The sequence below is a fragment of the Telluria sp. AIW5 genome (assembly GCF_056680575.1).
In genome coordinates this window covers 631102-860791 of the sequence record NZ_CM155289.1, presented here as the reverse complement: position 1 = coordinate 860791, position 229690 = coordinate 631102, and the positions used below count along the sequence as shown (strand labels likewise).

The 229690-nt window shown below is 63.8% G+C and carries 209 protein-coding genes, 3 tRNA genes and 3 pseudogenes (1 of these 215 cut by a window edge); 111 read left to right on the top strand and 104 right to left on the bottom strand.

The window, feature by feature from the left end; translation table 11 throughout:
- The first annotated feature begins 62 nt into the window (after positions 1-62).
- Entirely contained in the window at positions 63-284 is a 222-nt protein-coding gene (locus AC1MEM_RS03820) for a hypothetical protein (RefSeq protein ID WP_499475443.1), read from the top strand.
- 548 nt (positions 285-832) lie between these two features.
- Positions 833-1633: a 5'-methylthioadenosine/adenosylhomocysteine nucleosidase gene (locus AC1MEM_RS03815; RefSeq protein WP_499475442.1), complete on the top strand. Its 801-nt coding sequence runs from the start codon at positions 833-835 to the stop codon at positions 1631-1633.
- On the opposite strand, the gene ald is transcribed toward AC1MEM_RS03815, so the two are convergent.
- Together ald and putA are read right to left on the bottom strand one after the other, a co-directional pair.
- On the bottom strand, positions 1603-2718 hold the full coding sequence (ald, locus tag AC1MEM_RS03810; RefSeq protein ID WP_499475441.1) for an alanine dehydrogenase: 1116 nt from the start codon (positions 2716-2718) through the stop codon (positions 1603-1605). The two genes, AC1MEM_RS03815 and ald, sit on opposite strands and share 31 nt — an antisense overlap.
- Before the next feature lie 36 nt (positions 2719-2754).
- Positions 2755-6402, bottom strand: coding sequence for a trifunctional transcriptional regulator/proline dehydrogenase/L-glutamate gamma-semialdehyde dehydrogenase (gene putA, locus AC1MEM_RS03805; protein WP_499475439.1), 3648 nt, complete (start codon positions 6400-6402; stop codon positions 2755-2757).
- A gap of 207 nt (positions 6403-6609) precedes the next feature.
- On the opposite strand from putA, the gene AC1MEM_RS03800 reads away from it, so the two are divergent.
- The gene (locus AC1MEM_RS03800; protein WP_056340766.1) at positions 6610-7065 is read left to right on the top strand and encodes an Lrp/AsnC ligand binding domain-containing protein; all 456 of its coding nucleotides are present in this window, start codon (positions 6610-6612) and stop codon (positions 7063-7065) included.
- A gap of 60 nt (positions 7066-7125) precedes the next feature.
- On the opposite strand, the gene AC1MEM_RS03795 is transcribed toward AC1MEM_RS03800, so the two are convergent.
- Positions 7126-8082, bottom strand: coding sequence for a LysR family transcriptional regulator (locus AC1MEM_RS03795; RefSeq protein ID WP_499475438.1), 957 nt, complete (start codon positions 8080-8082; stop codon positions 7126-7128).
- 157 nt (positions 8083-8239) lie between these two features.
- Between AC1MEM_RS03795 and AC1MEM_RS03790 the strand changes: the two genes are divergently transcribed.
- The gene (locus tag AC1MEM_RS03790; protein ID WP_499475437.1) at positions 8240-8443 is read left to right on the top strand and encodes a hypothetical protein; all 204 of its coding nucleotides are present in this window, start codon (positions 8240-8242) and stop codon (positions 8441-8443) included.
- 69 nt (positions 8444-8512) lie between these two features.
- Here the strand turns inward: AC1MEM_RS03790 and AC1MEM_RS03785 are convergent, their stop codons facing one another.
- The 7 genes from AC1MEM_RS03785 to AC1MEM_RS03755 all read right to left on the bottom strand — a co-directional run bounded on the left by AC1MEM_RS03785 (position 8513) and on the right by AC1MEM_RS03755 (position 14093).
- Positions 8513-9109 (bottom strand): chalcone isomerase family protein, encoded by a 597-nt coding sequence (locus tag AC1MEM_RS03785; protein ID WP_499475436.1) that lies wholly within the window; start codon positions 9107-9109, stop codon positions 8513-8515.
- Positions 9110-9130: 21 nt separating this feature from the next.
- Positions 9131-10750 (bottom strand): methyl-accepting chemotaxis protein, encoded by a 1620-nt coding sequence (locus AC1MEM_RS03780; protein ID WP_499475434.1) that lies wholly within the window; start codon positions 10748-10750, stop codon positions 9131-9133.
- 133 nt (positions 10751-10883) lie between these two features.
- A complete protein-coding gene (locus AC1MEM_RS03775; RefSeq protein WP_499475432.1) occupies positions 10884-11342 on the bottom strand; it encodes a DUF1003 domain-containing protein in 459 nt (152 codons plus the stop codon).
- A 174-nt stretch (positions 11343-11516) separates the two neighbouring features.
- Positions 11517-11777, bottom strand: a complete 261-nt coding sequence (locus AC1MEM_RS03770; protein ID WP_499475430.1) for a YfhL family 4Fe-4S dicluster ferredoxin — start codon at positions 11775-11777, stop codon at positions 11517-11519.
- A gap of 33 nt (positions 11778-11810) precedes the next feature.
- Positions 11811-12308, bottom strand: a complete 498-nt coding sequence (gene coaD / locus AC1MEM_RS03765) for a pantetheine-phosphate adenylyltransferase (protein WP_499475428.1) — start codon at positions 12306-12308, stop codon at positions 11811-11813.
- 186 nt (positions 12309-12494) lie between these two features.
- On the bottom strand, positions 12495-13154 hold the full coding sequence (gene rsmD, locus AC1MEM_RS03760) for a 16S rRNA (guanine(966)-N(2))-methyltransferase RsmD (protein WP_499475426.1): 660 nt from the start codon (positions 13152-13154) through the stop codon (positions 12495-12497).
- Positions 13155-13184: 30 nt separating this feature from the next.
- The gene (locus AC1MEM_RS03755; RefSeq protein WP_499475424.1) at positions 13185-14093 is read right to left on the bottom strand and encodes a DUF6279 family lipoprotein; all 909 of its coding nucleotides are present in this window, start codon (positions 14091-14093) and stop codon (positions 13185-13187) included.
- Positions 14094-14120: 27 nt separating this feature from the next.
- Between AC1MEM_RS03755 and glmU the strand changes: the two genes are divergently transcribed.
- The gene (gene glmU, locus AC1MEM_RS03750) at positions 14121-15497 is read left to right on the top strand and encodes a bifunctional UDP-N-acetylglucosamine diphosphorylase/glucosamine-1-phosphate N-acetyltransferase GlmU (RefSeq protein ID WP_499475422.1); all 1377 of its coding nucleotides are present in this window, start codon (positions 14121-14123) and stop codon (positions 15495-15497) included.
- Positions 15498-15622: 125 nt separating this feature from the next.
- Here glmU and AC1MEM_RS03745 read toward each other — a convergent pair whose 3' ends face one another.
- Positions 15623-16093, bottom strand: coding sequence for an Lrp/AsnC family transcriptional regulator (locus tag AC1MEM_RS03745; protein WP_499475421.1), 471 nt, complete (start codon positions 16091-16093; stop codon positions 15623-15625).
- A 158-nt stretch (positions 16094-16251) separates the two neighbouring features.
- Here AC1MEM_RS03745 and glmS point away from each other — a divergent pair, with 158 nt between their 5' ends.
- The gene (glmS, locus tag AC1MEM_RS03740) at positions 16252-18081 is read left to right on the top strand and encodes a glutamine--fructose-6-phosphate transaminase (isomerizing) (protein WP_499475419.1); all 1830 of its coding nucleotides are present in this window, start codon (positions 16252-16254) and stop codon (positions 18079-18081) included.
- 510 nt (positions 18082-18591) lie between these two features.
- Positions 18592-18897 (top strand): hypothetical protein, encoded by a 306-nt coding sequence (locus AC1MEM_RS03735; protein ID WP_499475417.1) that lies wholly within the window; start codon positions 18592-18594, stop codon positions 18895-18897.
- Positions 18898-19012: 115 nt separating this feature from the next.
- Here AC1MEM_RS03735 and AC1MEM_RS03730 read toward each other — a convergent pair whose 3' ends face one another.
- The 4 genes from AC1MEM_RS03730 to AC1MEM_RS03715 all read right to left on the bottom strand — a co-directional run bounded on the left by AC1MEM_RS03730 (position 19013) and on the right by AC1MEM_RS03715 (position 24092).
- The gene (locus tag AC1MEM_RS03730) at positions 19013-20068 is read right to left on the bottom strand and encodes an NAD(P)-dependent alcohol dehydrogenase (protein ID WP_499475415.1); all 1056 of its coding nucleotides are present in this window, start codon (positions 20066-20068) and stop codon (positions 19013-19015) included.
- Positions 20069-20107: 39 nt separating this feature from the next.
- Entirely contained in the window at positions 20108-20944 is an 837-nt protein-coding gene (locus AC1MEM_RS03725) for a universal stress protein (protein WP_499475413.1), read from the bottom strand.
- Positions 20941-21402: a hypothetical protein gene (locus tag AC1MEM_RS03720; RefSeq protein WP_499475411.1), complete on the bottom strand. Its 462-nt coding sequence runs from the start codon at positions 21400-21402 to the stop codon at positions 20941-20943. The genes AC1MEM_RS03725 and AC1MEM_RS03720 overlap by 4 nt, the downstream gene beginning before the upstream one ends.
- Positions 21403-21530: 128 nt before the next feature.
- Positions 21531-24092, bottom strand: coding sequence for a cation-translocating P-type ATPase (locus tag AC1MEM_RS03715; protein WP_499475409.1), 2562 nt, complete (start codon positions 24090-24092; stop codon positions 21531-21533).
- Between the two features lie 326 nt (positions 24093-24418).
- Here AC1MEM_RS03715 and AC1MEM_RS03710 point away from each other — a divergent pair, with 326 nt between their 5' ends.
- The gene (locus tag AC1MEM_RS03710; protein WP_499475407.1) at positions 24419-25189 is read left to right on the top strand and encodes a helix-turn-helix domain-containing protein; all 771 of its coding nucleotides are present in this window, start codon (positions 24419-24421) and stop codon (positions 25187-25189) included.
- On the opposite strand, the pseudogene AC1MEM_RS03705 reads toward AC1MEM_RS03710, so the two are convergent.
- From AC1MEM_RS03705 to AC1MEM_RS03685, 5 genes and pseudogenes are all read right to left on the bottom strand, one after another.
- A pseudogene (locus AC1MEM_RS03705) lies at positions 25174-26084 on the bottom strand (GGDEF domain-containing protein). The gene AC1MEM_RS03710 and the pseudogene AC1MEM_RS03705 sit on opposite strands and share 16 nt — an antisense overlap.
- A 296-nt stretch (positions 26085-26380) precedes the next feature.
- On the bottom strand, positions 26381-26884 hold the full coding sequence (locus tag AC1MEM_RS03700) for a universal stress protein (protein ID WP_499475405.1): 504 nt from the start codon (positions 26882-26884) through the stop codon (positions 26381-26383).
- A 28-nt stretch (positions 26885-26912) separates the two neighbouring features.
- Positions 26913-27350: a universal stress protein gene (locus AC1MEM_RS03695; RefSeq protein ID WP_499475403.1), complete on the bottom strand. Its 438-nt coding sequence runs from the start codon at positions 27348-27350 to the stop codon at positions 26913-26915.
- Between the two features lie 42 nt (positions 27351-27392).
- Positions 27393-27842, bottom strand: coding sequence for a universal stress protein (locus AC1MEM_RS03690; RefSeq protein WP_499475401.1), 450 nt, complete (start codon positions 27840-27842; stop codon positions 27393-27395).
- A 364-nt stretch (positions 27843-28206) separates the two neighbouring features.
- On the bottom strand, positions 28207-28506 hold the full coding sequence (locus AC1MEM_RS03685) for a hypothetical protein (RefSeq protein WP_499475399.1): 300 nt from the start codon (positions 28504-28506) through the stop codon (positions 28207-28209).
- A gap of 162 nt (positions 28507-28668) precedes the next feature.
- On the opposite strand from AC1MEM_RS03685, the gene AC1MEM_RS03680 reads away from it, so the two are divergent.
- Both AC1MEM_RS03680 and AC1MEM_RS03675 read left to right on the top strand, forming a co-directional pair.
- On the top strand, positions 28669-29520 hold the full coding sequence (locus tag AC1MEM_RS03680) for a universal stress protein (RefSeq protein ID WP_499475397.1): 852 nt from the start codon (positions 28669-28671) through the stop codon (positions 29518-29520).
- 3 nt (positions 29521-29523) lie between these two features.
- Positions 29524-31308: a PHA/PHB synthase family protein gene (locus tag AC1MEM_RS03675; protein WP_499475395.1), complete on the top strand. Its 1785-nt coding sequence runs from the start codon at positions 29524-29526 to the stop codon at positions 31306-31308.
- 15 nt (positions 31309-31323) lie between these two features.
- On the opposite strand, the gene AC1MEM_RS03670 is transcribed toward AC1MEM_RS03675, so the two are convergent.
- Together AC1MEM_RS03670 and AC1MEM_RS03665 are read right to left on the bottom strand one after the other, a co-directional pair.
- The gene (locus tag AC1MEM_RS03670) at positions 31324-31911 is read right to left on the bottom strand and encodes an NAD(P)H-dependent oxidoreductase (protein ID WP_499475393.1); all 588 of its coding nucleotides are present in this window, start codon (positions 31909-31911) and stop codon (positions 31324-31326) included.
- An 82-nt stretch (positions 31912-31993) separates the two neighbouring features.
- Positions 31994-32251 (bottom strand): annotated as a pseudogene (locus tag AC1MEM_RS03665) (CoA-binding protein); the annotation flags it as partial.
- Positions 32252-32420: 169 nt separating this feature from the next.
- On the opposite strand from AC1MEM_RS03665, the gene AC1MEM_RS03660 reads away from it, so the two are divergent.
- The 3 genes from AC1MEM_RS03660 to AC1MEM_RS03650 all read left to right on the top strand — a co-directional run bounded on the left by AC1MEM_RS03660 (position 32421) and on the right by AC1MEM_RS03650 (position 35447).
- Positions 32421-33254, top strand: a complete 834-nt coding sequence (locus AC1MEM_RS03660; protein WP_499475391.1) for a universal stress protein — start codon at positions 32421-32423, stop codon at positions 33252-33254.
- Between the two features lie 415 nt (positions 33255-33669).
- Complete coding sequence (locus tag AC1MEM_RS03655) at positions 33670-34227, top strand: DUF1003 domain-containing protein (protein ID WP_499475389.1); 558 nt, start codon at positions 33670-33672, stop codon at positions 34225-34227.
- 530 nt (positions 34228-34757) lie between these two features.
- Positions 34758-35447: a VIT1/CCC1 transporter family protein gene (locus AC1MEM_RS03650; RefSeq protein WP_499475387.1), complete on the top strand. Its 690-nt coding sequence runs from the start codon at positions 34758-34760 to the stop codon at positions 35445-35447.
- Between the two features lie 237 nt (positions 35448-35684).
- On the opposite strand, the gene AC1MEM_RS03645 is transcribed toward AC1MEM_RS03650, so the two are convergent.
- Genes AC1MEM_RS03645 through AC1MEM_RS03625 form a run of 5 tightly spaced genes read right to left on the bottom strand, consistent with a single transcriptional unit; the run spans position 35685 to position 40482 of the window.
- Complete coding sequence (locus AC1MEM_RS03645) at positions 35685-36446, bottom strand: lysophospholipid acyltransferase family protein (protein WP_499475385.1); 762 nt, start codon at positions 36444-36446, stop codon at positions 35685-35687.
- The gene (locus tag AC1MEM_RS03640; protein WP_499475383.1) at positions 36443-37399 is read right to left on the bottom strand and encodes a class I SAM-dependent methyltransferase; all 957 of its coding nucleotides are present in this window, start codon (positions 37397-37399) and stop codon (positions 36443-36445) included. Before AC1MEM_RS03640 ends, AC1MEM_RS03645 begins: the two co-directional genes overlap by 4 nt.
- The gene (gene lplT / locus AC1MEM_RS03635; RefSeq protein WP_499475381.1) at positions 37396-38613 is read right to left on the bottom strand and encodes a lysophospholipid transporter LplT; all 1218 of its coding nucleotides are present in this window, start codon (positions 38611-38613) and stop codon (positions 37396-37398) included. Before lplT ends, AC1MEM_RS03640 begins: the two co-directional genes overlap by 4 nt.
- Complete coding sequence (locus tag AC1MEM_RS03630) at positions 38610-39425, bottom strand: GNAT family N-acetyltransferase (RefSeq protein ID WP_499475379.1); 816 nt, start codon at positions 39423-39425, stop codon at positions 38610-38612. Before AC1MEM_RS03630 ends, lplT begins: the two co-directional genes overlap by 4 nt.
- Positions 39426-39432: 7 nt before the next feature.
- Complete coding sequence (locus AC1MEM_RS03625) at positions 39433-40482, bottom strand: hypothetical protein (RefSeq protein ID WP_499475377.1); 1050 nt, start codon at positions 40480-40482, stop codon at positions 39433-39435.
- 177 nt (positions 40483-40659) lie between these two features.
- Here AC1MEM_RS03625 and AC1MEM_RS03620 point away from each other — a divergent pair, with 177 nt between their 5' ends.
- From AC1MEM_RS03620 to AC1MEM_RS03610, 3 genes are all read left to right on the top strand, one after another.
- The gene (locus AC1MEM_RS03620) at positions 40660-41208 is read left to right on the top strand and encodes a DUF4142 domain-containing protein (RefSeq protein WP_499475375.1); all 549 of its coding nucleotides are present in this window, start codon (positions 40660-40662) and stop codon (positions 41206-41208) included.
- Positions 41209-41288: 80 nt separating this feature from the next.
- A complete protein-coding gene (locus tag AC1MEM_RS03615) occupies positions 41289-41747 on the top strand; it encodes a cytochrome b (RefSeq protein WP_499475373.1) in 459 nt (152 codons plus the stop codon).
- A 399-nt stretch (positions 41748-42146) separates the two neighbouring features.
- Positions 42147-42305 carry a methyltransferase family protein gene (locus AC1MEM_RS03610; protein ID WP_499475371.1) on the top strand — a complete coding sequence of 53 codons (159 nt, stop codon included), beginning with the start codon at positions 42147-42149 and terminating at the stop codon, positions 42303-42305.
- 136 nt (positions 42306-42441) lie between these two features.
- On the opposite strand, the gene AC1MEM_RS03605 is transcribed toward AC1MEM_RS03610, so the two are convergent.
- Positions 42442-42795: a protein tyrosine phosphatase family protein gene (locus AC1MEM_RS03605; RefSeq protein WP_499475370.1), complete on the bottom strand. Its 354-nt coding sequence runs from the start codon at positions 42793-42795 to the stop codon at positions 42442-42444.
- A 100-nt stretch (positions 42796-42895) separates the two neighbouring features.
- Here AC1MEM_RS03605 and AC1MEM_RS03600 point away from each other — a divergent pair, with 100 nt between their 5' ends.
- Genes AC1MEM_RS03600 through AC1MEM_RS03580 form a run of 5 tightly spaced genes read left to right on the top strand, consistent with a single transcriptional unit; the run spans position 42896 to position 45660 of the window.
- Positions 42896-43228, top strand: coding sequence for a metalloregulator ArsR/SmtB family transcription factor (locus AC1MEM_RS03600; RefSeq protein ID WP_499475369.1), 333 nt, complete (start codon positions 42896-42898; stop codon positions 43226-43228).
- Positions 43225-43656, top strand: a complete 432-nt coding sequence (locus AC1MEM_RS03595) for a YeeE/YedE family protein (protein WP_499475367.1) — start codon at positions 43225-43227, stop codon at positions 43654-43656. Before AC1MEM_RS03600 ends, AC1MEM_RS03595 begins: the two co-directional genes overlap by 4 nt.
- Before the next feature lie 10 nt (positions 43657-43666).
- Positions 43667-44104: a YeeE/YedE family protein gene (locus tag AC1MEM_RS03590; protein WP_499475366.1), complete on the top strand. Its 438-nt coding sequence runs from the start codon at positions 43667-43669 to the stop codon at positions 44102-44104.
- A 28-nt stretch (positions 44105-44132) separates the two neighbouring features.
- A complete protein-coding gene (locus AC1MEM_RS03585; protein ID WP_499475364.1) occupies positions 44133-44924 on the top strand; it encodes a sulfite exporter TauE/SafE family protein in 792 nt (263 codons plus the stop codon).
- Positions 44925-44958: 34 nt separating this feature from the next.
- Entirely contained in the window at positions 44959-45660 is a 702-nt protein-coding gene (locus AC1MEM_RS03580) for an MBL fold metallo-hydrolase (RefSeq protein ID WP_499475363.1), read from the top strand.
- Between the two features lie 420 nt (positions 45661-46080).
- Here AC1MEM_RS03580 and AC1MEM_RS03575 read toward each other — a convergent pair.
- A pseudogene (locus AC1MEM_RS03575) lies at positions 46081-46919 on the bottom strand (IS110 family RNA-guided transposase).
- Between AC1MEM_RS03575 and AC1MEM_RS03570 the strand changes: the two are divergent.
- On the top strand, positions 46860-46991 hold the full coding sequence (locus AC1MEM_RS03570) for a hypothetical protein (protein WP_499477766.1): 132 nt from the start codon (positions 46860-46862) through the stop codon (positions 46989-46991). The pseudogene AC1MEM_RS03575 and the gene AC1MEM_RS03570 overlap by 60 nt on opposite strands.
- A gap of 130 nt (positions 46992-47121) precedes the next feature.
- On the opposite strand, the gene AC1MEM_RS03565 is transcribed toward AC1MEM_RS03570, so the two are convergent.
- The 6 genes from AC1MEM_RS03565 to tssK form a co-directional block, all read right to left on the bottom strand.
- Entirely contained in the window at positions 47122-47907 is a 786-nt protein-coding gene (locus AC1MEM_RS03565; RefSeq protein WP_499475362.1) for a hypothetical protein, read from the bottom strand.
- Between the two features lie 96 nt (positions 47908-48003).
- The gene (locus tag AC1MEM_RS03560; RefSeq protein WP_499475361.1) at positions 48004-49020 is read right to left on the bottom strand and encodes a hypothetical protein; all 1017 of its coding nucleotides are present in this window, start codon (positions 49018-49020) and stop codon (positions 48004-48006) included.
- Between the two features lie 303 nt (positions 49021-49323).
- Positions 49324-49764 (bottom strand): hypothetical protein, encoded by a 441-nt coding sequence (locus AC1MEM_RS03555; protein WP_499475360.1) that lies wholly within the window; start codon positions 49762-49764, stop codon positions 49324-49326.
- Positions 49765-49952: 188 nt separating this feature from the next.
- A complete protein-coding gene (locus AC1MEM_RS03550) occupies positions 49953-51356 on the bottom strand; it encodes a hypothetical protein (RefSeq protein ID WP_499475358.1) in 1404 nt (467 codons plus the stop codon).
- 10 nt (positions 51357-51366) lie between these two features.
- Entirely contained in the window at positions 51367-51630 is a 264-nt protein-coding gene (locus AC1MEM_RS03545) for a PAAR domain-containing protein (protein WP_499475357.1), read from the bottom strand.
- A gap of 165 nt (positions 51631-51795) precedes the next feature.
- Entirely contained in the window at positions 51796-53136 is a 1341-nt protein-coding gene (tssK, locus tag AC1MEM_RS03540) for a type VI secretion system baseplate subunit TssK (protein WP_499475356.1), read from the bottom strand.
- Positions 53137-53375: 239 nt separating this feature from the next.
- Here tssK and tssE point away from each other — a divergent pair, with 239 nt between their 5' ends.
- From tssE to tssG, 3 genes are read left to right on the top strand one after another with little or no spacing between them, the layout of a single operon-like run.
- Positions 53376-53864: a type VI secretion system baseplate subunit TssE gene (tssE, locus tag AC1MEM_RS03535; protein WP_499475355.1), complete on the top strand. Its 489-nt coding sequence runs from the start codon at positions 53376-53378 to the stop codon at positions 53862-53864.
- A gap of 3 nt (positions 53865-53867) precedes the next feature.
- A complete protein-coding gene (tssF, locus tag AC1MEM_RS03530; protein ID WP_499475354.1) occupies positions 53868-55709 on the top strand; it encodes a type VI secretion system baseplate subunit TssF in 1842 nt (613 codons plus the stop codon).
- Positions 55673-56758 (top strand): type VI secretion system baseplate subunit TssG, encoded by a 1086-nt coding sequence (gene tssG, locus AC1MEM_RS03525; RefSeq protein WP_499475353.1) that lies wholly within the window; start codon positions 55673-55675, stop codon positions 56756-56758. Before tssF ends, tssG begins: the two co-directional genes overlap by 37 nt.
- Before the next feature lies 1 nt (position 56759).
- Here tssG and AC1MEM_RS03520 read toward each other — a convergent pair whose 3' ends face one another.
- From AC1MEM_RS03520 to AC1MEM_RS03505, 4 genes are read right to left on the bottom strand one after another with little or no spacing between them, the layout of a single operon-like run.
- Entirely contained in the window at positions 56760-57506 is a 747-nt protein-coding gene (locus AC1MEM_RS03520) for an SDR family oxidoreductase (RefSeq protein ID WP_499475352.1), read from the bottom strand.
- A 29-nt stretch (positions 57507-57535) separates the two neighbouring features.
- The gene (locus AC1MEM_RS03515) at positions 57536-59824 is read right to left on the bottom strand and encodes a xanthine dehydrogenase family protein molybdopterin-binding subunit (protein ID WP_499475351.1); all 2289 of its coding nucleotides are present in this window, start codon (positions 59822-59824) and stop codon (positions 57536-57538) included.
- Complete coding sequence (locus AC1MEM_RS03510) at positions 59817-60848, bottom strand: FAD binding domain-containing protein (protein WP_499475350.1); 1032 nt, start codon at positions 60846-60848, stop codon at positions 59817-59819. Before AC1MEM_RS03510 ends, AC1MEM_RS03515 begins: the two co-directional genes overlap by 8 nt.
- Complete coding sequence (locus tag AC1MEM_RS03505; protein ID WP_499475349.1) at positions 60845-61369, bottom strand: (2Fe-2S)-binding protein; 525 nt, start codon at positions 61367-61369, stop codon at positions 60845-60847. The genes AC1MEM_RS03510 and AC1MEM_RS03505 overlap by 4 nt, the downstream gene beginning before the upstream one ends.
- Before the next feature lie 234 nt (positions 61370-61603).
- Between AC1MEM_RS03505 and AC1MEM_RS03500 the strand changes: the two genes are divergently transcribed.
- Positions 61604-62623: a zinc-binding alcohol dehydrogenase family protein gene (locus tag AC1MEM_RS03500; RefSeq protein WP_499475348.1), complete on the top strand. Its 1020-nt coding sequence runs from the start codon at positions 61604-61606 to the stop codon at positions 62621-62623.
- A 115-nt stretch (positions 62624-62738) separates the two neighbouring features.
- On the opposite strand, the gene AC1MEM_RS03495 is transcribed toward AC1MEM_RS03500, so the two are convergent.
- Positions 62739-63386, bottom strand: coding sequence for a DUF6624 domain-containing protein (locus AC1MEM_RS03495; RefSeq protein WP_499475347.1), 648 nt, complete (start codon positions 63384-63386; stop codon positions 62739-62741).
- Between the two features lie 95 nt (positions 63387-63481).
- On the opposite strand from AC1MEM_RS03495, the gene AC1MEM_RS03490 reads away from it, so the two are divergent.
- Genes AC1MEM_RS03490 through AC1MEM_RS03480 form a run of 3 tightly spaced genes read left to right on the top strand, consistent with a single transcriptional unit; the run spans position 63482 to position 65157 of the window.
- Positions 63482-63832 (top strand): DUF6152 family protein, encoded by a 351-nt coding sequence (locus AC1MEM_RS03490; RefSeq protein ID WP_499475346.1) that lies wholly within the window; start codon positions 63482-63484, stop codon positions 63830-63832.
- The gene (locus AC1MEM_RS03485; RefSeq protein ID WP_499475345.1) at positions 63832-64320 is read left to right on the top strand and encodes a DUF6644 family protein; all 489 of its coding nucleotides are present in this window, start codon (positions 63832-63834) and stop codon (positions 64318-64320) included. The genes AC1MEM_RS03490 and AC1MEM_RS03485 overlap by 1 nt, the downstream gene beginning before the upstream one ends.
- A 48-nt stretch (positions 64321-64368) precedes the next feature.
- Complete coding sequence (locus AC1MEM_RS03480) at positions 64369-65157, top strand: glutaminyl-peptide cyclotransferase (RefSeq protein WP_499475344.1); 789 nt, start codon at positions 64369-64371, stop codon at positions 65155-65157.
- Positions 65158-65160: 3 nt separating this feature from the next.
- Here the strand turns inward: AC1MEM_RS03480 and AC1MEM_RS03475 are convergent, their stop codons facing one another.
- The 3 genes from AC1MEM_RS03475 to AC1MEM_RS03465 all read right to left on the bottom strand — a co-directional run bounded on the left by AC1MEM_RS03475 (position 65161) and on the right by AC1MEM_RS03465 (position 68022).
- Positions 65161-66180 (bottom strand): zinc-dependent alcohol dehydrogenase family protein, encoded by a 1020-nt coding sequence (locus AC1MEM_RS03475; RefSeq protein ID WP_499475343.1) that lies wholly within the window; start codon positions 66178-66180, stop codon positions 65161-65163.
- 76 nt (positions 66181-66256) lie between these two features.
- Positions 66257-66721 carry a DUF2269 family protein gene (locus AC1MEM_RS03470; RefSeq protein WP_499475341.1) on the bottom strand — a complete coding sequence of 155 codons (465 nt, stop codon included), beginning with the start codon at positions 66719-66721 and terminating at the stop codon, positions 66257-66259.
- Between the two features lie 2 nt (positions 66722-66723).
- The gene (locus AC1MEM_RS03465; RefSeq protein ID WP_499475339.1) at positions 66724-68022 is read right to left on the bottom strand and encodes an SDR family oxidoreductase; all 1299 of its coding nucleotides are present in this window, start codon (positions 68020-68022) and stop codon (positions 66724-66726) included.
- A gap of 67 nt (positions 68023-68089) precedes the next feature.
- Between AC1MEM_RS03465 and AC1MEM_RS03460 the strand changes: the two genes are divergently transcribed.
- Both AC1MEM_RS03460 and AC1MEM_RS03455 read left to right on the top strand, forming a co-directional pair.
- Complete coding sequence (locus AC1MEM_RS03460; RefSeq protein WP_499475337.1) at positions 68090-68536, top strand: hypothetical protein; 447 nt, start codon at positions 68090-68092, stop codon at positions 68534-68536.
- A 34-nt stretch (positions 68537-68570) separates the two neighbouring features.
- Positions 68571-69080 (top strand): hypothetical protein, encoded by a 510-nt coding sequence (locus tag AC1MEM_RS03455; protein ID WP_499475335.1) that lies wholly within the window; start codon positions 68571-68573, stop codon positions 69078-69080.
- 69 nt (positions 69081-69149) lie between these two features.
- On the opposite strand, the gene AC1MEM_RS03450 is transcribed toward AC1MEM_RS03455, so the two are convergent.
- Positions 69150-70097, bottom strand: coding sequence for a DUF808 domain-containing protein (locus AC1MEM_RS03450; RefSeq protein WP_499475333.1), 948 nt, complete (start codon positions 70095-70097; stop codon positions 69150-69152).
- 203 nt (positions 70098-70300) lie between these two features.
- On the opposite strand from AC1MEM_RS03450, the gene AC1MEM_RS03445 reads away from it, so the two are divergent.
- The 9 genes from AC1MEM_RS03445 to AC1MEM_RS03405 all read left to right on the top strand — a co-directional run bounded on the left by AC1MEM_RS03445 (position 70301) and on the right by AC1MEM_RS03405 (position 78957).
- Complete coding sequence (locus tag AC1MEM_RS03445) at positions 70301-70528, top strand: BrnA antitoxin family protein (protein ID WP_499475331.1); 228 nt, start codon at positions 70301-70303, stop codon at positions 70526-70528.
- A 125-nt stretch (positions 70529-70653) separates the two neighbouring features.
- A complete protein-coding gene (locus AC1MEM_RS03440; protein WP_499475329.1) occupies positions 70654-70938 on the top strand; it encodes an HU family DNA-binding protein in 285 nt (94 codons plus the stop codon).
- A 91-nt stretch (positions 70939-71029) separates the two neighbouring features.
- Positions 71030-71665, top strand: a complete 636-nt coding sequence (locus AC1MEM_RS03435; RefSeq protein ID WP_499475327.1) for a LysE family transporter — start codon at positions 71030-71032, stop codon at positions 71663-71665.
- Between the two features lie 117 nt (positions 71666-71782).
- On the top strand, positions 71783-73813 hold the full coding sequence (locus AC1MEM_RS03430; RefSeq protein WP_499475325.1) for a DUF6600 domain-containing protein: 2031 nt from the start codon (positions 71783-71785) through the stop codon (positions 73811-73813).
- Positions 73814-73920: 107 nt separating this feature from the next.
- Positions 73921-74187: a DUF493 family protein gene (locus AC1MEM_RS03425; RefSeq protein WP_499475323.1), complete on the top strand. Its 267-nt coding sequence runs from the start codon at positions 73921-73923 to the stop codon at positions 74185-74187.
- A 94-nt stretch (positions 74188-74281) separates the two neighbouring features.
- Positions 74282-74992 (top strand): lipoyl(octanoyl) transferase LipB, encoded by a 711-nt coding sequence (lipB, locus tag AC1MEM_RS03420; RefSeq protein ID WP_499475321.1) that lies wholly within the window; start codon positions 74282-74284, stop codon positions 74990-74992.
- A gap of 6 nt (positions 74993-74998) precedes the next feature.
- Positions 74999-75985, top strand: a complete 987-nt coding sequence (lipA, locus tag AC1MEM_RS03415) for a lipoyl synthase (RefSeq protein ID WP_499475319.1) — start codon at positions 74999-75001, stop codon at positions 75983-75985.
- A gap of 316 nt (positions 75986-76301) precedes the next feature.
- Positions 76302-78290 (top strand): helicase-related protein, encoded by a 1989-nt coding sequence (locus tag AC1MEM_RS03410; protein ID WP_499475317.1) that lies wholly within the window; start codon positions 76302-76304, stop codon positions 78288-78290.
- 247 nt (positions 78291-78537) lie between these two features.
- Complete coding sequence (locus tag AC1MEM_RS03405; RefSeq protein ID WP_499475315.1) at positions 78538-78957, top strand: PaaI family thioesterase; 420 nt, start codon at positions 78538-78540, stop codon at positions 78955-78957.
- A 113-nt stretch (positions 78958-79070) separates the two neighbouring features.
- Here the strand turns inward: AC1MEM_RS03405 and AC1MEM_RS03400 are convergent, their stop codons facing one another.
- The 6 genes from AC1MEM_RS03400 to AC1MEM_RS03375 form a co-directional block, all read right to left on the bottom strand.
- Positions 79071-79709: a hypothetical protein gene (locus tag AC1MEM_RS03400; RefSeq protein ID WP_499475313.1), complete on the bottom strand. Its 639-nt coding sequence runs from the start codon at positions 79707-79709 to the stop codon at positions 79071-79073.
- A gap of 195 nt (positions 79710-79904) precedes the next feature.
- Positions 79905-80420, bottom strand: coding sequence for a peroxiredoxin family protein (locus AC1MEM_RS03395; protein ID WP_499475312.1), 516 nt, complete (start codon positions 80418-80420; stop codon positions 79905-79907).
- A 42-nt stretch (positions 80421-80462) separates the two neighbouring features.
- Positions 80463-81098, bottom strand: coding sequence for a BON domain-containing protein (locus tag AC1MEM_RS03390; RefSeq protein WP_499475311.1), 636 nt, complete (start codon positions 81096-81098; stop codon positions 80463-80465).
- Positions 81091-81687, bottom strand: a complete 597-nt coding sequence (locus tag AC1MEM_RS03385) for a phosphoheptose isomerase (RefSeq protein WP_499475310.1) — start codon at positions 81685-81687, stop codon at positions 81091-81093. The genes AC1MEM_RS03390 and AC1MEM_RS03385 overlap by 8 nt, the downstream gene beginning before the upstream one ends.
- A 77-nt stretch (positions 81688-81764) precedes the next feature.
- Positions 81765-82124 carry a YraN family protein gene (locus AC1MEM_RS03380; RefSeq protein WP_499475309.1) on the bottom strand — a complete coding sequence of 120 codons (360 nt, stop codon included), beginning with the start codon at positions 82122-82124 and terminating at the stop codon, positions 81765-81767.
- 15 nt (positions 82125-82139) lie between these two features.
- The gene (locus tag AC1MEM_RS03375; protein ID WP_499475308.1) at positions 82140-83408 is read right to left on the bottom strand and encodes a penicillin-binding protein activator; all 1269 of its coding nucleotides are present in this window, start codon (positions 83406-83408) and stop codon (positions 82140-82142) included.
- Between the two features lie 12 nt (positions 83409-83420).
- Here AC1MEM_RS03375 and rsmI point away from each other — a divergent pair, with 12 nt between their 5' ends.
- Positions 83421-84323 carry a 16S rRNA (cytidine(1402)-2'-O)-methyltransferase gene (gene rsmI, locus AC1MEM_RS03370; protein WP_499475306.1) on the top strand — a complete coding sequence of 301 codons (903 nt, stop codon included), beginning with the start codon at positions 83421-83423 and terminating at the stop codon, positions 84321-84323.
- Positions 84324-84441: 118 nt separating this feature from the next.
- Here the strand turns inward: rsmI and AC1MEM_RS03365 are convergent, their stop codons facing one another.
- Entirely contained in the window at positions 84442-85059 is a 618-nt protein-coding gene (locus AC1MEM_RS03365) for a hypothetical protein (RefSeq protein ID WP_499475305.1), read from the bottom strand.
- Between the two features lie 83 nt (positions 85060-85142).
- On the opposite strand from AC1MEM_RS03365, the gene AC1MEM_RS03360 reads away from it, so the two are divergent.
- Positions 85143-85219: transfer RNA gene (locus tag AC1MEM_RS03360), tRNA-Pro, on the top strand.
- 214 nt (positions 85220-85433) lie between these two features.
- Here the strand turns inward: AC1MEM_RS03360 and AC1MEM_RS03355 are convergent.
- The 14 genes from AC1MEM_RS03355 to AC1MEM_RS03290 all read right to left on the bottom strand — a co-directional run bounded on the left by AC1MEM_RS03355 (position 85434) and on the right by AC1MEM_RS03290 (position 103216).
- The gene (locus AC1MEM_RS03355; protein WP_499475303.1) at positions 85434-86354 is read right to left on the bottom strand and encodes a hydroxymethylglutaryl-CoA lyase; all 921 of its coding nucleotides are present in this window, start codon (positions 86352-86354) and stop codon (positions 85434-85436) included.
- A gap of 1 nt (position 86355) precedes the next feature.
- The gene (locus AC1MEM_RS03350) at positions 86356-87285 is read right to left on the bottom strand and encodes a 2-hydroxyacid dehydrogenase (RefSeq protein WP_499475301.1); all 930 of its coding nucleotides are present in this window, start codon (positions 87283-87285) and stop codon (positions 86356-86358) included.
- A gap of 1 nt (position 87286) precedes the next feature.
- Positions 87287-89329: an acetyl/propionyl/methylcrotonyl-CoA carboxylase subunit alpha gene (locus AC1MEM_RS03345; protein WP_499475300.1), complete on the bottom strand. Its 2043-nt coding sequence runs from the start codon at positions 89327-89329 to the stop codon at positions 87287-87289.
- 57 nt (positions 89330-89386) lie between these two features.
- Positions 89387-90421 (bottom strand): biotin synthase BioB, encoded by a 1035-nt coding sequence (bioB, locus tag AC1MEM_RS03340; RefSeq protein ID WP_499475298.1) that lies wholly within the window; start codon positions 90419-90421, stop codon positions 89387-89389.
- 21 nt (positions 90422-90442) lie between these two features.
- Positions 90443-91216: a dethiobiotin synthase gene (bioD, locus tag AC1MEM_RS03335; protein ID WP_499477555.1), complete on the bottom strand. Its 774-nt coding sequence runs from the start codon at positions 91214-91216 to the stop codon at positions 90443-90445.
- A 62-nt stretch (positions 91217-91278) separates the two neighbouring features.
- Entirely contained in the window at positions 91279-92460 is a 1182-nt protein-coding gene (gene bioF, locus AC1MEM_RS03330; RefSeq protein WP_499477554.1) for an 8-amino-7-oxononanoate synthase, read from the bottom strand.
- Between the two features lie 38 nt (positions 92461-92498).
- On the bottom strand, positions 92499-93839 hold the full coding sequence (gene bioA, locus AC1MEM_RS03325; RefSeq protein WP_499475297.1) for an adenosylmethionine--8-amino-7-oxononanoate transaminase: 1341 nt from the start codon (positions 93837-93839) through the stop codon (positions 92499-92501).
- Positions 93840-93859: 20 nt separating this feature from the next.
- On the bottom strand, positions 93860-94645 hold the full coding sequence (locus AC1MEM_RS03320) for an enoyl-CoA hydratase/isomerase family protein (protein WP_499475296.1): 786 nt from the start codon (positions 94643-94645) through the stop codon (positions 93860-93862).
- Positions 94646-94666: 21 nt separating this feature from the next.
- Positions 94667-96289: a carboxyl transferase domain-containing protein gene (locus AC1MEM_RS03315; RefSeq protein ID WP_499475295.1), complete on the bottom strand. Its 1623-nt coding sequence runs from the start codon at positions 96287-96289 to the stop codon at positions 94667-94669.
- Between the two features lie 17 nt (positions 96290-96306).
- On the bottom strand, positions 96307-96753 hold the full coding sequence (locus AC1MEM_RS03310; RefSeq protein ID WP_499475294.1) for a YchJ family protein: 447 nt from the start codon (positions 96751-96753) through the stop codon (positions 96307-96309).
- 225 nt (positions 96754-96978) lie between these two features.
- A complete protein-coding gene (locus AC1MEM_RS03305; protein ID WP_499475293.1) occupies positions 96979-99111 on the bottom strand; it encodes a PAS domain-containing sensor histidine kinase in 2133 nt (710 codons plus the stop codon).
- Between the two features lie 54 nt (positions 99112-99165).
- Positions 99166-100224 carry an AI-2E family transporter gene (locus AC1MEM_RS03300; RefSeq protein ID WP_499475292.1) on the bottom strand — a complete coding sequence of 353 codons (1059 nt, stop codon included), beginning with the start codon at positions 100222-100224 and terminating at the stop codon, positions 99166-99168.
- A gap of 282 nt (positions 100225-100506) precedes the next feature.
- Positions 100507-101754 (bottom strand): D-amino acid dehydrogenase, encoded by a 1248-nt coding sequence (locus AC1MEM_RS03295; RefSeq protein WP_499475290.1) that lies wholly within the window; start codon positions 101752-101754, stop codon positions 100507-100509.
- Positions 101755-101881: 127 nt separating this feature from the next.
- Entirely contained in the window at positions 101882-103216 is a 1335-nt protein-coding gene (locus AC1MEM_RS03290) for a serine hydrolase domain-containing protein (protein WP_499475288.1), read from the bottom strand.
- Between the two features lie 182 nt (positions 103217-103398).
- Between AC1MEM_RS03290 and AC1MEM_RS03285 the strand changes: the two genes are divergently transcribed.
- The 10 genes from AC1MEM_RS03285 (at position 103399) to AC1MEM_RS03240 (ending at position 113995) form a co-directional block, all read left to right on the top strand.
- Entirely contained in the window at positions 103399-104142 is a 744-nt protein-coding gene (locus tag AC1MEM_RS03285; protein ID WP_499475286.1) for a GntR family transcriptional regulator, read from the top strand.
- A gap of 105 nt (positions 104143-104247) precedes the next feature.
- On the top strand, positions 104248-105129 hold the full coding sequence (locus tag AC1MEM_RS03280) for an N-acetylmuramic acid 6-phosphate etherase (protein WP_499475285.1): 882 nt from the start codon (positions 104248-104250) through the stop codon (positions 105127-105129).
- A gap of 68 nt (positions 105130-105197) precedes the next feature.
- Positions 105198-106463, top strand: a complete 1266-nt coding sequence (locus AC1MEM_RS03275) for an MFS transporter (protein WP_499475284.1) — start codon at positions 105198-105200, stop codon at positions 106461-106463.
- A gap of 111 nt (positions 106464-106574) precedes the next feature.
- Entirely contained in the window at positions 106575-107717 is a 1143-nt protein-coding gene (locus AC1MEM_RS03270; protein WP_499475283.1) for an acyltransferase family protein, read from the top strand.
- A gap of 16 nt (positions 107718-107733) precedes the next feature.
- Positions 107734-109332, top strand: coding sequence for a glycoside hydrolase family 10-like protein (locus AC1MEM_RS03265; protein WP_499475282.1), 1599 nt, complete (start codon positions 107734-107736; stop codon positions 109330-109332).
- Between the two features lie 307 nt (positions 109333-109639).
- Positions 109640-110563: an N-acetylglucosamine kinase gene (locus tag AC1MEM_RS03260; RefSeq protein WP_499475281.1), complete on the top strand. Its 924-nt coding sequence runs from the start codon at positions 109640-109642 to the stop codon at positions 110561-110563.
- 37 nt (positions 110564-110600) lie between these two features.
- A complete protein-coding gene (locus AC1MEM_RS03255; protein WP_499475280.1) occupies positions 110601-111554 on the top strand; it encodes an N-acetylmuramoyl-L-alanine amidase in 954 nt (317 codons plus the stop codon).
- Positions 111555-111632: 78 nt separating this feature from the next.
- Positions 111633-112538 carry a LysR family transcriptional regulator gene (locus AC1MEM_RS03250; protein WP_499475279.1) on the top strand — a complete coding sequence of 302 codons (906 nt, stop codon included), beginning with the start codon at positions 111633-111635 and terminating at the stop codon, positions 112536-112538.
- Complete coding sequence (locus AC1MEM_RS03245; RefSeq protein ID WP_499475278.1) at positions 112535-113152, top strand: M15 family metallopeptidase; 618 nt, start codon at positions 112535-112537, stop codon at positions 113150-113152. The genes AC1MEM_RS03250 and AC1MEM_RS03245 overlap by 4 nt, the downstream gene beginning before the upstream one ends.
- Positions 113153-113365: 213 nt before the next feature.
- The gene (locus AC1MEM_RS03240; protein ID WP_499475277.1) at positions 113366-113995 is read left to right on the top strand and encodes a hypothetical protein; all 630 of its coding nucleotides are present in this window, start codon (positions 113366-113368) and stop codon (positions 113993-113995) included.
- Positions 113996-114307: 312 nt separating this feature from the next.
- Here the strand turns inward: AC1MEM_RS03240 and dacB are convergent, their stop codons facing one another.
- Positions 114308-115786: a D-alanyl-D-alanine carboxypeptidase/D-alanyl-D-alanine endopeptidase gene (gene dacB, locus AC1MEM_RS03235; protein WP_499475275.1), complete on the bottom strand. Its 1479-nt coding sequence runs from the start codon at positions 115784-115786 to the stop codon at positions 114308-114310.
- 8 nt (positions 115787-115794) lie between these two features.
- Positions 115795-117033 carry a nucleoside recognition domain-containing protein gene (locus AC1MEM_RS03230; RefSeq protein ID WP_499475274.1) on the bottom strand — a complete coding sequence of 413 codons (1239 nt, stop codon included), beginning with the start codon at positions 117031-117033 and terminating at the stop codon, positions 115795-115797.
- A gap of 241 nt (positions 117034-117274) precedes the next feature.
- Here AC1MEM_RS03230 and AC1MEM_RS03225 point away from each other — a divergent pair, with 241 nt between their 5' ends.
- The 3 genes from AC1MEM_RS03225 to AC1MEM_RS03215 all read left to right on the top strand — a co-directional run bounded on the left by AC1MEM_RS03225 (position 117275) and on the right by AC1MEM_RS03215 (position 123214).
- On the top strand, positions 117275-119086 hold the full coding sequence (locus tag AC1MEM_RS03225; RefSeq protein ID WP_499475273.1) for an ABC transporter substrate-binding protein: 1812 nt from the start codon (positions 117275-117277) through the stop codon (positions 119084-119086).
- A 272-nt stretch (positions 119087-119358) separates the two neighbouring features.
- A complete protein-coding gene (locus tag AC1MEM_RS03220) occupies positions 119359-122043 on the top strand; it encodes a TonB-dependent receptor (RefSeq protein ID WP_499475272.1) in 2685 nt (894 codons plus the stop codon).
- Positions 122044-122257: 214 nt separating this feature from the next.
- Complete coding sequence (locus AC1MEM_RS03215) at positions 122258-123214, top strand: S66 peptidase family protein (protein WP_499475271.1); 957 nt, start codon at positions 122258-122260, stop codon at positions 123212-123214.
- An 85-nt stretch (positions 123215-123299) separates the two neighbouring features.
- On the opposite strand, the gene AC1MEM_RS03210 is transcribed toward AC1MEM_RS03215, so the two are convergent.
- The 7 genes from AC1MEM_RS03210 to AC1MEM_RS03180 all read right to left on the bottom strand — a co-directional run bounded on the left by AC1MEM_RS03210 (position 123300) and on the right by AC1MEM_RS03180 (position 130824).
- Positions 123300-123857: a GNAT family N-acetyltransferase gene (locus AC1MEM_RS03210; protein ID WP_499475270.1), complete on the bottom strand. Its 558-nt coding sequence runs from the start codon at positions 123855-123857 to the stop codon at positions 123300-123302.
- On the bottom strand, positions 123857-124984 hold the full coding sequence (locus tag AC1MEM_RS03205; protein WP_499475269.1) for an acyl-CoA dehydrogenase family protein: 1128 nt from the start codon (positions 124982-124984) through the stop codon (positions 123857-123859). The genes AC1MEM_RS03210 and AC1MEM_RS03205 overlap by 1 nt, the downstream gene beginning before the upstream one ends.
- Positions 124985-125022: 38 nt before the next feature.
- Positions 125023-125691 (bottom strand): SDR family oxidoreductase, encoded by a 669-nt coding sequence (locus tag AC1MEM_RS03200; RefSeq protein ID WP_499475268.1) that lies wholly within the window; start codon positions 125689-125691, stop codon positions 125023-125025.
- 195 nt (positions 125692-125886) lie between these two features.
- On the bottom strand, positions 125887-127086 hold the full coding sequence (locus tag AC1MEM_RS03195; RefSeq protein ID WP_499475267.1) for an acetyl-CoA C-acyltransferase: 1200 nt from the start codon (positions 127084-127086) through the stop codon (positions 125887-125889).
- On the bottom strand, positions 127079-128902 hold the full coding sequence (gene aceK, locus AC1MEM_RS03190) for a bifunctional isocitrate dehydrogenase kinase/phosphatase (protein WP_499475266.1): 1824 nt from the start codon (positions 128900-128902) through the stop codon (positions 127079-127081). Before aceK ends, AC1MEM_RS03195 begins: the two co-directional genes overlap by 8 nt.
- Before the next feature lie 198 nt (positions 128903-129100).
- Complete coding sequence (locus tag AC1MEM_RS03185) at positions 129101-130285, bottom strand: isovaleryl-CoA dehydrogenase (protein WP_499475265.1); 1185 nt, start codon at positions 130283-130285, stop codon at positions 129101-129103.
- A 113-nt stretch (positions 130286-130398) separates the two neighbouring features.
- Positions 130399-130824 (bottom strand): MerR family transcriptional regulator, encoded by a 426-nt coding sequence (locus AC1MEM_RS03180; protein ID WP_499475264.1) that lies wholly within the window; start codon positions 130822-130824, stop codon positions 130399-130401.
- Positions 130825-130951: 127 nt separating this feature from the next.
- Here AC1MEM_RS03180 and AC1MEM_RS03175 point away from each other — a divergent pair, with 127 nt between their 5' ends.
- The 3 genes from AC1MEM_RS03175 (at position 130952) to AC1MEM_RS03165 (ending at position 132992) form a co-directional block, all read left to right on the top strand.
- Positions 130952-132004: an MBL fold metallo-hydrolase gene (locus tag AC1MEM_RS03175; RefSeq protein WP_499475262.1), complete on the top strand. Its 1053-nt coding sequence runs from the start codon at positions 130952-130954 to the stop codon at positions 132002-132004.
- 285 nt (positions 132005-132289) lie between these two features.
- On the top strand, positions 132290-132703 hold the full coding sequence (locus AC1MEM_RS03170) for a hypothetical protein (RefSeq protein WP_499475261.1): 414 nt from the start codon (positions 132290-132292) through the stop codon (positions 132701-132703).
- A gap of 115 nt (positions 132704-132818) precedes the next feature.
- Positions 132819-132992, top strand: coding sequence for a hypothetical protein (locus tag AC1MEM_RS03165; RefSeq protein WP_499475259.1), 174 nt, complete (start codon positions 132819-132821; stop codon positions 132990-132992).
- A 14-nt stretch (positions 132993-133006) separates the two neighbouring features.
- On the opposite strand, the gene AC1MEM_RS03160 is transcribed toward AC1MEM_RS03165, so the two are convergent.
- Positions 133007-133612 carry a UbiX family flavin prenyltransferase gene (locus AC1MEM_RS03160; RefSeq protein ID WP_499475257.1) on the bottom strand — a complete coding sequence of 202 codons (606 nt, stop codon included), beginning with the start codon at positions 133610-133612 and terminating at the stop codon, positions 133007-133009.
- Positions 133612-133923: a Grx4 family monothiol glutaredoxin gene (gene grxD / locus AC1MEM_RS03155; RefSeq protein ID WP_499475256.1), complete on the bottom strand. Its 312-nt coding sequence runs from the start codon at positions 133921-133923 to the stop codon at positions 133612-133614. Before grxD ends, AC1MEM_RS03160 begins: the two co-directional genes overlap by 1 nt.
- A 29-nt stretch (positions 133924-133952) precedes the next feature.
- On the opposite strand from grxD, the gene AC1MEM_RS03150 reads away from it, so the two are divergent.
- On the top strand, positions 133953-134390 hold the full coding sequence (locus AC1MEM_RS03150; RefSeq protein ID WP_499475255.1) for a hypothetical protein: 438 nt from the start codon (positions 133953-133955) through the stop codon (positions 134388-134390).
- Between the two features lie 241 nt (positions 134391-134631).
- Here the strand turns inward: AC1MEM_RS03150 and AC1MEM_RS03145 are convergent, their stop codons facing one another.
- From AC1MEM_RS03145 to AC1MEM_RS03130, 4 genes are all read right to left on the bottom strand, one after another.
- A complete protein-coding gene (locus tag AC1MEM_RS03145) occupies positions 134632-135078 on the bottom strand; it encodes a GNAT family N-acetyltransferase (protein WP_499475253.1) in 447 nt (148 codons plus the stop codon).
- Positions 135079-135103: 25 nt separating this feature from the next.
- Entirely contained in the window at positions 135104-137458 is a 2355-nt protein-coding gene (locus tag AC1MEM_RS03140; protein WP_499475252.1) for a Tex family protein, read from the bottom strand.
- A gap of 116 nt (positions 137459-137574) precedes the next feature.
- Complete coding sequence (locus AC1MEM_RS03135; RefSeq protein ID WP_499475251.1) at positions 137575-138129, bottom strand: DUF2812 domain-containing protein; 555 nt, start codon at positions 138127-138129, stop codon at positions 137575-137577.
- Positions 138126-138464, bottom strand: coding sequence for a PadR family transcriptional regulator (locus tag AC1MEM_RS03130; protein ID WP_499475250.1), 339 nt, complete (start codon positions 138462-138464; stop codon positions 138126-138128). The genes AC1MEM_RS03135 and AC1MEM_RS03130 overlap by 4 nt, the downstream gene beginning before the upstream one ends.
- Before the next feature lie 227 nt (positions 138465-138691).
- On the opposite strand from AC1MEM_RS03130, the gene AC1MEM_RS03125 reads away from it, so the two are divergent.
- From AC1MEM_RS03125 to tatC, 30 genes are all read left to right on the top strand, one after another.
- Positions 138692-141808 carry a DEAD/DEAH box helicase gene (locus AC1MEM_RS03125; protein ID WP_499475249.1) on the top strand — a complete coding sequence of 1039 codons (3117 nt, stop codon included), beginning with the start codon at positions 138692-138694 and terminating at the stop codon, positions 141806-141808.
- Between the two features lie 270 nt (positions 141809-142078).
- Positions 142079-143287 carry a PAS domain-containing sensor histidine kinase gene (locus AC1MEM_RS03120; protein ID WP_499475247.1) on the top strand — a complete coding sequence of 403 codons (1209 nt, stop codon included), beginning with the start codon at positions 142079-142081 and terminating at the stop codon, positions 143285-143287.
- Between the two features lie 4 nt (positions 143288-143291).
- Complete coding sequence (locus AC1MEM_RS03115; RefSeq protein ID WP_499475246.1) at positions 143292-143972, top strand: response regulator transcription factor; 681 nt, start codon at positions 143292-143294, stop codon at positions 143970-143972.
- 231 nt (positions 143973-144203) lie between these two features.
- Positions 144204-144905, top strand: coding sequence for a transposase (locus AC1MEM_RS03110; protein WP_499475245.1), 702 nt, complete (start codon positions 144204-144206; stop codon positions 144903-144905).
- Between the two features lie 314 nt (positions 144906-145219).
- A complete protein-coding gene (locus AC1MEM_RS03105) occupies positions 145220-149941 on the top strand; it encodes a glutamate synthase-related protein (protein WP_499475243.1) in 4722 nt (1573 codons plus the stop codon).
- 160 nt (positions 149942-150101) lie between these two features.
- Entirely contained in the window at positions 150102-151565 is a 1464-nt protein-coding gene (locus AC1MEM_RS03100; protein ID WP_499475242.1) for a glutamate synthase subunit beta, read from the top strand.
- Between the two features lie 607 nt (positions 151566-152172).
- On the top strand, positions 152173-152976 hold the full coding sequence (locus AC1MEM_RS03095) for an ABC transporter ATP-binding protein (protein ID WP_499475241.1): 804 nt from the start codon (positions 152173-152175) through the stop codon (positions 152974-152976).
- Positions 152973-153755, top strand: coding sequence for a lipid asymmetry maintenance ABC transporter permease subunit MlaE (gene mlaE, locus AC1MEM_RS03090; RefSeq protein WP_499475240.1), 783 nt, complete (start codon positions 152973-152975; stop codon positions 153753-153755). Before AC1MEM_RS03095 ends, mlaE begins: the two co-directional genes overlap by 4 nt.
- 56 nt (positions 153756-153811) lie before the next feature.
- Positions 153812-154288 carry an outer membrane lipid asymmetry maintenance protein MlaD gene (gene mlaD / locus AC1MEM_RS03085; RefSeq protein WP_499475239.1) on the top strand — a complete coding sequence of 159 codons (477 nt, stop codon included), beginning with the start codon at positions 153812-153814 and terminating at the stop codon, positions 154286-154288.
- The gene (locus tag AC1MEM_RS03080) at positions 154285-155106 is read left to right on the top strand and encodes an MlaA family lipoprotein (protein ID WP_499475237.1); all 822 of its coding nucleotides are present in this window, start codon (positions 154285-154287) and stop codon (positions 155104-155106) included. The genes mlaD and AC1MEM_RS03080 overlap by 4 nt, the downstream gene beginning before the upstream one ends.
- A gap of 75 nt (positions 155107-155181) precedes the next feature.
- Positions 155182-155829, top strand: coding sequence for an MlaC/ttg2D family ABC transporter substrate-binding protein (locus AC1MEM_RS03075; protein ID WP_499475236.1), 648 nt, complete (start codon positions 155182-155184; stop codon positions 155827-155829).
- A 2-nt stretch (positions 155830-155831) separates the two neighbouring features.
- On the top strand, positions 155832-156107 hold the full coding sequence (locus tag AC1MEM_RS03070) for an STAS domain-containing protein (protein ID WP_499475235.1): 276 nt from the start codon (positions 155832-155834) through the stop codon (positions 156105-156107).
- 175 nt (positions 156108-156282) lie between these two features.
- A complete protein-coding gene (locus AC1MEM_RS03065; RefSeq protein ID WP_499475233.1) occupies positions 156283-157215 on the top strand; it encodes an ABC transporter ATP-binding protein in 933 nt (310 codons plus the stop codon).
- A 41-nt stretch (positions 157216-157256) separates the two neighbouring features.
- Complete coding sequence (locus AC1MEM_RS03060) at positions 157257-157979, top strand: ABC transporter permease (RefSeq protein WP_499477552.1); 723 nt, start codon at positions 157257-157259, stop codon at positions 157977-157979.
- A gap of 42 nt (positions 157980-158021) precedes the next feature.
- Positions 158022-158258 (top strand): BolA family protein, encoded by a 237-nt coding sequence (locus AC1MEM_RS03055; protein ID WP_499475232.1) that lies wholly within the window; start codon positions 158022-158024, stop codon positions 158256-158258.
- Entirely contained in the window at positions 158259-159512 is a 1254-nt protein-coding gene (gene murA, locus AC1MEM_RS03050; protein WP_499475231.1) for a UDP-N-acetylglucosamine 1-carboxyvinyltransferase, read from the top strand. It begins immediately after the preceding gene.
- Positions 159509-160192, top strand: a complete 684-nt coding sequence (gene hisG, locus AC1MEM_RS03045; protein ID WP_499475230.1) for an ATP phosphoribosyltransferase — start codon at positions 159509-159511, stop codon at positions 160190-160192. The genes murA and hisG overlap by 4 nt, the downstream gene beginning before the upstream one ends.
- Positions 160193-160196: 4 nt before the next feature.
- Complete coding sequence (gene hisD / locus AC1MEM_RS03040) at positions 160197-161540, top strand: histidinol dehydrogenase (protein WP_499475228.1); 1344 nt, start codon at positions 160197-160199, stop codon at positions 161538-161540.
- A complete protein-coding gene (locus AC1MEM_RS03035) occupies positions 161537-162397 on the top strand; it encodes a DNA-methyltransferase (protein WP_499475227.1) in 861 nt (286 codons plus the stop codon). Before hisD ends, AC1MEM_RS03035 begins: the two co-directional genes overlap by 4 nt.
- Positions 162394-163503 (top strand): histidinol-phosphate transaminase, encoded by a 1110-nt coding sequence (hisC, locus tag AC1MEM_RS03030; RefSeq protein WP_499475226.1) that lies wholly within the window; start codon positions 162394-162396, stop codon positions 163501-163503. The genes AC1MEM_RS03035 and hisC overlap by 4 nt, the downstream gene beginning before the upstream one ends.
- A gap of 18 nt (positions 163504-163521) precedes the next feature.
- Positions 163522-164112, top strand: a complete 591-nt coding sequence (hisB, locus tag AC1MEM_RS03025; RefSeq protein WP_193687690.1) for an imidazoleglycerol-phosphate dehydratase HisB — start codon at positions 163522-163524, stop codon at positions 164110-164112.
- A 15-nt stretch (positions 164113-164127) separates the two neighbouring features.
- Positions 164128-164769, top strand: a complete 642-nt coding sequence (gene hisH, locus AC1MEM_RS03020; RefSeq protein WP_499475225.1) for an imidazole glycerol phosphate synthase subunit HisH — start codon at positions 164128-164130, stop codon at positions 164767-164769.
- Positions 164770-164820: 51 nt separating this feature from the next.
- On the top strand, positions 164821-165597 hold the full coding sequence (gene hisA, locus AC1MEM_RS03015) for a 1-(5-phosphoribosyl)-5-[(5-phosphoribosylamino)methylideneamino]imidazole-4-carboxamide isomerase (RefSeq protein WP_499475224.1): 777 nt from the start codon (positions 164821-164823) through the stop codon (positions 165595-165597).
- Positions 165598-165615: 18 nt separating this feature from the next.
- Positions 165616-166377, top strand: coding sequence for an imidazole glycerol phosphate synthase subunit HisF (gene hisF / locus AC1MEM_RS03010; protein WP_499475223.1), 762 nt, complete (start codon positions 165616-165618; stop codon positions 166375-166377).
- A gap of 2 nt (positions 166378-166379) precedes the next feature.
- Positions 166380-166814: a phosphoribosyl-AMP cyclohydrolase gene (gene hisI, locus AC1MEM_RS03005; RefSeq protein WP_499475221.1), complete on the top strand. Its 435-nt coding sequence runs from the start codon at positions 166380-166382 to the stop codon at positions 166812-166814.
- Positions 166811-167152, top strand: coding sequence for a phosphoribosyl-ATP diphosphatase (locus tag AC1MEM_RS03000; protein WP_499475220.1), 342 nt, complete (start codon positions 166811-166813; stop codon positions 167150-167152). Before hisI ends, AC1MEM_RS03000 begins: the two co-directional genes overlap by 4 nt.
- Positions 167153-167242: 90 nt before the next feature.
- Positions 167243-167617, top strand: coding sequence for a histidine triad nucleotide-binding protein (locus AC1MEM_RS02995; protein ID WP_499475218.1), 375 nt, complete (start codon positions 167243-167245; stop codon positions 167615-167617).
- An 89-nt stretch (positions 167618-167706) separates the two neighbouring features.
- Positions 167707-167955, top strand: a complete 249-nt coding sequence (tatA, locus tag AC1MEM_RS02990; RefSeq protein WP_499477550.1) for a Sec-independent protein translocase subunit TatA — start codon at positions 167707-167709, stop codon at positions 167953-167955.
- A 15-nt stretch (positions 167956-167970) separates the two neighbouring features.
- Entirely contained in the window at positions 167971-168462 is a 492-nt protein-coding gene (gene tatB, locus AC1MEM_RS02985) for a Sec-independent protein translocase protein TatB (RefSeq protein WP_499475216.1), read from the top strand.
- Positions 168462-169220 carry a twin-arginine translocase subunit TatC gene (gene tatC / locus AC1MEM_RS02980; RefSeq protein ID WP_499475215.1) on the top strand — a complete coding sequence of 253 codons (759 nt, stop codon included), beginning with the start codon at positions 168462-168464 and terminating at the stop codon, positions 169218-169220. Before tatB ends, tatC begins: the two co-directional genes overlap by 1 nt.
- A gap of 118 nt (positions 169221-169338) precedes the next feature.
- On the opposite strand, the gene AC1MEM_RS02975 is transcribed toward tatC, so the two are convergent.
- The 7 genes from AC1MEM_RS02975 to AC1MEM_RS02945 form a co-directional block, all read right to left on the bottom strand.
- Positions 169339-169602: an MbcA/ParS/Xre antitoxin family protein gene (locus AC1MEM_RS02975; protein ID WP_499475213.1), complete on the bottom strand. Its 264-nt coding sequence runs from the start codon at positions 169600-169602 to the stop codon at positions 169339-169341.
- 43 nt (positions 169603-169645) lie between these two features.
- Positions 169646-170920: a ferritin-like domain-containing protein gene (locus tag AC1MEM_RS02970; RefSeq protein WP_499475211.1), complete on the bottom strand. Its 1275-nt coding sequence runs from the start codon at positions 170918-170920 to the stop codon at positions 169646-169648.
- 453 nt (positions 170921-171373) lie between these two features.
- On the bottom strand, positions 171374-173314 hold the full coding sequence (locus tag AC1MEM_RS02965; RefSeq protein ID WP_499475209.1) for a DUF885 domain-containing protein: 1941 nt from the start codon (positions 173312-173314) through the stop codon (positions 171374-171376).
- A 103-nt stretch (positions 173315-173417) separates the two neighbouring features.
- Positions 173418-173888, bottom strand: a complete 471-nt coding sequence (locus tag AC1MEM_RS02960) for a hypothetical protein (protein WP_499475208.1) — start codon at positions 173886-173888, stop codon at positions 173418-173420.
- Positions 173888-174370: a hypothetical protein gene (locus AC1MEM_RS02955; protein ID WP_499475206.1), complete on the bottom strand. Its 483-nt coding sequence runs from the start codon at positions 174368-174370 to the stop codon at positions 173888-173890. Before AC1MEM_RS02955 ends, AC1MEM_RS02960 begins: the two co-directional genes overlap by 1 nt.
- Before the next feature lie 64 nt (positions 174371-174434).
- Entirely contained in the window at positions 174435-178577 is a 4143-nt protein-coding gene (locus AC1MEM_RS02950; RefSeq protein WP_499475204.1) for a DEAD/DEAH box helicase, read from the bottom strand.
- Positions 178578-178585: 8 nt separating this feature from the next.
- Positions 178586-180523 carry a S9 family peptidase gene (locus tag AC1MEM_RS02945; protein WP_499475203.1) on the bottom strand — a complete coding sequence of 646 codons (1938 nt, stop codon included), beginning with the start codon at positions 180521-180523 and terminating at the stop codon, positions 178586-178588.
- Positions 180524-180660: 137 nt separating this feature from the next.
- On the opposite strand from AC1MEM_RS02945, the gene hemE reads away from it, so the two are divergent.
- The 3 genes from hemE (at position 180661) to AC1MEM_RS02930 (ending at position 185808) form a co-directional block, all read left to right on the top strand.
- Complete coding sequence (gene hemE, locus AC1MEM_RS02940; RefSeq protein ID WP_499475202.1) at positions 180661-181743, top strand: uroporphyrinogen decarboxylase; 1083 nt, start codon at positions 180661-180663, stop codon at positions 181741-181743.
- 566 nt (positions 181744-182309) lie between these two features.
- Positions 182310-184316: a primosomal protein N' gene (locus AC1MEM_RS02935; protein WP_499475201.1), complete on the top strand. Its 2007-nt coding sequence runs from the start codon at positions 182310-182312 to the stop codon at positions 184314-184316.
- 43 nt (positions 184317-184359) lie between these two features.
- Positions 184360-185808, top strand: coding sequence for a dihydrolipoyl dehydrogenase (locus AC1MEM_RS02930; RefSeq protein ID WP_499475200.1), 1449 nt, complete (start codon positions 184360-184362; stop codon positions 185806-185808).
- 108 nt (positions 185809-185916) lie between these two features.
- Here the strand turns inward: AC1MEM_RS02930 and AC1MEM_RS02925 are convergent, their stop codons facing one another.
- The 3 genes from AC1MEM_RS02925 to modA form a co-directional block, all read right to left on the bottom strand.
- Complete coding sequence (locus AC1MEM_RS02925) at positions 185917-186402, bottom strand: SRPBCC family protein (RefSeq protein ID WP_499475199.1); 486 nt, start codon at positions 186400-186402, stop codon at positions 185917-185919.
- A gap of 64 nt (positions 186403-186466) precedes the next feature.
- Positions 186467-187165 (bottom strand): molybdate ABC transporter permease subunit, encoded by a 699-nt coding sequence (gene modB / locus AC1MEM_RS02920; RefSeq protein WP_499475197.1) that lies wholly within the window; start codon positions 187163-187165, stop codon positions 186467-186469.
- Positions 187162-187932 carry a molybdate ABC transporter substrate-binding protein gene (gene modA, locus AC1MEM_RS02915; protein WP_499475196.1) on the bottom strand — a complete coding sequence of 257 codons (771 nt, stop codon included), beginning with the start codon at positions 187930-187932 and terminating at the stop codon, positions 187162-187164. Before modA ends, modB begins: the two co-directional genes overlap by 4 nt.
- Before the next feature lie 69 nt (positions 187933-188001).
- On the opposite strand from modA, the gene AC1MEM_RS02910 reads away from it, so the two are divergent.
- Both AC1MEM_RS02910 and AC1MEM_RS02905 read left to right on the top strand, forming a co-directional pair.
- Positions 188002-190083 carry a UvrD-helicase domain-containing protein gene (locus AC1MEM_RS02910; protein ID WP_499475195.1) on the top strand — a complete coding sequence of 694 codons (2082 nt, stop codon included), beginning with the start codon at positions 188002-188004 and terminating at the stop codon, positions 190081-190083.
- A gap of 25 nt (positions 190084-190108) precedes the next feature.
- A complete protein-coding gene (locus AC1MEM_RS02905; RefSeq protein ID WP_499475194.1) occupies positions 190109-190315 on the top strand; it encodes a SlyX family protein in 207 nt (68 codons plus the stop codon).
- 159 nt (positions 190316-190474) lie between these two features.
- Here AC1MEM_RS02905 and AC1MEM_RS02900 read toward each other — a convergent pair whose 3' ends face one another.
- Genes AC1MEM_RS02900 through AC1MEM_RS02890 form a run of 3 tightly spaced genes read right to left on the bottom strand, consistent with a single transcriptional unit; the run spans position 190475 to position 192722 of the window.
- Positions 190475-190903: a GMC oxidoreductase gene (locus AC1MEM_RS02900; RefSeq protein ID WP_499475192.1), complete on the bottom strand. Its 429-nt coding sequence runs from the start codon at positions 190901-190903 to the stop codon at positions 190475-190477.
- 33 nt (positions 190904-190936) lie between these two features.
- Positions 190937-191767, bottom strand: a complete 831-nt coding sequence (locus tag AC1MEM_RS02895) for an FAD-dependent oxidoreductase (RefSeq protein ID WP_499475191.1) — start codon at positions 191765-191767, stop codon at positions 190937-190939.
- Positions 191768-191813: 46 nt separating this feature from the next.
- Positions 191814-192722, bottom strand: coding sequence for an alpha/beta hydrolase (locus AC1MEM_RS02890; protein WP_499475190.1), 909 nt, complete (start codon positions 192720-192722; stop codon positions 191814-191816).
- 225 nt (positions 192723-192947) lie between these two features.
- On the opposite strand from AC1MEM_RS02890, the gene AC1MEM_RS02885 reads away from it, so the two are divergent.
- The 6 genes from AC1MEM_RS02885 (at position 192948) to AC1MEM_RS02860 (ending at position 201891) form a co-directional block, all read left to right on the top strand.
- A complete protein-coding gene (locus tag AC1MEM_RS02885; RefSeq protein ID WP_499475189.1) occupies positions 192948-195083 on the top strand; it encodes a M3 family metallopeptidase in 2136 nt (711 codons plus the stop codon).
- 173 nt (positions 195084-195256) lie between these two features.
- Positions 195257-197380 carry a M3 family metallopeptidase gene (locus AC1MEM_RS02880; RefSeq protein ID WP_499475188.1) on the top strand — a complete coding sequence of 708 codons (2124 nt, stop codon included), beginning with the start codon at positions 195257-195259 and terminating at the stop codon, positions 197378-197380.
- Positions 197381-197559: 179 nt separating this feature from the next.
- The gene (locus AC1MEM_RS02875; RefSeq protein WP_499475187.1) at positions 197560-197772 is read left to right on the top strand and encodes a VF530 family protein; all 213 of its coding nucleotides are present in this window, start codon (positions 197560-197562) and stop codon (positions 197770-197772) included.
- A 10-nt stretch (positions 197773-197782) separates the two neighbouring features.
- On the top strand, positions 197783-198067 hold the full coding sequence (locus tag AC1MEM_RS02870) for a DUF4404 family protein (protein WP_499475185.1): 285 nt from the start codon (positions 197783-197785) through the stop codon (positions 198065-198067).
- A gap of 91 nt (positions 198068-198158) precedes the next feature.
- Positions 198159-200432, top strand: coding sequence for a YgiQ family radical SAM protein (locus AC1MEM_RS02865; RefSeq protein ID WP_499475184.1), 2274 nt, complete (start codon positions 198159-198161; stop codon positions 200430-200432).
- 307 nt (positions 200433-200739) lie between these two features.
- A complete protein-coding gene (locus AC1MEM_RS02860; protein WP_499475183.1) occupies positions 200740-201891 on the top strand; it encodes a GGDEF domain-containing protein in 1152 nt (383 codons plus the stop codon).
- A gap of 188 nt (positions 201892-202079) precedes the next feature.
- Here AC1MEM_RS02860 and AC1MEM_RS02855 read toward each other — a convergent pair whose 3' ends face one another.
- From AC1MEM_RS02855 to AC1MEM_RS02845, 3 genes are all read right to left on the bottom strand, one after another.
- Positions 202080-204848, bottom strand: coding sequence for a PAS domain-containing hybrid sensor histidine kinase/response regulator (locus AC1MEM_RS02855; RefSeq protein WP_499475182.1), 2769 nt, complete (start codon positions 204846-204848; stop codon positions 202080-202082).
- 227 nt (positions 204849-205075) lie between these two features.
- Positions 205076-205152, bottom strand: a tRNA-Asp gene (locus AC1MEM_RS02850).
- 38 nt (positions 205153-205190) lie between these two features.
- Positions 205191-205266: transfer RNA gene (locus AC1MEM_RS02845), tRNA-Val, on the bottom strand.
- A gap of 373 nt (positions 205267-205639) precedes the next feature.
- Here AC1MEM_RS02845 and AC1MEM_RS02840 point away from each other — a divergent pair.
- The 4 genes from AC1MEM_RS02840 to AC1MEM_RS02825 all read left to right on the top strand — a co-directional run bounded on the left by AC1MEM_RS02840 (position 205640) and on the right by AC1MEM_RS02825 (position 212486).
- Positions 205640-207874, top strand: a complete 2235-nt coding sequence (locus AC1MEM_RS02840) for a TonB-dependent receptor (protein WP_499475181.1) — start codon at positions 205640-205642, stop codon at positions 207872-207874.
- A 382-nt stretch (positions 207875-208256) separates the two neighbouring features.
- Positions 208257-210077, top strand: coding sequence for a S8 family peptidase (locus AC1MEM_RS02835; RefSeq protein ID WP_499475180.1), 1821 nt, complete (start codon positions 208257-208259; stop codon positions 210075-210077).
- A 349-nt stretch (positions 210078-210426) separates the two neighbouring features.
- Positions 210427-211503, top strand: coding sequence for a DNA polymerase IV (gene dinB, locus AC1MEM_RS02830; protein ID WP_499475179.1), 1077 nt, complete (start codon positions 210427-210429; stop codon positions 211501-211503).
- Between the two features lie 86 nt (positions 211504-211589).
- The gene (locus tag AC1MEM_RS02825) at positions 211590-212486 is read left to right on the top strand and encodes a recombination-associated protein RdgC (RefSeq protein ID WP_499475177.1); all 897 of its coding nucleotides are present in this window, start codon (positions 211590-211592) and stop codon (positions 212484-212486) included.
- A 166-nt stretch (positions 212487-212652) separates the two neighbouring features.
- Here the strand turns inward: AC1MEM_RS02825 and AC1MEM_RS02820 are convergent, their stop codons facing one another.
- Both AC1MEM_RS02820 and AC1MEM_RS02815 read right to left on the bottom strand, forming a co-directional pair.
- Entirely contained in the window at positions 212653-214254 is a 1602-nt protein-coding gene (locus tag AC1MEM_RS02820; protein WP_499475176.1) for a catalase, read from the bottom strand.
- A gap of 89 nt (positions 214255-214343) precedes the next feature.
- On the bottom strand, positions 214344-214829 hold the full coding sequence (locus AC1MEM_RS02815; protein ID WP_499475175.1) for an asparaginase domain-containing protein: 486 nt from the start codon (positions 214827-214829) through the stop codon (positions 214344-214346).
- A 137-nt stretch (positions 214830-214966) separates the two neighbouring features.
- On the opposite strand from AC1MEM_RS02815, the gene AC1MEM_RS02810 reads away from it, so the two are divergent.
- Positions 214967-215722 carry an L-asparaginase gene (locus AC1MEM_RS02810; RefSeq protein ID WP_499475174.1) on the top strand — a complete coding sequence of 252 codons (756 nt, stop codon included), beginning with the start codon at positions 214967-214969 and terminating at the stop codon, positions 215720-215722.
- A 211-nt stretch (positions 215723-215933) separates the two neighbouring features.
- On the opposite strand, the gene AC1MEM_RS02805 is transcribed toward AC1MEM_RS02810, so the two are convergent.
- The gene (locus AC1MEM_RS02805) at positions 215934-216926 is read right to left on the bottom strand and encodes a D-2-hydroxyacid dehydrogenase family protein (RefSeq protein WP_499475173.1); all 993 of its coding nucleotides are present in this window, start codon (positions 216924-216926) and stop codon (positions 215934-215936) included.
- Positions 216927-217273: 347 nt separating this feature from the next.
- Between AC1MEM_RS02805 and AC1MEM_RS02800 the strand changes: the two genes are divergently transcribed.
- On the top strand, positions 217274-219151 hold the full coding sequence (locus tag AC1MEM_RS02800) for a phosphoenolpyruvate carboxykinase (GTP) (protein WP_499475172.1): 1878 nt from the start codon (positions 217274-217276) through the stop codon (positions 219149-219151).
- Positions 219152-219434: 283 nt separating this feature from the next.
- Here the strand turns inward: AC1MEM_RS02800 and AC1MEM_RS02795 are convergent, their stop codons facing one another.
- Entirely contained in the window at positions 219435-219923 is a 489-nt protein-coding gene (locus tag AC1MEM_RS02795; protein ID WP_499475171.1) for a P-loop NTPase family protein, read from the bottom strand.
- Positions 219924-220041: 118 nt separating this feature from the next.
- On the opposite strand from AC1MEM_RS02795, the gene AC1MEM_RS02790 reads away from it, so the two are divergent.
- Entirely contained in the window at positions 220042-221067 is a 1026-nt protein-coding gene (locus AC1MEM_RS02790; RefSeq protein ID WP_499475170.1) for a MerR family transcriptional regulator, read from the top strand.
- Positions 221068-221156: 89 nt separating this feature from the next.
- On the opposite strand, the gene uvrA is transcribed toward AC1MEM_RS02790, so the two are convergent.
- Entirely contained in the window at positions 221157-224006 is a 2850-nt protein-coding gene (gene uvrA, locus AC1MEM_RS02785; protein ID WP_499475169.1) for an excinuclease ABC subunit UvrA, read from the bottom strand.
- Positions 224007-224457: 451 nt separating this feature from the next.
- Between uvrA and ssb the strand changes: the two genes are divergently transcribed.
- The 3 genes from ssb to AC1MEM_RS02770 all read left to right on the top strand — a co-directional run bounded on the left by ssb (position 224458) and on the right by AC1MEM_RS02770 (position 226857).
- On the top strand, positions 224458-224964 hold the full coding sequence (gene ssb / locus AC1MEM_RS02780; protein ID WP_499475168.1) for a single-stranded DNA-binding protein: 507 nt from the start codon (positions 224458-224460) through the stop codon (positions 224962-224964).
- Positions 224965-225152: 188 nt separating this feature from the next.
- A complete protein-coding gene (locus AC1MEM_RS02775; protein WP_499475167.1) occupies positions 225153-226163 on the top strand; it encodes a hypothetical protein in 1011 nt (336 codons plus the stop codon).
- A 58-nt stretch (positions 226164-226221) separates the two neighbouring features.
- Entirely contained in the window at positions 226222-226857 is a 636-nt protein-coding gene (locus AC1MEM_RS02770; protein ID WP_499475165.1) for a hypothetical protein, read from the top strand.
- Between the two features lie 51 nt (positions 226858-226908).
- Here the strand turns inward: AC1MEM_RS02770 and AC1MEM_RS02765 are convergent, their stop codons facing one another.
- The 3 genes from AC1MEM_RS02765 to AC1MEM_RS02755 form a co-directional block, all read right to left on the bottom strand.
- Entirely contained in the window at positions 226909-227268 is a 360-nt protein-coding gene (locus AC1MEM_RS02765; protein ID WP_499475164.1) for a DUF1428 domain-containing protein, read from the bottom strand.
- A gap of 81 nt (positions 227269-227349) precedes the next feature.
- Positions 227350-227535 (bottom strand): hypothetical protein, encoded by a 186-nt coding sequence (locus tag AC1MEM_RS02760; protein WP_499475163.1) that lies wholly within the window; start codon positions 227533-227535, stop codon positions 227350-227352.
- Positions 227536-227653: 118 nt separating this feature from the next.
- Complete coding sequence (locus tag AC1MEM_RS02755) at positions 227654-228199, bottom strand: glutathione peroxidase (protein ID WP_499475162.1); 546 nt, start codon at positions 228197-228199, stop codon at positions 227654-227656.
- A 152-nt stretch (positions 228200-228351) separates the two neighbouring features.
- Here AC1MEM_RS02755 and AC1MEM_RS02750 point away from each other — a divergent pair, with 152 nt between their 5' ends.
- Positions 228352-229690 carry the 5' portion of a DEAD/DEAH box helicase gene (locus tag AC1MEM_RS02750; protein WP_499475161.1) on the top strand. It continues 452 nt past the right edge of the window, so 1339 of the gene's 1791 nt are visible here — the first part of the coding sequence; the start codon lies at positions 228352-228354; its stop codon lies off the right edge, out of view.

Below are 229690 nucleotides of genomic sequence, written 5' to 3'. Positions count from 1 at the left end.
ACTGCGCCGTTAACTACTACTACTATTTTGTATACATACTTTTTTAATTAAATAGATGAAGCATGCGCGCTGTGAAAAACCCGGCTCGCGTTCGCTCCTGGCCAGGCGAAAAGCCAGGTCGGATCGAAGTGACGATGGTCTGCAGGAAAACGACAGGCGAACGGGGTGGTGAAAAGGCACTGCGCTTGGCGACCGCTGTAAAAAAAAAAGCGCTGCGCATGCGGCCACGACCACGCGACGCGCTGCAGGCAATCGGCTGGTCGATGGTTTGGCAGGAAACGTGATGCGGGTGGCGGCAGCAAAAAATGCGTGCGCGGCTTGCAAGCGGTGCAAATGCGTGGACTCGGGAGTCCACCCTACGGGCAGCGCCAGCTGGTGCCGAGCGCGAATTGCTTTGTCAGTGGGCGGCAACAGGCTGGTGATGCCTCGTCTGGCAGCGAACCTGGTGGCAAAATCCGCTCGAGGGACCGGTTTTTCCAAAAAAAACGCGCTTTTTGGCGCTTCAGCTGTGGACAAGCCACTGCATATCCACAGGCCCGGATGTGCAGAACGACGTTTACTGAAGACAACTCGTTTTTTCTCCAACATCCGTGCAAGCTCGATACAATCTTTGTCCAGCGCGTTTGTAATGTCGTAAACCGCTGATCTTGTGGAGTAAACCCGTCTTATCCACAGCAGAATGCTCGTTTACTACTACTACCAATCTGTATACATACCTTTATTACTGTAAACAGAGAAAAGCGCGAACAACGTGGACAAGCCGTTTTTCAAGCCAAAAACCCGCTGAAAAACGCGTTCGACACCCATCAACACTCTTAAAAACAGCCAAAATATGCGTCTCGGGATCATCAGCGCACTGTCCGAAGAACAGCAGGGGCTCGTGGAAGCCATGCAAGGCCCCTACAAGCTCGTCCATGGTCAACGCGAGTACTGGGTCGGACAGCTGTGGGAAATCGACGCTGTGTGCGTTCTGTCGCGTATAGGCAAGGTTGCCGCTGCCATGACAGCGACCACGCTTGTGGAGAAGTTCGGAGTTACCCACATCGTGTTTACGGGTGTGGCTGGTGCCGGCGACAAGGCGGTGCAGGTCGGCGACATCGTGGTGGCCGAATCGCTGGTCCAGCACGACATGGATGCCAGTCCCCTGTTTCCGCGTTTCGAGGTGCCCCTGACCGGCTTGACGCATTTCCCGGCAGACCACCGCCTCGGCACGCGCCTGATCGATGCCGCCCACGCTTTCCTGGACCAGGATTTCGAGGAGGCGATCGAGGCCGGAGAAAAAACAGCGTTCAGGCTGACCCAGCCGCGCATCCACCGTGGCCTGATCGCCAGCGGCGACCAGTTTATTAAGGACCGCGAGCACATCAATGGCCTGAATGCGGCCTTGCCCGGCCTGGTGGCGGTCGAAATGGAGGGGGCGGCAGTAGCCCAGGTGTGTTACGAGTTGAACCTGCCCTGCGCCGTGATCCGGACGATTTCAGACAACGCCAATGAAAACGCGGCCACCGATTTTTTACGTTTCGTAAAATCGGTGGCCGCGGTCTATGCGTTTTATATCGTCAGGCGGTTCTGCCTGCAGGCAGACGGGCTGGCGGCGAACGCTCAAGCCAGCAGGGAATCGGCCGGCACGTAGTCGTAGCCCAGGGTTTTGGCGACGGCTTCATACGTCACCTTGCCCAGGCAGACATTCAAACCCTGGCGCAGGTGGGCGTCCTCCAATAAAGCGCGGCGCCAGCCCTTGCCGGCCAGCGCGAGCGCATGGCCGATCGTCGCGTTGTTCAATGCGAAAGTCGAGGTGCGGGCAACGGCGCCCGGCATGTTTGCCACGCAATAGTGAATAACGCCATCGACCATGAAGGTCGGATCGGCGTGGGTGGTCGCATGCGAAGTTTCGAAGCAGCCGCCCTGGTCGATCGCCACGTCGACCACGACCGCCCCCTTCTTCATCTTTGCAATCATGCTGCGCGTGACCAGCTTCGGCGCCGCCGCACCCGGCACCAGCACGCCACCGATGACGAGGTCGGCCGCCAGCACCGCTTCCTCGATTGCGTGCGCGGTCGAATACACGGTGGCGATGCGGTTGCCGTAGACCAGGTCGAGCTGGCGCAGGCGGTCGATGTTTTTATCGAGTACGGTGACCCGTGCGCCGGTGCCGACCGCCATCTGTAATGCGTTGGTACCGACCACGCCGGCCCCGATGATGACGATGTGGCCCGGCGCCACGCCCGGTACGCCGCCCAGCAGCAGGCCCATCCCGCCTTTCGACTTTTCCAGGTGGGCCGCGCCGGCCTGGATCGCCATGCGCCCCGCCACTTCGCTCATCGGCGCGAGCAGGGGCAAGCCGCCGCCCTGGCCGGTGATCGTTTCGTAGGCAATGCAGACCGCCTTCGATTTCACCAGCGCCGCCGTCTGTTCCGGGTCCGGCGCCAGGTGCAGATAGGTGTACAGGATCTGGCCTTCGCGCAGCATCGCGCATTCGCCGGGCTGCGGTTCCTTCACTTTGACGACCATGTCGGCACGGGCAAAGATCTCTTGCGCCGTGGCGACGATGGTGGCGCCGGCGGTGATGTATTGGTCGTCCGACAAGCCGATCTCGGTGCCGGCGTTCTTCTGGACAATCACTTGATGCCCGCGTGCGACCAGCTCGTGCACGGAAGGCGGGGTCAGGCCGACCCGGTACTCATGGTTTTTGATCTCTTTTGGAACGCCAACTAACATGTCTTCCTCCAATTGAACAAACAAACTGCTACATGATTACAGCCCCAAGGTCATGAGGCTTGCGTTGCCGCCAGCCGCAGTCGTGTTGACGCATACCGCACGCTCGGCCACCAAACGCCACACGGGAACCGGCGAGCTCGCATCGGTATCGACGATGCCGACGATCGCACCGGTGCGCGCTGCCAGCTGCGAGCGCAGATTGCCTGGCAAACCCGCTTCGATCAGCGCGATCTCGCATTCGCAATTGTTCACTTCCGCTGCACCAATAAAACGGATGCGGTCTTTCACGGGCGCCGGCAAGTCTTCCGGCAAGGCGAAGCCCGCACCGGCGAGCACGAGGGCGCGGTTGCCAGTTGCCATCGCGGCCGCCAACTGGTTCAGCATGCCCTTGATCGTGCTTGCTGCGCACAGCACGACCCCCCGCGCACAGAAGGACAGGCGATTCGTTTCGCCGGTCGGGCCCGGTAGCGTGAGCGTGGTCCCGTTCAATTGGCTGCGGGAATACGTCTCGCACAAGGCGACAATATCCTCATGGCCATGGTTGCGCGCCCACACTTGCAGCGCGGCGAGCGCCGCATACGGTTTGCCGGCATGTTCCTGCAGGGGGGCGGCCTGGCGCTGCAGGCGCTTGATGTAGAGCGGACCACCGGCTTTCGGGCCGGTGCCGGATTTGCCTTCCCCGCCGAAAGGCTGCACGCCGACGACGGCGCCGACGATATTCCGGTTCACGTAGATATTCCCGACGTGGGCACGGGTCGTGATGAAATCGATGGTTTCGTCGATGCGCGAGTGAATACCCAGCGTCAGGCCGTAGCCGGTGGCGTTGATCGTATCGACCACTTTGCCCAGGTCGGCGCGGCGATAGCGCACGATGTGCAGTACCGGTCCGAACACTTCCTGCTTCAGTTCCGCCAGGGAAGCGATTTCCAGCACGGTCGGCGGCACAAACGTCCCTTGCGAGGTCAGCGAGGCCGGCAATTCCAACGCGAAATACTGCTTGGCCGTGGCTCTCATGCGCTCGATGTGGGCCAGCAAATTGCGCTGGGCGTCGGCGTCGATCACGGGACCGATGTCGGTCGCCAGGCGGTCGGGGCTGCCGACGCGCAATTCGCCGAGTGCGCCCTTCAGCATGCGGATCGTTTTATCGGCAATATCTTCCTGCAGGAACAAGACGCGCAGCGCGGAGCAGCGCTGGCCGGCGGAATCAAAAGCCGAACTCAGCACGTCCTGCACCACCTGCTCCGGCAGCGCCGAGGAATCGACGATCAGGGCATTCTGGCCGCCGGTTTCCGCGACCAGCGGAATATCGATGCCCTCGGCTTCGCCGCGTTGCGCGAGCGTGCGGTTGATCAGTTGCGCAACTTCGGTCGATCCCGTAAAAATCACGCCTTTTACGCGCGAATCTGATGTGAGGGCGGCACCGACGACTTCGCCGCGGCCCGGCAGCAATTGCAGCGCGGCGCGCGGAATGCCGGCTTCATGAAACAGCTCCACCGCACGGTGCGCGATCAATGGCGTCTGCTCGGCCGGTTTTGCGAGCACGACGTTGCCGGCGGCCAGTGCGGCGGCCACCTGGCCGGTAAAAATGGCGAGCGGGAAGTTCCACGGGCTGATGCAGGTGACGGGACCCAGCGCTTGCGCAGGTGCAGCGTCTTTGACCTGGGCGCCGTAATAGCGCAAAAAGTCGACGGCTTCGCGGATTTCCGCGATCGCGTTCGGCAGCGATTTGCCGGCTTCGCGCACGGCCAGGGCCATCAGCTCGGCGCAATTGGCTTCGAACAGGTCGGCGACGCGGTCGAGGATGGCGGCGCGCTGCGTGTTGGCGCTGCTGTTCCACTCGCCGGCAAAGGCGGTGGCGGCGGCCAGCGCGGTGTCGACATCGGTCTTCGCCGCTTCCTGGACCAGGCCGACGACATCGGCGTTTTGTGCCGGATTCACGACCGACAAGCTGTCCGCACCTTCCACCGCGCCGGCAATCAGGGGCGTCGCCTTGTACGCGCGCTGGCGCGACAGTTCCGTGCCCAGGGTGCGCAGCGCATCTTCATTCGTCAGGTCGATGCCGGCCGAATTTTTTCTCTCGGTCCCGAACAGCGCGCGCGGCAGGGCGATACCCGTATGCGGCAAGCCGCCGCTGGCGCGCGCGACCTCGAACGGATCATTCAATAAGGTATCGATGGCGACTTTTTCGTCGACGATCTGGTTCACGAAAGACGAGTTGGCGCCGTTTTCCAGCAGGCGGCGCACGAGATAGGCGAGCAGGGTTTCGTGGGAACCGACCGGCGCATAAATGCGGCAGGTTTTATCGAGGTTTTCTTTGCCTACGACCTGGTCGTACAGCGTCTCGCCCATGCCGTGCAGGCACTGGAATTCATAGTTTTCGACACCGCGCTCCCTGGCCCAGGTATAAATCACCGACAAGGTGTGCGCATTGTGGGTCGCGAACTGGGCGTAGATGACATCCGTCGCCCCCAGCAGTTTCTCGGCGCAGGTGAGATACGACACGTCCGTATAGACCTTGCGCGTATAGACCGGGAAGCCCGGCATGCCATCGACTTGCGCACGCTTGATCTCCGCATCCCAATACGCCCCCTTTACCAAACGCACCATGAACTTGCGGCCGCTGCGCTTGGCCAGGTCGATCACGTAATCGATCACGAAGGGGCAGCGTTTTTGATAACCCTGCACCACCAGGCCGATGCCGTCGAAACCGGCGAGTTCGGGGTCAAACGCCAGCGCTTCGAGCATGTCGAGCGAGATCTCGAGGCGATCGGCCTCTTCCGCATCGATATTGATGCCGATGTCGTAGCCTTTTGCGAGTAACACCAGGCTGCGCACGCGCGGCAGCAGTTCGCTCATTACGCGTGCCGACTGCGCGCGGCTGTAGCGCGGGTGCAGGGCCGACAGTTTGATGGAAATGCCCGGGCCGTTCTTGATGCCGCGGCCATTCGACGCCTTGCCGATCGCGTGGATCGCTTTTTCGTAAGAAGCATAATAGCTTTGCGCATCATGCTCGGTCAGCGCCGCTTCTCCCAGCATGTCGTAAGAATATTGATAACCGCGCGCCTCGTTCGGCTGGCTGTTTTTCAAGGCTTCGTCGATGGTCTGGCCGGTCACGAACTGGTTGCCGAGCATGCGCATGGCCAGGTCCACCCCTTTGCGGATCAGCGGTTCGCCGCCTTTGGCGATCAGGCGCGTCATCGCCGAACCGAGACCGCGTTCGCTGTTGCTCGAGACCAGTTTACCGGTAATCAATAAACCCCAGGTCGCGGCGTTCACGAACAGGGAAGGCGATTCGCCCAGGTGGCTGCGCCAGTCGCCGCGGCTGATCTTGTCGGCGATCAGGCGGTCGGCGGTGGCGCTGTCCGGAATGCGCAGCAGCGCTTCGGCCAGGCACATCAACGCGACCCCTTCTTCCGACGACAGGGAGAATTCGTGCATCAAGGCGTCGACACCCGAGGCGCGGGTGCGTTTTGCGCGCACGCTCGAGACCAGGCGGTGCGCCAGCGGTTTCGCCTCGGCACTCGGACGCGCGCCCTGGGCCAGCAGCCATTGCACGGCCTCGGCTTCATCGCGGCGGTAAGCGGCCGTGATGGCGGCGCGCAGCGGCGACTGGCCGGGCTTGATTTCCGCTTGAAATGCGTCGAAGGGAACGAAGGTGGTGGCCGGAGTGGCGGCGATCTGCATGGTGGTCTTGTCAGGGTCAGGTCAAAGGGTGCGCACAGCAAAACGCGCCGGTCTGCAGGGGCAGCCGGCGCGCGTTTTGATACGTGCTTCAATCGTTTGATTGTAGAAGGATTTCTTCTGGATTAATTCTGTTTTTACGGGGTACTAGCAATAGATAGTTTTTGGTGCGAGAATTCGACCAAATAATATTTACAGTGGGAGCGCCGCATGCTGGACAAGATATCGAAAAAAATCCTCGCCGAGTTGCAGAACGACGGCCGCATCAGCAACGTCGAACTCGCCACTCGCGTGAACCTGTCGCCTGCAGCCTGCCTCGAGCGGGTGCGCAAACTCCACGAGTCCGGCTACATCATGGGTTATACGGCCCAGCTGAATCCCCAGCTGCTCGACGTTTCCCTGCTGGTGTTCATCGAAGTCGTGCTCGACCGCACCACGCCGGAAGTGTTCGATGCCTTCAAACAGAGCGTGCAGCTGATCCCGGAAGTGCTGGAATGCCACATGGTGGCGGGCGGCTTCGACTACCTGGTGAAAGCGCGTGTCAAAGACATGGCGGCGTACCGCGAATTCCTCGGCAAGACCTTATTGCAGAAGGGCGTGCGCGAGACGCATACCTATGCGGTGATGGAAGAAGTGAAAAATACGACGAAGCTGCCGATCCGGTAGAGCGGGAGAACGCGCGCCTCCAATGCAGGGTGGACGGGTTCCCCGTCCACCCGACAAGATTTACGCCGCCTGGCGCTCGCCTTTCGGCGCGGTCGCCTGCGCCGCGGTCGTTTCCAGGTTATTCCTCAGCCAGCGGTGCGCCGGGCTGCGGCCGTCGCGTTCGTGCCAGAGCATGTCCAGGTGCACGGCCGGCAGGGCGAAGGGCAGTTCGCGCCAGACCAGCGATTCCGTCATCCCGGTCGAGACCATCAAATGTTTCGGCAACACCGTGATCAAGTCCGAATTCGCCACCACCCGTCCGGCGGTAAAGAATTGGTTCACGGTCAGCAAAATGCGCCGTTCGCGCCCGATTTGCGCCAGCGCCTCATCGACCAGGCCGTGCGCGCGGCCGGAAAAACTGACCAATAAGTGATTGGCCTTGCAATAGGTGTCGAGGTCGAGCTTGTTGCCGGCCAGCGGGTGGTTCTTGCGCATCACGCACACGTACTGGCCGGAATACAGGCGCTCGTGGCGGATCGGCGAACCGGTTTCATACGACAGCTGCGCCGCCACGCCCGGGAAAAAGCCGACGGCCAGGTCGATGTCGCCGCGCAGCAGCATCGGGCGCGGCTCGCGCGTCGTCAGCGGCATCATGCGGATGTTCACGCCCGGCGCCTCGCTTTCGATCGAACGCATGAGCGACGGCAGCCAGTAGGCGGCGGTGGCGTCGGCCATCGCCATGCGGAAGGTGGCCTGGGCTTTGGAGACGTCGAAGGTTTCCGGCATCACGGCCGCTTCCAGCGACTGCAGCGCCGCGCGCACCGATGGCCATAAGGCTTCGGCGCGCGGCGTCGGCTTCACGCCATAGGCGGTGCGGATCAGCAACTCGTCGCCCAGGCTTTCGCGCAGGCGTTTGATGGCGTTCGATACCGCCGGCTGGGTCATCGCCAGGTGGCCGGCAGCACGTGTCAGGTTTTGTTCGGTCATGACTGCGTCGAACACGCGCAGCAGGTTCAGGTCCAGCGTCAGGAAGCTCATGGAGTCTCTCGTTGGTAATAATGCGCCGCAATTGGTCTGCATCAAAGTGTACCCCATTTCATTCACAATCAATATAAGGCACATCAGTAAACGAAATTAGATTTATATGTTGCAATGCACTATAGTTCTAAAAAACAACATTCCGTCGTCAGTAATCATGTCCTTCGCCGCAGCGCTTACCCTCCTGTCCTTCCCCATTCCTTCGGTCGCCGAGCTCGTGCGTGGCGTGCTGGTCCTGGCGCTGCTGGCCAGCCTGCTGATGTTTTTTCGTCCCCTCATTTCGGGACTGGTACGCGCCTTCGTGCTGACCGTGCGTCCCCGTCCGGCGCGCCGCCCGCGCGTCATGGGCGCCCGCGCATAAACGCTGCGCCCTGAAAAAAACGCGGCGTCCGGTTACCCGGCGCCGCGTTTTTTCATGTCAGGCCCCTGCTCAGCGTGCGTCGCCCAGCAGCGCCGGCTTCAGCGAGCGGTCGACCGGCTTGTCTCCCAGCCAGATGCGCAGCACGGCATTATAGAAATTCACGTCCGACACGGGTTCGCCGATCCGCTTGCCGTTCAGTTCGCAGACCGTCCCGGTGCCCGGGATCCAGTCCATGTGCAGCACATCGCCCTTTTTGATGTCGTCGACCGCCGCGAACATCTCCCCGAACTTGGCGATCTGGCCGACGATCTTCGCCTTCTCCGCCTTGTCCAGGTTTTCGTTGATGCCATCCATGAAGGCTTTGCCGAGGTCTTCCGAAGCGATGTCGCGCGCCATCACCAGGGTGACGCGGCGCGGGCCCTCGCCTTTCAGGATGTCGGCGACATTCGTCTTCTTTTCCGGCAGATACAGCCCGGCCGCATATACCTTGATGATGAGTTTGGTGCGCATGCCGGCGCCATTCAGTTTCAGCCCCTTCCCGCCGACCTTGTTCGTGTCCTCGAACCGGATGCCGTTGACGTCGATGGCGGCCTGCGCCTGGCAGGCGAAAGCCAGCGCCAGTACGGCGCCGCTGACGAGGGTGTTGGTGTGTTTCATGAAGCTCATGCTGTCTCCTGGGTGATATTTTTATGCGTTCGTTGCGACGGGCGCGGGCAGGCGCCGCGGCGTGTCTGCCGCGTCGAGGGCCGGCCGCTCGGGCGGCACGGCCAATTTGAAAATGCTGACGGCGCGCGCCAGTTGCGCCGCCTGCTGCTGCATCGAGGCCGCGGCTGCGGCCGCCTCCTCGACCAGGGCGGCGTTTTCCTGGGTACTCTGGTCCATGTCGACGACATTCCGGCTGACCTGGGCGATCCCCGTGCTTTGCTCGGCGCTGGCGGCCGTGATCTCGGCCATGATGTCGGTCACGCGGCGCACGCTGTCGACGACGTCGCGCATCGTCGCGCCGGCCTGCTCGACGAGCAGGCTGCCTTCTCGCACCTTGTCGCTCGAGTCGCCTATCAGCACCTTGATTTCCCGGGCCGCCGCCGCCGAGCGCTGGGCCAGGCTGCGCACCTCGGCGGCCACGACCGCAAAGCCGCGCCCCTGCTCGCCCGCGCGCGCAGCTTCGACCGCCGCATTCAGGGCCAGGATATTTGTCTGGAAGGCGATCGAGTCGATGACGCCGATGATGTCGACGATGCGTTGCGAGGACGTCGTGATCGAGCCCATGGTATCGATTACTTTCTCGACCACGGCCCCGCCGCGCGCGGCGACCGTGGACGCCTGCGCAGCCAGGGCATTTGCCTGGCGCGCATTATCTGCGTTCTGCTGGACGGTGTCGGTCAGTTCGCGCATCGCGTCGGCCGTCTGGCCGAGCGAGGCGGCTTGCTGTTCGGTGCGCACCGACAAATCGCTGTTGCCGCTGGCGATCTGGCTCGAACTCGACGCCATCGCTTCGGTGCTGACGCGCACGTCGGCGACGATGTGCTGCAGGCTGTCGTTCATGTGGCGCAGGGCGCGCATCATTTGCCCGGTTTCATCCTCGGTCTCGACACGGATCTCGCTGGTCAAATCGCCATCGGCCACGCGGCGTGCGATTTTGACGACATGGCGCAGCGGCCGCACGATGCTGCGCGTCGCCAGCCAGGCCACGCCCAGGGAAATCACGGCCGCGGCGATGGCCAGGGCCAGCACCAGCAGCTGCGTGCGCCGCGTGACGGTCGCAGCGGCGTCGCCGGCGGCCGTCATCGCGGCATTTTGGTAAGCAATAAAACGGTCGAGCTGCGCGAAATACCTGGTTTGCTGGGGCCGCAGCGAAAACATGAATTTGACCATGGCTTCGTCCTTGCGGTCTTCCAGCACCAGTTTCGCGAACGCTTCCTGGGCCGGCAGGAATTTGGCCTGGATCGCGCTTAATGACGCCAGGATCTGCGCGCCCTCGGGTTCGAGCGTGCTGCCTGCGAGGGCGGCGACGGCGGTGCTGGCGTCGGCGCTTTTTTTGGCGGCATTCTCGAGTTCCTTGCGCACCTGGTCCGGATCGCTCATCACCAGCACGCTGAGCATGCCGCGGGTGGCTTCGTTGACGTCGGCTTTGATCGCATTGGCGCTGACGGTATTCGCGTAGCGCAGGTGGATCAGCGATCCCATTTCATTGTTCAGGCTAGCCAGGCGCGTGTACGACAAACCGGCCAATAACACCAGCAAGGAGATGACGATCCCGAAGCCAATGGCCAGGCGCTGGCCGATGCGCAAGTTATTGATGTTCACCGCATTCCCCGTTTCGTATAAATAAGTATGACCGTGCTAAAACGGCAATACCAATATAGCATCGAAATCTTGTCTAAAATCAAGACAGATCGACTATTTCAATGCTGCAACGGCACAATACAACGGGAAAGTTTTACGCCTGGGGAGGTCGGCGATCGTGTTCCTGGTCGCGCTCGATTGCTTCAAGCACGGTACTGGTGTCGGCCGACTCGGACAGTTCGTCGGCCTCCTGGTCGACCTTGTCGGGCAAGGTCGGGGAATCGCGCCGGATGTCCTCGAGCATGGCAATGATCTTGCTGGTCTTTTCTTCGGCCAGCAGGCTGATCTGCAGATCGAGGTGGGCATTGTGCTCGGCCAGTTTCGACATGCGGTTCTGGCGAATCAGGACGGTCGTGGAAATGATGAAGGCATTCAGCGATACAAAACCCTGCAGCCAGAAGAATGGCGGTTCGTCCGGCTGGGGCAGGTCGAATTGGGAAGCGGCCAAGTTCCAGGCGATCCAGCAAACGATCAGGCTCGCGTTCACGGCAAAATAGCCGGGGCTGCCGAGAAACAGGCTCATTTTCTCGACAAAGGCCTGGGCCCGTGTCACGCTTTCTTCATGGCGCGCGTAATACTCGGCGATCGTGTCGAGATTTTTATTAACCGATTGTGGTAGCCGCGAAGTTAATTCGTCGTCGTTTTCATCCATACGGGCAGAATAGCATTGCCGTATGAATTCGCCCGCCGGCCTGCGCGATCCATGTGGCGCAGCCGGCAGTAGTCGTCAGGAGGCGTTCTTGTCCGCCGTCAGGCGTTCGTACTTGGCCATGAGTTCCTCGCGCGTTTCGCGCCAGGCCGGATTGAACGGAATGCAGGCGACCGGGCACAGGGCCTGGCACTGCGGTTCGTCGAAGTGGCCGACGCATTCCGTGCACTTATGCGGGTCGATCTCGTAGATCTCTTCGCCCATCGAAATCGCGTCGTTCGGGCACTCGGGCTCGCACACGTCGCAATTGATGCATTCGTCGGTAATCAGTAAGGCCATGATGCGGCTGCTTTAAATAATGTGAATGCCTGGTCAGGCTTTCGGCAGGTTCATGGATGCAATTTTCTTTTGCAGCCAGCGGTCGACCGAAGGGAATACGAATTTCGACACATCGCCGCCCAGCATCGCGATTTCGCGCACGATGGTGCCGGAAATGAATTGGTACTGGTCGGATGGGGTCAGGAACAGCGTTTCGACATCGGGCAGCAAATAACGGTTCATGCCGGCCATCTGGAATTCATACTCGAAGTCGGAGACGGCGCGCAGGCCGCGCACGATGACGCGCGCATCGTGCTTGCGCACGAAATCCTTCAACAGGCCGGAAAAACTCTCGACCTTCACGTTCGGGTAATGGCCCAGCACCTCGTTGGCGATCTCGAGGCGCTCGTCGAGCGAGAAGAACGGCTTCTTGTTCTTGCTGTCGGCAACACCGACGACCAGCGTATCGAAGAGGCCCGATGCACGGCGGACCAGATCCTCATGGCCGCGGGTCAGCGGATCGAAGGTACCTGGATAAACGGCTACTACCATTGCTGCTCCCTGGAAGAGAAACCTGTTTAGAGCGCGTAACGCTCCGGAACGCGCATTATGCCTGATAATCCAGCAGTTGCCCCAGAATGGCGCCCGCTCTGCCCGCAAATTGAGCAAATTTGCAGGGTTTAAGCCTTGTTTTCGCGCAAGTTATCGTTCAGCGGATTGCTTGACTCATTGCATACCTCATTTGCTCAACTTCAGCAGGTGATAGAAGACCATACCCGCCTTGTCGGCGCGCACTTGCTCCCACGGGGACAACCAGTCCGGGGTGTCTTCTCCCTGCGGCAGCGCACATTCCGCTTCCACATAGACCATGCCGTCCTCCTTGAGCAGGTCGATACACAGCGGCAGCGCCCTGGCGATGAGGTCCTGCTGATAAGGCGGATCGAGGAAGATCACGTCATAGCGCTGGCCGCGCGCGGCCAGGTCGCGCGCCACGACAAAAGCGTCGCCGCGCAGCACGCTGACGTTCTCCGCGTTGAGCATGTCCTTGTTCTCTTGCAGCTGGCGCGCGGCCGGACCGTGAAAATCGAGCATCGTCACCGAATGGGCGCCGCGGCTGGCGGCCTCGAAGCCGAGTGCGCCGCTGCCGGCGAACAGGTCGAGGCAATCGGTGTGCGCCCAATCGCCGCCGACCTGGTGGTGGATCCAGTTGAAGACCGTTTCGCGCACGCGGTCCGGCGTCGGGCGCAGGCCGAGGGCGTCGACCACCGGCAGCAGGCGCCGTTTCCATTCTCCGCCGATGATGCGTATCTGCTGGGGCGCGAGGCGCGGGCGGCCGTGCTGGCCCTGGGACTTGTTTGCTGGCCTGGTTGCTGGCCTGGTTGCTGGCTTATTTCGCATGGCGCGCACTATACCAGAGGCCCGCGGTCGCTATTTTGCTTCCTTGGCGAGCGCATTGAAATCATCGATCCAGCCCTGCATGCGCTGTTGGGCATGGGCTTTCTGGGCGGGCGTCGCGATGCGGATGGCGGTCAGGATGAAATTCGAGGTCGCGTTGATATAGCTGTCATAAAAACCCTTGCGCTCGGGTGCATCCATGCGCGTAAAAAATTCGTGCAGCAGGGTGGTGATCATGGCGCCGGTCTGCTCCTTGTTCGGCTTTTCCTGTTGAATCTTACGGGCCAGGGCCAGGATCCTGCGCTGGCGGACAATTCGTTCCTCGAGCCAGATATTGTTGTCGAGCGGGCGCGCATCCGAGGTGCGGCGCAGTACCTTTTCCTGCTCGTTACTAAAACTCCCGAACCAGAGTTTGAATTGGTCCATCGACTTGTCGAAGCGCGCTTCATTGCGTTTCTCGACGCTGCCGCTGACGAACTTGCGGCGGTATTCGTCGTTTTTCTTGTTGAAGCGCTTTTCCATTTGCGCGATCTGGTCGGGCGTGAGCGAGCGCGCCAGGTCGACCATATCGGGTACGGCCTTCATGGCCAGGGTTTCGGTGCGGCTGCGCAGCTCGTGGTAATCGTTCAGCAAATCGGCCTGGGTCGGATTGCCGGCCAGCTGGCGCTGGAAGCTGCCGAGCAGGGCGGCGTAATCGTGCAATTGCGTTTTGCGGTGCCATTGAAACAGTTCGCCGATGTCGCGTTTGACCCAATCGGATTGGTTGCCTTCAAAGTCGACATAGGCGTCCAGCCACCAGTAGAGTAGTGTGTCGCCATGGTTGTAGCTGAAACGGATCGTGCTGCAGGCGGTCAGTAAAGCCAGCAGGGCGATCAGGAACAGCGCACGTGTGCGCTGGAACGGGGCGTCGTGCGCGCTGTCATGCGTGATAAACTTTTTCATCTTATTAACTCTTATTGAATACGGCTTATGAACGTTGTCATCCTTGCCGCCGGCATGGGAAAGCGCATGCAGTCCGCGCTGCCTAAAGTGTTGCATCCGCTGGCGGGCAAGCCGCTGCTGCAGCATGTCATCGATACCGCCCGCCTCCTGCGGCCGAGTAAATTATGCGTGATTTACGGACACGGGGGCGCAGCGGTGCCGGACATGGTGGCCGCTCTGGCGACGCCTGGCGAAGCGCCGATCGACACCGCCCTGCAGCAGCCGCAGCTGGGCACCGGCCACGCCGTGATGCAGGCTGTGCCGCAGCTCGACGAAAACGTGCCGACGCTGGTGCTGTACGGCGACGTCCCGCTGACGACCGCCGACTCGCTGCGCCGCCTGGTCGAGGCCGCCGGTAGCGACAAGCTCGGCATCCTGACCGTCGAGCAGGCCAATCCGTTCGGTTTGGGGCGCATCGTGCGAGAAGGTGGCCGCATCGTGCGCATCGTCGAAGAGAAGGATGCGAACGAAGAACAGCGCGCGATCCGCGAAATCAACAGCGGCATCATGTCGATCCCGACGCGCCACCTGAAAACCTGGCTCGCTGCGCTGTCGAACAACAATGCGCAGGGCGAATACTATTTGACCGACATCGTGGCGCAAGCCGTGAGCGATGGCGTCGACGTGGTGTCCGCTTCCCCGGCCGGCGAATGGGAAGTCGCGGGCGTCAACAGCAAGGTGCAACTGGCCGAACTCGAGCGCCGCCATCAACTCAATATCGCTAATGCGCTGCTGGAAAAGGGCGTGACCCTGATGGACCCGGCCCGCATCGACGTGCGCGGCGAACTCATTTGCGGGCGCGATGTCACGATCGATGTCGGCTGCGTATTCGAGGGCCGCGTGGAACTGGCCGATGGCGTCAACGTGGGCCCGCATTGCGTGCTGGTCAACGCCCAGGTGGCGGCCGGTGCGCAGATCAAGCCCTTCTGCCATATCGAGGACGCAGTGGTCGGCGCCAAGTCGCAGATCGGCCCGTATGCGCGCCTGCGCCCCGGCACCGAGCTCGGTCAGGATGTCCACATCGGCAACTTCGTCGAAGTCAAAAACAGCCAGATCGCCGCGCACAGCAAGGCCAATCACCTTGCCTATGTCGGCGACGCCACGATCGGTTCGCGCGTCAACATCGGCGCCGGCACCATCACGTGTAATTACGATGGCGCAAATAAATTCCGCACGGTGATCGAAGACGACGCCTTTATTGGCAGCGACAGCCAGCTGGTCGCCCCGGTTACGGTCGGCAAGGGTGCGACGCTCGGCGCCGGCACCACGCTGACGAAAGATGCGCCGGCCGGCAAGCTGACAATATCCCGCGCCAGGCAGACGACGATCGAAGGCTGGGCGCGTCCAGTGAAAAAGCCGAAGTAATCCACCGGTTTTACAGCGCTCTTCCACCGGAAAATCACAGGGCTATCCACTGGCTTACGCACTGGATATTCCCTGTGATTTCACAGGGTTGCAAACAGGATTATCCACAGGTCAGGCAAGGCTGCTTACACGGCGATCCGCGTATCGAACTTGCTCCTGAAGGTAGAAAAATAGGCTTTTACGTTGCGCACATTGGCGTGGGTCGCGAACAGGCGGTGCGCCAGCGCGTGGTAGGCCGGCATATCCACCACCTGGATGATCAACACGAAATCCGGGCCCGGCGCGACGCGGTAGCACTGCATCACGGCATCCTCCGTCGCCGCCAGTTTCTCGAATTGCGCCATCCGTTCCGCCGCCTGCACGTCGAGCGTGATCTCGACAATCGCCGTCAGGCGCGCACCCACCTTGTCCGGGTCGACAATTGCCACTTGCCGTGCGATAACACCATTCTCGGTCAGCTGCTTGACCCGGCGCAGACAAGTGGGCGGCGACACATGCACTTGTTCGGCCAGCTCCGCATTTGTCTGTGATGCATCAGTTTGCAGGGCATTCAGGATGCGACGATCAAGGTCGTCCAGTCCAAGTTCCAGTGCCATGAAATTCCCATAAAATTTTAGATCAGTTATGAAAGAATATTTCATCTTTCTTGCTGCGTGAAATTTTATAACAAAAAGAGGCGCGCTCTGAAAGCATATTTCATTTGAATTGCCATACGATATGGTTTATTGCTAAATTTTTTATACGAGGTAAGTCCATGTGCGGTATCGTCGGCGCAGTTGCTCAACGTAACATCACCCCTATCCTGATCGAGGGTCTGAAACGCCTCGAATACCGCGGCTACGATTCCTGCGGCGTCGCCCTGCACGTCGAAGGCCGCCTGGCCCGTTCGCGCAGCACCTCGCGCGTGGCCGACCTGGAAACCCAAATCGCCGGCACCGGCCTGCAAGGTTTTACCGGCATCGCCCACACCCGCTGGGCCACCCACGGCGCCCCGGCCTCGCACAATGCGCACCCGCATTTTTCTCCTAACGAAGAAAACGCGCGCATCGCCCTCGTCCACAACGGTATCATCGAAAACCACGACGAACTGCGCCGCGAACTGACCGAACTGGGCTATGTGTTCACGAGCCAGACCGATACCGAAGTGATCGCCCACCTGGTCGACCACATGTACAACGGCGATTTGTTCGACACCGTGCAGCAGGCCGTGAAACGCCTGCATGGCGCCTATGCGATCGCCGTGTTCTCGCGCGAAGAACCGCACCGCGTCGTCGCCGCCCGCCAGGGCTCGCCGCTGATCCTGGGCGTCGGCGAAGGCGAGAATTTCGTCGCTTCCGACGCGATGGCGCTGGCCGGCACGACCAATCAGATCATCTACCTGGAAGAAGGCGATGTCGTCGACCTGCAACTGTCGCGCTACTGGATCGTCGACGTCGACGGCAAGCCGGTCGAGCGCGAAGTGAAAACCGTGCACGCCCACACGGGCGCGGCGGAACTCGGTCCTTACCGCCACTACATGCAAAAGGAAATCTTCGAGCAGCCGCGCGTCATCGGCGACACCCTCGAAGGCGTCACCGGCATCATGCCGGAACTGTTCGGCGATAACGCCTATAAAATCTTCAAAGACATCGACCGCGTGCTGATCCTGGCGTGCGGCACCAGCTACTATGCCGGCCTGACCGCAAAGTACTGGATCGAGTGCATCGCCAAAGTGCCGGTCAACGTCGAGATCGCCAGCGAATACCGTTATCGGGACAGCGTGCCGCACCCGAAAACCCTGGTCGTCACCATCACCCAGTCCGGTGAGACCGCCGACACCCTGGCCGCGCTGAAACATGCACGCAGCCTCGGCATGCCGCACACGCTGACGATCTGCAACGTTTCGACCAGCGCCATGGTGCGTGAATGCGAACTGGCCTATATCACCCGCGCCGGTGTCGAAGTCGGCGTCGCCTCGACCAAGGCATTTACCACCCAGCTGGCCGCGCTGTTCCTGCTGACCCTGACGCTGGCGCAAGTGAATGGCCGCCTGACGGATGAGGAAGAAGCCGTGCACCTGAAGCAGATGCGCCACCTGCCGGTCGCGATTGCCTCGGTGCTGGCGCTCGAGCCGCAGATCATCGCCTGGGCCGAAGAATTCGCACGCAAGGAAAACGCCCTGTTCCTGGGCCGCGGCATGCACTACCCGATCGCCCTGGAAGGCGCTTTAAAGCTGAAGGAAATTTCGTACATCCACGCCGAAGCCTATCCGGCGGGCGAACTGAAGCACGGCCCGCTGGCGCTGGTGACCGAAGAGATGCCAGTCGTCACCATCGCTCCGAACGATGCGCTGCTGGAAAAACTGAAGTCGAACATGCAGGAAGTGCGCGCCCGCGGCGGCCAGCTGTACGTGTTCGCCGACGTCGACTCGCGCATCACCTCGGGCGAGGGCGTGCACGTGATCCGTTTGCCGGAACACTATGGCGATCTGTCGCCGATCCTGCACGTGTGCGCGCTGCAGCTGCTGGCCTATCACACGGCGCTGGCACGTGGTACCGATGTCGACAAGCCGCGCAACCTGGCGAAGTCGGTGACGGTGGAGTAAGTTCGGCCGGCGGCACAATAAATGCCTTAAGTGACAAACAAAATGGACAATAGTTCCCTTATGGCGCCTCTAAACTGACTAAAAAACCGTAAAGAGGATAATTCTTCCTTGGGCAGAATGCATATCAGCAGTCGGAGTCCAAACAAGTTTCACTGTTGCAACAGTTTGCATGGATTCCAGGCCGTCCAACTGCGAAGCCGGCAGAGCTAATCTATTGGAAGTCGACGAAAAAAGCCCGGACAGCGATGTCCGGGCTTTTTTACATCGAACCAATATGCCGGACGGTTTCTCGGTTCCTGCCTCAGCGTGAGCTCGCACATTGGGCTGACTCGTGCAGTTTTTTACCTACGCATCGTGGTCTTGTGACCACTAGGAAGGACCTACACATGGCCGCCCCATACTTCGGATAAATTCTTATCGATGTTCTAACTGGTAAAAGCTCACGCTGCCATGCTCAGGTGCTACCTCTCACTTTTTTTATCTCGATCAAACCGCTCTGCATGCAATCTCGTGAAGCTGATCATTGTTCATGTCAAGGTCACTATTATGTTCATTGAGAGAACCTGTATTGCCACGGACGGTTCCGACCTGGCAGTGCGCGCCGCGCAAGTGGGCGTTCTGCTCGCGCACACAGGAGCCGGTCGCGTTGTTGCGGTATCCGTGGCTCAACCACACTTTTCGATGCGCGACAGCGCTGCGGCCATGCCTGATGCGGATGCCGAACTGCTGCGTGCACGCAAGGCCGCGCTCGCGCACATTGATACCGTGCTGCGCATTGCTCTTTGCCGGAAGCGTAGCCCAACATGTTCTCGCTAATTCCGCGATTCCGGTCCTGCTGTTGCGTGATCCACGCGACGCCTCGCAACCCGAATTCGTTGAAGTACCTGCAGCTCGATAGGGCGTGGTGAGTCCATGGAGGCAGGAACAGCGCTTAGGGAACGATCGCGACTTTTAAGACGCCATCTTGCTGGTTGGCGAATAAGGAATAGGCCTCCTCGATGCGTTCGAGTGGAAAGCGATGCGTGATGAGGGGCCGCAGGTCCACTCGTCCCGACGCTACGATATTCATCAAACGACGCATGCGGTGCTTGCCTCCCGGGCACAAGGTCGTGATGACCGTGTGATCTCCCAAGCCGGCGGCGAAAGCATCCAATGGTAGGGTGAGCTTGCCCGAGTAGACCCCTAGGCTGGACAGCGTCCCACCCGGACGTAGAACACGCAGGCAACTTTCGAATGTCTGCTGCGTACCCAGCGCTTCAATCGCGACGTCGGCGCCCTGTCCTCCGGTCAGTTCGAGGATGGCCTGTACCGGGTCGGTCGAACGGAAGTCAATGACATGGTCGGCGCCGAGCCGCTTCGCCATCTCGAGACGTTCCGGCACTGTGTCGACCGCAATGATCTGGCTGGCGCCGCGCAGTCGCGCTCCGGCTGTGGCGCACAGGCCGATCGGTCCCTGAGCGAAAATAGCCACGGTGTCGCCGATACGGATGGCGCCATTCTCGGCGCCGCCAAAGCCGGTACTCATGATATCGGGACACATCAGTACCTGTTCGTCGCTCAGGCCGTCTGGGATCGGCGCCAGGTTCGCCATAGCGAAGGGCACCCTCACGTATTCGGCTTGGCAGCCATCGATCGTATTGCCGAAGCGCCAGCCTCCCATGGCATGACCGCCGCACTGGGACTGGTGGGCCTCGAGACAGGTATAGCATTGGCCACACGGAGTAATCGCGCCGACGACTACGCGCTGGCCAATGTTATACCCCAATACACCCTCGCCAAGCTCGGCGATAACGCCGACCGGTTCGTGCCCGATGGTCAGTCCAGGTACGACCGGATACTCTCCCTTGAGGATATGGACATCGGTTCCGCAGATTGTCGTCATTGTGACCTTGACCACCGCTTCGCCGGGACCGGCCAACGGTACCGGCTTGCGGTCGAGCGCGATGCGCCCCGGACCGGTAAACACTGCTGCATTCATCATCCGCATATTGCCCCCTAAAGTTTGCGGCCGGCACTGCTCGCGCCGTTAGCGAGCCATGAGCACGGGGACCGTGGCGCCGCTCAATACGGTCCTGGTGACGCCGCCCAGGAACAGTTCACGGAATTGAGAATGGCCGTAACAGCCCATCACAATGAGATCGTAGGACTCCTGCCCTGCCATCACGAGTAAGGCATGCCCGCCATCGATGTCCCGATCCAGTGCCAGGATCTCGGCGCTGACGTCATGCCGGGCCAGGAAGGTGGCGAGGTCGGCCTGATAGTGCGGGTCCTTCATGTCGGTATCGTCCCGTGAGTGGAATGAGACAACGCTCACGCGCGCGGCACGCTGCAGTAATGGAATCGCCGCGTGCATTGCCGCCGAGGCTTCCTTGCTGCCGTTCCAGGCCACGAGCACATGCTGGCCTGGCTGCTGCGTCACGGGGGCGCATGGCACTACCAGCACCGGGCAGGCGCTGGTGAACGCGACATATTCGGGTATGCGCCCGATCGTCTCGGCCAGCGCTTCATCAAGATCGTCCTGGTTGACCACTATCAGGTCGCTGAACCGCCCCTGCCTTGCCAGCGCATCGCTGGCAAGGTCCCAGACGAGCCGTGCCTCGTGCGAGATGTCTGCGGCCTTGGCGATGTCGTTGAAATGCGCGAGCGACCGCGTTGCGTTGCCATGGAGCGGATCGAAGTAGCTGGCCTCAAAGCTGCCAGAAGCGGCTTCGTAACCGTGCGGAAATATATCGCGCGACACGCCGGTAGCGGCGACCCCGATCAGGTGCGCATCATGCGTTTTAGCTAGCTGCGCGGCAAGGCGGATGCGCCCCGCCGCATGCCGCGACAGGTCGGCGTGAACCAGCACGGTCCGGTAGCTCATCGCGTGCCCTCGCGGGCTCGGCGGGCGCCCGCGCGGCCGGGCACGCATGTGTTGCGGATGCCAAAGCCCGCATGCGTACCAGTCATGGGGTATGCCAGCATGTGCAGCGCGCAGAACCGGTGCAGCGACAACAGGTCGGGCAATGCCGTCATGACCTCCCGCCCGACCGTCAGCTTCCCCGCCTCGACTTGAGAGGCCGCATGGTGCAAGGCACTGAGGAGCGACGCATTGTCCTGACGCTGGTTTCGCAATGCGGGGTGCCCGGCCGACTCCATCAAAGTTTCCTCATTGCGGAAAGCACATTCGACAGCGTCAACCAGGTCCATGAAGGCGCCGGGAAAGTGATCGTCGGGTTCGTACGCCGTGTCACGTACGCGGGCGAGCAACCGGTTGCGGGCGAGCGTCATTGCCCGCACGATGCTGTGCGGGCGTCTGATCATTATCAAGGCGGAAGTCATGGAGAGTCTTTGTGGCATTGGTGCAGAAGCCCGCAGTCTGTGCCTTTCGCCTTGCACGCTGTTTGACACAAATCAAAAACACAAATTGCGCGTGCCCCGTTTGCCTGCGAAGGTGTCCAGCCTGTTCGCTATGGCGGCTGCCGGCGCCCACGCAGGAGCACTGAGCGCGGACGCGCCTCCAGCCATTTGCGTAGTTCGAGACCGGCCAGCGCGACCGCAGCTGCGAGGCCGGCCGCAGCCAGCGATCCGGGCGGCGGTGGGGCCATGCGCAGCATGGCGGACGCTGCCGGCAGATAGATGGCCAGGGACAGTAGCAACAGTGCCCCCCCGGTGATCGCCCAAAACACCGGATTCGCGATCCTTAGCGTGCCGCCAACACCGCCGCGCTGACGGTTTGACATCAGCAGCGCGAGGTTGCACAGCACCAGCGCCGCGAAAACAATGGTGCGCGCTTCTGGCTGGGGAAGCTGCGCCAGCGCCCAGCCATACAGTGCGATCAGGATGGCCAACACCCATGTGCCCTGCAGCAGCGCAGCGGTGACTGCTGCGCGGCCGAACAACGCCTCGCCCGGCGCGCGCGGCGGACGACGCATCAGGTCTTTCTCGGGCGGCTCATTCTCGAAGGCCAGCGAACAGGCAGGATCGATGACCAGCTCTAAAAACACAATGTGGAGCGGGTACAGCATGACCGGCCAGCCCAGCAGCACCGGCAGCAGCGCCATGCCGGCGATGGGCACGTGCATCGCCATCACATAGCACATCGACTTGCGCATGTTGCCGAAGATCCGGCGGCCGGACGCAATCGCCTCGACCAGTGAAGCGAAGCGGTCGTCGAGCAGGGTCAGGTCGGCCGCCTCGCGCGCGACATCGGTACCGCGCCGTCCCATCGCAACACCGACATTGGCGGCGCGCAGGGCCGGGGCGTCGTTGACCCCGTCCCCCGTCATGGCCACAATGGCGCCCCCACGCTGCAATGCCTGCACGATGTCGAGCTTCTGCTGTGGCGCAATGCGCGCGCAGACGTCGATGCCCTCGAGGCGGCGCGCTAGCATGTCGCCGTCGAGTGCCGCGATCTGGATGCCCGTGAGCGTCCCCCCGCTGCCGATACCGGCCTGGCGGGCGATCGCGCGGGCGGTTGCTGGATGGTCGCCGGTGATCATCACGATGCGCAGGCCGGCTTCCCTGCACGACGCCACGGCGGCAGGGATGTCTGCACGCAAGGGATCGGCCAGCGCCGCCAGGCCGAGCAGTTCGAATTCGAAAGCGGCGGGATCGTCCGGCCAGGTGCCCGTCGCGGCACGCGCACGCGCCACTGCCAACACCCGCAGCCCCGCCCCGGCCATTTGCGCCGCGGCCGCCAGCGCTTCCTGGCGCAGGGCGGCGTCGGCGCCGCTCAAAGCGATGACCGTTTCAGGCGCCCCCTTGGCCGCTACCAGGACCCTGTTGTCGCCACAATCCCACACATGGATCAGGGCTGGTCGCTGGGGAGTAAGGCCGTATTCATGCACCAGCGACCAGCCGCCCGGGACGGCGCCAGCGTCAGGCAATGCATCGGTAGCCAGGCGCCAGAATGCAGCCTCCATAGGATCGCTACCGAGCTCGCGGCTGGCCCGCAGTGCATGGAAGAGCACTTCGCGGTGCGCCGCCGGCATCGGGGCGCCAAGCCCTGGATCGTGACCGACGCCCGCCTGCCAGATCCGGGCGACGGCCATACGATTTTCGGTCAGGGTACCGGTTTTGTCGACGCACAGCACCGAGGTCGATCCCAGGATTTCGATCGCTGCAAGGTGGCGTGTCAGCACTTGGCTGCGCGCCAGGCGCCACGCGCCGATGGCGGGAAAGACAGTGAGGATGACCGGGAATTCTTCTGGAAGCATCGACATGGACAGGGCGATGCCGGCAAGCAGCGCCGGCACCGGGTCGCTGCCACGCATGAGGAGCAGACCTACCAGCAGGGCGCTGACTGCACCACCCAGTAGCGCCAAACGGCGCGCCAGCCGCGCGGTTTCACGCTGCAGGTTTCCGGGCGGTGCCGCGATCCGGCCGAGCGCCATACCAATGCGCCCGATCTCGCTGCGTGAGCCCGTGGCACCGACCCGCGCCAGCCCATGCCCCTGCACCACGAGAGTGCCGGAATAGACCCAGGGAAGGTCAGCGCCGCCCGGGGGCGCCGGAGCGCTGCCTTGGGGCGCGGCCAGCTTGCTGACGGGGACCGACTCCCCTGTCAGCAGGGATTCATCGACCATCAGGCCGACCGCCGCCAGGAGCAGCGCATCGGCGGGCACGCGGTCGCCCTCGCCCACTTCAACCAGGTCCCCCTCGACCAGCTCCCTCGCTGGGAGACGCTGCGCCTGGCCATCGCGCCGCACCAGCGCGGTCGGCGAACTCAGGTCGCGCAGTGCCTGCAACGCGCGTTCGGTACGTCCTTCCTGGAACAGGGTCATAAAGAGCATCAGGACAACCATGCCGAGCAGGAACGCGCCCTCGCGCGCTTCGCCCAGCAGCAGGTACAGCATGGCCGCGCCAGCCAGCAAGAGATACATCGGCTCGCGCGCGGCGCCTGCGGCGATCTGCAGCCAGCGCCGCCCGCCGGCGTCCGGCAGGCAATTGGGGCCGTCCCGCGCGAGGCGTCGCGCGGCCTCATCGCTGTCCAGTCCGTGCGGACCGATTCCCGGAGCGCCCGGCCTCATGTGCCCCCTGGCCGGCCGTCGCGCGCGATTGAAGCGAAGCAGCGACGCCGCCCAGCGTTGCCCGTCACCAAATACCTCTTGTCCATCGGCGCTCCCAGGTAGTCCCAGCGTCATGCGGGCTTGTTTGACTGTAAGCGGGTCGCAAGCTGGATGTCACGGCGGGCATTTGATTTGAATCAAAAATCGGCAAAAGAACATCTCAGGCAGTCGCCATCCTGCAGAGCTGCTCCTATGTCGTCGATGCCATTGTCGGCTTGAGCCGGTCTTGCCTGATCCGCCACTTTGCCGGATACTGACCATTGGCCGCTCATGGTCCAGGGGGACGTATGAACGATCTGACGCTCCATGCCGCGATGCTTGCGCAGGCCAGGCCGCTGGCGAGCTGTTCAGGCTGCGCTGCCCGCAACCTGTGCCTGCCATCCGATGTCGACGTACGTGATGTTATCGGGTTAGACGGGCTAGTCGGGTATCGGCGGCGCCTGGCGCCCGACGAAGTCCTGTTCCGCAGGGACCAGTCTTTTGCGATGGTGTATGCGGTCCGCTTCGGCCATCTGAAATCGTCGCGGCCCGATCACCGGGGCCAGCCGCATGTCACCGCTTTCTACATGAGCGGCGATCTGATGGGGCTCGATGCGATCTACGCCGGACGACATGCCTCTACGATGTGCGCACTCGACGACTGCGAAGTGTGTGAAATTCCTTATGGCAGGCTTCAGGAAGCAATGCATGATTCTGCGCCTTTGATGCAGCGTTTCCATTCCGCCCTGAGCCACGAGATCGTACGCGAACAGGCGGTACTGCTGTACGCGAACATGAATGGGTCGGAGCGCCTTGCCAGCCTGCTGCTGGACCTGTCCTCGCGATATGTCGAGCGAGGCTATTCCGGGCGACGATTCCGCCTGCGCATGTCGCGCGCCGACATCGGCAACTACCTTGGACTGACGATCGAAAGTATCAGCCGCCTACTGGGGCGTTTCCGCAACGAGGGATGGATCGCCCTCGATAAGCGCGAGATTGAATTACTCAATTTTGAACGGCTGGAAGCGCTCCTGACGTCCGCTCCGCCGGAAGCAGGCAGTAGTCAGGAAAAAGGATGAGACGGCGCAAGTTCGATACGATTGCGGCCGTTTGATTTCGCCTGGTACATCGCGGCGTCCGCTGCAGCAAGCAAGGCACTGAATTCTGCATGTCCCTGATGCAGCGCCGCGATGCCGATACTGATCGTGCAGCTGACCGTCCCAGCCGGCGTTTCGAGCCGGATGTCGGCGACGGCCAGACGCATGCGCTCGGCGCAGGCAAGCGCATCTTCCTCCGTTGTCTCCGGCATGACGCAGACGAATTCTTCGCCCCTATCCGTCCAACATAGTCACTGGTCCTCAGCTGTGCTGCACAAACCCGGCTCACGGCGCACAACACCGTATCGCCGGCAGCATGGCCGAAGGTATCGTTGACGCGCTTGAAGTGATCGATATCGATCATGCCGATCGCCAGCGGGCGGCCGTAGCGCCTTGCCAGCGCAACGTCATGGTTAGCCAGCTCGACGAGGTAGCCGCGCGCCAGCACCCCGCTGAGGCTATCGTAGTGGGCCGCATGGGCCAGCGCCCGTTCGGCAAGGAAGGCGGCGCGCCGCCAGCGTCCTTGCACCAGCGCGACCGCCCCTGCCAAGGCCAATGTCACCAGGTAGACCAGCGTGCTGGCGGCAAACACCTGCTGCGGCAGTACTGCGGCACCGAGCCCAACGAATAGCAGCGACGGCAACAGCACGACCAGGAACAGGCGGTGCAGGCGTGGCTCGACCAAAGCAAGCGGAAACATCGCGCCGGTGATTGCAGGCAAGGCCAGCACCAGTCCGTGTGGCAGCAGCGCGGAGCTCAGGATCATCGCCCCCGTGTGCGTCACGTACACCAAACCGCAGCGCCAGGCAATCGGTATCCGGGCGCTCCATTCTACATAGCCAAGGGCTCCAACGAGTACCAGGGACAGGCGCAGCATCGCCGTCGTCCAGGCCGATTCCGGGGCGATCCAATAGTCCCATGCCGCAAACAGGACCACGGCGAGACCAAACACCGGGCCGAGTGCGGGCAACATGCCAGAGAGGCTGCGGTCGAGCGCGAGGCTGAACTCGCGTTCATCCTCAGGGTCGAGCGCGCTGGACGTGCGAACGAAAGCGGCGCGCAGGCGGCTCAAGCGACGATTCGCTCCGGCAGCGCTTTCGCCGCCTGTCGTACCTGCACCGCACGGCTGGGCCGTCCACGCTTCCGGCCAGCGCTTGTCCGGGTACATGGCTGCTACGTCAAGCGCGCACTGGCGGGACAGGGCCGCGCCAGCGCGTCGGCCTGTTCGTCGGGCAGGGCCGGCCGCAGCACCATGACCGGAACCGGCGCATAGGCGAGTACCGCCTGTGTCACGCTACCGGCCAGTAATCTGCTCAGGCCACGCCGTCCGTGCGAGCCCATGACGATCAGGTCGCATTGGTACTCGCGCGCCGCTTCGACGATGGCCCGGGCCGGGTCCGGATCAATTCGGGTGACCGGTGTACATTCGATGCCCGAGCGCCGCGCGCGCTCGGCCAGAGTGCCAACGAAGCCGTGGGCGTTTTCCAGCAGAGCTTCGGTCTGCTGGCCCGAGTCGAGCACTATGCCGCCTTCGACGTACGGCAGAGCGGGCTCAGGGACCACAATGGAGAGCGTCACGATCCCGCTACCGCAGGACCGCGCCAGTTCAATCGCAGCGTCAGCCGCGAGTCCGGAGACGGACGAACCGTCTGTGGGTATGAGAATGCGTTTGTACATGATGGAGTTCCTAAAAATATTCCGGCGTCTAGCGATGCACCATGACCGGGATGGCGCTGTGCACGAGCACCTTCTGCGTTTCGCTGCCCAGCAGCAAGCCCTTGATTCCCCGGCGGCCATGAGATGCCATCACGATGAGGTCGCATTGATGTTCGCGCGCGGTAGAAATGATTGCCTCGTACGGACTGTCCGAAGCGACCGCAATGCAGGTGCAGGTGACGCCGGCATTGCGGGCGGCTGTGGCCACCTCGTCGAGCATGCGCTGACCGCGTTCCCGGCTGGCTTGCGCGTAATCCTCCGGGGTCTGCTCCAGCATGGCGGCATCAGTGGTAAACGTATGGAATTCTGGCGTCGCCGTCATGGCGACGACCTCGGCTCCCACACTCTTGGCAAAGTCGACGCCCGCCACGATGGCGCGCTGGGATGCCTCCGAACCGTCGGTCGGCAAAAGGATTCGCTTGTACATGGTAGACCTCTCAAAGTGTGCCGGCGCTGCCGGCGTTGACGATTAGGCGGTCTCGGCGCCGCCGCGGTACAGAATCACGGGCACGGGCGAATAGGCGAGCACCAGCTGCGGTATCCGTCCCGCGATCAGCCTCGTCACCCCACACTGCCCGTGTGCGGCTAGGAAGATCAGGTCGCAATGCAGTTCGAGCGCCACGCGGATAATTTCGTCGTGCTGCGACGAAGCCATGGCAGTGACAAGGCTATGTGGCACGCCGGCTTCCTGGGCTAGCCGGGTTACCCGGCCGGCACGTTGCGCTGCCGCGTTCAGGGCGCGCTCGCGTTGCACCGTCGACGTGCCGTCGTCGAACTGCGCGTGCGAGGGATCCCGCTGCTGCGCAACCGACAGCGCGACGATCTCAGCGCCACTGCCGCGGGCAAGCGCCACTGCCGCCGCCGCCGCGTGCTCGGACAGGGCTGATCCGTCGGTGGGTACAAGTATTTTGTGGAACATGGCCTTCGCGCCGGTCTGGATGCTTCAACTGATTGAAATCAGTCTGTAGGCGGCGATCAGATTTTTGTTTGATTCGGATCAAGAAGGGACAAGACCGGGTCCGCACTCTCTGCGCCTCGACGCGGCCGCGCCTGCAATCCTGCTGTATCGGGGGGCAAGGACACGCTGGCGCAGTACCGCGCACTGGCCCGGCTAGCCCCGCAGTGGCCGGCCCTGCCTGCTGTCGGGCCGACCGGGATCGTTTCCCGGCACCCCATATGCGGGTGCGGAGCTGCTCCGCGAGCGCCTGCGACTGCTGGGAGACCTCAACGCCGAGGCTCCCTTCGAAAGCGACCCCATCTATACCGCATCATATTCGACGTCGTCACAGGAGCTCTTCAACCGTGCCCGGCGCGACCTGAGCCACGGTTGCATTCGCGTTGAACGTCCGGCCGAGCTCGCGCAGTTCGTGCTGGCCGACTCCGTGAAGTGGAACGACGATCGCGTAGCCGCGGCAATGCGTCCTGGCCCGACCCGCACAGTGACGCTCGCCGAGCCGGTCCCGGTTGTGTTGTTCTATGCCACCGCAATCACGGACCGCCACGGTCGCGCCTTGTTCGCCGAGGACATCTACCGCCGCGACCCGCCCTTGCTCAAGGCCCTGCAGGCGGAGTGAGGCGAACATCTCAGCCGTTTTCCAAATTGCTGGTGTATTTGATTTCTATCAAATCCGATGCTCAGTTCTGCGCCAAGAGGCCCTACAGTTGTCCGATGCCGTTCTTTCCATCAGCCGGTATGCAAAATGTTCACGGCAGGCTGACCGTTCATACTTTCCCGAAAGAAAATTATGTATAAGACGATTACGGTTTACATCGATGGCCGTGAAGGGCAGGACAGCCGCCTGCGCGCTGCCGCCCTGCTCGCAAATGACCATCGCGCCCACCTGGTCGGTACGGCCGCGACCGGCATCAGCTGGCTCGACTACGCAACGCTGACGGGTTCCATGGGCGCCCCGATGCCCATGCCGGAGTCGGATTTCCAGGGCCTGCGGGATGCCGCCGAGGCGCGTCTCGCCGTGTTCAGGCGCGATGCCGGGCGCCTCGGAGTCGAATCGTTCGAAACGCACGCAATAGACGACGACGCCAGATACGCATTGCTTCTGGAATCACGCTACACCGACCTCGTCGTGCTCAGCCAGGACAACCCCACCGCGGCCGCGCCTGGTCTGCCGGGACACGTGGCCCATCTCCCGCAATACGTCGCGCTGCACGGCGTCCGTCCGGTACTCGTCATTCCGCACGACTACAACAAGGCCGCGATCCCGGGTAGCGTGGTAGTCGGCTGGGACGGCGGCATGCCGGCGATCCGCGCCATTACCGCCGCATTGCCGCTGCTACAGCGCGCCGAGAGCGTCCAGCTCGTCCTCATCAACCCCGATGAGCGTTCCGGGCTGCACGGCGAGCAGCCCGGCGCCGACATGGCCCTATACCTTGCTCGCCACGGGGTGCACGTCGAGGTAATTCGTGAACGTACTACCTCGACCGAGGGCGAAGCATTGATGGCACTGGCACGCGATTCTGGCGCCGGACTCATGGTCACTGGCGCCTACGGCCACAGCCGGTACCGCGAATGGGCGCTCGGGGGTGTCACGCGAGAGCTGCTGGAGCGCGCCCGCGTACCGCTGCTCATTGCGCACTGAGCCATGGACGCCCCTCTCAGGGATATCCCGGCGAGCGAATTGCGGCGTGAAGGCAGTACCTGGCAAGGCGGGCGCCACGCGGCCGGGCCCGAATGGGACACGGCGCAGCGCTCGGCCGACCTGGCCCTGAACGCCTGGCTCGGGCAATTTACCGCACACGTGTCGCCGGCGGCGCTGGCGCTAGCCTGGCAGGACTGGGCCAGCCACCTTGCCCTTTCGCCGGACAAACAGATGGAACTTGCCCTGTTGGCGCAGTCCAGCATCCAGCACTGGCTTGAATACGGCGCGGCGGCTGCCGGGAGGCAGGCCGTCGAGCCCCTGCAGCCGCTGGCGCAGGACAAGCGCTTCGCCGATCCGGCCTGGAATGCGTGGCCCTGGAACGTCGTCAGCCAGGGCTTCCTGCTGACCCAGCAATGGTGGCATCGCGCAACTTGCGCAGTGCCCGGCGTCGCGCCACATCACACCGATGTCGTCACCTTCGTGGCGCGCCAGCTGCTCGATGCGGTCGCGCCGTCGAATTTCGTCGCGACCAATCCCGCGGCGCAACAGGTTACGGCGACGAGCGGCGGGCGCAACCTCCTGCACGGGATCTTGCGCGCCGCCGTCGACACGCGCAATACGCTGGCAAAAACCAGACCGCCGCTCGCCTATGTCCCTGGCACCGACGTCGCGGTCACGCCAGGCAGGGTCGTGCTGTCGAACCGGCTGATCGAGCTGCTGCGCTACGATCCAACTACCCCATCGGTGCATGAAGTGCCGTTGCTGTTTGTGCCGGCCTGGATAATGAAATACTACATCCTTGATCTTTCGCCACAGAATTCCCTTGTGCGCTACCTCGTCGAGCGCGGGCATACCGTCTACATGATCTCCTGGAAGAACCCGGGGGCAGAGGATCGTGACCTGGCGCTGGAAGATTATCGCCGCCTTGGCGTGATGGCCGCGATCGATGCTATCGCCGAGCAGACCGGTGCCCCCCGGGTCAACGCATGCGGCTATTGCCTGGGCGGGACACTGCTCGCGATTGCCGCCGCCGCCATGGCGCGTGACGGCGACGCCCGTCTGGCCAGCGTCAGCTTGCTGGCGGCCCAGGTCGACTTTACCGAGCCGGGCGAACTGTCCCTGTTCATCGACGATAGCGAGGTCAGGTTTCTGGAGGCGGCCATGTGGCAGCAGGGTTACCTCGACTCGCGCCAAATGGCGGGTGCCTTCCAGCTTCTGCGCTCGAACGACCTGGTCTGGTCCCGACGGCTGCGCCACTACCTGCTCGACATCCCGGACAAGGACAATGACCTAGCCTCGTGGAACACGGACGCCACGCGCATGCCCTACCGCATGCATTCGGAATACCTGCGCAAGCTCTTTTTAAGAAACGCACTGGCGAGCGGGCGCTACCTGGTCGATGGCCGCCCCGTCTCGCTTGCAGACATCCGCGTTCCGATATTCGCGGTCGGTACACGCACCGACCATGTAGCGCCTTGGCGCTCGGTGTACAAGATCGCGCCCTTGACCGACACCGAGGTGACGTTCCTGTTGACCTCGGGCGGGCACAACGCCGGTGTCGTGTCGCCGCCAGGGACCCCGCGGCGCAGCTACCAGGTCGCAACCCATGCGCACGATGCGCCTTACGTCGATCCGGACAGCTGGGAGCGCAAGGTCGAGGAACGCGAAGGTAGCTGGTGGCCTGCATGGGAAGCATGGCTGGCTGAGCACGCGGGGCCGATGGCCTTACCGCCCCCGCCCGTGGTCGGGCTCGCTCCGGCCCCAGGCAGCTACGTACTGGCCATGTGAGCGACGCCGACCGCATCAGCGTGCGGCCACGCCCATCCGGTGCAGCCGTGTACACCAGCGCTCGACGCCTGCAGCACCAAGCTCGCCCGCGCCGCCCACCACTGTGCTGTACACCGGCGCGATGCCGGCGAAACCGAGGATGTTGCGGCGCATGAGCCTGATGCTGTGGGCACCGTACAGCCACCGGTACGCCAGTGCCGGCATCCCCATGGTGACGACCAGGCGCGCACTGCGCCCGCCCAGCAGCCCTGGCCGCAACGGGTTACGTGGCTTCGGGTCGATCGCGAAACCCGGCCGCGCTACCTGCTCCAGGAAACCCTTCAGCATGGCCGGCATGTCGCCCAGCCATAGCGGGTAGAAAAAGACCAGGTGCTGCGCCCGGCGGATTGCTTCCTGCGCCGCAATCACAGCTGGTGGAGCTTCGCGCTGCCACTCTTCCTGGCTTCCCAGCAGCGGCAGGCGCAAGCGCGCTGGCTCGATCATCTCGACCGTATGGCCGGCGGCGGCGGCGCCCGCTTCATAGGCCGCCGCAAGCGCATGGCAGAGGTGCTGGTGCGCTCCGTCCGGATGGCCCTGCACGATGAGGATGCGGCTGGCCATCATGTGCTCCCCATTGCCTGCAGGTCGAGCGTCATCTCAACGGTGCCGTCCGAAGCCGGTGCGACATCGAATCCGCAGGAGCGGAAATGATGCCGGGCACCGTGGCAGCCGGCGTGCAGATAACGGCCAAGCCCGGGCAGCCGGGCAGCGCGTCGATGTCAGGAAAAGTAGCCAAGCCTTCCAGCTGTCGGTATTGTGGATTGACTGGCCAGACAGGTCCCTGGAAGCCTCCCGTCATCAGGTTCGACAGCACGGTCGCTCCGACGCTGCCGGCGCGCGCCGAGGCGCCCACCACGGCAACAGAATGAGCATTAAAAAAACGGTCCAGATGACGAACACTCATCGGTCTGCCATTCGAATTGTTGATATCCGCTAAGACTAAACAAGGACACGACCAATTATTTGACTGAAATCAAATTGAATGAACTGAGAAATGATATTGGCGTATTCGTAGTAGACACGCTACAGCCGCCCGACTACCCTCGTTAGGATCGACCACATTGGAGCAGGCAATGGCTTACAAGACCATCCTTGTGCATGCCGATCTTGGCACTGCCTCAGAAGAGCGTATCCGCCTCTCCGCCCGGCTTGCCCGGACCTTCGACGCCCACCTTATCGGTTGCGCACCGACCGGGATTTCCCGCTTCATTCCGCCCGATGTCACCGTCCTGGACGGTACGCAGTTGGCCGATTTTTGTGCAGCCATGCGAGCTAAGGCAGCCGAGGCCCTGGATCGGTTCGCGCGGATTGCGCTTCAAGAGGGTGTATCGCTGGCGGAGGAACGCATGATCGACGATGACGCCTGCGGCCTGGCGCTACACGCCCGTTATGCCGATCTGGTCGTGGTTAGCCAGCCTGAAGAATCAATGCCAACCCGTGGAAGTGCAAGCGAGCTGCCCGGATACCTGCTGCGCGAATCCGGCCGACCGTTACTGGTCGTCCCTCCCACTGTGGGCAGGGCGGACCTGACCGGTAACGTTCTGCTGGCCTGGGATGGCAGCATGGAGGCAACCCGCGCAGTCATTGGCGCTCTGCCCATGATGCGGATGGCACGCAGTGTCAGCGTCATGCACGTCAACGATGGTCGATCAGTGCCCGACCAGGAGAGCACTTCCTGCAGCGGGATGACGCATTATCTGCGGCGCCAGGGGGTTGCCGCAGCAGTTCGTCACGGCTCGGGCCTGCTCGACATCGCGGATGCCTTGCTGTCCGCGGTAAGCGATGCCGATGCAAACTTGCTGGTCATGGGCGGCTATGGACGATCACCGTTGCGCGAATCCTTGCTGGGTGGCGTTACAGCATCGATCCTTCAGTCGATGACGATCCCTGTTTTGGTGGCGCATTAGTACGTAATTGTCCGCGATAGTTCGATCTCAACCTGTTAACCCGACAGACTTAAGGCGCTCGTCCTTATTCCGTGGAAGAGAGAGGGAGCAAGCCCGAATTAGCATCGGCTCTATCATCGCGCCCTGCCAGGGATGTGACTTTAGCCATTGGGACGCTTGCAGCAATCGGTCATCACGGCTCGCCTGAAAACATCGCGTGCGCGACGACCTTGTTGCACCCATGATTAAGTCCTTTGTTATCCTCGTGGCTTGCTCTGCCTGACTTTACTCAGGGCTTGGCAGGTGTCAAGGCGACCAATGCGTGGCAGGGCCCGCTCCGCGTGAAGTTCGACCAAACATCATCGACAGAGCCCCGCCGGTGCGTTTCGACGTTACAGTATCAATACGGTCCTTGACCTCCTAAAGAGGAGCGAACATGCAGCCGAAGTCAAACGACATTGCTCTCGCACTCCTGGGTGCGTCCTACGATGAACTTGATGAAAAAACGAAGCGTGTCGCGCGTCACGTCGCGGAGCGGAAATATATAGCGAGGGACGTATCGAAGGAAGCGGCTGCAAGCTCCACGTTCGGACAACGAGCGGCCGATACAGTAGCGATCTTTGGCGGATCATGGAAATTCATCGGGCTGTTTGCGGCAGCCCTGGTCTCCTGGGTGGGATTGAATTCATTTTTCCTCGCTCGCTATGGCGCCGTGTTCGACAGCTATCCCTATATCCTGCTGAATCTTGTGCTGTCGATGCTCGCGGCAATTCAAGCGCCGATCATCTTAATGTCGCAGAACAGGCAGGCGCAAAAAGACAGGCTCGTCGCAGAGCATGACTATGAAGTGAACCTGAAAGCCGAGCTCGAAATAATGCTGTTGCACGAAAAGATCGATCTGTTGAGAGAGGGCCAGTGGGCCAGTTTGCTGGAGATTCAACGAGAGCAGATCAGACTTCTGGAAAGCCTGGTGCTCAAGGTAGCGTCAGGGTGATACGGTTTAGTCTCAGCCGTTCACGACAGGTCGGCAAACGGCCAAAAGGCGGATATGAATCTCATTGATAGGCATCCAAAGGATTGTCAAAACATGTCATGCCAAAATTGTAGCGAGCTTTGTGTTCGCTTTCGGATCGATTCCCCGAGTGATTTAAGAAAAGCCATCAGAATGGCGTTTCAAAACCTTCAAGACGGGACACTGCGCGAAATAGCATCGAAAGGGCAGATCGACACTCCAACACTTCAGGATCTGGCCTATGGTGCAGCGTGGCAAGCCGTAGCGCCGATCGGTTTTGAATGCCGAACATGTGGGCAACGTTTCCGATTGAACCGGGAGGCCAGTCACGGATCTGGAGGATACTGGGAGCTCGGCTGACCCGTTCAGTTTCTAGCCTGGATGCTCACTTCTCAGAGGTCAGCGCATCCGCCAACACAGCGTATGGCAGCTATCTTCCTCACGAATGGAAATCTGTAGTGCTGTTGCAGTAATTATCATAAAATTAATTTTTCATATTCGGCGAGACAGGCATGAGGCATGACGAGAATCACCGCATCGAACGCTTGGGATGGCTTCGTGCCGCCGTACTTGGGGCGAATGACGGCATCATTTCGACGTCCAGCTTGCTTGTTGGCATTGCTGCGGCTCATGCGTCGCATAGCAATATGCTGTTGACCGGGTTCGCTGGGCTGGTCGCTGGAAGCATGTCGATGGCCACCGGCGAGTACGTCTCGGTGGCATCTCAGGCCGACACCGAGAAGGCATCGATCAAGCAGGAAATGCGCGAGTTGGCCGACGATCCCGAATCGGAGGTTCGCGAGCTGACCGCTATCTATATTCAGCGAGGACTGGAGAAGGATCTCGCACGGCAGGTCGCGATTAAACTCATGGGCCACGACGCACTTGGGGCGCATGCACGCGACGAGCTCGGAATCTCCGAAATGACCCAGGCGCGCCCGCTACAGGCCGCTTTGGCTTCGGCATTGAGTTTCGCGGTCGGCGCCGCTATGCCGTTGACGATCACCGCACTGATTCCTGGCGAGCGACTGATTCCAGTGCTCGTCATTGCCACGCTAGTCCTGCTTGCAGGACTCGGTGCTTTGGCTGCGAAGACGGGGGGAGCCCCTGCGCTTCCGGCCGCGATACGGGTGACGTGCTGGAGCGCGTTGGCGATGGGCGCTACCGTTGCAATAGGCAGCGTGTTTAACGTCGGTATATAGAAGGATTACGCTCTTTCTATGCGGCGCCAACCGTGCCACGTACGACATCCAAGAAAGCATTGGCGCTTGAGAGAAATCGTAAGATCGACAGGACCGAAGGTTCAGCTTATGAAGGCAAGCCGCCGCTGCGCAGGCAGTTGGAAATACGCTGCAATCTGCGCGGTCCGCCGGCAGCGGACCGTCGGAATGGATAAGTGCACATAGGTCCTACTTAGAGAGCACGTAGGAGAGCCGTTCTCAAGCGCGAACGGTGGACGGTGTACTTTGTACGGACAGCTCTTCTGCGACGGATTGATGCGCCCGCCGTGCCAGGGTGCGCCGATCAGCGCCGTCCGTATTAAACGCGGGCATGACGGCAAGACAGGCATGGATACGCTGCCCCGACAGAATCGCGACCATGCTCTCGAGCAGCGAAGTCGTACCGGTATACTCGACAGCGCTATGGTATTCCCCTTCGGCGTTGACATACTTGATTGACACAGGCTGCACCGGGACACCTGCCTCGATGGCCGCCTCGAACAGGTTGGCGCGGAACGGCAGCAACGCCCCTTGCGCAGCCGAGGTTCCTTCCGGGAACACGACAACGCGCTCGCCATTGCCGAGTGCCGCCACCATCGTCGCCATCGTCCGGCGCAAGTCGCGTGGGTTGGTCCGCTCGATGAAGATCGTCCCCGCCCATGCGCAGAGGGCGCCGACCAGCGGCCAGCGCCTGACGCCGGACTTGGCGACAAAGCGCGACGGGAACAGTGCATTGACGACGAAGATATCGATCCATGAAATATGGTTCGCCACCCATAGGCCATTTTCCGCCGCGGCACTAGCCGTCGCGAGGGAGACGCTGACACCGAAGATATCCAGCAGTTGCCTCGACCAGCGGCGAATCCGCGCCAGGCGCCGCGCCTGGCTCAAGCACGGAAACAGCAGCGCACACACGCACAGTCCCCATATCAGGTGCGCGAAAACCCGCAGCAGGCGCACGGCGAGCCACATCCGGTTCATGCGGGGCCGCGCCTGGTCGCATGCAGCCACACTGCCGCAATGCGTTCAATGTCTTCATACCCTGGCGTTCCCACCTCTTCGCCGAACACGTCGGGATCGAGTTCCTCGTAGCGCCAGGCCGAACAGTACAGATCGAGCAGAGGCGCGATCTCCCCAAGGAAGGCGTCTTCCTGTCCAGTGATGGCGATGCCGGTATAGAGCAGCAAGGAACCGCCGGGACGCAAGCGCGCCAATGCCGTCTTGACGATTGCCAGCGACAGGCCAGCGCCACGCTTGCCGCCGCCATGCCGGTAGGCACGTTTGCACGGATCGAGCAGATAAGGCGGGTTCGACACGATCAGGTCGAAATTCCCGGCCACGTGGTCGAGCAGGTCGCTGTAGTGGGCAGCGACCGCGCTCGCTCCGGCCAGGCGGGCGTTCACGCGAGTCAGTGCCAGCGCCGCCTCGTTGATGTCGAGCGCGAGCATTTCAGCGTCCGGGAAGCATCGTGCCAGGAAGATCGCGGCTGGTCCGGCGCCGCAACCAAGGTCGGCGATCCGCCTGGGAGGAGCAGGCAGCGCCGGCAAGCTGCGCTCGATGGCCGCAACGAAGCGATAGGTATCGGGGCCGAAAAAGACGGCGTCGTCATCGATGGTGGGATAAGCGGAATGAAAATACGTCAGCCCGCCCAGGGTCGACGCGCGTACGGTAGCGCGCAATTGTCCTTGTTCTTCCGCCAGCACGCCGGCCTCGCGCATGAGCGAGAGCAGGTCCGGCGCGAGGGTCTCCGGCGCAAACAGCCGGCTCCAGCCGAAAATATCATGCAGATTCTTCGCCGGCGCCCCTTCGCGGCAAGCGTCGACACGCTGGTGGGTGCGCGGCGTGACGGTCGTAAAACGGTAGCCGGTCGATTGGAGCGCCTGGCCAAGCGCGATGAGCGCGGCGGTGGCCGCCGGTGTGGGAGGCATCTTCATTTTTCAGTTGCAAGTCGTGGCATCGCGATGGATCGGTGGCGTTGGATCAGCAGCATCGACGCTATCACGAGAACGCCGAAGCCGGTGATGATCGTTACCACCGGCACCCTGGCCGCGAGCAGGATGCCATACACTGCGAGCAAGACCAGCGAGCCCAGGTTCTCACTGAAACCCTGCACCGCGATCGACACCCCCGGGGTCATCAAGGCCGCGCCGCGCTGTTGCAGCAAGGCGTTCATCGGCACCATCAGGAGGCCACCCACGATGCCGGTCACGCATAGCGCACAGCCGGCCACCCATGGCGTGGTCACCTGGCCGGTCAGAACGATGCACAAGCCCAGCGCGATCCCGATTGGCAGGACCCGCAAGGCTTCCCGGGCCGCCACATAGCGCGCTGCCGCCAGCGATCCGGCCACAACGCCGGTGGCCAGGCAGCACAGCAGGACTGCGGCTCCGCTCAGCGACAACTTCATTGCCGTCCCGGCCCAGCGGATCACCAGGAACTGCAACACAGCGGCAACTGCCCAGAACAGCGTGGTGACCGCGATCGATATCCTGCCTTGCGGATCACGCCACAGCGCCGCCAACTGGCGTGTGAACTGCCGCAAGGGGTAGGCGCGGGGCGCCATGCCGGCGACGGTGGCCGGAATGGCGGCGGCAAGCAGCGCCGCCAGCGCACACAAGGCTGCGAGCGCCAGGCTGGCCTGGCGCGCAATGGTGCGCAGACTATCGGTCCACAAGGGAAGGTCCAGCAAGCCGCTGCCCAGCAGCGGCCCGCCCAGCATTGCGGCAACGGTGACGATTTCGATCCAGGCGTTGGCGCGCACCAGGTCTGCCTCCGGGATCAGTTCCGTCAAGATGCCGTACTTGGCCGGCCCGTAGCAAACGCCGGCCAGCCCGATGGCGCCGAAGGCAAACAGTGGATGGACATGGGCGGCAAGCAGGACGCAGCCGCCAAGCTTGACCAGGTTGACCACGACAATGAGACGGCCTTTCGGCCCGGCATCCGCCAGCATCCCGGCAACCGGCGCCAGCAGCACATAGGACAGGTACAGCGCTATACGGAGCGAGGGATCCATCCAGTCCGGGGCGCCGCGCTCAGCCAGCAGTGCGAGCGCAACGATCAGGAGCGCGTTGTCGGCGAGCGCGGTAAGCAGCTGTACGCCCAGCAAGGCGCGCAAGGCGGGAGAGCGCAGCAACGATTGCGTGCTCATTTCCCTTCCAGGAACTGCTTCCTGTAACGGGACGGCAGTTCGTCAAGGCGCAGCATGACCGGCAAGTCCGCAGTATTGAAACGCGGATCGAGCGACGGTGGGCCGAGCACCTTGGCGCCGCAACGCAGGTATCCCTTGAGCAGCGGAGGCAAGTCGCGCATGCCTATCGCGACGGGGTCGGGCTGGTCGATCTGTGGCAGCGGCAGGCGCGGGCAAAGCTGCCATTCCGGCGCGGCGAGATGGGCGGCACTGACATTGCGCCAGACCCGGCGCGCCAGCAGGCCGCCGTCGGCCACACCGATGCTGGCGCAGCCGAACATGGTATCGAGCCCGTGCTTCAGCATGTAGGCGCCGAGTGCGCCCCACAAGCTCATGATCACCCCGCCGGAACGCCATTCGGCGTCGACGCAAGCGCGCCCGAGTTCCACTGCCGTCGTCATCAGTGGCCGCAGCGGGGCAAGATCGAATTCGCTCTCCGAATAATAGCCGCCGGCGCGGCGGGCACCGGCCGGATTCAAGACCCGGTAGGTACCAACCAGCCGCGGGGCCAGCACGCCGGCGGGATCAATGACGCGAACCAGCAGATGGTCGCAATAGGCATCGAAGCGATCAGCATCGCAGCCGGACGCGGTACCGGGCGGTGGAGAGAGGACCGCGCCCATTTCATTGGCGAAAATAGCGTAGCGTAGCCGCTGGGCGCTGCGCACCTCGGCCTCGGTCGTGGCCCAGCTGGTCCCAAACTGCCAGGCACCATGCACGGCTGGCGATGTGGACCGGCGCTGGCTGGATGCGTGGGAAAGTGGGAAGTTCACGGGCAGCTCAATTCGACGTGGGATAAAGTGCGATCAGGCGGTTCTGCCTGGTATTCAGCCGCATCAGTTCCTGAAGCCCGACAGGACGCGCACCGCGCCGGCGATTGGCGGCGCCGATCTCGAACAGCAAGCGTTGCTTGGAAAAGATCATGCGCAGGCCGGCGATCAATCCGGTACCGGGATCCCAAGCCTGGATCGCCTCCGAACCGGCGCCGTTCACTTCCATGATCGAAAAGCCGCGTCCCGCCTGCAATTCCGCAACGTCATCGAAACGCACGTCGAAACGTCCGAAATGAAAATCGGGCATTTCGCGCGCGATCCTGTCGACTGACGCCGTCAACGCATCGGTGATTAAGGATGCGCCGTCACGGTAGAGACCGCCGACCCTCGTCGAGCCGATGGTGGCCAGGCGCACGGTTTCCCCGGCGGCTGGAACACTGTCGAGATTTAGCGGGCAGGCGTGGGCTTGCGAACGCAGCATGCGCAAGGCTCGCCCGTTCTGGCGAATCAGCGCAGCGAGGGTGGAACGTCCGTCCCCGATCACACGCGGATAATGCCGCAGGGTCAGCCCGATGAGCCGACCCGCATCGCTGTGCGGATCGCGCGCATAGAAAAGCCCAGCCTCGTGTTCTTGCGGCAGATACTGCTGGATGACCAGCGTTTCGCCTTTGGGAAAATGGGTAATATAGCTGCGCAGCGCGTCCATGCCGGCGAGTTTTCGGACCCCGTAACCGCACAAGCCCAAATCCGGCTTGGCAACCACTGGGAACGCAATGTGCGCGGCCTCGAACGTGCGGGTGATGTCGGCCTCGGACAGCCCGTCGTCGATGCGCAAGCCCAGATAGGGCGCGGTGGCGGCGCGTCCTAGCGGTCCCATCTGTTCAAAGTATTCGATCTTGCCTTCGCCAACCAGGCCGCCGGCAGTGATGTTGGGATTGGCGGCCGACGGCAAGGTCAGGCCACCATGGCGCAGACCAAGCCAGAGCCACTGAACCACCAGCGGCACGCAGATCAGCCACTTAGGCATTCGCTCAAGCGTGCTGCGCTCGGCAGCCATCGCACCTGCTTCGCATACCGGCGTCGACGACATATGTATTTAGTCAAATATAATTATCCACGACTATCGGATGGATGGAATTCCTCATCTGTACGCAAGCGCACATTGAATCGCAGAAACTACATTTGACGGCGTGGCGGGCTTCAATCGAGACGCATCGAAATACCGGTCGTGCTAATGTTCAAATACCAAACCCTATGCGAGAAAACCATGTCAAAACCCGTCGCGCGCCTTGCCATCGCCATTGCGGCGTTGTCCCTTTTCCATGTCGCCATCGCTGCTGACCTGAGCCATAAAGATGCGAAATACATGACCAAGACGGCGCATGGACTGATCTCCGAAGTCGCGTTGGGTGAAATGGCCCAGAAGAATGCCGCCGATGAGCGTGTCAAGCAGTTTGGCAAACGCATGGTCGACGACCATGGAAAGGAGCTGGCAACGCTGAAGCAGTTGGCCAGCCAGAAGAAGGTAGCCTTGCCGGACGCCATGGACCACGGCCAGCAGAAGGAATTCGACAAGCTCGGCAAGCTGAGTGGCAAGGATTTCGACAAGGAATACGTGAAGTATGAGGTCAAGGACCACAAGGAAGACGTCGAAGACCAGGGCAAGGAAATGAAGTTCACTTCCGACCCTGATCTGAAGAAATTCGCGACCGCCGCTCACAAGACCGTGTCCATGCACAAGGAAAACATCGACGAGCTGCACCGCACACTGGGCGGAAAATGACAAGCCAAGGCGCCACGGCATATACCCAGACTGCCAAGGCCCTGCATTGGACGATTGTCCTGCTGGTCACGATCCAGTTCGTGACTGCGCTCGCGATGCTGGACATAGGCCCGCACACCCAGCCGGACAGCCGGATCAGCCTGCATTTTTCGATTGGCGTGCTGATACTTGCCGTGATGGCGGCGCGCCTGGTCCATCGCGTGATGTATCCGGTGCCGCTCGAAGCGGCACAGGCGCCCGCGTGGGAACGCTTTATCGCCTTGCTGACGCATCGGCTGTTTTACCTGATCCTGCTGGTCGGTCCCTTGCTTGGCTGGGCGTCGGCTTCCGCGCACGGCCTGCCGGTGAGCCTGTTCGGGCTGATCGCGCTGCCGTCGATCGCCGCACCGAAGGCGCGCTGGGCGCTTACCGCGGGCGATGTGCATGCGACAGCCATGTGGGTATTGCTGGCGCTGGTGGCCATGCACGCGGCGGCAGCGCTCTACCACCACGTTGTCCGCCACGACGGTACTTTGCGACGAATGTTGCCGACCAAATGAAGGGATAGGGACATTACCCACCGTACTCTGATGCGCAATCGAGCGGCCGTCTACGGGATTGCGCCTGCCCGGAGCACCAGGCCCGTCGGTTCGGAACGGTTTCTTGAAAACGGTTCCGTAGTCCAGCGCCCGCACGTGTCCGCTCAATCCACCTCCCCCTTGCAAGGGATTCCGAAAAGTCGAGGGCAAATCACCTTGAAGCGCATCGGACGATACGCCGCACGAAGCCGCTACTAAACCGCCTTCTAGCGCCAAATAAAACCTCCCGACGTACTACCCGGCGTAATCCCCACATTTTTAGAGCATGCTAATAGTAGAGGTTAAGCGGCAATTGCCAGTTTCTGTTTCGCGTGATAGCGCAGAGCGCCATATCTGGTGACCGGTGGCGCATACCGGTTGGTGCGCCATCCGATCTACTTCGGTGTCCTGCTGTCGGCATTCGGAATTGCATTGTGGTCGCTCAGCCCGCTGCGCCTGGTGCTCACACTGGTGCTGGCGCTCTTCTTCGATCGAAAAGCGGACCGGGAAGAAGCATGGTTACAGGAGCGTTACGCCTAATACCCGGCCTACCGCGCGCGCACGAAAAAATTTATTCCCTGGACTTACTGACCGGTACCGCAGGGTCACTAGCCAAACGAGACTCGACGGCGCTTGTGGTGGTCTCAATTCGATCGCGAACTGGGGCGTCTTGTTTTCAGCCACCTTGCGTTCCTTGCCGAAGGCTTTCCGAAAGCTGCCACAAGGTTTCAGCACGCAGACCTGTGCGGCAGTAGGCCAGTACTGGCTTGGGCGAGTCGGCATACAGTGCAGCAAAGGCTTCCACATCGCTCGGGGTGATTTTTCCTGGCACAACCGGCAAGTAGTGCGCCTGCACACCGCACTGGGCGGCCTGCTCCGCCACCGCTGCAAACGCTGGCTGGTCAGCACCCTCGCCGTCGGGGCGGTTACAGATGATGGTAGCAAGGCCCGCGTCGCGCAGCCCATGCAGTGCTTCAGGCGCAACTTGCGAGGTAATTGCGAATTCTTTATCGAGGTAACGGATGCTCATGTGATCTCCTGGGGACGGAATTCGATAACAATCTATTGAAAGATATATCGTATGTACATATAATATCTTCAGGGATAACGAAATACAAGAAGGATTCACGATGAGCGATGTACAAAAACTGGACCTCCAGGCGATGCAATTGGCCGCAAGTCAGGCATGCGGCTTGCTGAAAGTGCTGGGCAACCCCGACCGGCTGCTTCTGCTGTGCCAGCTGACGCAAGGAGAGTTCTGTGTCAGCGAGCTCGAAACACTGCTGCAAATCCAGCAACCGACCCTGTCCCAGCAGCTTGGGGTGCTACGCGAGGAAGGCCTCGTCAGCACTCGGCGCGAGGGCAAGCAAATTTTCTACAAGATCGACAGCCGTGAAGCGACGGCGATCATGCAGGTCCTTTATGAATTGTTCTGCCAGCCAGGAAAAGGGGGAACGACATGACGATTGACTGGGTACATTTCACGCCGCAGGCCGCACTTGGTGGCGGCGTACTGATCGGACTGGCCGCAGCGGCTTTCGTCCTCTTCAACGGCAGGATCGCCGGAATCAGCGGCATCCTGGGCGGTTTGCTGCGAGCAGAGCACGGCGACGCCGGGTGGCGCGCAGCATTCCTGGCTGGCCTGATTGCATCCCCCGTCCTGTACGGCCTGTTCGCGGCGCTGCCCGAGGTCACGATCGATGCCGGCTCCGGCACGCTGGTGGCCGCTGGCCTGCTGGTGGGTATCGGTACCCGCTACGGCGCCGGCTGTACCAGCGGCCACGGCGTCTGCGGTATTTCACGCATGTCGCCACGTTCGCTCGTCGCGACGGCAGCGTTCATGTTCGCCGGTTTCATCACGGTCTATCTGGTCCGCCACGTATTCAACTGAAGGAATTGACATGCAAATCTTCATGGCTTTACTCGTCGGCCTCTTGTTCGGCATCGGACTGATCGTATCCGGCATGACCGATCCCGCCAAAGTGATCGGGTTTCTTGACCTGGCAGGCAACTGGGATCCTTCGCTCGGCTTCGTGATGGGTGGTGCGATCCTGGTGGGGGTGTTCGCCTTCGGCGTGGCGCGCAAGCGCAAGCGCTCCCTTCTGGGCGCTCCCATGCGCCTGCCACCGGCGACCGTCATCGACCGCCGCCTTGTGCTCGGTTCGCTCGCCTTTGGCGCCGGCTGGGGGCTGGCCGGCTACTGCCCCGGTCCTGCCCTCGCATCGCTCGCGACGGGCGGCGCCAAGCCGCTGCTCTTCACGCTGGCAATGCTGGCCGGGATGGCGCTGTTCCAGGTGCTTGAACGGATCTCGACCGCACGCGCGCAGGGCAAGGCCTGAACATGAACACGTCGACCGGGAGGCGGGCATGCTGACCAGCATCGAACTTGGACTGGTGGTGGGGCTGATCCTTGCCCTGACCGGGGCCGGCGGCGGCATCCTGGCCGTCCCGCTTCTGATTTTCGGCACCGGCGCCAGCGTTGCCAAGGCTGGACCGATCGGACTCATGGCGGTCGGCATGGCCGCGGGGCTGGGGGCGGTGCTGGGCCTGCGCGCCGGGATCGTGCGCTACCGAGCCGCCGTGCTGATCGCAGCCACCGGCATGCTGCTGTCGCCGGCGGGCCTGTGGGCAGCGCGGCAAATCGATGGCCGCTGGCTGGCCGTGCTGTTCGCGCTGGTGCTGCTGTACGTCGCGTTGAAAACATTCAGGCAGGCGTCCGGGAAGGGCACTACCGCCACCGCCGCGCATGTCGTGTGCAAGCGGAACGGCGAGTCCGGCCGCTTCATCTGGACCCGTCCGTGTGCCATGGCCATGACCCTGTCGGGCGGTCTCGCCGGCTTGCTTTCCGGGCTGCTGGGCGTGGGCGGAGGTTTCGTGATGGTGCCGGCGTTGCAGCGCTATACGGATCTGCCGATGAAGTCGGCCGTTGCCACCTCGCTGGCAGTCATCGCCCTGATTTCGCTGATGGGGGTTGCCACCACCGCTGTTAGCGGCCATCTCGACTGGGCGCGCGCCCTGCCCTTTTCGGCAGGCGCGCTTGCAGGAATGCTCGGTGGCCGCTCGCTCGCATCCCGTCTTGCCGGACCGCAGTTACAGAAGGGTTTTGCATTCGTCTCCGCCCTTGTCGCCATCGCGATGATCGTCAAGGCAGTGTCGTAGAGAAGTCCCGTTACCATTTATCGAGGAAACCAAGATGAACCTGAATCCCATCCAGCTGTTCGATACCGAATCGTCGACCTTCACCTATATCCTGACGGGGCCGGGATCGAACCAGGCCGTCATTATCGATCCGGTTGACCATCACTGGGAGCGCGACCTGCGTCACCTGGAGCGTCTGGGGCTGCAATTGGTCTATGTATTGGAAACGCACGCGCATGCTGACCACGTCACCTCGGCCGGCAAGCTGCGCGAACTGACCGGCGCGCAGGCGGCGGTGCCGAGCGGCTGCGGCATCGCTCCGGCTGAACTGCAATTGAACGACGGCGACGTCATTCGCTTCGGCGACGGCGAGGAAATCAAGGTGTTGCATACGCCCGGCCACACGGCCGGCAGCATGAGCTATGTCTGGCGCGGCAACGCCTTCACCGGGGATACACTGCTGATCGACGGCTGCGGCCGTACCGACTTCCAGAGCGGCAGCAGCGACGCTCTCTACGATAGCGTGACCGCGAAATTGTTCGCGCTGCCGGACGAAACGCGCATGTGGCCGGGGCATGACTACAAGGGCCAGGCAGTCTCGACGATCGGCTGGGAAAAGCGCCACAACGCCCGGCTGGCCAATCGCAGCCGCGAAGATTTCGGCAAGTTGATGAGCGGGCTGAATTTACCCAAGCCAAAGCTGATCGATGTCGCCGTGCCGGCAAACCAGAACTTGGGTATGCCTCACGGCGCCTGACCCCGATCAATCCATGCAGGAGGTAAGGCCATGATTTTCCGCCAACTCTTCGAGTTCGTGTCCAGCACCTACACCTGGTTGCTGGGCGATGAACAGACCGGTCGCGCGATCCTGATCAATTCTGTCATCTCGAGGCATGGACCGGGACCTCGAAGTGCTTTACGGCTTGGGCTTGCGCCTTGCATATACACTCGACACCCATATTCATGCCAACCACATCACTGCTCTATCCGGCGTCATGTTGGAGGCTTGCTCCGCGCCACGATGAGAGTTCGCGCCTGACGGTTCCTAAAAAAGCCCGCGGCTTCGTGAGCCGATTTTTATGCCAGGTTATCCGTCAGGCCGGTGTGCCGTTCACGTCATCCGATATCAGCGTCGCAAAACCAGGTGGGTGGTTGATACAGCAAGCTCAAGAGGCCGTCACAGCGATGTGGCGGCCTCTTGCATTTTGTATTCGGTATGGTGGGCTGCCATGGCCCAGGCCGGCAAGCGTCGGATGTTCTTGTCGCCGCGCTTGCTGATGCCGAGCAGGTTCGCTCGTCCACCGGTACTGTGCTGCTGTGGCACGAGCCCGAGCGAAGCGGCGAAGTCGCGCCCGCAGCCATACTGCTTTCCATCCCCCATCTCAGCCGACAAGACGCTGGCGGTAATCGGCCCGACGCCGGGAATCGCCAGCAAGCGCTGGCCCAGGTCATCGTCCTGCAGTTGACTGCCCAGTTCCTTTTCGATCTCGTCGAGCTGTTCGTCGAGATACTTGATGTGGGAACGCAGCCTCTCGATCAGGCTCACCAGCCGTGCTGGCAGAGCGTGCTCTGCCAGCACGGAAGGCAGGCGCTTGATGATTGCCGCGCCTTTGGGAAGGCCGATACCGAATTCGAGCAGGAAGCCGTGGATTTGATTGATTGCCTTGACCCGGTCGCGCATCAAGGATTCGCGCGTCCGGTGCAGGGCCGACAGGCACTGCTGGGCTTCAGTCTTCGGCGTCACGAAACGCATCGATGGGCGGCTGGCTGCCTCGCAGATCGCTTCGGCATCGATGAAGCCGTTCTTGTTGCCCTTGACGAAGGGCCTGACGAACTGGGGAGAGATGAGTTTGGCCTCGTGGCCGAGTGCCGATAGCTGCCGCGCCATCCAGTGGCGCCGGCGCACGCCTCCTTCACGATCGTGCAAGGCTGGAAATTGGCGAGAAACGCGATCAGGTGCTTGCGGTCGAACTGCCTGCGCAGCTGCGACTTGCCGTGCCGATCCTGCCCATGCAGGTGAAAACCGTGCTTGCCGAGATCGATACCGATGAGTGCGACGTCTTGCATGATGGCCTCCGTCCAGAATGAACACACCCTGCAAGCTTAGTACCTTGCAGGGTGGAGGGGGACCATCTCATTAAGCCCGGGCAGCGATGCCCGGGCTTTTTTACGTCTCGTTCGCGGCACGCCGACGCTGCCGCCCCGGCGCCGCTTGCTTTCAGAACAGCCGGGACAGCGTCAAGCTCAGGCCTTGCCGTACGTGTTCCGGTTGCGCCACCGTTCCCGCAAACTGGCCGTTGCGTGTGACCGGCGTATCGCCACTGCGCCGCACCCGGATCCAGTCATAGGCGCCGCGTACTTCCAGCGTCGGGGCAAACGTCGGATGCAGGCTGGCGCCGATCCGCAGGCCGGGTGCGTGGCGGGTTTGCAGCGTCGCCGTATCGAGCAAGCCGGAAAAGCCGACGCGCATGCGCTCCGGCGTCGACAGGACAAGGGCGAGGTCGGTGGCCACCACCCCGGCTGCCGGATGCCAGGCTTTACCGGCGCCGAGAATAACGCGTTCCGAGCGGTAGCGCTCCTGCAAGCCGGCGCCGGCGGCCGTGCCGCGGATATCGCGCCGCCACAGGTCGGCTTCGAGGGCGGCCGTGATCGACACATCGCGCGCCAGCAGGGACGTTCCGCCCAGGCGCAGCGTTGCCAGCGTCGTTGCCGTGCTCGAAGTGGCGGAGGCGCCTGCTTGCGTCTGGCCGCGGTAGCCGATCGCGGCGCGGTAGCCATTCACTCCTGCAAACCAGGTCGTATTGCCGGTGGTCCAGGCCGCGTCCAGCGCGAGTCCCGGCAACCAGCCACTTTCGCGCACCAGGCGCCGCCCGGCGCCGTCGTATTCAGTGTGGCTGGCGTAGCGGGCGGCCAGGCCGGCCTTGCCTTGCCACTGTGCACTGGCGGGGTGCATCAGCAAGAGGGAACAGGTCGCGCCCAGCCCCGCACGCAATAAGGGATTCATTCAGTTCCACGATAAAAAATGCCGCTAGAGAAGCGGCAAAAAAATCGGCAAGCCGCTTGGGGCCGGCTTGCCCGTTCAGGCAGACAGGCCGGTCGATCAGATCGCTGCGAGCAGTTCCGTCCAGCTCAGGTTGCTCGTTTGCGTGGTCACGCCATCGCCCCTGGCACTGAAATCGAGGCGCACGCTGCTGACGGAAAGCACGGTCAGCGTCACCGACGAGGATGCGCCGTTGACGATCAGCGAACCGGAAGACGGATTGGACAGGCCGGCGCTCACGAAGGGCTGGATATTCTTGACTGAATAGGAAAACTGGCCCAGTCCGTTGGTGTTGCCCGAGATCGTGAAATTGGCGGCGCTGCGGTTGGTGCTGCCCTGGGTGCTGCCGCTCATCGAATAATCGGCCAGCGTCAACGTGCCGACGTTTTGCCCGTTGCGCTGCTCGGTGAGTTTCAGGGCCTTGCCCGAAACGGTCATCGAACTGCTGGTCGCATTCGTTTGCGTCAGCGCGATTTTCATGTCGCCATCGACGCTCGCCGTTTCGGAACCGCTCGTCACGCTGAAATTGACGAAGCTGGTGTCCAGCGTGGCCGTCCAGTTAGTCGAGTTCAGGATATCGCCCGTGATGTTCGACATGGTGGCCGCCAGGGTGCCGTTGACGACACTGCCGTCCTCGTTGCAATTTTTGGCCGTGATCGAGATCTTGTCGCCATTGTTGATCATTTGCTCGTTGCGCAGGGTGGCGTCGACGGTCATCGTGCCCCCGAAGGAACATGCTTCGGTCACGGTGACACCGGCCAGCAACCGCGTTGCCCCGCGCGGATAGGCCTTGCGGATCAGGTTGATCGCCGGCGCCACCACACTGATGCGGGCGCCGCCAACGCTGACGCCGGTCAGCAGGCCGCTCAGCGGTGCGGACGAATCGCTGAGTGCCATGCTGCTGGCATAGGCATTGCCTGCCACCTGATTCGCATTCGTGGCGGTCACGGTCGACAGGGTCGACACGGGCGCCACTGCCACGGGGGTACCGGAACTGCCGCTGCTGCCGCCACCGCCGCCACAGCCGGACAGGGCCAGCGCAGAAGCCAGGCCCACCAGGATGAGTTGGTTTTTCATTGTTTGGTTTCTCTTTCAGGAGTGTGTTTGGTTCAGAAAGGGCTGTAAGACAATGCATTCGGTGTTGATTGCGCAGCCTGGTCCGGCCACGCCTGCCTCGTGTGGACTGCCTCTCCATCGGCCATGTCCGGACAAGTGCAGCGCTCGCATGGTAACTGCTACTTAGGGGCTGAAAACTATTGAATTGTCACGGTGGAGCAAGCTGTTTCAGCTGCCCGGTTGTGGCCAGGCGCAGGCGCTGGCGGCGGGCGCAAAAAAAAAATGCCGCTGCGGTCAGCGGCATTCGCATGCTGTCGACACGGATTAGCGCGAGTCGGCGCCGCCCGGCTTGTCCGGCGTTTGCCTGGCCAGTTCGTCGACGCTGGTGCCGGCGACGGAGGCATCGACCGATTGGCCTCCCCCCTCGGCGCCGGCCGCGGTGCCCGGCCTGCCCCCTGCCGCGGCCGCCGTCATGGCGCCCTGCTTCGATGCGTTCGCGCTGCCGCGGTCGCTTTGGGGCGCGCCCGCCGGCCCGACATTGCTCTCCGGCGGCGCGCTGACGATGCCGCCTTCGCGCTCGCCCGTCTTTCCGGGAGTGCCCGTGTAGTGGCCAGCGTTCGAGCCGCCGTTCTCTCCCTGCTGGCGCTGGCCCGTGTCCGGATCGGCGGGGTCCGAGCGGCCCGACAGCGAATCCGGCCCGCGCGTTCCTGCGTGATCGATGCCGCTCTGGGGAGCGCCCCTATCGTATTGTTTGTTTCCGGCCATAACGATCTCCTTGGCGTGATTGATCCATGCGTCGATGGTAGTCGTTTACGCAGGCACACCAATAGGAGAGCGGGCTGAAACCGTGTAGGCGGCTTCGCACGGCGTTGTCATGAAGCACGCGCCATGAGTTTTTGCACGGGCAAAGTAAAAATGTCCGCTTTTGCCAGCAGCGGACATTTCAACTTTGCTTACTGGGCAGGCGCAGGTGGTGGGCTCACCAGGGCCATGCTCAACGTAAACGGATCGTCGTTGCTGACGAACAGGGCCGGCGCATTGTTGACCAGCGCAGCATTGCGTGCCAGGGCGAGTGCACACATAAAAGGCACGGGGCCGCAGCTTCCGGTGGCGACGCCGATGCGCAGGACCTCGGTCGTCGCATCGAGTTCGGGCAGTGCCGACGAGGCCAGGCCCATCAGTTCCAGTCCGCGGCCGATGCGGTGCTCGGTGTCCGCCGCAATGACAGCCACCTCCGACAACGCCAGACTGGCGGCCTGGACGGTACGTTGCGCCAGGTCCCCCATGCGTTTTGTTTCCGGCCGTTTGGCGCTGTCCGCCGAGACTTCCCTGCGCGTTTCGAACACCGGATACAGCTGCGCGAACATGGCGCCATCGATTCGTTTCGCGCCATCGAGGCTGGTCAGCAACAGGCCGGCCGCCCCTTCGCCCGGGATGCGTCCCTCGGCCCGGTCCGGGGTGTGGAGCGAACCGTTCGCCGCCCAGCCGTCGACGGTTTCCTGGTCAACATGGGAAGCGCAGGCGACGAGGATGGTGGCGATAGGGGCGTCGCTCACCCCGCCCTCCACCGCACATTGCCCGAGGATCGCGGCGAGAGCGGTCTCCGGGGGAACATCAAGCCGGGTCAGGCTGTCCACCGGCCAGCCGAATTGCGCCACCGTGTGCCGGAACCACAGGCCGGCCGCATGGCGCTGCTCGACCGTCCAGCTGGAAGGAAGCATTGGCAGCAAGCGCAGGGGCGGCGCCGCGCCTGCCAGCGGCAACAGTTGCGTGACGGCCTCGCCGGCAAGGTCGCGCACGACGGCCGTACCGAGGGTCAGCGCGCGCCATTGCGCCGCGCTGAAATGCAGCTCGGCCATGCCATTCAGGACCAGCCACTCGCGCACTTCTTCCTGCAAGGCTTCGTCGGCGGCCTCCTCGCTGCGTGCACTCGCGACGGGAAAACCAGCGTCGTCGACCAGTTCCGGGTCGAGGTCGGGGCGTGCCTTGTTGCCGGCGAGCGCGGCTGCGAGTTCTTCGGGCGAGGCGCCGTGCGCGCTGCGCAAGGCGGCCGCCAGGACGGCCAGTGGCGGCGCCGATGGCGTAGCGGTGACCGGCTTCGACGCCGCCATGCCGGTAGCCGTCGCCGGCGCCGGCCGTGCCGGAACGAATTTCTTGCCGAACAAGACAGCGAGCAGCACGCCGAGCGGCGCAACCACCAGCGCCAGCGCCATCTCGCCCATTACGGGCGCATTCCCGGCCGTGCGCCAGTAGGCAATCGCGCCGCCCCAGCAGAGGCCAAAGACGGCGGCGGACAGCAAGGTGGTTTTCAGCCAGCCGGGCAGCGGGCGTGGCGGCGAGACGGTGGTCGAAGTCATGGGGTGTCGCTTAAAGGTTGTCGATGGTGGCTTGCTGGCCGGCGATCAGGGAGGCGCCGCAGGCGGTTTTGTCGCCGTGGCGGGCGGCGGGTTTGCCGTCGATGATGAGGCTCGAATCACCGCTGACGATCGGGTTCGGTCCGTGTTTCGGGCAGACCGTTTTATCGCCCATGCGCGCGATCGGGACGCCACCGCTGTCGCTGTGGGGAGAGGCTTCGATGACGGCGCCGCCGTGCGAGGTTTTGTCGCCGAGGACGATGAGGGGGCCGGACATGGTGGCTCCTTGCAAAGACAAGTCCCTGTACATGGGGCTGTTGCCTGTGCTGTTCGTGGTTGGTTGAATCCGCGTGGGCACAAGTGAAGTGACTCCACAAGTGCCCACCCTACGGGAAGTGTTAGTGGTGCAAAGTCCAAAGGGACAGGAATGTCAGTGGTGAAATCAGGCCGCCACAGCGAGCAGCTCCAGCTTCAACTCCTTCATCCCCGCTGGCACATAGATCGAGATCGATTGCGCCTTGAGCATGCGTTCGTACATCTGCCCTTTCGATTCGAGCATGAAGTAGCAGGTGTCGGGCCGCACGGCCAGGGCGGCCGGCGGTTGCGGCGTGTATTGCAGGCGCACGCCGGGCAGCGCCGACAACACGAATTTTTCGACATCGTCCGGCGCGCCGACTTTAAAGCGCAGCGGCACGACATCGACCAGTTGCACGGCCGGGATGTCGGCGGAGACGGCAATATAAAACGTTGTCTTGTCGTCGATCTTGCCGGAGTCGAGGGCGCCGATGTGGTACGACGGCCGCACCTCGCTGAGCGCGATCGCGAAGTATTTGGAGGAAATCACCGTGTCGAGCAGCTCGCGGATGATCGTGTGCAGTGTGGTGAAGGCCGGGCCCGGGTCGCCGTGCTGATAGGGCGGCAAATCGGCCAGGGTCCAGCTTTTTGAAAACGTCATCAGGCCGCCGGCGACGTCGAGCAATTGTTCGTACAGCCGCTCCGGATGCAGGCTCGGATGGTGAAAATGGTGGCTCAGGGTGGCGTAGGCGGAACTGGCCGTGTGCAGCAGCCAGAACGAGGACATGTCGCCCGAACGGAATTCGATCACGTTGCGGCTCGGCTCGCGGTGGTGGCCATACAGGGCGCTGACCTTGGCCTGCAGCGCGTCGAGCAGGCGCCGCAATTGCTGGAACAGGGGCGCCGCCGCGCTGATCGACAGGCTGGGGGCCACAAAAGCGGGGTCGATCTCGAAGCCGCCGACGGCCGCGCGACGCAGCCGCAGCAGCGGGAAGTGGACGTAGGCATCGCGCGGCTCGTATTCCGAGACGAGGCGCACCGATTTTTGCAGGTAGGCCAGCTGCACCGGTCCGGCCTGCGTGTACAAGTCCGCCGTTTCCTGGTTGATCTGGACGAAGCGCGCCGTGTTGGCGGCCTGGCCGGGCATCGCGTAATTGCCGGTAAATGGTTTCAGGCCGGGCAGCGCGGCGTAATAGGTCACGCTTTGCTGGGCTTGCTGCAGCAGGCTCAGGTCGACCGTGTCCGGCAGCGCGTCAAGGGTCGGCGCGTCGACCAGTTCTCCGTCCTGGAAGCGCAGCGCCAGGTCGAGGATGCGCAGGACATTGTTCGCCAGCGCTTCGCGGTCGACCTGCAGCCGTTCCACGCCCCAGGCGTAAGGGTGCACCGCCTTGATGCCTTTTTGCAGGCAATGCTCGTGATACTGGTCCTGGCGCTGGAAATGCTGGGGGCGCAGCAATAAACCCTCGCCCCAGAGTACTTTGCTGGTCATGTCCGCTGTCATCCCTATGTGATTTTTCGTTGCGCGCAACTTTTTCCAACGGAAACAGTAGCACTCCCCTCGGCGGTGGGTATTTGCGCTTCCTCAAACGTCGGGTTTGCACAACGCCATGACGGGCGATGGCGCTTCCTTATCTTTCTTCAAGGTTGAGGGGAGTTTGCGCGGTGACACTACCGAGCTGAGCGGTCCACTCATCGGCCCACTCATCGGCCAACTCGACAGGAGAATCCATGAATCGTTTTACGCCAGGCTTGTTCGACCGCCTGCTCGGAGTGCCGCTGCGTGGCGGCAATGGCACAGCCACGCGCATGTCGGTCGAGGACATGAAGGATGCCGTGGCGCGCGACCTGGAAGCCTTGTTGAATACCCGCGCCGTGCTGCCGGAAGCGTTCCTGGACGACTACCCGGAGTGCGGCCGCTCGATCGTCAGCTATGGCATGAAGGATTTCGCCGAGCTGTCGCTGTCGAGTCCCTCGGACCGCGCCCTGATTTGTGCCTGCATCGAAACGACGATCACCTGCCACGAACCACGCCTGCGCGACGTCAAGGCCTCACTCGACATGCGCGCCGGCGCCGTGAACCGCCTGGACTTTTCGATCACCGGGGTGCTCGTCGGCAGCGCATCGGAGGAGCCCGTCAATTTCGATGCCGTCCTGCAGCCCTCGACCCTCAGCTACAGCATCAGCAAGGCCGGCCGCGCCGCGCCGGCGGGAGCTTAAAAATTGGAACAATTACTGCCGTATTACGAAAGCGAGCTGGGCTACCTGCGGCGCAACCTGCGCGAATTCGCCGAACGCTACCCGAAAATCGCCGGCCGCCTCCTGATCAGCGGAGAAGTGTGCGAAGACCCGCACACCGAGCGCATGATCGAATCGTTCGCCCTGTTAAACGCCCGCATCGCCAAGCGCCTCGATGACGACTATCCGGAATTTACGGAAGCGCTGTTCGACGTGCTGTACCCGCATTACCTGCGTCCCTTCCCCTCGTGCTCGATCGCGCACCTGGATTTCGAGGGGGCGGCGAAGCAGCAGAGCACGGCCGGGACGATCCCGCGCGGCACCCAGCTCACCACGCGTCCGGTGCGCGGCGCGCCCTGCATCTTTCGTACCGTCTACGAAGTGGCGGTGGCCCCGCTGGCACTGACGCGGGCCGGCTTTTCCGACATCCTGCGCGCGCCCGATGCGGTGCGCGCCCCGGCCGGCGCCACGGCCGGCATCAGCCTCACGATCGCCGGCAGCGGCGCGCAAACCGGCATTGGCCAGCTCGATTTACCGCGGCTGCGCGTCTTCATCGACGGCGAACCCTCGTTTTGCGCCGCCCTGCGCGACGCCCTCTTCATGCGCACGGTAGGCGCCTGGGCCGAAGCCGGCAACAGCGGGCGCTGGGTGCCCTTGTCCGCCATTCCCGTCCAGCCCGCGGGTTTCGACGACGACGAAGCGCTGATCGATTTCCCGGCCCGCTCGCATGGCGCCTACCGCCTGCTGACCGAATATTTCTGCTTTCCCGAGAAATTCAATTTCTTCGATATCGACCTGGAGGCGCTCGGCGCCGCGGTCCCCGGCGCCCAATCGGTCACCCTGCACCTGGCTTTGTCCGGCATCCGCAGCGACTCGAACACGGCACGCATGCTGGGTACCCTGTCGACCAATAATGTCCTGCTCGGCTGTACACCAGTCGTGAACCTGTTCCGCCAGCGGGGCGAGCCGATACGCCTGACCCACACTACCGCCAGTTATCCGGTGCTGGCGGATGCGCGCCGCGCCTTTGCCTTCGAGGTGCAATCGATCGATTCCGTGAACCTGGTGCGCCAGACCCCGCAGGGAGAAACGGTGGTGCAATTCCGGCCCTTCTATTCGTTGCAGCACGCCCAGACGGCCGAGCAGAACGGCCATTACTGGGCGATGCGGCGCGACGAGACGCTGGCCGAACGCAGCCCCGGTTTCGAGACGCAAATTGCGATCGTCGATATCGATTTCGATCCGGCCGCGGTCGAAACCGACACCCTGAATCTGGAGCTGACCTGCTCGAACCGGGATTTGCCGTCGCTGCTGAGCTACGGCCAGGCCGGCGGCGATCTGTTTCTCGAAGGCGGCTCGAGCATGCGCTCCATCCAATTCCTGCGCAAACCAACGCACTCCTGCCGCTTTCCGAGCGGGCGCAGCGCGCACTGGCGCCTGATTTCCCACTTGTCCCTGAACCACCTGTCGATCAGCGCCGGCGGCGTGGAAGCCTTTCGCGAAATGCTGGCGCTCTACGATTTACCGCGCTCCCCCTCGTCGCAGCGCCAGATCGGCGGTATTCAGGCCATCGAACAACAGGCGACCACCGCCTGGCTCGCCGGCAACCCGTTCAATTGCCTCGTGCGCGGGGTGCAGGTGCGCCTCGCCATCGACGAAGAGGCGTTTATCGGCAGCGGCATCCACGCCTTTGCCCACATCGTCGAGCGCTTCCTGGCGCTGTATGTGCACGCCAACAGTTTTACCCAACTGGTCGTGGTGTCGGCGAAAACCGGGGAAGAGATTTTTATATGCACACCAAAAAGCGGCGATTTGAGCCTGCTGTAATCGAGCGCCTGTTCCGCGAACCCTACCGCTTCGAGTATTTCCAGGCGGTGCGCATGCTGGAACTCTGGTTGCGGAAAAACGGCGCGCCCCAGCAAAGTGTCGTCGCGAACTTCCTGCGCTTCCAGAATTCGACCTCGCTCGGTTTTCCGGCCAGCCAACTGGAGGCCATCCACGCCGACCCGCGCACGATCGAGCCGACCGCCGCGGCGCTCGGCACGGCCTTGCAGGCGTCGACCTTAAAATGGATCCGCATCACCCCGGCCTTCATGGGGCTATTGGGCGGGCAAGGCATGCTGCCCCCGCATTACACGGAACGCGTGGCCGAGCAACAGTTCAACGACAAGGACGAGGGCGCGCGCGCCTTTCTGGACACCTTCTCGAACCGTTCGCTGGCGCTGTTTTATGAGGCCTGGCGCAAATACCGGCTGCACCTGAAATACGAGCGCAGCGGCCGGGACAGTTTTTTGCCGCTGCTCCTGAGCCTGGCCGGCCTCGGCAACGCCGCGCTGCGCCAGCGCCTGGCCCGCCCCGACAACGGCGCCGTGCTCGACGAATCGCTCGGCTATTTCGCGGCCTCGATGCGCCAGCGGCCCATCTCCGCGGTGCAGGTGGCGCGCGTATTGACCGAGTATTTCGGACAGCCGATCGAGATGCAGCAATTCGTCGGTTCCTGGTACGCCGTGCCGCCGGCGCAGCAAAGCACCTTAGGGTGCGAAAGCGCCACGCTCGGCACCCGCGCGATCGCCGGAGAACGGGTGTGGCAGCGCGATTTGCGCCTGCGCCTGGTGGTGGGGCCGCTCGACCACGCGGGTTTTACCGCCTTCCTTCCGGGCGGGCTGGCGGCGCACGCCCTGGCCAGCCTGCTGGCGATGTTGACGGGACTGTGCCTCGAATACGAAGTCGAACTGGTGCTGCGCGCCGCCGACGTGCGCCCGGTTACGATGCAAGAGGGCAGCACTCTCGGGCGCCTCGGCTGGGATACCTACCTGGTCCACGGACCCCAGCAGCGGGATCGCAACGACGTTCACTACGACATCCAGATGCGCTGATTTACACGATCCCGCCATTTACCCGCAAGGTCTGTCCATTCACCCATTCCCCCTGCGGCCCGACCAAAAAGGCGACCGTGTTCGCGATATCTTCCGGCGTGCCGAGGCGCTCGAGCGGCGCCGCTTTTGCAAGTCGCTCGACCAGCTCGGGCGGTTTCCCGTCGAGGAACAAATCGGTCGCGGTCGGCCCCGGCGCCACCGCCGTCACCGAAATCCCCTTGCCGCGCATTTCCTTGGCAAAGATATTCGTCATCGTCTCGATCGCCGCCTTGGCCGCGCCATACACGGCGTAACCCGGCAGCGCGAGACCGATGGCGCTGGTCGAAAAATTCACGATGCGCCCTTTCTCGCGCATGCGCGTGGCGGCCAGGCGCAGCATGTGGAAAGTACCGCGCGTGTTGATCGAAAAGATACGCTCGTACAGCGCGTCATCGGTATCGGCCAGCAGCGTGGCGCCGGGCTGGATCACGCCGGCGTTGTTGACGACGACGTCGACGCCGCCGAACGCTTTTTCGGTTTCGGCGAACAGGCGCATGCAGTCATCCGCCTGCGCGACATCGCCTTGCAGCGCGATGGCGCGTCCGCCGCCTGCTTCGATTTCCTTCACCACCGCCTCCGCGTCCGCCGCGCGGCTGGCGTAATTCACCGCCACTGCAAAACCGTCCTCTGCCAGGCGCAGCGCGATCGCGCGGCCGATGCCGCGCGAGGCGCCGGTGACGATTGCCGCTTTTCCGTTCAGTTGTGCCATGTGCCCTCTCCGAATGATCGATGCCGGCATTATGGCCCGCCCGCCAGCACCTTGTCGGGCGTGATCGGCGTGCTGCGAATCCGCTTGCCGGTGGCGTGATAGATCGCATTGCTCACCGCCGCCGCCACGCTGACGAGACCAATCTCGCCCACACCCTTGGCGCCCAGCCGGCTGACGATGCGGTCGTCCTCCTCGACAAAGATGACGTCGATGTCGTGGATGTCGGCGTTCACGGCCACGTGGTATTCGGACAGGTTGTGGTTCATGAAGCGCCCGAAGCGGTGGTCGGTATGGCTTTCCTCGTGCAGCGCCTGGCTGATGCCCCAGACCACGCCGCCGATGATCTGGCTGCCGGCCGTCTTCGTGTTCATGATGCGTCCGGCCGCCACCGCGCTGACCACGCGCGTGACGCGCACGATGCCGAGTTCCTCATCCACGCGCACTTCGACGAACACGCTCGAATGCACCATGCGCCGGAATTTGCGCTGCTTGAGCATCTGGGGCAGCATCAGATACTTTTCTTCGATCCGCTCGCGGCCCGTTTTGCGCACGATGGCGCCGAGCGAAATAAAGGTATCCGGATCTTTTACAAGGCGCATCACGCCGCCCGCGAATTCGACATCCTTCAAACGTTTGTCGCGGAAAGGCGAACCGGATTCCGACTGGGCATGGCGCAAGAGCGCCAGGCGCAACTTGTCGCAGGCGCCCGCCACCGCCGAACCGACGGTCGCGACGTGCGAGGACCCGCCCTCGACCGGCGCCACCGGCAGGGTCGAGTCGCCCAGTTGAAACGTCACGCGCTCGAGCGGCAGGCCCATGGCTTCGGCGGCGATCATCGCCATCACGGTATAGGTGCCGGTACCGATGTCGGTGGCCGCGCTCGAGACCACGAGCCTCCCGTCCGCATGCATGACGGCGCTGGCGCGGGCGAACATTTGCAGTGCGTCCCAGGCGCCGGTCGCCATGCCCCAGCCCACCCATTCCGAGCCTTCCTTGCGCGAGCGCGGCGCCAGCGGCCGCTGCGACCAGCCGAATTTCTCGGCGCCCTGCTCGTAACAGGCGCGCAGCTCCTTGCTCGAATACGGCTTGTCGTCGATCGGAGACCGGTCCGCGTAGTTCTTCAGGCGCAGCGCCAGCGGGTCCATTTTCAATGCATACGACAGCTCGTCCATCGCCACTTCGAGCGCATGCATGCCGTGCGCGGCGCCGGGTGCGCGCATGTCGATCGGCGTGTACTGGTCCAGGCTCACCAGCTTGTAACCGAGCTTGATGTTGTCGCAGGCGTAGAGCAACCCCGGCCAGTTCACCACGACTTCGACGTAGTCCTCGATCTGCGAGGTTTCGGCGATCGCTTCGTGCTGGATCGACGTCAATGTGCCATCGCGGTCGGCCGCCAGTTTCACCCACTGCAGCGTCTCCGGGCGATGGCCGAAGCTGAACATCTGCTGGCGCGTCAGCTGCACCCGCACCGATCGCTTCAAGTGCAGCGAGGCCATCACGGCCAGGTTCAGCTGGTATTGCGGACGCAGGCCGGAACCGAAGGCGCCGCCCACGTACGGGTTGCGCACCGTGACCTTGTCCTTCGAGAGGCCGAACACGTGCGAGACATACCAGCGGCTGTTCTGCGAACTCTGCGTCTTGTCGTAGATCGTCAGGTGGCCGTTCGCATCAAGGATGACGGTCGAGGCGAACAGCTCCAATGGGTTGTGGTGCTCGACGCCGTGATGGAACGCGGCCTCGATTTTCACGGGCGCCGCCCGATACGCCTTCTCGGCATCGCCCTTTTCCGGCGGCGGCGGCTCGTACCCGGCCTTCAGGGGGCGCGGTTTGTAGGCGCGGTCGAGATTGGCGGAGAGGCGGGTTTCGTGTTCCTCTTCCTCGTAGCGCACACGCACCAGGGCCGCCGCGCGGCGCGCCGCCTCGAAGGTCTCGGCCAGCACCAGCGCCACCGGCTGGCCGCTGTACAGGATTTGTTCATCGTAGAACGGGCGGAAGGGCGAGCCGGCCGGCGCCGTCATGTCCTTGTAGGCGATATCGAAGGAACGCAGCTTGGGGCGGTTCATGTGGCTCATCACGTCGACCACGCCCTCGACCTGCAGCGCGTCGAAGGTATCGATGTCGAGGATGCGCCCTTTTGCGATGGTGCCGCTGACGACCACGCCATACAGCAGGCCGGGCGCCGTGTGTTCGGCTGCATAGCGGGCCGCGCCCGTGACCTTGGCGCGGCCGTCGACGCGCGAGACGGCGGTGCCGGTGACAACTTGCCCGGTACCCGGCTCGGCGACAGGGGTGGATAAGGCCTGGATCAGGTCAGTCATGCGGCTCTCCGGTATTGGTGACGGTGCCCTGCACCGCGGTCTGCAGCGCGCGCACGATGGCCTTGCGCGCCAGCCCGATCTTGAAATCGTTGTGGCCCTGGCCGACGGCGCCTTCCAGCAGCAGGTCGGCCACGCGGCCGAACAGCGCCGGGTCGGCTTGCTGCCCTTCCAGCAGCCCCTCCGCCTCCGGTTTGCGCCACGGTTTGTGGGCGACCGAGCCGAGCGCGATGCGGCTGCTCCTGATGATGCCGTCCGAGCCGATGTCCAGGGCGGCCGCCACCGACACCAGCGCGAACGCATACGACAGGCGCTCGCGCACCTTGATATAGGCCGAGTGGCGCGCATAGCGGCGGGCGTCGGGCAGAGTAATGTGGGTGATCAGTTCATCCGCTTCGAGCACCGTGTCGTACTGCGGCGCGTCATCCGGCAGGCGGTGGAATTCGGCGAACGGGATCGCGCGTTTTCCCCGTGCCGATTCGACGTGCACCGTCGCTTCCAAAGCGGCGAGTGCCACGCACATGTCGGACGGGTGGGTCGCGATGCAGTGTTCGCTGGCGCCGAGGATCGCATGCTGCTTCGTGATGCCGCCGATGGCCGAACAGCCGCTGCCGGGGTCGCGCTTGTTGCAGGGCGTGCCGACGTCGTAAAAGTAATAGCAACGCGTGCGCTGCAGCAGGTTGCCGCCATTGCTGGCCATGTTGCGCAGCTGGGGAGAGGCGCCGGCCAGGATCGCGGCTGTGAGCAGCGGATAGCGTTCGCGCACCAGCGGGTGGTAGGCGGTATCGGCATTGCGGGCGGTGGCGCCGAGACGCAGGCCGTCGCCCTCTTCTTCGATTTTATCCAGGGGCAGGCGGTTGATGTCGACCAGGCGGCTGGAGAGCATCACGCCTTCCTTCATCAGGTCGATCAGGTTCGTGCCGCCGGCAATAAAACGCACGGCTTCGCCGGCGAAGCTGGCATTCCCGGACACTTGCGCCAGCGCGGCCTCATTGCTCTCGGCCTGGGCAAAGGTAAATGGGTTCATGCCGGCACCGTCCCGGAAACGACCGGGCGCACGGCATTGTCGCCGTCCTCGATGCCGGCGACCGCGCATACCGCCTTGCGGATGCCCGGATAGGCGCCGCAGCGGCAGACGTTTCCGCTCATCAGTTCGCGTACCTCGGCGACCGTCTTCGCTTGCCCCTCGTTGATCAGGCCAATCGCCGAGCAGATCTGGCCGGGCGTGCAGTAGCCGCACTGGAAGGCGTCGTTGTCGATAAAGGCCTGCTGCAGCGGGTGCAGTTCATTCCCTTTGGCCAGGCCCTCGATGGTGGTGATCTCGCGCCCGTTTAGCATCACGGCCAGGGTCATGCAGGAATTGATGCGCTTGCCGTCGACGAGGACGGTGCAGGCGCCGCACTGGCCGTGGTCGCAGCCCTTCTTCGAACCCGTCAGGTCGAGGCGCTCGCGCAGCAGGTCGAGCAGTGTCACCCAGGCTTCGAGTTCCAGCTGGTGTTGCTCGCCATTGATGCGCAGGGTGAGCGGATAGCGCTCGGGAGCGGTCATGATGAATCCTTTCTGGGTAGTGGCGGACAGGCAGGTCGGCGCCGGCGGCAGATGGCGTGGAATGCTGTTGTCATTCCGTTACTGGTCATCTTAGTAGCAAGCGCCGGGTAACCGGCGCACAGTTCACGCGGGAGAAGGCGGCGTGCGGTGAACTGGAGGCGAGCCGTTTACACTGGGACTTATCCACGCTTATTCACGTTTATTCACGCTTATACAATCCGACACGAGGTCACCATGAAAGCCATCGCCGCATACGCATCCCTGCCCGCCGACAACGAGCAAGCCCTGCAAGACATCGACTTGCCCGACCCGGTCGCCACCGGCCACGACATCCTGGTCGAAGTGCACGCCGTTTCCGTGAACCCGGTCGACACCAAGGTGCGGCGCGGCCTGCCGCCCGAGGCGCAGGCGGAAGCGCGCGTGCTGGGCTGGGACGCGAGCGGCATCGTGCGCGCCGTGGGGCCGGAAGTGACGCTGTTCCGCCCGGGCGACCGGGTCTGGTATGCCGGGGCGATCAACCGCCCGGGCAGCAACAGCGAACTGCAGCTGGTCGACGAGCGCATCGTCGGCCGCATGCCGGCCACGCTCGGCTTTGCCGAAGCCGCGGCGCTGCCGCTGACGGCGATCACGGCCTGGGAATTGCTGTTCGACCGCCTCGGGCTGGAGTTCAATGGCCACGAAGGCGAAAAATTGCTGGTGGTGGGCGCCGCCGGCGGGGTCGGCTCGATCCTGGTGCAGCTGGCGCGCCAGTTGACGGGCATTACCGTGATCGGTACCGCGTCGCGCCCCGAGACGCGGGAATGGGCACGCATCTTCGGCGCCCACCACGTGATCGACCACAGCACGCCGCTCGATACCGCCTTGACGGATGCCGGCCTGGGCGAAGTCGATTACGCGATCAGCCTGACCCACACCGACAAGCATTTCAACGCGCTGGTGAATGCCATCAAACCGCAGGGCAAGCTGGCCCTGATCGACGACCCGGAACCGATCGACGTGCGCCTGCTGAAACGCAAGAGCATCTCGCTGCACTGGGAGCTGATGTTCACCCGCTCGCTGTTCACCACGCCGGACCTGCAGGCCCAGCACCGGCTGCTGAACGAGGTGGCGCAGCTGGTCGACGATGGCCGCATCCGCACCACGCTGGCCCAGAACATGGGCACGATCAACGCAGCCAACCTGCGCCGCGCACACGCCTTTATCGAAAGCGGTGCGGCCAGCGGCAAGGTGGTGCTGGAGGGTTTTGGGGGCTGATTTTATTGTCTCTCGGCAATTATTAAGCAAAGAAAAAACTGCTCAAAAAACGATCACATAAACAATATTATCGTTTATACGATTAAAACAAAATAAACGGTATATATCCTCTATTTTACCGTGTCGAAGAGGCGGTGTTCGATGGGCAGCTTTCCCTCGAACTCAGCGCATTGATGCCGCCCAGGTGTTCTTCGAGCGAGGGCAGGCCGAGCCGCTTGCGGCGGGCTTCGACCCGTGCCTGGTCGTCGAGCAGGTAATAGTCCCAGGTGCAGGCGTCGACCTGGCGCAGCTGGGTCCCGTAGCGCTGCGGGCGCCCTTCGCGCACCGCGAGCCGGTCCGATGCCGCGGCCAGATGCATGGCGGACGCTTCGCCGTCGAGCACGGCCAGCTCGAGCTGGTGCACCACCTGGCGCTGGAAGGGCAAGTCGTCGTCCCGCTGCCGGGCCACCAGCCAGGCGCCGCGCGCGGCCTGGGCACCCTCGATACTCCGGCGCGGCCAGCCGCAGGCCGTCATCCAGGCGCTCAGGCGGGCGGCGTTGGCGCGTTCGACCTCGTCGAGCCGGGCGCGCTGCCGCGCCGCCACCGGATCGCTCGCAGGCGCCAGGACATCGACCTGGCTGCGCACGGCATCCGCCACCGACACCATCGCCGCCAATTCGTCCGCATAGGCCGTGCACTCCACCCCAGCGTGGGCGGGCGCGGCAAACGCGGCAAAGGCAAACAGTGGAACCAGGACGTGCAGGCGGATCGGGCTTCCCATCATCTCATTCTCAAAAAAACAGTGATTAAAGCGTAACATAACCGGGGGGCCGGCCAGCCAGCGTAGAATCGGCCGCGATGCATACCGGGAGACATGTCATGAAGCGCCTGATCCTGCTTGCCGCCGGGCTGGTTTTCAGCACCGGCACCGCCCTCGCCCACCATGGCTGGAGCGAATACCAGTCGCATAAACCGCTCGACCTGAGCGGCACCATCGAGCAGGCCGGCTACGAACAGCCGCACGGCTTCGTGCGCTTGAAAACGGCGGACAATAAAACCTGGCTCGTGGTGCTGGCGCCGCCCTCGCGCATGGAAAGCCGGGGGCTGGCGAAGAATCAGCTGGTGCCCGGCAAGCGCGCCAGCGTGCACGGCTATCCGCACCGGACCAAAGCCGACGAGCTGCGCGCCGACACCATCACGATCGACGGCAAGACGACGGGGCTGCGCTGATGGCGCCAGCTTCCGGCCTGTTCGCCGCCCTGGCGGCCACGCCCTTATCAAACGCGATGCGCGAAAGCGCCTGGCTGTACCCGATCGTCGAGATCGTCCACATTGCCGGCTTTTCGGTGCTGGTGGGAAGTGTCGTGCTGTTCGACCTGCGCGTGCTCGGCTATGCGCCTGCCTTGTCGGTCGCCGCCCTTGGCCGCCACCTGCTGCGCTGGTCGCTGGCGAGCCTGGCGCTGGTCGTACCGGCCGGCCTCCTGCTGTTCAGCGCGCATCCGGTCGAGCTGGCGAACAATCCCGTCTTCCGCCTGAAACTGGTGCTGATCGTCCTTGCGGGCCTGAATGCGCTGGCGTTTCACCTGCTGGCCAACCGCAGCGCGGCCGGCTGGGACCGCGAACAGGCTGCCCCGCCGCTGGCGCGCGCCGGCGCCGCGTTGTCGATCCTGCTCTGGATCGGCGTGATCAGCTGTGGGCGGCTGCTGGCCTACCTGTAGGCCGCGGCATGCTACAGTGATCATCCCGAATAACCGCCTCGCTCCAGCATGCGCACATCCTCCGCCCTCGCAGCCCTCGCCGCCCTCGTTTTCTCGGTCGGCGCCTGCAACGCCGCCATGGCGGCCATTCCCGTCTACGGCTTCATCGTCAAGAACACCTATCCGCACGACCCGCAGGCGTTCACCCAGGGCTTGTTCTTCCGCGACGGCCACCTGTTCGAGACCACCGGCATCCCGGGCCGCTCGACGCTGCGCCGCGTCGACCTGAAAAGCGGCAAGGTGCTGCAGAAGTCCGACTTGCCGAAGGAAGTGTTCGGCGAAGGTTCCACGGCCGTGGGCGACAACATCCTCGGCCTGACCTGGCAGTCGAAGACCGGCTATGTGTTCGATGCCAAAACCTTTGCCATGAAGGCAAAGTTCCCGTACGAGGGCGAAGGCTGGGGCCTGGCGAGCGACGCGAAGAATGTCTACATGAGCGACGGCAGCGCCAGCATCCGCGTGCTCGACCCGGGCACGATGAAAGAAGTGCGGCGGGTGCAGGTGACGGCCGACGGGAAACCGATCGATTCGCTGAACGAACTGGAAATCGTCGACGGCGAACTGTATGCGAATGTCTGGGGGACGGACATCATCGCCCGCATCGATCCGGCCAGCGGCAAAGTGATCGGCTGGATCGATTTGACCAATTTGCTGCCGCGCGAAAAACGCGGCACCAGCTCGGTAGACGCCGTACTCAACGGCATTGCGTATGACGGCAAGCACCGCAAGCTCTACGTGACCGGCAAGCTCTGGCCGAAGTTGTTCGAGATCGAGCTGGTGCGTTTCGAAGGGCGATAAGCCTCAGCCGGTGACGGAAATCACGACTTTGCCGAAGTGCGAGCCCGATTCCATGTAACGGTAGGCTTCCTTCGCTTCGTCGAACCCGAACACGCGGTCGACCACCGGCTTGATGTCGCTGGTGGCGACAAAGCGCATCACCTGTTCCAGCATGCTCCGGCTGCCGACGAAAATGCCGACGATGCGCTTGGCGCCGCCCAGTAAAGTTGCCGGATTGACTACACCGCCGAAGCCGCTGACGCCGCCGATGATGGCGACGCTGCCGCCCATCGCGCAGGATGCCACCGAGCGGTTGACCGTCCCCTGCCCGCCCACTTCCAGCACCACGTCGGCACCCGCGCCATGCGTCGCGCGCAAGACTTCTTCCTGCCACTCCGGCGTGGTGCGATAGTTGATCGTATGGTGGGCGCCCAGTTCGCGGGCGCGCTGCAGTTTGTCGTCGCTGGACGAGGTGATGATGGAGCGCAGTCCCGCCGCTTTCGCCAGCTGCAGGCCGAGCACCGAGACGCCGCCGGTGCCCAGCAGCAGCACCGTATCGCCCGGCTTGATGCCGTTGCTCGACTCGAACATCGCGTTCCAGGCGGTGACGCCGGCGCAGGGCATGGTCGACGCTTCCACATAGCTCAGCTGCGGCGGAATTCTCACCAGGGACTCTTCGTGCAGCACGACTTCCTCGGCCAGCATGCCGTCGATATCGCCGCCCAGCGCATGGCGGATTTTGGTGGCCGAGGTACGCCCGTCCTGCCAGTAGGGAAAGAAGGAAGCGGCGACGCGGTCGCCGACCTGCAGGCGCGTGACGCCATGGCCGACCGCCAGCACTTCGCCGGCGCCATCCGAGCAGGGAATGATGGGGTTATCCACATTCACCAGATAATTGCCGCTGGCAACCATCAGGTCGCGGTAATTCAGCGACACCGCATGCACGCGCACCCGCACTTCGCCGTTGGCCAGTTCGCGCTCGGGAAAGTTCACGCACTGCAAGCCGTCGATGTTATCGCCCGGCAGAATCTGGTAAGCCCGCATCGTGTACTCCGTAGGTAGAGTGGATGCGGTCCATTCTACTGCGACCGGCGCGCCGCCCGGTTCCGCTTGGCGGCGCTTACACCGGCTTGGCCACCATCAGCCAGAAGATCACGACAAAGGCGCCAAAGGCCGGCACGCCCAGCGCGAACCAGGTCTTGAAGTAACGCCAGTACAGCGGCGGCAATGGCGTATTGGTACGCGCCGCTTCGGCCGCCAGGTCGCGCAGGCGCATCTGGATCCAGACCACGGGCAGCCAGCAGGCGCCGGCCAGCACGTACAAGGCGACCGACCACATGATCCACTTGCTGTGCAAGGGGTAGCCGGCCAGGTGGATCATATAAAAGCCGGTGGCCGGCTGGATCACGGCGGTGGTGGCGGTAAAAATCCAGTCGGCAATCACGACATTGCGGCTGACCACGGCGATGGCGCGCACGTCGCGGCTGATGTTGGCGAACAGCATGTACCAGGCCGAACCGATGCCGGTGCCGAACAGGAAGGTCGACGACAGGATGTGCAGCCATTTCACGACGACGTAATCCATGTTTACTTGTCCTCGAGTTCGTACAACAGCCAGATGGCGGCCAGCATGGGCAGGTTCTTGGTCAGCGGACCGTAGGGGTGCAGAAGGAATTCAGGCAGTTTGAACGCTATCACGACCGTGTAAAAACCGATCAGCGCCAGTTGTGCGCGCCACAACCAGCGCCGCCGCGGCAGGAACGCGATCCCCAGCCCGAGCAGCAGGTCGAAACTCGCGGCCCCGTACAGCATCAGCGGCTGCAGGGAGGGCGGAATGCCGCTGCGCGCCAGTAAATCGTAACTGGCCTGCACCGGATACAGGCCGAAGGACACGAGCGCCGTGGCGATCCAGACCGCGACGATGCTCCAGCGCAGGATCGGCAGCAGCCAGCCGAGCTTGGCCAGCGTGCGCTCGGCGCGCGGGTCGGTAATAAAAGCGGCGATCGGCGTCGGCGCGCGGCCCAGCAGCTGCGTGATGGGGGCCACGTCGCCCGTGTTGCCACGCTCCAGCATGCGCAGCGCGTCTTCGTCGAGCAAGGCCCCCGGCAGCCAGCGCCCCGCCTTCGCCAGCAGGCGCGCCAGCCCACCGGGCAGCGTCAGGACCAGCTGGCGTCCCTGCCCCATCGCGCTGCGCAGGCGTCCCAGGTAATCGGTGAACGACAGCGCTTCGGGCCCGACCAGCGGCACGCGCCGCGCCGGTTCGCCGGGCGCGAGCGGCAGGCGCCGGCGCAGCAGGCCGATGATCGCGGCCACCACGTCGTCGATATGCACCGGCTGCACCAGTTGCGGGCCGCTGCCGAAGCGCACGGACAAAGGCATGCTGGCCAGCGTCTTGAAAACGGCCGCGCTGGCGCCTTCCTTGCCGTAGACCAGAGAAGGCTGGACGATGTACGCGCGCAGCGGCAGCGTGGCGAGATAGTCGTCGGCCGCCTTTTTCGACAAGTGATACGCCGTGTCCGCTTTGTCGTCGGCGCCCAGGGCCGATACCTGGATCACCATGTGCACGTCATCGGATTCGGCGCAGGCGGCGAACAGGGCGCGCGGGCTGAGCGTATGCAGGCGCTCGAAGGTCTGGAGTCCCGATTCGCGGAAAATGCCGACCGCATTGATCACGGCCTCGACCCCGGCACCGGCCCCATTAAGGCGCGCCAGCCAAACGGATTTGTCGGTATCGTTGGCGAAGTCAGCGTGCACGTAGCTCAGGCGCGGATCGGCGCTCGTGGCGGGGTGGCGCACCGCGCACACGACCTGGTGGCCGTCGGCCAGCAGCGCCTGCACCAGATGCTGTCCGATGAAGCCGCTGGCGCCCGTGAGCAAGATCCGCATGCAATTCCTTTCACCGATCACCGATCACCGATACGAGGTTATCAATATGGCAGATTGGACGACATCCATGCAACGCGGCCTGGTCGGCGGCGCCGCTTCCAGCATCGTCTCGACCGCCGCGCTGGCCCTGCTCGGGCGCGCCGAGGCCGGCAGTGCCTACGCGCCGACGAATGCCGTCAGCCACTGGATCTGGGGCGACGAAGCGGCCGGCCACGATGGCTTTTCGCTGAAATACACGCTCACCGGCTACGCCATCCACCACCTCAGCGCCACCTTCTGGTCGGTGCTGTTCGAAAAGCTGGCCGGAGAAAAACTCGACCACAGGGATTTGCGGGTGACGCTGGCCGCCTCCGCCGCCACCTCGGCGCTTGCCTGCTTCGCCGACTACCAGCTCACCCCCCAGCGCCTGAAACCCGGTTACGAAAAGCGCCTGTCGAAAAAATCGCTGGCCGGTGTGTATGCCGCCTTTGCCGTGGGGCTGGCGCTGGGCGCTATCGTACTGCGCCGGGATTAGGTTCCGGGACTAGTCTAGAGCAGGCAGCAAAAACATGCCGCCCTATGTCTACGTCCTGCTGTTGCACGGCGTGCTGGGCTTTCTCGACATCGTCGTCAACCACGAGCTGCTGGCGAAACTGCCCGGGCGCGGCGACGCCACGCGCGAAGAGTCGCTGCATGCCGCGCGCGAAGCGATCTTCGCCTGCGTGTTTGCATCGCTGGCCTGGAACGAGTGGCATGGGGCCTGGGTCTGGTGGATCGCCGCACTGTTGCTGGGCGAGGTAATCGTCTCGGCGCGCGACGTCATCGTGGAGGGAGATACGCGCATCCTGCCGGTGCCCGAGCGCGTCCTGCACTTGCTGCTGTTCATCAACCTCGGGGTCCTGATCACCCTGGTCGCGTATGCGCTGGCGTGGTGGCATACCGGTCGGACGGGGCTGGTGCGGGTCGATTACGGCTGGGCCAGCTGGGTGCTGACGTGCATGTCCGTGCTGTCGCTGGCCTGGGCCGTGCGCGATGCGGTGGCGGCCGGGCGCCGCGAGAATTTCGTCGCGGGCGGCTGAGCCAATAAAAAACGCGCCCGGAATCGCTCGGGGCGCGTCGTTCCGGCGCCGGCCGGCGCCATCCTCCTGCTAGTGGGCCGCGGCCGTCGCCTTCTTGCCGCGCAGCTTGTTTACGATCGTCACCGCCAGCAGCACCAGCGCGCCGACCAGTACGCCGGCCAGGGCGTCGATGACGGTCGGCGTGATCGCGTGCAGCAGGCTGCCGACGACCGGCACGTCTCCCATGCGCTCGGCGGCGGATTCGGCGAAATGGTGCAGCGGCGCCCAGTTGTGGCCGATGATGCCGCCGCCGACCATGAACATGGCGATCGTGCCGAGCACGGTCAGCAGTTTCATCAGGCGCGGCGCGGCGGCGAGCAGGAAGCGTCCCAGGCCGCGCGCGAAGGCGCCCGACTTCTTGCTTAAATACAGGCCGGCGTCGTCGATTTTCACGATGCCGGCCACCAGGCCATACACGCCGAGCGTCATCACCAGCGCGATGATCACCAGCACCGACAATTGCTGCAGGAAGGGCATCGCGGACACAGTGCCCAGCGCAATGACGATGATCTCGGCCGACAAAATGAAATCGGTGCGGATCGCGCCCTTGATTTTGTCCTTCTCGACTTCGCACAGGTCGACCTTGTCGTCGGCCAGGGCGTTGGCCAGGCGTTCCTCGTTGGCCGCGTCTTCTTCCGGGCTGTGCAGGAATTTATGGGCCAGTTTTTCAAAACCCTCGAAGCAGAGGAAGGCGCCGCCGAGCATCAGGAGCGGAACGATCAGCCAGGGAACGAAGGCCGAGATCAGCAGGGCAGCAGGCACCAGGATCGCCTTGTTCACCAGCGAGCCCTTGCACACGGCCCAGACCACCGGCAGTTCGCGCTCCGCATGCACGCCGGACACCTGCTGCGCATTGAGCGCGAGATCGTCGCCGAGCACGCCGGCCGTTTTCTTGGCCGCCACCTTGCTCATCAGCGTCACGTCGTCGAGGACGCTGGCGATGTCGTCGAGTAATGCGAGCAAACTGCCTGCAGCCATGGACCACTCCCGAAATTATCAATGTGGCAGCATCTTAACCGAGCACCGGGAAGCGCAGGCACACGGTTCAGCGCGGGAAATTGCGCTTCAGGCCCGGAAAACTGCAACTCGTCGCTTTCGCCGGACCGGCGGACTGGACATACGTATAGTCAGTATCGAAGGCTTGCGGTACGCCAGCCTCGCCTCGCCGACGGAGACCTGAGATGACACCGACCACCAGCACCAGCACCAGCACAAGCAAGACCGCCACCCCGATACGCCGCACGCGCCCGCCGAAACGCAAGACCCGCATCACGATCTACCTCGACGACGAGGTGCTCGACGAATTCCGCAACCTGTCCGAGCGTTGCGGTACCGGCTACCAGACCCTGATCAACGCCGCACTGCGCACCCGCCTGGCAGCGGCCGGCGTCGAACCGGGCCTGCTCTGACGGGCGCGCCTTGAAATGCCCGGAAAACCGGGCAGCGGCGCCACAGCGGGTTGTTGGGCAGCGAGAAAGTTACAGATGGCAAACATTTGTGCTACTCTTTCCGCTCTTTAACCCCCGGAGGCACCATGAAAAAAGGCGAACTGATCGCGGAATTTGCCAAGCGTACCGAAATGTCCGGTACCGCGGCCAACAGCGCGGTCAACACGATCCTCGAGATCATCACCGAGCGTCTGAAAAAAGGCGACACGGTCGGCATCACCGGCTTCGGCACCTTCTCGGTGACCAAGCGCGCAGCGCGCAAGGGCCGCAACCCGGCAACGGGCGAAGTCATCAAGATCGGCGCGTCGAAGACGCCACGTTTTTCGGCTGGCGCTACCCTGAAGTCGGCAGTCAACCCGCGCAAGAAGTAAACCAGACCGCCCCCTGGGCATCCGGCATGGCGCCGCCGCGCGCCATCCGGCCTCTTCCCGTTTTTCGTCTTCCCGTTTCCCGAGTTTCCCCATGCCTTTCGCCACCTGGATCGCCTTCGTCATCGCCGGCACCGTGATTGCCATTTCTCCCGGGTCCGGCGCCGTGCTGTCGATGTCGCACGGCCTCGCCTATGGCGTCAAAAAGGCCAGCGCCACCGTGCTCGGCCTGCAATGCGGCCTGATCCTGGTGCTGGCGATCGCCGGCGCCGGCGTCGGCTCCCTGCTGCTCGCCTCGCCCACCGCGTTTTTCGTCGTGAAAGTGGTCGGCGCGCTCTACCTGATTTATCTGGGCGTCTCGCAGTGGCGCTCGAAGGACGCGTCCGGTCCGCTGGCCAGCAGCGCCGGCCTCGCCGCCCACCCGCCTTTCGGCAAGCGCGTGCTGACCGGCTTCCTGACGAATGCCACCAATCCGAAGGGCATCATCTTCATGGTCGCGGTGCTGCCGCAATTCATTTCGAAAGATGCCCCGCTGCTGCCGCAACTGTTCATTTTGGGCGTCACGATGGTCACCATCGACAGCCTCGTCATGCACGGCTATGCGTCGCTGGCCTCCTCGATGCAGAGACTGTTCCGCGATCCGCGCGCGATGCGTATCCAGAACCGCTTTTTTGGCGCGGTGCTGGTGGTGGTCGGTTCGATGCTGTTTTTTGTAAAGCGCAGCGCCTGAAGTGACGCTGTGTTTCGGTTGTGCAGCATTTGCAACCGTCTGTAATTCCGATTGGCGTGGCCTCCCCGCTTGCGGTGTAATCAGGTCGACGCATTCCGTTCCCACCGCCAGGAGTCCATGATGACCTTCCGTTTATTGAAGTCCGCAACGCTGCTGGCGCTGGCGGTCTGTTCCACCCTGGCGCTGGCGGACGACGATCCCCCGGCGCGCGTCGGCCGCGTCGCCCTGACGCAAGGGCAAGTCAGCATCAGCAGCGCCGGCGATGCCGCCAATACCGCGCTGGTGAACTGGCCGGTCACCTCGAACCAGACCATCTCCACCGCGCCCGGCGCGCGCACCGAACTGCGGATCGGCTCGACCGCGATCCGCCTCGACGGCGACAGCGCGCTGGAAGTCGTGCAGCTCGACGACGACAAGCTGCGCCTGCGCCTTCACTACGGCAGCGCCAGCGTGCGCGTCGTCAGCGCGGAAGTGGCGGGCGGTTTCGAGATCACCACGCCGCAGGCGCGCGTGCTGCTCCAGCAGCCGGGACGTGTGCGGGTCGACGCCGAGCGGGTGCGCGACACCAGCAGCATCCGCGTGTTCGACGGCGTCGCCGTGGTCGAAGGCGGCGGCGAAAGGCTCACCGTGCGCAGCGGACGCAGCGCCGAGATTCAGGGCATTGAACTACGCATGACGCAGGCGACGCGCGATGCCTTCGACGACTGGGCGCTGGTGCGCGACCGCGCCACCGACGCCGTGCGCGCCACCCGCTACGTGCCGGACGAGGTGACCGGCTATGAAGACCTCGACCGCTACGGCAGCTGGCGCGAAGACAGCGAATACGGCAGCGTGTGGTTGCCCGCGGTCGCCTCGAGCTGGGTGCCCTACCGCGACGGCCGCTGGACCTGGATCGCCCCCTGGGGCTGGACCTGGGTCGACAACGCGCCCTGGGGCTATGCACCCTTCCACTATGGCCGCTGGGTCCAGCTGGGCAACCGCTGGGCCTGGGCGCCGGGACGGCTGGAGCGCCACCCGGTCTGGGCGCCGGCCCTGGTCGGCTGGGTCGGCGGCGCCGGCTGGAGCATCAATGCCGGCTCGTCGGTGGCGCAGGGCTGGTATCCATTGTCGCCCTACGACCGCTTCGTGCCCGGCTACCGCGTGTCGGACAATCATTTAAGGCGCCTGAACGCGCACGATGGCCGCCATGACGGCAGGCGCGATGGCAGGCATGACGGCCGCCATGACGGCACGCCGGATTACCGCCAGCGCGGCCTGACCGTGGTGCCGCAGGACCGCTTCGGCCAGCGCGGCGAAGTCGTGGTCACGCACGACCCGCGGCTAAAACCGCCGGCGAACTGGCAGGGCGCGCCCGCGGCCCAGCCGCCGGTGCCACGTAGCTGGCGCGAGCGTAGCCAGGGCGACCAGCGCCGCGCCGACGGCGGCAATTGGGAACGGCGCGACCGGGATGGCGATGGCCGCCCGGACGGCAGGCGCGATAATGACGGTTCCCCCCGCGATGGCTCCCCCCGGGATGCCTGGCGCCGCGATGGCCGCCAGGCAGGACGCGATGAGCGCCCTGCCGCGCCGGCACCCGCCGCGCAGGCGCAGCCGGCAACGGTGACGACGGCGCCGCCCGTGGTGCAGGCTCCGCCCCAGGCCGGCTTCGTGCGCCAGCCCGGCGTGATCACGACCGCGCCGGCGCCGGCGCCGAACGCGCAGCGCGACTGGCGTGGACGCGACGGCCGCGAGGGCCGCGAGGGTCGCGAAGCCTTCGAGGAGGGCCGGCGCCAGCGTGGGTTCCAGCAACGCCGCGACGCGGCGCAGGCGCAACCGCAACCGCAGCCGCAACCGCAGCCGCAGCCAGCGGCGCAACCGTTCGAACACCGTGGCGCGATGGCGGGAGCGGTCGAAGCTGCTGCCGCGCGGGCGCACGCTCAAGCCCTGGCACAGGCGCAAGCCCAGGCCCAGGCCCAGGCTCAAGCACAGGCTCAAGCGCAAGCCCAGATGGCGCGGCCAAACGTCACGGCAGTCGCGCCGCCGCCGCAACGCGCCATGCCGACCCCCGCCCCCGCGGCGGCCGCCCCCCAGCCCGCCGCGCAGCCGGCGCCGCACCGTGACAATCCGCACCACCGCGAGCGGAGCGGGGAACGCCAGATGGAGCGTTGACGGGGGGGCGGTGCTCCAGCACAAGGGGGCACCGTCGCGGTCTTTGCTGCCGCCACTCACGCCGCGGGCGCGCATTAGCTACAATGGCGTTTTGCACAGGAGCCATCATGGACCCCAAAGAATCCCTCATTGAATACCCGAGCGACTTCCCGATCAAGGTGATGGGCCCGACGCACGAGGCCTTCTCCACCACGATCGTCGAGGTGGTCACCGGCTTCGACCCGACCTTCCACCATGGCCGCATGGAAGTGCGTCCTTCCGGCCAGGGCAACTACACGGGCCTGACCTGCACCGTGCGCGCCACCAGCCGCGCCCAGCTCGACGACCTGTACCGCGCGCTGTCGGCTCACCCGATGGTCAAGATCGTCATGTAATGCTTTTTCCGGCCGGCAAAGGCTGGGGGCGGCCGGGCAAGGCCGTCGGCACTGGCATATAATGACGGGGCTGTCCACCTTCCGACCGGATCCCATGCACCCCACCCGCCCCGCCAGTCCGCTCATCCGCGACCTGGGCCGCGCCGACTACGAACCCGTGTTTGCCGCGATGCGCGCGTTTACCGACGCCCGCACGCCCGACACGCCGGACGAACTCTGGATCGTCGAGCATCCGCCCGTCTTCACGCTCGGCCTGGGTGCCGACCGCGGCCACGTGCTGGCCGGCCCCGGCGTGCCGGCCCACGCCATTCCCGTGGTGCAGACCGACCGCGGCGGAGAAGTGACCTATCATGGTCCCGGCCAGGTCGTCATTTACCTGCTGATGGATTTACGACGCAACAAACCGGGCGGCAAGCTGTATGCCCGGCAGTTTGTGGAAAAAATCGAACAGGCGGTCATCGACGTGCTGGCGGCGTATAATCTCGGCGGTGAACGCGTTGCCGGCGCGCCCGGCATTTATATTGCTGACGGCCCGCGCCGCGGCGCGAAGATTGCCGCGCTTGGATTGAAAGTGCGCGGCAATGGCTGCACTTATCACGGGGTCTCGCTGAACGTGGCGATGGATTTATCTCCGTTTTCGTGGATTAACCCCTGCGGCTATGCCGGCCTCTCCACCGTCGACATGCGCACCATGGGCGTCGAGGCGCCGCTGCCGGACGTGCAGGACGCATTGGCGCAAGCCCTCGTGCGCCACCTGGCCTCGACCTCCGAACCGAACAAACCAACTGAAGCCCGCCTGGGCTAGAGCGACATGACTACCGACACCGATACCGGTCTGAATCCCGCCTACAACGCCACCGACAAGCAAAAGGGTGCCAATAAAACTTCGCGCATCCCGATCAAGATCGTGCCGATCGCCGATGGCGAGCGCCTGAAAAAGCCGGACTGGATCCGCGTGAAAGCAGCCACTGCTTCCTCGCGCTTCTACGAGATCAAGGACATCCTGCGCGCGAACAACCTGGTCACCGTGTGCGAAGAAGCGAGCTGCCCGAACATCGGCGAATGCTTCGGCAAGGGCACCGCGACCTTCATGATCATGGGCGACAAGTGCACGCGCCGCTGCCCGTTCTGCGACGTCGGCCACGGCCGCCCGGACCCGCTCGACGTCAACGAGCCGGGCAACCTGGCCAAGACCATCTCCGACCTGCGCCTGTCGTATGTCGTGATCACCTCGGTTGACCGCGACGACCTGAGGGACGGCGGCGCCGGCCACTTCGTCGACTGCATCAGCAAGACGCGCGCCCTGTCGCCGAACACCAAGATCGAAGTGCTGGTGCCCGACTTCCGCGGCCGCCTGGCCAAGGCGCTGGCGATCTTCGCCGACGGCTTGCCGGACGTGATGAACCACAACCTGGAAACCGTGCCGCGCCTGTACAAGGAAGCCCGTCCGGGCGCCGACTACAAGCACTCGCTGGAACTCCTGCGCGATTTTAAAGCGCTGTATCCGAACGCGGTCACGAAGTCCGGCATCATGGTCGGCCTCGGCGAAACCGATGAAGAGATCCTGCAGGTGATGCGCGACATGCGCGAGCACAACGTCGAGATGCTGACCATCGGCCAGTACCTGGCGCCGTCGAACTCGCACCTGCCGGTGCGCCGCTACGTGCACCCGGACCAGTTCAAAAAATTCGAGGAAGCCGCCTACGAGATGGGTTTTGTCCACGCGGCGGTCGGCGCGATGGTGCGTTCCTCGTACCACGCGGACCAGCAGGCGCACAACGCGGGCGTGGCGGCGTAAGCGCCCAAGCCCGTCGGCGCAAACAGGAACGGCCTCCGCGGAGGCAAATGCCGTTCAGTGAAGAAGGCCGCTTCGATTCACATCGGAGCGGCCTTTGTTCTTGAGGCCGACGCGCGGGCATGCCTGCCCTACCTTACACAGCGGTCTCGAGCAACAATGACGACGCTGGCGCACCGTAGGGCGGGCATGCCCGCGTGGAACGGCGCCCCAGTGCCGGCCGTATGTCGACCGTGCGGTATCCAGTGAGCCGCACTGGAACAGGGCGCGTTTGCCATCCGCGCTATAGTGATGGCAACCAGACATCATCTTCACACACATGAGCCATCCACGCTACGACGCTTCCGACAACGATACGGGCGACGAGGACGCTTTCCTCGAACGCGAACTGGGCCTCGCCGAGCGCGGCATCGAACTCGTGAAAATGGAAGGGCGGGTCTTCCTGCGCTTTTCCGGAGAAGTGCGCTACGAGGGCCTGCGCGTGCCCTACGCGCTGGTGCCGACGCGCGGCGTGCTGGCCAAGCCGAGCAAATGGCGCAAGCTGGACCTGATCGCGCGCCGTGAACTGATCGAGGAGCGCACCGGCGACAAGGCCCTGGCCGAACTGCAGCTCGATGCCGAGGAGTTCGTGCGCGACATCGCCGAGCAGGCCGACGACGCCGGCTTCGATCCGCGCGCCTTCCTCGGCGTGCTGGATGAGCTGGAAACCTCGGAGCCGGCCGACTACGTGTTCGAGCGCATCCGCCAGCGCGTCGAGCACGCGATCGAGCGCGACCAGGAAGAGCGGCATGCCGCGCGCACCAAGGAAAGCATCAACCTCGCCGAATACCCGGAATCCTTCGAGGTGGCCAGCCGCATGCAGAGAAAGTTTATCGCGCTGCTCGGCCCCACGAATTCCGGTAAAACCCACCGCGCGATGGAAGCGCTGGCGAAAGCGGGCAGCGGCGCTTATCTCGCCCCGCTGCGTTTGCTGGCGCTGGAAAACTACGAACGCCTGCAGGCGGCGCGCCCCCTTGGCGAGCCGATCAAAGTGAGCCTGATCACGGGCGAGGAACGGCGCATCGCCGAAGGCAGCACCCACGTGGCCAGCACCGTCGAGATGCTGGACAGCCGAACGCCGATCGAGGTCGCCGTGATCGACGAGATCCAGATGCTGGCCGACCGCGACCGCGGCGCCGCCTGGACCGCCGCCGTCTGCGGCGCGCCGGCGTCCACCGTGTACCTGGTCGGCGCGCCCGAAGCGCGGCGCGCGATCGAGGCGCTGGCCGAGCGCCTGGAAGTGCCGCTCGAGGTGCACATATTAAAGCGCATGGCGCCGCTGGCGATGGAGCCGGGGCCGGTGCGCAAACTGTCGAACCTGCGCCGTGGCGACGCCGTCATCGCCTTTTCCCGGCGGGACGTGCTGATGTGGCGCGACATGATCACCGAGAAGGGTTTATCGGTGGCGACCGTCTACGGCAACCTGTCGCCGGAAGTGCGCCGCGCCCAGGCCGAACGTTTCAGGGAAGGGCAGGCCGACATCGTGGTCGGCACCGATGCGCTGGCCATGGGCCTGAACATGCCGATCGCGCGCATCGTGATGACGACCGCCGTCAAATACAACGGGGTCGAGGAGGAAGAGATCTCGGCGGCGCTGGCCAAGCAGATCGCCGGCCGCGCGGGCCGCTTCGGCGTGCACGAAGAAGGTTTTGTGGCCGGCTATGACGACGACACGCACGAAGTCATGCGCGCCCTGATGAAAGAGAAAATCCCGCCGGTGCCGGCCAGCGGCTTTGCCGTGGCTCCCTCGCTCGAACAATTGCACCGAATCTCGTCGGTGACGGGAGAAACGTCGCTGGTAAAACTGCTGCGCCGCTTCGTGCACAACATCGACGTGCCGGACGGCTTTTTCTATCCGCGCATCACGGAAGACCAGAACGAACGCGCCGAGTGGCTCGACACCCTCGACTTGTCGGTGGCCGAAAAATTCATGCTCTCTCTGGTGCCGATTTCGAGCCGGGTGCCGATGCTGCAAAGCGCCTGGGAACACTGGGCCCTGTCGCTGGCAAAGAAGAAGATTTCGCGCCTCACGCCGCATCCGGACGGGCTGCAGTGGAAAAACCTGCAGGAAGTGGAAGACACCTGCCGCATGTATTCGGCTTACGCCTGGCTCGGGTATCGGGCGCCGGATTTCTTCCCCAGCATCGAGGAAGCCCAGCAACTGGCGCGCGAGGCGTCGGAGCGGGTCGATTCGTTGCTGCAGCAGCAGAATGCGGCCACGCGCAAGCGGCAGGGTGGGAGTACCACAAAACCGAAGCGCAGGGCGTAGGGTGGGCGCTCCGTGCCCACGCGGAACTTTGCACGGTGTTGCCCATGTTTGGATGCTGTGGTGCGCTATTCGATACCCGTCGGAATGATGACTCCGCGGCCTTAATTCCGCAAACACATTGCCGCCTTCCCGTGGGCACGAGTGCCCACGCTACGACCGTCGGCCGAGCCGCAGTGGTTATTGGCGGTAGCCGGCAACCGTTGGGCGCCCGGTGTACGATACCCAATCCACAACGAATAAACCGAAGATGAGTAACCAACACACCCTGGAAAGTTTCAACGAGCGCGGCATCGGCAAGCTGCCCGGCTACCTCGGCATCGAGATCGTCGAACTCGGCCACCAGACCCTCACCGCGCAATTGCCGATCAAGCCGCATCACCTGGCGCCGAACGGCTACCTGCACGCGGGCGGCGTGGTGACCCTGGCCGACACTGCGGCCGGCTATGCCTGCGTTGCCAACCTGCCCGAAGGCGCGCAGAGTTTTACGACGATCGAACTGAAATCGAACCATTTCAGCACCGCGCGCGAAGGAGCGATCGTGGCGGTGGCGAGCGTCGTGCACATGGGACGCACGACCCAGGTGTGGGATGTAAAAGTGACGGACAAGGCCAACGGCAAGACGATTGCCCTGTTCCGCTGCACGCAAATGATCCTGTACCCCAAGTGAGCTGAACGCTTGGAGCGTGTGAAAAAATCGTCAGGGCAAGGCGCGTCGTCGAAGACAGTACGAGGGTACGGCGAGACGATGCAACGCTGCCATGGCGATTTTTTCACACGCTCTTAGGGTGGTGGCACGCAGGCTGCCGCTACGCCCGCCGCGGTCCCGCCGACGGCATGCAGGTCCGACGGCGATTTGCCGTTGCCGACCAGGATAGCCGGCTGGCCTTGATAGGTGAGCGTCAATTGCTCGCCCGTGTAGTTGGCAAGCGCCTTCGGCACGAAGATGGCGAAGCGGTAGTTCAGGTCGGGATAGAAGCCGCTGTGAAAAATCTGCTCGGGCGGTCCTTCCTGGATTTCGGCGGCGATGGCGTCGAGGATCGGCATGGTGTCGCCTCCATTGTTCAGGTCGACCTGGCCCTGGTAGCGCAGGGAATAGGGCGGCAGGCCGCCGAACTCTTTCCCTTCGTGGCTGACGCGAAAATTATTCACGCTGTAGTGAAAACCGCGCTGCGCGCGTTCGTTGACGTCGATATTGCACAGCACGAAGATGGCCCAGAAACCCTGCGAATCGACGGGCGACAGATAACCGACGCGGTACAGCGCCGCCGACAGCGGAATCGGATTCGTGAAACGGATTTCGTGGGCGTTCGCGACATGCTGGTAATGCAGCACCGCAACCGCCTGCGGCCGCGGCCCGGCGCAGGCGGCCAGCGCGAGCAGCGCGGCGACTATGCCCATCCGACGAAATAGATGACCCATCGCATCTCCTTTGCGCGCATGGCCTTGTCCTGGTGGCCAGCGAATGCATCAAGCTTGGCCCGTTCCGGCGACGCGGACTTGAGCTAAGTCAGGCGTGCTGTAGCATTCGTGCCGCTCGCCGGAGGCTGCCATGCCTGCAAGCCAGTGTAATGACAGACCGCCAGCGCGGCAAGGCGAGTACGGCTGCAAACAGGCCTAACCGGCGGTCAGCGCCTTTTGCAGCAGGGCGTGCAGGGATGCAAAATCGGGTTCGCCGACATAGCGCTTGAGGATGCTGCCATCCTTGCCGATGACGAAGGTGGTGGGGGTCATGGTCACGTCGCCAAAGGACTTGGCGATATCCCCGCCCGAGTCGAGGGCGACGATGAAGGGAAGTTTGCGCGTCTCGGTGAAATTGACGACGTAGTTCGGCGGGTCGTATTGCATGGCCACGGCGACGAATTCCAGGCCTTGCCCCTTGAACTTGTTATAGGTGTCGACCATGGCCGGCATCTCGTGGACGCAGGTCGTGCACGAGGTTGCCCAAAAATTGACCATCACGACCTTGCCGCGCAGGTTCGCCGTACTGACCTTGTCGCCGGCGATGCTGATGAAGGTGACGTCGGGCGCCTTTTCGCCATGCGCCAGGGTCGTGTAGCCGATACCCGCCAGCGCGAGCACGAGGGCGCCGATGGCGGCGGGTTTGATCCAGGAACGGCGAGGTGCGGTCATGGCGCAGGCAAAAGGAACAGCGGGACCGGGGCCCCGCCGGGATTACAGGGCGACCGACGAGGTCTTCGGATACTGCGCGCGCAGTTCTTCTTCGCTGAGGTACTCGAAGATCTTGACCACTTTTTGCACGCCCGAGACGCTCTTGGCGATGTTCGCGGCGAGATCGCCTTCGCGCTGGGTCACGCGGCCCATCAGGTAGACGGTGCCGCGCTCGGTGACGACCTTGAACGAGGTGGCCGAGATCGTTTTCATTTCGACCAGGCTGCCCTTGACGTTGCCGGTGATGATGGCGTCCGACGAGCGCGAGGTATAGCTCGACGGCCCGGAGACGACCAGTTCGTTGATGACGGTAACGACATTCTCGATGCCGCGCACTTCACGCTCGACTGCCGCCTTCATCGCTTCGTCGCGCACTTCGCCGGTCAGCAGCACCTTGCGGTTATAGCTGGCGATGTTCACGTGGCCGGCGTCGCCGACCAGCTTCGGCACCTGCACCTCGGCCTTCACGGTGATCGACTTGTCCTCGGTCTGCGCGCCCAGGGTGCGGCGGTCCATGCTGGCGGCCGCACCCATCGCGGCGCCGCCGATGACCAGCGGTACGCAGCCCTGCAGCGAGCCGATCAGGGCTGCACACAGGACGGCTTTTGCCAGGGAACCGTTCAGGCCGGGTTTATTCATTCTCGTCTCCTCCGAAAAGCGCGACGTCGATGCCGTCGCAAATAGCGTGAATCGCCACCAGGTGGACTTCCTGGATGCGCGCGGTACGGTTGTGCGGCACGTTGATGTGGACGTCGGCGTCGGTCAGCAATTTCGCCAGCGCGCCGCCGTCCTTGCCGGTGAAGGCGACCACGCGCATTTCGCGCTCGAGCGCGGCTTCGACGGCGGCCAGCACGTTGGCCGAATTGCCGGAGGTCGAGATCGCCAGCAGGACGTCGCCGGCCTGGCCGAAGGCTTGCACCTGCTTCGAGAAGATCTCGCGGTAGCTGTAATCGTTGGCGACGGCGGTCAGGATCGAGGTGTCGGTGGTCAGCGAAATGGCGGGCAGCGGAAAGCGCTCGCGCTCGAAGCGGCCCACCAGTTCGGCGGCGAAGTGCTGGCAGTCGGCGGCCGAACCGCCGTTACCGCAGGCCAGGATCTTGTTGCCGTTGGACAGGGCGGCGAACATCAGTTCGATCGCCTGCGAGATGGGGAGCGAAAGAGCCGCGGCCGACTGCAATTTCAGGTCGGCGCTCTCCTGGAAGTGAGCGAGGATGCGTTGAGTATTCATAGCCGACGATTATAGTGTAGTAGGGAGTCCGGGCGGCAAAGCAATGTAAAGTTTGCTTACAACTGCCAGGGTGCTTGTCACGCTTGAATTGCGTCGCGTAGCCACTCGAGCTGGTCGCCATCGATGGCGACGACGTCGAAACGGCATGGCGGCACAGTGGGCAGGCGCTGCAGGTAGACCTGGGCGGCGCGGATCAGCCTGCGGATTTTAGTCGGGGTGATGCTGGCGGCGGCCCCGCCATGCCGCTTGTCGGCGCGCTGGCGCACTTCGACGAACACGAGCGACTCGCCGTCGCGCATGATCAGGTCGATTTCCCCGCCTTTACACGTGAAATTGGCTTCGACCAGGACCAGGCCGTGGCGGCGCAGGTAGCGCAGGGCCGTTTGCTCCCAGTCGCGGCCTTGCGCCTGCTTCTCCGACAGGCCCGATGTGCCCATCTCACTTGTTCCATCTCATTTATTGGCCACCGCTTCGTAACCGACGCCGTCGCGGTAGACGGCGGCCGCTTCATCGCGCCGCAGCGACCAGGCGCCATTGTTCCGGCGTACCGACAGGCGCCCGGTCACGCCATCGATCTCGAAGTCCGATCCCGGCTGCTGGACGAGCGTGCGCGCTACCTGGAAGGCATCGATGCCGAGCGCATACAGGCGCTGCATGTCGAGCGAATCGCTGTCGACCGGACGCGGGTACATCATCACCGCCGGGTGGTCCGGCTGGATGGTCCAGGGCAGGTCGACCAGGCGCACGCCATCGAGTTCCGGCACCGACAGGCCAGGCGAGCGGCCCGGATTGGCCGCCGAAAGCGCATAGGTGGGCAGCGAGGTGCCGAGCGAACTGCGCACCTGGCGCAGGGTGCCGGCGTCGAGCGCGGCGAAGACCAGTTCGGGACGGTCGATCGCGAGGCGCGAGCGCAGCTCGGACAGGGCGTTCGCATCGACATACCCGTCGTTGATCGGCAGTTCGACACTGGCGTTGTTGTGGCCCAGCCGTGTCCAGCGCGCCGCAAACGCGCCGGCGGCGCGCTGCTGCCAGGCGACTTTGCTGTTCAGCACCAGTGCGCGGCCGGTCGGATGTTCCTGTGCGGCCCACTCGGCCACTTGCCGCGCTTCTTCTTCCAGCGACAAGCCGAGCACCAGCACCTGCGGCGGCAGCGGGCCGGCGGTCTGCGGATGGTTCAGGACAATCGTCGGCCTGGTGACGGCATTGCCGGTGACGAGCGCCGCCACGCTCGAGCGCGCCAGCGGGCCGACGATGATGTCGTTCCGTTCGGCCGCGCGGGCATAGGCTTGCAGCGTGGATTCGGGAGATTCGCCGCTCGGGATGACATTGACTTCGATGCCGGCGCCGTCGCGTTCCTGGCCGGCCATGAAGCCTGCGCGCACGGCCTCGGCGGCCTGGCCAAGGCCGGGCGACTGCAGCGGCAGCAGCAGGGCGATGCGCGCCGTGCCGCCCGCGGGCTGGGCCTGCGACTGCGGCGCGCCCGTTCCCGGATACATTTCCACCGGCGAGGTACGCGTTTCAGAAGCGGGCCGTTCCTGCGGCGGCGGCGGCGGCGCAGGCGGGAGCGCACTTGTGTTTGGTTCGATGGGCGCGCACAATCCGCCCGGTACGCCGCAACCCCGATCGGGCGGCAAGGGCGTGCTTCCGCAACCGGCAACCAGCCCAGCAATCGCGCCGGCAACGGCGGTGGCAATGACGCCTTTCAGACTTTTAATGAGCATCCTATCCTCAACATGACCGACAACCAGTCCATCGATATCGCCCAGCTCCCCGTGATGGCCGAGGCAGCTCAACAGTCTTATCCTACAGCAACATTGTACGTGGTGGCCACACCCATTGGAAACGCCACCGACATCACGCTGCGCGCGCTGCACCTGCTGGCGCTGGCCGACGTGGTCGCCTGTGAGGATACGCGGAAAACCGGTGCCCTGCTCACCCGTTACGGCTTGAACAAGCAGATGGTCGCCGCGCACCAGCACAATGAGCGCGAAGCGGCCGATAAACTGGTCGCGCGCCTGCGCGCCGGCGAGCGCGTGGCCCTGGTGTCGGACGCCGGTACGCCGGCCGTGTCCGACCCGGGCGCACGCATCGTCGACGCCGTGCGTGCCGCGGGCCTGCGCGTGATCCCGCTGCCGGGCGCCTCGGCCTCGGTGACGGCGCTGTCCGCTTCCGGCCTGGTCAACGACCGTTTCAACTTTGTCGGCTTCTTGCCGGCGAAATCGAAGCAGCGCGAAGCGGCATTGCTGGAACTGGCGCGCGAACCGGCGACCCTCGTCATTTATGAGGCGCCGCACCGGATCGTCGATTGCGTGGAGGGCTTGATGAGCGTGTTCGAGCCGACGCGCCAGGTCGTCTTTGCGCGCGAGCTGACGAAATTGTTCGAGGAAATCCACCGCTGCCCATTAGGCGAGGCGCTGGCCTGGGTCAAGTCGGACCAGCACCGCGAGCGCGGCGAATTCGTCGTGCTGGTCGAAGGCGCGACGGTCGAGACCGACGCGCAGGATGTGGAGGCCGAGCGGATTTTGAACATTCTGCTGGCCGAATGCAGCGTCAAGCAGGCGGCGAACCTGACGGCGCAGATTACCGGGCGCAAGAAGAATGCGCTGTATGAGCGGGCGCTGCAGATCAAGGGGTAGGATGGGCATGCCCACGCGGTGATACGCGTCGGCTCCGATTTCGGGCTCGCTGATCTTGCGGCTGATTATCCGCGTGGGCGTGCACACCCTACGGTGCACTACCGGCCCTGGCCGTTTACTACCACTTGCACCCACTATCCTTCTTGTCCGCCAGGATCAGCAGCGGTCCCAATAAGCCGCCCGGCAAGCCATCCTTGCAATCCCTCCGCTTCGCCGCCCCGATCGCCCGCGCGGCGCGGGTTTCGGTCTCGAGCGGTTTGTCGGGAAACTGGCCGACCGCCGTGCCTTCCTTCGACGGATCGCGCATGTTCGCCAGCGAACGCGCCATCTTGCGCGCGGCCTCGGGGTCGAAGCGCGGCGTGTCCGGTTCCGGCGCGGGTTCCTGCGCCTGCTGCACGGTAAATGGCTCCGGCTGATTCTGCACACGGGCCGGATCGACCGCGATCACGGCGTGCGGCGGGCGTTGCTGCGTGCGGCGCACCGGGCGCGGGGTGCGCGTGACTGGCGGCGCCGGCGCTTCCTCGACGCGTGGCGCGGGCGGCGGCGGAGGCGGGCGCAGGCGCACGGCGAGCGGGCGCGGCGGCTGCGCGCTGGCGCGCTGCGGCTCGCTGCGCTGCAAGCTCAATACCAGCGCATGCACGAGCAGCGAGAGCGCGATCGCGGCCGCGATGCGCCGGCTGGTCCCGTCTGCCCCGGCCTCGACAGCAAGGCCGCCCACTGCTGCCAGTCTCTCCATTCACGATCCCGATGCACGAAAAATCCAAAAAACGAAAACCCGACCTTGACCAACTGGATCTCAACCGCTATGATGCGTGTCTTCGGAGTGTAGCGCAGCCCGGTAGCGCACCTGGTTTGGGACCAGGGGGTCCAAGGTTCGAATCCTTGTACTCCGACCAGTATGAAGAGAAAAGCCGACAGCGAAAGTTGTCGGCTTTTTTCGTTGGCGACGCCGAATCGCTGCGGTGGTTCCGTAGGGTGGACGGGTTTCCCGTCCACGCGTCGATAGTTAGCTGCAAGATCATCGAACGCGTCAACGGAGCCTTTAACGATCACCGCGTGGACGGCAGAGCCGTCCACCCTACGCGTTTGATTCGCCGACGTCCCGGTGGTTCACCCCAGGCGTTTCGCCGCGATCGCATTCCCGGCGCGGCTCGCGCCCTTTCTCCCCAGCTGCTGCGAAATGAACTGCCCCGCATCGACCACCTGGTCGAGGTCGATCCCGGTCTCGATACCGAGGCCATGCAGCAGGTACAGCACATCCTCGGTCGCCACATTCCCGGTCGCGCCTTTCGCGTACGGGCAGCCGCCCAGGCCCGACACCGACGAGTGGAAAATCTGCACGCCCACCTCCAGGCTGGCGTAGATGTTCGCCAGCGCCTGGCCGTAGGTATCGTGGAAATGGCCGCTCAATTGCTGCAGCGGGAATTCGCGGGCGGCCGCCAGCATCACTTCCTGCGTCTTGCGCGCGGTCGCCACGCCGATGGTGTCGGCGATGTCGATCTCGTCGCAACCGAGGTCGCGCATGCGCCGCACCACGTCGGCCACAGCGTCCAAAGGCACCTCTCCCTGGTAGGGGCAGCCAAACGCCGTGCTGATGCTGCCGCGCAGGCGCAGGCCGTTCGCCTTGGCCGCTTTCGCGACTGGCTCGAAGCGCGCGATCGATTCCGCGATCGAGCAGTTGATGTTCTTTTGCGAGAAGGCTTCCGACGCCGAACCGAAGATCACCACTTCGTCGGCTTTACTCGCCAGCGCCGCTTCAAAACCCTGCATGTTGGGCGTGAGCGCCGAATAGATCGTGCCCGGCAGGCGCGTGATGCGTGCCATCACCTCGGCGCTGGTCGCCATCTGCGGCACCCATTTCGGCGAGACGAAGGAGGCCGCTTCCACGTTGCTGAAACCCGCGCGTGAAAGACGGTCGACCAGTTCGATTTTCACCTCCGCGCTGATCGTTTCCTTTTCGTTCTGCAGGCCGTCGCGCGGACCGACTTCGACAACTTTGACTTTCCTCGGCAGGCTGGCTTGATTGTTCATCTCAGTATCCCAGGTTGCGGTCGACGATATCGTCCACCGGTTCATTCGCCTCGAAGGCGGCGATTTTTTGAGCGATCTGGCACGCGGCCTCACGGAGCCCGGTCACCGCGGAGATATGCGGCGTGATCGTGATGCGCGGCTCTTCCCAGAACGGGTGGGGCGCGGGCAGCGGTTCGTTGCGGAACACGTCGAGCGTGGCGCCGGCGATGTGGCCCGCGCGGATCAGGGCCAGCAGGTCCGGCTCGGCCACCTGGGCACCGCGCCCGACGTTGATGACATAGGCGCCTTGCGGCAGGGTCGCCAGGCGGCGCCGGTCGAGCAGGTTGCTGGTTTCATTCGTCAGCGGCAGCAGCGACACCAGCACGCGGGTGCCGCTCAAAAAGTCGTCGAGCTGCTCCATGCCGGCGAAGCAGTCGACGCCCGGCAGCTCCCTGGCCGTGCGGCTCCAGCCGCGCACCGGAAAGCCGAAGCCGCGCATGGTTTCCACGACACGCAGGCCGAGTTTGCCGAGCCCCATGACGCCGACCGTAAAATCTTCCTTCGGATGCACCGGCAGCGGCGCCCACAGGCCGTGTCGCGCCTGCTCCTCGTATTCGTCGAAGCGGCGAAAATAACGCAGCGTCGCATAGGCCACGTATTCGGCCATTTGTACTGCCATGCCGGCGTCGCCCAGGCGGACGATCGGCACATCCGGCAGCGCGTCGCCGAATTTTAAAACGGCATCCGCGCCCGCGCCGGTCAGGAACACGGCCTTGAGCGATGCCAGTTGCGGCAACAGGCCCGGTGCTGGATTCCACAGCACGGCGTAGTCGCAGGGGGGAAGCGTATCGCCTTCTTGCCAGCCGACGATGTCGATGGCGGGAAGCGCGCGCGCCAGGTCCTCGGCCCAGGGACCGGTCTGGCCATCGCCACGGTACAGCAGGACGCGCACGTCAGGCTGCCTTGAAAGCCAGCAGCGGAGCGCCGTCCGCCACCTGGTCGCCGACCGCGTACAGCACTTCTTCGACCAGACCGTCCGAGGGCGCGGCGATCGTGTGCTCCATCTTCATCGCTTCCATGATGACGAGCGCCTCTCCCTTCTTCACCGTCTGGCCGCCCTCGACCATCACGGCGACGACCTTGCCCGGCATCGGCGCGGTCAGGCGTCCGCCCGCGGCCTCAAGCTCACCGGCATGCGCCATCGGATCGTTATAGGCCAACGTAAAATGTTCGCCGTTGGTGAAGACGTGGAACAGGTCGCCGTCGCGGCGCACGTTGCCGTGCATCGACTGCTCGCCGAGGCGCACCGACAAGGTCGCGCCCTGATGGCCGCTGACGATCAAAGGCTGCTTCACGCCGTCGACCTCGAGCTCCCAGCCCTGCGGGTGGTAGACCACGCCCACCTTGTAGGCGCCGCCGTCCAGGGTGGATGCGTATTCGTCGCCGAACGAGAGCACGCGGCGGTAGTCGCCGTTCAAACGCCAGCCCTGCGCCTGGCCCCAGGGGTCGGCTGCGTTGGACGACGCGCCGGCCGATTTTCTCTTCTCGGATTCGATCAGCGTCACGGCCGCCAGCGCCAGCGCACCGGCGGACGCCGCCTTCGATGGCGGGAACAGCGTCGCACCATTGCGTTCGATCAGGCCCGTATCCAGGTCGGCGGTCGAAAACGCCTCGCCTTCGACCAGGCGTTTTAAAAAGGCGATGTTGGTCGCCAGGCCGACGATCTGGAATTCGCTCAGCGCCTGCGACAGGCGTGCCAGCGCCTGCGTGCGGTCCACGCCCCAGACGATCAGCTTGGCGATCATCGGATCGTAGAACGGAGAAATCGCATCGCCCTCGCGCACGCCCGAATCGATGCGCACGGCGGCCGGTTCCACGCCGGCCACGCCGCCGAGCTCGAAATTCACGGCGCAGGGCGTATCCATGTGGCGCAGCGTGCCGATCGACGGCAGAAAACCCTTCTCCGGATTCTCGGCATAGATGCGCGCCTCGATCGCGTGCCCGTGAATGCGCAGCTCCGATTGTTTTTGAGGCAGCGGCTCGCCAAAGGCGACGCGCAGCTGCCACTCGACCAGGTCGGTCCCGGTGATCATTTCCGTCACCGGATGTTCCACTTGCAGGCGCGTGTTCATCTCCATGAAGTAGAACGAGCCGTCCTGGTTGGCGATGAATTCGACGGTGCCCGCGCCGACATAGCCGACGGCGCGCGCCGCGGCCACCGCCGCCTCTCCCATCGCGGCGCGGCGATCAAGCGGCATGCCAGGCGCCGGCGCTTCTTCCAGCACCTTCTGGTGGCGGCGCTGTACCGAGCAGTCGCGCTCGTGCAGGTAGACGCAGTTGCCCAGCTTGTCGGCAAACACCTGGATTTCGATGTGGCGCGGGCGTGTCAGGTATTTTTCGACCAGCACCTTGTCGTCGCCGAAGGAGCTGATCGCTTCGCGCTTGCACGAGGCCAGCGCCGCGACAAAATCTTCGCTGCGCTCGACCACGCGCATGCCCTTGCCGCCGCCGCCGGCGCTGGCTTTCAGCAGCACCGGATAGCCGATGCGGTCGGCCTGCGCGTTCAGGAATCCAGGGTCTTGATTCTCGCCGTGGTAACCCGGCACCAGCGGCACATTCGCGCCTTCCATCAGCTGCTTGGCGGCCGATTTCGATCCCATCGCGCGCATCGAGGAGCCCGGCGGGCCAATGAACACCAGGCCCGCCTGCTCGCAGGCTTCGGCGAATTCCGCGTTCTCGGAGAGGAAACCGTAGCCCGGGTGGATCGCCTGCGCGCCGGTCGCTTTCGCCACCTCGATGATTTTCTGGCCGCGCAAATAACTTTCCTTGGCCGCGGCCGGCCCGATCAACACCGCCTCATCGCAGACCGCAACGTGTTTCGAACCGGCGTCCGCTTCCGAATACACCGCGACAGTGCGGATGCCCATGCGGCGCGCGGTGGCGGCGACACGGCAGGCGATTTCGCCACGGTTGGCGATGAGGATTTTGGTGAACATGCGTTGTCTCGCTTTATCTTTTTAATATTGATCGGGTGCGACGCGGGCTTGAAAAAATCAGCAGCCGCAGGCTTCCTTGGGTGCCGACTCCAGCGTCGCCGAACGGGTTTTCAGGCCCAGTTTGGCCAGCAAAACCCGGTCGTCTTCCGCTTCCGGATTACCGGTGGTGAGCAGCTTGTCGCCATAGAAAATCGAATTCGCGCCGGCCATGAAGCACATCGCCTGCACTGCTTCACCGAGCTGGCGGCGGCCCGCCGACAGGCGCACGCGCGCTTCCGGCATCGTGATGCGCGCCACCGCAATGGTGCGCACGAATTCGAGCGGGTCCAGCGGATCGAGCCCGTGCAGCGGCGTGCCTTCGACCTGCACCAGGTGGTTCACCGGCACCGATTCCGGATACGGATTCAGGTTCGCCAGCTGGGCGATCAGGCCGGCGCGCTGCTCGCGCGTTTCTCCCATGCCGACGATGCCGCCGCAGCAGACTTTCAGCCCGGCCTGGCGCACGCGGCCCAGCGTATCGAGGCGGTCCTGGTATTCGCGGGTCGAGATGACGTTGTTATAGAAATCGGGCGCGGTGTCGATGTTGTGGTTGTAAAAATCGAGGCCCGCTTTTTTGAGCTGCTCGGCCTGTCCTTCTTCGAGCATGCCGAGCGTGGCACAGGTTTCCATGCCCAGCGCTTTCACTTCGCGCACCATCTCTTCGACCTTCTCCATGTCGCGCTCTTTCGGGCTGCGCCAGGCGGCGCCCATGCAGAAACGCGTGGCGCCGTTGGCTTTGGCCTGGCGCGCGGCGTCGAGCACGGTGTCGATGTCGAGGATTTTTTTCGCTTCGACGCCGGTGTCGTAGCGCGCGGCCTGCGGGCAGTAGCCGCAGTCTTCCTCGCAGCCGCCGGTTTTGATCGACAGCAGGGTCGCCAGTTCGACGTCGCCATCCGGGAAGTGGGCGCGGTGCGCGCTCTGGGCGCGGAACATCAGCTCGTTGAACGGCAGTTCGAACAGAGATAACACGTCGGCCAGCGGCCAGGTGGCGTCGGCGCGCTCCTTGATGGCGGCGGTTGGGCGGTGCAGGGCGACGGATTGGGGAGCATTCATGGGATTTCCTTGTTGCAGGCGTTACGTTGGCAGAGCCCGCGTGGACGGCCAACCCGGCAGTCCAGCGAGATCGATGAATCGGGCCGCGTTTGCGGCTGTTGCTTGTTCGAGGCGCGGCACGACGCCCAGCAGCGGGGCCGGGATGCGGGCTTCCAGCGCCTCGATGTTTTCTTCAAAAAAGCGCATGTCCGGGTCCGCCGTATTGGCGACCCAGCCGGCCAGCACCAGGTTGCGCGCGACGATCGCCTCGACGGTCAAGAGCGCATGGCTGATGCAGCCCAGGCGCATGCCGACCACGAGGATCACGGGCAGGTTCAGTTGCTCGGCCAGTTCCGCGCTGTCGAAGGTGCCTGAAAAGGGCACGCGGAAACCGCCGACGCCTTCGACCACGACCGCGTCGGAGGCCGCCAGGATTTCGGCATAGGCCGCGATGATCGGCACCGGCTCGATCGTCACGCCTTCCATGGCGGCCGCGATATGCGGTGCGCAGGGTTCGCGCAGCATGAACGGGGTCGTGATGTTCTGCGGCAGGTGCACGTTGCCCGCGGCGGCGAGCATGTCGGCGTCTTCGTTATGCAGTTCCCCGCCGACCAGCTCGGCGCCGGCCGCGACCGGCTTCATGCCGCAGGCGCGGTGGCCGGCTTCGACCAGTTTATGGAGGATGGCGGCGGACACCAGCGTCTTGCCGATCTCGGTGTCCGTGCCGGTGACGAAGCAGCAGAAACGGCCGGGAATCCCCTCGGCCGCCAGCGCCTCGTTCGGTGCGCTCTCCGGTTCATCATCGAGCTCGGGCAAGACGGGCGCCGGCGGCACCGCGATCTCGACCTCCGGTTCCTGCGGATCGTTCAGGTTGGTGATCACATGGCCTCCAGTTCATTGAGTGCCGCGACCAGTTGCGCGACTTGGTCATGGGTATGCGCGGCCGACAGCGTCACGCGCAGGCGTGCGGTCCCTTTCGGCACCGTCGGCGGACGAATCGCCGGCACCCACAAACCCCGCGCATACAGGGCGGCGGCGACGCGCAGCGCTTCGTCGTTGGCGCCGATCAGGATCGGTTGGATCGGCGTGTTCGATGCCGGGCGCTGCCAGCGCGCCAGGCGCAGGTCGGCGTCGAGCTGCGCGATTAATAATTCGAGATGGCTGCGCAGGGCCGCGCCCTCGTCGCCCGTGATGATGTCCAGGCTGGTGAGCAGGGCGTGCGCCAATGCGGGGGGAGCCGCAGTCGTGTAGATGTAGGGACGGGCGCGCTGGACCATCAGTTCGACCACGCTGGCATGGGCGGCAATGAAGGCGCCGCCGACGCCGGCCGCTTTGCCCAGCGTGCCGACATACACGATGTTCGGCGAGCGCAAGCCAAAATGTTCGAGCGCGCCGCGGCCCTGGGCGCCGAGCACGCCGAAGCCGTGGGCGTCGTCGACGACGAGCCAGGCTTTGTTGCGCTCGCACAGGGCCAGCAGTTGCGGCAGGGGCGCGAGGTCGCCGTCCATGCTGAAGACGGAATCGGTGACGACGATTTTGGTGCCGGCGCTGCTGGCCGACAGGAGCGTCTCGAGCGCCGCCAGGTCGCCATGCGGGTAGACGCTCACGCCGGCTTTCGCGAGGCGCGCGCCGTCGATCAGCGAGGCGTGGTTCAGCGCTTCCGAGAAGATGACGGCATCGCTATCGGCGCCGAGTGCGGTCAGCACGGCCAGGTTCGCCATGTAGCCGGTGCTCAGGTAGAGCGCGCGCGCATCCTCGATATGGGGCGCGGCCAGTTCGGCCAGGCGTTCTTCGAGGAGGGCGTGGGCGCGGCTGTGGCCGCTGATCAGGTGCGAAGCGCCGCTGCCGGCGCCGTACAGCTGGGCGCCGACGCGCAGCGCTTCGACCACGCGCGGGTGCGCGGCCAGGCCGAGGTAGTCGTTGCTGCAAAAGGCCAGCATGGCGCGGCCGTCGACCACTTGCAGGGGGGCGCAGCGGGTGTCGGCCACGCGCCGCCGGCGGATCAGGCTTTGCGCGTCCAGTGCGGCCAGCTTGCGGTTGACGCTCTCAATCAGGTCCATCGTGAGGTCCATCGTCGGTTCCATGAGCGGCTCCATGCTCAAGCCGCAATCACGGATTCGAACACCGATTTCACGCGCACCCCGAGCAGGTCGATCTCTTCATCGTCCAGCACGTAGGGCGGCATGACATACACGGTGCGGCCGATCGGGCGCAGCAGCAGTTCGTTCTCGACGGCCGCGGTGAAGAAGCGCCGCGAGAAGCTCGACGCACGCGCGGCGTCCGGCTCGACCGCATCGAACGCGAAGATCATGCCGCGCTGGCGGAAGCCGTGGGTGCGCTCGTGTTCGGCCAGCGGCGCGAGGGCGATGGTCAGTTTCGTGGCCAGTTCGCGATTCCGGTTCAATACATCGTCGTCGCGGAAGATCTGCAGCGTGGCGAGGGCAGCGCGGCAGGCCAGCGCATTGCCGGTGTAGGAGTGCGAGTGCAGGAAGCCGCGCGTGATGTCTTCGCTGTAGAAGGATTGGTAAATCTCGTCGGTGCTCAAGACCAGGGACAGCGGTAAATAACCGCCGCTGATCCCTTTCGAGAGGCACAGGAAATCCGGCCAGATGGCGGCCTGCTCGCAGGCGAAGAAGGTGCCGGTGCGGCCGCAGCCGACCGCGATCTCGTCGGCGATCAGGTGCACGTGGTGGCGGTCGCACAGCTCGCGCAGCAGTTTTAGATACAGCGGGTCGTGCATCGCCATGCCGGTCGCGCACTGGACCAATGGTTCGACGATGATCGCGGCAATCTTGTTCGCGCGCTCGTCGAACAGCCGTTCAACATCCTTCACGGCGCGGCGCGCCACGTCCTGTGCGGACTCACCTTCCGCCGCGTTGCGCGCGTCGGGCGAGGCCACGACGTGCGAAGCGCGCAGCAAGGGGCCGTAAGCGTCCTTGAACAGCGGGACATCGGTGACCGATAAGGCACCGACGGTCTCGCCGTGATAACTCCCCTGCAGGCAGACGAATTCCTGTTTGTCGCTGAAGCCGGCGTTGCGCCAGGCATGAAAACTCATCTTCATCGCGATCTCGACCGCCGACGCGCCGTCCGACGCATAGAAGGCGTGGCCGAGCGCGTGGCCGGTCAGGGCGGCCAGCTGCTCCGACAGTTCGATCACCGGCTCGTGGGTAAAGCCGGCCAGCATCGCGTGTTCCAGCGTGTCGAGCTGCTCCTTGAGGGCCGCGTTGATGCGCGGGTTGGCATGGCCGAACAGGTTCACCCACCAGGAGCTGATCGCGTCCAGGTAGCGTTTATTTTCGTGGTCGTACAGCCACGGTCCCTTGGCACGGGCGACCGCGATCAGCGGCACCTCTTCGTGGTGCTGCATCTGGGTGCAGGGGTGCCACACGCTGCGCAGGCTGCGTGCGATCCAGTCGGAGGAGGTTTGGTGCTTCAAAATTTATCCTGTGTGCTTCTTCAATTCAGCCAATTCGGCTTGCGCTTTTCCAGGAAGGAGGCCACGCCTTCGCGTCCTTCGTTCGATGCGCGGATGGTGGCGATGCGCTCGGCGGTGTCGCGCAGCAGCGCATCGGTGACCGGCAGGTCCACGACTTCGCGCACCAGTTTTTTTGCTTCGACAACGGCGTTCGGGCTGTTCGACACCAGCGATTTCACGATGCCGGCGACGGTCGTGTCGAGATTTTCCGAAACGACGACTTCGTGCGCAAAGCCCATGCGCAGCGCGGCGGCGGCATCGAAACGCTCGGCGGTTAAAAAGAAACGGCGCGCCGCCTGTTCGCCCATCGCCTTGATCACGTAGGGCGAGATCGTCGCCGGGATCAGTCCCAGTTTTACCTCGGACAGGCAGAAGTTTACTCCTTCGGCGGCAACCACGATATCGCAGGCCGCGACCAGGCCCATGCCGCCGGCATAGCAGTCGCCTTGCACCTTGGCGACCACCGGTTTCGGACAGAGGTAGATCGTGCGCAGCATATCGGCCAGGCGCGAGGCGTCGGCCAGGTTCTCGTCGTGCGAGTAGCCGGCCATCTTCTTCATCCAGTTCAAATCCGCGCCGGCGCAGAAGGCCGGGCCGTTCGCCGCCAGCACGATCGCGCGCACCAGCTCATTGCGCCCGAGTTCATCGAAGGCGAGGGCCAGCTCGGCGATCGCGTTTTCATTGAACGCGTTGCGCAGCTCCGGGCGGTTCAGGGTGACGGTGGCGACCTTGTCGGCAACCGTGATGGTAAGGGTTTGATAGTCCATACTCATTTTCCTAAATGCCCCTTACATCCGGAAGACGCCGAACTTCGTCTCTTCGATCGGCGCGTTCAGCGCAGCCGACAGCCCCAGGCCCAGCACCATGCGCGTGTCCGCCGGATCGATGACGCCGTCATCCCACAGGCGCGCGCTGGCGTAGTAGGGGTGGCCCTGGTGTTCGTATTGTTCCTTGATCGGCTGCTTGAAGGCGGCTTCTTCTTCCGGCGACCACTGGCCGCCTTTACCCTCGATGCCGTCGCGTTTCACGGTGGCGAGGACCGAGGCCGCCTGGTCGCCGCCCATCACGGAAATGCGCGCGTTCGGCCACATCCACAGGAAGCGCGGGGAGAAGGCGCGCCCGCACATGCCGTAGTTACCGGCGCCGAAGGAGCCGCCGATGATGACGGTGAATTTTGGAACCGAGGCCGTGGCGACAGCCGTCACCATCTTGGCGCCGTTGCGGGCGATGCCCTCGTTTTCGTATTTGCGGCCGACCATGAAGCCGGTAATGTTTTGCAGGAAGATCAATGGAATCTTGCGCTGGCAGCACAGTTCGATGAAGTGGGTTCCCTTCAGCGCCGACTCCGAGAACAGGATGCCGTTATTCGCGATGATGCCGACTTTGACGCCGTAGATATGGGCGAAGCCGCAGACGAGGGTGGTGCCATAGCGTGCCTTGAACTCGTCGAATTCGCTGCCGTCGACCACGCGCGCGATCACTTCGCGCACGTCGAAGGGTTTGCGGGTGTCGACCGGAATCACGCCATACAACTCGTGCGGCGCGTATGTCGGTTCCACGGTCTCGCGGGTCGCTCCCTGCACCAGTTTGGTGCGATTCAGGTTCGAGACGATCGTGCGGGCCAGCGACAGCGCGTGCAAATCGTTCTGGGCCAGGTGGTCGACCACGCCGGACAAACGGGTGTGGACGTCGCCGCCGCCCAGGTCTTCGGCAGTCACCACTTCGCCGGTCGCCGCTTTCACCAATGGCGGGCCGCCGAGGAAAATCGTGCCTTGCTCCTTGACGATGATCGATTCGTCGCTCATCGCCGGCACGTAGGCGCCGCCGGCCGTGCACGAGCCCATGACGACGGCGATCTGCGGGATGCCCTTGGCGGACAGGTTCGCCTGATTGTAAAAAATGCGGCCGAAATGGTCGCGGTCCGGGAACACGTCGTCCTGGTTCGGTAAATTCGCGCCGCCCGAGTCGACCAGGTAGATGCACGGTAAATTGTTCTGCTCGGCGATTTCCTGGGCGCGCAGGTGTTTTTTGACCGTCATCGGATAATAGGTGCCGCCCTTGACGGTGGCATCGTTACAGACGATCACGCATTCCTGGCCGGCGACGCGGCCGATGCCCGTGATGATGCCGGCGGCGGGGGCGGCGCCGACTCCATCCTTATCCTTGTACATGTCATAGGCGGCGAGCTGGGAAAACTCGAGGAAGGGCGTACCCGGGTCGAGCAGCATCTGCACGCGGTCGCGCGGCAGCAGTTTGCCGCGCGCGACGTGTTTCGCGCTGGCCGCTTCACCACCGCCCTTGGCAATGGCGGCGACCTTGTCGCGCAGGTCGTCCACGATCAGCTGCATGGCTGCGGCGTTGGCTTTGAAATCGTCGCTGCGCGGGTTGAGTTTGCTCTCGATATGGGGCATGCCGTCCTCTACGTTTTTTACTTCGGGAATGTGCCGTCCAGATAGAACCAGCGCGGCGTACCGCCGAGCGCAGGGTCGGGTTCGCGCAGGAAGCGACTTAGCTCGTGCAGCCGGTGCGCGCGGCCGCCCATTTTGAAGCGCGCGACGAATTCGACCGTGTCGCTATCTGGATGATGCGGCAATTCTGCTTTACGTTGACGTAAACGTAAAGCAGATTTTATCTCGAGGCCCAGCCAGCGCAGGTTCTCGTCGGGGTCGATGATCCTGTCCTGCGGCCGCGTGCTCGGGTGCCAGGTCGCGCGCAGGTAGGCGTCATTGCGCTGGGTGTAGGCCGTGTAGCGCGAGCGCATCAGGGCTTCGGCCGTGGGCGGCAGGGCGTCGCCGGCAATATACGGGCCGCAGCAGGCGGCAAGCGCGGCGCCGCCGCAGGGGCAGGGGCCAGAAGAAGTGGTCGGCGTAAACATCCCGTGATTATCCGTGATTTTTACGCAGGCCGACGCGGCCGAGCCGGGCTGCGGGAGGCCGGCTGCTCAAGAGCCTATCCCAGTAGCCCGGAGTCGCTGCTAGCGCGCCTGACAAACGCGTGCTGCGTTGCTCGTCGTTGCATGGCCAGCCATGCGGCCTCCTCACGCCTTGCCCGCGCTTGCCATGCATCGCTATCAGCTTCCCCCGGACTACTGGGATAGGCTCTAAATCGTGTGCAGCGACACCGTGAACACACTCCCGCTACCCGGTCCGCTGCTGTCCGCCGTCACCGTGCCGCCGTGCAGGCTCACGACGTTTTTCACGAGGGCCAGGCCGATGCCCAGTCCCCCTTGCGCGCGGTCCGGCGTGCGCTCGGCCTGGGTGAACAGGTCGAAGACGTGAGGCAGCAATCCCTGGTCGATGCCGATGCCGTTGTCCTGCACGCGGATGTGGACAATCGACGCTTCGCGCTCGACCGCCAGCAGGATGCGCCCGCCGCGCGGCGTGTATTTCGCGGCGTTGTTCAGCAAATTGGCGACGACCTGCACCAGCCGGTTCGGGTCGCCCATGACCTGGACCTCGTCCGGGGCCTGTTCGATCGCCAGAACGTGTTCGCGCGCCTCGATCAGGGGCCGCGACTGCTCGACGGCGCTGCGGATGGTGGCGCCGATGTCGACGACCACCTTTTCCAGCTGGATCAGGCCGCGCGTCACGCGCGAGATGTCGAGCAGGTCGTCGACCAGCGAGGTCATGTGCTTTACCTGCCGGCTGATGACTTCGCTCGAGCGGCGCACCCGCGCCTCGTCGAGGGTGCTGATTTTCAGCAGCTCGGCCGCCGAGGCGATCGGCGCCAGCGGGTTGCGCAGTTCGTGCGCGAGCATGGCGAGGAATTCGTCTTTCCTCCGGTCCTGCTCCTTCAGCGAACTGTAGAGGCGGGCATTTTCAAACCCGTTGGCCGCGATCGAGGCCAGCTGCACCAGGATCGCTTCGTCCTGTTCCGTGAAATCGCCTTCAACCTTATCCGACGCCTGGATCAGGCCGATATTCTTGCCCTTGCGGTCGATCAGCGGCACGGCGAGCCAGCCGCGCATGGCGGGATGGCACGCCGCGTGGCTGCCAAAACCCTTCCACGCCGGATGGGCTTCCAGTTCTTGCTGCGTCAGGCGCATGGCCTGGTTGCTGCGGCACACCTCTGCATAGATGCCGGAGCCATCGGGTTTTGCTGCGTAGCTTTCGTAACCGGCATATTTCTCCGACATCGACACCGCATTGATCGCCTGCGACCAGTTGTCGCCTTCGGTCAGCGAAACGACGGCCTGGTGCACCTCGAGGATATCGCGCACTTCCTCGACCAGCCCGTCCGCGATGTCCTTGATCGACAAGGCGCTGCCGAGGGTGCGCGAGGCCTTCGCCACCTTGGCCAGCAAGGCCGAATGGCGCTGCTCGCGGTCGAGCCGCTCGGCCAGTTCGGCCTGGGCCACGACCATTTCGTGGATATCCTTGTTGGCGCCGATCCATTCGCGCACCGAACCATCGGCGTCCGTGAGCGGCACGCCCTTCACCGCGGTCCAGCGATAGCTGCCGTCGCGCTGGCGCAGGCGGTATTCGATCTCGTAGAGCGAGCAAGTCGCGGTGCACGCGAGCCAGGTAATGCGGGCCTGTTCGCGGTCGTCCGGATGCACGGCGTCGAGCCAGCCGTATTCTTTCCACTCGTCGTAGCTCTGGCCGGTCACGCCGCGCCAGGTCGGCGAATCATCGAGCACGCGCCCGTCCGGCGTCGTGCTCCACACTGTCTGGGAAGTCGCCATCACCAGCGAACGGAAACGCTGTTCGCGCTCGCGCAGGGCCTTTTCCGCGATGATGCGGTCGGTGATGTCCTCGTGCATCAGCATGACTTCGAGGATGCGCCCTTCGTGATCCTTGATCGGATGCGCGCGTGCCGTCACCCAGCGCGCCCGGCCGGTGCCGCCGAGGGCGACGACATCGTAATAAATGGCGGGGATTTCGACCGATTCGCCGGCCAGCGCCCGTTGCAGGTAGCTGACGATGCCGGTCTCGATCAATTGCGCATCGGTCAGCAGGCTGTAGTCGGCGCTGAGGACGAAGGCGTGCAGGGGCGTGCCTGCATGGATCTGCCACAGGGCTTCCCAGGCCTTGTTGACGCGCAGCGTACGGCCGTCGGGGGCCAGCATCTGGAGGCTGGTCGGCGCCTGCTCGAAGAGTTCGCGGAACCGCGTCTCGGAACTGGGATGGTACGCGAGTCCGGATGGGGCGGAAGTGGAAGGGAGCGACATGGCGTTCGGGGCGAGCGTGTGGGGACCGGGCAAAGCTGTCGTGGAGGTGATGCGCGGCATCATGTCATAGTTTCAGCTCACCCGGTCAACTATCAGGCCCCGCCACCCCCACTTTATTCAGGGCGCCTGAAACTCCTCGGTCGCCACGAACAAATCCCAACACGCGATGAACAGTGCCGCGACAACAGGGCCGATGACAAACCCGTTCAGGCCGAACAAGGCCATGCCGCCCAGGGTCGACAGCAGCACCAGGTAATCCGGCATTTTCGTGTCCTTGCCGACCAATACCGGACGCAGCACGTTGTCGACCAGGCCGATGACCAGCACACCGAAGGCGATCAGCACCACGCCCTGCCAGACCGATCCCGTGACGAGGAAATACACCGCCACCGGCGCCCAGACGACAGCCGCGCCGATGGCCGGCAGCAGCGACAGGAAGGCCATCACCACGGCCCACAGCAGCGGCGCCTGCACGCCCAGGAACCAGAAGATCAGGCCGCCCAGGGCCCCCTGCGCCGCGGCGACCAGCACATTGCCCTTGACGGTGGCGCGGATCACGGTCGTGAAGTTGGTGAACAGGCGCTGCTTGTATTTGAGGCTCAGCGGGATGGCGTGGCGGATGCGGGCGGCCAGCGCCTGGCCGTCGCGCAGCAGGAAGAACAGCAGGTACAGCATGACGAACATGCCGACCAGGAAATCGAAGGTCTTGCTGCCGATATTGATGGCCTGGCGCGCGACCGTCTGGCTCACTTGCGCCGCGCCTTCGGACAGTTTTTGCTGCAGGGAGGCCAGGTCGGTCAGGTCGAAACGCTCGAGCAGGTTCACCACCCACTGCGGCAGCGAATGCACGATGCGCACGAAATAGGCGCCGAAATTGATCTTGCCCGAGCCGATCATGTCATACACCACGGCCGCCTGTTTCACCAGCGAAGCGGCAATCAGCGACACCGGCAGGATCACCATCACGACGATCGACAGCAGCGTGATCAGGGCCGCGGCCGTGGGTTTTTGTTTGGTGGCGCGCAGCAGGCGGCGGTACAGCGGCGCGAACAGGATGGCCAGCACCACGCCCCAGAATACGGCGCCCGAATACGGCAGCAGGATGTAGATGAAGGCGAGGGTGACGAGGGCGAGTAAAAGTAAAAAGAATTTTTGCTGCAAGGTGTACTGGGTCATGATGCCGATGCTCTTTTTATAATGTTGGGCTCATGATAGTGCATTCGGATGAAGCAGTACGCTGCGCAGCAGAGTTTCGCAATCCGTAGGGTGGACTCGGCATTGAAGCCCCCAGCTTCAATGCCTCCACGCGGTACTACACATGCATATCGAAACGGGTCGCCCATTCCAAAGTGCACGCGTAAGCGTTGTTTGCCAAGCGTTGAGGTGCGCAACGGTACGACAGCGTGGACTCAAGAGTCCACCCTACGAACCGCTAAATTCCGCCTGCGCGGCCGGGACTTAACGCCGCAGCGCCAGCATCTCCAGCGCGAACGGCGGCGCTTTCCCCTGCATCAGGTCGGCGAGAATGCGCGCGGTGCCGGCGGCAAAGGTAAAGCCGAGCGGGCCGTGGCCGACGTTCAGCCACAGGTTCGACAGCGACGAGGCGCCGATGAGCGGGGCGCTGTTCGGCGTCGCGGGGCGCAGGCCAGCCCAGGCCGAGATCTGCGTGTAATCGGCCGCGTGCGGCATGGTTTCCCTGACCTGGCGCGTCAGGCTGCCGATGCGCTTCGGATTGAGCGTCAGGTCTTCTCCGACCATGTCGACCATGGCCGCGACGCGCAGCTGCTTGCCGATGCGCGCATATAACACCTTGCGTTCGAAGTCGGTGACGCTGATCTCGGGCGCGGTGTCGCCGGGGCGGATCGGCGCGCTCAGGCTGTAGCCTTTCAGGGGATACAGCGGCAGCTTGATGCCTGCGTGCGCCGCCAGCGTACGGCTCTGGATGCCGGCGGCCAGCACGAAGGCGTCGCCGCCGATGGCGCCGACATTCGTGTCGAGGCCGACGACCTTGCCGCCATTGGCGGCGATGCGCGTGACCTCGGCCTGTACAAACCCCTTGAAACGCGGATGGGCGCGCACCTGCTGCGCCAGTTTCACGCAAAACGCGTGGCAGTCGGCCACCGCTTCGCCGCTGTTATAAATGCCGCCGGCCAGCAGCGAGCGCGCCGCCGCCAGTGCCGGTTCGCGCTGCGCGCATTCGGCGCCGCTCCAGATTTCTCCGGCCGTCGCCTTGCCGGCCGCCTGCTCGAAGATTTTCGAGGAGCGATACACCACCAGCTTGCCGGCGTCGCGCCAGGAAAAATCATCGGGAGAGACGATGGATTCGAGTTGCTTCATGCCGGAGCGGGAGAGTTCGCCGAGTTCGAGCAGCTTGGCCGTGGTGCGGCGGTTGGCGGATGCGGTGCACTGGCCGAGGAAGCTGGCCAGCCAGGTCCACTGGCGCAGGTCGAATTCGGGTTTGAAGCGCAGCGGGCCGTGTTCCTGGAACAGCCATTCGATGGCCTTCAAAGGCACCCCGGCATCGGCCAGCGGAGACACGTAACGGTAGCTCAGCTGGCCGCCATTGGCGCCGCTCGCGCCCATGGCAACGTCGGGCGCACGCTCGACGACGGTCACGCCAAAGCCGGCCTCGAGCAGCCACCAGGCCGAGGTCAGGCCGACCACTCCGCCACCGATGACGATGACTTGCTGAGTCCCTTGCTGCATCCCGTTACACCGTTATTTTTACTGACATAAGGGAAGAGCTTAGGGGCAGGCGGCGCGCAGGGCCAATGAAAGTGGAACGCCACGCCATAACCGGCGGTCATGTACAGCCCGCTGGCCTCGCATGGCGCTAGCTAGCAATAACGTGGCGGAACATGCTCGTCAATACGCGTTCTTCGAAACGCGCCAGTGCCGAATACGTCCCTTTTTGCAGGCCGGGGTCGCTCGAGCTGCCGCCGACAAGGACGATCATGCCATTGCGACGTGTCCGGTCGAAGGCGAACACCGAGCGCAAGCCATAGGCGTCGCCCAAGTGGCCGACCGCATCGAAGCCGCCTTCGACCAGGCGCCGCCCTGGCTGGTCCGGGAACTGGGCGTTGCCCAGGCCCCAGCAATTGAAGAAGCCATCCAGGGTATCGCCGTTTCCGCCGCGGCCGTCGGCCGTCCACTGACGCGTAAACATGGACTCCAGGGTGCTTGCCTGCACGATGCGCTTGCCCTCGTGCACGCCGCCGTTCATCAGCATCAGCATGACGGTCCCCATGTCGCGCGCCGGGATACGCAGGCCGCCGGTCGGGCTGAAGGGCGTCGCATTCTCTCCGATGACATAACGCTCGATGCCGGGCGGTGGCGCCGGCGGACGGGCGTGATAGTCGTCGACCTGGGCGATCCAGGGGCCGCTCGCATCCCAGACTTCGGTGTCGACGGTGCACTTGCGATACAGGGTGGCAAGATTCGCGAGCGCCGGCGGCGCCAATTCGGAGACGTTGTAGCCGGCCATCAAACCGAGCGGTTGCAGCAGCAAGCGCCCCATCAGCCGGTCGAAGCGTTCGCCGCTGACGCGCTCCATCAGCGTGCCGATCAGGCCCCAGCCGAGATTGCAGTACGTGAAATAGTCGCCGGGTCCGGCATTCGCTGCCCACATTTTTCCCTCGTCATACAGACGCGCGCCGGGGGTGACGAAGTCCTTGAGCGCGGTACCGGCCGGGAAGGAGTAGCCGGCTTCGTCGCGCAGCGACGACCTGTGGGTGAGCAGGTGGCGCAGCGCGATGGCGCGCTCCGGGAAGTGCGGATTGCGCAGGGTAAAACCGAGGTAGCGCGAGACGTCGGCATCCAGGTCGATGTGATCTTCTTCGACCAGGCGCATCAGGCCGAGGGTCGTCATCATCTTCGAGATCGAGGCGATCCGATACAGGGTGTCCCGGTTCGCCGGCAGGTCGGGGTACGCTCCATTGCCGATCCGGCGCCGGCCGAACTGGCCTTCGTAGGCCAGCTTGCCGTCGCGGATCGCCAGCACCGACAGGCTGGCCAGCTCGCACGCAGGATCGGTGACGACGGCTGCCAGCTCGCGTTCGAGCGCTGCGTTCGGATGCCGCGCGCCGCCGCTCAGCGGTACCGCCGCCAGCAGCGGCTCGAATGCGCCAAACAGGGCCAGTCCCAGTACCGCGCGCCGGTTTTCATTCATACTCTCTCCCTGTTTTTCGATGAGCATACAAACGACGCGCTGCCGCTGCCAATGAAATGCCGTTGGCGCCGCATGCCGGTTTGTTATGCCGCCACATCATAAACGATGCGCTGCGAACAATTTTCGGCCAGTCGCGCCCGCACTGCCCTTACACTGGAGGTGATCGCCACCTGTGAAGAAACATGAACCAAGCCCTCATCGATTTCAAAATCGATCTCAACGACAACTCGCCGCTGTACATGCAGCTGGCCCGGAAACTCACGCAAGATGTGCGCGACGGCCGCTACCAGGCGGACCAGGCGCTGCCGTCCGAGCGTACGCTGTCCGAGCAGCTCGAGGTTTCGCGCGTCACCGCCCGTAAAGCCATCGATCAATTGGTCGAGCAGGGACTGGTGGTGCGCCGTCGCGGCTCGGGCAACTATATTGCGCCGCGCATCGAGCAGCCGCTGTCGAACCTGTCGAGCTTTTCCGAGCAGCTGCAGCAGCGCGGCTACACGCCGAATTCGCGCTGGCTGCGCCGTGAAGTGGTAGCGGCCGATGCCGACGAGCAGTTGTCGCTTGGCCTGTCTCCCGGCGCACGGGTGGCGCGCCTGGAGAGATTGCGCCTGGCCGACGAGGTCGTGATGGCGTATGAAACGAGCGTGATTCCGGCCACCGTCCTGCCCGATCCGCAGGCAGTGGATCACTCGCTGTACGCCCACCTCGAGCGCAGCGGGCAGATGCCGGTGCGCGCGCTGCAGCATATCCGCGCCATGAATGCGCCGCATGCGCTGGCCGATCAACTGGGCGTGCCGGAAGGGCAGGCGGTGCTGTTCATCACCCGCGTCGGCTACCTGGAGTCGGGCGTCGCCGTGGAACTGACGCACTCGTATTGCCGCAGCGATTATTACGATTTCGTGGCCGAACTGCGGCGCGCGCCGGCATAAAAACGGCATAACTTTATGGCATGACGCCGTCCCTTCCTTTCATGGCAGGCTTGCTCAATTGGTATTACACTGGTTTTATCAAAAATCTGTCAGAACGCCGCTGCCATGTTGAAAACCGAAACCCCAGCCCAGGACCACGCCCTGCTCGACCAGTACCCGACCGCGGAACTGGTCAATGTGCTGGTGGATGACCAGTTCAATGCCGTGAATGCCGTGCGCGCCGCCGCGCCGCGCATCGCCGCCGCGGTCGCCGCCGCGCTGCCGCGGGTAGAAGCGGGCGGACGCCTGGTCTATGTCGGCGCCGGCACCTCGGGCCGCCTGGGCGTGCTCGACAGCGTCGAACTGTATCCCACTTTCTCCTGGCCGCATGGCCGCGCCGTGGCGCTGCTGGCCGGCGGCAGCGATGCCATGTTCGTCGCGGTCGAAGGTGCGGAAGACGATGTCGATCAGGGCGCGGCCGACCTGCGGCAGGTCGGCGTGACGGCAAACGATGTCGTCCTGCTGATCGCCGCTTCCGGCAGCACGCCCTATGTGCTGGGCGCCCTGCGCGCCGCGCGCGAACTCGGCGCGCTGACGATCGGTTTTGCGAACAACGTCGACGCCCCGGTGGCAAGCGAGGCCGAAATCGGCGTCACCCTCGACACCGGCGCCGAAGTGATTTCCGGCAGCACCCGTTTGAAAGCCGGGACCTCGCAAAAGATTGCTTTGAACACTTTTTCGAGCGCCTTGATGGTGCGTTTGAACAAGGTTCATGGCAACCTGATGGTAGACTTGAAGGCGACCAACGCCAAGCTGGTGCTGCGCGCCATCCGCCTGACGGCCTTCGCCACCGGCGTCGATGAAGCGGCGGCGCGCGCGGTGCTGGAACAGTGCGATTTCCACGTCAAGACCGCGATCGTGGCCTTGTCCAAACAAATCGGTGTCGAGGGAGCACGGGCCTTGCTCGACGCGGCGCACGGCAGTGTGCGCCAGGCTTTGGCGCAGTAAGCGTGACGCGGCAGGTTTCTTTCCCGGTCGGCGCGGCTGGCCGGCCCTTGCCCGATCACGAAAGCCTTATGCAAACTTCTGAAGCGAAAAGTCCGTGGCTGTGGGTGCCATCCTTGTATTTTGCCCAGGCCATTCCGTATGTGGTCGCGATGTACCTGTCGGTCATCATGTACAAGGACCTGGGCGTCTCGAATTCCGATATCGCGTTTTACACGAGCCTGCTCTACCTGCCATGGGTCATCAAACCGCTGTGGTCGCCCGTGGTGGACATGTTCGGCACCAAGCGGCGCTGGACGGTCCTCCTGCAACTGGTCGTCGCCGCTTCGCTGGTGGCCGTCGGCACGGTGATGCACCTGCCCGGCTTCTTCACGGTCAGCCTGGCCGTCATGTGGCTGATGGCATTCAGTTCCGCCACCCACGACATCTCGGCAGACGGCTTTTATATGCTGGGCCTGCGCCAGAAAGACCAGGCGGCCTTTGTCGGCGTGCGCAGCACCTTTTATCGCCTGGCGACGCTCGCAGGGCAGGGGCCGCTGGTGGTGCTGGCGGGCTATCTTGCCGTCTCGCTGGGTGACGTCCACCAGGCCTGGTCGATCATCTTTTTCATCCTGGCCGGCGTGTTCGCCGCCGCCTTTGCCTGGCACCAGCTGGTGCTGCCCAAGCCGAAAGACGACCACGCCGTCGCCGCCGGCAGCAATCCGCTGCAGGAATTCTTCGGCACCTTCGGCGCTTTTTTCCGCAAGCGCGACATCTGGCTGATCCTCGGCTTTATTTTGACCTTCCGCCTCGGCGAAGCGCAGCTGCTGAAACTGGTGGCGCCCTTCCTGAAAGACCCGCTGGCAAAAGGCGGCCTCGGCCTTACCACCGCGCAGTACGGCTGGGCCTACGGCACCATCGGCATCATCGCATTGACCATCGGCGGCCTGGCGGGCGGCTACCTGATTTCGCGCCTGGGACTGAAACGCTGCCTGTGGCTGATGGTGTTTGCGGTGCACCTGCCGGACCTGGTGTTCGTCTACCTGTCGCATGCGCAGCCGACGAATTTTTATCTGATTGCCGGTTTCCTCGCGATCGAGCAGTTCGGCTATGGCTTCGGTTTCACGGCCATGATGCTGTACATGATCATGGTCGCCGACGGCGAACACAAGACGGCGCATTACGCGATCTGCACCGGCCTGATGGCGCTGGGCATGATGGTGCCGGGCATGTGGAGCGGAGCGCTGCAGGAATACCTGGGCTATAAACATTTCTTTGTCTGGGTGTGCGTGGCGACGATTCCGGCGTTCATCATGGCGGCGCTGGTGAAGATTGATCCGGAGTTTGGGAAGAAATAGCCGCGCGTTATGCATGGTGTGCTTGAACGCGTGGACGGCAGAGCCGTCCACGCGTTCAACGCACGCACGCAACTCGAAAAATAAACAACAACGATGGAGACACCCGCCGCCATGCGCGACGCCCCCGGCCGCTTATCTTCGCTCGACGCCTTCCGCGGTTTCACCATCGCCGCCATGGTGCTGGTCAATAACCCCGGCGACTGGAGCAGCCTGTATTCCCAGCTCGAACACGCCAGGTGGAACGGCTGGACTTTTACCGACACCATCTTCCCCTTCTTCCTGTTTATAGGCGGCGTCTCGATGGCGCTGTCGCTGGGCCGCCTGGCCGCACAAGGCGCCGACAAGCCGCAGCTACTATTCAAACTGGCGAAACGCGCAGCCCTGATTTTCCTGATCGGTTTCCTGCTGAACCTGATCCCCTATTTCAACTTCGAAAAAGTCCGCATCCCCGGCGTGCTGCAACGTATTGCCCTGTGCACGCTGCTGGCCGCGCCGATCGTCGTCTACTGCCGCTGGCGCATGCAGCTGGCGCTCATCGCGGGCCTGCTGGCGTTCTACAGCGCCTTCATGCTGTGCTATCCGGTCCCCGGCATCGGTGCCGGCGTGCTCGAACCGGGCCAGGATGTCGGCGCGTACATCGACCGCATGCTGCTGGGCAAGCACCTGTGGGTGCAATCGAAAACCTGGGATCCGGAAGGGCTGTTCACGACCATCCCCGCCCTGTGCAGCCAGTTGTTCGGGGTGCTGGCCGGACGCTTTTTATTGAATCAACTGAGCCGCATCGAGCAGACCGTCTGGCTGCTGCTGGCCGGGCTGCTGTTCGTCTGGATGGGCGTTATCCTCGACGCCATCCTCATGCCGATCAACAAAAGCCTGTGGACGCCATCCTATTGTCTCCTGATGACGGGCTGGGCTTTGCTAATATTCAGCGCCTTCTTCTGGCTGCTCGACGTCAATCCGTACGGCGCCGTGCGCGCCGCGGCGGCGCGCTGGACGCGGCCCTTCCAGATCTATGGCGTGAATGCGCTGTTCATTTTCGCGTTCTCGGGCCTGGTGGCGAAGATGTTCGGTTTTATAAAACTGGCGCAGCCGGACGGCAGCAGCGTGTCGCTCGGGCGCAGCTTGTACGCGCCGATTCGCGGCTTGCCGCTTGGCGCCGTGAATACCTCGCTGCTGTACGCGCTGCTGTTCAACGCCTGCATGTTCGCGCTGGCCTGGGGCATGTGGCGCCGTCAATGGTTTGTCAAAGTATAAAAATTTGGGAGCGGTAGTGGTAGATACAAAAAAACGCGCGTTGGCGCTGGCGGGCATGCTCGCCCTGAGCGGTTTCCTCGCCAGTTGCACAACGCCAGAAAAGGCCGCGCCCACGCAGGCAGGCACGATCGTCGCCAGCGGCAAGTTGCCCCCCGCCGCGCCGCGCGAATTCCGCGCCGCCTGGGTGTCGACGGTGGCGAATATCGACTGGCCGAGCCGGCAAAATTTAAAGGCGCCGCAGCAGCAGGCGGAAGCGATTGCCATCCTCGATCGCGCCAAGGCGATGAATATGAACGCAATCGTGCTGCAGGTGCGTCCTTCGGCCGATGCGATGTATGCGTCCCCGATCGAGCCGTGGTCGGAATATCTCACCGGCACCCAGGGCCAGGCGCCGCAGCCCTGGTATGACCCTTTGAAATTCTGGGTGACGGAAGCCCACGCGCGCGGCCTCGAGCTGCACGCCTGGTTCAATCCGTATCGGGCGCGCCACGACGGCGCCCGGTCGCCGGCCGCGCCGAACCACATCACGCGATCGAATCCGTCCGCCGTCAAACGCTACGGCAAGTACATGTGGATGGATCCGGGCGAGGAATCGGCGTCGAAGCAAACGCTCGATGTCGTGCTCGACGTCGTGCGCCGCTACGACATCGACGGCGTGCACATCGATGATTATTTCTATCCCTACCCGATCGAAGCGACGCCGACGGTGGCCGGCAACGAGGCGGCGCTGGAGGGCAGGCCGGCGGTCAAAGCCGAGCTCGATTTCCCGGACACGCCGGCCTGGGAGCGCTACCTCGCCCGCGGCGGCAAGCTCGACCGTGCATCCTGGCGCCGCCAGAACGTCAACGAATTAATTAAAGAGATGTATCAGGGCATCCACCGCGAAAAGAACTGGGTGCGTTTCGGCATCAGTCCCTTCGGTATCGGCCGCCCGGACCGCCGCCCGCCCGGCATCGTCGGCTTTTCGCAGTACGACAAGCTGTATGCGGATGCGGAACTGTGGCTGCAAAAGGGCTGGCTCGACTACCTGTCGCCGCAGCTGTACTGGGGGCGCGGCCAGAGCGGGCAAGCCTACGATGTGCTGCTCGACTACTGGATCGGCCAGAACACGCAGGGCCGCCACATCTGGCCGGGCCTGTTCACCAGCCGCATCGGTGCGCCGACGAAGGACTATCAACCGCAAGAAATTGTCGACCAGATCGAATCGACCCGTGCGCGCCCGCAGGCGGGCGGTCACGTACACTTCAGCATGGTCGCCCTGATGCAGAACCGCAAAGGGATCACGGATCAGCTGAGGTCGGGATCGTATGCCACGCCGGCGCTGGTGCCGGCGACGCCGTGGCTCGGCAATGTGAAACCGGGCCTGCCGCGTGTAAAAGCCGTGCACACCGCTAAAGGGGTCGAGCTGAAACTGGCGCCCGGAAAGGCGAACGCTTTATATACGGTGTGGTCGCGCCATGGCAACGAGTGGCGTTTTACTGTCGTGCCGGCATCGAAGGTCGACTGGACCGTGCAGGACGATGCGCGTTGGGGGGCGCCGGAAGCGGTCTTCGTCGGCGCGGTCGATCGTCTCGGTATCGAGGGCGACCGGGTCCAGGTCTGGGGCAAGCCGTAAGCGTTGCCGAAGGGACGTAGGGTGGGCCTCGGCGGCCCCGCGGTTTCCCGCCCACGCGTTCAAGCAGCTGACGATCACTCGTGAAATGCCAGCTCCACCTCGCACCAGTAAACAAGAGCGATAGATCGGACGGGCGTTGAACGCGTGGGCGGCATACACGCAGCCGTGTCAGCACTGCCCGGGTGGAGCCGCCCACCCTACCTAGTACGACCGTTCATGTATTGACGCCCTTATTCATAACTTCTATTCATGCAATGACGGCCAGCTTTCATTCGCATCATTTGCCGCCAGGATCTAGACTCGCTTCATGTTGAATTCTCACGCTACGCAAAACATCGGTCTCGGCATCGATGCCGGCGGCACCCAGACCCGCTGGGCGCTGGCCGCGCCCGATGGCGCGATTCTGGCCGAAGGCACGGTCGCCGGCCTGTCGGCCCTGCAGATGAGCAAACCCGACGGCCGCGCCAGCGTCCACGCCACCTTTGCAGAACTCGCCCGCGACGTGCGCGCCCATGCCCAACCGGCCCGCGTGCGCGCCGGCCTCACAGGCTTCGGTGGCGACGGCGAACAATTGACCAACTGGCTGGCCGAGCTGCTCGGCGTCAACCCAGCCGCGATCGCCATGTGCAACGACATCGAGATCGCCTACCGCGCCAGTTTCATGCCCGGCGAAGGCTACCTCGTGTACGCCGGCACCGGTTCGATCGGCGCCTTCATCGATGAAGACGGACAATTCCACCGCGCCGGTGGCCGCGGCGTCGTGCTCGACGATGGCGGCGGCGGCTTCTGGATCGCCCGCGAAGCGCTGCGTCATATCTGGCGCCGCGAGGACGAAGCCCCGGGCAGCTGGGAAAATTCGGCCATGGCGCGCGCCGTCTTCGATTATATCGGCGGCGCGGACTGGGATCGGTCGCGCCAGTTCATCTATGGCAAGGAACGCGGCGAAGTCGGCAAGCTGGCGCTGGCCGTGGCTGCCAGCGCCGGCCACGACCCGGCAGCCGCGGCGATCCTGGCGAACGCCGGCCGCGAACTGGGCCGTCTGGCGAACGCGCTGCTGCGCCGTTTCGGTGCGCGTCCGCTGGCGCTGGCCGGCCGCGCCGCCGAACTGCATCCGTCGATCGCGGCCTCCATGCGCGCCAGCCTGCCTGCAGACACCATCCTTGCCCACAGCGCGATGCGCGCCCACCACGCCGCCGCCCGCCTGGCCGTTGCCGACGGCGTCACCATTTGAACACTATTGATAATCGAACATAATCGAACGGAGCGCCATGAAATCCCTTGCAGCTATTTTCCTGATCGCCTTGCTGGCCGGTTGCGCCACCACCCCTGGCGGCGTCAACAAGACGTATTCGGCCAAGGGCCAGTCCAGCCGCGTGCGCTTCCTGGTGCTGCACTACACGGTGTCCGACAAGCCGGTCTCATTGAAGGTCCTGACCGAGCAGGAAGTAAGCGCCCACTACCTGCTCACCGACGATCCGACCCCGACCGTCTACGGCCTGGTCGATGAAACCCGCGCCGCCTATCACGCCGGCAACTCGAGCTGGAAGGGGTTCACGCAGCTCAACAACAGCTCGATCGGCATCGAAATCGTGAATGCCGGCTGGAAGGACACGCCGCAAGGTCGCGTCTACGCTCCCTTCCCGCAGAGCCAGATCGACGCCCTGATTCCGTTGGTCAAAGATATTGTCGCGCGCCATGGCATCCGGCCGGAAAACGTCGTCGGCCACAGCGACATCGCCCCGCTGCGCAAGCAGGACCCGGGGCCGATGTTTCCGTGGTACCAGCTGGCGCAGGCCGGCCTGGTCGTGTGGCCGGACGCCAACCGCGTCGCCGCCGTGCGCCAGGTGTTCGACATCCAGACGCCGGATGCGGTCTGGTTCCAGAAAAAGCTGGCGGCGCACGGTTTCAGCCTGGCCCAGAGCGGCGTTTTCGACCAGCCGACCAGGACCGTGATCGCCGCCTTCCAGATGAAATACCGCCCGTCGAATATCGCCGGCGAGCCGGATGCCGAGACGGCGGCCATGCTCGAAGTGCTGACCACGCCGGCGAATGCGCCGCTGCCGCCGGTGCCGAGCGCGCCGATTCCGGAGATGCGTCCGGTACAGCCGGTGCAGCCAGTAGAGCCCGTGGAGCCCGTGCAGCCTGTCGCGCCGCCGCCGCCGACAACGCCCGCACCTGTCACCCCGCCCAACACGCCGCCGGTTGCATCGAACCCACAGTGACGGTCGCCCTGCAGTGCGTTTCGCTGTATCCTTCGGCCTGCCCGTGCCGTGCGCGGGCGTCTCGTTGAAGGATTAACAATGCGCCTGCGCCACATCGAAGTTTTCCACGCCATCATGCAAGTCGGCACCATCAGCGGCGCCGCCCAGGTCCTGCACATCTCGCAGCCGGCGGTCACGAAAGTGCTGCAGCATGCCGAGCTGCAGCTGGGCATGCCGCTGTTCGAGCGCGTGCGCGGCAAACTGTATCCGAAGCCGGAAGCGCACCGCCTGTTCGCCGAGACCGAAAAGCTGAACCGCGATTTACAGGGCATCCGCCGCCTGGCCGCCAGCCTCAAGGGGCGTGCCGTGGAAACCGTGCGCCTGGTGTCGACGCCGACGCTGGCCATCAGCGTCCTGCCGCAGGCGATGACGGCCTGGCGCCGCGATTTCGCCCAGACCCGCTGCGAGCTGGCGACCTATCACACGAGCGAGATCGTCAACGCGCTGCGCCTGGGCGAAGCCGACCTCGCGCTGTCGCTGCAGGACCCGCGCCACCCGGGCATCGTCGCCGAGCCGATCGCCACCGGCAATTTAACCGTGATGGCGCCTGCCGGCACCTGGAGCGAGGCCGAATGCGCGCAGCCGATCGGCGCCGAAGGGCTGACGGGTGAATTGATCGGCCTGGCCGACAACGATCCGCTCGGCGAGCTCGTCGTCGCCGAGTGCGAGGCGCAGGGCGTGCAGCCGGTGTTCCGGACCGTGGTGCAAACTTACCAGATCGCCCGTTCGCTGGTGGAAGCAGGCGCCGGCACGGCCGTGGTCGACCCGTTCACCGCGGCCTCGGCGGCAGCGGACAAAGTCCAGCGCCGCCAGTGGATCCCGGCCATTCCGGTCCAGCTGTATTTGCTGACGGCGAACCACGCGCCGCTCTCGCACGGGGCGCGCGAACTGGCCAATTGCATCGGCGCGACGGCCCGCGCCTGTCTCGACAAGGGCAGTGCATGAACAGGTCCCACTCGGTGGCCAGCGAAGACATCGCCGGCAGCGAAGAGTTCCGTCACCTCTCAATGATCGCGGGCATCGCGGTCGACCTGCGCTATGCCGGTCCCGACAATTTCGTCGGACGCGATTTGTATTCGCCCTTCGACTGCGCCTGGCTGCACGTCGAGGCGGCCGCTGCCCTGGAAGCGGCCGTGGCCTGGCTTGCGCACCACGCGCCCGGCCACACGCTGCTGGTGCTCGACGCCCTGCGCCCGCAACGGGTGCAGCAGCAACTGTGGGATGTGCTGGAGGGCACCGGCCTGCAGATGTACCTCGCCAATCCGGTGCGCGGCTCGATCCACTCGTATGGCATGGCGCTCGACGTCACCATCCTCGACCCGCAAGGACGCGAGCTCGACATGGGCACCGGCTTCGACGACATGACGGATTTGTCGCACCCGGCGCTGGAAGAGGGGTTCGTCGCTGCCGGCAAATTGAGCGAACAGCAGGTGAGCAACCGCCGCCTGCTGCGCGGCGCCATGTTCGGGGCCGGCTTTGTCGGCATCAATACGGAATGGTGGCATTTCGATTGCGGCGACCGCGATCGGGTGCGCTCTACTTTCCGCCGCGTCTTGTAACACGGTCTCGCACGCTGGCGGCGGTAGCGCCGGGTGTCCCGCCTGCGCCGCGCCTCCCATCTTCCGCGCACACTTGAGTTTTCTCAGCCTTTCCCACCTTTCAGACCCGGACAATCCTCTGGTACCGACGAGAGATTGATGCCGCGGCTTGACGAGTCCGCTTCTTTCCTCTCGCGCACTATCCATTCTTCCAACGGACGAGAGAGGTGTGCAATGAAACGAGTCATCATGGCGGCTGTCGCCGCAACGGCGCTGGCGGGCTGCGGCACGGGAGCGGGCGACATGTTCGTGGCCCAGGACCGGACGGTCGAGTATGTCCGGGTATTCGATATCAAGACCGGGGCGCCGCCGCCGGCCGTCGCGCACGCGGCCAGCGAGGGCATCAGCCGCAACATCCAGAATGCCACGCTGGCCACGCCGCTGCCGGAAACGGCCGAGGTCCTCGACCAGCCCGGCCGCTTCAAAATGGCCGACACCCCGGGCGCCGCGCGTGGTCCCAGCTGCGACGGCGCCAGCTGGACCGCCAAGGCGCGTCCCGACGTGCACGGCAGCCAGGACACGTATGTCGTCGCCTGCCTCTACCCGTATAAAACCGGCTACCACCTCGACATGTATGCCGCGTTCACCAGGAAGGAGGGCGGCTGGCTGGCCTGGCCGCGGCGCGCCACCGGCATGGTGCTCGGCACGCCGGAAAAATTCATCGACAAGACGATGCTCGACCTCGTACGCACGATCCGCGAGACGACCAGGGCGCAGGTGGCGCTGGTCGAAGCGAAACCCGAGGTGGCCGGGGCGCCATGGCTGGAGCCCTCACCCGGCGGCACGCAGGCGTCGAAACCCTGAAACCTGCATGCCCTGGTGGAAGCACGCAAGCCTGGATTCCCGTAAGCGGACAATTAGCTTAACGGGACCTCGAGAAACCGTAGCGAGCGGAAGGGTTTCGTCCGAGCCGCCAAGGCGCCGCGGCTGTACGAATGTACAGCGAGCTATCGCCTTGGCGGCGCAGGGCGAAAATCCGACGCGCAGTAGGTTTATCGAGGTTCCCTCAGAACGCCCAGTCCATACGGGCATACATCTGGCGGCCGTTGACGCCGATCGGGCAGGTCTCCCAGCAGTGGGTGAAGCCCAGCACCGCGTGGGCACGGGGCGCCCACCCTACGGCGCGTTCCCCGCCGCCGGCGTTACCACCCCCGATTTGGCTACCCAGTCCACCAGCGCGTCTACCACCGCGCGCCCGCGCCCATCGCCGGCCAGTTCGTCATTGACCATTGCCACGACCACGTTCTGCACGCCGCTCGCATCCGGCACATACCCGGCGACCGCCACCACATTGCGCAGCGTGCCCGTTTTGAGGCGGGCGCGGCCGGCGGCCGGGCTGCCGTTCAGGCGCCGGCGCATGGTGCCGTCGGTGGCCGCGATCGGCATGCTGGCCAGGAATTCCGGCGCCCAGTTGCTGCGCAGGCCGGCGCGTAACAGCCCGCCCATCTGCGCCGGGCTGATGCGTTCGATGCGCGACAGGCCCGAGCCGTTTTCCATCACCAGGCCGCTGTCGTCGATGGCGTGCGCACGCATCCAGTTGCGCACCGTGGCGTCGGCGCGCGTATAAGTGGTCTGGTCCGGGACAAACGGCAGCGGCCGGCTGCCGAGCAGCGGGTCCGCCTCCAATGCGCCCAGGCTCAGGAACAGGGTGCGCGCCAGCGCATTGTCCGACGGTTTATTGGTATCGCGCACGACTTCCGGCAGCGCGCGCGCGCGGTGCTCGGCCAGCAGGCGTGCGCCCACCGGCGCACTGCCCGCCAGCGTCTTGCCGCTGAGCTTACCGCCCAGCTGCTTCCACTTCAGGCGGAACAAGCCGTCGATATAGTCGTCGCGCTCGAGCACGTTGATGCTGTTGGTCTTCGCGCAGTTTTTCGGATAGGTACCCTGCAGCACGACCTTGATCTTGCCATCCCCGCCGCGCACCGCTTGCGGCAGCTTCCAGCCGTTTTCCCAGGTCGCACAATCGGTGTCGACGAGGGTCATGTTCGATGCGATCGTGACGCCGGCAAGCGCTGGCTGCATGTCCAGCTGCAGGCGCGTAGCGGTGGAACGCATGTCGACCTGCAGCATGTTCTTGTTGATCAGGAGCGCGTCCGGAATGACGTTGTAATAGGCGTCGGGCGACTCGTCGAAGGGCGGCAGGCCGACATCCATGCGCGCCGGATTGAACAGGCTGCGGTCGAGCACCAGGTTGCCGTCGATGCGCCTGATGCCCGCATTGTGCAGCGCGCGCAGCATGCCTTCCAGTACTTCGCCTGATAAGTCCGCATCGGCGCCGCCGCGCAGCACCAGGTCGCCCTTCAAGGTGCCGTTATTGAGCTCGCCATTCGTCAGCAGTTCGGTGCGGCCGCGAAACACGGGGCCCAGCTGCTCGAGGCTGACCAGGGTCGTCACCAGTTTCATGGTGGAGGCCGGCTGCATCGGGCGCTCGGCCAGGTGGGCCATGACGACCTGGTCGCCGCGCAGCACGAGGGCGCTGACGGCATCGGGCCTCATGCCTTGTTCGGCCAGCAGGCGCGCCACCGGTTCCGGCAACTGCGCGTGCGCAGGAAGGCAGGCGAGGAGGGCGGCGGCGACGGCGAGTTGACGGAACATGTACTTCCTTAACCGAAGAAGAGGTAAGCGACGAAAATGGCGGCAATCACGCCGGCGAGGTCGGCCATCAGGCCGCAGGAAATCGCGTAGCGCGTCTTGCGGATGCCGACTGAACCGAAGTACAGCGCGACGATATAGAAAGTCGTGTCGGCCGAACCCTGGAAGATGCAGGCCAGGCGCCCGACGAAGGAGTCGGGGCCATAGGTCGTCATGGTGTCGATCATCAGGGCGCGCGAGCCGCTGCCGGAAAGCGGTTTCATGAGGGCGGTCGGCAGGGCGGGGAGGAATTCGGTGCGCAGGTTGAACTGATTGAACACCCATTCGAAGCCGCGCACGACGAAGTCGAGGATGCCCGCATTGCGCACCACGCCAATCGCCACCAGCATGCCGACCAGATACGGGATGATCGTCAGCGACGTCTGGATGCCGCCCTTCGCGCCCTCGATGAAGGCCTCGTACACGTTCACTTTCTTGCGCAGCGCGCCGACCATGAAAACCACGATGATCGAGAACAGGATCAGATTGGCCGCCACATTCGAGAACAGCTGGATCTGGTCCTTGCTCAGGTAGTTGCTCATGTAATAGATCAGGCCGCCGATGGCCGCCGTCAGGCCGCCGATCCAGCCGAACAGCACCGGGTCGAGCAGGTTGATGCGCTGGCGCAGGCCGACCACGACGATGCCGGTCATGGTCGCGACATAGGTCGCGATCAGGCAGGGGATAAAGATGTCGGCCGGATTGGCCGCGCCGAGGATCGCGCGCTGCGCCATGATGGCCAGGGGAATCAGGGTCAGGCCCGAGGTGTGCAGCACCAGGAACATGATCTGGGCATTGCTCGCCTCCTCCTTGTTCGGGTTCAGCGTCTGCAGGCTTTCCATCGCTTTCAGGCCGAAGGGCGTCGCCGCATTGTCGAGGCCGAGCAGGTTGGCCGAAAAATTCATGACCATGTGGCCGTTCGCCGGGTGGTCTTTCGGCACGCCCGGGAAGATGCGCGAGAAGAAGGGGGCGATGAAGCGGGCCAGCACATTGATCGCGCCGGCCTTTTCGCCGATGTTCATGATGCCGAGCCACAATGTCATCACGCCGGCCAGCGGCAGGGCGATGTCCATCACCGCCAGCTTGGCCGAACTGAAGGTGCCGTCGACGATGCGTTTAAAAATTTCGGTGTCGCCGAGGAACAGCCATTGGGCAAGTGCAGCGACGAAGCTCACGAGGAAAAAACCAGTCCAGATGTAATTCAATGCCATGTGTGGGTCCGATAATTGTCATCCGGGCCGGGACCGGAGCCGGGGCCAGGACAACGCGCCGCAGACGACAGTCACGGCATGCATGCGTACGATTGTGCAGCGGAGAGTATAGGCGCAGAGCAAGGTGCACAGATGAAAGAATGCAGCCGCGCCATGCACAAAAGTTATGAGGAGTTCGTTTCGTTTGCCCGGCGCCCGCACCGCGCATATGATACGCAACGCTCAACCGGGACCTGCACACATGAGACTTCGCGCCACCCTCTTTGCCTTGCTGTTCGCATCCAGCGCCGCCACCTGCGCGTTGTCGACGAGCAGCGCGGCCGCCGCGCCCGCAGCCCCGGCGCAGGGCGAAAAAGTGCTGCACCTGTTCCTGTCGACGGGTGAAACCGGACTCGATCCGGCCGCTGCTTCCGACATTGCAACATTGTCCCTGCTGGAAAACCTGTTCGACCCGCTGCTGCGCTACGACTACCTGGCGCGCCCGGTGCAACTGCGTCCGAACATCGCCACCGCCATGCCCGAGATCAGCGCGGACAAACGCACCTACACATTTCATATTCGTCCGGGCATCTATTTCACCGCTGACCCGGCCTTCAAAGGCGTGAAACGCGAAATGACGGCGCAGGATGTCGTCTACAGCATCACGCGCCTGTACGACCCCACATTGAAATCGCCCTGGTCGTACATGTTCGACGGCAAGCTCGAGGGCGACGAGGCGCTGAAGAAGCAGTTCAGTTACGACACCGCCATCCCTGGCCTGCAGGCGATCGATCGCACTACCCTGCGCATCCGCCTGAAAGAGCCCGACAACAATTTCCTGTTTTATATGGCGACGCCCGCCTCGGGCGTGGTGGCGCGCGAAGTCATCGAGGCCTATCCGGGCCAGGCCGGGAACCACCCGGTCGGCACCGGCCCCTTCATGATCGGCGACTGGAAGCGCAGCGACCGCATCGTGCTGCTGGCGAATCCGTATTCGACGGCCGTGTTCGCGGCGACGCCCGGCAGCGATCCGGAAGACCGCCGGATTGCCGCGGCACTGAACGGCAAGCGCCTGCCACTGGTCGACCGGGTCGACGTCAAAATTGCCGAGGAATTCCAGGGCCGCATGCTCGGTTTCCTGAACAGCGAATACGACTACCTGGAGCAGGTGCCGGAATCGATGACCGACATGGTGATCCGCGACGGTGCGCTCAAGCCTGAGCTGCAAAAACGCGGCATCCAGCTGTCGCGCTTCCCGGTACTGCAGACCTATTACATGTGGATGAACATGAACGACCCGGTACTGGGCGGCTATACCAACGACCGGGTCGCCCTGCGCCGCGCCATCTCGCTGGCCTACAACAGTGCCGAAGACATCGCGCTGTTAAAGAAAGGGTTTGCGATCAAGGCCGAGTCGCCGCTGCCGCCGAACGTGCTCGGCTACGACCCGCATTACCGCAGCCCGGTGCCCTACGACCCGGCCCTCGCCAACGCTTTATTGGACCGCCACGGCTACGGCAAGCGCGATCAGGACGGATTCCGGCGCGCGCCCGACGGCAAACCCCTGACGCTGACCATGCACAGCGAAGCGACGGTCGGCGGCAGGCTGCGTGATGAGCTCTGGCGGAAATGCCTGAATGCGATCGGCCTGCGCGTCGTCTTTAAATCGGACAAGAAGACCGAGATCATCAAGGCTTCGCGCCTGGGCAAGGTGACGATGTTCGAGAGCAACTGGATCGCCGACTTCCCCGACGGCGACAATTTTTATCAATTGCTATACGGGCCGAACGCGGGCCGTGCCAACTATGCGCGTTTTAATTTGCCCGCCTATAACAGCCGCTACGAGCAGGCGCGCCTGCTGACCGATGGCCCGGCCCGCCAGCGCCTGTACTTCGAGATGAACCAGCTGATCCACGCCTACAACCCCTGGGTTCCATTAACCCATGCGGTATCGGCCGACCTCCGCCATCCGTGGCTAAAAAACTACAAGCGCCATCCGGTCGAATTCACGGCCTGGCGTTATCTGGATGTCGATGTTGCGCAAAGGGAACGGATGTCCCAGCAGCCACGCTAGAAAGCGTTGGATTTCCTCTTGCAAACATTCCTCGAAGTTATACTTCCAGCCAGTTATTTCATTGGATGGCGCCAGATGCTGCGCGTAGTCTCGAAACGACCATAAGGTAGTGCCATGACATTACCTATAAAAACAATGTAGTGCCGCCCCAGTTTGAAGTTCGACGGAACCATTAGGAGAGACGCGTGAAGGTAAAGAAACTAGCCCATCTGATTGCCATGATCGGGGTTGCATCCCCCGCAATTGCGCAACAGTTACAACAAGATATCCCGATGGCACGCGTCGAGGTGACTGGTTCGAGCATCAAGCGCATCGCCAAGGAAGGCGCGCTGCCGGTCCAGGTGATTACCTTCGAGCAGATCGAAAAGCAGGGCATCACCACCACCGAAGAGCTGGTGCGCACGATTTCGGCGAACGGCACCGGCGCCGACAACATGACCTCCGGTAATAACGTGTTTGGCGCCGATGCCGACCGCGTCAGCGGCGGCGCGTCGTTCGCCTCGCTGCGCGGCCTGGGCCCGAACAGCACCCTGGTGCTGCTCAACGGCCGCCGCATCGCCACCCACGGCGGCAGCGGCAAGGCAGTCGACCTGAACTCGATTCCTCTGTCCGCCATCGCGCGCGTCGAAATCCTCAAGGATGGCGCCTCGGCGATCTACGGTACCGATGCGGTCGGCGGCGTGGTGAACTTCATCCTGCGCACGAATTACCAGGGCGTCGAAGCCTCCGCCACCGCCAACGTCACGGAAGCCGGCGGCGGCACCACCCGCCGCGCCACCCTGCTGGCCGGCCATGGTGACCTCGACAACGACCGCTTCAACGTGATGGCGGCGGTGACGGTCGACAAGAACGACATGCTGCATTCGCACCAGCGCGACTTCGCCAACGGCTTCCAGCCTTCGCGCGGCCTGTCGCCGGACACCACCGGCACCCCGTATGCGAACCAGCTGACCGGCCCCGGCACGGCGCTGGGCCCGAACTTCACGGTCCCGGGCGATGCCACCAAATACCAGCAGGCCAACCTGCTGAGCTTCCAGAACAAGTGCGACACGATTCCCTACATGTCGCAGTACCAGAGCCAGCTCTGGCCGGATGTCACGCCGGTGACGCGCACGCGTTACTCGTGCGCGTATGACTATGGCGCCGACTACGTCATGATGCCGCCGGCGGAACGCGCCAACGCGATCGCCCGCGGCAGCTTCCAGATCGCGCCGGGCCACCGCCTGTTCGTCGAAGGCATGGCCTCGCGCTCGAAGGTCACCTCGATCCTGACCCCGATGCAGATCTCGACCTCGCTGGGCAACGGCAGCGCCTATCCGGTCGGCGGCGCCTATTACCAGGACCTGTCGCAATACGTCTCGACCTTCGATAAAACCAAGCCGATCATCTACAAGTGGCGCGCCAGCGACTTCGGCAACCGCGAGATCGAGAACACCACCGAGAGCGCCCGCCTGCTGGTCGGCCTCGAGGGCACGCTCGACCGTTGGGACTACAAGCTGGGCCTGTCGCGCGCGATGAGCAAGACGCAGACCGCGATCAACAATGGCTACGCCTACACCACGCCGATGTACCAGGCACTGGGTACCGGCAAGATCAACCCATGGCTGGCGCCGGGCCAGGCCCAGAGCGCCGAAGCGATGGCCCTGATCGAGTCGACCAAGTTCCGCGGCGACCTGCAGCACGGGCGCACCACGCTGACCCAGCTCGACGGCTCGATGTCGGGCGAGGTGTTCCAGCTGCCGGCCGGCGCCGTGGCGGCCGCCGTCGGTTTCGACCTGCGCCGTGAAGGCTATGGCTATGGCCAGGATGCCGACGCGACCATCGTCTGGCAGGCGCCGGGCAATGCCGCGCTGCAGGAAGCAACGCGCAACATCAAGGCCGTGTACGGCGAACTGATCGTGCCGGTCGTAAAAGACCTCGAAGTCCAGCTGGCCGTGCGCCGCGACGACTACAGCGTGATCGGCGCCACCACCAATCCGAAGATCGCCTTCCGCTACCAGCCGGCCAACTGGCTGCTGTTCCGCGGTTCGGCCAACAAGGGCTTCCTCGCGCCGAGCTTCACCCAGCTGTATTCGGCCTCGCTCGACGGCGAACTGCCGAACGGGACGATCGACCCGGTCGGCTGCCCGCTGAACCCGGGCAATCCCGACTACTGCGCGATCGCGCGCCTCGACTTCAAGGCCGGCGGCAACTCGGCGCTGCGTCCGGAAACGTCGAAGCAGGGCACGCTGGGTATGGTGATCGAGCCGGTCAAGGGCTTCTCGGCCTCGCTCGACTACTGGATCATCAACACCCAGGACAAGATCCTGAACCGTACCCCGCAGATCATCCTGGCGAACCAACCTGCGCTGGCCGAGAACGTGATCCGCAATCCGGCCAACGCCAGCGGCGTCGGCACCATCGAGTACGTGCGTTCGGGCTGGATCAACGCCGGCGGCGTCAAGACCCGCGGCGCCGACCTCGGCCTGCGCGGCGACGGCAAGGTGAGCGGCTACAAATGGAGCGCGGCACTGGACGGCACCTGGACCCAGAGCTACAAGTTCGCGGAACTGGCCGGCCAGCCGTACAAGGAATACGTCGGCCAGTTCTTCACGCGCGACCTGTACCTGCGCTGGAAACACAGCGCGACCCTGTCGGTCAGCCGTGGCGACTGGAGCGGCATGCTGAGCCAGTACTTCGCCAGCGGCTACAAGGATCAAGTGCCTAACAAGGGCCTCGGCACGCCGCCGGCCGGCTTCGATCCGGACGTGGCGAGCTACACCCGCTTCGGCCTGTCGGGCACCTACACCGGCTTCAAGAACACGTCGATCACCTTCGGCATCCAGAACCTGTTCGACCGCGATCCGCCGTTCACGGCGCACAACGTCGACGAGGTCGTCGGTGCCGGCTGGGATCCGCGCGTGGCCGATCCGCGTGGCCGTTCGTACTCGCTGACGCTGAAGTACAAATTCCTCTGATCGGGGAAAGCGGGCTGCCGGCCAGGCGCAAGCGCGTCGGGCCGGCAGTTTTTTTATTGTCGTTCACACCGCCATCGACGGCGGCTTCGCCATGTCCCGTAGCGATCATCACGGCAGGCGCGCCTTCTGTACGTTGTTGGCCGCCGCCGCGCTCGACCCCTTGTCCGCCCTCGCTGCGCCACGCAGGCGCGTGCGCCGTTCGCCTCCCGCTCCCATGAAGAAGCTGATCAAACCTCCGCGCCTGCAGCCGGGCGACACCGTCGCCCTGGTCGCGCCGGGCGGCTACGCCACCGAAAAATCGATCGCCAAGGCCCGCCGCAACATCGAAGCGCTCGGTTTGAAAGTGAAAGAGGGCGCGTCCCTGCGCGAAGTGAACGGCAACTATGGCGGCAGCGTGCCGCAGAGGATCGCCGACCTGCACGCGATGTTCGGCGACCCGGAGATCAAGATGATCTGGCCGGTGCGCGGCGGATCCGGCTGCATCTCGCTGCTGGCCCACCTCGACTTCGGGCTGATCCGGGCGAACCCGAAGATTTTATTGGGATACTCCGACATCACGGCGCTGCACCTGGCGATCCACAAACACGCGGGACTGGTGACCTTCCACGGCCCGGTCGCTTCGTCGACGCTGACCGACTATGCGATCGCGCAGATGATGGCGGTGCTGTCCGATCCGCAGCCGCGCACCACGATCCCGATGGCGCTTGAGAACAGCCGGCGTGCACTGACGGAACCCCAATTTGCCGTGCGCACCGTGCACGGCGGGACGACAACCGGGCCTCTCATCGGCGGCAACCTGAGCCTGGTGGCGGCGCTGGCCGGCACGCCCTATGCGGCCGATTTCAAGGACAGCATCCTGTTCCTGGAAGAAGTCAACGAAGCGCCTTACCGGATCGACCGCTGGATGACCCAGCTCGATTTATCCGTCGGCTTTTCAAAGGCGGCGGGGGTGATGGTGGGGGTGTGCGAAGACTGCGGGCCCGAGCATGAGGAGATTTCATTGACCCTCGACCAGACGCTGGACATCCACCTGCAGCCGCTGTCGATTCCGGCCGTCACCGGCTATTCGATCGGGCATATTCGCGACCAGTTCACGATTCCGATGGGGATACGGGCGACGCTCGATACTGAGCGGCAGACGGTGACGCTGCTGGAGGCGGCGGTGAGCTGAGGTTCGTAACGCGTGGAGTCAGGACTCCACCCAACGACTATTGATGACCGTAGGGTGGAGTCCCGACTCCACGCGTTTGACTTCCTCACCGCAGCCGATACGTCATGTACACATACCCATGCTGTTCGCCATCGATGCGAAACAGGTCGGGCAGCTCGCCCGCGAAGGTAAAACCGCAGCGCTCGTACAAGCGGCGCGCCGGCCGGTTCGACGACAACACCTCGAGGTCGACCCAGTCCAGCGCCGGCTGCGTGCGCGCCCACGCGAGGGTCGTGGCCAGCAAGCGTTCGCCCAGTCCCTGGCATCGATAATCGCGGTGCACGCCCATGCCGAGCAGGCAGCGGTGGGGAGAGGCCCGCTCCGGCCGCGCGCGCAGGTCGGCGTGGCCGCAGATGGCGCCGTCCGCATTGAGCGCCATCCAGGCGCGGCGCCAGCCCGGCGCGCCCACCTCGGCATTCAACCCGATCGCAAAGGCGGCGCGCTTGTCGACCGGGAAGCGCGAATCGGCGCGCGCCATTGGCTGGAACAGCGGCGTGCCGCCACGGCCGTTGTCCTGCAGGTGGTCGTCCAGGTAGACGAACAGCGCCGGCAGGTCGGCGGCCGCCACGCTGTGGATCGCGGGCGCGGCGTGCGCTTGCTGCATTACAGGGCCCGTGCGATCAGGATCTTCTGGATGTCGCTGGTACCTTCGTAGATCTGGCAGACGCGCACATCGCGATAAATGCGCTCGATCGGGAAGTCGGCCACATAACCGTAGCCACCGAACACCTGCATTGCGTTCGACACGACGCGCTCGGCCATCTCGGAAGCGAATAACTTCGCCATTGCCGCTTCTTTCAGGCAGGGTACACCGGCATCCTTCAGCGAAGCCGCGTGCAGGATCAGCTGGCGCGCGGCCTCGATCTGCATCGCCATTTCAGATAAACGGAACTGCACGGATTGATGTTCGAAAATCGGCTTGCCGAAACTCTCGCGCTCTTTCGCATAGGCCAACGCCGCCTCGAAAGCCGCGCGCGCCATGCCGACCGACTGCGAGGCGATGCCGATGCGTCCGCCCTCGAGTCCCGACAGGGCGATTTTATAACCCATGCCTTCTTCGCCGATCAGGTTGGCGGCCGGGACGCGGCAATTCTCGAACACGATTTGTGCCGTGTCGGACGAGTGCTGCCCCATCTTCTGTTCGATGCCGGCGACGATATAACCTGGGGTAGTGGTCGGCACCCAGAAGGCGCTGATGCCCTTCTTGCCCGCCGCTTTATCCGTGACTGCCATGACGATGGCGACGTCGCCATATTTGCCGCTGGTGATGAATTGTTTGGTGCCGTTGATGACGTATTCATCGCCATCGCGGGTGGCCGTGGTGCGCAGGGCGGCGGCGTCGCTGCCGGTATGCGGCTCCGTCAGCGCAAAGGCGCCGAGCAGTTCGCCCTGGGCCAGGGGAACCAGCCACTGCTGCTTCTGCGCTTCGCTGGCGTACATCATCGCGATGCTGCACACCGGGCAGTTGTTGACCGAGATGATGGTCGAGATGCCGCCGTCGCCGGCCGCGATTTCTTCCAGCACCAGCGCCAGCGACACATAGTCGAGGCCCGCGCCGCCATACTGTTCCGGCACCGCCACGCCAAAGGCGCCGAGTTGCGCCAGTTCCTTCAGTTCGGCTTTCGGAAAATAATGTTCCTTGTCCCAGCGGGCGGCCTGCGGGGCCAGGCGTTCCTGCGCAAAGCTGCGCAGGGCGTCGCGGATCATCTGGTGTTCTTCGGTCAGGATCATGGTGTCTCGTTGTGTTGTTGTCGTATGCGTAAAACGGCTTACCAGGGAATCGGGTCGCCGTCGTGGTTCAGGAAACTGCCGTTCGCCTCCGGCGTGGCCCCGGCCAGCGTTGCACGCAGGTCGCGCACGCTGTGTTCGACCGTGATCGCCGCGCTCGCACCGCCCATGTCGGTCTGGACCCAGCCGGGGTGGAAAGCGATGCAGGTGGCGCCTTGCGGACCAAACGTGAGCGCCGTGTCGCGCAGCACCGAATTCAGGGCCGCCTTGCTGGCGCGGTACAGCGAACCGTTGGCGCTGTTGCGCGCGCCGATCGAACCCATGCGCGAGGACAGCACGCCGAGTTTGCCGCGCGTGGAGGCGACCAGGGGCGCGACGACCGGCAGCAGGCGCATGGCCGCCAGCACGTTGGTGTGCATCACGCTGTCGAAATCGTCCTGCGTCGGGAAGCCGTCCTGGCGCGGGCCGTACACGCCGGCGACCAGCCAGGCGGTGTCGATCTTTTCGTCGTCGAGTTTCCAGCCGAGGCCGGCGATCGCCTCGGCGTTGGTGACGTCGAGTTGGTGCGCTTCGGCACCGAGTTGGGTCAGTTCGTTGATGTCTTGCGGTTTGCGCGCGGTGGCGATCACGCGCCAGCCGTCGGCGCGGTACTGGCGTGCCAGTTCGTGGCCGATGCCGCGCGAGGCGCCGATGATCAAAGCGGTAGGCATGTTTTAGCTCCCGTCAGGTCGAAGTTCGAAGCGAGAATAATATTGCGGTTTTTTGCGGCACGAACGCGTGGGCATGCCCACCCTACGGTGCACCACCGCCGCATGAACAAAATCGAGGCCGCGGCGTAACGTAGGGTGGGCATGCCCACGCGTTACAAAGTCTGCGGGTCGAAACGCCCCCGGAGACCTCGTAAATTACACCATCTCGATCGCCATCGCGGTGGCTTCACCGCCACCGATGCACAGCGCCGCCACGCCGCGCTTGCCGCCGGTCTTCTTCAGCGCGCCCAGCAGGGTCACGACGATACGCGCGCCCGAGGCGCCGATCGGGTGGCCCAGCGCGCAGGCGCCGCCGTGGATGTTGACCTTGTCGTGCGGGATGCCGAGGTCGCGCATGGCGGCCATCGGCACCGCGGCAAACGCCTCGTTGATCTCGAACAGGTCGACGTCGCCCGCCGTCCAGCCGGTCTTTTTGAAGAGCTTGTGCATCGCGCCGATCGGGGCGGTCGTGAACAGGTTCGGTTCCTGCGCGTGGGTGGCGTGGCCGATGACGCGGGCGATCGGGGTCAGGCCGAGTTCCTTGGCCTTCGATTCGCGCATCATGACCAGCGCCGCGGCGCCGTCGTTGATCGACGAGGACGAGGCGGCCGTGACGGTGCCGTCCTTCTTGAACGCAGGTTTCAAAGACGGGATCTTGTCGACCTTGGCCTTCAGCGGGCCTTCATCCTTTTCGACCAGCAGTTCGCCGGTACGGGTGGCAACGGAGACCGGTGCGATTTCCCAGTCAAACGAGCCGTCATTGTTGGCGGCCTGCGCGCGTTTGACGGACGTGATCGCAAAATTGTCCTGGTCTTCGCGCGAGAACTGATAGCTTGCCACGCACTCTTCGGCGAAGGTGCCCATCGAGCGGCCCTCTCCCGTCTTTTCGTTGCGCGAGTAGGCGTCCTCCAAACCGTCGAGCATCATGTGGTCGAACATCGGCGCGTGGCCGATGCGGTAGCCGCCGCGTGCCTTCGGGATCAGGTAAGGGGCGTTGGTCATCGACTCCATGCCGCCCGCGACGACGACATCCGCGCTGCCGGCGACCAGCTGGTCGTGGGCGAAGATGGCGGCCTGCATGGCCGAGCCACACATTTTCGACAGGGTGACGGCGCCGGTCGACATTGGCAGGCCGGCCTTGATGAGGGCCTGGCGTGCCGGGGCCTGGCCCTGGCCCGCCATCAGGCAGTTACCGAAGTAGACGTGCTCGACCGATTGCGCATCGACGCCGGCGCGCTCGACCGCGGCCTTGATTGCCACCGCACCGAGGTCGCTCGCCGTTTTCGACGAAAAATCGCCCTGGAAGGCGCCCATCGGGGTACGGGCGGCGCCGACGATAACGACTGGATCATTCATTGTGGTTCTCCAAAAGGGATGGCGCTTTTTCTGAAAGCGCGGGGGTGGTGATCGGGTGGTGAAAACGGATGTGCTGCGGGTACGGGAAAATGTCCTGGACTTCACCGGCAAGGATGCGGTCCTTGTGCGCCTGCCACCAGGCGCGCGTCAGCAAGTCCGCGTGGTGCTTCATAAAATAGTGGCGGATCTTTGGATTTCCAAGGAGGAAACGGCCGAATTGTTCGGGGAAGACGTCGTGTTTGCCAATGGCGTACCAGGGTTCGGACGCCATTTCCTCTTCCTCGTTGCGCGCTTCGGGAATATCGCGAAACACGCAATCGGTGACATATTCGATCTCGTCGTAATCGTAGAACACGACCCGGCCCTGGCGCGTGAGGCCGAAGTTTTTATACAGCATATCGCCGGGAAAAATATTCGCCGCGACCAGGTCGCGGATCGCGTTGCCGTATTCGCGGATGCCGTGTTCGATGCGCGCGTCGTCGTTCGCCTGCCCGGCTTGGGCCAGGTAGAGATTGAGCGGCACCATGCGCCGCTCGATATACACGTGCTTGACGATGAGGCGTTCGCCCTCGATGTCGACCAGCGAGGGCGCATGGTGCCGGAGTTCGGCCAGCAGTTCGTCGGAAAAGCGCGCCAGGGGAAAGGCGACGTCGGAATACTCGAGCGTATCGGCCATGCGCCCGACCCGGTCGTGGTGCTTCACCAGCACATATTTTTCCTTGATCTGGGCGCGCGTCGTGTCTTTTGGCGGTGGATAAAAATCCTTGATCACCTTGAACACATACGGGAAGGAGGGCAGCGCGAATACGAGCATGACGAGGCCGCGGATGCCGGGCGCGACCTGGAAATGGTCGGAGCTGTGTTTCAGGTGCTGCAGGTAATCGCGGTAGAACAGGGTCTTGCCCTGCTTTTGCAGGCCGAGCAGGGTATAGAGCTCGCTTCTCGGTTTGCGCGGCATCAGGCTGCGCAAAAATTGCACATAGGCCGAGGGCACTTCCATGTCGACCAAAAAATAAGCGCGCGTAAACGAGAACAGCACGGCGATGTGCAGCGGGTCGGTCAGCACCGTATCGAGCACCAGTTCACCGCGCCGGTTGTGCAGCACGGGAATCACGAACGGGTATTCGCGCTCGCCATTGATCGCGCGGCCGACGATATACGCGCCCTTGTTCCGGAAGAACAGGTTGGATAACACCTGGAATTGCTGGTTCGGCTCGACCTGGCCCAATCCAAACGCTTCGCGCATGCGCGCTTCGACCAGTTGCACGTCGCGCTCCAGCGCGGCGAACGGGCGCTCGAGCTGGAAATTGGTGACGATGCGTTTCAAGGCAAAGCGCAAGCCGTCGCTTGCCGGGTAATACACGCGGTAGCTCGGCAGCAGCTCTTCGGTCTCGATGTATTCGGTCGAGATGACCGGGCGCACGAACAGGAAATCGTTGTGATAATACGTGCGGTGCAGGATGTGGCAGCTGACCGAATTGAAAAAGGTTTCGGCCAGTTCCGGCTGCTTGTGGTCCGATAACAGGCCAATGTAATGCAGCTTGGTTTCGCGCCAGACGGTGTCGGTCAGTTCGTTGGCGGCGTAGTCGTCTTCCAGGGTGGCGACGGCTTCCTGCACGCGCTTGTCGTAATAGTCGATGCGTTCGCGCGCGGCACGCTGGGCGACGGCCCAGTTGGCGGTGTCGAAATGGCGCTTGGCGGCCTGGCTGGCTTCGCGGAACAGGCGGTAATGCTTGTCGAAACCATCGAGGATCGTGCGCGCGATGTCGAATGCGATCTGGGAAGACAGCAGTTTGGGGAACGCAACTTGTGTCATCGTTCGTCTCGCGCTTGTTCAGTTGAGCAGCTATTTCAGTTCGTAGGGTGGGCGCCCCGTGCCCACGCGGACCGTCGCACTGTGTTGGCCGCGTTTGGGGCAGCGTTGCATTCCGGCATCCGCGTGGGCACGGGGCGCCCACCCTACGGTTACGCGGCGGTGACTGGATTGACATCCGGCGCCGCCGCGCAACATGTTTTACGCCGTTTCGCCAAACAACTCACGCCCGATCAACATGCGGCGAATCTCGCTGGTGCCCGCGCCGATTTCGTAGAGCTTGGCATCGCGCCAGAGACGACCGACCGGATACTCGTTGATATAACCATTGCCGCCCAGGGTCTGGATCGCCTCGCCCGCCATCCAGGTCGCCTTTTCGGCGCTGTACAAAATCGCGCCGGCGGCATCCTTGCGCAGGGCGCGGATCGCCGCCGCGTTGGTCGCGCGGTCGCAGGCCTGGCCGACCGCATACACATAGGCGCGGCAAGCCATCATGGTCGAATACATGTCCGCAATCTTGCCCTGCATGAGCTGGAATTCGCCGATCGCCTGCCCGAACTGTTTACGTTCGTGGATGTAAGGAACGACCGCATCCATGCAGGCCGCCATGATGCCCAGCGGGCCGCCGGAGAGCACGGTGCGCTCGAAATCCAGGCCCGACATCAGGACATTCACACCTTTACCCAAGCCGCCCAGCACGTTTTCCACCGGCACTTCGCAATCCTGGAACACCAGTTCGCCCGTGTGCGAGCCGCGCATGCCCAGCTTGTCGAGCTTTTGCGCGATCGAGAAGCCTTTATAGCCCTTCTCGATCAGGAAGGCGGTCATGCCGCGCGGACCAGCTTCGATATCGGTCTTGGCATACACCACCAGGGTGTCGGCGTCCGGGCCGTTGGTGATCCACATCTTCGTGCCGTTCAACACGTAATGGTCGCCCTTCAGCTCGGCACGCAGCTTCATGCTGACGACGTCCGAGCCGGCATTCGGTTCCGACATGGCGAGCGCGCCGATGTGTTCGCCCGAGATCAGCTTCGGCAGGTATTTCTGCTTTTGCTCTTCGGTGCCATTTCTCTTGATCTGGTTGACGCACAGGTTCGAGTGGGCGCCGTAGGACAGGCCGACCGAGGCCGAGGCACGCGAGATTTCTTCCATGGCGATGATGTGCGCCAGGTAGCCCATGTTGGCGCCGCCGTATTCCTCGCTCACCGTGATGCCGAGCAGGCCGAGTTCGCCCATCTTGCGCCACAGGTCCATCGGGAACTGGTCGGTACGGTCGATCTCCGCGGCGCGGGGAGCGATTTCGCTGGCGGCGAACTGTTGGACTGCTTCGCGCAGCGCGGCGATGTCGTCGCCATGGTCAAAGGTCAAGCCTGGAAGATGCAGCATGTCGTCCTCTCGGTGAACGGGTTAGCGGTTGGCAGCGTGAATCATACTCGCGTGTGACGTTAACGTAAACGTCAAGTAACGAGTAAAGGAAGCCATCGTGCTTCCTCGAAAAATCAGGCGGCCTCGCTGGCGTCCACGGGAGCGCCCTGCGGCGTGCTGCTGTCGCTGAGTAAGCGCCGGCACTCTTCCTCGTGCGCGGAAATTTCTTCCAGCGCCATGTCGATGTCGGCGCGTTGCTGCTCGAGCGTTTCACGCTGGTGCGCCAGTACGCCCAGGAAACGGTTGATTTGCGCCACCGTGTCCTTTGGCGACTCGTACATGTCGACGATGCTCTTGATTTCGGACAGGGTCAGGCCCAGGCGCTTGCCGCGCAAGGTGAGTTTCAGGCGGGTCCGGTCGCGCGGCGTGTAGACGCGGTTGCGTCCGCCGACGCCTTCGCGGCTGGGGCTGATGAGGCCCTGGTCTTCGTAAAAGCGGATCGCGCGCGCGGTGATGTCGAATTCGCGCGCCAGTTCGGCGATGGTGTAGGTCGTGGGCATGAAAATGCGGCTGAAAGTGGCAGGTCGTGGAATCGCTTAAAATTCCCGTGTCGATGTTTTCCGTTTACGTCAACGTCAAACACATTGTAGCGCGCCCGCCTTGCATAACCACGAAAGATTGTCGAACATGAATTCGCTCGAATCCCAACTGTCTTATCCCTTCGCCGAAGAACTACCCGCGCCCGGCAGTGTGCGCGAGGTGGCGCCGGGCGTGGGCTGGCTGCGCATGCCGCTGCCGTTCGCGCTCGACCACATCAACCTGTGGCTGCTGCGCGACGCGCGCGAAGGGCGCACGGGCTACACCGTGATCGATTGCGGCGTCGCGACCGATACCACCCGTGCCAATTGGGAACAGGTGCTGACGGGCGCAATGGAAGGCGCGCCCGTGCTGCGCGTGCTGGCCACCCACTGCCACCCGGACCACGTCGGCCTGTCCGGCTGGCTGTGCCAGCGTTTCAAGGCGCCGTTCTGGCTGACGACGGGCGAGTACGGCTTTGCCCGCATGATGGCCGCCGCCTTGCCGGGCGTCGACGGCCCCTCGGCAATTCCCCATTTCGAGCGGCACGGCCTGGTCGATGCCGTCATGCTCGAGCAGATGCGCAGCCGCCGCAATTACTATCCATCGCTGGTGCCGGACGTGCCGCAGGCCTATACCCGCATCCAGGATGGCGAGCGCCTTGCCATTGGCGGCGTCGACTGGCGCGTGATCACGGGTTTCGGCCACTCGCCCGAGCACGCTTCCCTGTATTCGGAAGCATTGAATGTGCTGATCTCGGGCGACATGGTCTTGCCGCGCATTTCGACGAACGTTTCCGTGTTCGCCGTCGAACCGGAAGGCAATCCGCTGCAGCACTACCTCGATTCGCTGGGTAAATTTGCCGGCCTGCCGGACGACGTGCTGGTGCTGCCCTCGCACGGCAAACCCTTCCGCGGCCTGCATACCCGCATCGCGCAACTGCGCGAACACCATGTCGCGCGCCTGGCCGAGGTGCAGGAAGCGTGCGCCGTGCCGGTCAGCGCGATGGAGATCGTGCCGATCATGTTCCGGCGCCAACTCGACGCCCACCAGCTCAGTTTCGCCCTCGGCGAGGCACTCGCGCACCTGCACAAACTTTGGAAAGATGGTATGTTAAAGCGTGTAACTGGCACCGACGGCATCATCCGGTTCCAGCTGGCCTGAGTCATTCGGCCGGGTCCACCAAAGGGTTTCCCCCGCCCACCGGACCCGGCGCAACGGCGCTTTTGCCGACTATGCGTGTCTCGCGCGCGACAACTATTTGTTTCGAGGCGGATACAAATACCTTACATTCATGCTTAACGGAAATTTTGTGGCATGATGCGTCCAGCGCGCGAAAACCTTCCTCAATTTCCACTTCTTTGTTAAGTCATCGATCTGAATTGTGTCACAAGTGGTCTTTACACCGCTTTGACTGACATTTATGGTCGAGCATGAAATAGTGCCAACATGAATTCCACGAACGAACGGGAGAGCTTTAGCGAGCGTCTCCAGCAGGCCCTGAAAAACGCCCATTATTCACCGGACAGCCCGACGCGCCTCGCCCGCGAATTTAACATTCGCTTCGAAGGCCGCCCGATCACGGTGCACGCCGCCCGCAAGTGGCTGGTCGGCGAAGCCATTCCTACCCAGGAAAAGCTGCGCATGATCGCCCAGTGGCTGGGCGTGCCTGCCGACTGGCTGCGCTTCGGCGGTGCCGACGCTCCCGGTGCGCAAAGCGAGGGCAGCGCCAGCGCACGCTTCGAGTCGGCCGACGTCAAGCTGATCGCCGACCTGCAGCGGCTCGACGAGCACCATCGCCAGCTGGCACGCGAGTTCATCCGTATGCTGGTACGCCTGAACCACCCATCCGCTCCAAAGTAAGCGCTGGCCTGCTTCACGAGAGCGTTTCCGCTTACAAATTTTCTTCCTCGTCGCGTAGTACAAATTGCCTCCAGTGGCGCATAATCGATTTCTCACAGCCGAGGATCGTGCGCCAATGAAAAGCAATTACATGAACACCGCCCAGCTGAAAGAACTCATGACCGCACCGCCGATGACGGCCGCGCGCCATGCCGAGGTGATGCGCAAGCGCATCGCCCAGCGCAGGATGCTGGAGGAAGCAAGGGAGTTGAAGAAAGCCGGCGACGGCGACCACTTCATCAAGCGTTAAGAAGGCGCTCCTGGTCAGTCAGCTGGCGTTTCCGGCGTGCTGCGCATGCCGGGCCAGCGTGGCGCGGTATCGTTCTCGATGCCCAGCAAATCCAGCACGCGGTCGAGCGTGTGGTCGACCATCTCGTCGATACTGGCCGGCCGCTGGTAAAAGCTCGGTAAAGGCGGAAACACGATCCCGCCCATCTCCGTCACCGCCGTCATATTGCGCAGGTGGGCCAGGTTCAGGGGCGTTTCGCGCACCATCAGCACCAGGCGCCGCCGCTCTTTCAACATGACGTCGGCCGCGCGTGTGACCAGGTTGTCCGCCAGGCCATGGGCCACCGCGGCAAGCGTCTTCATCGAGCAGGGCGCAATCACCATGCCGTCGGTCTGGAACGAGCCGCTGGCGATCGAGGCACCGATCTCACGGTTTTTATGCACGACATGGGCGAATGCTTCCACGTCGCGCCGCTGCATGCCGACTTCCTGGTGCAGGGTCAGCGAGGCGGCGTCCGAGACCACGAGGTGGGTCTCGACGTTTGGCACCGCGCCGAGCCGTTGCAGCAGGCGCACGCCATACACCGCGCCGGTCGCGCCGGTGATGGCGACGACAATACGACGCGGCCGTTGACTAGTCATTACTTCGTGAACATCGCCTGCAGTTCGCCCGACTCGTACATCTCGTTCATGATGTCGGTGCCGCCGATGAATTCGCCGTTCACGTACAGCTGAGGCACGGTGGGCCAGTTCGAATAGTCCTTGATGCCCTGACGCACTTCCGGATCTTCCAGCACGTTGACGGTGGCGATGTTATCGACGCCGCAGGCTTTCAGGATCTGGATGGCGCGGCCCGAAAAGCCGCACTGCGGAAATTGGGCGGTGCCCTTCATGAACAGCACGACCGGGGTGTTGGTCACGGTGTCTTTGATCCAGGTTTTTACGTCGCTCATGGGATTGCCTTCGGTGGGAATGTTGGGAGATGGCGCCATTCTATAAGAAATCGACCGCGGCGGTGCGCTGCGAGGGCCGGCTTTCGCGGCCTGCCGGCGGCGCTGCGCTTGCGGTATCATCGTCCGGTTCTTTTTCGCCCACCCTTCAGGATTCGTTCATGCAACAACGCCCCGCTGCCGCGCCTTCGGCAGGTTTTAATTTTTTACTCGCCGCGGTGCTCGGCTTTATCGGCGTCTACGACCTGGTGGCCGGCGTTACCCGCGACGGCGCCGGGGTGTTCATCACCGGCCTGGCGATGACGGTCTATGCGGCCGTGCTGCTGCGCGACGCGCTGCATATCAAAAAGACCGGCCAACCGGCGATGAGCCGGGCAAGCATGAACAAGATCGGGCTGGCTTGCCTGGCGCTGTATGTGGTGGGGGTGCTGGTGAGAAGGGTGCCGGAGTTGGCCCAGTTTTTCGGATAAGCCAGGAACCGTATTAAAGCTTGAACGAGCAAGGTAAACGATAAAGTCGACCGTCGCGTACCGTAGTGTGGGCACGCGTGCCCACGCGGTCTCGCGTTCGCTCAGCAACGGCTTTACTGGCGACGCCGTTCACGGTGATCATACGTCGTGGAGCGTGCGCGGACACGTTGCGGCAGGCATCGGAACGACCGCGTGGGCACAAGTGCCCACCCTACGGTGCGCTCCTGTCAACGCATACCGTTCAGCGCAAACGTTTGCCCAGGCATACCGACTCTGCGCGTCCTGCGTAGCGGCCGTAATTCTCGACCGTCTCGTACCCATTGCGGGCATAAAACGCCACTGCGCGCAGGTTCACCCGCCTGGTCGACAAGCACACGTCCCGATACCCGAACGCCGCCGCCTGCGCTTCCAGCGCCGCCAATAAACCAGCCCCCGCGCCGCTGCCCGGCCGCGCATACATCCGCTTGAGCTCAGCCACCCCCGCGGCGAGCGGCCGCAGCGCACCGCAGCCCACAGGGGCGCCTTGCCCGTCGCGGGCAATCAGGAACACCGCGCCCGGCCCACGCACATCGGCTGGATCGAAGGACCCCGAGCCGCTGTCGCCGCAGATCGCCGCCAGCGCGACGTCGAGTTCGGCGATCAACAGCCGCGCGTCGCTACTGTCCGGATCGGCCGGCGCGCAGGTCATCGCTCGGTTGCCGCTCGGTTGCCGCTTATTTGCGCAGCTTGGCAAACGCCGCCGCCATCGCCCCGCCCGCATCCTGCGCGGCCGGACGTTCCTGGCGCTGATGCTGGGCCACGCGCTTGCGGTCCTCGCGATCACCCCGCTGCTGCGGCTGCGCACCCGGCTGCGGCGCCGAATCGGATAACCGCATCGTCAGCGCAATGCGTTTGCGTTTCGGATCGACTTCCAGCACTTTCACTTTCACAACCTGGCCCGCTTTTACCACCGTGTGCGGATCCTTGACGAAGGTATTGGAGAGGGCCGAGATGTGCACCAGCCCATCCTGGTGCACGCCGATATCGACAAAGGCGCCAAACGCCGCCACGTTGGTGACCACGCCCTCTAAAATCATGTCCGGACGCAGGTCGCTGATTTCCTCGACGCCCTCCTTGAAGGTGGCGGTCGTGAATTCCGGCCGCGGATCGCGCCCCGGCTTTTCCAGCTCTTTCAGAATATCGGTCACGGTCGGCACGCCGAATTTGTCGTCCGCATACCTGGCCGGGTTCAGTGTCTTGATCAACCCGCTGTCGCCGACGACCGCCTTCATGTCGCGTTTCACGTCCGCCAAAATCTTTTGCACGACCGGATACGATTCCGGGTGCACCGCCGAAGCGTCCAGCGGATTCTCGCCGCCCATCACACGCAGGAAGCCCGCCGCCTGTTCGAAGGTTTTATCGCCCAGGCGCGGCACGGCTTTCAAGGCTGCGCGCGAAGGGAAGGCGCCCTTCATGTCGCGGTAGGTCACGATGCTCTGCGCCACGCTCGAGGACAAACCGGAAACGCGCGCCAGCAGCGGCGCCGAAGCCGTATTCACGTCCACGCCCACCGCATTCACGCAATCCTCGACCACCGCATCCAGCGAGCGCGCCAATTGGGTCTGCGACACGTCGTGCTGGTACTGGCCGACGCCGATCGATTTCGGATCGATTTTGACCAGTTCCGCCAGCGGATCCTGCAGCCGGCGTGCAATCGACACCGCGCCGCGGATCGACACGTCCATATCCGGCAATTCGCGCGAGGCGAATTCCGAGGCGGAATAGACCGAGGCGCCCGCTTCCGAGACGACGATCTTCGTCAGTTTCAGTTCCGGACGCGCCTTGATTAAATCCTGCGCCAGTTTATCGGTCTCGCGCGACGCGGTGCCGTTGCCGATCGAGATCAGCGAGACATGGTGTTTTGCCGCCAGCTGGCCGAGTACGTGCAGCGCGCCGTCCCAGTCGTTCCTCGGCTGGTGCGGGTAGATGGTGGCGGTGTCGACCACTTTGCCGGTGGCGTCGACCACCGCCACTTTGACGCCGGTGCGCAGGCCGGGATCGAGGCCCATGGTCGCGCGCTGGCCGGCGGGCGCCGCCAGCAGCAGCGATTTCAAATTGCGCGCAAACACGTTGATCGCGTCGAGCTCCGCTTTTTCGCGTAGCGCGCCCATCAGTTCCGTCTCGATGTACATGAAACTTTTCACGCGCCAGGTCCAGCGCGCCGTGTCGAGCAGCCATTTGTCGGCCGGGCGGCCTTGTCCCTTGATGCCGAAACGGGCGGCGATGCGGCTTTCGCACGGATTGTGCGGCGCGTCCCACTTCGGTTTTTCGGCTTCGGTGTCCAGGCGCAGCACGACGTCGAGGATGCCTTCACGGCGCCCGCGCATCAGGGCCAGTGCCCGGTGCGAAGGGACGGTGGACAGTGGCTCCGAGTAATCGAAATAGTCGGCGAACTTTTCGCCTTCGTCCTGCTTGCCCTCGACCACTTTCGATTCGACGACGCCATGTTCCTGCACGTATTCGCGCAGCGACTGCAGCAGGGTCGCGTCTTCGGCAAAGCGCTCCATCAGGATCTGGCGCGCACCGTCCAGTGCGGCTTTCGTGTCCGGCACGCCCGGGTTGTTGATGCCGTCGGCATTGCTGAATGCTTCGCGCAGGTAGTTCGTTGCTTCCTCTTCGGGATTGCGCGACGGGTCGGCCAATAAATCGTCGGCCAGCGGCGCCAGGCCCGCTTCGACCGCAATCTGCGCCTTGGTCCGGCGCTTCTGTTTATAGGGCAGGTATAAATCTTCGAGGCGGGTTTTGTCTTCGGCCAGGGCGATCGACTCGAGCAATTCCGGCGTCATCTTGTTCTGTTCGGTGATGGAGCTGATGATCGCCGCGCGCCGGTCTTCCAGCTCGCGCAGGTAGCGCAGGCGCTCTTCCAGCAGGCGCAGCTGGATGTCGTCGAGGCCACCAGTCGCTTCCTTGCGGTAGCGCGCGATGAAGGGGACGGTCGCGCCCTCATCCAGCAAGGCGATGGCGGCGGCAACTTGCGCCGGCTTGGCGGCCAGTTCGATGGCGAGGCGTTGTTCGATGGAGGGCAGCATGGGGCAAAGAAATCCGTGAGTCAGGCGGGCAGTGTTACGCAAACGCGCGCGAAGCGCCAGTCTTGACAGCGGGTTTCAGGCATGCCGATGGGCCCGGCCGCTGGCCGGGCCGGCGTTCAGGCCGTGCGCAGGCCGCGTACCGCGCGGATGCGCAGGAGCAGCCGCAATACCGTATAGGCCAGGACCAGGAAATAGACGGTGTAGATGCTGCTGAGGATCACCAGCGAGGGCATCGACAAGCGCTCGGGTAGCGACGGCTTGTCGATCGTGACCAGTACGATGAAAGCCGGCAGGGCGCTGCACACGAGGAGGGCCAGCAGCCGCTGGAATTTTTTCACCTTCGACGCGGTGTCGGTGAAAATTTCCGGTTCCCGCCCATTCATCACGGGTGTGCACCAGTATTGCCAGCCGGTCGTTGTTGCCGCCAGCTTCCAGCCGGCGTCCTGCATCAGCTGGGAAAAGCCATCGTCGGCGCGGTTGTTGAAATCGACGCGATAGACGACGTCGGCTGGTGCGCCGCGGCGGAAGGTCCAGACGCACAGCGGATTCACGCTCACCAGGTGCAGGCCCTGGGCGGCCATCGTGCGCAGCCAGGCTTCCTGTTCCTGGTCCTGGTGCGCCCAGAAGAACTTGAATTTGCTCACAGTTGACTTGTTTTTATCGTCACTCATGCCGCTTCTTCCTTTCCCAGTATTGACAGTGCAAACTGTCCGTTGCGCACCATGATGGCAAGGCGCCGGACCTGCTCGGCCAGCACCTGCCTGCCTTTGCTTGTCAGCGCATAGGTCTTGCGCCGCTCCTCTTCGCTGACCTTTTCGATCAGGCCCTGCTTTTCCAGCGTGCCGAAGGCGCCGTACAGCGTGCCCGGGCCAATGATGACGTTTCCCTGGCTCATGCATTCGACCTTCTGCATCAGCGCATAGCCATGCAGCGGCTCGTCGAGCGCCGCCAGCACGTAATAGGTTGCCTCCGACAAGGGCAACAGTTTTCCGAAATCAATGTCCACACTAGCTCCTCGTCGATATATCGAGTGACGACATATCGTGTCTCGATATAGTAGCAGCGCTTGTTCGCTTGTCAACGTGTTTTTGAGGCAGAGCAATCTGTATCGGCGTAGCATATCTTTCACCGCGTAAAGATTTTTCCGCAAGGTGCGATTCCGAACAAAACTGAAGTGCCCGTATGAGAGATAATGGTGTTTGTTGTTTTTTTTCATACAGGTTCAAGGACCCAATGCACACAGTTGATTACCCACGCGAACACGCGAGCGATGCCCCGGCAACGCGCGCGACGCCGGCACGCGCGCCCGCACTGCCCGCACCGGTGGCGACCTGGCTGCAACGGGTTGAAGCGGCGGCGCATCCGCAACCGAAGCTGACTCTTGAGGTCGCCGATCCGAAAGCAATTCAATATAAATTTGTCTACGTGATGGCGCCGACCAGCGGCGGCCGTCACGTCGCCGTCTGCCTGTGCAAGGCGCGCCTGCGCCCGAACGGCGAAGTGGCCGCCGCCAGTCCCGTCAATGAAGTGTTTTCGCTGCTGTCGGCGCCGCCCGCCTACCTCGAAGGCGAGGATGAAGACCTGGTCCGTTTCTTCATCGCCATGCGCAGCGGCGCTTCGCAAAGCACCAGCGCGACCGAGCCCAAGGGCAAAGTCGGCGCGATCCTGCTTGACCTCCTGCTACGCCAGGGGAAACTGCTGTGGGCCAATTCATGGGCCGACATGGCGAATGGCCTCGTGTATCCGCTGCAGGCCGGCCCGACGCGGCAGGCGAATCTGGCGTGGCGCGACGAAGGCCGCGCCGCCAAACTGGGCTGGTCGGTGGAACCGGCGAACGGCGCGAGTCACCCGGGTGCGGACCTGATCGACTACATGCTGCCGACGGATCCGCCGTGGTACATCGACAACCTGTCCTGCGGTCCCCTGTCGCTGAACCGGGGCGGGGTCGACATCTCGCTGGCCGAACTGCAGGCGCTGGTGGCGCAAGCCCCGGTCCTGATGGGCAACGATAAAAAGCGCGTCTCGCAACTGCTGCTGGCCCATGGCCTGCAAGAACTGATGCCGCTGCCGCAGCCGCTGACCCAGCGCCTGCGCAGCGATGTCAAACCGCAACCCTTCCTGATGCTGGACTCGGTGTCGCTGGCCGATGGCGGCGCGCCGCGCTGGCACGATTTCGCCGTGCTGTCCTTCGATTACGACGGCCAGCGGGTCTCGTTCGATCCGTCGCAGCGCGTGGTACGGCAAATCGGCGACGTCACCGAAATCATCGACCGCGATGCCGCAGCCGAAGCGCAAGCGCTGAATAAGCTGACCGAACTGGGCTTCCGCAAGCCCGCCACCACGCCCTTGTCGGCCGTGGCCGGCGCGCTGCAGCTGGAGAGCCAGGCGCACTGGCTGCGCTTTGCCGAAAGCGAGCTCGACGCCCTGTCGGATGCCGGTTGGCACCTGCAGAAGTCAAACAAGTACCGCTACGACGTGGTGCCGGTGGAAGAATGGTATGCCGAGATCGACGAGCCGGAAGAGGCGGGCAAAGCCTGGTTCGAGCTGGAGCTGGGCATTGTCGTGAACCGGCAGCGCGTGCCGCTGCTGCCGGTGCTGGTGCAACTCATACGCAACGCGCCGACCGATTTCGACCCGGCCGTCCTGGCGGCCCATGGCGATACCGACCAGATGTTGGCAACGCTGCCCGAGGGGCTACGGGTCGCCCTGCCATGGGCGCGCGTAAAACCGATCCTGGCGACGCTGGGCGAGTTGTATTTTAATGACAAGATCAAGAACCGCGTGCGCCTGTCGACGCTCGACGCCAGCCGCCTCGAGGAACTGGCGCGCGGGGTCGAGATGCGCTGGTTCGGCGGAGAGCAGCTGCGCGAAACCGGCCGCAAACTGAGCCAGTTCGGTTCCGTCAAAAAGGTGGCGGCCCCAAGCGGCCTGCAGGCAACCCTGCGCGACTACCAGCTCGACGGTCTGTCGTGGATGCAATTCCTGCGCGAATACGACCTGGCAGGCATCTTGGCCGATGACATGGGCCTCGGCAAGACCGTGCAGACCCTGGCGCACATATTGACCGAAAAGGAAGCGGGCCGCCTGACCCACCCGGCCCTGGTCATCGCACCGACGAGCCTGATGACGAACTGGCAGGAAGAGGCCGCCCGCTTCGCTCCGAGTTTAAAGGTGCTGCTGTTGCAGGGCAAAGAACGCGTGGACCTGTTCGACCAGATCGAACAGGCCGATATCGTGCTGACCACCTATGCCTTGCTGCCGCGCGACGAGGAAAAGCTGCGCGAGCACCACTATCACCTGGTGATCCTCGACGAATCGCACTACATCAAGAATACGCGCTCGAAAGCGGCGCAGACGGCCGGCTCGCTGAGCGCGAACCACCGCCTGTGCCTGACCGGCACCCCGCTGGAAAACCACCTCGGCGAACTCTGGTCGCAATTCCATTTCCTGCTGCCGGGCTTATTAGGCGAGGAAAAAGCCTTCAATACGCAATTCCGCCATCCGATCGAACGCCAGGACGATCCGGTGCGGAGGATGTTGCTAAATCGGCGCATCCGTCCTTTCCTGCTGCGCCGCACGAAAGATAACGTCGCCAAGGAACTGCCGGAGAAGACGGAGATGGTGCGCCGGGTCGAACTCACCGGCCCCCAGCGCGACCTGTACGAAACCGTGCGCCTGGCGATGGACAAGAAAGTGCGCGAGGAAATCGACCGCAAGGGCGTGGCGCGCAGCCAGATCGTGATCCTGGAAGCCCTGTTGAAACTGCGCCAGGTTTGCTGCGATCCACGGCTGGTGAAAGCCATGCCGTCGAAAAAGAACACGGCCGCCATTTCCGCCAAGCTGATCGATTTGATGCAAATGGTCGACGATTTGCTGGAAGAGGGCCGCAAAATCCTCGTGTTCTCGCAGTTCACCAGCATGCTGGCGCTGATCGAAGAGGAACTGGCCGCGCGCGGCATCCGGTATGCGATTCTTACCGGCGAGACGCGCGACCGCTCGGCGCAGGTGGCGGCCTTCCAGCAGGGCGCGGTGCCGATTTTCCTGATCAGTCTGAAGGCCGGCGGCGTCGGCCTGAACCTGACGGCGGCCGATACCGTCATCCACTACGATCCATGGTGGAATCCGGCGGCGGAAAACCAGGCCACCGACCGCGCCTGGCGCATCGGGCAGGACAAGCCGGTCTTCGTCTATAAATTGATTGCGAAAGGCACGCTGGAAGAAAAGATCCAGTTGCTGCAGCAGAAAAAATCGGAACTGGCGAATTCGATCCTGGCCGAAGGCGAATCGCAAAAGATGGCGTTGACCCAGGAAGATTTGCAGGCGATCTTTGCGCCGCTCGCCGAGCAGTAAGCCCCTACCCGGCACGACCGGACATGCCCGCCTCGGCGGGCATTTTTTCGCCTGCGTTTTGCTGAATTTATCCCAGCTGAACAGGATTCGGCGAAAATGTGGGTAAAGGCAAACTTATTGAGCGTATTTACAGGCGCGACAATTTTAATCAGTCATCAGCGTTGCAACGCTTGCCTATACAGAAAGGCGTTCGCGGCGATATACTCCTTGGCGGCGGCGGCCAGTCCGGCCCGGCCCGGCGGATTGTACTAATTTCTGGAAGGATGTTTGATGAACCGCAGCGCCAGTATCGACAGCTCCGGCATCGCCGGCTTGGCGCTGGCCGAGCAGTTTCGCGTGATCGCCGAAATCGGCGGGGACATTGCGTTCAGCATCGATTGCGCCAGTGGCCAGCTGCGCTATGTCAGCCCTGCGATCGAGCAACTGGTCGGCTATACCCCTGAGGAAGTAAGGGCCGGCATCGGCGCCGGCGCCGAGGGGCCGCTGGCCGCGCTGTGCGCCGGCTTGCCGGAACGCATGCGGCGCTTGCGCGCCGGCGACCGCAGCCGCCTGCGCTTGGTGCGCGAAACCGAATTCCACGGCCCGCACGGCTACCCGGTGCCGGTCGAGATCATTTCTTCCCTGCTGTGCGGCGAGGACGGCCAGCCGCTGGCGCTGGTCGGCCTGGTACGCGACCTGTCGCCGCGGCGCCTGCGCGAAGCCGAGCAAAAGCGTTTCGCCAGCATGCTGAACCACGAATTCCGCACGCCCCTGTCGACCATCGACGGCGCCATCCAGCGCCTCGAGGCCACCGCGAGCCAAGCCGACGAGGCCACGCGCGCACGCTACCGCAAGATCGCCGTGGCCACCGACCGCCTGATCGGCATGCTCGACGATTATTTGTCGCCTGAGCGCATGGCGGGCATCGGCAGCGAGCGCCAGCCGACCACGCTTGCCCCGCGCACTTTGCTGGAAGAGGGCGCCGGGCAGCTGCGCGCGGCCGGGCGCGTGGCCAGCATCAAGGCCCGCGAACTGCCCGAGACCCTGCGCTGCGATCCGGAAGGCTTGCGCCTGGCATTGAAGGTACTGATCGACAACGCGATCGCGTATTCGCCGCCCACTTCGCCGGTGGTGCTCGTCGGGCGCCTGGCGGCCAGCGGCATCGAACTGGCCGTGCGCGACCACGGACCCGGCGTGCCGGCCGGGGACCAGACGCGCGTGTTCGACAAGTTTTATCGGGGGCGCAACGCCGACGGCATGCCGGGCAGCGGCCTGGGCCTGTATATGGCGCGCTCGATCATCGAAGTGCATGGTGGGGTGCTGAGCCTGGTCACCCCGACCGGCGGCGGTGCCGAGTTCCGTATCTGGCTGCCGGTGGCCGGCGCCACCAAGCAGCTTGCACGGCAAGGCGCCAGCCCCGATAATCCCGCGCCCGCTGTGGCAACTGCGGCGGCAACGGCCTTGCCGCCATCCGGCAATACAAAAATAAAGAACCTGTAATCCCATGACGCAGATACTGATTGTGGAAGACAACGGCGATTACGCCGGGGACATGGCCGATTTCCTGCGCGAACTCGAGCATGACGTCACCATCGCCACCTCGGCCAGCGAGATGTGGGCGGCGCTGACGCGCACGCCTGCCGCGGTGGTCGTGCTCGATCTCGGCTTGCCGGACGAAGACGGTTTTACGGTCATTCCGCGCATGCGCCAGCTGTACCCGGAAATCGGTTTATTGGTGCTGACCGGGCGCGTTGCGTTCGACAACCGCATCCTCGGCCTGCAGCTCGGCGCCGATCATTATCTGACCAAGCCCATCAAATTCCCGGAACTGGCGGCCCACATCGAAGCGCTGGGCCGCCGCGTGCGTCCGGCCGAACCGGCGCCCGCGCCCGTCAAATGGACGCTGCGCGTGAGCGCGCGCCAGCTCGAATTGATGGGCAAGGTGATCGATCTGACCGAGAAGGAATTCAATTTCCTGCACCTGTTGACGATCAACACCCGCCCGGTCCCGCGCGCGACCATCGTGGCCGGCATGGGCGGCGACGATCCCGACGCCAGCCGCCGCGTCGACATGCTGGTGTATCGCCTGCGCAAGAAAACGCGGACCGCACTGGGCCAGGAGCTGCCGCTGCGCAGCGCCTACGGCGAGGGCTACAGCTTATCCGCAGGGTTCACCCTGGCGTAATTTGTTACCCTCGGCTCGGTCGTGTCTGTAGGGTGGACTCCCGAGTCCACGCGGTTCAACGGCTTCGTGTCGAAACGCGTGCTTGATCCGCACACGCTGCACCGCGTGGACTCAGGAGCGGTTCGCCGCCCGGCCCACCCTACGAACCGCTAGATGCATCGTACTCGAGAAAATGGGGACAGAGCGTAGTCGCCGGGCTAAAATATCTGACCTGCCCCAATTTTCGCGACCATGGCCCGCCAACCCCGCCTCATCCTCCCCAAGCAAGCCCACCATATCCTGCAGCGCGGCAACGACCGCCAGCGCATCTTCCGCGAACCCGGGGATTACGAACGTTTCCTCGCCTGGCTGGGCGAAGCCGCCCGCTTCTACAAAGTGGCGATCCACGCCTACGCCCTGCTGCCGACCCAACTGCAGCTGCTGGCCACGCCCGAGACCGAAGAAGGGCTGGCGGCGATGATGCAAAAGCTCGGCCGCTTCTATGTTCCCTGGTACAACACGAAGTACGAACGCGCCGGCGGCCTCTTCGAAGGGCGCTTCCGGACCGCCGTGGTCGAGCCGGACCGCCTCCTCCTGATGTGCAGCCGTTTCATCGAGCTGGCGCCGGTGCGCGAAGGCGAAGCGGTCGAGCCCGCCGCATGGCCGTGGTCGAGTTACCGCCACCACGCCGGCGTGCACGCGGACGCCGTCGTCACCGACCACGCCCTGTTCTGGGGACTGGGCAATACGCCCTTCCAGCGCGAGGCCGCCTATATCGACCTGGTGGAGCAGGGCATCGGCGCGGACGAGCTGGCGCAGGTGGCCGCCGCCGTGCAGAAAGGCCAGCCGCTCGGCTCGCACGCTTTCAAACTCGAACTCGAGCGCCAGACGCAGCGCCGCATCCTTCCGGCGAAACGCGGCCGCCCGTTCAAGACGCCGCCCGCGGCAAGCTGATTCCAGCACTGTTCTGGTCCGGATTTCCCACCGCTCCGCCGTATCGACGCCAACGGCGGCGAGCCCTATCGCGCAATGATTGAACTGCCTTACTTTTAAGCAGAGCAATTTTCTGCTGCTTTAGTGGTCCTCGCTCGAATTTATGTTGATGAGAAAACCCGTTTATCGATCAATTTAGACCTGTCCCTATTTATATAACCCATGGCGAATGGCCGAATTAATTCGACTCCGACCCTCATTATTCTGCTTGCCGTCTTTGTTGCATTGCACTATTCTCGGCCTTCACCCCTGAACATGCTGTGGAGAGTCCTGCAATGATTGCCCAAGGTTTATACGATCCCGCCAATGAACACGATGCCTGCGGCGTCGGATTCATCGCCCATATCAAGGGCAACAAGAGCCATTCCATCATCGATCAGGGGCTGTTAATCCTGAAAAACCTCGATCACCGGGGCGCCGTCGGCGCCGATCCGCTGATGGGCGATGGTGCCGGCATCCTGATCCAGATTCCCGACCAGTATTTCCGCGACGAGATGGCGAAACAAGGCGTCGAGCTGCCGCCGCCTGGCGAATACGGCGTCGGCATGGTCTTCCTGCCGAAGGAACATGCCTCGCGCATCGCCTGCGAACAGGAAATCGAGCGCGCCGTGCGCATCGAAGGGCAAGTGGTCCTCGGCTGGCGCAATGTGCCGGTCGACGAAGCCATGCCGATGTCGCCGCTCGTGAAGGCGAAAGAGCCGGTGATCCGCCAGATTTTCATCGGGCGCGGCCCGGACATCATGGTCACCGACGCGCTGGAACGTAAGCTGTATGTGATCCGTAAATCCTCGGGTCACGCGATCCAGGCTTTGAAGCTCTTGCACGGCAAGGAATTCTTCGTGCCGTCGATGTCGGCCCGCACCATTGTCTATAAAGGCTTGCTGCTGGCCGACCAGGTCGGTGTCTATTACAAGGATTTGCAGGATCCGCGTTGCGTCTCGGCCCTGGCCCTGGTGCACCAGCGTTTCTCGACGAATACCTTCCCGGAATGGCCGCTGGCGCACCCGTACCGCCTGATCGCCCACAACGGCGAGATCAACACGGTCAAGGGCAATTTCAACTGGACCCGCGCCCGCGAAGGCATGATGAAGTCGGCCGTGCTCGGTGACGATCTGAATAAACTGTTCCCGCTGATTTATGAAGGCCAGTCCGACACCGCCTGCTTCGACAATGCGCTCGAACTGCTGGTGATGGCGGGGTATCCGATCGCCCAGGCGATGATGATGATGATTCCCGAAGCATGGGAAAACCACTCGTCGATGGACGACAACCGCCGCGCCTTCTACGAATACCACGCCGCGATGATGGAACCGTGGGACGGCCCCGCCGCCATGGCATTCACCGACGGCCGCCACATCGGCGGCACGCTGGACCGTAACGGCCTGCGTCCGGCACGCTATGTCGTGACCGAAGACGACCTGGTGATCATGGCCTCGGAATCGGGCGTGCTGCCGATCCCGGAATCGCGCATCGTCAAGAAGTGGAGACTGCAGCCGGGCAAGATGTTCCTGATCGACCTCGAAGCGGGCCGCATCATCGACGACAAGGAGCTGAAAGACACCTATTCGAACGCCAAGCCCTATAAAGCCTGGATCAAGTCGGTACGTATCAAGCTCAACGAAATCAAACTGTCGGAATCGCAGCTGGCGCAAAACCGGGTCAAAGATACCCCGGCCCAGGGCGAAAAAGCGGCGATCACGCTGCTCGACCGCCAGCAAGCCTTCGGCTATACCCAGGAAGACCTGAAATTCCTGATGGCGCCGATGGCCGTGTTGGCCGAAGAAGCGACCGGTTCGATGGGCAACGACTCGCCGCTGGCGGTGATGTCGAACAAGCTCAAACCTTTGTACAATTATTTCAAACAATTGTTTGCCCAGGTGACGAACCCGCCGATCGATCCGATCCGCGAAGCGATGGTGATGTCGCTGGTCTCGTTCATCGGTCCGAAGCCGAACCTGCTCGACACGAACAACGTCAATCCACCGATGCGTCTGGAAGTGTCGCAGCCGGTGCTTGGTTTCGACGACATGGCGCGCCTGCGCAACATCAGCATCCACACCGGCGGCAAGTTCAAGTCGTATGAACTGAACATCTGCTATCCGGTCAGCTGGGGCAAAGAAGGCATCGAAGCGTCGCTGGCCTCGCTGTGCGCGGAAGCGGTCGACGCAGTGAAATCCGGCCACAACATCCTGGTCGTGTCGGACCGCGCTGTTTCCGGCGAAACCGTCGCGATTCCTGCGCTGCTGGCAACCTCGACCATTCACCAGCACCTGGTGATGCGCGGCCTGCGCGCTTCGACCGGCCTGGTCGTCGAAACCGGTTCCGCCCGCGAAACCCACCATTTTGCTTTGCTGGCCGGTTACGGCGCCGAAGCCGTGCACCCGTATCTGGCTCTGGAAACCCTGGCCGACCTGGCCCAGCACCTGCCGCACGAGATGGCGCCGGATGTCGCCTGCTATAACTACACCAAGGCAATCGGCAAGGGCCTCATGAAGGTGATGTCGAAGATGGGCATCTCGACCTACATGTCCTACTGCGGCGCCCAGATTTTCGAAGCCGTCGGCCTGAACAAGTCGCTGGTCGATAAATATTTCCGCGGCACTTCGTCGACGGTGGAAGGCATCGGACTCTTTGAAGTGGCCGAAGAAGCGCTGCGCCTGCACAATCTCGCCTTCGGCGCCGACCCGCTGCTGGCAAACGCGCTCGACACCGGCGGCGAATACGCCTTCCGCGTGCGTGGCGAAGACCACATGTGGACGCCGGATGCGATCGCGAAACTGCAGCACTCGACCCGCGCCAACAATTTCAATACCTATAAAGAGTATGCCCAGCTGATCAACGAGCAGGGCCGCCGTCACCTGACGCTGCGTGGCCTGTTCGAGTTCAAGCTCGATCCAAGTAAAGCCATTCCCCTGGGCGAAGTCGAGCCGGCCAAGGAAATCGTCAAGCGTTTCGCCACCGGTGCGATGTCGCTGGGCTCGATCTCCACCGAAGCGCATGCAACCCTGGCGATTGCCATGAACCGCATCGGCGGCAAATCGAACACGGGCGAAGGCGGCGAAGATCCGCGCCGTTACCTGAACGAATTCAAGGGCATCAAGATCAGCAAGGGCGAAACGCTCGCTTCCGTGATCGGTGCCGATCGCGTGGCGGTCGACATTCCGCTGGAAGAGGGCGACTCGCTGCGCTCGAAGATCAAGCAGGTCGCTTCGGGCCGCTTCGGCGTCACCGCCGAGTACCTGAGCTCGGCCGACCAGATCCAGATCAAGATGGCGCAGGGCGCAAAACCGGGAGAGGGTGGTCAGCTGCCGGGCCACAAAGTTTCGGAATACATTGCCAGCCTGCGCTTCTCGGTGCCGGGCGTCGGCCTGATTTCTCCGCCGCCGCACCACGACATCTATTCGATCGAAGACCTGGCCCAGCTGATCCACGACCTGAAAAACGCGAATCCGAACGCCTCGATCTCCGTGAAACTGGTGTCGGAAGTCGGTATCGGTACGGTGGCGGCCGGCGTCTCGAAAGCCAAGGCCGACCACGTGGTCGTCGCCGGCCATGACGGCGGCACCGGTGCTTCGCCACTGTCGTCCGTGAAACACGCCGGCACGCCATGGGAACTCGGCCTGGCTGAAACCCAGCAGACGCTGGTGCTGAACGGCTTGCGTAGCCGCATCCGCGTGCAGGCCGACGGCCAGATGAAGACCGGCCGCGACGTCGTGATCGCCGCCATGCTGGGCGCCGACGAAATCGGTTTCGCGACGGCCCCGCTGGTGGTCGAAGGCTGCATCATGATGCGTAAATGCCACCTGAACACCTGCCCGGTGGGCGTGGCGACGCAAGACCCGGTGCTGCGCGCGAAGTTCCAGGGCAAGCCGGAACACGTCGTCAATTACTTCTTCTTCGTCGCCGAAGAAGCGCGTCAGCTGATGGCCCAGCTCGGCATCCGCACCTATGATGAGCTGATCGGCCGTGCCGACCTGCTGGATAAATCGAAGGCGATTACCCACTGGAAGGCGCAGGGCCTGGACTTCTCGAACATTTTCTACCAGCCGCAGACCGACTCGCCGCGCAACCTGTTCCATACCGGCGAACAGGATCACGGCCTCGACCGCGCGCTGGACCATAAATTGATCGCGCAAGCCAAGGCGGCCCTGGAAAAGGGCGAGCGCGTCTCGTTCATCTCTCCGGTGCGCAACGTGAACCGCACGGTCGGCACCATGCTGTCGGGCGAAGTCGCCAAGCGCTACGGCCACGCTGGCTTGCCGGACGACACGATCCACATCCAGCTGCAGGGGACGGCCGGGCAATCGGCGGCTGCCTTCCTGGCTGCCGGCATCACGATCGACCTGGTGGGTGAAGGCAACGACTACGTCGGTAAAGGATTGTCGGGCGGGCGCGTGATCGTGCGTCCGAACACCGAGTTCCGCGGCTGGGCGGTGGACAACATCATCGTCGGCAATACCGTGCTGTACGGCGCGATTTCGGGCGAGGCCTTCTTCAACGGCGTGGCCGGCGAGCGTTTTGCGGTCCGTAATTCGGGCGCCACCACGGTGGTCGAAGGTTGCGGCGACCACGGCTGCGAATACATGACCGGCGGCACGGTCGTGGTGCTGGGCGAGACCGGACGCAATTTCGCGGCCGGCATGTCGGGCGGCGTGGCCTATGTCTACGATCCGAAAGACGAGTTCGCTTCGCGGTGCAACACGACCATGGTGAACCTGGAGCGTGTAGTGTCGACGAAAGAGCAGGGCGATGTCTCCGGCTGGCACAGCCAGAGCCGCGCGACCGAGCGCGAGTCGGATGAAGTGATTTTGCGCCGCCTGATCGAACGTCATTTCAAGTACACCGGCAGCACCCGTGCCCGCAACCTGTTAGATGACTGGGCCAACAGCCGCGGCAAGTTCGTGAAGGTCTTCCCGACCGAGTACAAGCGCGCACTGGAAGAAATGCACAACAGCAGCATGGAAGAAGCGAACGACAAGATCGAGCTGGCAGCGTAAACGTAACGCGGACGCGTCATTAACTGATGCGTCCGCGCCTACCCGTAGGGTGGGCGGGTCCCCCGCCCACGCGTTCAACCAGCGTCAGCGCAACCGAGCTGCGAAAAGCAACGACAGGTGGCCGCCCACATCGGGCGCACCGCGATTAAAGGATAACAACGTGGGCAAAATCACCGGCTTCATGGAATTTCAACGGCAGGAAGAAGATCACCTGGACCCCGCCGTACGCGTCAAAAATTATAAAGAATTCGTCGTCACCCTGACCGACGGCCAGGCCAAGGTACAGGGTGCGCGCTGCATGGATTGCGGCATCCCGTTCTGCAACACCGGCTGTCCAGTGAACAACCAGATCCCCGACTGGAATGACCTGGTGTATCACAACAATTTCCGGGCGGCGATCGACAACCTGCACTCCACCAATAACTTCCCCGAAGTGACCGGCCGCATCTGCCCGGCGCCCTGCGAAGCGGCGTGCACCCTCGGCATCAACGACGAACCGGTCGGCATCAAGTCGATCGAGCGCAAGATTGCCGACGCCGCCTTCGAGCATGGCTATGTCGTGCCGCAGCCGCCGCGGGTAAAAACCGGCAAGAAGGTCGCGGTCGTCGGTTCCGGCCCCGCAGGCCTGGCCGCTGCCCAGCAACTGGCGCGCGCCGGCCACGATGTCACCGTGTTCGAGAAGAGCGACCGCATCGGCGGCCTGCTGCGCTACGGTATCCCCGACTTCAAAATGGAAAAGGGCCTGATCGACCGCCGCGTCGAGCAGATGCAGGCCGAGGGCGTCACTTTCCGCACCAGCGTACTGATCGGCAAGGATTTCCCGGCCGCGGTCAGCAACATGGCGCGCGACACGATCTTCCCGGAAGATTTGGCGAACCAGTTCGATGCCGTCGTCATGGCCGGCGGCGCCGAGCAGCCGCGCGATTTGCCGGTGCCGGGACGTGAGCTGAAGGGCGTCCATTACGCGATGGATTTCCTGCCGCAGCAGAACCGGGTGAATGCCGGCGACAAGTTGAAAGACCAGATCAAGGCGACCGGCAAGCACGTGGTCGTGATCGGCGGCGGCGATACCGGTTCCGACTGCGTCGGCACCTCGAACCGCCATGGCGCGGCGACGGTGACGCAGTTCGAACTGATGCCGATGCCGCCGGAACACGAAAACAAGCCCCTGGTCTGGCCCTACTGGCCGACCAAGCTGCGCACCTCGTCCTCGCACGAGGAAGGCTGCGAGCGCGATTTTGCGGTTGCTACCAAGCGCTTCGAAGGCAAGAACGGCAAAGTCGAAAAGCTGATCGCCTGCCGCGTCGAGTGGAAAGACGGCAAGATGGTCGAAGTGGCCGGCAGCGAATTCGAAATGAAAGCCGACCTCGTGTTCCTGGCCATGGGTTTTGTGTCGCCGGTGCAGCAGGTGCTCGATGCCTTCGGCGTGCAGAAAGATGCACGCGGCAACGCGCGCGCCACGACCGATGGCGAGGCCTGCTACCAGACCTCGGTGCCGAAAGTCTTTGTCGCGGGCGACATGCGCCGCGGCCAGTCGCTGGTGGTGTGGGCAATCCGCGAAGGGCGCCAGTGCGCACGGTCGGTGGATGAGTTCCTGATGGGCTCGTCGGTCCTGCCGCGCTAAGCGTCGCCGTAAGGCTAATGTCGGTCACTTAAGCCGAACACTAGCCTTCTTACTGTGCGCCACCGCCAATACCTTACCGTCGGCTGTCGCATAACGTAGGTGGGCGTGCCCACCCTACGTTCATGCGGCTGCCAACGAAAAAACGAGCGAAAGTGGCAACGGCTTCGCTTAAGTGACCAGCATTAGCCGCTGGCCTGGCGTTTGTTTTTCGTAGGGTGGGCCGGGCGGCGAACCGCTCTCGCGCCCACGCGGTCCTGGCCTCGCGTCCCAACAACGCTGGCCTAGGTCCGTCCACCAGCTTACCGAGGTCTGTTCGGTCGCAACATTTTCGACTCGCAAGCGCAGGACAGCATGGGCTCAAGAGCCCACCCTACGTATCGCGAAACTTTTGCTGCCGTTGAGAAATGTTAATGCACGTCAATAAATACCAATGTTGACATATATGCATATGTCAACAAAAACAATGACTTGCGGAACGAAATAGCTGACTCCTCGGTTATTAGTGTTGTAGCCACGCGTCGGAACCCGGGGTGAAACGGCCCTGTCCCAAGCAGGGATTGCCGTTTCTGCACTACAATACGGGATTCCCAAATCCGACTATTCCCCTGTGCCTAACCTTGTAGAAATACGTGATCTCGAGTTCGCCTACGGCGATCGCAAGATCCTGTCGAACCTGCGCATGGATTTCCCGCGCGGCAAGCTCATTGCCGTCATGGGTGGTTCCGGCTGCGGCAAGACCACGGTGCTGCGCCTGATCGGCGGACAGATTCGTCCGCAACGCGGCGCCGTGCGGGTCGGCGGCGAGGTCGTGCACGAGCTGCGCACCGAGGGGCTGTATCGCCTGCGCCGCCGGATGGGCATGCTGTTCCAGTTCGGCGCGCTGTTTACCGATTTGACCATTTTCGACAACGTCGCCTTCCCGCTGCGCGAGCATACCAATTTGCCGGAAGAGCTGATTCGCGACCTGGTGCTCATGAAGCTGAACGCGGTCGGCCTGCGCAATGCGTCGAAACTGAAACCGGGCGAGATTTCCGGCGGCATGGCGCGCCGCGTCGCCGTTGCTCGCGCGATTGCGCTCGATCCTGAACTGATCATGTACGACGAGCCGTTTGCCGGCCTCGACCCGATCTCGATGGGCCTGACGGCAAACCTGATCCGCAACCTGAACGACGCGCTCGGTTCAACGTCCATCCTGGTGTCGCACGATGTGAACGAAACCTTCGCCATCGCCGATTACGTCTATTTCATGTCGGCCGGAAAAATCGTCGCCGAAGGCACGCCGGCGGAACTGCGCGTCTCGCAAGACCCGTACGTCAAGCAGTTCGTCAATGCCGAGCCGGACGGTCCAGTACCCTTCCATTATCCCGGTAAATCGCTGGCCGACGACCTCGGCCTGGGAGCGCAGCGATGATCCTGCGACTTCTTGAAGGTGCCGGCGCCACCGTGCGCGAATCGATCGGAAGCCTGGGCTTTGCCACGCGTGCCTTTTTCAATTTGCTGCGCTTTTCGCCCGGCGCCTTCCGCCGCCCGAGCCTCATTTCCGAGCAGATCCATTTTATTGGCAATTACTCGCTGCTGATCACGATCGTTTCCGGCCTGTTCGTCGGCCTGGTGCTGGGCCTGCAGTTCTACGTGAACCTGATCCAGTTCGGCGCCGAGGAAAAGCTGGGTTCGCTCACCGCGCTGTCGCTGATCCGCGAACTCGGTCCGGTCGTCACGGCCCTGCTGTTCGCCGGCCGCGCCGGCACCTCGCTCACCGCCGAGATCGGCCTGATGAAAGCGGGCGAGCAGCTGTCGGCCATGGAAATGATGGCCGTCAATCCGGTGCAGCGTGTGCTGGCGCCGCGTTTCTGGGGCGGCGTGATTGCCATGCCGGTGCTGGCCGCCGTGTTCTCGGCCGTCGGCATCATGGGCAGCTACCTGGTCGCCGTCAAAATGCTGAGCCTGGACGAAGGCGCGTTCTGGTCGCAGATGCAGGCCGGCGTCGATGTCCGGCGCGACGTCGTCAGCAGCGTGATCAAAAGTTTTGTGTTCGGCATCGCCGTGACCTTTACCGCGGTATTCCAGGGTTACCACGTGAAGCCGACCCCGGCCGACGTGGCGCGGGCGACCACCCGCACCGTCGTCATTGCTTCGCTGCTGGTGCTGGGTCTCGACTTCGTCATGACCGCCTTGATGTTTACACAATAAGCCAATAAATTGCTTCGTTTGGCCGCGCACAGACGGCCTGAATACTAGGAAATACTATGCACCGTAAAATCATCGATGTCTGGGTCGGCTTGTTCGTCCTGCTGGGCGCCGCCGCCGTGTTGTTCCTCGCACTGCAGGCAGGAAATATGAGCTCGCTCTCGTTTGCCGAAACCTATGCCGTCGTTGGCAAGTTCGACAACATTGGTGGATTAAAGCCACAGGCGCCAGTCAAGAGCGCCGGTGTCGTGGTCGGCCGGGTGGGCGACATCAGTTTCGACGACAAGACCTACCAGGCCATGGTGCGCCTCGACCTGGATCCGAACTACAAGTTTCCGAAAGATTCGTCGCTCAAGATCCTGACCGCAGGCCTGCTGGGCGAACAATACATTGGCATCGAACCGGGTGGCGACACGAAGAATCTCGTCGACGGCGATCGCATCAACCGTACGCAATCGGCGACCGTGCTGGAAGACCTGATCAATCAGTTCATCTACAGCAAGGCCGCTGAAGGAAAAAAGGAAGGCAGTGAATGAAAAGCAATAACATGACCACCCTGCCGCGCTGGCGTGGCCTGGCACTGGCGGCAGCAAGCTGCGCCGCCCTGGCCGGCTGCGCGACGCCAAGCAATCCGCACGACCCGCTGGAAAAATTCAATCGCGCAACCTTCGCGTTCAACGACACGGTCGACCGCGTCGCCCTGAAACCGGCCGCGACCGCCTACAAGAAAGTGCTGCCGGGCTTCGTGCAAACGGGCGTGAACAATTTCTTCGGTAACTTGTCGGATATCTGGAGCTCGGCGAACAACCTGATGCAAGGCAAGGGTCAGGATGGCATGACCGATTTCATGCGTTTCGCGCTGAACTCGACCTTCGGCCTCGCCGGCGTGCTCGACATCGCGTCGGAAGCCGGGATGCAGAAACACAACGAAGATTTTGGCCAGACGCTGGGCGTCTGGGGCATTCCTTCCGGTCCCTACTTGATGTTGCCATTGTTGGGCCCATCTACGGTCCGTGACACCGCTGCATTGCCTGCCGACATCTGGGCCGACCCATGGTCGTACAAGGATCCGGTGAATGTGCGCAACATCGGCGTCGGCCTGCGTGCGATCGACCAGCGCGCCTCCGTGCTGGATGCATCGAACCTGTTCGAGGAAGCCGCGCTCGACCGTTACGAGTTCATCCGTGACGGCTACCTGCAACGCCGCCAGAGCCGTGTGTTCGACGGCGAATCCGGCCCCGCGAAAGATGCGCCGAAAGGCGAGTCGAAGGACGAGCCGAAGAATGAACCGGCATCGAACACGCAAGTGGTGCCGGAGCCGGCATCCAACGCAACCGAAGCGCAGCGGAAGTAAGTTTGTACGGGCCGGGATACCGCTTGACGCGGCGCGCCGCCCCTGTCTCCCGCAAATGACCAGAAAAGAGAGCTTATGAAACCAATTGCCCAACTCATCGCCACCGCCGCAACCCTCGCCTTTGCCACCAGCGTCATCGCCGCGCCGGCCCCGGCCACGAATGAAGCGCCGGACGTGCTCGTCAAGCGCATCAGCGCCGACGTCGTCGAGACCGTGAAAGCCGACAAGGACATCCAGTCCGGCAACCGCAACAAGATCATGGAACTGGTCAACTCGAAGATCCTGCCTTACGTGGATGCCGAGAAAATGACCGCCCAGGCCGCCGGCCGTTTCTGGCGCCAGGCCACGCCTGAGCAGCAAAAGCGTCTGTCGGAAGAATTCCGCACGCTGCTCGTCTACACCTATTCGGGCGCGCTGTCGCAGATCAAGAACGAAACGATCGAATTCAAGCCGATGCGTTCGGAGCCGGCCGATACCGACGTCGAAGTGCGCTCGCAGGTGAACGTCACCCGCGGCGAGCCGATCACGCTGAACTACCGCCTGGCCAAGGGCGCGCAGGGCTGGAAGATCTACGACATCAACGTGCTGGGTGCGTGGCTGGTCGAGACGTATAAAGGGACGTTTGCTGCCGAGATCAACAAGTCGGGCGTCGATGGCCTGATCACCAAGCTGGCCGACCGCAACCGCCAGCTGGCGAACAAGCCGCTGAAGGCCCCGAAGTAAACATGGCCGAAGCAAATCCGATGCTGTCGCTCGACGCCCTGACCTTCGAGACCGCGGGTGCGGCCCTGGAGCAGGGCTGCGCCGCGATCCGGGCCGGCGAGACCGTGTTCGACCTGGGCGGCGTGCGCGCTGCGGACTCGTCCGGCGTGGCCCTGCTGCTGGCCTGGCAGCGCCGCGCGCGCGCGGCGGGGCAAAAGCTCATCTTCATCAATGTGCCGGGGAATATTGACGCCCTGACGCAGTTGTATGGGCTCGATGGGTTGTTGCCGCGGTCGTAAGTTACGTTGACGGTTGTGTCCACGTAGGGCGGGCATGCCCACCCTACGTTACCGCCGACTTGTTGTCGTACTTCCTCCCAATGCCGCCAGGCTCTTGTATTCCCGATTTCCCCTATAATGGGTCGTTTCCCCGCCCGGCTTGCGTGCGCCCGCACGGTGGCCACTCCAAAGAACAATGACAGCGATCCAGATTAACAGCGTCGAGAAGAGCTACAAGGGCTTCAAAGCCCTGAAGGGCGTTTCCCTGACGATCGAGCAGGGCGAGTTCTTCGGCCTGCTCGGGCCCAACGGCGCCGGCAAGACGACCCTGATTTCCACCATCGCCGGCCTGATCCGGCCCGACGTCGGCAGTGTACAAATCCACGGTCACGATGTCGTCACCGATTTCCGCGAAGCGCGTAAAAAACTCGGCGTGGTGCCGCAGGAACTCGTGTTCGACCCCTTCTTCACGGTGCGCGAAACCCTGCGCCTGCAGTCGGGCTATTTCGGCATCAAGAACAACGACAAGTGGATCGACGAGGTCATGGACAACCTCGATCTCACCAATAAAGCCGACGTCAACATGCGCGCCCTGTCCGGCGGCATGAAGCGGCGCGTGCTGGTGGCACAAGCGCTGGTGCATAAACCGCCCGTCATCGTGCTCGACGAGCCGACCGCCGGCGTCGACGTCGAGCTGCGCCAGACCCTGTGGAAGTTCATCTCTCGCCTGAACCGCGAAGGCGGACACACGGTCGTGCTGACCACCCACTACCTGGAAGAAGCGCAGGCCATGTGCCAGCGCGTGGCGATGCTCAAATCCGGCCAGGTCGTGGCGCTCGACACGATGAGTGCGCTGCTGCGCCGCGTGTCGGGGTCGCAGCTGATCGTGCACCTGAAAAGCGGAGAGCTGCCGCAGGACCTGCGCCACCTGGTCTCGCACGACGAGCACGGCAGCGGCGCCGGCAAGCTCAGTGGCAATAAATACAGCCTGCGCGTCAACGACTACGCCGAAGTCGAACCGATCCTGGCGCGCCTGCGCGAGAGCGGCGCGACCATTGACGAGATGCAGCTGCAACAGGCCGACCTCGAAGATATTTTTATCCAGATCATGGAAAAGGGAGCCCTGTGAGTATCGTTTCCGTGGGTTTCCGCACCCTGTTTTATAAAGAGATGCTGCGTTTCTGGAAGGTCGCGACGCAGACCATCGCCGCGCCCATTCTCACCGCGATGCTCTACCTGCTGATCTTCGGCCACGTGCTCGAAGGCAGAGTGGAAGTCTATCCGGGCGTGAGCTACACCGCCTTCCTGGTGCCGGGCCTGGTGATGATGAGCGTGCTGCAAAATGCATTCGCCAACTCGTCCTCCTCGCTGATCCAGTCCAAAATCACCGGCAACCTGGTCTTCATTTTGCTGCCGCCGCTGTCGCACTGGGAAATCCTGCTCGCTTACGTGTCCGCTTCGGTCGTGCGCGGCCTGGCCGTCGGCGCCGGCGTGTTCGCCATTACCGCCTGGTTTGCCCACCTGAATTTTGCAGCGCCGCTGTGGATCATCGTCTTCGCCGTCATGGGCGCGGCCATTCTCGGCACGCTCGGCGTGATCGCCGGTATCTGGGCCGATAAATTCGACCAGCTCGCCGCGTTCCAGAACTTCCTGATCATGCCGGCCACCTTCCTGGCCGGGGTGTTCTATTCGATTCACTCGCTGCCCCGATTCTGGCAGGCGGTCTCGCATTTCAACCCGTTCTTTTATATGATTGACGGGTTCCGCCACGGCTTCTTCGGCCAGTCCGACATCTCGCCGTGGACCAGCCTTGCCATCGTCTCCGCCTTCTTCGCGGTACTCGCGGCAGTGGCGATCAATTTGCTCCGGGGCGGCTACAAGCTGCGCCACTAAATAAGCGCACTGAGCGCATTACATACCTATCCAGGAATTATCGTGACGACCACTCCAGAACTGATCCACAGCTATATCGAAAACGGCCTGCAATGCACGCATTTGACGGTCGAGGGCGATGGCCGTCACTTCTCGGCCCTGATCGTCTCGCCTGCCTTTGCCGGCAAGCGCCCGATCCAGCGCCACCAGCTGGTGTATGCAGCGCTGGGCGACCGCATGCGCGAAGAGATCCACGCGCTGTCGATGAAAACCCTGACGCCTGAAGAATACGGAGGCTAAATGGACAAGCTTCAAATTGTTGGCGGCAAACGCCTGAACGGCGAAATCGCGGTGTCCGGCGCCAAAAACGCGGCGCTGCCGATCCTGTGCGCCGGCCTGCTGACGAGCGGCGACGTCCAGTTGTCGAACGTACCGCGCCTGCACGACGTCAAAACGATCCTGAAACTGCTCGCGCAGACCGGTTTGAAGGTCACGCAAGACGACGAGAACGTCACCCTGAACGGCGCGAACATCACCAGCCTGGAAGCACCGTACGAGCTGGTGAAAACCATGCGCGCCTCGATCCTGGTGCTGGGCCCGCTGCTGGCGCGCTTCGGCGAAGCCAAGGTGTCCTTGCCGGGCGGCTGCGCGATCGGTTCGCGCCCGGTCGACCAGCACATCAAGGGCCTGCGCGCGATGGGCGCCGAGATCACGATCGAAGGCGGCTACATCTACGCCAAGGCAAAAAAATTAAAAGGTGCACGCATCCTGACCGACATGATCACGGTCACCGGCACCGAGAATTTGCTGATGGCCGCGACCCTGGCCGAAGGCGAGACGGTACTCGAAAACGCCGCGCGCGAGCCGGAAGTCACCGACCTCGCCAACCTGCTGGTGGCGATGGGCGCGAAGATCGAGGGCATCGGCACCGACCGCCTGGTGATCCAGGGCGTGAGCGAGTTGCACGGTGCGCAACACGCCGTCATCTCGGACCGCATCGAAGCGGCGACCTTCCTGTGCGCCGTCGCTGCCACCGGCGGCGACATCGTGCTGACGAATACCCGCACCGACATCTTCGACGTCGCGCTCGATAAACTGCGCGAAGTCGGCCTGCAGATGGAGATCGGGTCCAATACGATCCGTGCGCGCATGGATGCGCGTCCGCAGCCGGTGTCTTTCCGCACCACCGAATACCCGGGCTTCCCGACCGACATGCAGGCCCAGTTCATGGCAGTGAATACCATCGCCGCCGGCCCGAGCCGCGTGACCGAGACGATTTTCGAGAACCGCTTCATGCACGTGCAGGAGATGAACCGCCTCGGCGCCTTCATCTCGACCGAAGGGAATACCGCCTTCATCAAAGGTGTGGAACGCCTGGTCGGCGCCGAAGTGATGGCAACCGACCTGCGCGCTTCGGCTTCGCTCGTCATCGCCGCCATGGCGGCAGAGGGCACGACCCTGATCGACCGCATCTATCACCTCGACCGCGGCTACGACCGCATGGAAGTGAAACTGTCGAAGGTCGGCGCCGACATCATCCGCATCAAGTCATGAGCATCGCAACGCAATCAACCGACTCCGGCCTGATCCTAGCCTTGTCGAAGGGCCGGATTTTCGAAGACACGCTGCCGCTGCTGGAAGCGGCCGGCATCACCGTCACCGAAAATCCGGAGACTTCACGTAAGCTCATCCTGGCGACCAACGACCCCGGCGTGCGCGTGCTGATCGTGCGCGCCTCCGACGTGCCGACCTATGTGCAGTATGGCGCGGCCGACTTCGGCGTGGCCGGCAAGGACGTGCTGCTCGAGCATGGCGGCGAGGGTTTATATCAACCGGTCGACCTGAACATCGCCTGCTGCCGCATGTCGGTGGCGGTGAACGCCGGCTTCGATTACGAAACGGCCGTGCGCCAGGGCGCGCGCCTGCGCGTGGCGACGAAATTCGTCAACACCGCGCGCCAGCACTTCGCCAGCAAGGGCGTGCACGTCGACCTCATCAAACTGTACGGCTCGATGGAACTGGCGCCGCTGGTCGGCCTGTCGGACGCCATCGTCGACGTGGTCTCCACCGGCGGCACGCTGCGCGCGAACAACCTGGTCGAAGTCGAGAAGATCATGGAGATTTCCTCGCGCCTGGTCGTGAACCAGGCCGCGCTGAAATTGAAACGCGAACGCCTGCAACCCATCATCGAAGCCTTTGAACGGGCCTCGAAACTCCAACCGCAACAAGGCTGAACCCATGGCTGTACAGATCCGCACCCTCGACTCCACCCACGACGGTTTTACGCAGCAGCTGCATGCGCTGCTGGCCTTCGAAGCCGCGACCGACGATGCGATCGAAACGGCCGTGGGCCAGATCCTCGCTGACGTCAAAAAGCGCGGCGACGCCGCGGTGCTCGAGTACACCAACCGTTTTGATCGCGTCAACGCCACGAGCATGGCCGCCTTCGACCTGGGCCAAAGCGAACTGCAAGCCGCGCTCGATGCGCTCCCGGCTGCCCAGCGCGAAGCCCTGCAGACGGCGGCCGAGCGCGTGCGCGCCTTCCACGAACGCCAGAAGCAGGAACTGAACGGTTTTACCTATACCGAGCCGGATGGCACGATCCTGGGCCAGCGCGTTACGCCGCTCGACCGCGTCGGCATCTATGTCCCGGGCGGCAAAGCCGCGTATCCATCGTCGGTGCTGATGAACGCGATCCCGGCGCAAGTCGCCGGCGTGCAGGACATCGTGATGGTGGTGCCGACCCCGGACGGCGTCAAAAACCAGATGGTGCTGGCCGCCGCCGCGATTGCCGGTGTCACGCGCGTGATCACCATCGGCGGCGCGCAAGCCGTGGCCGCGCTGGCCTACGGCACCGAGACGATTCCCGCGGTCGATAAAATCGTCGGTCCGGGTAATGCCTATGTCGCCGCCGCCAAGCGCCGCGTGTTCGGCACGGTCGGCATCGACATGATCGCCGGGCCGTCCGAAATCCTGGTGCTGTGCGACGGCACCACCGATCCGGACTGGGTCGCGATGGACCTGTTCTCGCAGGCCGAACACGACGAACTGGCGCAGGCGATCCTGCTCTGCCCCGACGCCGACTACATCGCGCAAGTCGAAGCCAGCATCCACAAGCTGCTGCCGACCATGCCGCGCGCCGAAACGATTACGACCTCGCTCACCGACCGCGGCGCCTTGATCAAGGTGCGCGACATGGAGGAAGCCTGCGCCATCGCCAACGACATCGCCGCCGAGCACCTCGAAATCTCGGCCGAGAACCCGCAGCAGTGGGCCGATAAAATCCGCCACGCCGGCGCCATGTTCCTTGGTCGCTTTTCGTCGGAATCGCTGGGCGACTATTGCTGCGGCCCGAACCACGTGCTGCCGACGTCGCGTACGGCGCGTTTTTCCTCTCCGCTGGGCGTGTATGACTTCCAGAAGCGTTCGTCCGTCCTGTACGTAAGCGAAGCGGGCGCCCAGACGCTGGGCAAGGTAGCGGCCGAGCTGGCCTATGGCGAAGGTTTGCAGGCGCACGCGCGCAGCGCGGAATTAAGGCTGCAACCCGTGCGCCCCAAGCAGACCAAGCAGCAGTCGTCATGACGGACTGGGTCGACCGGGTATTCTGCGAGGATGCGCTGACAGGCCTGGCGCGCATCCCCGATGCTTCCATTGACCTGATCCTGACCGACCCGCCGTACAACCTCGGCAAGGACTACGGCAACGGCTCCGACCAGCAAAGCGTCGAAGCCTATCTTGCCTGGACCGAAGAGTGGATCGATGCGGCGCTGCCCAAGCTCAAACCCAACGGCAGCCTGTACATCTTCCTCACCTGGCGCTTCGCGCCCGAGATCTTCGTGATGCTGAAAAAACGCATGACAATGATGAACGAGATCATCTGGGACCGGCGCGTCCCCTCGATGGGCGGCAGCGTGCGCAGTTTCAGCTCCGTGCACGACACGATCGGCTTTTTCGTGAACCGCAAGGATTACTATTTCGATCTCGATTCCGTGCGCATTCCCTACGACGCGGCGACGAAAAAGGCGCGCTCGCGCTCGATTTTCGTCGGCGCCAAGTGGCTGGAAGTGGGCTACAACCCGAAAGATTTATGGAGCGTGTCGCGCCTGCACCGCGAGCATCCGGAACGCGCCGACCATCCTACCCAAAAACCCCTCGAGATCATCGAGCGCATGATCAAGGCGTCCTGCCCACCAGGCGGCGTCGTCCTCGATCCCTTCATGGGCAGCGGCACCACCGCGATCGCCGCGCGGCGCCTTGGCCGCCAATTCGCCGGGTTCGAACTGAACCCGGAATACTGCGCCATCATCGACGCGCGCCTCGCCGCGCCCGAACCGCAACTGACCATCAAACAACGCAAGAGCATCGCGCGCGCGGCCAAGGCTGGCGCCCGTGCGGGCGCCAGCCTTGGGACTGCCCTTACTATCGAGGAACAAGCATGAGCTCTATCGACAACCTGATCGCCAACGTCATCCGCGCCGATATCCGCGCCAACAGCGCCTATGTCGTGGCCGATGCGGCCGGCTACATCAAGCTCGATGCGATGGAAAACCCGTACGAGCTGCCGATCGCATTACGTACGGAACTCGGCCAGCGCCTGGCCGACGCGGTACTGAACCGCTATCCGGTGGCGTCCTACGCCACCTTGAAGGATAAAGTGAAGGACAAGCTCGGCATCCCGGCCGGCTACGAGGTTTTACTTGGCAACGGTTCCGATGAACTGATCCAGATCGTCGCCACGACGGTGGCCAGCCAGGAGCGGCGCGCTGCGATCCTGGCGCCGGTGCCCGCCTTCGTCATGTATGCGCGCTCGGCCCAGTTCGCGGGAGCGGACTTCGTCGGCGTCAAACTGAATCCCGATTTCACGCTCGACATGGAAGCGATGCTGGCGGCGATCGCCCTGCACAAGCCGGCCGTGGTGTTCCTGGCCTACCCGAACAACCCGACCGGCAACCTGTTCGCGGTCGAGGACATCGAAGCGATCCTGCGCGCGCTCGGTGAAAACGGCATCGCCGTCCTGGACGAGGCGTATCAACCCTTCGCCCGCGAAACCTTCATGGACCGGCTCGGCGAGTTCGAGAACCTGGTCGTGATGCGTACCGTCTCCAAACTCGGCCTGGCCGGCATCCGCCTCGGCTACATGACGGCGGCGCCGCAACTGCTGGCCGAATTCGAGAAGGTGCGCCCGCCGTATAACGTGAATGTACTGACCCAGGTGGCGGCCGAGTTCGTGCTCGAGCATATCGAGGTGCTCGACGACCAGGCCGCCAGCATCAATGCCGAGCGCGAGAAACTGGCCGCCGAACTGGCGGCGCTGCCGGGAGTCGAAGTATTTCCATCGGCCGCGAATTTCATCTCGCTGCGCGTACCCGATGCGGCTGATGTGTGCGCAAAACTCCTGGGCGAAAAGGTGCTGATCAAAAATTTGAGTAAAATGCATGGATCGCTGGCCAATTGCATCCGTGTCACGGTCAGCACCCCGGAAGAAAATTCCGCATTCCTGAATGCCCTCAAGGCCGCCCTGGCATCTGATCCACAAGCCGCCTGACTCGACGAGCACCTTTTCATGACCCGCACCGCAGACATCACCCGTAACACCAACGAGACGCAGATCCGCGTCTCCGTCAATCTCGACGGCACCGGCCGCCAGAAGCTGAACACCGGCGTGCCCTTCCTCGACCACATGCTCGACCAGATCGCGCGCCACGGCATGATCGACCTCGAGGTGGAGGCCGTCGGCGACCTGCACATCGACGCCCACCACACGGTCGAGGACACCGGCATCACGCTCGGCATGGCGATTGCCAAGGCGGTCGGCGACAAGAAGGGCATGACCCGCTACGGCCACTCCTATGTGCCGCTCGATGAGGCGCTGTCGCGCGTGGTCATCGATTTCTCGGGCCGTCCGGGCCTGGAAATGCACATCCCCTGGACGCGCGCCATGATCGGCACTTTCGACGTCGACCTGACGGGCGAATTCTTCCGCGGCTTCGTGAACCACGCCGGCGTCACCCTGCACATCGATAACCTGCGCGGCGTGAACGCGCACCATCAGTGCGAGACCGTTTTTAAAGCGTTTGGACGCGCGCTGCGCATGGCCACCACGCTCGACGAACGCGCGGCCGGCATCATCCCGTCCACCAAAGGCAGCCTGTAACAGGTTGACTGAGCCATGACGAACAAAATCGTAGTGGTCGACGGCCTCGGCAACCTGCGTTCGGTAGCGCAGGCCCTGCGGGCCGCCGCGCCCGAAGCCGACATCCTGGTCTCGAACCGGGCGCAAGACATCGACGCCGCCGACCGCATCGTGCTGCCGGGCCAGGGCGCGATGCGCGACTGCATGAACAGCCTGCGCGCATCCGGCGCCGAAGAAGCGCTGCTGCGCGCAACGAAGACGCGCCCGGTGATGGGCGTGTGCGTCGGCGAGCAGATGCTGTTCGACGAGAGCGAAGAAAACGGCGGCACGCCGGGCCTGGGCCTGTTGCCGGGCAAGGTCGTGCGCTTCCAGTTAGACGGGAAGATGCAGGCCGACGGCTCGCGCTTCAAGGTTCCGCAGATGGGCTGGAACCGCGTCCAGCAGACGAGAAACCACCCGCTGTGGGAAGGCGTCGACGACGGCAGCTATTTCTATTTCGTCCACAGCTATTATGTGGCGCCCGCGTTTGCGAGCGACACCATCGGCGAAACCGATTACGGCGGCGCCTACACCTGCGCCGTCGCGCGCGATAACATCGTCGCCACCCAGTTCCACCCCGAAAAAAGCGCGGCCGCCGGGCTGCGCCTGTACCGCAATTTCATCCACTGGAATCCGTGAACGCGCACGTTCACTCCACCGCCACTGACCGTTAACTTAGCGACTACGACCATGCTGCTGATCCCCGCCATCGACCTGAAAGACGGTCACTGCGTTCGCCTCCAACAGGGCGATATGGACCTCGCCACCGTCTTCTCCGAAGACCCCGCCCAAATGGCCCTGCATTGGCTGCAAAAGGGCGCGCGCCGCCTGCACCTGGTCGACCTGAACGGCGCCTTCGCCGGCAAGCCGAAGAACGAACCGGCCATCAAATCGATCCTGAAAATCGTGCAGGAATTCGCGCAGCAGAACGGCATCGACGAGATTCCGGTCCAGCTGGGCGGCGGCATCCGCGACCTCGACACGATCGAGCGCTACCTCGATGACGGCATCACCTACATCATCGTCGGCACCGCCGCCGTCAAAAACCCGGGCTTCCTGCACGACGCCTGCGGCGCCTTCCCTGGTTCCATCATCGTCGGCCTCGACGCCAAGGACGGTAAAGTGGCCACCGACGGCTGGAGCAAGATGTCGGGCCACGAAGTCATCGACCTGGCGCAGAAGTTCGAGGGCTACGGCGTCGAATCGATCATCTACACCGACATCGGCCGCGACGGCATGATGGGCGGCGTGAACATCGAAGCGACCGTGCGCCTGGCGCAAGCCGTGCGCATCCCCGTCATCGCATCGGGCGGCCTGCACAACCTGGCCGACGTCGAGGCCTTGTGCGCGGTGCAGGACGAAGGCATCGAAGGCGTGATCTGCGGCCGTTCGATCTACGAAGGCACGATCGACCTGGCCTCGGCCCAGGCGCGCGCCGACGAACTGACCGAGGGCGAACAGGCTTAACAAGCCTCACGAACACCTATGCTCGCAAAACGCATCATCCCCTGCCTGGACGTGACCGGCGGGCGCGTCGTCAAGGGCGTCAATTTCACCGAGCTGCGCGACGCCGGCGACCCGGTCGAAATCGCACGCCGCTATGACGGCCAGGGCGCCGACGAAATCACCTTCCTCGACATCACGGCATCCTCCGACGGCCGCGACCTGATCCTGCCGATCATCGAAGCGGTGGCGTCCACCGTCTTCATTCCGCTGACGGTGGGCGGCGGCGTGCGCAAGGTCGAAGACGTGCGCCGTCTATTGAACGCCGGCGCCGACAAGGTCAGCATGAACACCTCGGCCGTGCAAAATCCGCAGCTGGTGTTCGACGCCTCGCAAAAGCACGGCTCCCAATGCATCGTGGTGGCGATCGACGCCAAGCAGGTCGCACCCGGCCGCTGGGAAGTGTTTACGCATGGCGGCCGCAACGCCACTGGCATGGATGCGGTGGAGTGGGCGATCAAACTCGAACAGCTGGGCGCGGGCGAACTTCTGCTCACCAGCATGGACCGCGACGGCACCAAGTCCGGTTTCGACCTGGGCCTGACGCGCGCCGTATCCGACGCGGTCGGCATCCCGGTGATCGCCTCGGGCGGTGTCGGCGGCCTGCAAGACCTGGCCGATGGCGTGTTGAAGGGCCATGCCGATGCGGTGCTGGCCGCGTCGATCTTCCACTACGGGCAGCACACGGTCGGCGAAGCGAAGCGCTTCATGGCCGAGCGCGGCATCCCGATGCGCCTGGAGTAAGCATGCCGAATTCGAACACGACAAGCGCCGCGGCCAACGCGAAATGGCTGAAAAAAGTGCGCTGGGACGAGAACGGCCTGGTGCCGGTCATCGCCCAGGAAGCGTCCACGGGCGACATATTGATGTTTGCCTGGATGAACCGCGACGCCCTGGCGCGCACGGTGGAACTGGGCGAGGCCGTGTACTGGAGCCGCTCCCGTAAAAAGCTGTGGCACAAGGGAGAGGAGTCGGGCCACACCCAGAAAGTGCTGGAGATGCGCCTCGACTGCGACGAAGACGTCATCCTGCTCAAAATCGAGCAGGCTGGCGGCATCGCCTGCCATACCGGCCGCCACTCCTGCTTCTATCAAAAATTCGATGGCGAAGACTGGCAGGCGGTGGAACCCGTGCTGCAGGATCCGGAAACGATTTACTCGAATACAAAGAAAACCCCATGAGCACGACCCTGGCGCGCCTGGCGCAAACGATCGAATCGCGTAAACCCGAAAACGGCGGCGACCCTGCGACCTCGTACGTGGCGAAACTGTTCAACAAGGGCGACGACGCGATCCTCAAGAAAATCGGCGAGGAAGCCACCGAGACCGTGATGGCCGCGAAGGACGCGCGCGTCTCCGGGGACGCCTCCGGCCTGCTGTACGAAGTGGCCGACCTGTGGTTCCACTCGATGGTGCTGCTGGCGAAATTCGACCTCACGCCGCAGCAGGTGCTCGACGAACTCGCGCGCCGCGAAGGCTTGTCGGGGCTGGAAGAAAAAGCCTCCCGCAAGGACGCGTAAATTCGGTCACTTCAGGGTCATCGAACTCATATAAGATTGACCGGATCGACATGCGGCCTGCATGCCGCAGCAACCAGGACTGGAGACACTATGGATAACTGCATTTTCTGCAAGATCGCCGCGAAACAGATCCCGGCCCAGGTCGTGTACGAAGACGACGAGGTGCTGGCCTTTAAAGACATCAATCCGGCGGCGCCGGTGCATTTGCTGGTGATCCCGAAACAGCACATCGACACCCTGTCCGACGTGACGGACGAGCACGCGGCCCTGCTGGGCAAGATGGTGGCGCTGGCGCCGAAGCTGGCGCTTGAACACGGCGTGGCAGTGACCACGGGCGCCGACGGCAAGCGCACAGGCGGCTATAAAACCCTGATCAACAGCGGCCCGAACGGCGGGCAGGAAGTCTATCACCTGCACCTGCACATGTACGGTGGCCCGCGCCCATGGCGTGGTCTTGGCACTTGACAACTTTTTCTGGCCGGCGCCTGCATGGCTTATACTGGCGGCGTACGCTTCAATGATTGCGGGCGCCTGCGCCCACTGAGGAGATAATGATGGGTTCGATGAGCATTTGGCACTGGGTAATCGTGCTGGTCGTGGTGGTGCTGCTGTTCGGTACCAAGAAGCTGGGCAACGTCGGTTCCGACATCGGCAAGGCCGTCAAAGGTTTTAAGGATGGCGTGAAGGGCGAGGACGAGAAGTCGACCGTCAACACGACGACCACGACGACCGTGCACCCACCCAGCCAGGTGGCGGACAAGTCGACGATCGACGTCGAAACCCGCGAAAAGCACCGTTCGTAATCCGGCCGCCGCTGTATGATCGACCTGGGACTATCGAAGCTCGCCATCATCGGTGTGGTGGCGCTGATCGTGATCGGCCCTGAAAAGCTGCCGAAGGTGGCGCGCATGGCCGGCACGCTGTACGGTCGCGCCCAGCGCTACCTGAACGACGTCAAATCCGAGGTCAGCCGCGAGATCCAGCTCGACGAACTGCGCAACCTGCAGAAAGAGGTGGCCGACAGCGCCGCCGAATTCAAGTCCGACGTCGAGTACCATATGACGAGCAGCCTGCAGGAAGTCGAATCCGCCTGGCGCGGCGACATCCAGCCCGGCGCACCGACACCTTCCGCCAGCATGGACGACCTCGAGCGCAAGGCGAAGGATTTCCGGCGCAAGAAGCTGGTGCGCAGCTCCGCCGTGCCGGCCTGGTACAAGCACCGCACCGGCGGCAAGACCCGGGTCCTGTCGGGCGCCGCACGCGTGCGCAAGTTCCGGCCCGGCGTCAAATCCAATACTTCATTTTTCTGATGACCACCGAAGAAGCGCCCGTCGAAGAAACCTTCATTTCCCACCTCGTCGAACTGCGCGACCGCCTCGTCAAGGCGATCATCGGCGTGGCGATCGTCTGCATCGCGCTGTTCATCTGGCCGGGGCCGAAGGAGATCTACGATTTCCTCGCCGAGCCGATGATCGCCTCGCTGCCTCCGGGTGCGAAGATGATCGCCACCGGCGTCGTGGCGCCTTTCCTGGTGCCGATGAAGGTCACCCTGATGATCGCTTTGATCGTCGCGCTGCCCTGGGTCTTCTACCAGCTGTGGGCCTTCGTCGCCCCCGGCCTGTACGCCCACGAAAAGCGCCTGGTGCTGCCGCTGGTGATCTCGTCTTCGTTCCTGTTCATCGCCGGCGTCGCCTTCTGCTACTTCCTCGTCTTCGGGCGCGTGTTCCACTTCATCGCCAACTTCGCGCCGTCCTCGATTGCCGTCATGCCCGACATCGAGAACTACCTCGACTTCGTGATGTCGATGTGCCTCGCCTTCGGCGCCACGTTCGAGGTGCCGGTGGTGGTGGTGATCCTGGTGCGCATGGGGATCGTCAGCATCGAGAAGCTGAAATCCGTGCGGCCCTACATCATCGTCGGCGCCTTTGTGATTGCCGCCATCGTCACGCCGCCGGACGTGGTCAGCCAGCTGTCGCTGGCCATTCCGATGTGCCTGCTGTTCGAACTGGGCCTGCTGGTCTCGCCGCTGTTTACGCGCATGACGCAGGCGCCGGAAGAGCCGGCGTAAAACGCTGGGGTCAGGTCTGACATTTAGACACGGCCTCAACGATACCGGGCCGAGTAAGGCAGAGGTCGCGCCAAGGCGGGAGTCCGAATGTCAGACCTGACCCCAGCTCTGCGGGTGCTTAGCGCGCCGCGCCGGGCTTCAATCCACGGACGTGTTCCAGCAGCGCGTGTTCGCTGCCGGCGGCCACCAGCTGCGCCGGGGTCTGGCCGTCGAATGCCGCCAGCGGCGACTCCATCCAGCTGCTGGCCGCCTCCTCGCTGCCGACAATCCTGCGGATCTCGTGCATGACCGTGTAATAGGCCTGCGCCTTGCGCGACTGGGCGTCGAAGCGTGCGCGCAGCGCGGCCATGGATTCAAGGGTGAGGGGTGCGTCGTTGCTCATGAGCGTTCTGTGGTGTGACAAGGAGAAGGAAAGGCAAGCACCATCATACCGCCTTCGTTGCCGCCGCCGGCGTGGACAGCGCTGCCGCCACGTCGCGCAAGCGCCCGGCCAGCTTCGGATCGAGTGCGGGCATCGACGCCACCAGCACATCGAGCGCCAGCGCCAGTTCATGGGCGCGTTCGGCCAGCAGCGCCGGGCCTGCGCCGGCCTGGGGCAGGGCCAGTCCACTGCGCGGCAAATGGAAATTCATGCCCGCGCGCGGGGCGGGTTCGGCGCCGGCGGGTAGCGTCGTCAGTAAAATACTGAGTTCGTTCAGCACATGCATCAGGCCGACGGCGCCGTCGATCTCGATGCGGCGGCGCGCTCTGTCCTGGACCGTGCCGGTGCCGCTCGCCAGCAGCCGCAGCATCAGGCCGTAGGTGGCATTCGCCAAATCCAGCACGCGCGCGCTGTCGCGGGCCTCGACCTGGCAGCCCGGCGCATCGCCGATCGGCGCGAACATGAGGGGATCGAAGGCGACGCCGCGGTGCGGCACGAATCCGGGATCGTCGCGCAGGAAGCCGTCGTATTCCTTCGCCATCGCCACGAAGCGCGCGAAATGCGACTCCTCGCTATCGCGCCGTCCGCCTTCGCCCTGTTCGATGATCACTTCGATTGCGCGGATGGCCGAGCGCAGGTCCGTCACGGTCGCCAGGCCCGGCAAATCCATGATATCGGGCCCGAGTTGCGCGGCCGGGTCGCCCACGAACAGGGCCGTTTCGCCGAGGCGTTCGGCCAGGGTGTCGAAGCCTTGCTGGATACCGCGGTAGAGGTGGCCGACCGTATCGTAGTCCTCGGCCGTGGGCGTGAGCCGGGTGACGGGAGGGCGGCGCCGGTACGCGGGCGATTCGAAGCCCCTGGCTTGCGCCATGTCCATCCCTTCGGGGCGCTCGAGGTAGACGAAGTGGTCGAGCGTATCGCGCGTGAGCGGCGCCAGGCGCACCACCAGGCTCGCAGGATGGTAGCCTGCCGGCACGGGAAAATTCTGGCGCCGGAAATGCGGCGGCGAGCCAAGGCACGTCAAGAGATTGTTCACCGTCGCCAGGTGCGCCATTTCCTCCATCGCGACACTGCGGATCTCCTTGCGCCAGCGGTCGAGCGCGTCGAGCTGGGTCCGGGTTAAACCTTCCGCGAGCGACTGCTTGAGGCTCCACCCGGCGTACAGGTAGGTGCACATCAGGCCGTGCTCGATCTCGGCCGCTTCGGTCAGCAGATAGATGAGCTGCTCGCGGTCGTTGACGCGCACCGTATGCTGGTCGGTATGGCGGGATGTGTTCATGCACACACTATACCGAAGCGTGCGCACGGCTGCGCCACGTCCGGCTGCGCAAAAAAACCGGCCCGAAAGGCCTGATGCCGTTCAGTTAAGCGCGGATGCGCTGCCCCGGGCCAGCATAACGCGCGGGCATGCCCCCCTACGTTACACAGCGGTCTCGACCAACAATGACGGCGGTGGCGCACCGTAGGGCGGGCATGCCCGCGCGTCGACCTCAAGAAAAAAGGCCGCTCCGATGTGAATCGAAGCGGCCTTCTTCACTGAACGGCATTGGCCCCGAAAGGCCACCCACAACGCAAGCATCCATGCAAGGACCTACCCTCAGAAGCTCGCCATCAAGTCCAGGTAGTGGCGATAGCACGTAGAGTGGGCACGGGTGCCCACTCTACGTTATGCAAGCGCCGACGTAAAAAAACCGGAGCACACGGCTCCGGTTCTGTGCGATCGCTTCCACGATCAATCGCGCATCAGCTCCGCGATCATCTTGACGGGCGCGTTGCCGTAGCTGAGGAACTGGTCGTGGAACTGCTTCTGGTTGAACCGCTCGCCCAGTTGCTGGCGGCGCTGCTCGCGCAGTTCCATGATCTCGGCGTAGCCGCTGAAATAGCTGGTCAGCTGGACCGACGACAGCTGCACGCGGCGCCATTTTTCGACCGCTTCCTGGCGCGTCTGGAAGGCCTGGCGCGTCAGCAGGTCCAATGCCTCTTCACGTCCCATGCCGTTCACGTGCACCGAGTAGTCGAGGATGGTGTTGGTGACGCTGCGCAGGTTCCACTTCGAGTACATCAGCCACATCTCGGGCGCGTTGCCGCCGTAGCCGGATTCGAGCATCATGCGCTCGCCGTACACGGCCCAGCCCTCGACCATCGCGCCGTTCCCGAACAGCGATTTCACCAGCGAAGGCGAGCGGTTCGCGTGGATCAGCTGGGCGTAGTGGCCGGGGATCGCCTCGTGGATGTTCAGGATCTGCAGGATCCACTCGTTGTACTCGCGCAGGCTGCTCTCGGCCTGCTCGGCGGACAAGCCATCGAGGGGCGTGACGTTGTAATAGGTTTTATCCTTCGGCCGATAGGGGCCCGGCGCGTCGATGCTGGCGCCGGCGACGCCGCGCTGGTACATCGGTGTCTCGCGCACTTCCAGCGGCTTGTCCGGGTCGAGCGTCAGCAAATCGTTCTTGACCACCCAGTCCTGCAATTGCGGGATCTGCCGGCGGATCTCGGAGACGAAATTTTCGCGCGCGACGTGGCGGGTCGACAAACGGTCGATCAGCATGCCGATTTTCTGGAAGCGGTCGTTCGGCTTGTTCGTCCCGGCCATGTAGCGCGGCCAGAGTTCGTCCGAGATCGCGTTCATGCGCGTGAGGAGTTCTTCGCGCGCGGCGAGCGCCTTGCGGTAGGTCTGCTCGGCGCTGCTGGCCGACTGGATCTCGAGCGCGAACTTCTGCTCATATAACGCTTTGCCGAGCCTGAACGGGCGCGCCTTGCCGCTGGCCGACTGCGTCTTTTCCAGGTTCGTCAGGAAGTCGACATAGTCCAGCACCGCGGTGCCGGCGTTCGCGATGCGCTGGGCGAAGATCGCCTTTTCCTGCGCGTTCAGGATCGAGCTTTGCACCGCTTGGCCAAGGTCGGCCAGCACCACCAGGGTGCCCGGCGCCTGGGCGATCGCCAGCTGCGTGTGTTCGCGCGTCGGGTTGACGATGCTCGCCTGCGCGGCCTGGTAATAGGCCGGCACGTTCGCCAGGCGTTTCAGGATGGTGCGCAGGCGCTGCGGCTTGGCTGCATACTCGGTGTTGAGGACCAGGTCGAGCGGCTGGGCGATGTTGTACAGCGACGGGTTCCACTCGAATTCGCGCAGCGTCGTCAAGCGCCAGCGGTCCGTTTCCAGCTTGTTGATCAGGAGGGCCAGGTCGGTGCGCTGGCGCGGCGACAGCTGGCGAGTGTCGATCTTGTTGAACTTCTCGAGCCACTCGTCGGCGAAGGCGAGTTTTTTCGCGCGCGTCGCCGCGTCGGGGATGGTCAGATGGGCGGCGGCGTCGAATTTGCCGACCGCGATGCCGCCTTCCGGATCGACGCGCCAGAGGGCCGTCAGGTACTGCATGCTGAGGGCGTCGGCGCGGCGATCGAGGCGCTTCTCGCTCGATGCGGGCGCCCGCACGTTTTCGCGCGCCGGCGCCGCAGCGGTGACAGCGGCGGCAGTGGCTGCTGCGGCCTTGCCTTTGCCGCCCTTGCCTGGTTTGCCCTTTGTTCTGGCAGCGGGTGCGGCGCCGCGTTTGGCGGACGCCTGCGATTTGACGACCTTCGCCGCTTTTGGCTTCGAGGACTTGCCTGGCTTGGCGCTGGCCGGCGCCAGCGCGAGGCTGGCGAGCATGACTGCCAGCGCGAGTTTCGTTTTCATCATCGTATTCGGCCCGTAAAGATGGAGATGTCGGGTGGGCGACGCAGCGGCTTCTGCCCTGCGCATGCCTGCAAGAGCGCACAACAGCACTCAACAGCGCGCCAGATTAGCACTGTTCGCCCGTATTGCGCTGCCCCGGGTTTGTAACAAAGCTTGGCCCCAGCGCGGCCAGCGCGGCATCCGGGTCAAGCGTTCTTGCCTCTTCGATCACGGCCGCGGGCAGCCAGTCGGGGAAGGGCGTGTCAATGTTTTCATGATGGCCATGGGCGCTGTGCTGCTGCCGCACCCGCGCGAGCGCCGCCGGTTTGAAGGCCGTCGCGGCCGCCGCCAGCGCGGGCCACAGGCGCCGGTGCACCAGCGTGATCTTGTTGTCGACCAGGCGGCACACGAGCACGTCGGGATCGGCGCTCACCGCCTCCAGGACCGCGAAGATCTGCTTGCCCAGCGGGTGGCCCCACCAGCTGCCGCGGATCGCTCCGCCGGCGATCGCATGGGTCAGCGTCGGCAGCGCGCCGCGCGCCGAGGCCAGCACGAGGCCGTGTTCGCGCACGAATGCGAGCGCAGCCGCCGCATCCATCAGTCGACGAAGCCCGCGCGGATCAGGGCCTGGTGACGCGCGTTGACGGCGGCCGCCGCCTCCTTGCCGCGCGCGATCTTCGTCAGCACGATCTCGCTGTCCTTGGTAAAACGGTGGCCGATGCGCACCGTGTACGAGCGCGTGGCCCAGCTGGTAAAGCCGTTCATGAACGTCGCTTCATCCATGTCGCGCCATTTGACGCCGGATACGCCCTTCTTCCAGGGCAGCACGCCGGCATGCACCCAGACGCCGAGGTCGTCCATGTAGAGCTGCACGCTGCGTACCAGCAGGAACTGATAGCCCACCAGCATCGCCGACAGCAGCAGCACGGCCAGCGCCGCCATCTCGTGCCACAGGAAGGCGAGCGGCAGCAGCACGCCGAACAGCACGATCGCCAGCGCCAGCACGCCGGCATAGGCCAGCCACGATTTCACGCCGATGACCTGGGCCTGTGTCGCGCTGGGCGCGTTCTGTTCTTCCATGGGGGGTGTTCCGCGCTGTTGCTTCATCATTAAAGCGGCATGATCACATGGAATGCGCCACTGATCAACGTCCCAGGCCCTGCTGCAGCATCGCCAGCATGTCGCCGGGCGACATGCGTGCCGACAGGTCGCCGCCTTCGAGCAGGCTGTCCGCCAGGTCCCGCTTGTGCCGGTGCAGGTCGACGATGCCCTCCTCGATCGTGTGGCGCGCCACCAGGCGGTAGATCGTCACCGGCCGCAGCTGGCCCATGCGGTGCGCGCGGTCCGAGGCCTGGTCCTCCACGGCCGGATTCCACCATGGGTCCATGTGGATCACATAATCGGCCGCAGTCAGGTTGATGCCGACCCCGCCCGCCTTCAGGCTGATGAGGAACAGGTCTCCTTCTCCGGCCTGGAAGGCATCCACGCGTTTCTTCCGTTCCTGCATCGGCGTCGAACCGTCGAGGTATTGGTAACGGATGCCGCGCGCATCGAGGTGTTTGCGGATCAGGGAGAGGTGATCGACGAACTGGCTGAACACAAGCACCTTGTGGCGGTTCTCGAGCAGGCCCTCCACCAGGTGCGCGAAGGTCGCCAGCTTGCTGCTGGCGATCCCGAGGCCGGGCGCCACCAGCTCGGGATTGCAGCAGGCGCGGCGTAAGCGCATCATCTCGGCCAGGATCGCGATCGACTTCTGGCTTTGCGGCGCTTCCAGCGACGCCAGCTTATCGAGCGCGTCGCGGCGCAGCGATTCGTACAGGGCCGTCTCCTCGGCGCTCAATTCGACGGGCAGCACGATCTCGGTGCGCGGCGGCAGCTCGGTCAGCACCGCGCTCTTGGTCCGGCGCAGAATGAAAGGCTGGGTCAGGCGTTTCAAGCGCGCCCGTGCCGCGCTTTCCGCACGCTTATCGTGCCCAATGAGCTGCGCCTTTTCGATCGGGCCGGCAAAGCGCAACTGGAACTGGTCGGCCGTACCGAGCAGGCCCGGATTGATGAAGCGGAACAGGTTCCACAACTCGCCCAGGTGGTTTTCCAGCGGTGTGCCGGTGGCGACCATTCTGAAATCGCCTTGCAGCGCCATCACCGCCTGCGAACGCCGGGTCGCCGCATTTTTGAAGGACTGCGCTTCGTCCATCACGATCGTATGCCAGCGCTTTTTGGCGAACAACGGCGCCTCCAGCTGCAGCAGGCCATAGCTGGCGACGATCACGTCGAAGGCGCCCGCCTCGTCGATCATCGCGGCGCGATCGCCCGGCCCGAACAGTTTGATGCGTAAGGTCGGCGCGAAGCGCTCGGCTTCCGCGATCCAGTTGGTGCAGACCGAGGTCGGCGCGACGACGAGGGTCGGCCCGGTCGGCGCGCGCAGCAGGATCAGGGCCAGCGCCTGTAGCGTTTTACCAAGGCCCATGTCGTCGGCCAGGCAGGCGCCCACGCCCCAGTGCGCGAGGCGCGCCAGCCACTCGAAACCTTCTTTCTGGTAGTCGCGCAGCTCGGCCTGCAGGGTCGACGGCAGCTGCGGTTCGTAGGCAGCGGTGTCCGCCATCTTCTTGATGTGCGCGCGCCAGGCTTTGTCGGCCTCGACGCCGCCGGCGCCCAGCGCCAGTTCTTCCAGTGCGAAGCTGGCCAGCGGATGGACGCGCAGTACCTCGCCGTCGGCGTCCGTAAAAGCGGCGACGTCCAGCAGGCGCCGGTGCAGTTCGTTGGTCAGCGCAAGGAACTGGTTGTCGCCCAGCGCCACGAAGCGCCCGTCGCCGGCGCGCACCTTGTCGAGCAGCTCGCGCAGGTCCATCACGCGGCCTTCGTCGATGACGACTTCCCCGTTCGCGGCGAACCAGTCCTTGTCGCGTTTGATGCTGACGCGCACCGATTGCGAGGCGACCTTTTTGCTGACGCGGAAAGGCTCGCACTCGGGCCAGGCGATGACGACCTGCGCCGGGTCGAGTTCCTGCAGTTCGCTCACCAGTTCCAGGCAGCCGATCGGCGTGCCGAGCAGCCATTCATCGTGTTCCTCTTCCGCGCCCTCGAGCGCGCGGCAGGAGGCCACCAGCTGGCGCTCGGCTTCGCGTTCGGCATTCAAATCGCGCTTCGCTTCCGTGCGCACGCCATTGACGTCGGCGATCACGCGCTCGGCGCCGCTGCCCGGCGCGTAATACGCACCTTCCAATAGCGGACGCACCAGGATGCGCAGGCGCAGGCCCTGGTTGTAGGGCAGCAGGTGCACGTGCAGGCGCGCGTCGGCGTCGATCCGTTCGATGTCGGCCGCGCTGGCGCCGATGTCCGACTGCACCGTGACGATCGACGAAATCGCGCCGATCGCCTGCAGCACGCGCATCTCCGCCTCCAGCGGCACCACCAGCGCCTCGCCGACGATCGCGCCGATGCGGCGATGCTCGTCGCGCACGCGCACCACGCGCAGCCGGGTCGGCGTCTCGCGCGTGACCACGACCTCGCCGCTGGCCTCAGTCACCGGCGGGCGCAGCGAGATCGTCACGTGTTCGCGCGCCGCCTTTACCAATAGTTCCGGTTCGCCCGGCAGCAGCTCGACCCGGGTGCCGGGCGCATCGAACCAGAACAGCAGCGGGTGGCCGATCAGGGCCGCTAAGGCCTTGTCGAGGTCGAACTCGTAGCGCAGGCCGCTGCCGTAGTACTGGCGCGCGGCGCCGATGCTCGAGACGACCAATAAATCCTGCGCGCTCAGGAAGTCGAGCGTGGCCGCATCTTCCGTCAGGCGTTTCAGCCCCATCGGGCGGCCGCGGCTCCAGGCGCCCTGCGCATCGCGCTTCTGTTCGCGCGGCTCGATTTCCTGCACGCCCAGGTGCTCGTCGTAGCGGATCAGCCAGACCAGGCGCGACTCTTTGACGACTTCGACGTTCACGGCCGGCTGCAGGTTGATCAGGGCATTCAACTGGCGCTCCCACGGCTGCTCGCGCTCGAACCAGTGGGTCATGTCCGTCAAACGGTGCTGCTGGCGCAGGGCGATGGCGCGCTGCTCGTGGCCTACGGCGCCGAGCTGGCCGAGCAGGCCCGCGAGTTGCGCGCTGAGGAAATCGAAGCCGGCCGATTCGGACACGGCCAGTGCTTCTTCGAGACGCGCGCGCTGGCTGCTCAGTTGCGGCATGCCGAGCCACCAGTGCAGCAGCGCGCGGAACAGGACCGGCTGCAGCGCCGTTTCCCAGTTCCGCGACGGGAGCACCTCGGCGTCGACCGTGCCGCCGCGGATCTGGCGCAGCATGCTCAGTTGTTGATAGACGGCCGTGTCGTGGCTTTGCACGGCGCGCGTGGCGCTGTCCAGATAGCTGCCGACGGTCTTGTCATGTTTGGCGTCGCCGCGGCGCAGCAGGGCGGCGACGTACAGGTGGCCGCCGATGCCCCCGAACACCTGCTTTCTCTTGCCGGTCTCGCGCCGCAGCTGCTTCAATGCCGCGTCGAAGCCGGCCAGCGCCTCGTCGATGTGGTCGCGCAGGAGCAGCAGCACGCTGCGGTAGTACAGCGTGGTCGAATCGTCGAGGTCTTGCAGCAGGACGCCGGCGTCATCGAGGCGGCCGCACAGGATCAAATGTTCGGCCAAACTGATCCGCAGTTCCATCGACGCGCCGCCTTGCGCCACCTGCGCTTCGGCATAGGCACGCACTGCAGGCGCCATGGCCGGCTCGCGCTGGACGTGGTTGATCAATACCGTCAGCACCTCGTCGCGCAGTGCCGGGTTGATGCGCTCGATCAGGTCCGGCTCGAACGGATGTCCGCAAATCTCGACCAGCGGGTGCAGATAGGCCGCTTCGTGGCAGCGCAGGCAGGCGTTCAGCAGCGGCGCGACGGATTTCGGGCCGTCGCCGCCGATCAATGCCATGCGGAGCAGTGCCAGGCCCTGTTTGTAGCTGCGCAGCACCGGGACACCCTGCCAGTCGCGCCGCAGCGGGTTGAACACCTCGTAGATCTCGCGCATTTCATAAAAGCGCCCGCTACGGACCAGGAAGTCGATCGCGGGCCAAGCGATCCCCGGCTTGATGACGGTGCCGCGCCCGGTCACCATGCTGGTCAGGCCGTGTTCCTGCAGGATCGCCAGGCAGTCGGCAAAATGCTGGTCCGAATCGAGCACACTGAGCGCGTCGAGCTGTTCGCCCAGGCGCGTGCGGCCGAGCGGTTCGCCCGCCAGCGCGAGTACGGCGAGGATGGTCTTCGGGACTGCCGAGCAGAGCTCGAATTTGTGGAGCAGGGACGCGTCGCTCATGCAGTCACTCATGCAGCCAAATTCTCGATCTCCAGCCGCGGCAGCCCTTGCGGCAGCGCGATGCCGAACACGCGCAAATAAAACGCCAGCTCCGCCTCCAGCGTGCGCACGACGCTCTCGGCCTTGCGGAAGCCGTGGCCTTCACCCTCGAGCGTCAGGTAGGCGACCGGCACGCCGCGTGCGCGCAGGGCGTCGACCATCGTTTCCGACTGCTGCGGCGGCACGACTTTATCGTCGAGGCCCTGGAAGAAGATCATCGGGCGTTTTAATGCATCGGTATGGTGGATCGGCGAGCGTGCGCGGTAGACGGCTTGCGCTTCGGCCTTGGGCGCGATCAGGTATTCGTTGTAGTGCGATTCGAACTTGTGCGAATCGGCGTCGAGACCGGCCAGGTCGGACACGCCATAGTAACTGGCACCGGCCTTGAACACGTCGTGGAAGATCAGGGCGTTCAAGGTCGTCAGGCCGCCGGCGCTGCCGCCGCGGATCAGCAGGCGCTCGGGATCGACCAGCTTCTCGTCGGCCAGGTGGCGCGCGCCGGCCACGCAATCCTCGACGTCGAGCACGCCCCATTGACCCTTCAACAGGTCGCGGTAGACGCGGCCGAAGCCGGAGCTGCCGCCGTAGTTCACGTCGAGCACGGCGAAGCCGCGGCCGGTCCAGAACTGGGTCGCCAGTTTCAGCGTGCTGGTCGCCATGCTGGTCGGGCCGCCATGGCCGATCACGATCAGCGGCGGCAGCTCGCCCGCAGGCGCCTCATAACGCGCATTCGCCGGTGGATAGTAGAAGGCGTAGGCAGTGCGGCCATGCGCGCTCGGGTAGCGGATGCTGCGCGGGACCGACAGGTCGTCCACCGGCGGCAAGTCGGCGATCGACTGCACCAATACCGTGCGTTTTCCACTATCCGGATCGATCAGCGCGATCTCCACCGCGATCGTCGGCGAGCCGGCCAGCACGGCCACCAGTTCGGGCGAGACGCGCAATTCGCGGATCTCCTGGTAGGGCGTGTCGATTGGCGTCAGGCTGCAGCTTTTTGTCGACAGGCGGCCCAGGCGGCTGATGCCGTCCTCGATATAGGTGCAGATGATTTCGTCGTCCGAGCGGAACCCGTACATCGAGCCGCCGAAGTTCCAGTGCGGTCCGCCGAATTCGGCTTCGCGCGGGCATAGCGGGTGCACGACGCCGTCCTCGAAGCGATATAAATTCCACCAGCCGCTGCGGTCCGAGACGAAGTGCAGCAGGCCGCCGGGCGACCACTCGGGCTGGCAGATGGCTTCATCGATGCCGCCGGCGATCAGGCGGCCGTCGACCAGGCTGCCGTCGGGGGCGACGTCGGCGACCCACAGTTCGGTGCCCTGCCATGGCATGCGCGGGTGGTCCCAGCACAGCCAGGCGAGATGGCGTCCGTCCGGCGACAGGCGCGGCGCGGCATAAAAATCGTTGCCGTCGACGAGGATGGTCTCGCTGCCATCGACACCGACCGCGCAGATCGTATTCACGGGATAGGCTTCGCCGGCCAGGTGGTCTTCGCGCACGGCGATCAGCCGGTTGCGCGCACGGTCGGGCACGAAGTCGGCATAGCGCACCGCTTCTTCGCGCGTGAAGGCAATCGGTTCGCCGCCTTCCTCGACCTGGTACAGGTGGTTGTCGGCGAAATGCGAGAACCAGACCGTGCCGCCATCGACCGCATACGCGCCGCCGCCGTACTCGTGCACGCGGGTGCGGACATTGAAGGGGCCCGGCGTCAGCTCGGAAGTGGCGTCCGCGCGCAATCTCTGCAGCGTGGTACGGCCTGCTTCGCTGGCGCGCCCGGCCAGCCACAGCACGTCACGACCGTCGAGGGCGATCTGCGACAGCGGCACGGCGCCGGCCGCAACGACAGCGGCGCTGATCGGGGAAGTCCAGGTGCCGCAGGGGGCGGCCTGCTTGCGGGTCGGCTCGGTCATGGTGGATGGCGTTTCGCGTATGGTAGGTGGAACCGCATTATAAGAGTCCCGCGCGGCGGGCGGCGTTCGCCGCGCCTGTCCTCAGCGCGGCAATGGATGCGATAATAGCCCTCTTCCGACGTCCTTTATTGTCAGCCATGCCACAATTTGCCCCGCTCAAGAACGACACCTTCCTGCGCGCGCTGCTGCGCCAGCCGACCGAGTACACGCCCGTGTGGCTGATGCGGCAGGCGGGGCGCTACCTGCCGGAATACCGCGCCACGCGCGCGCGCGCCGGTTCGTTCCTGGGCTTGGCAAAGAACCCGGATTACGCGACCGAGGTCACGCTGCAGCCGCTCGACCGCTACCCGCTGGACGCCTCGATCCTGTTCTCGGACATTTTGACCGTGCCCGACGCGATGGGCCTCGGCCTGTATTTCGCCGACGGCGAAGGCCCGAAGTTCGAGCGGCCGCTGCGCACCGAAGCGCAGGTCATGGCGCTGCAGGTACCGGACATGGAGTCGCTCGACTATGTCTTCAAGGCCGTCACGCAAATCCGCACCGAGATCAATGGCCGCGTGCCGCTGATCGGCTTTTCCGGCAGTCCGTGGACGCTGGCCTGCTACATGGTCGAGGGCCAGGGATCGCGCGAATTCCACACCATCAAAAAGATGCTGTACGCGCGCCCGGACCTGATGCACCGGATCCTGGACATCAACGCGACCGCCGTCGCCCGCTACCTGAACGCCCAGATCGACGCCGGCGCCCAGGTCGTCATGATCTTCGATTCGTGGGGCGGCGCGCTGGCCGACGGCGCCTACCAGGAATTCTCGCTGCGCTACATGGAACGCGTGCTCGCACAGCTGCAGCGCGAAAAGGATGGCGTGCGCATCCCGGCGATCGTCTTCACCAAAGGCGGCGGCATCTGGCTCGATGAGATGGCGGACATCGGCGCCGATGCGCTGGGCCTGGACTGGACGGTGAACCTGGGCCGCGCCCGCGCGCTGGTCGGCGACCGTGTGGCCCTGCAGGGCAACCTCGATCCGGCGATCCTGTTTGCCGCGCCGGAGCAGATCCGCGCCGAAGTCGAGCGCTCGCTGACGGCCTATGGTGCGCCGTCTGCCGGCGCGGGCCACGTCTTCAACCTGGGCCACGGGATCTCGCAATTCACGCCGCCGGAGTCGGTGACGGCGATGGTCGAAGCAGTCCACGATTTCAGCCGCCGCCAACGCGCAGCCTGACGCCGGATGGTGCGGCGCCGCATACGTAGCGCCCGGCGCCTGCACGAAGCGCGAGCAAGAAAATCACACTTGTTCACATCTTGCGGGACGGCGCCTGGAGGAACCTGTGGACATGTACAGGTGTGGTTGGGAAATCATAAGTGGTTGAAATTGCTGGGGTTTATCTTTAAATCCCCATGCACATAACCATTCGGAAGCGAGTCTTCCGCCGAGGAAATCGCAGTTCCCCGGGCCTTGTTCACAAAGTTATGCACAGGCTGGTGAGCCCAGCCATAAAAATCCCAGCGTTGACAAGCACTTACGTGCAGCTTCGCAGAAGCTTGTTTAAATCGTCACGGCGCGCGCGCATTTACGACAAGAAAAAGCGCAGTTATACACAATTCTTGCATTGCGGAAAACGACTTGCTGTGGACTACTTCGATAATCGCAAGTCGTTGAATATAAATGGTTTTTTATGGCTTGTTTTTAGCTGATCCGTGCATCATTTGACTTAACGTAAACTTCTCCACTGGTCAAGCAGTTCATTCTCCACAAAGTTTTCCACAGCTTTTATACAAGGTCGGACATTGGCGCACTGCATCCTTCGTATTGCTCTCGATACCCCGCTCAACAGCGTGTTCGATTACGGCTGGCCGCATGAAGAGGGCGTCACGCCCCAGGTCGGGCAGCTGGCGCTGGTCAGCTTCGGGCGCCGCGAAGCCGTCGGCCTGATCGTCGCCATCGCCCAGGAAACCGAGGTCCCGCCGGAAAAGCTGAAGGACGCCATTGCCGTGCGCGGCCAATTGTCTCCGCTGACGCCGCAATGGCTGGCGCTGGCCGGCTTCGCCGCCGATTACTACCAGCGCCCGCTCGGCGAAGTCGCGCTGCCCGGCCTGCCGAAGAATGTGCGCCTGACGACCACCGTGGCGCTCGACCGCGCGCTGAAAAAAATGGCAAAGCTGCCGCCGCCCGGTGATCCGGCGCCGGTCGGCATGCCGCCGCTGAACGCGTCCCAGCAGCAAGCGGCTGATGCGATCGGCGGCGCGGAAGGTTTTACGCCGCTGCTGCTGTACGGCGTCACCGGCAGCGGCAAGACCGAAGTGTATTTGCAGGCCTGTGCCCAGCTGCTGGCGCGCGACCCGCAGGCGCAAATCCTGATCCTGGTCCCCGAGATCAACCTGACGCCGCAATTGGAGGGGAATATCCGCGCGCGCTTCCCGGGCCTGATGCTGGCGACGCTTCACTCGAGCCTGTCCGAGGGCGAGCGCATGCTGCACTGGCTCGCCGCCCACCAGGGCCAGGCGCGCATCGTGCTCGGCACCCGGCTGGCGATCCTGGCCTCGTTGCCGCACCTGCAGCTGATCGTCATCGACGAAGAGCACGACCCCTCGTATAAACAGCAGGAAGGGTTACGGTATTCGGCGCGCGACCTGGCCGTCTGGCGCGCGCGCCAGCTGGGCATCCCGATCGTGCTCGGTTCCGCTACCCCCTCGCTGGAAAGCTGGCACCACGCCCAGACCGGGCGCTACGACTTGCTGCAGCTGCGCGAGCGCGCCGTGCGCGACGCCGTGCTGCCGACCGTGCGCCTGGTCGACATGGAGCGCGACAAGCCGAAGGAAGGCCTGACGGGCGGCCTGCTGGCGGCCCTGCGCACGCGCCTGGAGCGCGGCGAACAGTCGCTCCTGTTCCTGAACCGGCGCGGCTATGCGCCCGTGATCACCTGCGAAGCCTGCGGCTGGATCAGCAACTGCACCCGCTGCACCTCCTTCATGGTGCTGCACAAACCCGAACACCGGCTGCGCTGCCACCACTGCAGCCTCGAGCTGCGCATCCCGCGCCATTGCCCGACCTGCGGCAACGTCGACCTGCAGCCGCTCGGACGCGGCACCCAGCGCTTCGAGGAGGGGTTGAGGACGATGTTCCCCGAGGCGCGCATCCTGCGCATCGACGCCGACTCGACACGCAAGAAGGGCAGCGCCCAGGAAGCCTTCGATACGGTGCACCGGGGAGAGGTCGATATCCTGATCGGCACCCAGATGGTCGCCAAGGGCCACGACTTCAAAAAGCTGACCCTGGTCGGCATCCTGAATCCGGACACGGCCCTGTTCTCGCAGGATTACCGGGCCAGCGAGCGTTTGTTTGCGCAGCTGATGCAGGTGGCGGGCCGCGCCGGCCGCGCCGGCCTGGCCTCGGAGGTGCTGATCCAGACCCGCTACGCCCAGCACCCGCTGTATTCGGCCGTGGTGCGCCACGACTACGACCGCTTCGCCATGAATTTGCTGGAAGAGCGCCACCAGGCCGCGCTGCCGCCCTACATGTACCAGGCGCTGCTGCGCGCCGAGGCGCCGGAGCTGGCGACCGCCATCGCCTTCCTCGAGGAGGCGCGCGACATCTTGCCGACGGATGCGGTGACGATCAACGACCCGATCCCGATGACGATGACCCGGGTGCACAATGTCGACCGCGCCCAGTTGCTGGTCGAGTCGCCGTCGCGGCCCGCGCTGCAGGCGTTTTTGAAGGAGTGGCTGTCCCTGCTGCGTTCGATGAAGTCGCGCGTGCGCTGGTCGCTGGAAGTGGACCCGCTCGACATTTAAGCGGGAAACGGCGTATCGTCTTGTCAGACACATGGAGAACAGCATGAAGAAATTACAAGTCGACGTCGCCATCATCGGCACCGGCACGGCCGGCATGTCGGCCTATCGCGCGGCGCACGCGCAAGGGGCGAGAACGGTCGTCATCGAAAGCGGCCATTACGGCACCACCTGCGCACGGGTCGGCTGCATGCCGAGCAAACTGCTCATTGCCGCCGCCGACGCCGCCCACATGCTCGACCTGGCGCCGGGCTTCGGCGTGCATCCGGGCGAAAAACGCATCGATGGCCGCGCCGTGATGGAACGCGTGCGCAATGAGCGCGACCGTTTCGTCGGCTTCGTGCTGGAGAGCGTCGAGAGTTTTCCGGAAGCCGACCGCATTCGCGGCCACGCCCGTTTCACCGGTCCCCACACTTTACAGGTCGACGACCACACCGAGATCGAGGCCGCGCGCATCGTGATCGCCACCGGTTCCTCGCCGGTGATCCTGCCGCAATTGCAGGACGTCGGACCCGGCATCGTCACCAGCGACGACGTGTTTTATTGGGACGATTTACCGAGCTCGGTGGCGGTGATCGGCACGGGCGTGATCGGGCTCGAACTGGGCCAGGCACTGACGCGCCTTGGCGTGCGGGTCAGCCTCTTCGCGCGCGGCGGCAGCGTCGCCCATCTGAGCGACCCCGAAGTGCTGCACGCGGCCACGCGCACCTTGTCGCAAGAGCTCGACCTGCGCTTCCAGACCGAAGTCGTGCGCGCAGAACAGCAGGGCGCTCAGGGCGACCATGTGCTGCTGACCACGCGCGACGCGCTCGGCAAGGAAACGAGCGAAACCTTCCAGTACGTGCTGCTGGCAACGGGGCGCTCGCCGAACGTGCAGGGCATGGGACTGGAACAGACGGGCATCACCTTGAAGGCGAACGGCGTTCCCGAATTCGACAGCCGCACCATGCAGTGCGGGACCAGCCACATTTTTATCGCGGGCGACGCCAATAACGAGCTGCCGCTGCTGGCCGAAGCGGCCGACCACGGCAAGATCGCCGGCGAGAACGCGGGCCGCTATCCGGACGTGCGTCCAGGGCTGCGGCGCACGCCGCTGGGGATTGCCTTCACGGAGCCGAACATCGCCACGCTCGGCAAAAGTTATAAAACGCTGTGCGAGGGCGGGCGGCCGAAATTCGCGATCGGCCAGGTCTCGTTCGAGAACCAGGGCCGCAGCCGGGTCATGTTGCAGAACAAGGGAATGCTGCGGGTGTATGCGGAGTATGGTTCCTGCCGCTTTTTAGGGGCCGAGATGATCGGGCCGCGCGGCGAGCATATCGCGCATCTGCTGGCCTGGGCGGTGCAGGCGCATTTGACGGTGCCGCAGATGCTGGATATGCCGTTTTACCATCCCGTGATCGAAGAAGGCGTGCGCACGGCGCTGCGCGATCTGGCGGCGAACCTGGCGAAAGCGACGAATCACACGGATGCGGCCGATTCGGAGCCGGGGACGTAAGCCGCGTCTGTTCGGATGGTGATACCGCGTGGGCGGAGCCCACCCTACCTATACGTAGGGTGGGCTCCGCCCACGCGGATCACGGCATGCATTACGGCGACGCCCGAATCAATTCAAATAACTCGCATCCAAATTCCCCTGCTCCGCCATCTGGCGCAGGATGCGCACCGTGTCGATATCGGCTTCCTGGTAGGCCGACTTCTTGAATTCGTCGTACATCTTGCTGGCCTGGTCGAGCGATTCTTCCTTGCCATCGTCGTAGGAAAAGCGCACGTACAGCATCGCCGAAGTCGGCGCTTCGATCGACATGACGAGGGTCGAGGCGCTGATCTCTCCCTGGGCCGGGACTTCGTAGCGCACTTCCTGTAGCGGGGTCAGCAAGACGGTGTCCTCGACCACCAGGTCGCCATAACGCAGGCGGCGTTTGAAACTGCCGGCTTCGCGCGCGCTGATGTCGCAATCGTCCAGGTGCGGGATGAACAGCTTCGGCGACTCGGCACGGAGCACCAGGCCGCGCCAGACCTGCTCGCGGGTGAGCGTGTCCATCAGCGGGTTCATCGGGTCGTTAACTTCGATCAGGTGTTCAAATTTCATCGTGTGGTGCTCGTCAATGGGTGGGCGCTGCGCGCCGAAAGGGCGATGGTAGCCGATGTAAGCGCTAGTTCGATAGCAGGATCGCATTCTGCCGCCGCTGCAGGAAGGCAATGCCGATCAGGATGGCGAACGAAATCGCCAGCAATACCAATGCATATGCGTGCGCCGTCCCATAATTCAACTTCTGCGCTTCATCGTAGAGCGCAATCGAGGCGACCCGGGTCTGGCCTGGGATGTTCCCGCCCAGCATCAGCACCACGCCAAATTCTCCCATCGTGTGCGCAAAGCTGAGCGATACGCCCGTGAGGATCCCGTGTTTCGACAGCGGCAGCACGATCGACCAGAAGGTCTGCCGGCGCGTCAGGCCCAGCGCCAGCGCCGACTGCACCAGTTCGCGCCCGACGCCGCGGAAGGCCGCCTGGAAAGGTTGCACCGCGAACGGCAGGCTGTACAGCACCGAGCCCGCCACCAGGCCCGCAAACGAAAAGGGTAAAGGATGGCCGAACACGCGCATCCAGGCCGCGCCAAAAGCTTGCTGCGGCGCCATCAGCATCAGCAAATAAAAGCCGATCACGGTCGGCGGCAGCACGATCGGCAGGCTGACCAGGGTTTCCACGAAAATGATTCCGCGCATTTTGCTCGTGTTGAGCCAATTGGCGAGCGGAATGCCAATCACCAGCAACACGATCGCCGTGACGGCCGCCAGGCGCAGGGTGAGGCCGATGGCGCCCCACAGCTCGGGCGAAAACTGCCACTCCGTCATTCGGCCGCGCCCGTGGGCAAACCGAAGCCGTTGCGCGCCAGGATGGCGCGTGCCTCGGGCGAGCCCAGGAAGCGCACGAAGCCGGACGCATGCGGGTCGGCGGCGCCGGCTTTGGTGACGATGGCCCCTTGTTCGATCGGCGCCAGGCCTTTGGCGGGGATCAGCGCAAAGCGGCCCACGCCTTTCAACCGGGTGGCGTGCAAGGTCGTCAACGAGACGATGCCCACCTGCGCATTGCCGGTCTGGACGAATTGCGCCGTCTGGGCGATGTTTTCGCCGACCACGAGTTTGGTTTGGACCTTGTCCCACAGGCCATCACGCTCCAGTGCCGCCCTGGCCGCGCGGCCATACGGCGCCGTGACCGGATTCGCGATCGCGAAGCGTTTTACGCGCGCATCGGCAACCAGCGCCGCCAGCCCGCGGGCAGGATCAATCCGAGGGTCGAGCGACCACAGGGCAATGCGGCCGATGGCGTAGGGACGCAAGGTGCGGCTATCGGCGGCGCCAAGTTTGGCCAGCTGGCGCGGGTAGTCCATGTCGGCGGACAAAAACACGGCAAAGGGCGCACCGTTGCGAATTTGTGCAAAAAAGTTGCCGGATGCGCCAAGCGAGACCTTGGCCTCGACCTCGGGCGCGGTTTTCCGGTACGCGCCGACGAGTTCATCGATACAATAGCCGAGATCGCTGGCGGCGGCGACGAGCAGCGGGCGCGCCAGCGCCGGCACTGCCAACGCGCACCCCAGCAACAGTACGAACAATTTTTTCATGCTGAACATTGTAGCGCGGGGCCAAGATCGCTTCGTTACAATGCTCGGCTGCCTTCAAGAATATTTCCCATGTCCAATGCACCAAAGTTCGGCCTGAACGGGCCGCAAAGCGAAGCCGCGCTCTATCTCGACGGCCCCTGCCTGGTGCTGGCCGGTGCCGGATCGGGCAAGACGCGGGTGATCACGCAAAAGATCGCCTACATGATCGAAGAGTGCGGCTACGATCCGCGCACGATCGCCGCGCTGACCTTTACGAATAAAGCGGCGTTGGAGATGCAGGAGCGCATCGCCAAGCTGCTGAAACAGCCGAAGCAGGCCAAGCAATTGACGGTGTCGACCTTCCACTCGCTGGGCGTGAAAATCCTGCGCCAGGAAGCGGCCGGCGTCGGCCTGAAAGACCGCTTTTCGATCATGGACAGCGATGATTGCTACACGATCGTGTCCGACCTGGGCCTGACCACCGATAAACAGGAAATCCGCCGCATCCAGAATTCCATTTCGCTGTGGAAGAACGGCCTGGTCACGCCGGACGACGCGATCCAGGCGGCGAAGGGCGAGGACGAAGCGCAAGCCGGCCGCATCTACCGCAGCTATGTCGCGACGCTGGCCGCCTACCAGGCGGTCGACTTCGACGACCTGATCCGCCTGCCGGTTGAACTGTTCCGGAATAACGATTCGATCCGCGACCGCTGGCAGCGCAAATTGCGCTATCTGCTGATGGACGAATACCAGGACACGAATACCTGCCAGTACGAACTCGTGAAACTGCTGGTGACCGGCATCGGCAAGAAGCCGATGTTCACGGCGGTGGGCGACGACGACCAGGCGATCTACGCCTGGCGCGGCGCCTCGGTCGAAAATATCAAGACGCTGCAGACCGATTTCCCCGACCTGCGCGTGATTAAACTCGAGCAGAACTACCGCTCGACGACGCGCATCCTGCAGGCGGCGAATGCCGTCATCGGCAATAACCCGAAGCTCTTCGACAAGTCGCTCTGGTCCGAACACGGCCTGGGCGAGCCAATCAAAGTGCTGGGGATGCAGAGCGACGAGCAGGAAGCCGACCAGATCGCGATCATGATTTCGTCCGACCATTTTCAGCGCAAGAACAAATGGACGGATTTCGCGATCCTGTACCGCGGCAACCACCAGGCGCGCATCATCGAGCAGGCGCTGCGCAAGGAGCGCATTCCGTACACGATTTCCGGCGGCCAGAGCTTTTTCGATAAAGCCGAGATCAAGGACATCATCGCCTACCTGCGCCTGATCGCGAACGAGGGAGATGATCCGGCCTTCATTCGCGCCGTCACGACGCCCAAGCGCGGTGTCGGCATGGCGACCCTGGAGGTGCTGGGCGAATTCTCGAAGCAGTGGAACTGCTCGCTGTTTGAAGCGGCATTGAAAGGCGGGATCGAGGGCAAGCTGGCGGACCGCCAATTGCATCCGCTGCGCGACTTCTGCCATTTTATTAACGACCTGGAATCGCGCGCCAGCCGTCCCGGCCCCTCCGGCAGCGGAGAAAACGCGGCCGAGGTGCTGGACGACATGATGAAAGAGATGAATTACGAGCACTACCTGTACGAGAACTTCGACGACCGTGCGGCGCAGGCGAAATGGCAGAACGTGATGGAGTTCACCAACTGGCTGAAGGAGCGCGGCAACGGTGGACGCGACGGCACCGGCGAAGAGAAGAATTTGCTGGAGCTGACGCAGATGGTGGCGCTGATGTCGATGCTGGAAGGCCAGGACGAAGAGCAGGACGCGGTGCGCATGTCGACCCTGCACGCCTCGAAGGGTCTGGAGTATCCGCACGTCTACCTGGTCGGCGTGGAAGAGGGGATCCTGCCCCATAAAGGCGACCCGGATGACCCGATCGAAAAGATCGCCGCGCGCATCCAGGAAGAGCGGAGATTGATGTACGTCGGCATCACGCGCGCCCAGCGCACGCTGCACGTCACCTGGTGCAAGAAGAGGAAGCGCGCGGGGGAACTGGTGCATTGCGATCCGTCGCGCTTCATCAAGGAGATGGCGCTGGACGAGGGCATTGCCGTGCCGATGGAGTCCGAGGTGATCAGTCCGAAAGACCGGCTGGCGAGTTTGAAGGCTTTACTCGCCACCCCGAAGCCGGATGCCGGCAAGCTGCTGTCATAATGCCGCTTTAATGCAAGGACGCACCGTGGAACACGAAGACCGTTTTGTCGATATCGAACTCAAGCTGGTGCACCAGGAAGACCTGGTCGACTCGCTGAACCAGACCGTCTATCAACAGGCGCGCCGCATCGACCAGTTGGAAGCGATGGTGCAGCAGCTGGCCGAGCACCTGCGGACCTTGCGCGAGGTCGGGCAGCAGAATCCGGTGAACGAACGGCCGCCGCATTATTGATGTCACCGCGGGCCGTCGCGCACCGTAGGGTGGGCACTCGTGCCCACGCGGTCGAACCGCGATGCGCCGCACGGTCGATTAAAATCCGATACGCACGCGTTTCGGATATTTTCACGCGTCTCGACACGCATAGGCCGTACCGCGTGGGCGCAGCCCACCCTACGGATTGCCGCCAAGCCGGCTTCCAAGCCGTTTACCGAGGCAAAGCAAAGTCAAGGTCGGCGGCAAGCCCCACGGCTCGGGAATCACCGACGCATCGCACACGAACAGCCCGGGCGTCTTCGTCTGCAAATGCGCATCGACGCCTTCCCCGATGCGCACGCTCCCGCCCGGATGCGCCGCGAAATGCCACGACTTGAAGATGTGATGCGCCCCCGCCTCGCGCAGGATCGCCTTTGCCATCCCGACCCCATGCGCCAGTTTCTTGCGGTCGCTGTCCTGCAGCGTTTTATCTGCCCAGCGCGGCCCGATGTGCCCGCCGATCTCGTCGCGAATCTTGACCATCACCGACAAGGTCCGGCTGTGTGCAAACAAACGATCGACCCGGCCGACCTGCGCCGCAAAGGCCGCGTACATCGGCTGCGGCAAGGTCAGATCGGCCAGCGCGACGCCCTCCTCATGCTAGTGCATCCCGCCCGCCATCGGCACTTCGGCCCCGCCCTCGATGTCGTCCACGCTGCCCATCACGGCCACCACCGGGTCGCTGAAGAAGGAAGAATGACGCGGTCCCAGGCCTGAACTGTGCAGCAGGCGTGGACTCCCCAGCCCGCCGCCCGCGAGTACGACGATGGGCGCGGCGACGCTGCTAAGCTCGCCATTCCGCTCGATCTCGACGCCGGCCGCGCGGCCATCCGTCACCAGCACGCGCAGCGCGCGCGTCCGCTCGGACAGCTGCGCCCCATGGCGGCAAGCCTCATCGAGAAAATCGCGCGCCGTCCACTTGGCGCCGAACGGACAGCCATATACGCAGCGCCAGCAGCCACTGCGGCAGGCCTCGGGCCGGATCATCTTGTCGAGTTTGTGCCAGTCCAGGCCCAGGGCGCGCGCCGCCGCCATCATGCGCGCGGCCATCGGGCCGACCAGCTGATCGGGGAGGGGCCCCATCGGCAGCTCGGTGCGCAGCTCGGCCAGGGCCGGCATCAGGTCGATGCCGTAGCGCTCGAACATCGCCTGCGGCGGCGGAGCGGCCGTCGCAAAATTGATGGCCGAGCTGCCGCCGGCGGTGATGCCGGCCACCAGCAGGGAGGCGTCGCGGTGCAGGTAAGCGCCTTTGCCGGGCACGGCCGCCATCGAGGCCATCTGCCTGATGGTGCCGGTCAGCGGCTCGGCGCCGCCCTGTTCCAGCACCAGCACGCGCATTCCATTGCGTGCCAGCGCGCGCGCCGTACTGGCGCCGCCCGGACCGCTGCCGACGACGATCGCATCATACGAGGAACGCAAAGCTGGGAGCATGGGGAAAAGACCTGTGGGGAAGCGTGATGCTACCACGCCCGCACGCCTACTTTTTGGAAGGCAGCACCGCCCGCAAGCCATGCGTCAGCACCAGCGGGAACACGCTGGCGTGGTCTTCGTCCGCAAATACTTTGACTTGCGTGCGCAGGTTCGGATAACGGTGCGCCTTCAGCGCGGCGTCGAAGTCGCGCAGGTCGGCCACCATGTCGGCGTCTTCTTCGGCGCGCGAACGCTTTTTACCGGGCGCCAGCCGCTCCAGGCCGCCGACGCCGAAGAAGACGTTCGCCTGCAGGTCGCGGTGCCGCTCGCCATAGGTCTCGAGCCGGTCGAACATCACGCCGCCGTCGTACCACAGCGACGGGCTGCCGAGGATGTAATGCTCGAACATGCGCGGTTCACTGAACAGGATCTGCAGGCCGAGCAGGCTGCCGTAGGAATGGCCGACAAAGAACTTGCGCTGCATGTCGGCGCGGTAGTTTTTGGCGATCAGCGGCAAGACCTGGTCGGCCAGGAAGCGCGCGTAGGCGGGCGCTTCGCCGAGCGCGACTTTCCGGCCCGGCATGTCGGAGCGGTAGTCGTGCTTGCGCGGCACCGTGGGGGTGTAGTCGCGCCGCCGGCTGAACATGCCGGTATCGCCCTTCGCATAGGACAGGCCGACGACAATCACCTCTTCCATGCCCGCGTGTTTCGTCAGGCGCTGCGAAATGTTGCGCACGATCGGGAAGGCGTAGTTCGCATCGGTCACGAACACGACCGGATAACGCTTCGTGCTGTCGCGGTAGGAGTCGGGCAGGGCCACATACACCTGGTAGTCGCGCTTCAGGGCGGGGGCGCGGATGTCGCGCACTTCGGTATTCTCGAGAACGAAGGGGGACGGCGCCGCCGTGGAGGCTGTCTGCGAGGAGGCGCTCGCTGCCGCCGTCAGCAGGGCGATACCGAGGAGGAGGTTTTTCAAGATGTGGCTCCGGTGGTGACAGGGCATCTGCCGCAGTGGAAGAGAGCCCCATCATAGCCGCACTGTTGTCGCCTCGGCAATTCCCGCACATGCGGCGCCCTGACTATGCAAGTTTGTATGCGCTTTGTTTCACCCTCCCGACGCGACAATAAAGCCTGCTATGATTTGGCGCGACCTGCCGGCGGCGATCCCGCGGGCAGCCCTTTCGAGTCCGTGAGAGAGACCATGAACCGCCCACAAATGCTCATCATCGCAGCCAGCCTGGCCTTCGCCGGCGCCGCCTTTGCCGCCCCTGCCGGATCCGGCACCGTGTTGGATGCATCGAACCCCTTCGCCAGGCCGAGCGCGCTGCCGTTCAACTACCCGGCCTTCGACAAGATCAAGGACGAGCACTTCCTGCCCGCCTACGCCGCCGGCATGCGCGAGCAGCTGCGCGAAGTCGCAAGCATCGCCAACAATCCGAAGGCGCCGACGTTTGACAACACCATCGTCGCAATGGAGCGCTCGGGCCAGATGCTCGCGCGCGTGTCCGCCGTGTTCTCGAACCTGCAGACCGCCAACACGAATGAGCGCCTGGACGCCGTTGACCGCGAAATGTCGCCGAAGCTGGCCGCCCACAACGATGCCATTTACCTGAACCCGAAACTGTTCAAGCGCGTCGACACCCTGCACGCGAAGCGCGACAAGCTGGGACTGGACGCGGAATCGACATTCCTGCTCGAGCGCTACTACAAGGAATTCGTGCGCGCGGGCGCCAAGTTGTCGGCCGCTGACAAAGAGAAGCTGAAAGCCTATAACGGCCAGATCGCCTCCCTGCAGTCCGAATTCTCGCAGCGCGTGCTGAAGGAAGCGAACGCGTCGGCCCTCGTCCTGAACACCCGCGAAGAACTGGCCGGCCTGTCGGACGCGGAAATCAACGCCGCCGCGCTTGAGGCGAAAAAGCGCGGCCTGGACGGCAAGTACGTCCTCGGCATCGCCAATACCACCATCCAGGCACCGCTCGCAAGCTTGACGAATCGATCCGTGCGCGAGCGCCTGCAGGCGGCATCGATGAACCGCGGTTCGCGCGGCGGCGAATTCGATACGCGCGACCTGGTCCTCAAGCTCGTGAAACTGCGCGCCGAACGCGCGACCCTGCTCGGCTACCCGAACTACGCCGCCTATTCGCAGGAACTGGAAACGGCCAAGAATCCGGAAGCCGTGAACAAGCTGCTGGCGGAGTTGGCCAAACCGGCGATCGGCAACGCGCGCAAGGAAGCGGCGGAAATGCAGAAGATCGTCGATGCCCAGAAAGGTGGCTTCCAGATCGCCGCCCACGACTGGGCCTTCTACACGGATAAAGTGCGCGCAGCCCAGTACAACTTCGACGAAAACCAGTTGCGCCCCTATTTTGAACTGAACAACGTGCTGACGAACGGCGTGTTCTTCGCGGCGAACAAGGAATTCGGTTTGACGTTCAAGGAGCGCAAGGACCTGCCGACCTACGACGCGGACGTGCGCACTTTTGATGTCATCGACGCCGATGGCAAGCAGCTGGCGATCTTCATTTTTGACCCCTACGCGCGCGCCAACAAGCAGGGCGGCGCCTGGATGAACGAATACGTGTCGCAGTCGCACCTGCTGGGCCGTCATTCGGTGGTGGCGAATCACCTGAACATTCCGAAGCCGCCTGCCGGCGAGCCGACCCTGATGACCTACGACGAAGTGCGCACCGCCTTCCACGAATTCGGTCACGCGCTGCATGGCATGTTCTCGAACGTGAAATACCCGCACTTCTCCGGCACCAGCGTGCCGCGCGACTTCGTCGAATATCCGTCGCAGGTCAACGAGATGTGGGCGATCTGGCCCGAGGTGCTGTCGAACTACGCGAAGCACTACAAGACCGGCGCGCCGATGCCGAAGGAATTGCTGGACAAGGTCGTCGCATCGAAGAAATTCAACCAGGGCTTCATGACCAGCGAATACCTGGCGGCGTCCCTGCTCGACCAGCGCTGGCACCAGCTGACCCCGGCGCAGATCCCGACCGACGTACTCGCGTTCGAAGCGAGCGCCTTGAAAGATGCCGGCGTCGACTTCGCCCCGGTGCCGCCGCGCTACCGGACGACGTATTTTTCGCACTCGATGAACGGCGGCTATTCGGCCGGCTACTACGCCTACCTGTGGAGCGAAAAGCTCGACGCCGACACGGTCGAGTGGTTCAAGGAAAACGGCGGCCTGACGCGCAAGAACGGCGACCACTTCCGCAAGACCCTGCTTTCGCGCGGCGGGACCACCGAGGCGATGAACCTGTTCCGCGATTTCCGCGGGCGCGATCCGATCATCGCGCCGCTCCTCGAGCGCCGGGGCTTGACGGGGAATTGATTGACGGCGCGGGCTGCGGTCCGCGCCAACAATGATCACCGTTTACGCGTGGGCATGCCCACCCTACGTTATGCCACGGTCGGTGGTGCACCGTAGGGTGGGCATGCCCACGCGGAATGTCGCACCGCGTTTGCCCATCAAGTTTTCACCGCACCACACTACAAAGAGACACCATGACCCGTCCCCACATCCTCCTGATCGCCACCGCGGCTGCCGCCGTCGCCAACATGGCCTGCGCCGCCCCCGCCTCGCTGCTCGAAGCTTCGAACCCGTTCGCCAAGCCAAGCACGCTGCCGTTCAACTACCCGGCCTGGGACAAGATCAGGAACGAACACTTCGCACCGGCTTTCGCCGAGGGCATGCGCCAGGAAGCGGCGGAAATGGAAGCGATCGCCAACAACAAGGCAGCGCCTACTTTCGACAATACGATCGTTGCCATGGAGCGCTCGGGCCAGTTGCTCGACCGGGTCAGCGCGGCCTTCGGCACCCTGTCGGGCTCGTACACCAATGACACCCTGCAGGCCCTGCAAAAGGAATTGTCGCCCAAGCTGGCCGCCCACAGCGATGCGATCCGCCTGAACCCAAAACTGTACGCCCGCATCAAGGCCTTGTACGACAAGCGCACCAGGCTGGGCCTGGACGCCGAATCGCAGTACCTGATCGAGCGCTACCACACCGACTTCGTGCGCGCCGGCGCCAAACTGTCCGTTGCCGACAAGCAGAAACTGAAGACGATGAACGGCCAGCTGGCCGCGCTGTCGACCCAGTTCGCCCAGAACGTGCTGAAGGAAGCCAACGCCTCGGCCCTGGTGGTCGACACCCAGGAAGAACTGGCCGGCATGTCCGACAAGCAGATCGCGGTCGCCGCTGCTGAAGCGAAAAAGCGCGGCCTGGAAGGCAAGTTCGTGATCCCCGTCGTGAACACGACCCAGCAGGCGGGATTGTCAGTGTTGACCAACCGCGCCACCCGCGAAAAGCTGCTGGCGGCATCCACGGCGCGCGGCTCGCGCGGCGGCGAATTCGACAACCGGAACGTGGTGCTGCAGATCGCGAAGCTGCGCGCTGAACGCGCCGCGTTGCTGGGCTACCCGAACTACGCCGCCTACAACCTGGAAGAGCAGACCGCGAAGACCACCGGCGCCGTCAACAGCCTGCTGGCCGAATTCGCCAAGCCCGCCGTGAACAACGCTCGACGCGAAGCGGCCGAGATCCAGAAGGTGATCGATGCAGAGAAGGGGGGCTTCCAGGCCGCCGCCCACGACTGGGCCTTCTATAGCGACAAGGTGCGCCAGCAGCGCTACGCGTTCGACGCCAGCCAGCTGCGCCCGTACTTCGAGCTGAACCGCGTGCTGCAGGATGGCGTGTTCTTCGCCGCCAACAAGGAATTCGGCATCACCTTCAAGGAACGCACGGACTTGCCGACCTACGACGCCGACGTGCGTACCTTCGACGTGTTCGACGCCGACGGCAAGCAGCTCGCGATCTTCACCATCGACCCGTACGCGCGCCCGACCAAGCGCGGCGGCGCCTGGGCCAATGCCTGGGTCGGCCAGAGCAAACTGCTGGGCACCCGCCCGGTGATCGCCAACAACCATAACATTGCCAAGCCGGCCCCGGGCGAACCGACCCTGCTCACCTACGACGAAGTGCGCACCATGTTCCACGAGTTCGGCCATGCGCTGCACAGCATGTTCTCGGAGGTGAAATACCCGCGCCTGGCGCGCGTGCCGCGCGACTACGTCGAATTCCCGTCGCAGGTCAACGAGATGTGGATGGCCTATCCGGAAGTGCTGGCCAATTATGCGAAGCACTACCAGACCGGCGCGCCGATGCCGACGGAATTGCTGGAGAAGGTGCAGGCCTCGCAGCAGTTCAACGAAGGCTTCCGCACCACCGAATACCTGGCGGCCTCGCTGCTGGACCAGGCATGGCACCAGCTGACACCAGGCCAGATCCCGACCGACGTGCTGGCCTTCGAGGCTGAGGCCTTGAAGACGGCCGGTGTGGACTTCGCGCTGGTGCCGCCGCGCTACCGCACGACCTACTTCTCGCACACGTTCTCGGGCGGCTACTCGGCCGGTTACTACGGCTACCTGTGGGCCGAGAAGCTGGATGCGGATACGGTGAACTGGTTCAAGGAACACGGCGGGCTGACGCGCAAGAATGGCGACCATTTCCGCAAGACGCTGCTGTCGCGCGGCGGTACGCTCGATGCGATGCAGATGTACCGCAATTTCAGCGGGCGCGATGCGCGGGTAGAGCCCTTGCTCGAGCGTCGTGGATTGACGGGGCAGTGATGTGATTCGTTGACGGTGCCGGTTCTCCGGTACCGTTGACGATGATCCCGTACGTTACACGACGGCCGCTGGCTGTTGCACACCGTAGGGTGGGCATGCCCACGCGTTTTCGTGTCCATGCACCCCCCAACGTGGTGTATAAATCCATTGAATCCAACCACGAGAAAACTACCCCAGCGATGAGTGTTCAATCCTTGAACGGTATTACTTTAGAATCCCTGTTAACCTGCCTCGTCGAGCACTATGGCTGGGAGGGACTCGGCCGCCGGATCGACATCAACTGTTTCCAGAAAGACCCGAGCATCAAGTCGAGCCTGAAGTTTTTGCGCCGCACCCCGTGGGCGCGCGAGCAGGTCGAGGCCTTGTACCTCGAGACCCGCTTCACCAACTAGCGAGAACGACATGCTGAACGAGAACGATTCGAACCTGAAGGCGCACCTGAAAACGCTGCACCGCAGCCTGTCCGAGACCGACGAAGTCGACGAAGAGCTGCAAATGCTGCTGCGCCAGCTCGACGGCGACATCAAGCACGTGCTCGAGCGCCGCGCCGACGCCGACCTCGACGTCAATACCTATGGCCTCGGCTCCCGCACCCAGGAACTGAGCGCCCGCTTCACGGCGCGCCACCCGAACGTGGCCGCCACCTTGCGCGAACTCGGAAACATCCTGTCGAGCATGGGCGTCTGAAGTGGCGACTCAGCCACAAGTCATTGAAACGTAAGCAATTTTTCAACGGGGCAGCAGCCGATATAACCGTTTTCCGGTAAAATGTCGGCCAATGACCCCAACCAATCTCTTCGCGAGCGTTCCCAAACGCTCCAGCCGCGCAGCCGCCGCGCCCTTCCTCCCGATGACCCGCGCCGAAATGGAGGCGCTGGGCTGGGATTCGTGCGACGTGATCCTCGTGACCGGCGACGCCTACATCGACCACCCGAGCTTCGGCATGGCGCTGGTCGGCCGCCTGCTGGAAGCGCAGGGCTATCGCGTGGGCATCATCAGCCAGCCGGACTGGCACTCCGCCGAACCCTTCCGCGCGCTGGGCAAGCCGAATTTATATTGGGGCATCACCGCCGGCAACATGGACTCGATGGTCAACCGCTATACGGCCGACCGCAAGATCCGTTCCGACGACGCCTACACCCCGAACGCCGAACCAAATAAACGCCCGGACCGCGCAGTCACCGTCTACGCCCAGCGCGTGCGCGAAGCCTATCCGGGCGTGCCGGTCGTGATCGGTTCGATCGAGGCCTCGCTGCGCCGCATCGCCCATTACGATTACTGGTCCGATAAAGTGCGCCGTTCGGTGCTGTTCGAATCGAAGGCCGACCTGCTGATCTTCGGTAACGCCGAGCGCGCGCTGGTCGACGTCACGCGCCGCATCGCCGCCGGCGAATCGATCAAGGAGATCCGCGACATCCGCGGCACCGCCTTCCTGGTACAGCCGGGCTGGCTGCCGGACGCCGAATGGTCGGTGCACAATTCCACGCGCGTGGACGTGCCGGGCCGCATCGACTCGCAGCCGAACCCGTATGCGATGGCGCTGGAAGACCCGAAAGCCTGCGCGCTGGACAACGCACAGCCCGAGCCGGTGCTGAAACCCGTGATCATCATGACGCGCGAAGAGCGGCAAGCCGCCGCCCGCGAAAAAGCCATGAAGACGGTGGTGCGCCTGCCGAGTTTCGAGACCGTCAGCGAAGACCCGGTGATGTACGCGCACGCCTCGCGCGTGTTCCACCTCGAATCGAACCCGGGCAATGCGCGCGCGCTGGTGCAGTCGCACGGCGACCGCGACGTCTGGCTGAACGCGCCGCCACTGCCGCTGGCCATGGACGAGATGGACAACGTCTACGACCTGCCGTACGCGCGCAATCCGCACCCGAGCTACGGCAAGGCCCATATCCCGGCCTGGGAAATGATCCGTTATTCCGTGAACATCATGCGCGGCTGCTTCGGCGGCTGCACCTTCTGTTCGATCACCGAGCACGAGGGGCGCATCATCCAGAGCCGCTCGGAGCCGTCGATCCTGCGCGAGATCGAGGCGATCCGCGACACGACCAAGAATTTTTCCGGCACGATTACCGACCTCGGCGGTCCGACGGCGAACATGTACCGCCTCGCCTGCAAGGAAAAAAGCATCGAGGAATCCTGCCGCCGTTTGTCCTGCGTGTACCCGACGATTTGCAGCAACCTGGGTACCGACCACAGCAAGCTGATCCAGCTGTACCGCAAGGCGCGTGCGATTCCGGGCGTCAAAAAGATCCTGATCGGGTCCGGCCTGCGCTACGACCTCGCCGTGCGCTCGCCCGAATATGTAAAAGAGCTGGTCACGCACCACGTGGGCGGCCTGCTCAAAATCGCGCCGGAACACACGGAGCAGGGCACGCTCTCAAAAATGATGAAGCCGGGCATTGGCGCGTATGACGAGTTCAAGCGCATGTTCGACAAGTATTCGATCGAGGCCGGCAAGAAGCAGTACCTGATCCCGTATTTTATTGCCGCGCACCCGGGCAGTACCGACGAGGACATGCTGAACCTGGCGCTCTGGCTGAAGAAGAACAATTTTAAATTGGACCAGGTTCAGACCTTCACGCCGACGCCGATGGCGATGGCGACGACGATGTACCACACCCGTAAAAATCCGCTGAAGAAGGTGACGGAGGATTCGGAAGTCGTGGAAACGGCGAGAAGCGGCAAGATGCGGAAGGCCCATAAAGCGTTCCTGCGCTATCACCACCCGGAGAACTGGCCGATCCTGCGCGAAACCCTTGTAAAAATGGGCCGGGGCGACCTGATCGGCAACAGCGAGCGCCACCTGGTGCCGGCCTGGCATCCGTCGGAAGACAACGGCACGGCGATGGCGGGCGACCGCAAGCGCCAGGGCGGCATGCCGCAACAGCCCCACGTGCAGGCGCACCAGATCGCCGCCAACGCGAAGCGCAAGCCGGAACGCGCGGCAGCGGCTGGCGCACGTACTCCCGCTGCCGCGCCCGAGCGCGCACGGCCGTCGATCCTGTCCACCATCAAGACCAAGCCGAAAGGCCCGCGCAAGTAAACGGGATCGTCAAGATCGGCAAAAAAGGCCGGCCCCTGCAGGAATGCTGGGGCCGGCTTTTTCGTGTGTTCGTGTCTTGTTGCACATCCGCGACGTAACATTGTCGCCCTTGCACCAGAGTGTTGCATTCATCCCCGCTTACTAGCCCAAAGGCAATCAAGTGTGCGAACCTATTTGACGAAACCGTGTAAAATAGTTCCTTAAGGAAACAGGTGTTAGCTGTTAAATAATAGTTCAGCCGCGTCCCATCGGTTGAACGACAGACCCGCCACGCGCCGGGTCACAGCTCGCCCTCAAGGAATTTTCAGTGATCGATTTTCACCTTTATATGCTGGCAGTCGGCATCGGCAACATTGCGTTTGCCTTGCTGATGGTGGCCTACGTGCGCAACACCAGCACCACACCCGGTTTGCCGGTGTGGATGTGGGCGCGCATGGTGTTCGGCGCGACCCAGCTGCTGGCCTGGGCGCGCCCGCCGGCGGGCCTGCCCCTGCTGACCATCGTCGAATCGGCGGGCTGGATTGCCGGCCTGACGCTCGAGGCGGCGGCCTATGCGCTGTTCTTCGGCTATCCCCAACTGCGGCGTTACCTGGTCCCCAGCGCGGGGCTGGGCCTGGTGCTGGCCTGTGCGGCGTCGCTCAACGGCTTCCCCCACGAGCAGCTCATTGTGTACGTGTCGCTGATGATGGGGACCGGCTCCTTCGTGACCGGCGCGCTCCTCATGCATCCGCGCCTGTCCGGCGCCACCGCGCTGCAACGCCTGATCGGCGCCAACGACGTGATCGCCGGCGGCGTGCTGGCCGCGTGGGCAGCGATTGCCCTGGCCGGCCTTCCGGTGTCGCCCCTGGGCGAAGCGATGGCGTATATCGCCGGCTACCTGCTGCTGATCGTGAATGGCTTCGGCTTTATTTTGATGAGCAAGCAGCGCGACGACGCGCGCATGGAGCGCCTGGCCACCACCGACGATTTAACGGGTCTGCTGAACCGGCGTGCCTTTTTCGCCCGCGCCGACGCGGCGCGCCTGCTGGCCTTTCGCACGCGCCAGCCGATGGCGTTGCTGATGCTCGACATCGACCATTTCAAGCAACTGAACGACCGTTTCGGCCATGCCACCGGCGACGAGGCACTGGTGAAATTCGCCACGACCTGCACCGGCGCGCTGCGCGAGCACGATATCTTCGGCCGCCTGGGCGGAGAAGAATTCGCGCTGGCGCTGCCGGGCACCGACCTCGACGGTGCGCTGCACGCCGCCGAGCGCCTGCGCCAGGGCGTCGTCGACACCCGCCTGCTCACTTGCGGCAACAGCTACACGATGACGGTGAGTATCGGCGTGGTCCTGATCGACCCGGAGGAAGACTTGCCGACGGCGCTGGCCCGCGCCGACCACGCGCTGTATGAGGCCAAGCGCAATGGCCGTAACCGGGTGGAGGCCGCTGCTCCCGGACGCCGCCGGGCGTAGGGTGGTCGGCTCCGCCCGGGTCGGTGTGGTTACGCGGCCTATGCGCCGCCCACGCGTTCAACGCACATGTGCGTCGGCGCGAAGGGAAAACGAAGGGGCCTTGTCGTCGCGAGGTTTCGCCGGGTCGTTGAACGCGTGGGCGGCGCACACGCTGCCGCTATTCATCCGTCAGGGTGGAGCCGGCCACCCTACGCGGCCAGGTTCGACAGCAGCTCCTGCACCGCGGCCAGCTGGGCCGGTTTCGTCAGGTGATGGTCGAAGCCCGCGTCGCTCGAGCGCATGCGGTCGTTTTCGGTGCCCCATCCGGTCAGGGCGATCAGCGTGATGTCTTCCAGTCCCGGCGTGCGGCGCATGGCGCTGGCGGTCTCGTAGCCGTCCATCCCCGGCATGCCGATATCGAGGAAGGCGACCTGCGGCAGGAAGGCAGCGGCTGCCTGCAGGGCCGCGGCGCCGTCGTGCGCCACGCGCGTCGCGTGTCCGCTGGCTTCGAGGATCATCGACAGGGTCAGCGCCGCATCGACATTGTCGTCTACCACCAGCACGCGGATGCCCGCGGCCAGGCCGGCAGCCGCGCTGCCCGTCTCCTGCCTGCCGGGATCGGGTTGCGCGGCGCCGTCCGCCGCCAGCGGCAGCCGGACCGCGAAGGTGCTGCCCATGCCGGCGCCCTTGCTGGCCGCCGTGACCGAGCCGCCATGCATCTCGACCAGGCGCCGCACCAGCGACAGCCCGATGCCGAGGCCGCCCTGGGCCCGCTCCACATGCCGGTCGACCTGCTTGAACATGTCGAACACGCTGAGTAAGGCGTCGGCCGGGATGCCGACGCCCGTATCGCTCACGGCGATGATGGCCATGCCAGGCTCCGCCCGCACCGACAGGTCGATGCGCCCGCCACTTGGCGTGTACTTGGCGGCGTTGTTCAGCAGGTTCGCCACGACTTGCGCGATCCGGGTGACGTCGGCGTCGATGACGAGGTCGGCCTCGGGCAGGGCGAGGTCCAGGCGGTGTCCGGCGGCCTCGATCAGCGGCAGGCTGGTTTCCACCGCGCTTGCGAGGATCTGCTTCAGGCTCGCGCGCTCGCGCTTGAGTTCGAGCTTGCCGCCGCTGATGCGGGCGACATCGAGCAGGTCGTCGATCAGGTGGACCATGTGGCCGACCTGCCGCTCCATCATTTCGCGCACCTTGCGCACGGCGGCGGCGCTGTCGCCGGCCAGGCGCATGACGCCCAGCCCGCTGCGGATCGGCGCCAGTGGATTACGCAGTTCATGCGCCAGCGTCGCCAGGAATTCGGTCTTGCGGCGGTCGGCCTCGGACAGGTCCGCCGCCAGCCGGCGCAGTTCCTCGTCCGCTTGCCGGCGCGCCGTGATGTCGGAAAACAGCAGCGCCACCTTGCGGCTGCCCTGTCCGCCGATGCGCGTGGCGTAGACATCGAACCAGCGCCCGATGGCGGCCGCTTCGCTTTCGAAACGGACCGCGTTGCCGGTCAGGGCGACCTGCCCATAGGTGTCGAACCAGAAGCGGTCGAGGTCGGGCACCAGTTCGCGCGCCGTCTTGCCGGTGGCGCCGGTCACGCCGGTGTGCCGCTCGAACATCGCGTTCATCTCGAGGAAGCGGTAGTCGACCGGCTGGCCGGCGGCGTCGAACAGCATCTCGAGGATGGCGAAGCCCTGGTCCATCGACTCGAACAGGGTGCGGTAGCGTTCTTCGCTGGCGCGCAGTTTTTCCGCAGCCTGGCGGCTTTCGGTGGTGTCGAGCACGATCGCGACCAGGCCGAGGAAGTCGCCCGCCGGACTGCGCAGCGCGTTGACGCTGCTGGTGGCCGGCATCAGGGAGCCGTCCTTGCGCAGGTAATACTTGTCGGTGACGAAGCCGCGTCCGCCGTCCGCCAGCGCGGCCAGCCCGGCCCGGGTTTCCGCGAGCGAGCGCGGCGCCGTGATCTCGGCCACCGTCATGCCGGTCAGCTCGGCCTCGGTGTAGCCGAGCATGTCGCAAAACTTCTGGTTGACGAGGGTGATGCGGCCTTGCTGGTCCATCTCGACCACGCCGGTGGCGGCCTGGCCGACGATCTTGGCGAAGCGTTCGCGGCTGGCGTACAGGCGGTTCTCGGCCAGCTTGCGCTCGGTCTGGTCGACGCCGTGGACCAGCAGGCCGGTGATGTGGCCGTCGGCGTCGCGCAGCGGCATGTAGACCAGGTCGACGAAACGCTGTTCCAGCGGCGCGCCCGGATGGCGCTGCAGCATGGCCGGCATGTCGGTACCCTTGAAGGCGTCGCCGGTCCGGTAGACCCCGTCGAGCAGTTCGAAGAAGCCCTGGCCGTGGAGTTCGGGCAGTGCCTGGCGCACCGGCTGGCCGACCAGGTCGCGGTTGCCGACCAGCTGCTGGTAGCGCTCGTTGACCAGCTCGAAGACGTGGTCCGGCCCGTTCAGCACGCACATGAAGGCCGGCGCCTGATGGAAGATGTCGCCCATGCGCGCATTGGCCGCCTGCAGTTCCCTCAGCAGGCGTTCGCGCTGGACCTCGGCGTCATGCGCCGTCGTCACGTCGCGCGACACCGCCAGCAGGTTCTGGACACGGCCGCCTTCGGCGTACACCGCGGTGACCATCACTTCCCACCAGCGCGAGGTCCCTTTGGCGGTCGGGCAGAAGGCCTTGAACTGCCCGGTGCCCCCGGCCCGCGCCGCGGCCATCGCCGCGTCGACGGCGCCCTGGCTTTCTTGCGGCCAGAAGGATTGCCACATCTGCCCGGCAAACCGGCTGAAGTCGTCGATTTCCATGGCGCAGATGCCGTTCCGGTTCATCGCCACGATGGCGCCTTCATTGCTGAGCAATTTCAGGCAGTCCGGGCTGCTTTCGAACAATTGCAGGCCGAGGGCGTTGGTGTCGATGGCGGAAGCGGTGTGCTGCATGTAGTCGGGACAGTCCAGGGTGCGTTTGCCGGCAGGGGCGGGAAGGATGAGCAACGCGCCAGCTTACGCGAGTTTCGGTGTTTATGTACGCACGGGCGGATGTAGGATGGACGGCTCTGCCGTCCACGCGTTCAGCGCACCGATGCTGGTCGAGGCGCGGCTTGGCAATGGATGGTTGAACGCGTGGACGGGGAACCCGGCCACCCTACGTTCGGTCGTTACGTGAAGGGAAATAAGAAAAGAAAAAGGGCCCGACGAATCGGGCCCTTCTACTTTAATGCTGGCGGAGCGGACGGGACTCGAACCCGCGACCCCCGGCGTGACAGGCCGGTATTCTAACCAACTGAACTACCGCTCCGTTTTTACTGATCGGTTCTTCTTTTTTCAAACTGAATCTGGTGGGCGCTGAGAGGCTCGAACTCCCGACCTAATCCTTGTAAGGGATCCGCTCTACCAACTGAGCTAAGCGCCCGGCTCACCGTATTCTGTTCGTCTGACGCTTGTCACCGCGTCTGAAGAGGCCCGAATCATAGCGTATGGGTTCGCGGATGTGCAAGGGTTTTTCTAAAAAAGGTGAAAAGCCGTTTTTGCACGGCTCTGCCGGGAGGGTGTTGTGTGGCGATGGCGGCGCCACTTCAGCACGAGCAGCACCGGTGCACGCCGCGCGAGTGTTGTTAATCGGTTCGTGCATATCTTCCTGCGCTTGCCTGATCAGCCTGGCATCGCCAACAATATCGCCTTATAACGACGGCAAGCTTAAGACATCGGCAAGATGCAAGAGCCGCGGCGCTGTACCAGGGAGGAAGAAGGGGACATCGCAGGTTTTTCTAACTACAAGGAATAACATGATCAAGATGTCCAAGATGCACAAGCGCGTCGTGCACGCGCACGCAGCCATGCTGGCGCTCGGTGCAGCGCTGCCGCTGGGTTCGGCCTTTGCGCAGGAGGCCGCCCCGGCCGCCACCGCCGGCGAACTGCAGACCGTTACCGTCACGGCCCAGCGCCGCAGCGAAAACATCCGCGACGTGCCGGTCTCGGTGACGGCCCTGCGCGGCGAAAAGCTTGACGTGCTGGTGTCCGGCGGCGAGGACATCCGCCTGTTGGCCGGCAAGATGCCGAGTTTGAACGTGGAATCGTCGAACGGCCGTACCTTCCCGCGCTTCTACATCCGCGGCTACGGCAATACCGATTTCAATACCTTCGCTTCGCAGCCGGTCTCCCTGATCTATGACGACGTGGTGCAGGAAAACCCGATCCTGAAAGGCTTCCCGATCTTCGACCTGCAAAGCGTCGAAGTGCTGCGCGGGCCGCAGGGCACCCTGTTCGGCCGCAACACCCCGGCCGGCGTCGTGAAATTCGAGTCCGAGAAGCCGAACCTGAAGAAGGTCGAGGGTTACTACAACGCCTCGGTCGCGACCCACAACACGATCAATGTCGACGGCGCCGTCAACGTGCCGCTGTCGAAAGACTGGGCGATGCGCGTGTCGACCCTGCGCCAGCACCGCGACGATTACGTCGAGAACTACGCCGACCTCGCGAAAACCCAGCGCCGCGGCGACCTCGATGGCTACAACGAGCACGCCGAACGCATCCAGTTCCTGTACAAGCCGGAGAACGGCCCGTTCAGCGCCCTGTTCAACGTGCACCAGCGCACGACCAGCGGCAGCGCCCGCCTGTTCCGCGCCAACCTGATCCGCAAGGGCTCGAACGAGATCGCCGACGGCCTCGACCTGGACAGCATCGTCACGAATGCCCAGAACTACCAGGACCTGACCACCCGCGGCGGCAACGTGCGCCTCTCCTGGGACCTGGGCGACTACAAGCTGTATTCGGTGACCGGCTACGAGAACATTGCCCACTACAACAGCCGCGGCGACATCGACGGCGGCATCCCGGCCGGTCCGGGCTTCATCCCCTTCCAGGTCGAGACGGCCAGCCGCATCGAGGACCTGAAGCAGTACAGCCAGGAAGTGCGCATCGAATCCGAATATGCGGCTCCCTTGAACTGGCAGGCGGGCGTGTACTGGTTCGACGAATCGGCCACTGGCGGCAGCGACAATTTCAACAGCACCACCGGCGCCCGCAGCTCGCGCCTGTTCAGCCGCCAGGACAATACGGCCTGGGCGGTGTTCGGTTCCGCGACCTACAAGGTCTCGAGCGTGTTCGACCTGCGCGGCGGGGTGCGCTACACGAAGGACAAGAAAGACTTCAGCACGGTCGTCAACGAAAACGTGGTCCAGATCGGAGACACCGCGGTGAGCACCAGCAAGGCGAAGGTCAGCTGGGACCTTTCCGGCACCTATAAATTGACGCCGGCGATCAATGTCTACGGCCGCATCGCGACCGGCTTCCGTGCGCCGAGTATTGCAGCTGCCTCGGCTTCGGTGCCGATCACGGTGGCCGACGCCGAGACCATCACGTCGGTCGAAGCGGGTGTGAAAGCCGACCTGCTGGACCGCCGCGCCCGCGTCGCCTTCTCGGTGTATGACTACACGGTGAAGGACCAGCAGCTGACGGTCGTGGGCGGCAATTCGAACGTGAACCGCCTGATCAACGCCGACAAAACCAAGGGCCGCGGCCTCGAGCTCGACGTCGAAGCGGCGATCAGCCCTTCGCTGCGCGTGACCGGCAGCACCAGCTACAACTTCACGGAAATTCGCGACGCCAGCCTGTCGGTGAACCGCTGCGGTTCCTGCACGATCACCGACCCGATCAACGCCGCGAACCGCGTCGTCATCGACGGCAACATGCTGCCGCAGGCGCCGCGCTGGATCGTCAACGCCACCGCGCGCTGGAGCATGCCGGTCGCCGACGGCGAGGTCTTCGTGTTCACCGACTGGTCGTACCGCAGCAAGATCAATTTTTTCCTGTACGAAGCGGCCGAGTTTACGGGCAAGCCGCTGACCGAAGGCGGCCTGCGCCTGGGCTATACCTGGGCCAATGGCAAGTATGAGGCGGCTGTTTTCGGCCGCAACATCCTGGATGAGCGCCGCATCACGGGCGCCATCGACTTCAACAACCTGACGGGCTTTACCAACGAGCCGCGTACCTGGGGTGTGCAATTCAAGGGTAACTTTTAATTACAACAACCTGACAAAGCACAGTTAACATCCGAAAATCGATTCGGACAAGAAAGGCCGCGCCATTGCGCGGCCTTTTTTTCGTCCCGACTCAGCTTGCAAAGCTCTGCCATATGCGAGCGGTAATCACTGTTGTGACGTTGATAATGAACCGCAGCCATACGTTATTTGGCGTACATACGAAGTATGCAAATAAACGATGTTTTTGTTAAATCAACGGTATAAAGCGTTGCTAAAGTGCCGCACTCAATTCGAAATTCCCCGCGCGCATATTTACTCCGCAGTACATTTTCTGAGCCGCCTGTCGAGGGCACTTCGGCCCGCCGAAGACCATAAACCAAGGCACCGCCTTGACGGAAAACTACACATCGAAGGACTCAACATGAAGTCGACGCAATCGATTTACCCGAGTTTGTTGAAAGTCGTTGTAGCTGTCTCCATCGCCACCGGTTCGCTGGGCGCAGGCTCGGCCTTCGCCGCCGGCACCGCGCCTGACGCCCAGGCGGCAGGCACCACGCAATTCATCCTCCATACCGACCGCCTGATCGTCAAATACAAGGATGCCAATGTCGGCAGCGCCCAGGCCAAGGTGCCGACGGCCATGACGACGGCGCGCCAGGCGATTGCCGACCGCGCCGGCCAGCAGTTCGGCATGCGCCTGCAGGCCCTGCACCATATCGCCACCGGCGCGCAAGTGATGAAGATCGACCGCAAGGTGTCGTTGACGGAAGCGACTGCGCTGGCGAAGGAACTGATGGCACGCGACGCGTCGATCGAATACGCAGAGCCCGACCGCATCATGACCAGGATGGCCACGGCCAGCGACCCGTACTATGCGCAGCAGTGGGATTACACCGATGCGACCGGCGGCCTGCGCCTGCCGGCCGCCTGGGACCTCTCGACCGGTACCGGCGTCAAGGTCGCCGTGATCGACACCGGCTACCGTCCGCACGCCGACCTCTCCGGCCAGTTCGTCGGCGGCTATGACTTCATTTCCGATACCGCCGTCGCGAACGACGGCAACGGCCGCGATGCCGACGCATCCGACCCGGGCGACTGGATCGCCGCCAACGAGTGCTACGCCGGCAACGCGGCGCAAAACTCGAGCTGGCACGGCACCCACGTGTCCGGCACCATCGCCGCCAAGACGAATAACGGCCTGGGCGTGGCCGGCATCGCCTACAACGCCAAGGTCGTGCCGGTGCGCGTGCTCGGCAAGTGCGGCGGCTACACCTCCGACATCGCCGACGCCATCATCTGGGCCTCGGGCGGTACCGTGTCCGGCGTGCCGGCGAATGCCAACGTCGCCAAGGTCATCAACATGTCGCTCGGCGGCGGCGGCGCCTGCGACACCACGACCCAGAACGCGATCAACAGCGCCCGTTCGCGCGGCACCGTCGTCATCGTCGCGGCCGGTAACGAAAACCAGAACGCCAGCAACTCGAATCCGGCCAACTGCGCCGGCGTCGTGGCGGTCGCCGCCACCGGCAAGACCGGCGGGCGTGCCTCGTATTCGAACTACGGCGCCGTGGTCGACGTGGCGGCACCAGGCGGCGATGGCTCCTACAGCATCCTGTCGACGCTCAACAGCGGCACCACCACCCCGGGCTCGGACAATTACGTCGGTTACCAGGGCACCTCGATGGCGACCCCGCACGTGGCCGGCGTCGCGGCACTGATGCTGGCGCGTAACGGCGCGCTGACGCCGGACGACATCGAAGCCAAGCTGAAGGCCACCGCCCGCGCCTTCCCGGCGACCTGCTCGCAGTGCGGCGCCGGTATCGTCGACGCGGGTGCTGCCGTTGCTGCCGCCACCACCGTGACGCCGCCGCCGACGACGATCTCGGAAACCGAGTCGAACAACACGATCTCGACCGCGAACGCCATCAGCACCAGCGGCACGGTCGTCAACGGCACGATGAGCGCCTCGACCGACAGCGACTACTTCGTGGTCCAGCTGCCGGCCGGTAAAACCCTGACCGCGACGCTGACCGAGAGCCGGTCGACCAACGACTACGACCTCTACATCTACAACAGTGCAGGCACCTTGCTGACCTCCAGCGAGAACGGCGCCGGCGCCACCGACACCGCTTCGGTGGTGAATAACGGCACCACCAGCGCGCCAGCCTATGTGCGCGTCAAGTACTACGGCGGCGGCACCGGTTCGACCAATGGCAAGTACACGCTGAAGGCGAGCTGGTAAGCCTCGGTTGCTGTAGCTGGCTAAAGAGGACGCGCGGCTTGCCGCGCGTTTTTTTTGCCGAGTCCTCCGCCGAAAAGCCACCTGGATCGTAGGGTGGGCATGCCCACGCGGGATACGTAAGGACTCCGCTTTCGTGCACGATGATCTCGCCGCCGTACGGGCTTCGCTTTCGTGCTCGATGGTCTCGCCGCCGTACGGGCTCCGCTTTCGTGCTCGATGGTCTCGCTGCCGCGTATCACCGCGTGGGCATGCCCACCCTACAAAACGCCATGCCGGTAGCCCTTGCACGGAATCCCAATTGACGAGATACTGTACGGAATTACAGTAGTCGGCCCCGGCCGCCGCCAGAGTGAACGCCCCCGCACGTAAAATCATCCATTGCGATTGCGACTGTTTCTATGCCTCGGTCGAGATGCGCGACGATCCGTCCCTGCGCGGGCGTCCGCTCGCCGTGGGCGGCCGTCCCGACCAGCGCGGCGTGGTGGCGACCTGCAATTACGAGGCGCGCCGCTTCGGCATCCATTCGGCCATGGCCACCGCCCAGGCCATGAAACTGTGCCCGGAGCTGCTCGTCATCCCGCCGGCGATGGAAAAATACCGCATCGCCTCGCGCCAGATCATGGAGATCTACGCCGACTACACGGACCTCGTCGAACCGCTCTCGCTCGACGAAGCCTATCTCGACGTGTCGAACTCGCCGCACTGCAAGGGCAGCGCCACCCTGATCGCGCAGGAAATCCGCAAACGGATTTTCGAGACCGTCGGCATCACGGCCTCGGCCGGCGTGGCGCCCAACAAATTTGTCGCGAAAATCGCCAGCGACTGGAACAAGCCCGATGGCCTGTTCCTCGTGCGCCCGGAAGAGGTGGATGCCTTCGTCTCGGCGCTGCCGGTCAAAAAACTGCACGGCGTCGGCAAGGTCACGGCGGCCAAGCTCAACAAGCTGGGCGCGCGGACCTGCGCGGATTTGCGCGGCTGGACGATGCAGGAACTGCAGCATCACTTCGGCAGTTTCGGGGCGCGCCTGCACGATTTGTGTCGCGGCATCGACAACCGCGAGGTCAGCCCGGAGCGCGAGCGTAAATCGGTCAGCACCGAGGAAACCTATACGGTGGACGTGCCGGACCTGCCGGCCTGCCTGGCGCTGCTGCCCGATTTATACGAACACCTGCTCGGGCGCATCAAGCGCGCGGGCGCCGAAAAATTCATCAACAAGCTGTTCATTAAAATTAAATTTTCGGACTTCCAGCAGACCACCGTCGAGTGCGTCGCCTATGCGCCCCATCTGCCGACCTTCGCGCGGCTGATGGAAACCGGCTGGCTGCGCGCCAGCCGCCCCGTGCGCCTGCTGGGCGTGGGCGTGCGCCTGGGCGACACCGAACATGTCGAACAGCTCAGCCTGTTTGACGAACACGCAACACATTAAAACGTTGTTGTTGCCGGCTGAAAATTGCCGGACATCAGCGTGTAGAATGTCGTTCCCCTGAAATACTGAGACAACAGAAAGCAACTATGTGGTTCAAGAATCTTCAGATTTACCGCCTGCCCGCACCATGGGCCTTCACGCCTGAACAGATGGAAGAGGCGCTGGCGCCCCTGGCCTTCACGCCCGCGAACAGCAACGAACTGTTGCGCCAGGGCTGGGATGCGCCGCGTCCGAATGGCGGCCTGGTCCACGTCGTCAACAAGCAGATGCTGATGATGCTCGGCACCGAAAAGAAGCTGCTGCCGAGCTCGGTGATCAACCAGGTCGCCAAGGCGAAAGCTGCCGAGCTGGAAGAGCAGCAAGGTTTCCCGCCGGGTAAGAAGGCGATGAAAGAACTGAAGGAGCGCGTGGCCGACGAACTGCTGCCGCGCGCATTCACGATCCGCAGCAATACCTGGACCTGGATCGACCCGGTCAACGGCTGGTTGGTGGTCGATGCCGCCAGTCCGGCCAAGGCCGACGACGTCGTGAAACTGCTGCTCAAAGCCGTCGACCGCATGCCGCTCGAGTCGCTGCGCGTGCAGCGTTCGCCAGTCGCCGTGATGACCGGCTGGCTGGAAGCCGACGAGGCGCCGTACAACTTCACGATCGACCAGGATACGGAACTGCGCGCCACCGGCGAAAGCCGCGCGGCCGTGCGTTACGTGAAGCACTCGCTCGATCCGGACGACATCCGCCGCCACATCGCCGCCGGTAAACAGTGCACGCGCCTGGCCATGACCTGGAACAGCCGCGTGTCGTTCGTGCTGACCGAATCGCTGGCCATCAAGGGCATCAAGCCGCTCGACGTCATCAATGAAGGCGGCGCCGTCACCAACAGCGACGACGAGCGTTTTGATAACGACATCATGCTCATGACCGGCGAGCTGGCGAAGATGCTGGCTGATGTGGTTGATGCGCTGGGCGGCGAAGCGAAGGCGTAAGCAGGCCTTGTAGGGTGGGCGCCCCGTGCCCACGCGGAATGATGAGCATTGTTGGCGGTGATCGCTGCTAACGCTGCGCACGCTTCGCAGTGGGCACGGGGCGCCCACCCTACGTACAAACGGACCCGCACGGGTCCGTTTTGCTTTGATACGGCGCACTCAAAGATCACTTCGCGCTCGCCACCTCGTCGCTGGTCGCCGGCTCCTCACTCCTCCCGTCGGTATAGGTCGCACCCTGGCGGTTGTCGTGCGGCGCCGGCTTGCCCGGCAGCGGCGGCAATGCCTTCGCTTTCTCGAGATCGATGCCGGCAATCTGCGCCACGCGGCGCCCGTAATCCTCGTCGCAATGCCACAGGTGCCACACCATGCGCAGCTGCACCGGCTCCGGACAGGCTTTCAAATCGCCGCCGACATTGTTCACCAGTTCGTCGCGCTCCCAATCGGCGAAGCTACGGTAGCGATCGCCCGCCTGCTTGTAGTCGCTGCGCGTATTCGTCGTCTGGTAGCGGCCGAGGTGGCCTTCGACAAACTGGTGATAATCGCGCTGCGGCTTCGGTGCTTCCTGCGTGCCGCCCAGCAGGCTCGGCTCGTAATTGATGTGTTTATTTTCGCCGCTGTCGTCGACGACATACGCCATCTGGCCGTCGCGCTGGTTGGTGCGGACGCGTGCTTTTTCCTGGGGCGCATTGATCGGCAGCTGCAGGTAATTCGGACCGACGCGGTAGCGCTGGGTGTCGGAGTAGGACAGGGTGCGGCCCTGCAGCATTTTATCGTCCGAAAAATCGATGCCGTCGACCAGCACGCCGGTGCCGAAGGCCGATTGCTCGGTTTCCGCAAAGACGTTGTCCGGGTTCTTGTCGAGCACCATGCGGCCCACGGGCAGCAGCGGGAACCGGTCTTCCGGCCAGCGCTTGGTGTCGTCCAGCGGATCGAAGTCGAGGTCGGAATGCTCGCCGTCGGCCATGATCTGCACGCAGAATTCCCACTCCGGATAATCGCCGCGCTCGATGGCTGCGTACAGGTCGCGCGTGGCGTGGCTGGTGTCGTGCGCCTGGATCTCGGCCGCCTGCGCCGCGGTGAGATTGCGCACGCCTTGCCGCGGCTGCCAGTGGAATTTCACGAGGTGGGCCACGCCCTGGTCGTTGACCAGCTTATAGGTGTTGACGCCCGAACCTTCCATCTCGCGGTAATTCGCCGGGATGCCCCATGGGCTTTTGACCCAAGTCACCATGTGCAGCGCTTCGGGCGAATTGGCGACGAAATCATAAAAGCGCCACGGCTCTTGCTGGTTGGTGACCGGATCCGGTTTGAAGGCGTGGATCATGTCCGGGAATTTAATCGCGTCGCGAATGAAGAACACTTTCAGGTTGTTGCCGACCAGGTCCCAGTTGCCCTCGACCGTTTTCAGCTTGACGGCAAAGCCGCGCGGGTCGCGTGCTGTTTCGGGTGAGTCCTTGCCACCGATAACGGTCGAGAAACGCACGAACACCGGCGTCTGGACGCCGGTTTCGTTCAGCACGCGGGCGCGTGTGTACTTGCTGGCCGGCTCGCCCCCGATGGTGCCGTAGGCTTCGAAAAAGCCGTGGGCGCCGGTGCCGCGCGCGTGGACGACGCGCTCGGGAATGCGCTCGCGGTCGAAATGGGTGATCTTCTCGATGAACTGGTAATTCTCGAGCGTGGCCGGACCGCGCTCGCCGACGGAGCGCAGCGACTGGTTGTCGCGCACGGGGTGGCCCTGGCGCGTGGTCAGGATGGGACGGTCAGACATGGGACACTCTCCTCTCGTTCATTGAGAGAAAAGTATAGGAAGTTCCGGCAGAGGGCAGCGCGCGCGTGCCCTCTGGAATGTTCGTGCGCTTACAGGGGCTGGAACACGCCGGCGGCGCGATTCTTCGTCACATTATCCCAGGCGAACACTTGTCCGTTCATGCCCACGTAGACGCCGGCGGGCAGCGTTTGCGCAACGCCGCAGGCGAAGCCGAGGTTGAATAATGCGTCCGAATTGGCGATCTCGTAGGGAATCATGGCGCCGGTGAGTACGATGGTCTTGCCGAGGTTTGCAGCGCCGAGCACGGCGGCCGTTTGCGGCATGGTATCGGTGCCGTGGACGATGACGATTGCTTTCTCGCTAGCTGCCTGGCAAGCGTCGAGTACACGCTGGCGGTCAAGGTCCTGCATGTCGAGCGAATCGAGCAGGGGCAGTACTTGCAGCTCGACGGGAATCGTCAGGCGCGCACGGCTAATTACCGCCGGCAAGTGGCTTTCGGAAAAGCCGAGCACACCGTTCAGCTCATTGTAATGTTTGTCGAAGGTGCCGCCGGTGGCGATGAGTCGCAAAGTCATATCGGTTTATAAACGCAGTAAAAAAAGGTGGGTCATCATAGCGCCAAAATGGTGTGTATCCAGATGTGACTGCGCTAGAATCGACCGGATCGGATGAGTAGACTGATCTTTTTTTCGGGCAAGCCCAACAGAATTTTATGAAAGCCGTTGCTCCAGGAACCGTTATTTTCCACCGTCATCGCGGGTATGGCGTGATCACCCACGTCAACCTGTTGACCGGCTGGATTTCCGCGCGCTTCGGCAACGAAGCACGCACGCTCGACCTGAACCTGTCGAGCGATGAAGTCCAGCACGCCGATGGCGAGCCCATCCTTTTCAGGCGCGCCCCGCCCGACCGCATGCCGCATGCGCGCCTGATGGCGGCCGTGCGCGCGCTGCACCAGGCCGGCTACCAGAAGCTGTATTTGTACTCGTGGCCGAAACCGTCCGGCCTGCACTGGCGCTGGCATTTGTTTACCGGCCAGCGCAACTGGATGCAGCGCTCCTGGCGCGAAGGCTGGTATGGGTCGGGCGCCGAGTACAACAACAATCCGGTGATGGGATGGGGAGATATCCCCGGCGCCACCACCGAGGAATTGATCCACGCGCTGGCGAAATTCGACCCGCAGGGCCTGGCCCAGGCCCTGGGGCGCGACGAGGACCACACGGCCTGGTTTGCCGAGACCTGCGAGGCGCTGCTGCCGGGCTACATGTACAGCCTGAACGTCGAGCGGCCGCCGGGCGGCGGATTCATTGAGGCGCCGCCGGTGCCGGTGGTCGCGGTGCGGGGCGGCTTGCCGGCCTATGCCGGGCCGGAGATCGGCTGGCCGCCGGGCTGGGCGGGAATGTGGACGCGCTCGCACGTGATGCCGACGAAGAGCCCCAATTTTACTGGCGAGCCGGAACTGCGCTAACGATACGACTGCCGATATCGTCCCCAAATCGTAGGGTGGGCACCCTGTGCCCACGCGGAACGATGAATATTGTTGGCTCCGCCACTTGTCGATCATGTCGAACCAACGCGGCGCTTCGAATGATCATTTGGAAGCGCTAACCCCGGGCCTTTTCCAGGGTTCTCGCGCCGCTAACACCGAGCATGATTCCGCGTGGGCACGGGTGCCCACCCTACGCCTGATTCAACGCCTCGGGATTAAGAATGTTGCTCGGCTTGCCAGCCGCGAAATTCGCGATGTTCTCGAACGCCGCCCTGAAATACAGCTCGTAACTATCCTGCTCGACATACCCCAGGTGCGGCGTCGCCAGCACCGTCGGAATGCGCAGCAGCGGAGAATCCGGCGCCAACGGTTCCTCGGTGAACACGTCCAGCGCCGCCATCCCCGGCCGGCCCGCGTGCAAGGCCGCCTCCAGCGCGCCGGCTTCAACCAGTTCCGCCCGGCTCGTGTTCACCAATAAGGCATCCGGTTTCATGCGCGCCAGGTCGGCAGCCTTGACGATGCCGCGGGTCGCATCCGCCAGGCGCAGGTGCAGGCTCAACACGTCGGCCTGTTCGAAAAACGCTGCGCGCGAGCCGGCCGCCTCAAACCCATCGGCCACCGCTGCCTGGCGCGAGACGTCACTGCCCCACACCAGAATCCGCATGCCAAACGCCTTGCCATAGCCCGCCACCAGCTTGCCGATCTTGCCGTAACTCCAGATCGCCAAGGTGCGCCCGCGCAGCACCCGTCCGAGCCCATTGAGCTGGGGATTCGCGGACGCCGTCTGCCACGCGCCTTCTTTCAGGTTGCTCGCATACGGAACGATCTTGCGGCTGGCGGCCATGATCAGCGCCCAGGTCAGCTCGGCCGGCGCAACCGGCGAACCCACACCCTCGGCGATCGCGATGCCGCGGGCGGTCGCCGCAGCCACGTCGACGTGGCCGGCCAGCTTGCCGGTCTGCGAGATGAGCTTCAGGTTCGGCAGCTTCTCCAGCAGGGCGGCGGACAGGCTGGTGCGCTCGCGGATCAGCACCAGCGCCTCGTACGGCGCCAGCCGGATCGCGAGCTGGCCGAGGCCGCGCGCAGAATTGTTGAACACTTTGACCTCGTGACCGTCCAATATTTTGTAACAGTCGAGACCGGGCACGGCGTTCTGGTAATCGTCGAGAATGGCAATTTTCATCGGAGTTGGGCGAAGTTGTTGATGAGCACGTAAAGGAATAACGCGTTCCCGGAGAATCGAAGTAGCCTACTATATTAGTCAACTATATTTCCTACATTTTTCGGTTCGAAGAGCTTGAATCGCTGTTTGAGGGGTGTACAATCGGCCGAATATTAAGCGTTTGACAGCACCAAAGTGTATATCAGACCAGCGTCACCTGTTCCATTCGCCTCGCCAGAAGAGGCCGCCGCCACGACCGCCGTACCGCCGCTCCACAACGAGCCAGGGATTCCATCGCGTTCTCCCGTGCACCTACGACGATCCTGCCGTGTCGGGACCACACAGAATTCTTAATTGTTGGAGGTAACATGAACCAGCCCGTGATGAGCGGCGTCGCCGCCCTGAACGTTCCAGCCCACATCAAACACCAAAAGCTCATCAATTGGGTAGCGGACATCGCCGCCCTGACGAAGCCCGACGCCATCTACTGGTGCGACGGCTCGGAAGAAGAGTACGACCGCCTGTGCGCACTGATGGTCGAAGCCGGTACGATGAAGCGCCTGAATCCGGAACTGCGCCCGAATTCCTACCTGGCACAATCCGACCCGTCGGACGTGGCGCGCGTCGAGGACCGCACTTTCATTTGCTCGGCAACGAAAGAGCAGGCCGGTCCGACCAATAACTGGACCGACCCGGCCGAGATGCGCACGACCCTGCACGGCCTGTTTGACGGCTGCATGGCCGGCCGCACGATGTATGTCGTGCCGTTCTCGATGGGCCCGCTGGGCTCGCCGATCGCCCACATCGGCGTCGAGCTGTCCGATTCGCCTTATGTTGCCGTCAACATGCGCATCATGACGCGCATGGGCAAGGCCGTGTACGACGTGCTGGGCGCGGACGGCGAATTCGTCCCATGCGTGCACAGCGTCGGCATGCCGCTGCAGCCGGGCCAGCAAGACGTGCGCTGGCCTTGCAACAAGACCAAATACATCGTCCATTATCCGGACACCCGCGAAATCTGGTCCTTCGGTTCGGGCTACGGCGGCAACGCGCTGCTCGGCAAGAAATGCTTCGCGCTGCGTATCGCCTCGAACATGGGCTACCAGGAAGCCCAGCAGGGCGGCACCGGCTGGCTGGCCGAACACATGCTGATCCTGGGCGTCGAGTCGCCGCAGGGCGACAAGAAATACGTCGCTGCCGCTTTCCCTTCGGCCTGCGGCAAGACCAACTTCGCGATGCTGATCCCGCCGAATTCGTTCAACGGCTGGAAAGTCACGACCATCGGCGACGACATCGCCTGGATCAAGCCGGGCGCCGACGGCCAGCTGTACGCGATCAATCCGGAAGCGGGTTATTTCGGCGTCGCCCCCGGCACCAACGACAAGACCAACTCGAACTGCATGTCGTCGCTGCGCGAAAACGTCATCTTCACCAACGTCGCGCTGACCGACGACGGCGACGTCTGGTGGGAAGGCATGACGAAAGAAGCGCCGGCGCACCTGATCGACTGGCAAGGTAAAGACTGGACCCCGGCCTCGGGCACCAAGGCCGCCCACCCGAACGCGCGCTTCACCGTCGCCGCGACCCAGAACCCGGTGATCGATGCCGCCTGGGACGATCCGGCCGGCGTGCCGATCTCGGCCTTCATCTTCGGCGGCCGCCGCTCGACCACCGTGCCACTCGTCACCGAAGCGAATAACTGGGTCGAAGGCGTCTACATGGCCGCGACCATGGGTTCGGAAACGACCGCTGCCGCCGCCGGCCAGATGGGCGTCGTGCGCCGCGATCCGTTCGCGATGCTGCCTTTCATCGGCTACAACATGAGCGACTACTTCCAGCACTGGCTCGACCTCGGTAAAAAAGTCGAAGCCAAGGGTGGCGCCGCGCTGCCGAAGATCTTCTGCGTCAACTGGTTCCGTACCGACGAGTCGGGCAATTTCGTGTGGCCGGGCTACGGCGACAATATGCGCGTCCTGAAGTGGATCCTCGACCGTAGCAACAGCGCCAGCGAAGGCCAGGCCGGCGGCACCGCCCACCTGTTCGGCACCTCGCCAGAGTACGGCGACCTGAACTGGGACGGCGTCGAGCTGACCCAGGAACAGTTCACGCAGATCACTTCGATCGACAAGGACGCCTGGCACGAAGAGCTGAAATTGCACACCGAGCTGTTCGAGAAGCTGTCCTACCACCTGCCGCAAGAGCTGGTGGCGACCAAGCAGAAGCTGGAACAGCAGCTGGGCCAGTAAACAATAAGTCGAGTTTCTGAGGAGGGCGGCCGCTCCATGCGGCCGTGCGTAAGAAAGGGCAGTGCCGTGTGGCGCTGCCCTTTTTTATGCGCAACCGTTTGCACGGCGCGATCTTCTGCCACAGCCTTGGAAGCTGCGTACCGTAGGGTGGACTCTGCCCACGCGGTAGAACAGATGAGCAGCCGCACAGCCTCCGTAGCACAGCAGTATGGTGCGCGTGGCCGCTGATCTGGCGGGGACGCAGCCTTTGAACCACCGCCGTACCGCGTGGGCGGAGCCCACCCTACATTCTTTGCCAAGCCAGCACCGTGACTTCGGTTTTATTACCAGCGAAACCATCGAACACGCGCCGGTGGCAGGCATACGACATCGCATCATCGCGTTCGTAATACCCGCCGACCCATTCCAGCAAAAAGCCCAGCTTGCCCTGCTGCGCCTCCATCGATGCGTACTTGTGCGGCTCCCATGGCCGCCGACGATTATTCTCCAGGCACACGGCGCGTCCCGGATTCATGAACACCAGTTCCGAGCAATACGGCAGGGCCATTTCCACCAAATCGCCGTAGCAGCCTTCCGCCACCCAGGCCTCGTGCCTGGCAATAAATGCCAGCAGCTCGGCGCGTACCGCTTCCGGCGCGCGCGGCACGGCAATCAGGCCCGGCTCCCACACGATGGTGTCCAGGTCCAGATGCGCCAGCCCATGCTGCGCGGCCAGCGCACGTGCGCGATACGACTTGCCGGAACCCGAGTTCCCCATGATGAGTAATCGCATCGATCCATTCGCCTCTCGATTGCCGTGAAGTATTAATATTAAGGCTTTAACGTAGTGCTTGACCCTCACGCAGCGTCAGGCCCCAGGCTGGGTGCACGCATGAAGAAGAGAGGACACGATGCTGTTGAAAATCGGAGAACTGGCAAAGCGCACCGGCCTGACCGTGCGCACGCTGCACCATTACGACGCCATCGCGCTCCTGTCTCCCTCGGCGCGTTCCGATGCCGGTTACCGGCTCTATAACGACGCTGACATCGCCCGGCTGCACCGCATCCTGGCGCTGCGCAGGTTCGGCATGGCGCTGGCCGAGATCGGGACCACTCTCACCGGACCGGACCTGGCGCTCGACCACCTCGTCGAGCGCCAGATCGCCATGCTGACCCAGCAGATCGAGCAGGCCAGCGTCCTGCGCAGCCGCCTCGTGCGCCTGCGTGGGCAGCTGGGCGATGGGCGGCAACCGGACCCGGCCGACTGGCTGACTACTTTGGAGCAAATGACCATGTACGACAAATACTTTACCCAGCAAGAACTCGAACAACTGCCGCTGGTCACGAACGCGGAGAAGGTCGAAGGCGAGTGGCAGGCGCTGGTGGCGCGCGTGCGCCAGCTGATCGACGCCGGGACCAGCCCGGCCGACGCCGAATCCCGGGCGCTGGCGAAGCGCTGGATGGCGATGCTGGCGCGCGATACCGGCTCCAATCCGATCCTGTTCGCAAAACTGAACACGATGCACGAACAGGAACCGTCGGTGCAGGAGCATACCGGCATCACGCCGGCGGTGATGGCCTTTGTGCTGGAGGCCTCGAAAGAGACGCAGCTGGCGGTCTACGGGCGCTACCTCGATGCCGACGAACTCGCCTTTGTGCGCGCCAATCTCGGCAAGCGCAACGCCGAGTGGCCGCCGCTGATCGCGCGCGTACGCAGCGCCATGGACGAGGGACGCGCACCGGATTCTCCGGAGGCGCAGGCGCTCGCGCGCGACTGGTTCGATCTGTTCCGCTCGTTTGCCGGGGACAATCCCGCAACCCAGCAAAAGATCCGCCAGGCACTCGAGAACGAGCCGGAACTGAAACAGCCGGGCATGGTGGACGAACGCATGCTTGCGTTCGTGCGGGCGGCGATGCAGTCCTTGCGGCACGCCTGATGTGTAGGGTGGGCTCAAGAGCCCACCCTACACATGCAAAAAAGGCAGGGCCGCGGCCCTGCCTTTTTTTCTGAACCAAGCGCGGACGCTTACTGTTTCAGCAGCGGTCCCAGGTACTTGCCCGTCACACTGTCTGGATTCTCGGCCACTTCTTCCGGGGAGCCCGTCGCCACGATCTTGCCGCCGCCGGCGCCGCCTTCCGGTCCCAGGTCGACGATCCAGTCCGCCGTCTTGATGACATCGAGGTTGTGCTCGATGATGGCGAGGGTATTGCCCTGGTCGCGCAGGCGGTGGATCACCTTCAGCAGCAGGTCGATGTCGGCAAAGTGCAAACCGGTCGTCGGCTCGTCCAGGATGTACAGCGTCCGTCCGGTATCGCGCTTCGACAGTTCCAGCGACAATTTCACGCGCTGCGCCTCGCCGCCGGACAAGGTCGTCGCGCTCTGGCCCAGCTTGATGTAGCCGAGGCCGACGTCGAGCAGGGTCTGCAGCTTGCGGGCGATGACTGGCACTGGTTTGAAGAACTCGTGCGCGTCTTCGACCGTCATCTCCAGCACTTCGGTGATGTTTTTACCTTTGTAATGCACTTCGAGCGTCTCGCGGTTGTAGCGCTTGCCGTGGCAGACGTCGCAGGGCACGTACACGTCCGGCAGGAAGTGCATCTCGACCTTGATCACGCCATCGCCCTGGCAGGCTTCGCAGCGGCCGCCCTTGACGTTGAACGAGAAGCGTCCGGCCGAGTAGCCACGTTCCTTGGCCGTCGGCACGGTCGAGAACAGGTCGCGGATCGGCGTGAACAGGCCGGTATACGTCGCCGGGTTCGAACGCGGGGTGCGCCCGATCGGCGCCTGGTCGACCGAAATGACTTTATCAAAATGCTCGAGGCCAAAGATCGCATCGTGCGGCGCCGGTTCCGTCTGCGAACCGTACAGGTGGCGCGACAGGGCCGGATACAGGGTGTCGTTGATCAGCGTCGATTTACCCGAACCCGACACGCCCGTAATACACGTCATGAGGCCAACCGGGAGCGTCAGCGTCTCGCCTTTCAAATTGTTGCCAGTCGCATTCGTGATCACCAGCTGGCGCTCGGGATTGGCCTGGGTTCGCTTCTTCGGCACCACGATCTTGCGGCGGCCGTCGAGGTACTGGGCGGTCACCGAGTGCTCGTTCGCCATGATCTGTTCGAGCGTACCTTCCGCGATGATCTGGCCGCCGTGCACGCCCGCGCCCGGACCCATGTCGACGATGTAGTCGGCGGTGCGGATCGCGTCCTCGTCGTGCTCGACCACCAATACACTGTTGCCGATGTCGCGCAGGTGTTTCAGGGTGCCGATCAGGCGGTCGTTGTCGCGCTGGTGCAGGCCGATCGACGGCTCATCGAGCACGTACATCACGCCCGTCAGGCCGGAACCGATCTGCGAAGCGAGACGGATCCGCTGCGCTTCGCCGCCCGACAGGGTATCGGCGCTGCGGTCGAGCGACAGGTAATCGAGGCCGACGTTGTTCAGGAATTTCAGGCGCGCGATGATTTCCTTGATGACGCGCTCGGCGATGTCCTTCTTGGCGCCGGTCAGTTCCAGCGTTTCGAAGAATTCCAGCGTATCGCGCAAGGGCTTGTCCGACACTTCATAAATGGCGCGCTGCTGGGCGCCCTGGCCGATTTTCACGAAGCGCGCTTCGGTACGCAGGCGCGCGCCGTCGCAGGACGGACATTTTTTCTCGTTGATGAATTTCGAGAGTTCTTCCTTGACCGCCATCGAATCCGACTCGCGGTAGCGGCGCTGCAGGTTGTTCACCACGCCTTCGAAGGTGTGCTCGCGGATCACGGTGCGGCCGCGCTCGTTCACATAGGTAAACGGAATCGCGGTCTTGCCGGAACCGAACAGGACCGCGTCCTGCGCCGGCTTGGGCAACTGCTCGAAGGGTTTATCGAGGTCGAACTCGTAATGTGCCGCCAGGTTCGACAGCATCTGGAAATAAAACTGGTTGCGGCGATCCCAGCCTTTGACGGCGCCGGAAGCGAGCGACAAATTCGGGAAGGCGACGATGCGCTTCGGATCGAAGAACTCGATGTGGCCGAGGCCGTCGCACTGCGAGCAGGCGCCCATCGGGTTGTTGAACGAGAACAGGCGCGGCTCGAGTTCCTGCAGCGAATAGCCGCAGACGTTACAGGCGAACTTGTTCGAGAACACGGTCGATTGCTCGGTGTCCATCTCGAAAGCCACGGCGCGGCCATCGGCCAGGCGCAGCGCGGTTTCAAAACTCTCGGCTACGCGCTGTTTGATGTCCGGGTTGACCTTGATACGGTCGATCACGACGTCGATCGAGTGTTTTTCGGTTTTCTTCAGTTTCGGCAGCTCGTCGATCTCGTAGATCTTGGCCGGATTCACGCCGCTCTGGATGCGGAAGCGGACGAAACCCTGGGCCTGCATGCCTGCGAACAAATCGCCATGTTCTCCCTTGCGGCCGGCCACGACCGGCGCCAGGATCATCAACTTCGTGCCTTCCGGCATGGCCAGCACGGTATCCACCATCTGCGAGACGGTTTGCGCCGCCAGCGGCTCGTGCGGGTGGTCCGGGCAATAGGGCGTGCCGACGCGCGCGTACAGCAGGCGCAGGTAGTCATGGATTTCGGTGACGGTGCCGACGGTCGAGCGCGGGTTGTGCGAGGTCGCTTTCTGCTCGATGGAAATGGCCGGCGACAAGCCTTCGATCAGGTCGACGTCCGGTTTTTCCATCAACTGCAGGAACTGGCGCGCATAGGCAGACAGCGACTCGACGTAGCGGCGCTGGCCCTCTGCATACAGGGTGTCGAAAGCAAGCGACGACTTGCCGGATCCGGACAGGCCGGTAATGACGATCAGCTTGTTGCGCGGCAGGTCGAGATTGATGTTTTTGAGGTTGTGCGTACGGGCACCACGAATACGAATTTCTTCCATTGAGGTTGGCAGGCTTTCAATAAGTTTTGCGGGGCCGCGCACGATACTGTCGCGAAAGGCGGGCCAATCGAGGGGAATCTACTAGTTTAACGCGTTTTTGTTGCGGCTGTACATTCATCCAGTACTCTGGTGTACCAGTGATGGCAGCTTGATATGCCGTTCCGAGAAGCGGGACTGAAATCGACAATACCAGTCGCCCGTATGTGAGCCGTTTGCGCGAGGCTTCAATGGCAAACAGTTCAGAATCCGAAAATAAATTTGACGACCGCGCCGGACGGTCCGCGGACACCGATTCGCTCTCTTTGCGCCCCTGGAAAGGCTGAGTCAAGCCAACAAAATCTTCTTTTAACGGCGGCGGTTCGGCCCCATAATATCGCGTTGAAGTACACAGTTCCCTGGCGCTTAGGACGAGTGCAGAGCCAGGGCTCACAACATCCTGAAGGAGTAACACATGGCATCAGTTAACAAGGTCATCATCGTCGGCAACCTCGGCCGCGATCCGGAAATCCGCTACATGCCGAGCGGCGACGCCATCGCGAACATCGCGGTCGCGACCTCGTTCAAGTCGAAGGACAAGAACACCGGCGAGCAGAAAGAGCTGACCGAATGGCACCGCATTTCCTTCTTCGGCCGCCTGGCCGAGATCGTCGGCCAGTACCTGAAAAAAGGTTCGTCGGTCTACGTCGAAGGTCGCCTGCAGACCCGCAAGTACACCGATAAAGACGGCATCGAGCGCTACGCAACCGACATCGTCGCCGAGAACATGCAGATGCTGGGCGGCCGCGCAGGCATGGGCGGCGGCAACGACATGGGCATGGACGACGGCGGCGGCTACGAGCCACAACAACAACAGCAGCGTCCGGCGCCACGCCAGGCGCCAGCGGCACCGGCGGCCCGTCCGCAGCCGCAGCGTCCGGCACCGAACTTCTCGGATATGGATGACGACATCCCGTTCTAAATTCGTCGGCGAGCTAATAGCCGATACACTGGAAAAATCCCCATCAATCCGTGATTGATGGGGATTTTTTTTGCCGGTAGTTGTACCCGTGGAGTCCTGTTCAATGTCAAACGGCGCGCTCGGGGCGCGGCCGTATCATCGTCCATTCTGATCGCGCACTATCCGTGGTGGGTCAACAGGGGAATGCGATGGCCGACAAGTTTTCCGAGCCGCCCTCGTCCGTGCCCGGTGAAGGGGAGGTGAGCCTGCTGGTCGGGATCAAGGGATTTCTCGTCTGGCTGGGCGGCTCGCTGGCCAGCATCACGGCCATTTTCTACGCGACCGGCTACCTGATCACGCGTGCGCACTTGAGCATGCTCGGCCTGCACGGCGTGCTCGATTTCGATAATCACGCCATTGTCCAGGAAGGCGGGAAATTTTTTCTCGTCCTGGCCTATTCAACGATGAGCAATTCGGCACTGCCGCTGCTTGCCGTGCTCGGATGGGCCGTGATTGGGGGGATCGTGTTGCGGCGGCTGCTCGGCAACCATGCCCAGCGCTGGCGCGAACGCTTGCGCAGCCGGCTTCCCGATGTCGGCAGCCAGGGATGGGGGCGCCTGCTTGTCTTCGTCTCCCTGTTAGCCGCATTTCTCTGGCGTGCCGAGACCTTCCTCCTGAAGTTTCAACGCCCGCTCTGCATCGGGAACCTGCTGTACGCGCAGTCCGGCAGCACGCCGTGTCCTGCCGCGATGATGGGGCAGGGCGCCGATGTGCTGAGAGAGGCCCTGCTGGGCCGTAATGACCGCTTGCTGAACAATGCATTCGAGGAGCTGGTCTTTGGATTCGTGCTCGCTGTCCTGCTCGCTTACCTCACCTGGCGCACCGCGCTGCCCTGGCGCTGGCGCGGCTGGTACGCCGCTCCCTCGCTCGTTGCGGCAGCCCTCTACCTGATCTTGCTGCCGATGGATTACGGGGTCCTGCAAAGGCCGGTCACCTACCCCCGCATCACGCTGACGCCGAACGAGAACCTCACGTTTCCCATGCGGGGACCCTTGTTCTTGTTGAACCAGACGACGCAGGAATTTGTCGTATGGGATGCATCGATCCGCAAACTGTTCTGGATTCCCGCCGCCACCGTCAGGCGGGCGGAACTCGATGGCAGCTACGACTTGTTTGCTTCCGCACGCGATCCGGCTGTCATGCAGGGAGAGAAAAAATGAAATGGCGTCATTCGCTACTTTCCTGGCTTGGCTTGTGCACGCTCGCCCTTGCGACACCGTGTCCACCGGACCTGGCACCAGCGCGAAACTGATATTGAATAAGGGCGGAGAAATCCAGCTCGACGAAAACACCGATCCGCTGTTCAGGCAAGGGGCCTGCCTCCTGCTAAAGGTCTTTTACGGCAAGGTGGCGTTCCAGAACCTGAAGTGCCAGCAGTTCGAGGACGGATTGAACATGGCGGGGGTGGCCCGGAGTTTCGTCCAGATCGAGAGCCTGGAAAACGAATCGCGCGTCACCGTCATCGAAGGAGAGGTCGAGATGCGCAGTCCCAGCCCGGCTATCCTCGGGAGAAATACGGAGTATGTGGCCACGCGCGACGGCGCCGTGCAAGTGCAGCAACTGACGCCGGAAGAGGCCAATGCCAGGCTGGCGTGGACCCGGAAGTACTTCGGTCCAAAGGCTGCACGGCAATCGGACGGGCTGTCACCGACGGGGGCGGCCGCCGTCGGCGCCGGCATCGGCGTGTTCCTGGATATTTTTGGCAGGGGCAAGCATACCCCGCCTCCGCGGGACTCACCGCAGAGGCCGCAGACGCAACCTGAAGTACAGCGGCAACCGCAACCGCAGCCGCAGCCAGAACCGCCACCGCCGCCAAAGCCTGCAACTGCCACCGGAAGCACGCATCCCGCGTGACAGCCGGACTGTCGCCGGACAAACCGCCAGGCCTGGGCCCAGGAGACAGGATTATTCGTCCACCACCATCTCGAACCCGCCAAAAATCATGCGCTTGCCATCAAACGGCATGTTCTCCGGCTTCATGAACTCGGCCATGCGCGGATCTTTCATCACTTTGTCGTTGACCTCGTCGCGCTTGGCACGCGAGGGGTAGACGATCCAGGAAAAGATGACGAGTTCGCCTTCTTTCAGGTTCACACTCTGCGGGAAGGACGTGACTTTGCCCGGCTTGACGTCGTCGGCGACGCATTCGCGGAACTCGGTCGCCCCGAGTTCGCGCCATATGGCGGCGCATTGCCTGGACATGTCCAGGTAAGCCTCGAGTTTATCTTTCGGAACGGGAATGACGAAACCATCGACATAGGCCATGATCGCTCTCCTGTAAGTAGGGCTGGTGAGACCTCGGCAGCGAGCGGGAAATCCCGGCACGGCGCGCTGCCGTGCGCCTGCTCAATGCAGGCGCGGGCCGCCGGCCGAACCGATCAGCGTATCGCGCCGGAGGCGCAGCGGCGTATGCGGCGTGCGGATGCCCGACGCCATGCCCCAGGCCGCGGCCCAGCGCAGCGCCTGGTCCGTTGCCGGTCCAAACGGCCGTGCAACCGCTGCGCGCGCCAGCGCCACCGACATTCGTTTCATCGCGTACAGCTTGCGAGGTGACACATGCTTTCCCATGACTGCAGGGTAGTGCGCTTGCGCGCCATCCACCGTGCCCTAACTAACCCATACCTCACATCGCCGGCGCGCACTGCCGGTATCAGCCCAGCGCGGCCTCGATCGCCGCCACCAGCGCCGGATCGTCCGGCTTCACGTCCGGCGCAAAGCGGGCAAGCACCGCACCGTCGCGCCCGACGAGGAATTTCTCGAAATTCCAGAGCACGTCGGATGGATTCTTCGGGCTCAGCCCATGCTGGGCCAGCTTGGCGCCAAAGGTGCTGCCCTCGGCCTGGCGTGCCTGCGGCTGCGCCTGGATGAGTTCGCGGTACAGCGGATGGCGCGCCTCGCGGTTGACTTCCACCTTTTCGAACATCGGGAAACGCACGCCGTAGTTGCGCTGGCAAAAATCGGCGATCTCCGCCTCGTCGCCCGGCTCCTGGGCGCCGAAATCGTTGCAGGGAAAACCCAGCACCACGAGGCCGCGCTCTTCGTATTGCTCGAACAGTTTTTCGAGGCCGGCATACTGCGGCGTGAGGCCGCATTGCGAGGCGACGTTGACGATCAACATGACTTTATTGCGGTAGTCGGCAAGCGTGGCGTCCTGGCCTTCGAGGCGGTGCAGCGGGATATCGAACAGCGTGCTCATGTGGTCGTTCCTTCAAGGTTGCGGAATCCTTATCCTACTCCGCACCGCGCAGGCGTGCTGGCGGGCCCCAAAACAACGGCCGTGCTTGACGGCGCCGCGCGCGGCACTTATAAGCCATCTGTGAAACAACGCGCCGCCCCCGCCCTTACCCAATGACGCAGGAAAACAATAAAGCCATCGCCGGCGCCGAGCGCGCGCGGCGCCATGCGCGCCTGCTCGACGGCTTGCGCAGCTTCGTCGCGCGCGAACGCGAGGCGGCGCAGCAGAAGCTGCTCGACGTCTGGCGCCAGCCCTTGCCGGACCGCTTGGCCAAGGGCCTGAGCCAGCGCTTCCTGCGGATCGAAGCGGGGCCGGAGAAGGGCACGGCCTGGGCGTATCCGGACGGCGGCGAATCGCGCTTTCGCGAGGGAGATTTGGTCTGCCTGCATGGTGGCTCTCCCTTGCAGTCGATGTTGTCGCGCGAAGCGGCTTTTGAACTCGAGGAAGAAGGGCGCTGGCTGCTGCGCCTGAAACACGCGGCAGCCGTGATCAAGGCCGCCGACGGCGAACCCTGCTATGCCGATCCGGACGACTTCGACCTCACCAAATATTACGACGCCGTGCTCGACGACATCGGCGAAACCATCCCGCCTTCGCGCGCCAACCGCTGCCTGATGCCGCTGCTGGACGGGCGCATCAGCAATGAATTCGACCCACGCGACTTCGAGGAAGCGGAAGGCATCGCCCTCAGGGAGGGCCTGAATGCGGCGCAGGCCGAGGCGGTCGGCAAGATCTTCGCGGCCGACCAGGTAGCCTGCATCCAGGGTCCGCCGGGGACGGGCAAGACGCGGGTGCTGGCGCTGGCTGTGCGCCTGCTGGCCGAGCGCGGCGAGCGGGTGCTGGTGACCTCGCACACGCACATGGCGATCAACAATGCGCTCAACAAGATCGCGGGCCAGGGCGTGCGCGTCGCGAAAATCGGCCGCCTGACGCAATCGAGCGGCCTGGGGCCGGGCGTGCTGCTTGCCGACAGCTTCGCCGAATGGCATGGGCGTCCGCAGGATGGCGGGTATGCGGTCGGCGCCACGCCGTTTGCCACCTGCACTTATCGGCTGGAAAACTGCGAATTCGATACCGTCGTGTTCGACGAAGCGAGCCAGGTGACGCTGCCGCTGGCCCTGATGGCGATGCGGCGCGGAACGCGCTTCGTCTTCATCGGCGACCAGAAGCAGTTGCCGCCGGTGCTGCTGGCGCGCTCGATCCTGGAGGACGTTCCCGGTTCGATCTTCGCCAAGCTGACCTTGCATAACGTCGACAGCGTGATGCTGACCGATACCTACCGCCTGAACCGGGAACTGGCCGCCTGGCCCAGCAAATCGTTTTATGACAGCCGCCTGCGTCCAGCCGGACCAAACCGCGAGCGCAAGCTGGTATTGCGTGCGCGCGAGGATGGCGACCCGTTCGATGCCGTGCTGCGCGATTGCGCGAGCCTGGTGTTCATCCCGACGCTCG

Coding starts and splice junctions, on each gene's coding strand:
- AC1MEM_RS03065 (WP_499475233.1), top strand. CDS start 156,283: ATGACAGCGATCCAGATTAACAGCGTCGAGAAGAGCTACAAGGGCTTC.
- hisH (WP_499475225.1), top strand. CDS start 164,128: ATGACGAACAAAATCGTAGTGGTCGACGGCCTCGGCAACCTGCGTTCG.
- AC1MEM_RS03310 (WP_499475294.1), bottom strand. CDS start 96,753: ATGTTTACGCCGACCACTTCTTCTGGCCCCTGCCCCTGCGGCGGCGCC.
- AC1MEM_RS03725 (WP_499475413.1), bottom strand. CDS start 20,944: ATGAGCTACCGGACCGTGCTGGTTCACGCCGACCTGTCGCGGCATGCG.
- AC1MEM_RS03430 (WP_499475325.1), top strand. CDS start 71,783: ATGATGACCTTCCGTTTATTGAAGTCCGCAACGCTGCTGGCGCTGGCG.
- AC1MEM_RS02790 (WP_499475170.1), top strand. CDS start 220,042: ATGCTGTTGAAAATCGGAGAACTGGCAAAGCGCACCGGCCTGACCGTG.
- AC1MEM_RS02775 (WP_499475167.1), top strand. CDS start 225,153: ATGGCCGACAAGTTTTCCGAGCCGCCCTCGTCCGTGCCCGGTGAAGGG.
- AC1MEM_RS03820 (WP_499475443.1), top strand. CDS start 63: ATGCGCGCTGTGAAAAACCCGGCTCGCGTTCGCTCCTGGCCAGGCGAA.
- AC1MEM_RS03425 (WP_499475323.1), top strand. CDS start 73,921: ATGGACCCCAAAGAATCCCTCATTGAATACCCGAGCGACTTCCCGATC.
- AC1MEM_RS03390 (WP_499475311.1), bottom strand. CDS start 81,098: ATGAATAAACCCGGCCTGAACGGTTCCCTGGCAAAAGCCGTCCTGTGT.
- AC1MEM_RS03180 (WP_499475264.1), bottom strand. CDS start 130,824: ATGCCCACGACCTACACCATCGCCGAACTGGCGCGCGAATTCGACATC.
- AC1MEM_RS03675 (WP_499475395.1), top strand. CDS start 29,524: ATGGACGCCCCTCTCAGGGATATCCCGGCGAGCGAATTGCGGCGTGAA.
- tssG (WP_499475353.1), top strand. CDS start 55,673: ATGCACACCAAAAAGCGGCGATTTGAGCCTGCTGTAATCGAGCGCCTG.
- AC1MEM_RS02910 (WP_499475195.1), top strand. CDS start 188,002: ATGTCCAATGCACCAAAGTTCGGCCTGAACGGGCCGCAAAGCGAAGCC.
- AC1MEM_RS03815 (WP_499475442.1), top strand. CDS start 833: ATGCGTCTCGGGATCATCAGCGCACTGTCCGAAGAACAGCAGGGGCTC.
- AC1MEM_RS03175 (WP_499475262.1), top strand. CDS start 130,952: ATGAATTCGCTCGAATCCCAACTGTCTTATCCCTTCGCCGAAGAACTA.
- AC1MEM_RS03260 (WP_499475281.1), top strand. CDS start 109,640: ATGTTGAATTCTCACGCTACGCAAAACATCGGTCTCGGCATCGATGCC.
- AC1MEM_RS03000 (WP_499475220.1), top strand. CDS start 166,811: ATGAGCACGACCCTGGCGCGCCTGGCGCAAACGATCGAATCGCGTAAA.
- glmS (WP_499475419.1), top strand. CDS start 16,252: ATGTGCGGTATCGTCGGCGCAGTTGCTCAACGTAACATCACCCCTATC.
- AC1MEM_RS03315 (WP_499475295.1), bottom strand. CDS start 96,289: ATGCCCCATATCGAGAGCAAACTCAACCCGCGCAGCGACGATTTCAAA.
- murA (WP_499475231.1), top strand. CDS start 158,259: ATGGACAAGCTTCAAATTGTTGGCGGCAAACGCCTGAACGGCGAAATC.
- AC1MEM_RS03195 (WP_499475267.1), bottom strand. CDS start 127,086: ATGAATGATCCAGTCGTTATCGTCGGCGCCGCCCGTACCCCGATGGGC.
- AC1MEM_RS03080 (WP_499475237.1), top strand. CDS start 154,285: ATGAAAAGCAATAACATGACCACCCTGCCGCGCTGGCGTGGCCTGGCA.
- AC1MEM_RS03590 (WP_499475366.1), top strand. CDS start 43,667: ATGCAAATCTTCATGGCTTTACTCGTCGGCCTCTTGTTCGGCATCGGA.
- AC1MEM_RS03480 (WP_499475344.1), top strand. CDS start 64,369: ATGCGCACATCCTCCGCCCTCGCAGCCCTCGCCGCCCTCGTTTTCTCG.
- AC1MEM_RS02880 (WP_499475188.1), top strand. CDS start 195,257: ATGACCCGTCCCCACATCCTCCTGATCGCCACCGCGGCTGCCGCCGTC.
- AC1MEM_RS03670 (WP_499475393.1), bottom strand. CDS start 31,911: ATGATGGCCAGCCGCATCCTCATCGTGCAGGGCCATCCGGACGGAGCG.
- modA (WP_499475196.1), bottom strand. CDS start 187,932: ATGAAAAAATTGTTCGTACTGTTGCTGGGGTGCGCGTTGGCAGTGCCG.
- AC1MEM_RS02815 (WP_499475175.1), bottom strand. CDS start 214,829: ATGACTTTGCGACTCATCGCCACCGGCGGCACCTTCGACAAACATTAC.
- AC1MEM_RS03240 (WP_499475277.1), top strand. CDS start 113,366: ATGAAACGAGTCATCATGGCGGCTGTCGCCGCAACGGCGCTGGCGGGC.
- AC1MEM_RS03600 (WP_499475369.1), top strand. CDS start 42,896: ATGAGCGATGTACAAAAACTGGACCTCCAGGCGATGCAATTGGCCGCA.
- AC1MEM_RS03515 (WP_499475351.1), bottom strand. CDS start 59,824: ATGACTGACCTGATCCAGGCCTTATCCACCCCTGTCGCCGAGCCGGGT.
- hisC (WP_499475226.1), top strand. CDS start 162,394: ATGAGCTCTATCGACAACCTGATCGCCAACGTCATCCGCGCCGATATC.
- bioB (WP_499475298.1), bottom strand. CDS start 90,421: ATGAATGCTCCCCAATCCGTCGCCCTGCACCGCCCAACCGCCGCCATC.
- AC1MEM_RS03105 (WP_499475243.1), top strand. CDS start 145,220: ATGATTGCCCAAGGTTTATACGATCCCGCCAATGAACACGATGCCTGC.
- AC1MEM_RS03400 (WP_499475313.1), bottom strand. CDS start 79,709: ATGGGTCATCTATTTCGTCGGATGGGCATAGTCGCCGCGCTGCTCGCG.
- AC1MEM_RS02765 (WP_499475164.1), bottom strand. CDS start 227,268: ATGGCCTATGTCGATGGTTTCGTCATTCCCGTTCCGAAAGATAAACTC.
- modB (WP_499475197.1), bottom strand. CDS start 187,165: ATGACGGAGTGGCAGTTTTCGCCCGAGCTGTGGGGCGCCATCGGCCTC.
- AC1MEM_RS03245 (WP_499475278.1), top strand. CDS start 112,535: ATGAACAGGTCCCACTCGGTGGCCAGCGAAGACATCGCCGGCAGCGAA.
- AC1MEM_RS03650 (WP_499475387.1), top strand. CDS start 34,758: ATGAGGCATGACGAGAATCACCGCATCGAACGCTTGGGATGGCTTCGT.
- AC1MEM_RS03075 (WP_499475236.1), top strand. CDS start 155,182: ATGAAACCAATTGCCCAACTCATCGCCACCGCCGCAACCCTCGCCTTT.
- hisD (WP_499475228.1), top strand. CDS start 160,197: ATGGCTGTACAGATCCGCACCCTCGACTCCACCCACGACGGTTTTACG.
- AC1MEM_RS03580 (WP_499475363.1), top strand. CDS start 44,959: ATGAACCTGAATCCCATCCAGCTGTTCGATACCGAATCGTCGACCTTC.
- AC1MEM_RS03450 (WP_499475333.1), bottom strand. CDS start 70,097: ATGGCTGCAGGCAGTTTGCTCGCATTACTCGACGACATCGCCAGCGTC.
- AC1MEM_RS03660 (WP_499475391.1), top strand. CDS start 32,421: ATGGCTTACAAGACCATCCTTGTGCATGCCGATCTTGGCACTGCCTCA.
- tssE (WP_499475355.1), top strand. CDS start 53,376: ATGAATCGTTTTACGCCAGGCTTGTTCGACCGCCTGCTCGGAGTGCCG.
- putA (WP_499475439.1), bottom strand. CDS start 6,402: ATGCAGATCGCCGCCACTCCGGCCACCACCTTCGTTCCCTTCGACGCA.
- AC1MEM_RS03270 (WP_499475283.1), top strand. CDS start 106,575: ATGCGCGACGCCCCCGGCCGCTTATCTTCGCTCGACGCCTTCCGCGGT.
- AC1MEM_RS03465 (WP_499475339.1), bottom strand. CDS start 68,022: ATGCGGATCTTGCTCACGGGCGCCAGCGGCTTCATCGGACAGCATCTG.
- AC1MEM_RS03165 (WP_499475259.1), top strand. CDS start 132,819: ATGAAAAGCAATTACATGAACACCGCCCAGCTGAAAGAACTCATGACC.
- AC1MEM_RS03640 (WP_499475383.1), bottom strand. CDS start 37,399: ATGAAGATGCCTCCCACACCGGCGGCCACCGCCGCGCTCATCGCGCTT.
- AC1MEM_RS03500 (WP_499475348.1), top strand. CDS start 61,604: ATGAAAGCCATCGCCGCATACGCATCCCTGCCCGCCGACAACGAGCAA.
- AC1MEM_RS02840 (WP_499475181.1), top strand. CDS start 205,640: ATGATCAAGATGTCCAAGATGCACAAGCGCGTCGTGCACGCGCACGCA.
- AC1MEM_RS03695 (WP_499475403.1), bottom strand. CDS start 27,350: ATGTACAAGCGAATCCTTTTGCCGACCGACGGTTCGGAGGCATCCCAG.
- AC1MEM_RS03215 (WP_499475271.1), top strand. CDS start 122,258: ATGAAGAAGCTGATCAAACCTCCGCGCCTGCAGCCGGGCGACACCGTC.
- bioF (WP_499477554.1), bottom strand. CDS start 92,460: ATGGACCTGATTGAGAGCGTCAACCGCAAGCTGGCCGCACTGGACGCG.
- AC1MEM_RS03305 (WP_499475293.1), bottom strand. CDS start 99,111: ATGATGCCGCGCATCACCTCCACGACAGCTTTGCCCGGTCCCCACACG.
- tatB (WP_499475216.1), top strand. CDS start 167,971: ATGATCGACCTGGGACTATCGAAGCTCGCCATCATCGGTGTGGTGGCG.
- AC1MEM_RS03505 (WP_499475349.1), bottom strand. CDS start 61,369: ATGACCGCTCCCGAGCGCTATCCGCTCACCCTGCGCATCAATGGCGAG.
- AC1MEM_RS03355 (WP_499475303.1), bottom strand. CDS start 86,354: ATGAACAATCAAGCCAGCCTGCCGAGGAAAGTCAAAGTTGTCGAAGTC.
- hisA (WP_499475224.1), top strand. CDS start 164,821: ATGCTGCTGATCCCCGCCATCGACCTGAAAGACGGTCACTGCGTTCGC.
- AC1MEM_RS03770 (WP_499475430.1), bottom strand. CDS start 11,777: ATGGCCTTACTGATTACCGACGAATGCATCAATTGCGACGTGTGCGAG.
- AC1MEM_RS03275 (WP_499475284.1), top strand. CDS start 105,198: ATGCAAACTTCTGAAGCGAAAAGTCCGTGGCTGTGGGTGCCATCCTTG.
- AC1MEM_RS03680 (WP_499475397.1), top strand. CDS start 28,669: ATGTATAAGACGATTACGGTTTACATCGATGGCCGTGAAGGGCAGGAC.
- tatC (WP_499475215.1), top strand. CDS start 168,462: ATGACCACCGAAGAAGCGCCCGTCGAAGAAACCTTCATTTCCCACCTC.
- AC1MEM_RS03140 (WP_499475252.1), bottom strand. CDS start 137,458: ATGCTGCCCTCCATCGAACAACGCCTCGCCATCGAACTGGCCGCCAAG.
- AC1MEM_RS03120 (WP_499475247.1), top strand. CDS start 142,079: ATGAACCGCAGCGCCAGTATCGACAGCTCCGGCATCGCCGGCTTGGCG.
- AC1MEM_RS03520 (WP_499475352.1), bottom strand. CDS start 57,506: ATGGCACAACTGAACGGAAAAGCGGCAATCGTCACCGGCGCCTCGCGC.
- AC1MEM_RS03060 (WP_499477552.1), top strand. CDS start 157,257: ATGCTGCGTTTCTGGAAGGTCGCGACGCAGACCATCGCCGCGCCCATT.
- AC1MEM_RS03295 (WP_499475290.1), bottom strand. CDS start 101,754: ATGCAGCAAGGGACTCAGCAAGTCATCGTCATCGGTGGCGGAGTGGTC.
- AC1MEM_RS03300 (WP_499475292.1), bottom strand. CDS start 100,224: ATGACCCAGTACACCTTGCAGCAAAAATTCTTTTTACTTTTACTCGCC.
- AC1MEM_RS02760 (WP_499475163.1), bottom strand. CDS start 227,535: ATGAAACGAATGTCGGTGGCGCTGGCGCGCGCAGCGGTTGCACGGCCG.
- AC1MEM_RS03035 (WP_499475227.1), top strand. CDS start 161,537: ATGACGGACTGGGTCGACCGGGTATTCTGCGAGGATGCGCTGACAGGC.
- AC1MEM_RS03800 (WP_056340766.1), top strand. CDS start 6,610: ATGCTGGACAAGATATCGAAAAAAATCCTCGCCGAGTTGCAGAACGAC.
- AC1MEM_RS03405 (WP_499475315.1), top strand. CDS start 78,538: ATGAGTAACCAACACACCCTGGAAAGTTTCAACGAGCGCGGCATCGGC.
- AC1MEM_RS03070 (WP_499475235.1), top strand. CDS start 155,832: ATGGCCGAAGCAAATCCGATGCTGTCGCTCGACGCCCTGACCTTCGAG.
- coaD (WP_499475428.1), bottom strand. CDS start 12,308: ATGGTAGTAGCCGTTTATCCAGGTACCTTCGATCCGCTGACCCGCGGC.
- AC1MEM_RS03205 (WP_499475269.1), bottom strand. CDS start 124,984: ATGATCCTGACCGAAGAACACCAGATGATCCGCGACGCCCTGCGCAGC.
- AC1MEM_RS03560 (WP_499475361.1), bottom strand. CDS start 49,020: ATGAAAAACCAACTCATCCTGGTGGGCCTGGCTTCTGCGCTGGCCCTG.
- AC1MEM_RS03110 (WP_499475245.1), top strand. CDS start 144,204: ATGGCCCGCCAACCCCGCCTCATCCTCCCCAAGCAAGCCCACCATATC.
- AC1MEM_RS02800 (WP_499475172.1), top strand. CDS start 217,274: ATGAACCAGCCCGTGATGAGCGGCGTCGCCGCCCTGAACGTTCCAGCC.
- hisG (WP_499475230.1), top strand. CDS start 159,509: ATGAGCATCGCAACGCAATCAACCGACTCCGGCCTGATCCTAGCCTTG.
- AC1MEM_RS03250 (WP_499475279.1), top strand. CDS start 111,633: ATGCGCCTGCGCCACATCGAAGTTTTCCACGCCATCATGCAAGTCGGC.
- AC1MEM_RS02825 (WP_499475177.1), top strand. CDS start 211,590: ATGTGGTTCAAGAATCTTCAGATTTACCGCCTGCCCGCACCATGGGCC.
- AC1MEM_RS02895 (WP_499475191.1), bottom strand. CDS start 191,767: ATGCTCCCAGCTTTGCGTTCCTCGTATGATGCGATCGTCGTCGGCAGC.
- AC1MEM_RS02810 (WP_499475174.1), top strand. CDS start 214,967: ATGAAAGCCGTTGCTCCAGGAACCGTTATTTTCCACCGTCATCGCGGG.
- hisF (WP_499475223.1), top strand. CDS start 165,616: ATGCTCGCAAAACGCATCATCCCCTGCCTGGACGTGACCGGCGGGCGC.
- AC1MEM_RS02930 (WP_499475200.1), top strand. CDS start 184,360: ATGAAGAAATTACAAGTCGACGTCGCCATCATCGGCACCGGCACGGCC.
- AC1MEM_RS03685 (WP_499475399.1), bottom strand. CDS start 28,506: ATGTTCGCCTCACTCCGCCTGCAGGGCCTTGAGCAAGGGCGGGTCGCG.
- glmU (WP_499475422.1), top strand. CDS start 14,121: ATGAACGTTGTCATCCTTGCCGCCGGCATGGGAAAGCGCATGCAGTCC.
- AC1MEM_RS03690 (WP_499475401.1), bottom strand. CDS start 27,842: ATGTTCCACAAAATACTTGTACCCACCGACGGATCAGCCCTGTCCGAG.
- AC1MEM_RS03365 (WP_499475305.1), bottom strand. CDS start 85,059: ATGGAGAGACTGGCAGCAGTGGGCGGCCTTGCTGTCGAGGCCGGGGCA.
- lipB (WP_499475321.1), top strand. CDS start 74,282: ATGCACCCCACCCGCCCCGCCAGTCCGCTCATCCGCGACCTGGGCCGC.
- ald (WP_499475441.1), bottom strand. CDS start 2,718: ATGTTAGTTGGCGTTCCAAAAGAGATCAAAAACCATGAGTACCGGGTC.
- AC1MEM_RS03115 (WP_499475246.1), top strand. CDS start 143,292: ATGACGCAGATACTGATTGTGGAAGACAACGGCGATTACGCCGGGGAC.
- AC1MEM_RS03290 (WP_499475288.1), bottom strand. CDS start 103,216: ATGAATGAAAACCGGCGCGCGGTACTGGGACTGGCCCTGTTTGGCGCA.
- AC1MEM_RS03170 (WP_499475261.1), top strand. CDS start 132,290: ATGAATTCCACGAACGAACGGGAGAGCTTTAGCGAGCGTCTCCAGCAG.
- AC1MEM_RS03785 (WP_499475436.1), bottom strand. CDS start 9,109: ATGAGCTTCATGAAACACACCAACACCCTCGTCAGCGGCGCCGTACTG.
- AC1MEM_RS03715 (WP_499475409.1), bottom strand. CDS start 24,092: ATGAGGCCGGGCGCTCCGGGAATCGGTCCGCACGGACTGGACAGCGAT.
- tssK (WP_499475356.1), bottom strand. CDS start 53,136: ATGACCAGCAAAGTACTCTGGGGCGAGGGTTTATTGCTGCGCCCCCAG.
- AC1MEM_RS03790 (WP_499475437.1), top strand. CDS start 8,240: ATGTCCTTCGCCGCAGCGCTTACCCTCCTGTCCTTCCCCATTCCTTCG.
- AC1MEM_RS03755 (WP_499475424.1), bottom strand. CDS start 14,093: ATGAAAAAGTTTATCACGCATGACAGCGCGCACGACGCCCCGTTCCAG.
- AC1MEM_RS02965 (WP_499475209.1), bottom strand. CDS start 173,314: ATGATGAAAACGAAACTCGCGCTGGCAGTCATGCTCGCCAGCCTCGCG.
- AC1MEM_RS02820 (WP_499475176.1), bottom strand. CDS start 214,254: ATGTCTGACCGTCCCATCCTGACCACGCGCCAGGGCCACCCCGTGCGC.
- AC1MEM_RS03710 (WP_499475407.1), top strand. CDS start 24,419: ATGAACGATCTGACGCTCCATGCCGCGATGCTTGCGCAGGCCAGGCCG.
- AC1MEM_RS02950 (WP_499475204.1), bottom strand. CDS start 178,577: ATGAGCGACGCGTCCCTGCTCCACAAATTCGAGCTCTGCTCGGCAGTC.
- AC1MEM_RS03455 (WP_499475335.1), top strand. CDS start 68,571: ATGCCGCCCTATGTCTACGTCCTGCTGTTGCACGGCGTGCTGGGCTTT.
- hisI (WP_499475221.1), top strand. CDS start 166,380: ATGCCGAATTCGAACACGACAAGCGCCGCGGCCAACGCGAAATGGCTG.
- lplT (WP_499475381.1), bottom strand. CDS start 38,613: ATGAGCACGCAATCGTTGCTGCGCTCTCCCGCCTTGCGCGCCTTGCTG.
- hemE (WP_499475202.1), top strand. CDS start 180,661: ATGCCACAATTTGCCCCGCTCAAGAACGACACCTTCCTGCGCGCGCTG.
- AC1MEM_RS03440 (WP_499475329.1), top strand. CDS start 70,654: ATGAAAAAAGGCGAACTGATCGCGGAATTTGCCAAGCGTACCGAAATG.
- AC1MEM_RS03255 (WP_499475280.1), top strand. CDS start 110,601: ATGAAATCCCTTGCAGCTATTTTCCTGATCGCCTTGCTGGCCGGTTGC.
- lipA (WP_499475319.1), top strand. CDS start 74,999: ATGACTACCGACACCGATACCGGTCTGAATCCCGCCTACAACGCCACC.
- AC1MEM_RS03605 (WP_499475370.1), bottom strand. CDS start 42,795: ATGAGCATCCGTTACCTCGATAAAGAATTCGCAATTACCTCGCAAGTT.
- AC1MEM_RS02955 (WP_499475206.1), bottom strand. CDS start 174,370: ATGGAAGAACAGAACGCGCCCAGCGCGACACAGGCCCAGGTCATCGGC.
- tatA (WP_499477550.1), top strand. CDS start 167,707: ATGGGTTCGATGAGCATTTGGCACTGGGTAATCGTGCTGGTCGTGGTG.
- AC1MEM_RS03595 (WP_499475367.1), top strand. CDS start 43,225: ATGACGATTGACTGGGTACATTTCACGCCGCAGGCCGCACTTGGTGGC.
- AC1MEM_RS03585 (WP_499475364.1), top strand. CDS start 44,133: ATGCTGACCAGCATCGAACTTGGACTGGTGGTGGGGCTGATCCTTGCC.
- AC1MEM_RS02865 (WP_499475184.1), top strand. CDS start 198,159: ATGACCCCAACCAATCTCTTCGCGAGCGTTCCCAAACGCTCCAGCCGC.
- AC1MEM_RS03470 (WP_499475341.1), bottom strand. CDS start 66,721: ATGGATTACGTCGTCGTGAAATGGCTGCACATCCTGTCGTCGACCTTC.
- mlaD (WP_499475239.1), top strand. CDS start 153,812: ATGCACCGTAAAATCATCGATGTCTGGGTCGGCTTGTTCGTCCTGCTG.
- AC1MEM_RS02885 (WP_499475189.1), top strand. CDS start 192,948: ATGAACCGCCCACAAATGCTCATCATCGCAGCCAGCCTGGCCTTCGCC.
- AC1MEM_RS02975 (WP_499475213.1), bottom strand. CDS start 169,602: ATGAGCAACGACGCACCCCTCACCCTTGAATCCATGGCCGCGCTGCGC.
- AC1MEM_RS03490 (WP_499475346.1), top strand. CDS start 63,482: ATGAAGCGCCTGATCCTGCTTGCCGCCGGGCTGGTTTTCAGCACCGGC.
- AC1MEM_RS03550 (WP_499475358.1), bottom strand. CDS start 51,356: ATGACTTCGACCACCGTCTCGCCGCCACGCCCGCTGCCCGGCTGGCTG.
- aceK (WP_499475266.1), bottom strand. CDS start 128,902: ATGACACAAGTTGCGTTCCCCAAACTGCTGTCTTCCCAGATCGCATTC.
- AC1MEM_RS03395 (WP_499475312.1), bottom strand. CDS start 80,420: ATGACCGCACCTCGCCGTTCCTGGATCAAACCCGCCGCCATCGGCGCC.
- AC1MEM_RS02960 (WP_499475208.1), bottom strand. CDS start 173,888: ATGGATGCGGCGGCTGCGCTCGCATTCGTGCGCGAACACGGCCTCGTG.
- AC1MEM_RS02755 (WP_499475162.1), bottom strand. CDS start 228,199: ATGAGCACGCTGTTCGATATCCCGCTGCACCGCCTCGAAGGCCAGGAC.
- AC1MEM_RS03555 (WP_499475360.1), bottom strand. CDS start 49,764: ATGGCCGGAAACAAACAATACGATAGGGGCGCTCCCCAGAGCGGCATC.
- AC1MEM_RS03410 (WP_499475317.1), top strand. CDS start 76,302: ATGAGCCATCCACGCTACGACGCTTCCGACAACGATACGGGCGACGAG.
- AC1MEM_RS02945 (WP_499475203.1), bottom strand. CDS start 180,523: ATGACCGAGCCGACCCGCAAGCAGGCCGCCCCCTGCGGCACCTGGACT.
- AC1MEM_RS03700 (WP_499475405.1), bottom strand. CDS start 26,884: ATGTACAAACGCATTCTCATACCCACAGACGGTTCGTCCGTCTCCGGA.
- AC1MEM_RS03150 (WP_499475255.1), top strand. CDS start 133,953: ATGGCGCCATTCTATAAGAAATCGACCGCGGCGGTGCGCTGCGAGGGC.
- AC1MEM_RS02925 (WP_499475199.1), bottom strand. CDS start 186,402: ATGAAATTTGAACACCTGATCGAAGTTAACGACCCGATGAACCCGCTG.
- rsmD (WP_499475426.1), bottom strand. CDS start 13,154: ATGCGAAATAAGCCAGCAACCAGGCCAGCAACCAGGCCAGCAAACAAG.
- AC1MEM_RS03795 (WP_499475438.1), bottom strand. CDS start 8,082: ATGAGCTTCCTGACGCTGGACCTGAACCTGCTGCGCGTGTTCGACGCA.
- AC1MEM_RS03285 (WP_499475286.1), top strand. CDS start 103,399: ATGAACCAAGCCCTCATCGATTTCAAAATCGATCTCAACGACAACTCG.
- AC1MEM_RS03345 (WP_499475300.1), bottom strand. CDS start 89,329: ATGTTCACCAAAATCCTCATCGCCAACCGTGGCGAAATCGCCTGCCGT.
- AC1MEM_RS03720 (WP_499475411.1), bottom strand. CDS start 21,402: ATGACTTCCGCCTTGATAATGATCAGACGCCCGCACAGCATCGTGCGG.
- grxD (WP_499475256.1), bottom strand. CDS start 133,923: ATGAGCGACGTAAAAACCTGGATCAAAGACACCGTGACCAACACCCCG.
- AC1MEM_RS03645 (WP_499475385.1), bottom strand. CDS start 36,446: ATGAACCGGATGTGGCTCGCCGTGCGCCTGCTGCGGGTTTTCGCGCAC.
- AC1MEM_RS03745 (WP_499475421.1), bottom strand. CDS start 16,093: ATGGCACTGGAACTTGGACTGGACGACCTTGATCGTCGCATCCTGAAT.
- uvrA (WP_499475169.1), bottom strand. CDS start 224,006: ATGGAAGAAATTCGTATTCGTGGTGCCCGTACGCACAACCTCAAAAAC.
- AC1MEM_RS03185 (WP_499475265.1), bottom strand. CDS start 130,285: ATGCTGCATCTTCCAGGCTTGACCTTTGACCATGGCGACGACATCGCC.
- AC1MEM_RS03230 (WP_499475274.1), bottom strand. CDS start 117,033: ATGGCATTGAATTACATCTGGACTGGTTTTTTCCTCGTGAGCTTCGTC.
- AC1MEM_RS03625 (WP_499475377.1), bottom strand. CDS start 40,482: ATGGCTGCCGAGCGCAGCACGCTTGAGCGAATGCCTAAGTGGCTGATC.
- AC1MEM_RS02805 (WP_499475173.1), bottom strand. CDS start 216,926: ATGAAAATTGCCATTCTCGACGATTACCAGAACGCCGTGCCCGGTCTC.
- AC1MEM_RS03380 (WP_499475309.1), bottom strand. CDS start 82,124: ATGGGCACATCGGGCCTGTCGGAGAAGCAGGCGCAAGGCCGCGACTGG.
- AC1MEM_RS02835 (WP_499475180.1), top strand. CDS start 208,257: ATGAAGTCGACGCAATCGATTTACCCGAGTTTGTTGAAAGTCGTTGTA.
- AC1MEM_RS03485 (WP_499475345.1), top strand. CDS start 63,832: ATGGCGCCAGCTTCCGGCCTGTTCGCCGCCCTGGCGGCCACGCCCTTA.
- AC1MEM_RS03565 (WP_499475362.1), bottom strand. CDS start 47,907: ATGAATCCCTTATTGCGTGCGGGGCTGGGCGCGACCTGTTCCCTCTTG.
- AC1MEM_RS03460 (WP_499475337.1), top strand. CDS start 68,090: ATGCAACGCGGCCTGGTCGGCGGCGCCGCTTCCAGCATCGTCTCGACC.
- AC1MEM_RS02970 (WP_499475211.1), bottom strand. CDS start 170,920: ATGAACACATCCCGCCATACCGACCAGCATACGGTGCGCGTCAACGAC.
- dacB (WP_499475275.1), bottom strand. CDS start 115,786: ATGTTCCGTCAACTCGCCGTCGCCGCCGCCCTCCTCGCCTGCCTTCCT.
- AC1MEM_RS03475 (WP_499475343.1), bottom strand. CDS start 66,180: ATGCGGGCTTACCAGATTCTGCCGGGCGATAACATCGACGGCTTGCAG.
- AC1MEM_RS03545 (WP_499475357.1), bottom strand. CDS start 51,630: ATGTCCGGCCCCCTCATCGTCCTCGGCGACAAAACCTCGCACGGCGGC.
- AC1MEM_RS03375 (WP_499475308.1), bottom strand. CDS start 83,408: ATGCTCATTAAAAGTCTGAAAGGCGTCATTGCCACCGCCGTTGCCGGC.
- AC1MEM_RS03225 (WP_499475273.1), top strand. CDS start 117,275: ATGAGACTTCGCGCCACCCTCTTTGCCTTGCTGTTCGCATCCAGCGCC.
- rsmI (WP_499475306.1), top strand. CDS start 83,421: ATGACCGACAACCAGTCCATCGATATCGCCCAGCTCCCCGTGATGGCC.
- AC1MEM_RS03730 (WP_499475415.1), bottom strand. CDS start 20,068: ATGCGGATGATGAATGCAGCAGTGTTTACCGGTCCGGGGCGCATCGCG.
- ssb (WP_499475168.1), top strand. CDS start 224,458: ATGGCATCAGTTAACAAGGTCATCATCGTCGGCAACCTCGGCCGCGAT.
- AC1MEM_RS02795 (WP_499475171.1), bottom strand. CDS start 219,923: ATGCGATTACTCATCATGGGGAACTCGGGTTCCGGCAAGTCGTATCGC.
- mlaE (WP_499475240.1), top strand. CDS start 152,973: ATGATCCTGCGACTTCTTGAAGGTGCCGGCGCCACCGTGCGCGAATCG.
- AC1MEM_RS03125 (WP_499475249.1), top strand. CDS start 138,692: ATGCACACAGTTGATTACCCACGCGAACACGCGAGCGATGCCCCGGCA.
- AC1MEM_RS02995 (WP_499475218.1), top strand. CDS start 167,243: ATGGATAACTGCATTTTCTGCAAGATCGCCGCGAAACAGATCCCGGCC.
- hisB (WP_193687690.1), top strand. CDS start 163,522: ATGACCCGCACCGCAGACATCACCCGTAACACCAACGAGACGCAGATC.
- AC1MEM_RS03510 (WP_499475350.1), bottom strand. CDS start 60,848: ATGAACCCATTTACCTTTGCCCAGGCCGAGAGCAATGAGGCCGCGCTG.
- AC1MEM_RS03210 (WP_499475270.1), bottom strand. CDS start 123,857: ATGCAGCAAGCGCACGCCGCGCCCGCGATCCACAGCGTGGCGGCCGCC.
- AC1MEM_RS03145 (WP_499475253.1), bottom strand. CDS start 135,078: ATGACCTGCGCGCCGGCCGATCCGGACAGTAGCGACGCGCGGCTGTTG.
- AC1MEM_RS03495 (WP_499475347.1), bottom strand. CDS start 63,386: ATGATGGGAAGCCCGATCCGCCTGCACGTCCTGGTTCCACTGTTTGCC.
- AC1MEM_RS03135 (WP_499475251.1), bottom strand. CDS start 138,129: ATGAGTGACGATAAAAACAAGTCAACTGTGAGCAAATTCAAGTTCTTC.
- AC1MEM_RS03445 (WP_499475331.1), top strand. CDS start 70,301: ATGACACCGACCACCAGCACCAGCACCAGCACAAGCAAGACCGCCACC.
- AC1MEM_RS03280 (WP_499475285.1), top strand. CDS start 104,248: ATGTTGAAAACCGAAACCCCAGCCCAGGACCACGCCCTGCTCGACCAG.
- AC1MEM_RS03655 (WP_499475389.1), top strand. CDS start 33,670: ATGCAGCCGAAGTCAAACGACATTGCTCTCGCACTCCTGGGTGCGTCC.
- AC1MEM_RS03200 (WP_499475268.1), bottom strand. CDS start 125,691: ATGCCTACCGCTTTGATCATCGGCGCCTCGCGCGGCATCGGCCACGAA.
- AC1MEM_RS03385 (WP_499475310.1), bottom strand. CDS start 81,687: ATGAATACTCAACGCATCCTCGCTCACTTCCAGGAGAGCGCCGACCTG.
- AC1MEM_RS02870 (WP_499475185.1), top strand. CDS start 197,783: ATGCTGAACGAGAACGATTCGAACCTGAAGGCGCACCTGAAAACGCTG.
- AC1MEM_RS03320 (WP_499475296.1), bottom strand. CDS start 94,645: ATGGACTATCAAACCCTTACCATCACGGTTGCCGACAAGGTCGCCACC.
- AC1MEM_RS03160 (WP_499475257.1), bottom strand. CDS start 133,612: ATGACTAGTCAACGGCCGCGTCGTATTGTCGTCGCCATCACCGGCGCG.
- AC1MEM_RS02875 (WP_499475187.1), top strand. CDS start 197,560: ATGAGTGTTCAATCCTTGAACGGTATTACTTTAGAATCCCTGTTAACC.
- AC1MEM_RS03435 (WP_499475327.1), top strand. CDS start 71,030: ATGCCTTTCGCCACCTGGATCGCCTTCGTCATCGCCGGCACCGTGATT.
- AC1MEM_RS03620 (WP_499475375.1), top strand. CDS start 40,660: ATGTTCAAATACCAAACCCTATGCGAGAAAACCATGTCAAAACCCGTC.
- AC1MEM_RS03220 (WP_499475272.1), top strand. CDS start 119,359: ATGGCACGCGTCGAGGTGACTGGTTCGAGCATCAAGCGCATCGCCAAG.